The 230,686-nt window shown below is 46.8% G+C and carries 196 protein-coding genes, 7 pseudogenes and 1 other annotated feature (2 of these 204 running past the window's edge); of the genes and pseudogenes, 96 read left to right on the forward strand and 107 right to left on the reverse strand.

The window, feature by feature from the left end:
* The 4 genes from DWX00_RS00305 to DWX00_RS00325 form a co-directional block, all read left to right on the forward strand.
* Window positions 1–108: the 3' end of a Gx transporter family protein gene (locus tag DWX00_RS00305; protein ID WP_055266099.1), read on the forward strand. It extends 417 nt beyond the left edge of the window; 108 of the gene's 525 nt are visible here — the last part of the coding sequence; its start codon lies beyond the left edge, outside the window; it ends in the stop codon at window positions 106–108.
* A 282-nt stretch (window positions 109–390) separates the two neighbouring features.
* Window positions 391–5,214 carry a penicillin-binding Tp47 domain C-containing protein gene (locus DWX00_RS00310; protein ID WP_158578715.1) on the forward strand — a complete coding sequence of 1,608 codons (4,824 nt, stop codon included), beginning with the start codon at window positions 391–393 and terminating at the stop codon, window positions 5,212–5,214.
* 220 nt (window positions 5,215–5,434) lie between these two features.
* Window positions 5,435–5,971 (forward strand): DUF3877 family protein, encoded by a 537-nt coding sequence (locus DWX00_RS00320; protein WP_158576323.1) that lies wholly within the window; start codon window positions 5,435–5,437, stop codon window positions 5,969–5,971.
* A gap of 20 nt (window positions 5,972–5,991) precedes the next feature.
* Window positions 5,992–6,528: a nitroreductase family protein gene (locus DWX00_RS00325; RefSeq protein ID WP_117508939.1), complete on the forward strand. Its 537-nt coding sequence runs from the start codon at window positions 5,992–5,994 to the stop codon at window positions 6,526–6,528.
* Here the strand turns inward: DWX00_RS00325 and DWX00_RS00330 are convergent.
* Complete coding sequence (locus DWX00_RS00330; RefSeq protein ID WP_158578717.1) at window positions 6,514–7,383, reverse strand: helix-turn-helix domain-containing protein; 870 nt, start codon at window positions 7,381–7,383, stop codon at window positions 6,514–6,516. The genes DWX00_RS00325 and DWX00_RS00330 overlap by 15 nt on opposite strands.
* 226 nt (window positions 7,384–7,609) lie before the next feature.
* On the opposite strand from DWX00_RS00330, the gene DWX00_RS00335 reads away from it, so the two are divergent.
* From DWX00_RS00335 to DWX00_RS00365, 8 genes and pseudogenes are all read left to right on the forward strand, one after another.
* Window positions 7,610–10,717, forward strand: coding sequence for a glycoside hydrolase family 2 TIM barrel-domain containing protein (locus DWX00_RS00335; protein WP_158578719.1), 3,108 nt, complete (start codon window positions 7,610–7,612; stop codon window positions 10,715–10,717).
* A 57-nt stretch (window positions 10,718–10,774) separates the two neighbouring features.
* On the forward strand, window positions 10,775–11,188 hold the full coding sequence (locus tag DWX00_RS00340; protein ID WP_147342480.1) for an SGNH/GDSL hydrolase family protein: 414 nt from the start codon (window positions 10,775–10,777) through the stop codon (window positions 11,186–11,188).
* 174 nt (window positions 11,189–11,362) lie between these two features.
* Window positions 11,363–12,409: an electron transporter RnfD gene (locus tag DWX00_RS00345; RefSeq protein ID WP_118594433.1), complete on the forward strand. Its 1,047-nt coding sequence runs from the start codon at window positions 11,363–11,365 to the stop codon at window positions 12,407–12,409.
* A 27-nt stretch (window positions 12,410–12,436) separates the two neighbouring features.
* On the forward strand, window positions 12,437–13,030 hold the full coding sequence (locus DWX00_RS00350) for a glycoside hydrolase family 1 protein (protein ID WP_330416875.1): 594 nt from the start codon (window positions 12,437–12,439) through the stop codon (window positions 13,028–13,030).
* Window positions 13,031–13,189: 159 nt separating this feature from the next.
* Entirely contained in the window at window positions 13,190–14,065 is an 876-nt protein-coding gene (locus tag DWX00_RS00355) for a phosphoribosylaminoimidazolesuccinocarboxamide synthase (protein WP_055217859.1), read from the forward strand.
* A 153-nt stretch (window positions 14,066–14,218) separates the two neighbouring features.
* Window positions 14,219–14,713, forward strand: coding sequence for an HD domain-containing protein (locus DWX00_RS00360; protein WP_117508936.1), 495 nt, complete (start codon window positions 14,219–14,221; stop codon window positions 14,711–14,713).
* A gap of 46 nt (window positions 14,714–14,759) precedes the next feature.
* Window positions 14,760–14,924, forward strand: coding sequence for a hypothetical protein (locus DWX00_RS19515; protein ID WP_022462877.1), 165 nt, complete (start codon window positions 14,760–14,762; stop codon window positions 14,922–14,924).
* Window positions 14,925–15,068, forward strand: a pseudogene (locus DWX00_RS00365) (aldo/keto reductase); the annotation flags it as partial.
* A gap of 168 nt (window positions 15,069–15,236) precedes the next feature.
* Here the strand turns inward: DWX00_RS00365 and DWX00_RS00370 are convergent.
* Window positions 15,237–16,934 carry a carbon starvation CstA family protein gene (locus tag DWX00_RS00370; protein WP_022462875.1) on the reverse strand — a complete coding sequence of 566 codons (1,698 nt, stop codon included), beginning with the start codon at window positions 16,932–16,934 and terminating at the stop codon, window positions 15,237–15,239.
* A gap of 599 nt (window positions 16,935–17,533) precedes the next feature.
* On the opposite strand from DWX00_RS00370, the gene DWX00_RS00375 reads away from it, so the two are divergent.
* From DWX00_RS00375 to DWX00_RS00395, 4 genes are all read left to right on the forward strand, one after another.
* Window positions 17,534–19,267, forward strand: a complete 1,734-nt coding sequence (locus DWX00_RS00375; protein WP_118594434.1) for a glycoside hydrolase family 5 protein — start codon at window positions 17,534–17,536, stop codon at window positions 19,265–19,267.
* A 194-nt stretch (window positions 19,268–19,461) separates the two neighbouring features.
* Window positions 19,462–19,680, forward strand: coding sequence for a cation transporter (locus DWX00_RS00380; protein ID WP_055266075.1), 219 nt, complete (start codon window positions 19,462–19,464; stop codon window positions 19,678–19,680).
* Window positions 19,681–19,866: 186 nt separating this feature from the next.
* Entirely contained in the window at window positions 19,867–21,735 is a 1,869-nt protein-coding gene (locus DWX00_RS00390) for a heavy metal translocating P-type ATPase (protein WP_118594435.1), read from the forward strand.
* A gap of 17 nt (window positions 21,736–21,752) precedes the next feature.
* Window positions 21,753–22,127, forward strand: coding sequence for an ArsR/SmtB family transcription factor (locus tag DWX00_RS00395; RefSeq protein ID WP_022462871.1), 375 nt, complete (start codon window positions 21,753–21,755; stop codon window positions 22,125–22,127).
* A gap of 212 nt (window positions 22,128–22,339) precedes the next feature.
* On the opposite strand, the gene DWX00_RS00400 is transcribed toward DWX00_RS00395, so the two are convergent.
* Window positions 22,340–22,714 (reverse strand): LysM peptidoglycan-binding domain-containing protein, encoded by a 375-nt coding sequence (locus tag DWX00_RS00400; RefSeq protein WP_022462870.1) that lies wholly within the window; start codon window positions 22,712–22,714, stop codon window positions 22,340–22,342.
* A gap of 253 nt (window positions 22,715–22,967) precedes the next feature.
* Between DWX00_RS00400 and lexA the strand changes: the two genes are divergently transcribed.
* Together lexA and DWX00_RS00410 are read left to right on the forward strand one after the other, a co-directional pair.
* Window positions 22,968–23,636, forward strand: a complete 669-nt coding sequence (gene lexA / locus DWX00_RS00405; RefSeq protein WP_055217843.1) for a transcriptional repressor LexA — start codon at window positions 22,968–22,970, stop codon at window positions 23,634–23,636.
* 206 nt (window positions 23,637–23,842) lie between these two features.
* Entirely contained in the window at window positions 23,843–24,919 is a 1,077-nt protein-coding gene (locus DWX00_RS00410; RefSeq protein ID WP_022462868.1) for a tyrosine-type recombinase/integrase, read from the forward strand.
* A 97-nt stretch (window positions 24,920–25,016) separates the two neighbouring features.
* Here the strand turns inward: DWX00_RS00410 and rsmH are convergent, their stop codons facing one another.
* The 33 genes from rsmH to DWX00_RS00575 form a co-directional block, all read right to left on the reverse strand.
* The gene (gene rsmH / locus DWX00_RS00415) at window positions 25,017–26,066 is read right to left on the reverse strand and encodes a 16S rRNA (cytosine(1402)-N(4))-methyltransferase RsmH (RefSeq protein WP_118594436.1); all 1,050 of its coding nucleotides are present in this window, start codon (window positions 26,064–26,066) and stop codon (window positions 25,017–25,019) included.
* Window positions 26,067–26,095: 29 nt separating this feature from the next.
* Window positions 26,096–27,043, reverse strand: a complete 948-nt coding sequence (locus tag DWX00_RS00420) for an RluA family pseudouridine synthase (RefSeq protein ID WP_055217841.1) — start codon at window positions 27,041–27,043, stop codon at window positions 26,096–26,098.
* 166 nt (window positions 27,044–27,209) lie between these two features.
* A complete protein-coding gene (dtd, locus tag DWX00_RS00425; protein WP_022462865.1) occupies window positions 27,210–27,650 on the reverse strand; it encodes a D-aminoacyl-tRNA deacylase in 441 nt (146 codons plus the stop codon).
* Between the two features lie 75 nt (window positions 27,651–27,725).
* A complete protein-coding gene (locus tag DWX00_RS00430; RefSeq protein WP_117508930.1) occupies window positions 27,726–28,364 on the reverse strand; it encodes a cytidylate kinase-like family protein in 639 nt (212 codons plus the stop codon).
* Between the two features lie 173 nt (window positions 28,365–28,537).
* A complete protein-coding gene (locus DWX00_RS00435) occupies window positions 28,538–29,467 on the reverse strand; it encodes an RluA family pseudouridine synthase (protein ID WP_117801150.1) in 930 nt (309 codons plus the stop codon).
* On the reverse strand, window positions 29,460–29,996 hold the full coding sequence (gene lspA / locus DWX00_RS00440; RefSeq protein WP_118594437.1) for a signal peptidase II: 537 nt from the start codon (window positions 29,994–29,996) through the stop codon (window positions 29,460–29,462). Before lspA ends, DWX00_RS00435 begins: the two co-directional genes overlap by 8 nt.
* Window positions 29,986–31,098: a 3-dehydroquinate synthase gene (gene aroB, locus DWX00_RS00445; protein ID WP_118594438.1), complete on the reverse strand. Its 1,113-nt coding sequence runs from the start codon at window positions 31,096–31,098 to the stop codon at window positions 29,986–29,988. Before aroB ends, lspA begins: the two co-directional genes overlap by 11 nt.
* Before the next feature lie 133 nt (window positions 31,099–31,231).
* Complete coding sequence (locus DWX00_RS00450) at window positions 31,232–31,843, reverse strand: cell division protein SepF (protein ID WP_117508927.1); 612 nt, start codon at window positions 31,841–31,843, stop codon at window positions 31,232–31,234.
* Between the two features lie 89 nt (window positions 31,844–31,932).
* Entirely contained in the window at window positions 31,933–32,628 is a 696-nt protein-coding gene (locus DWX00_RS00455; protein ID WP_022462859.1) for a YggS family pyridoxal phosphate-dependent enzyme, read from the reverse strand.
* Window positions 32,629–32,648: 20 nt separating this feature from the next.
* Window positions 32,649–33,932: an HlyD family efflux transporter periplasmic adaptor subunit gene (locus DWX00_RS00460; protein WP_147398221.1), complete on the reverse strand. Its 1,284-nt coding sequence runs from the start codon at window positions 33,930–33,932 to the stop codon at window positions 32,649–32,651.
* 205 nt (window positions 33,933–34,137) lie between these two features.
* The gene (locus DWX00_RS00465) at window positions 34,138–34,557 is read right to left on the reverse strand and encodes a hypothetical protein (RefSeq protein WP_022462857.1); all 420 of its coding nucleotides are present in this window, start codon (window positions 34,555–34,557) and stop codon (window positions 34,138–34,140) included.
* A gap of 221 nt (window positions 34,558–34,778) precedes the next feature.
* On the reverse strand, window positions 34,779–35,864 hold the full coding sequence (locus DWX00_RS00470; protein ID WP_242998322.1) for a D-alanyl-D-alanine carboxypeptidase family protein: 1,086 nt from the start codon (window positions 35,862–35,864) through the stop codon (window positions 34,779–34,781).
* Window positions 35,839–36,243: a methylglyoxal synthase gene (gene mgsA, locus DWX00_RS00475; protein WP_022462855.1), complete on the reverse strand. Its 405-nt coding sequence runs from the start codon at window positions 36,241–36,243 to the stop codon at window positions 35,839–35,841. The genes DWX00_RS00470 and mgsA overlap by 26 nt, the downstream gene beginning before the upstream one ends.
* The gene (locus DWX00_RS00480) at window positions 36,218–37,414 is read right to left on the reverse strand and encodes an FtsW/RodA/SpoVE family cell cycle protein (protein ID WP_022462854.1); all 1,197 of its coding nucleotides are present in this window, start codon (window positions 37,412–37,414) and stop codon (window positions 36,218–36,220) included. Before DWX00_RS00480 ends, mgsA begins: the two co-directional genes overlap by 26 nt.
* Window positions 37,398–37,658: a cell division topological specificity factor MinE gene (locus DWX00_RS00485; protein ID WP_118594440.1), complete on the reverse strand. Its 261-nt coding sequence runs from the start codon at window positions 37,656–37,658 to the stop codon at window positions 37,398–37,400. Before DWX00_RS00485 ends, DWX00_RS00480 begins: the two co-directional genes overlap by 17 nt.
* Before the next feature lie 12 nt (window positions 37,659–37,670).
* Window positions 37,671–38,450, reverse strand: a complete 780-nt coding sequence (gene minD / locus DWX00_RS00490) for a septum site-determining protein MinD (protein ID WP_022462852.1) — start codon at window positions 38,448–38,450, stop codon at window positions 37,671–37,673.
* A gap of 129 nt (window positions 38,451–38,579) precedes the next feature.
* Window positions 38,580–41,564 (reverse strand): penicillin-binding transpeptidase domain-containing protein, encoded by a 2,985-nt coding sequence (locus DWX00_RS00495; protein WP_118594441.1) that lies wholly within the window; start codon window positions 41,562–41,564, stop codon window positions 38,580–38,582.
* The gene (gene mreD / locus DWX00_RS00500) at window positions 41,549–42,076 is read right to left on the reverse strand and encodes a rod shape-determining protein MreD (protein ID WP_022462850.1); all 528 of its coding nucleotides are present in this window, start codon (window positions 42,074–42,076) and stop codon (window positions 41,549–41,551) included. The genes DWX00_RS00495 and mreD overlap by 16 nt, the downstream gene beginning before the upstream one ends.
* Window positions 42,077–42,928, reverse strand: coding sequence for a rod shape-determining protein MreC (mreC, locus tag DWX00_RS00505; protein ID WP_055228139.1), 852 nt, complete (start codon window positions 42,926–42,928; stop codon window positions 42,077–42,079).
* 21 nt (window positions 42,929–42,949) lie between these two features.
* Window positions 42,950–43,963, reverse strand: a complete 1,014-nt coding sequence (locus DWX00_RS00510; protein ID WP_118594442.1) for a rod shape-determining protein — start codon at window positions 43,961–43,963, stop codon at window positions 42,950–42,952.
* Window positions 43,964–44,019: 56 nt separating this feature from the next.
* Complete coding sequence (radC, locus tag DWX00_RS00515) at window positions 44,020–44,709, reverse strand: RadC family protein (RefSeq protein WP_022462847.1); 690 nt, start codon at window positions 44,707–44,709, stop codon at window positions 44,020–44,022.
* Window positions 44,710–44,803: 94 nt separating this feature from the next.
* Window positions 44,804–46,417, reverse strand: a complete 1,614-nt coding sequence (locus tag DWX00_RS00520) for an NAD(P)/FAD-dependent oxidoreductase (RefSeq protein WP_117508924.1) — start codon at window positions 46,415–46,417, stop codon at window positions 44,804–44,806.
* Complete coding sequence (locus DWX00_RS00525; protein ID WP_199669492.1) at window positions 46,414–47,601, reverse strand: NAD(P)/FAD-dependent oxidoreductase; 1,188 nt, start codon at window positions 47,599–47,601, stop codon at window positions 46,414–46,416. Before DWX00_RS00525 ends, DWX00_RS00520 begins: the two co-directional genes overlap by 4 nt.
* The gene (locus tag DWX00_RS00530) at window positions 47,601–48,887 is read right to left on the reverse strand and encodes a methionine gamma-lyase family protein (RefSeq protein WP_055228136.1); all 1,287 of its coding nucleotides are present in this window, start codon (window positions 48,885–48,887) and stop codon (window positions 47,601–47,603) included. Before DWX00_RS00530 ends, DWX00_RS00525 begins: the two co-directional genes overlap by 1 nt.
* Entirely contained in the window at window positions 48,881–49,858 is a 978-nt protein-coding gene (gene miaA / locus DWX00_RS00535; protein WP_117801240.1) for a tRNA (adenosine(37)-N6)-dimethylallyltransferase MiaA, read from the reverse strand. The genes DWX00_RS00530 and miaA overlap by 7 nt, the downstream gene beginning before the upstream one ends.
* Window positions 49,859–49,867: 9 nt before the next feature.
* Window positions 49,868–51,898, reverse strand: a complete 2,031-nt coding sequence (mutL, locus tag DWX00_RS00540) for a DNA mismatch repair endonuclease MutL (protein WP_118594443.1) — start codon at window positions 51,896–51,898, stop codon at window positions 49,868–49,870.
* 55 nt (window positions 51,899–51,953) lie between these two features.
* Complete coding sequence (gene mutS, locus DWX00_RS00545; protein ID WP_118594573.1) at window positions 51,954–54,590, reverse strand: DNA mismatch repair protein MutS; 2,637 nt, start codon at window positions 54,588–54,590, stop codon at window positions 51,954–51,956.
* A 280-nt stretch (window positions 54,591–54,870) separates the two neighbouring features.
* Window positions 54,871–55,638, reverse strand: coding sequence for a hypothetical protein (locus tag DWX00_RS00550; RefSeq protein WP_022461039.1), 768 nt, complete (start codon window positions 55,636–55,638; stop codon window positions 54,871–54,873).
* Window positions 55,639–55,656: 18 nt separating this feature from the next.
* A complete protein-coding gene (locus DWX00_RS00555; protein ID WP_055228134.1) occupies window positions 55,657–56,322 on the reverse strand; it encodes a hypothetical protein in 666 nt (221 codons plus the stop codon).
* Between the two features lie 22 nt (window positions 56,323–56,344).
* Window positions 56,345–57,442: a hypothetical protein gene (locus tag DWX00_RS00560; RefSeq protein WP_117508921.1), complete on the reverse strand. Its 1,098-nt coding sequence runs from the start codon at window positions 57,440–57,442 to the stop codon at window positions 56,345–56,347.
* A gap of 188 nt (window positions 57,443–57,630) precedes the next feature.
* Entirely contained in the window at window positions 57,631–59,265 is a 1,635-nt protein-coding gene (locus DWX00_RS00565) for an ABC transporter ATP-binding protein (RefSeq protein WP_117812797.1), read from the reverse strand.
* Window positions 59,265–60,995, reverse strand: coding sequence for an ABC transporter ATP-binding protein (locus DWX00_RS00570; RefSeq protein WP_117812798.1), 1,731 nt, complete (start codon window positions 60,993–60,995; stop codon window positions 59,265–59,267). Before DWX00_RS00570 ends, DWX00_RS00565 begins: the two co-directional genes overlap by 1 nt.
* A complete protein-coding gene (locus DWX00_RS00575; RefSeq protein ID WP_022461532.1) occupies window positions 60,985–61,497 on the reverse strand; it encodes a MarR family winged helix-turn-helix transcriptional regulator in 513 nt (170 codons plus the stop codon). Before DWX00_RS00575 ends, DWX00_RS00570 begins: the two co-directional genes overlap by 11 nt.
* Before the next feature lie 190 nt (window positions 61,498–61,687).
* Between DWX00_RS00575 and DWX00_RS00580 the strand changes: the two genes are divergently transcribed.
* Entirely contained in the window at window positions 61,688–63,088 is a 1,401-nt protein-coding gene (locus tag DWX00_RS00580) for a sodium-dependent transporter (RefSeq protein WP_118594444.1), read from the forward strand.
* 204 nt (window positions 63,089–63,292) lie between these two features.
* Here the strand turns inward: DWX00_RS00580 and DWX00_RS00585 are convergent, their stop codons facing one another.
* The gene (locus DWX00_RS00585; protein ID WP_118594445.1) at window positions 63,293–65,047 is read right to left on the reverse strand and encodes a glycoside hydrolase family 13 protein; all 1,755 of its coding nucleotides are present in this window, start codon (window positions 65,045–65,047) and stop codon (window positions 63,293–63,295) included.
* A 413-nt stretch (window positions 65,048–65,460) separates the two neighbouring features.
* Between DWX00_RS00585 and DWX00_RS00590 the strand changes: the two genes are divergently transcribed.
* Entirely contained in the window at window positions 65,461–66,462 is a 1,002-nt protein-coding gene (locus DWX00_RS00590; protein WP_117804963.1) for a LacI family DNA-binding transcriptional regulator, read from the forward strand.
* Here DWX00_RS00590 and DWX00_RS00595 read toward each other — a convergent pair.
* Both DWX00_RS00595 and pdxR read right to left on the reverse strand, forming a co-directional pair.
* On the reverse strand, window positions 66,457–67,224 hold the full coding sequence (locus DWX00_RS00595) for a GNAT family N-acetyltransferase (RefSeq protein WP_118594446.1): 768 nt from the start codon (window positions 67,222–67,224) through the stop codon (window positions 66,457–66,459). The genes DWX00_RS00590 and DWX00_RS00595 overlap by 6 nt on opposite strands.
* Window positions 67,225–67,314: 90 nt before the next feature.
* Window positions 67,315–68,769, reverse strand: a complete 1,455-nt coding sequence (gene pdxR, locus DWX00_RS00600) for a MocR-like pyridoxine biosynthesis transcription factor PdxR (RefSeq protein ID WP_118594447.1) — start codon at window positions 68,767–68,769, stop codon at window positions 67,315–67,317.
* A 144-nt stretch (window positions 68,770–68,913) separates the two neighbouring features.
* Between pdxR and pdxS the strand changes: the two genes are divergently transcribed.
* The gene (gene pdxS, locus DWX00_RS00605) at window positions 68,914–69,795 is read left to right on the forward strand and encodes a pyridoxal 5'-phosphate synthase lyase subunit PdxS (protein ID WP_118594448.1); all 882 of its coding nucleotides are present in this window, start codon (window positions 68,914–68,916) and stop codon (window positions 69,793–69,795) included.
* Complete coding sequence (pdxT, locus tag DWX00_RS00610; RefSeq protein WP_118594449.1) at window positions 69,795–70,376, forward strand: pyridoxal 5'-phosphate synthase glutaminase subunit PdxT; 582 nt, start codon at window positions 69,795–69,797, stop codon at window positions 70,374–70,376. Before pdxS ends, pdxT begins: the two co-directional genes overlap by 1 nt.
* A gap of 113 nt (window positions 70,377–70,489) precedes the next feature.
* Here the strand turns inward: pdxT and DWX00_RS00615 are convergent, their stop codons facing one another.
* From DWX00_RS00615 to DWX00_RS00650, 8 genes are all read right to left on the reverse strand, one after another.
* Window positions 70,490–72,178 carry a heparinase II/III domain-containing protein gene (locus DWX00_RS00615; protein WP_117804958.1) on the reverse strand — a complete coding sequence of 563 codons (1,689 nt, stop codon included), beginning with the start codon at window positions 72,176–72,178 and terminating at the stop codon, window positions 70,490–70,492.
* A gap of 121 nt (window positions 72,179–72,299) precedes the next feature.
* Window positions 72,300–74,087, reverse strand: coding sequence for a family 43 glycosylhydrolase (locus DWX00_RS19960; protein ID WP_118594450.1), 1,788 nt, complete (start codon window positions 74,085–74,087; stop codon window positions 72,300–72,302).
* A 12-nt stretch (window positions 74,088–74,099) separates the two neighbouring features.
* Complete coding sequence (locus DWX00_RS00625; protein WP_158565001.1) at window positions 74,100–75,020, reverse strand: AraC family transcriptional regulator; 921 nt, start codon at window positions 75,018–75,020, stop codon at window positions 74,100–74,102.
* 4 nt (window positions 75,021–75,024) lie between these two features.
* On the reverse strand, window positions 75,025–76,770 hold the full coding sequence (locus tag DWX00_RS00630) for a glycoside hydrolase family 35 protein (RefSeq protein ID WP_117508907.1): 1,746 nt from the start codon (window positions 76,768–76,770) through the stop codon (window positions 75,025–75,027).
* Between the two features lie 224 nt (window positions 76,771–76,994).
* Window positions 76,995–78,626, reverse strand: coding sequence for an extracellular solute-binding protein (locus tag DWX00_RS00635; protein WP_117508906.1), 1,632 nt, complete (start codon window positions 78,624–78,626; stop codon window positions 76,995–76,997).
* Between the two features lie 89 nt (window positions 78,627–78,715).
* Window positions 78,716–79,618 carry a carbohydrate ABC transporter permease gene (locus DWX00_RS00640; RefSeq protein ID WP_117508905.1) on the reverse strand — a complete coding sequence of 301 codons (903 nt, stop codon included), beginning with the start codon at window positions 79,616–79,618 and terminating at the stop codon, window positions 78,716–78,718.
* Window positions 79,619–79,630: 12 nt separating this feature from the next.
* Entirely contained in the window at window positions 79,631–80,602 is a 972-nt protein-coding gene (locus DWX00_RS00645) for an ABC transporter permease (RefSeq protein WP_117508904.1), read from the reverse strand.
* Window positions 80,603–81,186: 584 nt separating this feature from the next.
* On the reverse strand, window positions 81,187–82,212 hold the full coding sequence (locus DWX00_RS00650; protein WP_117508903.1) for a LacI family DNA-binding transcriptional regulator: 1,026 nt from the start codon (window positions 82,210–82,212) through the stop codon (window positions 81,187–81,189).
* Between the two features lie 223 nt (window positions 82,213–82,435).
* On the opposite strand from DWX00_RS00650, the gene DWX00_RS00655 reads away from it, so the two are divergent.
* Both DWX00_RS00655 and DWX00_RS00660 read left to right on the forward strand, forming a co-directional pair.
* Window positions 82,436–84,841 carry a glycoside hydrolase family 2 TIM barrel-domain containing protein gene (locus DWX00_RS00655; RefSeq protein WP_117804956.1) on the forward strand — a complete coding sequence of 802 codons (2,406 nt, stop codon included), beginning with the start codon at window positions 82,436–82,438 and terminating at the stop codon, window positions 84,839–84,841.
* A gap of 20 nt (window positions 84,842–84,861) precedes the next feature.
* Window positions 84,862–86,259 (forward strand): MATE family efflux transporter, encoded by a 1,398-nt coding sequence (locus tag DWX00_RS00660; protein ID WP_117508901.1) that lies wholly within the window; start codon window positions 84,862–84,864, stop codon window positions 86,257–86,259.
* Between the two features lie 87 nt (window positions 86,260–86,346).
* Here DWX00_RS00660 and DWX00_RS00665 read toward each other — a convergent pair whose 3' ends face one another.
* Window positions 86,347–87,471 (reverse strand): DUF362 domain-containing protein, encoded by a 1,125-nt coding sequence (locus DWX00_RS00665; protein ID WP_117804955.1) that lies wholly within the window; start codon window positions 87,469–87,471, stop codon window positions 86,347–86,349.
* Window positions 87,472–87,785: 314 nt separating this feature from the next.
* On the opposite strand from DWX00_RS00665, the gene DWX00_RS00670 reads away from it, so the two are divergent.
* Window positions 87,786–88,466, forward strand: coding sequence for an HAD family hydrolase (locus DWX00_RS00670; RefSeq protein ID WP_118594451.1), 681 nt, complete (start codon window positions 87,786–87,788; stop codon window positions 88,464–88,466).
* Between the two features lie 103 nt (window positions 88,467–88,569).
* Here the strand turns inward: DWX00_RS00670 and DWX00_RS00675 are convergent, their stop codons facing one another.
* The 4 genes and pseudogenes from DWX00_RS00675 to DWX00_RS20490 form a co-directional block, all read right to left on the reverse strand.
* A complete protein-coding gene (locus DWX00_RS00675; protein WP_118594452.1) occupies window positions 88,570–90,456 on the reverse strand; it encodes a phage tail tip lysozyme in 1,887 nt (628 codons plus the stop codon).
* A 279-nt stretch (window positions 90,457–90,735) separates the two neighbouring features.
* Entirely contained in the window at window positions 90,736–91,974 is a 1,239-nt protein-coding gene (locus DWX00_RS00680; RefSeq protein WP_118594453.1) for an MYG1 family protein, read from the reverse strand.
* 229 nt (window positions 91,975–92,203) lie between these two features.
* Window positions 92,204–92,416, reverse strand: coding sequence for a ferrous iron transport protein A (locus tag DWX00_RS00685; RefSeq protein ID WP_022461118.1), 213 nt, complete (start codon window positions 92,414–92,416; stop codon window positions 92,204–92,206).
* 79 nt (window positions 92,417–92,495) lie between these two features.
* Window positions 92,496–92,615: pseudogene (locus tag DWX00_RS20490) on the reverse strand (DUF6783 domain-containing protein); the annotation flags it as partial.
* On the opposite strand from DWX00_RS20490, the pseudogene DWX00_RS20495 reads away from it, so the two are divergent.
* A pseudogene (locus DWX00_RS20495) lies at window positions 92,583–92,711 on the forward strand (DUF6783 domain-containing protein). The pseudogenes DWX00_RS20490 and DWX00_RS20495 sit on opposite strands and share 33 nt — an antisense overlap.
* On the opposite strand, the gene DWX00_RS00695 reads toward DWX00_RS20495, so the two are convergent.
* The 4 genes from DWX00_RS00695 to DWX00_RS00710 all read right to left on the reverse strand — a co-directional run bounded on the left by DWX00_RS00695 (window position 92,695) and on the right by DWX00_RS00710 (window position 96,193).
* Window positions 92,695–93,441, reverse strand: coding sequence for a sulfite exporter TauE/SafE family protein (locus DWX00_RS00695; RefSeq protein WP_118594455.1), 747 nt, complete (start codon window positions 93,439–93,441; stop codon window positions 92,695–92,697). The pseudogene DWX00_RS20495 and the gene DWX00_RS00695 sit on opposite strands and share 17 nt — an antisense overlap.
* A 15-nt stretch (window positions 93,442–93,456) precedes the next feature.
* Window positions 93,457–94,782: an amidohydrolase family protein gene (locus DWX00_RS00700; RefSeq protein ID WP_118594456.1), complete on the reverse strand. Its 1,326-nt coding sequence runs from the start codon at window positions 94,780–94,782 to the stop codon at window positions 93,457–93,459.
* A gap of 94 nt (window positions 94,783–94,876) precedes the next feature.
* Window positions 94,877–95,323, reverse strand: a complete 447-nt coding sequence (locus DWX00_RS00705; RefSeq protein WP_118594457.1) for a hypothetical protein — start codon at window positions 95,321–95,323, stop codon at window positions 94,877–94,879.
* A 3-nt stretch (window positions 95,324–95,326) separates the two neighbouring features.
* Window positions 95,327–96,193, reverse strand: coding sequence for a DUF3100 domain-containing protein (locus tag DWX00_RS00710; protein WP_118594458.1), 867 nt, complete (start codon window positions 96,191–96,193; stop codon window positions 95,327–95,329).
* A 294-nt stretch (window positions 96,194–96,487) separates the two neighbouring features.
* Between DWX00_RS00710 and DWX00_RS00715 the strand changes: the two genes are divergently transcribed.
* Entirely contained in the window at window positions 96,488–97,186 is a 699-nt protein-coding gene (locus tag DWX00_RS00715) for a Crp/Fnr family transcriptional regulator (protein ID WP_118594459.1), read from the forward strand.
* Between the two features lie 163 nt (window positions 97,187–97,349).
* Here the strand turns inward: DWX00_RS00715 and DWX00_RS00720 are convergent, their stop codons facing one another.
* The 7 genes from DWX00_RS00720 to dndB form a co-directional block, all read right to left on the reverse strand.
* Window positions 97,350–98,438, reverse strand: a complete 1,089-nt coding sequence (locus DWX00_RS00720) for a U32 family peptidase (RefSeq protein WP_118594460.1) — start codon at window positions 98,436–98,438, stop codon at window positions 97,350–97,352.
* Window positions 98,439–98,520: 82 nt separating this feature from the next.
* Window positions 98,521–99,213, reverse strand: a complete 693-nt coding sequence (locus DWX00_RS19450; RefSeq protein WP_147398222.1) for a hypothetical protein — start codon at window positions 99,211–99,213, stop codon at window positions 98,521–98,523.
* 15 nt (window positions 99,214–99,228) lie between these two features.
* On the reverse strand, window positions 99,229–100,380 hold the full coding sequence (locus tag DWX00_RS00725; protein ID WP_118594461.1) for a cysteine desulfurase family protein: 1,152 nt from the start codon (window positions 100,378–100,380) through the stop codon (window positions 99,229–99,231).
* Window positions 100,381–100,382: 2 nt separating this feature from the next.
* Window positions 100,383–100,766, reverse strand: a complete 384-nt coding sequence (gene dndE / locus DWX00_RS00730; protein ID WP_118594462.1) for a DNA sulfur modification protein DndE — start codon at window positions 100,764–100,766, stop codon at window positions 100,383–100,385.
* Window positions 100,763–102,715 carry a DNA sulfur modification protein DndD gene (gene dndD / locus DWX00_RS00735; protein WP_118594463.1) on the reverse strand — a complete coding sequence of 651 codons (1,953 nt, stop codon included), beginning with the start codon at window positions 102,713–102,715 and terminating at the stop codon, window positions 100,763–100,765. The genes dndE and dndD overlap by 4 nt, the downstream gene beginning before the upstream one ends.
* Window positions 102,716–102,718: 3 nt before the next feature.
* Window positions 102,719–104,218, reverse strand: a complete 1,500-nt coding sequence (gene dndC / locus DWX00_RS00740) for a DNA phosphorothioation system sulfurtransferase DndC (protein WP_118594464.1) — start codon at window positions 104,216–104,218, stop codon at window positions 102,719–102,721.
* A 10-nt stretch (window positions 104,219–104,228) separates the two neighbouring features.
* Complete coding sequence (dndB, locus tag DWX00_RS00745; protein WP_118594465.1) at window positions 104,229–105,299, reverse strand: DNA sulfur modification protein DndB; 1,071 nt, start codon at window positions 105,297–105,299, stop codon at window positions 104,229–104,231.
* Window positions 105,300–105,474: 175 nt separating this feature from the next.
* Here dndB and tnpA point away from each other — a divergent pair, with 175 nt between their 5' ends.
* The 3 genes from tnpA (at window position 105,475) to tnpC (ending at window position 107,917) form a co-directional block, all read left to right on the forward strand.
* Window positions 105,475–105,870 carry an IS66 family insertion sequence element accessory protein TnpA gene (gene tnpA / locus DWX00_RS00750; protein WP_118594466.1) on the forward strand — a complete coding sequence of 132 codons (396 nt, stop codon included), beginning with the start codon at window positions 105,475–105,477 and terminating at the stop codon, window positions 105,868–105,870.
* A complete protein-coding gene (tnpB, locus tag DWX00_RS00755) occupies window positions 105,864–106,208 on the forward strand; it encodes an IS66 family insertion sequence element accessory protein TnpB (protein ID WP_118594467.1) in 345 nt (114 codons plus the stop codon). The genes tnpA and tnpB overlap by 7 nt, the downstream gene beginning before the upstream one ends.
* Before the next feature lie 92 nt (window positions 106,209–106,300).
* Window positions 106,301–107,917 (forward strand): IS66 family transposase, encoded by a 1,617-nt coding sequence (gene tnpC, locus DWX00_RS00760; RefSeq protein WP_118594468.1) that lies wholly within the window; start codon window positions 106,301–106,303, stop codon window positions 107,915–107,917.
* A 300-nt stretch (window positions 107,918–108,217) separates the two neighbouring features.
* On the opposite strand, the gene DWX00_RS00765 is transcribed toward tnpC, so the two are convergent.
* The 9 genes from DWX00_RS00765 to DWX00_RS00805 all read right to left on the reverse strand — a co-directional run bounded on the left by DWX00_RS00765 (window position 108,218) and on the right by DWX00_RS00805 (window position 126,034).
* Window positions 108,218–108,967: a transposase gene (locus tag DWX00_RS00765; protein ID WP_243037915.1), complete on the reverse strand. Its 750-nt coding sequence runs from the start codon at window positions 108,965–108,967 to the stop codon at window positions 108,218–108,220.
* Between the two features lie 660 nt (window positions 108,968–109,627).
* Complete coding sequence (locus DWX00_RS00770) at window positions 109,628–110,287, reverse strand: hypothetical protein (protein WP_118594469.1); 660 nt, start codon at window positions 110,285–110,287, stop codon at window positions 109,628–109,630.
* The gene (locus DWX00_RS00775; protein ID WP_118594470.1) at window positions 110,284–113,385 is read right to left on the reverse strand and encodes an AAA family ATPase; all 3,102 of its coding nucleotides are present in this window, start codon (window positions 113,383–113,385) and stop codon (window positions 110,284–110,286) included. The genes DWX00_RS00770 and DWX00_RS00775 overlap by 4 nt, the downstream gene beginning before the upstream one ends.
* 14 nt (window positions 113,386–113,399) lie before the next feature.
* A complete protein-coding gene (locus tag DWX00_RS00780) occupies window positions 113,400–114,173 on the reverse strand; it encodes a hypothetical protein (protein WP_118594471.1) in 774 nt (257 codons plus the stop codon).
* A 12-nt stretch (window positions 114,174–114,185) separates the two neighbouring features.
* Window positions 114,186–116,657: a DEAD/DEAH box helicase gene (locus DWX00_RS00785; protein WP_118594472.1), complete on the reverse strand. Its 2,472-nt coding sequence runs from the start codon at window positions 116,655–116,657 to the stop codon at window positions 114,186–114,188.
* Window positions 116,650–120,003: an SNF2-related protein gene (locus tag DWX00_RS00790; RefSeq protein WP_118594473.1), complete on the reverse strand. Its 3,354-nt coding sequence runs from the start codon at window positions 120,001–120,003 to the stop codon at window positions 116,650–116,652. Before DWX00_RS00790 ends, DWX00_RS00785 begins: the two co-directional genes overlap by 8 nt.
* A 19-nt stretch (window positions 120,004–120,022) precedes the next feature.
* Window positions 120,023–122,686: a hypothetical protein gene (locus DWX00_RS00795; RefSeq protein ID WP_118594474.1), complete on the reverse strand. Its 2,664-nt coding sequence runs from the start codon at window positions 122,684–122,686 to the stop codon at window positions 120,023–120,025.
* A gap of 1 nt (window position 122,687) precedes the next feature.
* Complete coding sequence (locus tag DWX00_RS00800) at window positions 122,688–125,798, reverse strand: UvrD-helicase domain-containing protein (RefSeq protein ID WP_118594475.1); 3,111 nt, start codon at window positions 125,796–125,798, stop codon at window positions 122,688–122,690.
* Between the two features lie 38 nt (window positions 125,799–125,836).
* Complete coding sequence (locus DWX00_RS00805) at window positions 125,837–126,034, reverse strand: helix-turn-helix domain-containing protein (RefSeq protein WP_118594476.1); 198 nt, start codon at window positions 126,032–126,034, stop codon at window positions 125,837–125,839.
* A 464-nt stretch (window positions 126,035–126,498) separates the two neighbouring features.
* On the opposite strand from DWX00_RS00805, the gene DWX00_RS00810 reads away from it, so the two are divergent.
* From DWX00_RS00810 to DWX00_RS00855, 10 genes and pseudogenes are all read left to right on the forward strand, one after another.
* Window positions 126,499–127,944, forward strand: a complete 1,446-nt coding sequence (locus tag DWX00_RS00810) for a ParB/RepB/Spo0J family partition protein (protein WP_117461868.1) — start codon at window positions 126,499–126,501, stop codon at window positions 127,942–127,944.
* 282 nt (window positions 127,945–128,226) lie between these two features.
* Complete coding sequence (locus DWX00_RS00815) at window positions 128,227–128,568, forward strand: DUF7768 domain-containing protein (protein ID WP_003020223.1); 342 nt, start codon at window positions 128,227–128,229, stop codon at window positions 128,566–128,568.
* The gene (locus DWX00_RS00820; protein WP_118594477.1) at window positions 128,568–129,281 is read left to right on the forward strand and encodes an antirestriction protein ArdA; all 714 of its coding nucleotides are present in this window, start codon (window positions 128,568–128,570) and stop codon (window positions 129,279–129,281) included. Before DWX00_RS00815 ends, DWX00_RS00820 begins: the two co-directional genes overlap by 1 nt.
* A gap of 100 nt (window positions 129,282–129,381) precedes the next feature.
* Entirely contained in the window at window positions 129,382–129,804 is a 423-nt protein-coding gene (locus DWX00_RS00825) for a PcfB family protein (protein ID WP_370751624.1), read from the forward strand.
* Window positions 129,791–130,438 (forward strand): annotated as a pseudogene (locus DWX00_RS00830) (type IV secretory system conjugative DNA transfer family protein); the annotation flags it as partial. The gene DWX00_RS00825 and the pseudogene DWX00_RS00830, both read left to right, overlap by 14 nt.
* A 591-nt stretch (window positions 130,439–131,029) precedes the next feature.
* Complete coding sequence (gene ltrA / locus DWX00_RS00835) at window positions 131,030–132,694, forward strand: group II intron reverse transcriptase/maturase (RefSeq protein WP_118594478.1); 1,665 nt, start codon at window positions 131,030–131,032, stop codon at window positions 132,692–132,694.
* Window positions 132,695–132,807: 113 nt separating this feature from the next.
* A pseudogene (locus tag DWX00_RS00840) lies at window positions 132,808–134,007 on the forward strand (VirD4-like conjugal transfer protein, CD1115 family); the annotation flags it as partial.
* A 95-nt stretch (window positions 134,008–134,102) separates the two neighbouring features.
* Window positions 134,103–134,243, forward strand: a complete 141-nt coding sequence (locus tag DWX00_RS00845) for a Maff2 family mobile element protein (RefSeq protein WP_014080223.1) — start codon at window positions 134,103–134,105, stop codon at window positions 134,241–134,243.
* A 163-nt stretch (window positions 134,244–134,406) separates the two neighbouring features.
* The gene (locus DWX00_RS00850) at window positions 134,407–134,712 is read left to right on the forward strand and encodes a hypothetical protein (protein WP_002569240.1); all 306 of its coding nucleotides are present in this window, start codon (window positions 134,407–134,409) and stop codon (window positions 134,710–134,712) included.
* A 114-nt stretch (window positions 134,713–134,826) separates the two neighbouring features.
* Window positions 134,827–135,315 carry a hypothetical protein gene (locus DWX00_RS00855; protein WP_002569239.1) on the forward strand — a complete coding sequence of 163 codons (489 nt, stop codon included), beginning with the start codon at window positions 134,827–134,829 and terminating at the stop codon, window positions 135,313–135,315.
* A gap of 152 nt (window positions 135,316–135,467) precedes the next feature.
* Here the strand turns inward: DWX00_RS00855 and DWX00_RS20270 are convergent, their stop codons facing one another.
* On the reverse strand, window positions 135,468–135,593 hold the full coding sequence (locus tag DWX00_RS20270) for a hypothetical protein (protein ID WP_007037420.1): 126 nt from the start codon (window positions 135,591–135,593) through the stop codon (window positions 135,468–135,470).
* Window positions 135,594–135,942: 349 nt separating this feature from the next.
* Here DWX00_RS20270 and DWX00_RS00865 point away from each other — a divergent pair, with 349 nt between their 5' ends.
* The 10 genes from DWX00_RS00865 (at window position 135,943) to DWX00_RS00910 (ending at window position 143,664) form a co-directional block, all read left to right on the forward strand.
* Entirely contained in the window at window positions 135,943–136,338 is a 396-nt protein-coding gene (locus DWX00_RS00865) for a plasmid mobilization protein (RefSeq protein WP_002594236.1), read from the forward strand.
* Window positions 136,310–137,935 (forward strand): relaxase/mobilization nuclease domain-containing protein, encoded by a 1,626-nt coding sequence (locus DWX00_RS00870; protein ID WP_002594235.1) that lies wholly within the window; start codon window positions 136,310–136,312, stop codon window positions 137,933–137,935. The genes DWX00_RS00865 and DWX00_RS00870 overlap by 29 nt, the downstream gene beginning before the upstream one ends.
* Window positions 137,925–138,311: a cysteine-rich VLP domain-containing protein gene (locus DWX00_RS00875; protein WP_002594234.1), complete on the forward strand. Its 387-nt coding sequence runs from the start codon at window positions 137,925–137,927 to the stop codon at window positions 138,309–138,311. The genes DWX00_RS00870 and DWX00_RS00875 overlap by 11 nt, the downstream gene beginning before the upstream one ends.
* A 130-nt stretch (window positions 138,312–138,441) precedes the next feature.
* Window positions 138,442–139,182, forward strand: coding sequence for a replication initiator protein A (locus DWX00_RS00880; protein WP_002594233.1), 741 nt, complete (start codon window positions 138,442–138,444; stop codon window positions 139,180–139,182).
* On the forward strand, window positions 139,179–140,033 hold the full coding sequence (locus DWX00_RS00885; RefSeq protein WP_002594232.1) for an ATP-binding protein: 855 nt from the start codon (window positions 139,179–139,181) through the stop codon (window positions 140,031–140,033). Before DWX00_RS00880 ends, DWX00_RS00885 begins: the two co-directional genes overlap by 4 nt.
* The gene (locus tag DWX00_RS00890) at window positions 140,030–140,224 is read left to right on the forward strand and encodes a transposon-encoded TnpW family protein (RefSeq protein ID WP_002594231.1); all 195 of its coding nucleotides are present in this window, start codon (window positions 140,030–140,032) and stop codon (window positions 140,222–140,224) included. The genes DWX00_RS00885 and DWX00_RS00890 overlap by 4 nt, the downstream gene beginning before the upstream one ends.
* Before the next feature lie 127 nt (window positions 140,225–140,351).
* Window positions 140,352–141,977 carry a recombinase family protein gene (locus DWX00_RS00895; RefSeq protein WP_002594230.1) on the forward strand — a complete coding sequence of 542 codons (1,626 nt, stop codon included), beginning with the start codon at window positions 140,352–140,354 and terminating at the stop codon, window positions 141,975–141,977.
* 260 nt (window positions 141,978–142,237) lie between these two features.
* Window positions 142,238–142,447 carry a helix-turn-helix domain-containing protein gene (locus DWX00_RS00900; RefSeq protein WP_015514784.1) on the forward strand — a complete coding sequence of 70 codons (210 nt, stop codon included), beginning with the start codon at window positions 142,238–142,240 and terminating at the stop codon, window positions 142,445–142,447.
* A gap of 220 nt (window positions 142,448–142,667) precedes the next feature.
* Window positions 142,668–143,195, forward strand: coding sequence for a hypothetical protein (locus DWX00_RS00905; protein WP_007884079.1), 528 nt, complete (start codon window positions 142,668–142,670; stop codon window positions 143,193–143,195).
* A 43-nt stretch (window positions 143,196–143,238) separates the two neighbouring features.
* Window positions 143,239–143,664 (forward strand): hypothetical protein, encoded by a 426-nt coding sequence (locus tag DWX00_RS00910; RefSeq protein ID WP_022261510.1) that lies wholly within the window; start codon window positions 143,239–143,241, stop codon window positions 143,662–143,664.
* Window positions 143,665–143,708: 44 nt separating this feature from the next.
* Here the strand turns inward: DWX00_RS00910 and DWX00_RS00915 are convergent, their stop codons facing one another.
* Window positions 143,709–144,530 (reverse strand): helix-turn-helix domain-containing protein, encoded by an 822-nt coding sequence (locus DWX00_RS00915; protein WP_006859270.1) that lies wholly within the window; start codon window positions 144,528–144,530, stop codon window positions 143,709–143,711.
* Window positions 144,531–144,781: 251 nt separating this feature from the next.
* Between DWX00_RS00915 and DWX00_RS19520 the strand changes: the two genes are divergently transcribed.
* From DWX00_RS19520 to DWX00_RS01045, 27 genes and pseudogenes are all read left to right on the forward strand, one after another.
* Window positions 144,782–144,973, forward strand: coding sequence for a hypothetical protein (locus DWX00_RS19520; protein WP_154314213.1), 192 nt, complete (start codon window positions 144,782–144,784; stop codon window positions 144,971–144,973).
* Window positions 144,974–145,065: 92 nt separating this feature from the next.
* A pseudogene (locus tag DWX00_RS00925) lies at window positions 145,066–145,250 on the forward strand (hypothetical protein).
* Complete coding sequence (locus tag DWX00_RS00930; RefSeq protein WP_006859272.1) at window positions 145,251–145,583, forward strand: hypothetical protein; 333 nt, start codon at window positions 145,251–145,253, stop codon at window positions 145,581–145,583.
* Window positions 145,580–145,882, forward strand: a complete 303-nt coding sequence (locus DWX00_RS00935; RefSeq protein ID WP_006859273.1) for a DUF3847 domain-containing protein — start codon at window positions 145,580–145,582, stop codon at window positions 145,880–145,882. The genes DWX00_RS00930 and DWX00_RS00935 overlap by 4 nt, the downstream gene beginning before the upstream one ends.
* 287 nt (window positions 145,883–146,169) lie before the next feature.
* Window positions 146,170–146,529 carry an SdpI family protein gene (locus tag DWX00_RS00940; RefSeq protein ID WP_006859274.1) on the forward strand — a complete coding sequence of 120 codons (360 nt, stop codon included), beginning with the start codon at window positions 146,170–146,172 and terminating at the stop codon, window positions 146,527–146,529.
* Window positions 146,530–146,681: 152 nt separating this feature from the next.
* Window positions 146,682–148,271: a MobQ family relaxase gene (gene mobQ, locus DWX00_RS00945; RefSeq protein ID WP_006859284.1), complete on the forward strand. Its 1,590-nt coding sequence runs from the start codon at window positions 146,682–146,684 to the stop codon at window positions 148,269–148,271.
* Between the two features lie 64 nt (window positions 148,272–148,335).
* Window positions 148,336–148,977, forward strand: coding sequence for a CHC2 zinc finger domain-containing protein (locus tag DWX00_RS00950; protein ID WP_014081132.1), 642 nt, complete (start codon window positions 148,336–148,338; stop codon window positions 148,975–148,977).
* 13 nt (window positions 148,978–148,990) lie between these two features.
* Window positions 148,991–150,283, forward strand: coding sequence for a virulence-associated E family protein (locus DWX00_RS00955; RefSeq protein ID WP_007884071.1), 1,293 nt, complete (start codon window positions 148,991–148,993; stop codon window positions 150,281–150,283).
* A gap of 242 nt (window positions 150,284–150,525) precedes the next feature.
* Window positions 150,526–150,723 carry a hypothetical protein gene (locus tag DWX00_RS00965; protein WP_006858666.1) on the forward strand — a complete coding sequence of 66 codons (198 nt, stop codon included), beginning with the start codon at window positions 150,526–150,528 and terminating at the stop codon, window positions 150,721–150,723.
* 6 nt (window positions 150,724–150,729) lie between these two features.
* Window positions 150,730–152,394 carry a recombinase family protein gene (locus DWX00_RS00970; protein ID WP_007884068.1) on the forward strand — a complete coding sequence of 555 codons (1,665 nt, stop codon included), beginning with the start codon at window positions 150,730–150,732 and terminating at the stop codon, window positions 152,392–152,394.
* An 89-nt stretch (window positions 152,395–152,483) separates the two neighbouring features.
* Window positions 152,484–152,564, forward strand: a pseudogene (locus tag DWX00_RS00975) (Maff2 family mobile element protein); the annotation flags it as partial.
* Window positions 152,565–152,575: 11 nt separating this feature from the next.
* The gene (locus tag DWX00_RS00980) at window positions 152,576–153,442 is read left to right on the forward strand and encodes a VirB6/TrbL-like conjugal transfer protein, CD1112 family (protein ID WP_118594479.1); all 867 of its coding nucleotides are present in this window, start codon (window positions 152,576–152,578) and stop codon (window positions 153,440–153,442) included.
* Window positions 153,443–153,457: 15 nt separating this feature from the next.
* Complete coding sequence (locus DWX00_RS00985) at window positions 153,458–154,189, forward strand: septation protein SpoVG family protein (RefSeq protein WP_118594480.1); 732 nt, start codon at window positions 153,458–153,460, stop codon at window positions 154,187–154,189.
* The gene (locus DWX00_RS00990; protein ID WP_044024669.1) at window positions 154,179–154,958 is read left to right on the forward strand and encodes a DNA-methyltransferase; all 780 of its coding nucleotides are present in this window, start codon (window positions 154,179–154,181) and stop codon (window positions 154,956–154,958) included. Before DWX00_RS00985 ends, DWX00_RS00990 begins: the two co-directional genes overlap by 11 nt.
* Before the next feature lie 2 nt (window positions 154,959–154,960).
* Window positions 154,961–155,530, forward strand: a complete 570-nt coding sequence (locus DWX00_RS00995) for an MT-A70 family methyltransferase (protein ID WP_330416877.1) — start codon at window positions 154,961–154,963, stop codon at window positions 155,528–155,530.
* Between the two features lie 3 nt (window positions 155,531–155,533).
* Window positions 155,534–155,923 (forward strand): PrgI family protein, encoded by a 390-nt coding sequence (locus tag DWX00_RS01000; RefSeq protein ID WP_118594482.1) that lies wholly within the window; start codon window positions 155,534–155,536, stop codon window positions 155,921–155,923.
* Complete coding sequence (locus tag DWX00_RS01005; RefSeq protein WP_199669493.1) at window positions 155,880–158,240, forward strand: VirB4-like conjugal transfer ATPase, CD1110 family; 2,361 nt, start codon at window positions 155,880–155,882, stop codon at window positions 158,238–158,240. The genes DWX00_RS01000 and DWX00_RS01005 overlap by 44 nt, the downstream gene beginning before the upstream one ends.
* The gene (locus DWX00_RS01010; protein WP_118594483.1) at window positions 158,221–159,939 is read left to right on the forward strand and encodes a C40 family peptidase; all 1,719 of its coding nucleotides are present in this window, start codon (window positions 158,221–158,223) and stop codon (window positions 159,937–159,939) included. Before DWX00_RS01005 ends, DWX00_RS01010 begins: the two co-directional genes overlap by 20 nt.
* A gap of 14 nt (window positions 159,940–159,953) precedes the next feature.
* A complete protein-coding gene (locus tag DWX00_RS01015) occupies window positions 159,954–160,205 on the forward strand; it encodes a DUF4315 family protein (protein WP_015563850.1) in 252 nt (83 codons plus the stop codon).
* Between the two features lie 2 nt (window positions 160,206–160,207).
* Window positions 160,208–160,957, forward strand: coding sequence for a DUF4366 domain-containing protein (locus DWX00_RS01020; RefSeq protein ID WP_117461325.1), 750 nt, complete (start codon window positions 160,208–160,210; stop codon window positions 160,955–160,957).
* Entirely contained in the window at window positions 160,954–161,130 is a 177-nt protein-coding gene (locus DWX00_RS19790) for a hypothetical protein (RefSeq protein ID WP_014080211.1), read from the forward strand. The genes DWX00_RS01020 and DWX00_RS19790 overlap by 4 nt, the downstream gene beginning before the upstream one ends.
* 4 nt (window positions 161,131–161,134) lie before the next feature.
* Complete coding sequence (locus DWX00_RS01025; protein ID WP_117461326.1) at window positions 161,135–161,488, forward strand: cysteine-rich VLP domain-containing protein; 354 nt, start codon at window positions 161,135–161,137, stop codon at window positions 161,486–161,488.
* Between the two features lie 179 nt (window positions 161,489–161,667).
* The gene (locus tag DWX00_RS01030; RefSeq protein WP_117461327.1) at window positions 161,668–162,627 is read left to right on the forward strand and encodes a hypothetical protein; all 960 of its coding nucleotides are present in this window, start codon (window positions 161,668–161,670) and stop codon (window positions 162,625–162,627) included.
* Window positions 162,628–162,640: 13 nt separating this feature from the next.
* Window positions 162,641–163,225 (forward strand): hypothetical protein, encoded by a 585-nt coding sequence (locus tag DWX00_RS01035; protein WP_117461328.1) that lies wholly within the window; start codon window positions 162,641–162,643, stop codon window positions 163,223–163,225.
* Window positions 163,226–163,237: 12 nt separating this feature from the next.
* The gene (locus tag DWX00_RS19795; RefSeq protein ID WP_014080207.1) at window positions 163,238–163,402 is read left to right on the forward strand and encodes a hypothetical protein; all 165 of its coding nucleotides are present in this window, start codon (window positions 163,238–163,240) and stop codon (window positions 163,400–163,402) included.
* A complete protein-coding gene (locus tag DWX00_RS01040; protein ID WP_003020363.1) occupies window positions 163,399–163,746 on the forward strand; it encodes a plasmid mobilization protein in 348 nt (115 codons plus the stop codon). Before DWX00_RS19795 ends, DWX00_RS01040 begins: the two co-directional genes overlap by 4 nt.
* A 158-nt stretch (window positions 163,747–163,904) precedes the next feature.
* Window positions 163,905–165,251, forward strand: a complete 1,347-nt coding sequence (locus DWX00_RS01045; RefSeq protein WP_173815476.1) for a relaxase/mobilization nuclease domain-containing protein — start codon at window positions 163,905–163,907, stop codon at window positions 165,249–165,251.
* A gap of 201 nt (window positions 165,252–165,452) precedes the next feature.
* On the opposite strand, the gene DWX00_RS01050 is transcribed toward DWX00_RS01045, so the two are convergent.
* On the reverse strand, window positions 165,453–165,812 hold the full coding sequence (locus tag DWX00_RS01050) for a helix-turn-helix domain-containing protein (RefSeq protein WP_054754179.1): 360 nt from the start codon (window positions 165,810–165,812) through the stop codon (window positions 165,453–165,455).
* A gap of 246 nt (window positions 165,813–166,058) precedes the next feature.
* Here DWX00_RS01050 and DWX00_RS01055 point away from each other — a divergent pair, with 246 nt between their 5' ends.
* The 7 genes from DWX00_RS01055 (at window position 166,059) to DWX00_RS01090 (ending at window position 174,631) form a co-directional block, all read left to right on the forward strand.
* Window positions 166,059–166,742, forward strand: a complete 684-nt coding sequence (locus DWX00_RS01055; protein WP_117461330.1) for a response regulator transcription factor — start codon at window positions 166,059–166,061, stop codon at window positions 166,740–166,742.
* Entirely contained in the window at window positions 166,739–167,770 is a 1,032-nt protein-coding gene (locus DWX00_RS01060) for a sensor histidine kinase (RefSeq protein ID WP_117461331.1), read from the forward strand. Before DWX00_RS01055 ends, DWX00_RS01060 begins: the two co-directional genes overlap by 4 nt.
* A 141-nt stretch (window positions 167,771–167,911) precedes the next feature.
* The gene (locus DWX00_RS01065) at window positions 167,912–168,577 is read left to right on the forward strand and encodes an ABC transporter ATP-binding protein (RefSeq protein WP_005335790.1); all 666 of its coding nucleotides are present in this window, start codon (window positions 167,912–167,914) and stop codon (window positions 168,575–168,577) included.
* A gap of 15 nt (window positions 168,578–168,592) precedes the next feature.
* Window positions 168,593–171,103: an ABC transporter permease gene (locus tag DWX00_RS01070; RefSeq protein WP_117461332.1), complete on the forward strand. Its 2,511-nt coding sequence runs from the start codon at window positions 168,593–168,595 to the stop codon at window positions 171,101–171,103.
* 580 nt (window positions 171,104–171,683) lie between these two features.
* Window positions 171,684–172,094, forward strand: coding sequence for a sigma-70 family RNA polymerase sigma factor (locus DWX00_RS01080; protein ID WP_014080198.1), 411 nt, complete (start codon window positions 171,684–171,686; stop codon window positions 172,092–172,094).
* 469 nt (window positions 172,095–172,563) lie between these two features.
* Window positions 172,564–172,830, forward strand: a complete 267-nt coding sequence (locus tag DWX00_RS01085) for a DUF6870 family protein (RefSeq protein ID WP_007884026.1) — start codon at window positions 172,564–172,566, stop codon at window positions 172,828–172,830.
* A gap of 118 nt (window positions 172,831–172,948) precedes the next feature.
* A complete protein-coding gene (locus DWX00_RS01090) occupies window positions 172,949–174,631 on the forward strand; it encodes a recombinase family protein (protein WP_046438251.1) in 1,683 nt (560 codons plus the stop codon).
* Window positions 174,632–174,665: 34 nt separating this feature from the next.
* On the opposite strand, the gene DWX00_RS01095 is transcribed toward DWX00_RS01090, so the two are convergent.
* From DWX00_RS01095 to DWX00_RS01110, 4 genes are all read right to left on the reverse strand, one after another.
* Complete coding sequence (locus tag DWX00_RS01095) at window positions 174,666–175,631, reverse strand: Rpn family recombination-promoting nuclease/putative transposase (RefSeq protein ID WP_158578721.1); 966 nt, start codon at window positions 175,629–175,631, stop codon at window positions 174,666–174,668.
* A gap of 128 nt (window positions 175,632–175,759) precedes the next feature.
* Window positions 175,760–177,163 (reverse strand): hypothetical protein, encoded by a 1,404-nt coding sequence (locus DWX00_RS01100; protein ID WP_147398224.1) that lies wholly within the window; start codon window positions 177,161–177,163, stop codon window positions 175,760–175,762.
* 195 nt (window positions 177,164–177,358) lie between these two features.
* The gene (locus tag DWX00_RS01105; protein ID WP_118594486.1) at window positions 177,359–180,745 is read right to left on the reverse strand and encodes a TRAP transporter large permease subunit; all 3,387 of its coding nucleotides are present in this window, start codon (window positions 180,743–180,745) and stop codon (window positions 177,359–177,361) included.
* On the reverse strand, window positions 180,742–181,242 hold the full coding sequence (locus tag DWX00_RS01110) for a TRAP transporter small permease (protein ID WP_118594487.1): 501 nt from the start codon (window positions 181,240–181,242) through the stop codon (window positions 180,742–180,744). Before DWX00_RS01110 ends, DWX00_RS01105 begins: the two co-directional genes overlap by 4 nt.
* A 114-nt stretch (window positions 181,243–181,356) precedes the next feature.
* Window positions 181,357–181,629 (reverse strand) — a binding site (T-box leader).
* A gap of 228 nt (window positions 181,630–181,857) precedes the next feature.
* Between DWX00_RS01110 and DWX00_RS01115 the strand changes: the two genes are divergently transcribed.
* Window positions 181,858–182,958, forward strand: a complete 1,101-nt coding sequence (locus DWX00_RS01115) for an SLC13 family permease (RefSeq protein ID WP_118594488.1) — start codon at window positions 181,858–181,860, stop codon at window positions 182,956–182,958.
* A 105-nt stretch (window positions 182,959–183,063) separates the two neighbouring features.
* The gene (gene miaB, locus DWX00_RS01120; RefSeq protein ID WP_118594489.1) at window positions 183,064–184,548 is read left to right on the forward strand and encodes a tRNA (N6-isopentenyl adenosine(37)-C2)-methylthiotransferase MiaB; all 1,485 of its coding nucleotides are present in this window, start codon (window positions 183,064–183,066) and stop codon (window positions 184,546–184,548) included.
* 91 nt (window positions 184,549–184,639) lie between these two features.
* Here miaB and DWX00_RS01125 read toward each other — a convergent pair whose 3' ends face one another.
* Window positions 184,640–185,989 (reverse strand): MATE family efflux transporter, encoded by a 1,350-nt coding sequence (locus tag DWX00_RS01125; RefSeq protein ID WP_117805371.1) that lies wholly within the window; start codon window positions 185,987–185,989, stop codon window positions 184,640–184,642.
* 133 nt (window positions 185,990–186,122) lie between these two features.
* On the opposite strand from DWX00_RS01125, the gene DWX00_RS01130 reads away from it, so the two are divergent.
* Window positions 186,123–187,004: an AraC family transcriptional regulator gene (locus DWX00_RS01130; protein ID WP_158565949.1), complete on the forward strand. Its 882-nt coding sequence runs from the start codon at window positions 186,123–186,125 to the stop codon at window positions 187,002–187,004.
* A gap of 54 nt (window positions 187,005–187,058) precedes the next feature.
* Here the strand turns inward: DWX00_RS01130 and DWX00_RS01135 are convergent, their stop codons facing one another.
* On the reverse strand, window positions 187,059–189,788 hold the full coding sequence (locus DWX00_RS01135) for a beta-mannosidase (RefSeq protein ID WP_118594490.1): 2,730 nt from the start codon (window positions 189,786–189,788) through the stop codon (window positions 187,059–187,061).
* Between the two features lie 289 nt (window positions 189,789–190,077).
* Here DWX00_RS01135 and DWX00_RS01140 point away from each other — a divergent pair, with 289 nt between their 5' ends.
* Window positions 190,078–191,865: an aminopeptidase P family protein gene (locus DWX00_RS01140; protein WP_117805378.1), complete on the forward strand. Its 1,788-nt coding sequence runs from the start codon at window positions 190,078–190,080 to the stop codon at window positions 191,863–191,865.
* A gap of 50 nt (window positions 191,866–191,915) precedes the next feature.
* Here DWX00_RS01140 and DWX00_RS01145 read toward each other — a convergent pair whose 3' ends face one another.
* From DWX00_RS01145 to DWX00_RS01220, 17 genes are all read right to left on the reverse strand, one after another.
* Entirely contained in the window at window positions 191,916–192,659 is a 744-nt protein-coding gene (locus DWX00_RS01145; protein ID WP_118594491.1) for an amino acid ABC transporter ATP-binding protein, read from the reverse strand.
* Complete coding sequence (locus DWX00_RS01150) at window positions 192,649–193,338, reverse strand: amino acid ABC transporter permease (protein ID WP_117762276.1); 690 nt, start codon at window positions 193,336–193,338, stop codon at window positions 192,649–192,651. Before DWX00_RS01150 ends, DWX00_RS01145 begins: the two co-directional genes overlap by 11 nt.
* A 176-nt stretch (window positions 193,339–193,514) precedes the next feature.
* A complete protein-coding gene (locus tag DWX00_RS01155) occupies window positions 193,515–194,315 on the reverse strand; it encodes a transporter substrate-binding domain-containing protein (protein ID WP_330411495.1) in 801 nt (266 codons plus the stop codon).
* Between the two features lie 434 nt (window positions 194,316–194,749).
* A complete protein-coding gene (locus tag DWX00_RS01165; protein WP_243037557.1) occupies window positions 194,750–195,547 on the reverse strand; it encodes a GGDEF domain-containing protein in 798 nt (265 codons plus the stop codon).
* A 106-nt stretch (window positions 195,548–195,653) separates the two neighbouring features.
* A complete protein-coding gene (locus DWX00_RS19525) occupies window positions 195,654–195,803 on the reverse strand; it encodes a hypothetical protein (protein WP_158578723.1) in 150 nt (49 codons plus the stop codon).
* 114 nt (window positions 195,804–195,917) lie between these two features.
* Complete coding sequence (locus DWX00_RS01170; protein WP_055228257.1) at window positions 195,918–196,130, reverse strand: DUF378 domain-containing protein; 213 nt, start codon at window positions 196,128–196,130, stop codon at window positions 195,918–195,920.
* 163 nt (window positions 196,131–196,293) lie between these two features.
* The gene (gene gatB, locus DWX00_RS01175; protein ID WP_055228256.1) at window positions 196,294–197,730 is read right to left on the reverse strand and encodes an Asp-tRNA(Asn)/Glu-tRNA(Gln) amidotransferase subunit GatB; all 1,437 of its coding nucleotides are present in this window, start codon (window positions 197,728–197,730) and stop codon (window positions 196,294–196,296) included.
* 15 nt (window positions 197,731–197,745) lie between these two features.
* Complete coding sequence (gatA, locus tag DWX00_RS01180; protein WP_117805348.1) at window positions 197,746–199,206, reverse strand: Asp-tRNA(Asn)/Glu-tRNA(Gln) amidotransferase subunit GatA; 1,461 nt, start codon at window positions 199,204–199,206, stop codon at window positions 197,746–197,748.
* A 15-nt stretch (window positions 199,207–199,221) separates the two neighbouring features.
* Window positions 199,222–199,515: an Asp-tRNA(Asn)/Glu-tRNA(Gln) amidotransferase subunit GatC gene (gene gatC / locus DWX00_RS01185; protein WP_055228254.1), complete on the reverse strand. Its 294-nt coding sequence runs from the start codon at window positions 199,513–199,515 to the stop codon at window positions 199,222–199,224.
* 39 nt (window positions 199,516–199,554) lie between these two features.
* Complete coding sequence (gene aspS, locus DWX00_RS01190) at window positions 199,555–200,883, reverse strand: aspartate--tRNA(Asn) ligase (RefSeq protein ID WP_118594493.1); 1,329 nt, start codon at window positions 200,881–200,883, stop codon at window positions 199,555–199,557.
* A gap of 194 nt (window positions 200,884–201,077) precedes the next feature.
* Entirely contained in the window at window positions 201,078–201,227 is a 150-nt protein-coding gene (locus tag DWX00_RS19530; RefSeq protein WP_158555021.1) for a hypothetical protein, read from the reverse strand.
* A 166-nt stretch (window positions 201,228–201,393) separates the two neighbouring features.
* Window positions 201,394–202,608 (reverse strand): LL-diaminopimelate aminotransferase, encoded by a 1,215-nt coding sequence (locus DWX00_RS01195; protein WP_022462353.1) that lies wholly within the window; start codon window positions 202,606–202,608, stop codon window positions 201,394–201,396.
* Window positions 202,609–202,635: 27 nt separating this feature from the next.
* Window positions 202,636–203,184, reverse strand: coding sequence for an ANTAR domain-containing response regulator (locus tag DWX00_RS01200; RefSeq protein WP_022462354.1), 549 nt, complete (start codon window positions 203,182–203,184; stop codon window positions 202,636–202,638).
* Window positions 203,185–203,207: 23 nt separating this feature from the next.
* The gene (glnA, locus tag DWX00_RS01205; RefSeq protein WP_117510183.1) at window positions 203,208–204,539 is read right to left on the reverse strand and encodes a type I glutamate--ammonia ligase; all 1,332 of its coding nucleotides are present in this window, start codon (window positions 204,537–204,539) and stop codon (window positions 203,208–203,210) included.
* A 139-nt stretch (window positions 204,540–204,678) separates the two neighbouring features.
* Window positions 204,679–206,163 (reverse strand): glutamate synthase subunit beta, encoded by a 1,485-nt coding sequence (locus DWX00_RS01210; RefSeq protein ID WP_022462356.1) that lies wholly within the window; start codon window positions 206,161–206,163, stop codon window positions 204,679–204,681.
* 14 nt (window positions 206,164–206,177) lie between these two features.
* Window positions 206,178–210,716: a glutamate synthase large subunit gene (gene gltB / locus DWX00_RS01215; protein WP_118594494.1), complete on the reverse strand. Its 4,539-nt coding sequence runs from the start codon at window positions 210,714–210,716 to the stop codon at window positions 206,178–206,180.
* Window positions 210,717–210,945: 229 nt separating this feature from the next.
* On the reverse strand, window positions 210,946–212,556 hold the full coding sequence (locus tag DWX00_RS01220) for a CTP synthase (RefSeq protein ID WP_022462358.1): 1,611 nt from the start codon (window positions 212,554–212,556) through the stop codon (window positions 210,946–210,948).
* 464 nt (window positions 212,557–213,020) lie between these two features.
* On the opposite strand from DWX00_RS01220, the gene purF reads away from it, so the two are divergent.
* The 4 genes from purF (at window position 213,021) to DWX00_RS01240 (ending at window position 217,044) form a co-directional block, all read left to right on the forward strand.
* On the forward strand, window positions 213,021–214,457 hold the full coding sequence (purF, locus tag DWX00_RS01225; protein WP_118594495.1) for an amidophosphoribosyltransferase: 1,437 nt from the start codon (window positions 213,021–213,023) through the stop codon (window positions 214,455–214,457).
* 120 nt (window positions 214,458–214,577) lie between these two features.
* Window positions 214,578–216,278 carry a S8 family peptidase gene (locus DWX00_RS01230; protein ID WP_158565941.1) on the forward strand — a complete coding sequence of 567 codons (1,701 nt, stop codon included), beginning with the start codon at window positions 214,578–214,580 and terminating at the stop codon, window positions 216,276–216,278.
* Between the two features lie 146 nt (window positions 216,279–216,424).
* Window positions 216,425–216,667, forward strand: a complete 243-nt coding sequence (locus tag DWX00_RS01235) for a helix-turn-helix transcriptional regulator (RefSeq protein WP_022462361.1) — start codon at window positions 216,425–216,427, stop codon at window positions 216,665–216,667.
* Window positions 216,668–216,759: 92 nt separating this feature from the next.
* The gene (locus tag DWX00_RS01240) at window positions 216,760–217,044 is read left to right on the forward strand and encodes a hypothetical protein (protein ID WP_055228247.1); all 285 of its coding nucleotides are present in this window, start codon (window positions 216,760–216,762) and stop codon (window positions 217,042–217,044) included.
* Window positions 217,045–217,133: 89 nt separating this feature from the next.
* On the opposite strand, the gene DWX00_RS19800 is transcribed toward DWX00_RS01240, so the two are convergent.
* A complete protein-coding gene (locus DWX00_RS19800; protein WP_172680771.1) occupies window positions 217,134–217,283 on the reverse strand; it encodes a hypothetical protein in 150 nt (49 codons plus the stop codon).
* 137 nt (window positions 217,284–217,420) lie between these two features.
* Between DWX00_RS19800 and DWX00_RS01250 the strand changes: the two genes are divergently transcribed.
* Complete coding sequence (locus DWX00_RS01250; RefSeq protein ID WP_055217741.1) at window positions 217,421–217,783, forward strand: hypothetical protein; 363 nt, start codon at window positions 217,421–217,423, stop codon at window positions 217,781–217,783.
* Entirely contained in the window at window positions 217,780–218,079 is a 300-nt protein-coding gene (locus DWX00_RS01255) for a hypothetical protein (protein WP_118594497.1), read from the forward strand. Before DWX00_RS01250 ends, DWX00_RS01255 begins: the two co-directional genes overlap by 4 nt.
* Window positions 218,080–218,155: 76 nt before the next feature.
* Here DWX00_RS01255 and pgsA read toward each other — a convergent pair whose 3' ends face one another.
* Genes pgsA through DWX00_RS01280 form a run of 5 tightly spaced genes read right to left on the reverse strand, consistent with a single transcriptional unit; the run spans window position 218,156 to window position 221,195 of the window.
* Entirely contained in the window at window positions 218,156–218,692 is a 537-nt protein-coding gene (gene pgsA / locus DWX00_RS01260) for a CDP-diacylglycerol--glycerol-3-phosphate 3-phosphatidyltransferase (RefSeq protein ID WP_055228244.1), read from the reverse strand.
* Complete coding sequence (gene rimO / locus DWX00_RS01265) at window positions 218,689–220,014, reverse strand: 30S ribosomal protein S12 methylthiotransferase RimO (protein ID WP_055217739.1); 1,326 nt, start codon at window positions 220,012–220,014, stop codon at window positions 218,689–218,691. Before rimO ends, pgsA begins: the two co-directional genes overlap by 4 nt.
* A 1-nt stretch (window position 220,015) precedes the next feature.
* Window positions 220,016–220,294: a DNA-directed RNA polymerase subunit omega gene (rpoZ, locus tag DWX00_RS01270; RefSeq protein WP_022461424.1), complete on the reverse strand. Its 279-nt coding sequence runs from the start codon at window positions 220,292–220,294 to the stop codon at window positions 220,016–220,018.
* A gap of 15 nt (window positions 220,295–220,309) precedes the next feature.
* Complete coding sequence (gene gmk / locus DWX00_RS01275) at window positions 220,310–220,924, reverse strand: guanylate kinase (protein WP_022461423.1); 615 nt, start codon at window positions 220,922–220,924, stop codon at window positions 220,310–220,312.
* Window positions 220,917–221,195 (reverse strand): DUF370 domain-containing protein, encoded by a 279-nt coding sequence (locus tag DWX00_RS01280; protein ID WP_055218332.1) that lies wholly within the window; start codon window positions 221,193–221,195, stop codon window positions 220,917–220,919. The genes gmk and DWX00_RS01280 overlap by 8 nt, the downstream gene beginning before the upstream one ends.
* 151 nt (window positions 221,196–221,346) lie before the next feature.
* Between DWX00_RS01280 and DWX00_RS01285 the strand changes: the two genes are divergently transcribed.
* Window positions 221,347–223,089 (forward strand): Rqc2 family fibronectin-binding protein, encoded by a 1,743-nt coding sequence (locus DWX00_RS01285; protein WP_117761560.1) that lies wholly within the window; start codon window positions 221,347–221,349, stop codon window positions 223,087–223,089.
* Between the two features lie 215 nt (window positions 223,090–223,304).
* Window positions 223,305–225,773 carry a cation-translocating P-type ATPase gene (locus tag DWX00_RS01290; RefSeq protein ID WP_118594498.1) on the forward strand — a complete coding sequence of 823 codons (2,469 nt, stop codon included), beginning with the start codon at window positions 223,305–223,307 and terminating at the stop codon, window positions 225,771–225,773.
* A gap of 90 nt (window positions 225,774–225,863) precedes the next feature.
* Here the strand turns inward: DWX00_RS01290 and DWX00_RS01295 are convergent, their stop codons facing one another.
* From DWX00_RS01295 to DWX00_RS01305, 3 genes are all read right to left on the reverse strand, one after another.
* Entirely contained in the window at window positions 225,864–226,427 is a 564-nt protein-coding gene (locus tag DWX00_RS01295) for a TIGR01440 family protein (RefSeq protein ID WP_117761562.1), read from the reverse strand.
* A 94-nt stretch (window positions 226,428–226,521) separates the two neighbouring features.
* The gene (gene leuS / locus DWX00_RS01300) at window positions 226,522–228,927 is read right to left on the reverse strand and encodes a leucine--tRNA ligase (RefSeq protein ID WP_022461418.1); all 2,406 of its coding nucleotides are present in this window, start codon (window positions 228,925–228,927) and stop codon (window positions 226,522–226,524) included.
* Window positions 228,928–229,160: 233 nt separating this feature from the next.
* Window positions 229,161–230,686 carry the 3' portion of an elongation factor G gene (locus tag DWX00_RS01305; protein ID WP_022461417.1) on the reverse strand. The gene runs 565 nt beyond the window's last position, so 1,526 of the gene's 2,091 nt are visible here — the last part of the coding sequence; its start codon lies beyond the right edge, outside the window; it ends in the stop codon at window positions 229,161–229,163.

Consider the following 230,686-nt stretch of genomic DNA (forward strand, 5'->3'; position numbering starts at 1 on the left):
CCGGCGCTTCTCGTGGCCGGAGTCATCACCGGAATGCTGATCGGAATCCTTTCGGACCGCATTCTTTCTGCGGTAAAACGCGATGGACGAAAGAGTTCTTCGCGGTGAAAACTCCATATCTACGGAATTTTTTCTGTGTGGGAACGAAAATCATCCCACAAACTTCACAGTATCGGATCATTAAATAGTAAAAATACTCAATAAGCAGAATCTGTGCCTCTTTTGAGAAAAAATAATCAGTTAAGAGTTAGACAAAACGATCAAAAATTAGTAGAATAATCTACGGTTAGTTAAAACAATTATTGATTAGTGAAAACTAATATAATAATGAAGGACAGTTTTGCCCCTGTTTTTCCTGCAAAACTGTGGAAAAGGAAAAAGGAGGAAGTTATGATCAAAAGAAAAGAACTTCAGAAAAAATCATTAGCAGCCGTAATGGCAGCTTCCATGACCATGAGCCTGCTCCCGGGAACCGCACTGGCGGATGCTACAAGTGGCGTGCTGGCAGATGGCACTTATGAGTCTACGGCTCATGTTACCAGAACTGCAGAAGACGATGAGGATGAGAATGCATGGGATGAATATGACGTTAATGTCAAAATCACAGTTGCAGACGGTAAGTTTTCTGATATTGCAGTAACACCTGGTTCTGGATACAATACAGAAAATGCTACATATTTTAAAAAAGCAGCTACAAACAGCAAAGGATTCAAAACGAAACTTCTTGGAAAAGATGCAACGATTGAAAACATTGAAGGATGGGATATTGTATCGGGTGCAACCAGAACTTCGAATGCAGTAAAAACCGCGGCTCTTGCAGCAACCCAAAAAGCAACCCCGACTCCAGAAGCAGTAGACACCACAGCACTTGAAAAAGCAATCGCAGATGCCGAAGCATTAAAGGAAGCTGACTACACCGCAGACTCCTGGAAAGCTGTCCAGACTGCTCTTACCGCAGCAAAATCTGCTCTTTCTGCAAAAGAATCCCAGAGCGCTGTTGATACCGCGAAAGATGCGCTGAATACTGCAGTAAAAGGCCTTGTTAAAGCACCGACTCCGACGGCGACCCCGACAGCAACGCCAACCGCAACCCCAACGGCGACCCCGACCGAGACTCCAACTGAGCAGGTGGCTTACGTTCTGATGAACATTCCGTATGATGAATTTTATGCTGCAGATGTAAACAACTCTGTTCCAGTGGATGTATTTTCTTCCGCAACGAAGAGCAAAACAAGAACAGCCACTCTTGCCGGTGGTTCTTATCATACCAATGCAGATGGAAGTGCAATCAATGGAATTACCTTCCCGGTTAAAGTAACAGGAGTGGATCTTTCCAAATTTAAGAAAGTAACAGATTCTGACTCTGTAAGTATTACAGTAACAAACCGTGGTCAGACATCTACACAGACATACACTGGAAAAGACGCCTTATTTGAAAACTCAGACTATGCATATTATGTATTAAGCGAAGCACCTTCTTACTACAAAGAAGCAACGGTAAATGCAGATGGCTCTCTTTCTTTTGGAAAAACAGTTGGAACTGCAATTGAACTGACCAATGTATCTCCGGAATTTATGACTGAATCAAGATATGGAGATTATCAGCTGGATCTCGACGGACTGGAGAACACGATTGATGTTGGAACCGATCAGATCTATGGTGTTATTGTCAGCACAAAAGAAGGCAATGACTATGGTATGCGTCATGTGGAAAATATCTGGCGCGGAACAGAGCTGGCATGGTCAACTGGATTTACAACACAGGTGCATGGATGCCCGACTTCTTCTGCACATTACAAGAGCATGATGGGACAGCATATCAATAAGGTTACTTATTATACCAGCAAAGGAATCTACACGATTCCGGTGAATGATATTTTTGTTCCAACAAAATTTGAGGCAAGTGTATCCGTAGAAGACGCTTCTCTTTCCACTGGAAAGACAACGATGACCGTAACCGGACTTCCGGCTGATTATGATGCAGAATATTCCGTAGATGGTCTGGATGGATTTGCAGTAGACGGAAATACCATTTCTTATTCCGCAAATGCGAAAAAAGGAATGTATACTCTGACGATTCATGATAAAAAAGGTGTTTATGCAGATCTGACACAGAGCTTTACTCTGTATACAGATGCAATGCCGGCTGCTTACAACGAAAAAGGAAGTGCTCCGGCGCTTGTAAAAGCAGAGAATGCATCAGAAGATGACTTTGCTGATTATATCAAGAACATCACTTCGGTAAAAGTAAATGGAAAAGAATATGCAGCAACTGGAAAACGGAAAATAATTCTGATCAAAGAAGACGGTACGCTTGATCTGACAGCTGCCGCTTTTGCAGAAGGAAATAAATTTGAAATCGAAGTAACTGCAACAGGTTACAAGACGCTTTCCTTTACTTATGAGAAGAAAGAAACAACATATAAATATGTATATGCAGGTCTTACCTGGGCTGAGTATTGGGCAGCAGAAGGAGTTCAGGCGGCAGGAAGCGACGCTGGTTCGGATGAAACTGACAGTCGCAAAGAAAGTGATAAAGGCGCTTTTGATGTTGTAACCCGTGCGACCACAAACCATGGACTGCACAGAGGAAGCTTCCAGTGCGCAGCGACTATCTACATGAAAGATGGCACAACCTATGATGTGGCATATTATACCGCAGCAACCACGGCAGTTCTGACCAACGGCGAGACCGTAACTTACGACAAAAGCCAGATTGATCATTATGAAGTAAAAGGCCTGAAATATGTGCCTGTAAAAGTTTCGGAAGATGATTACGAAAATTTCTGCAAAAAGTATGTTGTGGTAGAAAACGGCGGAACACTTTCCGGTGGATTTTCTGAAAATAAACTGCAGAGCTATACAGGCCTGGTTGCAGATGTAACAGAAAACACAAACGGTCTGAAGATAGCAGTGAAAAATGTAGATGGAAGCTTCTCCTTCTCGGCAGGAACAACAGGAAGTGAATCCGGAATCAAAGATCAGGCGCTGAAGACAGCTCCGGATGCTGAGACCGTAGGACTGACCGTGAAAGAAGCCAATGGTTCTTATGGAGAATTCCTTCGCGTAGATTTAACGGGAGATTACGGCGATCTGGCTGCTAATCTGCAGACCGTAACCTGGACTTATTACGGTGATGATTCCACTTATACGAATGCAAAAGCAACGTATGGAACAAAATTCGCAGCAGATAACTGGATGCATAAAGTAATGGGAATCCAGCTTGGCCTTACCGATTCCCTGCGCTGCACTTTACCGGAGGGAACGGATGGAACCGGTTATTGGAAGATTACGATTCATGCACTTGGCTATGCAGATGCTTCCTACACTTTTGAAGCAACCAAAGCGAACATTGTAGGAGCTGATCCGGTAGAGAGCACAGCAGCACTGGAAGAGGCAATTGCAAAGGCAGATGCACTGAATAAAGATCTTTACACGGAAACTTCCTGGAATAATATGCAGACAGAACTGGCAGAAGCAAAAGAAGCATTGGAGAAAAAACAGAGCCAGGGAACCGTAGACGAAGCAACAGAGCATCTGAATGCAGCAATCGAAGCACTTCAGTCCCAGTATGTATTAATGAACATTCCGTATGCTGAGTTCTATCAGGCAGAGGTTCATAACGATATTCCAGTAGATGCATTTACTTCCGCAACCAAGAACAAAACAAGAACAGCCTCACTTTCCGGCGGATCTTACCATGTGAATGCAGACGGAAGCGATATTACAGGTATCACCTTCCCAGTAAAAGTAACAGAGGATATGGATCTGAGCAAATACACGAAAGTGACAGATGAGGATTCTGTAGAAATCACCGTTACCAACCGTGGACAAACATCCACCACAACGTATACCGGAAAAGATGCACTGTATGAGAATGCAAGCTATGCATATTACACTTTACATGAGGTTCCGTCTTATTACAAAGAAGCATCTGTAGATGCAGACGGCAATGTAACCTTTGGTGCTGTTCAGGGAACCGAGGCAGCAAAGCTGGAAAATGTAACGGCAGAGCTCTCCACTAACAGCAAATACGGTGATTATCAGCTGGATCTGGATGGTCTTACTGATACCATCAAAGCAGGCGAAGATACCGTATATGGTGTTGTTGTCAGCACAAAAGAGGGCAACGATTACGGAATGCGTCATCTGGAGAATATCTGGAGAGTGTCTGAGCTGGCATGGAGCACTGGATTTACGACAAGCGTTCATAACTGCCCGACCTCCTCGGAACATTACAAGAGCATGATGGGACAGACCATCAACAAAATTACCTATTACACCAGCAAGGGAATTTACGAAGTCGACGCAGATGTATATGTACCGGTTAAGTTTGCATATGAATTTTCTGTAGAAAATGCGTCTGTCACATCTGGAAATGCTTCTGTTAAACTGGAAGGCCTGCCGGATGATTACGATGCTGTCTATACAGTAGAAGGTCTGACGGGAACCGTGTCCGGTGATACTCTGTACTTCAAGAATGCAGAGAAAGGTTCTTATACATTGACTGTCAGCGATAAGAATGGTAAATATGCAGATCTTTCCGCAGACTTTATCCTTTACACGGAAGAGATGCCGGCAGCATTTAACGAAGATACGACAACACCGGGTCTGTTTAAGAACGGGGATGCAACAGATGAAGAGTTTGCAGATTATCTGAAGAACATTACCTCTGTTACTGTAAATGGAAAAGCATATGCAGCAAGCGGAAGAGGAGCTGTTGTACTGTTCAATGAGGATGGTTCCTTAAAGACAGATGCAGCACCGTTCGCAGAGGGCGATTCCTTTGAAATTACAGTTTCTTCACTGGGATATCAGGATCTTAGCTTCACCTGGAAGAAATCAGCAGAAGAGCCGACTCCTACTCCTACAGAGACCCCAACCGTAACCCCGACCGAGACTCCGACGGTTACCCCAACTGAGACTCCGACGGTTACACCTACAACAGCACCAACCACAACCCCGACGACTGCTCCTACCACAATACCTACGACGCAGCCGACGAAGACCCCGACAAGCACCCCGAAAGCAACATCTACTCCGCTTGCAAGTAATAAAGTATCCAATACTTCTACTTCCAAGAAGAGCGATAATGCAAAGACCGGTGATGCTACCAACATCTGGGGATGGGTAAGCATGGCAGTTGCATCTCTTGGTGCCGGCGGACTTGGATTCAAACTCCGCGGCAGAAAGAAAAACGAAGACGAAGAGTAATTCAGAACGAAATAACTGAGAAATTCTTCTGACATAAGAAATCACAGAAACCTCTGTTCCAGCTTTTCTGGCGGAGGTTTCTGCCGTTTCGAGGAGTAAAAAAGTGATTCTTTTCTTTTTGTAAAAAACAAAAAATTAAGTGTTCACACAATGCCCAATTCGTGCGATAATAATACTGTGTTTTTTGCACATGCAGCATAATGGAGGTGACTTAGAAAACATGACAGCAAAACTGTTGGAAAAACATATTACCGATACAATTCGGGAATGGCAGGTGAAGATCGGCTATGAGGGCGGTACGATGAAGCTCTACTACCCGGCGGAGTCCCTGCGCCGTTCCCTCTCTTTAGACGAAACAGAAGACCTGGCTAAAGCGCTTTCCGCGTTCTGTAAGAACGTACAGCCGCGCCTTGGAATGCTCGCTATTTCGGCAGTCAAAGACCGCTACTGTGTGGAAATCCCGGAGGAGGGATGCTCTTATATTGAGCGGGAAATCCCTGTTCCGGAGCTCCTGCAGAACCTTCTGCAGGTGATCACAACGCCTGGAAACACAATGGAACAGGTTCGAAACTGCTTTTCTTCCTATGCAGAGAAAATGCATACTACCGTGGAAGAAAACGCATCCGAGGAGCATGAGATGGGCCATGTATTTTCTTTTTCAGACCCGTCTGTAGATGAATACTGTTACTGTGTCGAAGAAAATGAATTCGGCCTGACGTATCACCGTTTTTCACGGGAAGATTACGAGGCTTTATAAATAAAAGGAGGATATACACCATGGAATTTACAAAACTGCTGGAAGAAAGAAGAAGCATCCGCGCGTTTGATCCGGAGAAACACGTAACCGCAGAGCAGATCCAGGAGATCGTACAGGCAGCGATTCAGGCACCATCCTGGAAAAACTCACAGACAACACGGTACTATGCCCTTGTAACACCGGAGAAAGTCGAAGAATTTTCCGCAAAATGCCTTCCAGAATTCAATCAGAAGAGTTCAAAGGGAGCCGCACTTGTCGTAACAGCATTCGTAAAAGACCGCTCCGGCTTCACGCAGGACGGAACACCGGACAATGAAGTCGGAAACGGCTGGGGCTATTACGATCTTGGCCTGCATGACGAAAACCTGATCCTGCGCGCAAGAGAACTCGGCCTTGATACTCTGATTATGGGAATCCGTGATGAGAAAGCTATCCGTGAAGCCCTCTCCATTCCGGAGAATGAGCTCCTTGGTGCTGTCATTGCTGTCGGCTACCGTGCCATCAACCCGGACAAGCCGAAACGTAAAACCGTGGACGATATCTTAAAACTGTTCTAAATCCGGCGCATCCGTGTGAAGACGTGCGCGGTACTTTCCAGGTGGGAATCCAAAGAACCGGGAAAACTGCTTGCTGAACGCATAGACATCGCCATATCCGACAAGACCGGCAATTTCCTTCATCGGTACGCCGCCCTCGAGAAGAATACAGGCCTGCTCCATTTTCTTCCTAGTGCGGTACCGTGCAGGAGAGACGCCGGTCTGTTTTTTAAATACTTTTCGAAACGTCTCATAACCGATCTGGAGTGACCGGGCAAGCTCTTCGAGAGAAATTTCTTCATCAAGATTCTGCGAGAGCATATCGCAGGCGGCCTCGATCGGATCCCGCTGCAGATTCACCCGGTGCGCATGGTAGCCGTACATTCGCAGAATCTCTTTTTCCATCTCCGGAATCCGCAAAGGCAGCAGACTGTCCGGTGTGGCCTTTAACGACTGCAGAAGCTTCTGATACCGCTCGAGATCGCCGGGAAGCAGCTCTGCCTTTAGCACCGGCTCCCGGTTCAGAACCGAAAGCGAGCAGAAAGAATCAAAAAACGGTTTCCCAATCGAGATAAAAAATTCCAGCCATTTCCCATCGGGGTCTACGCGTGTGGAATGCGGCACACCCGGCAGACGCTGGACCATACTTCCCGCCTGCAGCGGATAGGAGGTGCCGTCCTCGGCAATATATTCCCCGCTCCCGCGCAGCAGCACGAAACAGCTGTAATACTCGTTCGAAAAATGATACTGCGAGCGGTCCGCCGTCTCTTTCCGCATAAAACCGCACGCCAGAATCCCGTTCTTCATTTCATTTCCAATACAGCGATAGATAACATCGCTCTTTTCTATTTTTGCAAGCAGATATTCCGGTATCATACGACTTCTCCTTTGCTTTCCCATTTTGGATAAAAGAAACACCAGATCAACTATTTCTCATCCACGTGCAGTGTTTTATACTGAATCATAAGATAACTGCATGAATCTTCTGAAAATCCACAGATGTATTATATCACAGGAAAGCAAAAAAGGAACACCAATCTGGATAAAAAGAAGAGAGACAGTCGGAAAATGCGAAAGCAAAGGCAAGGAGGGTTTCAAGAACATGAGACAGACAAGAGACTGGGAAAATCAGTATATAACGCAGAAAAATCGTTATCCGATGCATACGCCATACGGTGCGTATGAGACGGTAGAGCAGGCGCTCGCCGGAAATCGGAACGCGTCCCGCTTTGTAATGGATCTGAACGGAGACTGGAAATTCAAAATGTATCCGTCACCGGAAGCGGTGGAAGCATTTTATGAAGAGAATTTCGATCACGCAGCATGGGATGCGATTCCGGTGCCGTCCAACTGGGAACTGCAGGGATATGGAAAGCCGGTTTACACCAATATGCTGTATCCGTTCAAACGGGAGGCAAACGGCGAAGCATTTGAGATCGAGATTACCGAAGGCACCTACGAGCTGAATGCGCCGTACGTACCGGAGAAAAATCTGACTGGCTGCTATTTCAGAACCTTTGAGGTTCCAACAGACTATATTGGCAGACAGCTTCTCATCGATTTCGGCGGTGTGGAGTCCTGCTTCTATCTCTGGGTCAACGGAAAACAGGTGGGGTATTCCCAGGACAGCAAAGTGAACGCGGAATTTGACATCACCGAATATGTGCAGGAGGGAACGAACACCCTCGCCGTACAGGTGATGCGCTACTGTGACGGTACTTACCTGGAAGATCAGGATTACTGGCATCTGTCCGGTATCTACCGCGATGTCCGCCTCGTATCGAAACCGGTGCAGCACATCCTGGACTATAAGGCAGAGACACTGTTCACACACCCGGATTACACGAAAGCTACTCTCTCTGTCACGATCTGGCCGGACAACTCCAAACCGTTGTACGGCGAGTATCATGCCAAAGTGACGCTGTATGATGCAGAACAGAACAAAGTAACCGAGATGGCTTCGAGACCGTTTGCTGAGTGCGGCTTCTATCTGATGCCGAAATTTATCGCAACCGTTACTGCTCCGGTAGAGAACCCGGCACTCTGGACTGCAGAGACTCCGACACTTTACACCCTCGTTGTCGAGCTGCAGAACAAAGAGAATGAGACGGTTGATATCGAGAGCTGCAAGGTCGGCTTCCGCCAGGTGGAGATCAACGGCCGCGGCGTTCTGACCCTGAACGGCAAGCGCCTTGTGATCCGCGGCGTAGACCGCCACGATTTTTGCGCCGAGACGGGACGTACCGTTTCTGAGGAGCAGATGCGAAAAGAAATTGCTGTAATGAAACGTCTCAATTTCAACGCCGTCCGCACCAGCCATTATCCGAACGCGGTGAAATGGTATGATCTGTGTGACGAGCTTGGCATTTACCTTGTCGATGAGACAAATCTTGAGACGCACGGTTACGGCGGACAGCTCAGTGCATCCGCTGAGTGGACAGCCGCTTATCTGGAGCGTGCAACCCGTATGGTACTGCGTGATAAAAACCATCCTTCCATCGTCTTGTGGTCCCTTGGAAATGAATCCGGTGCCGGGGCGAATCATGCCGCGATGCACGGCTGGATCCGCGAATACGACAAGACAAGATACGTTCAGTATGAGTCCGGCAACCCAAAGAGTAATATTTCCGACGTTATCTGCCCAATGTATCCGACGATGAGCTGGCTTGAGGATGTGATGGCAGACGATTCCGATCTCCGCCCGTTCATTATGTGTGAATACGCTTATGCAAAGAGTAACAGCAACGGAAATTTCAAGGAGTTTTGGGACTATGTCAATAAATACCCGCGTTTCCAGGGCGGCTTTATCTGGGATTTCGCGGACAAGGCGATTGCGATCCACGAGGAGGACGGAAATATCAAATACGGCTACGGCGGAGCGTTCGGAGAGGATGTGACCGATCCGGTTCCGGATATGTGTCTGAATGGTGTTGTCTTTGCCGATCTTTCCTATAAACCGGGCGCCTATGAGGTGAGAAACGGCCAGTCCCCGGTTACGATTGAGCAGGTGAAAAATCCATATACCGGCGAAACTATATGGGTGCTGGCAAACCGCTACCATACCCTCGATCTTTCTCATCTGCAGGTGCGCTATGAAATTGTGCAGAACGGCGAAACGCTTGCAAAAGGCAGCTATCCGGCATTTTACACGGCAGCCGGAACAACAGAGACGCTTCCGCTTCCGGAGCTTCCGGCGAAACTGCATGGCGAGGCGTATGTAAATTATTACGTTGAGCTTGCCCAAGATACCTTCTATGCACCGGCGGGAACAGAACTATACCGCCGTCAGATTCCGGTTACTACAGGTGTTTATCTGGCAGACGAGAAAACGATTGTGGAGAAACCACTGACCGTAGCGGAGGATGAAAATCATGTTCGCATCACCGGCGAAGAGACCGAAATTATCTTTGATAAAAAGACAGGTGAATTTACCAGATATCAGGCAAAGAGCGTTTCTTTTATGACCGGCGGAAAAGATGAATTTTATCGTGCCCCAACCGGTATTGATGAGGGAACCCATGAAAGTGATTACGATGATATCTGGCGCGCGGAAGGTCTGGATCGTCTGAAAAAGAAAGTACAGTCAGTATCGGCTGTCAGTGCCGGAAATCAGGTGCTTCTTGAAGTGCAGGCTTCCTATACCGCGGAGCCGGACAACGCAGTACTCTTTACCGCTCATACTCTGTATCGCATCGGCAGTGAGGGAATGGAGCTGAAAAACGAAGTAACAAACAACAGCGGCCTTGAGACCATCGCAAGAGTCGGACAGTCGTTCTGCCTTCCTGCAGCGTTTGATACGCTCAGCTGGTATGGAAAAGGACCCTGGGAGACGTATGCAGACCGAAAGGACGCAGCTTTTACCGGATTTTACACATCTTCTGTAGCAGAACAGCACGTTCCGTTTGTAGTACCTTGCGAATGCGGTGGCCATGAGGATACGCGATTTGCCGTTCTTTCAGATGGAACACATACTGTTCAGATTGTAGGCAGTGATGATTTCCATTTCAGTGCGCTTCCATATTCTATGGCAGAATATCGAAAAGCCGCATATGAGGAAGAACTTCCGGAGCATACGACAGGAACCTGGCTGATCCTGGATGCAGCACACGCAGGCCTTGGCGGAGATACCGGCTGGACGAAAAATATTCACCCGGAATATCGTGTATGCAAGGGAAGATACAGCTATACGTTCCGTTTCCATTTCGCATAAAAGAAAAAATCGGCCAACTGCCTATTGGATTCTTACGGAACAAATTACAGATTTCTCGTGAATGCTGCAAAGGTTGAAGCAAGAGATACGATTTATCAGCGAATGAAGGCTGGTGAATATATAAGGGAAGAACTTACACCAGATGGACTTCATCCAAATGATAAAGGACACAAACTTGTTGCAGAAGAAATTGAAAAATTCCTTGAAAGCGTGAAAGCAGAATTAGAAGTTGAGGAAAAAGAACCTGTTTTTCCGAAGGCAATGACGGAGAATGCATACGAGAATGCAAAACGCCTGACAATCCGTGAAATTTCACCAAAACTTTGCGGATTTCATGCAGATATGGAAGAGAAAACAGGACATCTTGATCATTTTAAAAATGGATGGATCGGGAAAAAAGCCGGGGATTCTATTCATTTTGAGGTGACTGCTTCCTGCAGTGCAGTGGAGAAAAGAAAATTCATACGGTAGATATAACAATTCTTCCGGAAGAGGTAACGGATACAACTCCATTTTATCTGATGTCATTAATTATTGCATAAGATTTTTGAAGGAGAGGTTTCTGGAGATTGAGACAGCAGCACTTGGAAATGAAGCTGGAATGATCGGTGCAGCAAGTTTACTGTAAAATATGGAGGAGATAAGATGAGAATTAATCCTGATAATAAAAAAATACGTTATAGCGGAAGGATTGACTGGGCGAATCCAAAAGAACCAATCTGGGTTTATCCATGTACATCTGTGGAATTTAAATTTACAGGAAAATATTTGAAAATTTTCCTGAGAAACAAAAATGAATACTGGCAGAATTATCTTGGATGTATTTTAGATGGAGTGCAGTCGTGTTATTATCTGGATAACGAGAAAGAGAATGAAATAGAGATTCGTGTTCCTGAGAATGAAAACGGAGAACATCATGTTCTTTTCTTTAAACGTCAGGATTCCTGCCATGAGATGCACATCCTTGGATTTGAAATTGAAGACGGAGCAAAATTATTGGAACTTCCGGATGCACAGACAAGAAAAATTGAAGTTTACGGAGATTCTGTATCAGCAGGAGAAGTGACAGAAGCAGTGGATTATACAGGAAAGACGGACCCTGAACATCAGGGAGGTTATTCTAACAGCTGGTATTCCTATGCATGGATGACAGCACGTATGCTGAATGCACAGATCCATGATATCGCACAGGGCGGAATTGCATTGCTGGATGGACAAGGCTGGTTCCATGAGCCGGATCAGATTGGAATGGAAAGTGCCTGGAATAAAATCCGCTTCAATAAAACATTTGGTGAACTGACAGAATGGGATTTTAATCAGTATACACCGCAGGTTGTTGTCGTGGCAATTGGCCAGAATGATAATCATCCGTTTGATTACATGTCAGAAGACTATATGTGTGAGAAAGCAATTCTTTGGAGAGAACACTATACAGAATTTTTAAAAAAACTGCGTCAGGTATATCCGAAGGCATCGGTCATCTGCTGTACGACATTGCTTGAGCATGACAGTTCTTGGGACAAAGCAATTGACGATGTAGTGGTTTCTATGGGAGACCGTAAGATTTCCCATTGTATCTTTAAAAGAAACGGAGCAGCGACTCCAGGACATCTCAGAATTCCAGAAACCTATGAGATGGCGAGAGAACTTGCTGATTATATAGAGAATCTGGGAATCGAGGAATGGAAATAATTAGAATAGTAGAGTAATAAGAGGAAGATATCCTGGTGGTCTGATCCGGTTTTATTAGGACATTATCCGGATGAGGGATTGGTGCGTTATGAAAAATATCTTCCGAAAATCACAGAAGAAGATATGCGTCTGATCTCAGAACCGATCGATATCTATGGACAGAATATTTATAATGGAAGATGCGTCCGTATGGGGGAAGACGGAAAGCCACAGGAGGTTTGCCGATATGAAGGATTTCCTAAAACTGCGATCCAATGGCCGGTAACACCGGAATGTCTGCAGTGGGGACCGAAGTTTTTATATGAAAGATATCATAAGCCAATTTACATCACAGAGAACGGATTATCCTGCCATGATGTGATCTCATTAGATGGAAAAGTGCATGATCCAAACAGAATTGATTTTCTTGCAAGATATTTGCGAGAACTGAGAAAAGCAGCAGAGGAAGCGGATATCAGAGGATATTTCCAGTGGTCTTTGATGGATAATTTTGAATGGGCCAAAGGTTACTCAGATCGATTTGGACTCGTATATGTGGACTACAGAAATCAGGAGAGAATTATGAAAGATTCCGCATTCTGGTATAAACACGTGATAGAAACAAACGGAGCAGAATTATAAATGGAAATAAAAGATCCCTTTTGGGGTTTATTTAGTAGCGTTAATAATAAATACTTGACAATTTATAAGGAGTGGTGTAGGGTAAAGGTGTCAAAGGAATTTCACCGGATCGGGTGTAATTCCGTTCACTATCCTATACGAAAAGAAGAGGTATTCATGATGAAAGAATTAAAGCCAATCAAAGAGGGTAAGGTACGCGAGATTTATGATAACGGCGACAGCCTGATCATGGTAGCAACCGACCGTATTAGCTGTTTTGACGTCATTCTGAACAATGTGGTAACAAAAAAAGGTACCGTTCTGACCCAGATGTCCAAATTCTGGTTCGATCTGACAGAAGACATCCTTCCGAATCATATGATCTCTGTAGACGTAAAAGACATGCCGGAATTTTTCCAGCAGGAGAAATTTGACGGAAACAGCATGATGTGCCGTAAGCTGGAAATGCTTCCTATCGAGTGCATTGTCCGCGGCTACATTACCGGAAGCGGCTGGGCAAGCTATCAGAAAACAGGAAAAGTATGTGGCATCGAGCTTCCGGAAGGATTAAAAGAATCTGACAAGCTTCCTGAGCCAATCTACACTCCGTCCACAAAGGCTGAAATCGGAGATCATGACGAAAATATCTCTTATGAGCAGAGCATCGCCCATCTGGAAAAATACTTCCCGGGAAAAGGAGCCGAGTATGCAGAGAAGCTTCGCGACTACACCATCGCTCTGTATAAAAAATGTGCTGATTATGCTTTAAGCAAAGGCATTATCATTGCAGACACAAAATTTGAGTTTGGTCTTGATGAAAACGGAAATATCGTAATCGGCGACGAGATGCTGACTCCGGACAGCTCCCGCTTCTGGCCTGCAGACGGTTATGAACCAGGCCATGGTCAGCCATCTTTTGACAAACAGTTCGCGCGCGACTGGCTCAAAGCCAACGATGGAAACCACGACTGGACTCTGCCGCAGGAAATCGTAGACAAGACGATCGAGAAATATCTTCAGGCATATGAGATGCTGACAGGAAAACCGCTGGCATAAAGAACATCATAGTGTTAAAAAGCTACAGGAGGCAGGTTCTGCCTCCTGTTTTTGCATATTTTGTGATAAGATCAGATGATAATCTGATACTCAAATGCGTGAAACATGTGATATAATGGGAAGAAAGACAGGATGCGAAGGAGGAAACACGATATGAAAATTGCTGCTGCAATTGAAAAAATGACAGATTTTTATAAGGGAAATATTCATGATATTTATCATTTTCTGAAGGTATGGGCCTTTGCAAAGAACATCGGCGAGGCGGAAGGACTGGATCCAAAAACACAGGAAACGCTGGAGATGGCAGCTGTTGTCCATGATATTGCCTGCCCGCTGTGTCGGGAAAAATACGGAAATACCAGCGGAAAGCATCAGGAAGAGGAAAGTGCGCCGCTCGTTGCAGAATTTTTCAAAGATGTACCGGCAGGAGAACTGGATGTCGAACGCATCACATGGCTGGTTACGCATCATCATACCTATACAAATGTAGAGGGAATGGATTACCAGATCCTGCTGGAAGCCGATTTTCTGGTCAATGCCGGCGAGAGCGAATATTCAAAACAGGCGATTGAAAATTTCTGCAGAAAAGTATTTCGGACGGAAGCGGGAACGCATCTGTTGAAGAGTATGTTTCCGGAGAAGGAATAAGGTCATGAAGTGTGACATCCTCCCCCACCTCTACAGGTGGTGGAGGATGTCACTTTTACAGCAGGACAGCCGGGGTCATTTAACCTTTATGGCGGTCAACCGGGAGATCCCGAAGTATCTGGATGCTACCTTATGGAACAGGGGATTTGTGGATACAAACGGCAAATACTATGAGCTTTGGAATGCGCAGGCACAGTATTATACGGAGTAAAATTTTGGCAATCTGTCGGCAGAAGCCATTCACAGAGAGATTGACGGTACACTGAAACGGCTGGGAACAGATTATCTGGATCTGTATATCATTCACCGTTTTGACTACGAAACTCCGATTGAGGAAACAATGGAAGCCCTGAATGTATGACCGCACTGGCATGGCAATGGGCGAAGGGAGTCAGCTCCCCGATTATCGGTGCGACCAAGGCGGCAATTGTTTCGTAAAAAATTATGGCATGTAAAACGCCGTCAGACTTGTTGTAGTCTGACGGCGTTTTGCGTTAGGAAGCTCTTTGAAGAAACATCTATATTATTTCGTTTCCTGTCCCGCTTTCTTCCGGAACAGTTCTTTTCCACAGCTGATGACAATGATGACACCAAGAACCATCAGCAGAATGGCGATGATGAGCTGCAGTCCCTCAACGAGGAAGACAGCGGTTCCTGCTCCATACGCTTTTACAAGTGCGATGACACGCTCTACCAGTGCGGTAAAGGTGACGCAGAGCATGATGATAAGCGGCGGGAACAGGGTTCTGTTTTCACGGCCGGTGACTTTCAGGAAGACACAGAGCGTGATCAGAACGAGTGCACTCAGCATCTGGTTTGCACTTCCGAACAGCGGCCAGATATTGGCATATCCGATCTGAGTCAGGATGTAGCCGCAGAGCAGAGTAACAATGGTAGAGAAATATTTATTGCAGAGCAGCTTTCTCCATCCGGCAGCATGTTCCATATCATCGACAGTGAACAGTTCCTGGAAGGACATACGGCCGATTCGTGCAACGGAGTCAAGACTGGTAAGTGCCAGCGCCGATACACACATAGTCATGAAGCACTGTGCTCCGTATACCGGGATGCCGAACATTTCCAGAAATCCGGCAACACCGGAAGAAAAGATCGCAAATGGCGTTCCGACAGCAGCCGTACCGTCTGCAGAAGCAGCAGCACCGGCAACGCAGAGGGCGAGGACGGCAAGCAGGCTCTCCAGAACCATAGCTCCGTATCCGACTTTCTGCATATCTTTTTCATTCGCAATGGTTTTCGAAGAGGTTCCAGACGATACCAGGCTGTGGAATCCGGAAACAGCACCACAGGCAACGGTGACAAACAGGATCGGGAACAGATCTCCGGATGCCGCATTGTGGAAACCGGTGTACATTGGAAGATTCATTTTCGGGTGTGCAACAACAAGTCCGACAACAGCGCCAAGGATCATGCCGGCAAACATAAAGGTTGTCATAAAGTCACGCGGCTGCATCAGAAGCCACATCGGAAGGACAGCGGCAAGAAAGATGTAGGCAAATACCAGATAAGTCCAGGTTGCTTTGCTTGTTACAAGCGGTACATTCATGCCGATTGCAAAGGCTGCAACAGTGCAGGCAAGGCCGAGTACCATTTCTTTCCAGCCTTTCCACTGCAGTTTTTTCTGGAGCAGTCCGAAGACAACAGCAAAAGCGATAAATAGCAGGGAGATGCTTCCGGCAGCGCCGTTTACAGTTGCCTGGGCAGAAAGCTTTGTGACGCCGTCAACCGTTTCGTAAGCATTAAATGTTCCGGCAACCATATCTGCAAAGGCGGCGATAACGATCAGTGTAAAGAGCCAGCAGAAGAGAAGAAACAGTTTTTTTCCTGTTTTGCCGATGTATTTCTCAATGAGAAGTCCCATGGATTTTCCTTCGTTTTTGACACTCGCATACAGCGCACCGAAATCGGTAACAGCACCAAAGAAGATACCGCCGATCAGGATCCATAAAAGGACGGGAACCCATCCAAAGACAGCGGCCTGAATGGCACCGGTGACAGGGCCTGCACCTGCGATTGAAGAAAACTGATGGGCGAATACGGTCCATCCATCGGTAGGGACGTAATCCTGACCGTCATTTTTTGCAACGGCAGGTGTTTTTGCTTTAGGATCGATGCCCCATTTCTTTGCCAGCCAGCTTCCGTAGAAGGTATAACCTGCTATCAGACATACGGCGGCGATCAGTACAATAACCAACGTGTTCATAATAAAATTCCTCCTCGTTCAAAAATGATATTTCCAGTTTACATGGATTCCAAATGGAAAAAGAAAAGGGAAAAGGCAATTGTGTTGGTATGCTTGGAAACAAAAAAAGCTTCGTCTCCCTGACTTATGCAAGAAGACGAAGCTTTCAAAAACGCTCCGCGTTACCACTTCTAATTATCGGCTGTTTCTTTTGGTCGATCACTCAGACAAGATCCCCGATGATACACTTTCCGGTGAATCTCTTCTCTGCTAACGGTGAGAGGCCGGTCCGGACTACTTTCCATTTCTGGTTTCGTCTGTACAGCTCACAGGGGATTGTTCTTTGGGATACCTGCCATCTCGCACCAGCCGATGGTTCTCTGCAAAGGCTCACCCGAAAAATGTTGTCCTGCTCATTGCTTTTTTCTGATCCCTTTTTTCTTTTGAACACTTTGCATTATAGTCTCATTTTTCGGTTTGTCAAGCAATTTTAAAAAAAATATCATGTTTTTTCCCTGAAAATAGTAAAAATCTATTTCTTGACACAGAAAACCAAAATTTTTATAATAGAAGAAAAAGCGCAGAACCAGAAGGCTTCTGCGGAAAGGTGGTATTTTTGTATGGGGTATTATGACAAAGAACGTGTAAGGGGATTTTTGCACAATCAGGACGGTATTATTGTGAATGATTTCGGAGAAGAGGTGATTCTCCGCGGCTGGGGCATGGGAAACTGGGATAATCCGGAAGGATTTATGCTCGGCACCCAGAGCGGCTTTGGACTGTTCGAGCCTGGAAAATATGCGCCGATGGGACGCATGGACCGTGGAAGAAGTATGGACCAGATTCTACGGGAGACCTGCGGAACGAAATATGCGGAGGAGTTCTGGAAACGCTGGAGACGGCTGTATCTGACGGAGGAGGATATTGCACTTCTCTCCAGACGCGGTTACAATTCCGTGCGTCTGCCGATCCGCGCAGGAAGCTTTCTGTATGAGGAGCCGGGGATTACGTATAATGAAGATTCCTTTGCCATGCTGAATGATGTTCTCGACTGGTGTGAGACGTATCAGGTTTATGCTGTCGTAGATTTCCATGCGGCAACGGCAGGCCAGTCCGGAATTCCGTGTGATGACGGCGTGGACAATGGACAGCATCTGTATGACGATGAAGAATCGATGGAGCGGATGTTTCTTCTGATGGAAGAGTTTATGAGAAGATACAAAGACCGCTGGATCATCGGCGCATATGACTGTATCAACGAGCCGATCTCCATGACGCCGCGCCGCGAGGAGCTGACACCGAAGCTGGTCTATTTTTACGAGAAAATGATCCGCCGCTGCAGAAAGATCGACCAGAAACACTTATTTTTGCTGAATGGTACACAGTTTTCCTCTCTTACATATTTCTTTGATCATGAGTTTGACCCGGAATACCACAACTGGGGCATCAGTCTTCATGCGTATGAGATGGTTGTTCCGGAGGTAGCTTCTCTTGCCAGCGTTCTCCGTACCTGCCGGGAACAGAAGATCTGCCTGTGGATGGGCGAGACAGGAGGAAGAAATGAGCACGCATGGCAGACAACGATGTATGAGATTCTTGCCGAGTACCACGCCGGTTATAATCTGTGGTGCTGGAAAACGGTAGAGGGAGCAGGATGTGCTTCGATTCTGAACTTTAATGTTCCGGATGAATGGCATCTGATTACCGATTATGCAATTAATGGAGCTGCAAAACCGTCCTACGAGCATGCGCAGGCCATCTGGGACAGCTACCTGGAATGCCTGGCGGTCGATAAATGCAAAGAAAATACGCAATATCATCCTTATCTGCTTCGAGAGGGCGATTTTGAGATCCCGGCGATCGGCTACAACGCGCTGCCGATGGATTCACTCCGTGGTCTTAGTGATCTTCCGAATGCTGCAGGATATCGTCTGTATGACCGGTTTGAATTGATTTATGAAAAAGGATATCATCCTGAACCGGCCGGGTTTGCCGCACCGGGTCCGATCAAACATCCGAGAGATCATGTACAGCTTCAGCTGGGAGCAGGAGAGTATGCTTCCTATACAATCCGTGAAAAAGAAACCTATACCGTTTCTGTAACTTACTGTGCAGACAAAAAGGTGAAGGTACAGGCAGCTATTCAGGGAGAGACTCTTTTTGAAGGGGTAATGCCTCCTGCCGGTGAGAAAGTAACTTCGGATGTTCATCCATATTTTGCATATGAAACAGCACCGAACACACTCGAACGGTTCACACTCGGTACCGTTACAGGAGAAGGCATTCTGAAAATAGAGGTTCTGGACGGATGTGCACGGTTCGGACAGATTGTGATTCGGAAAAGTGAAAAATAGCAGAACATAACGTTTCTTTATGAGAAATAAATAACAGATCTATCTGCCCGCAGGAATCAAAAAAATCCGACGGGCAGATTTTTTGATTTTTTTCAGTTTTCCATTGACAATTGCATCACTGGTGCTATAATAAAAACAAACATATGAATAAATGTTCATATGAACAGCGAAAATGAAAAAGGAGATCAAAAGCGATGAAGAAAACGTATAAGATCGATGTTGACTGCGCAAACTGTGCAAACAAAATGGAAGAGGCTGCAAAAAACACAGCAGGTGTAAAGGATGCTACCGTAAACTTTATGATGCTCAAAATGATCGTGGAGTTCGAAGACGGACAGGATCCAAAGAGCGTTATGCAGGATGTTCTGAAAAACTGCAAAAAAGTTGAGGATGACTGCGAGATCTTCCTCTAAAATAAAAAACTTTCATCGGCGGATGGAAGAAAAAGCTGGAGCAGAATAGATTCTAAAACCTGTCTGCGGTTCAGCTCGAGAAAAATCCAGTATTTTCTCTCTGGAGCAGCGGATTTGGATCTGTAAATCTCTGGGATGAAATGCTGGATTTTTTCATCCGGCGGTAAGAACAAAGGAGGCATATGTATGAATAAGAAACAGAAAAAGGTTCTCATCCGCGTCATCGTTGCATCGGTTCTTCTGATTCTCTGCACGGTACTGCCGACAACCGGCTATGTGCGATTTGCAACCTTTATGGTTCCTTATCTGGTCATCGGATACGATATCCTGAAAAAGGCCTGGAAGGGAATCCTGAACAAACAGGTATTTGATGAAAACTTTCTGATGGCTGTTGCAACGGTCGGTGCCATTCTGCTTGGCGAGTATCCGGAGGGCGTAGCCGTTATGCTGTTTTACCAGATCGGCGAACTGTTCCAGAGCTATGCTGTCGGAAAGAGCCGCCGGAACATCAGCGAACTGATGGATATCCGCCCGGATTATGCAAATATCGAGGTAGACGGAAAACTCGAGCAGGTTGATCCGGATGAAGTTGAGGTTGGCACAATCATCGTTGTACAGCCTGGTGAAAAGATTCCGATCGATGGTGTGATCGAAGAAGGAAACACCACACTGAATACCAGTGCCTTGACCGGAGAGAGTGTTCCGCGTGACGCCCGGGAGGGAGACGAAGTCATCAGCGGATGTATCAATATGTCCGGTCTGATTAAAGTAAAAACAACGAAAGAGTTTGGAGAGTCCACCGTATCCAAAATTCTGGACCTTGTGGAAAACTCCAGCTCCAAGAAATCAAGATCCGAGAACTTTATTTCCAAATTTGCGAAATACTATACACCGGCCGTCTGCTACGGTGCGCTGGCGCTGGCAATTCTGCCGCCGCTGGTACGGATGCTGTTTTTAAGTGCCGCTCCTGAGTGGAACGTATGGATTTACCGTGCGCTGACCTTCCTGGTTATCAGCTGCCCTTGTGCACTGGTCATCAGTATTCCGCTCAGCTTCTTCGCCGGTATCGGCGGCGCAAGCCATGAAGGTGTCCTGGTGAAAGGTTCCAACTATCTGGAAACACTTTCCCAGACCAAATACGTTGTATTCGATAAAACCGGTACCATGACACAGGGTGTCTTTGAAGTAGCCGGTATTCACCACAATACGATCAGTCAGGAAGATGTTCTGGAATACGCAGCACTTGCTGAGTGTGCTTCGAGCCATCCGATCAGCAAGAGTCTGCAGAGAGCATATGGAAAACTGATCGACCGAAGCCGTGTCACGGACATCGAAGAGATCAGCGGAAACGGTGTAACAGCAAAGGTAGACGGTAAAAATGTCGCTGCCGGAAATGCAAAACTGATGGAGCGCCTTGGCGTTGATTATATCGACTGCCACAGCGTCGGCACCATCGTCCATGTTGCTGTAGACGGCAAGTATGCCGGACATATCCTGATCTGTGATATGATCAAACCGCATGCGAAAGAGGCGATTCAGGCGCTGCGGAAATCCGGTATTAAAAAGACGATTATGCTGACCGGAGACTCCAGGCGGATAGCCGATCAGGTAGCTGCAGATCTTGGAATTGATGAAGTTTACAGCGAACTGCTTCCTGGTGACAAAGTAAGTAAAGTGGAAGAGCTGCTTGCTGCAAAGACAGAAAAAGAAAAACTTGCCTTCGTAGGTGACGGCATCAACGATGCACCGGTACTGTCCCGTGCCGATATCGGTATTGCGATGGGAGCACTTGGTTCCGACGCAGCAATTGAAGCAGCTGATATCGTTCTGATGGACGACGATCCGCTCAAGATTTCCAAAGCAATTCACATTTCCAGAAAATGTATTCACATTGTTTATGAGAATATTTATTTTGCAATTGGTATCAAAGTATTGTTCCTGCTTCTGGGAGCCATCGGTATCGCTAACATGTGGATGGCAATTTTCGCAGATGTCGGAGTTATGATTCTGGCGGTTCTGAATGCAATTCGTGCTCTGTTTGTGAAAAATCTATAGAAAGACGAGGACACAAAATGGCAAAAATCAATCCGGATGAAGCTGATCTGTGCTGTGACTCCTGTGAGGTTCATGAAAATCTGGTAAAGATTGTCAATGAGACCATGCCGGATGAAACAGAGCTTTACGATCTGGCAGAGCTTTTCAAGGTATTTGGTGATTCCACGCGGATCCAGATTCTGTTTGTCCTGTTTGAGGCAGAGGTATGCGTCTGCGACCTGGCAGAAGCACTGCACATGACACAGTCCGCAATTTCCCACCAGCTTCGCATTCTGAAGCAGAATAAGCTGGTAAAGAGCAGACGAGAAGGAAAATCGGTGTTCTACTCTCTTGCAGATGGTCATGTACGGACAATCATCGCACAGGGACAGGAGCATATTGAAGAGGATTAAAAAAAGCATAAGATAGCAGAAACGTCCCGCAGATGAGAAATTTCATTTGCGGGACGTTTCTGCTTTTCACATTCATTCTTTATTTGATAAACCATGCTTCCCGAACATGCTGTTTTAGAAGGTTCCGTGCATTTTAGAAGGTTCCGTGCATTTTGGAAGCTGTTTTTTTACTTTGTTTACATAACCGAATTATGTAAAGCATTTCTTGAATTTCATGATTTATACTCCTCGGAGTAATACGGAATGCAGAGATACATACCGTCCGTGATCTGGTTGGAACTCAGGTGATTGATCTCACGGACCTCAGCAATGTAACTGGAAATATCGGAGTATTCTTCTGTACGGTATTCTTTGGCGATGTCCCACAGTGTATCGCCGGAAGAAACGCGGATACTGGTGTAGTATTTGTAGGTTGGAGCTTTCGGCTCACTGTCTGCCTGCGTATTCTGCGGCGTGAAGTGGAAGATTAAAAGAAATGTGACGGCAACCAGAGACAGGAGAGCGGCGGCGGCGCGGATCTGCAGTTTTCTTCTCTGGATTTTTCGTCTTTCTCTCAGTGATTTTCTTTTCTTTGCATTGGTACTCATGTAAAATTCCCCCTTGATTTGTGATAGAAGAGTAGTTGTGCTACGTGAACATTTGTTCTTTCGAATATATGTTTATTATAATAAAAGAACGTATGTTTGTCAATACGAAATGCGAACAAATTTTCGAAACTTTTGTTTGCGTTCCGGTGGGATTTATGGTAAAATTTATTTGGTATATTTTAAGCAAATATCGTATAGAAAGAGGGGACTACCCTAATTCATATAAAAAACGAAACGACAGGAGGAACATACGATGGCTGGAGACAAAAATAAACTGACAGAGAAACAGAGACAGATTCTCGAATATTTAAAACAGGAAATTTTGCAGAGAGGATTCCCGCCGTCTGTGCGTGAGATCTGCGAAGCGGTTTCCCTTCGTTCTACATCCTCGGTACATGCACATCTGGAAACACTGGAGCGGAAAGGCTATATCAAACGAGATGCAACAAAACCGAGAGCCATTGAAATCTGCGATGAAGGATTCCATACCGGCCGCCTTGGTGCAATCCAGGGAATTGCATCGGAAGACACCGCATCCCAGAGTGAGGTTGCACAGATTCCGCTGATCGGCAAAGTAGCTGCCGGAGAACCGATTCTTGCGGTAGAGAATATTGAAGGATATTTCCCAATGCCGGTAGACCGTCTGCCAAACGCAGAAACGTTCCTTTTAAAGGTACAGGGCGAAAGCATGGTAAATGCAGGTATTTTAGACGGCGACCTTGTTCTTGTGGAACAACAGGCAACTGCGGAAAATGGAGAAAAAATTGTCGCTCTGGTCAATGATTCCGCTACAGTAAAAACATTCTACAAGGAAGACGGTTATTTCCGCCTGCAGCCGGAAAACGATGAGATGGATCCGATCCTTGTGAATGATCTGCAGATCGTAGGAAAGGTAATCGGAGTATTAAGATTTTTATCCTGAAAAATAAAAGAAGAAAATAAAAAATGTTGTGAAAAAACGAACAAGAAATCGGCCTGTAAAATTCGGCGGTTTCAGAGGAAAAACCGGTGATTTCTGAAAGTAACTCTTCAACTATTCGAAAAACCTGCGTTTCCCGAATAGTTATATAGAAGAAATACTTCTTTCATTTTCCCGGTTTTTCTGTTTAGAAAGGCTCATTTGCAGTTATGAAATCAAAAATTACGTATCACGAACAAACCGATATGGAAAATACACTGAAGCTCCGCGAGGTTCTGAAGACGCTTCCCTCTTTTACTTCCGAATTTTTCCGCGGCATCAGCACAACGACATCGACCAGCACACGAATCAAATATGCATATGACCTTCGGATCTTTTTTCAGTATCTGCAGAAAGAAAATCCGGAACTTGCCAAAATTCCCATGGATCAGATGTCCGTTGATGTGCTTGACCAGGTCACTGCACTTGATCTTGAGGAATACACAGAATATTTAAAGGCTTATATCGGTTCCCAGGAATCTTATACCACCAACGGGGAAAAAGGCCTGAAACGAAAATTGTCGGCACTTCGGACGTTCTATTCCTATTATTTCAAAAAGGAACTGATTGAGACAAATCCTACGCTGCTTATCGATATGCCGAAGCTCCATGAAAAAGAAATTATCCGTCTGGAGCCAAATGAGGTTGCGGAGCTTCTTGATTTTATTGAATCCTGCGGCGACGGGCTGAGCAATCATCAGCGGGCCTACTATGAAAAAACAAAGGAACGTGATTTTGCAATCATTACTCTTCTGCTTGGCACGGGAATCCGTGTGTCGGAATGTGTCGGGTTAGATATTGAGGATGTCGATTTTAAAAACAATGGCATCAAAGTGCTTCGAAAAGGTGGAAATGAAATGTTTGTCTACTTTGGAGATGAAGTTGCCGAGGCACTGAAAAAGTATATCGAAGTCCGCGCAGGTATTACGCCTGTGGCAGGACACGAACACGCACTCTTCTATTCGGCGCAGAGAAAACGGATCAACGTCAAGACAGTGGAAAATCTGGTGAAGAAATATGCGTCCCAGGTGACGACAACGAAGAAAATTACGCCTCATAAACTGCGTAGTACGTACGGTACGACGCTGTATCAGGAAACAGGCGATATTTATCTTGTTGCGGATGTCCTCGGCCATAAGGATGTCAATACGACGAAGAAACATTATGCTGCCATGGACGATGCAAGGCGCCGTCAGGCTGCCACAGCGGTACGGCTGCGGGAGTCCATGCCGGAGCATGAGGAATAAAAACATATCAGAAACCAAAAGAGGAATCAACAGGGATTATATCCCATTCGTTGATTCCTCTTTTTTATGGAGACGACTTCTCTCCTGCTTTTTTTAGTTACTCCGCCTTAATTGCCCAGCGCATTTTCGTTGAACTTGCACGGCTGTTGCGGATGCATTCTTCTTTGGAAGGACGAATGACTTCTTTTGAATATTCGGAATAAATACCGATCTGATACAGTCCCTTCATGGACTTTTTCACAAGCCGGTCTTCGCCGGAATGGAACGTCAGAATTGCCGCTCTGCCGCCCGGAGCAAGAGCATCCGGGAGTTTTTCCATGAATGCTTCCAGAACCTCATATTCGTTGTTTACATCGATCCGCAGTGCCTGGAATGTGCGGGCGCAGGATTTTTTGATGGCTTCTTTTTTCTCGTCTTTCGGAAGAAAATCCAGTGCTTCAGCGATCAGATCACGCATTGCAAACGTAGTGTCAATTTTCTTTCCTTTCCGAAGTGCCCGCGTAACAGCCTGGGAAATTTCTTTTGCATACGGTTCATCGGCGTTTTCAATGAGCATGCCTTCCAGTTCATCGCGTGCAACCGTGCGCAGACGCTCGGCCGCGGAAATTCCTGCCTCCGGATTCAGGCGAAGATCCAGCGGTCCATCATATTTGTAGGAAAAGCCGCGCTCCGGATTATCAATCTGCATGGAGGAAACACCAAGATCCGCCAGAATGAAGTCAAAGGGGCCGTATTCGGCAGCAATCTGATCAATATTGGCAAAATTCTGATGAAGAATCGTTAAAATCTCAGGGCCGTACCCCTGCGTGGCCAGTCGTTCTTTTGTTTTTGCCATCTCGATCGGATCGATATCCAGCGCACAGAGATGCCCTTTTCCCTGCAGGCATGCAAGCATACGGGAGCTGTGGCCGCCGTATCCGAGTGTTGCATCAAGTCCGTTCTGTCCCGGCTCGATCTTGAGAAAATCGAGGATTTCATCTACGAGAATCGGGATATGCATGCCGGCCGGTGTGCTTCCCTTTTGGATCACATGCTCAATGGTCCCCTGATATTTCTCCGGATTCAGTTCTTTGTATTTCTCATTGTAATTCCGCGGATGTGTGCCTTTGTAGCGGACGCGGCGTTTGTGTTCTTTCTGTTCTTCCATAAAATGTTCTCCTTATACTTCAAATATATTTAATCGAACATGTGCGTTCGAATATTTTCCAGATCAATTGGTTCTCCTGTCATCGGCTGCAGAAAGTGCAGTTTCCAGGCATGGAGCGCGGCACGGGTACCGCCGTCGCGGACTCCGTAGAGCGGATCTCCGAAAAGTGGATGTCCAATAGATGCCATGTGAAGGCGGATCTGATGCGTGCGGCCGGTTTCCAGACGGCAGCACACGACGGCCCAGAAAGGATCCTGAAGGACAGCCTCGTAGTGTGTAGTAGCCCACAGGCCGTTCCCTTCTTTACAGATACGCATTTTAGTGATACGTTTCCCAGACGGATCGAAAGAATCAGGGTCATCTCCTGGAATTTGCTCCATGGAAAGACGAATGGTTTCTTTTTGCGTTTCTTCGGAAAAAGGATGGTGTACCAGAGCCAGGTATTCTTTTTTCAGCGCGCCGCTCTCCCGCTGCCGGGACAGTCTAGCAGCAGCCAGCTGATTCTTTGCAAATAGTACCAGACCCGATGTATCTTTGTCAAGACGGCCGATGCAGCGGAGTTCAGAAGGCGCTGTCGGTGTTTTTAACAGGGATGCGGCAGCATGTGTCAGGGAATCGGAATAATGGCCGTGGGAAGCGTGGCAGACCATACCGGATGGCTTGTCTGCGACACAGAGATCACTGTCCTCATAGAGAATCCGTACGCCGGCAGAATCACCTGATACCGGCAGAACCTGATCTTCGGAAAGGTGGGGACACTTCTGCTCATATCGAAAAGTGATCGTATCTCCAGTCTGGACGACTGCATTTGTGCGGCAGGAAACACCGTTTTTCTGAATTCCATCCGGAATATATTTGGCATGGCGGATTTCACGTGGTGTCAGATGCAGAAAACGTTTTAGAATTGTTTCCACCGACAGTCCCCCCTGTTCCGGAAGGACAAAGTGACACAGCTGCTGATAGTCAAATTGCGGCATAAAAGATTTTCTCCTCTTCACAAGTTCACATAATCATTTTATGTAAACTATATAAATACAAACAATTCAGTACGATGATGGTACACTATTTCTAGACAAAAACAGGTTTCACAGATCTCGCAAACCACGTTCTGTTTTACCGATTCGGCAAACAAAAAAATTTTATTTACAGATCCTCTAAGATCACCGTAAACGGCCCATCATTCACCAGTGATACTTCCATCTCAGCCCCGAACACTCCCGTTTCGACAACAGGAACCTGTTCCCGTGCTTTCGCGACCATATATTCATACAGTTCTTCTGCTCTGTGCGGCTCGCCTGCTTCCGTGAAGCTTGGACGGTTTCCTTTTTTACAGTTGGCATACAGGGTAAACTGTGAAACCATCAGAAGCTGTCCATCCACATCTGCCAGGGACTTGTTCGTCTTTCCATTTTCATCTTCAAAAATACGCAGTCCCAGCAGTTTTTTCATATACTTGTCTGCTGTTGCTTCATCGTCCCCCTGGCCGACACCGATCAGAACCAGAAAACCTTTCTGAATCGATCCGACAACCTTCTCTTCCACCGAAACACTTGCTCTTTTTACACGCTGTATAACAATTCTCATCTTTAAAATCCTTTCATAAAATGACCCTCCTCTTATTTTTAAGAGGAGGGTCATTTCTCCTATGTTCTGTTTTGATCAGGTGCTGAAAATCTTGCGGATTCCCGCTTCTTTAACTTCAATTGCCTGTTTGATCATATCTACGGTTCCATCGATACCGAATACACTGCTGTTCAGGCACAGGTCGTAGCTGTCTACCTCGCCCCAGCGTTTGCTGGTGTAGTAATTGTAGTAGCTTGCACGCTGTTTGTCGATCTTTGTGATCTTGTCTTTTGCTTTTGCATCGGAAAGATCATACAGCTTTGCGATACGGCGGATGCGATCCTGCATATCTGCTTTAATAAAGATGCTCAGCACGTTCGGATTTTCCTCCAGTGCATAATCTGCACAGCGGCCTACGATGACACACGGACCGTCCTGCGAAATCTTCTTGATGGCATCAAACTGTGCCAGAAATACCTTCTGGTTCAGCGGCATATCCATCATGGTAGATCCATAGCCGAAGGAGTAACTGTCCATAACCAGAGAGTATAAAAAGCTGTTGGTTGGTTTTTCATCGTGGTTTTCGAACAATTCCTGGCATAATCCGCTGTCCTTTGCTGCTCTCTCCAGCAGCTCTTTGTCATAGTACTTGATTCCCAGGTCATCCGCTAAAATCTTACCAATGGAATGTCCGGCGCTTCCGTACTGACGTCCAATCGTTATGATAGTTTTCATATAATCCGCTCCTTTCCATTCCGTCACAATAATCTGCTTTCACAGATGTAGTAACTCGCGTTTTTTCGTTACATCCAGTATACTACAGAATTCACAGAAAGTACAGAACATTTTGATAAAACTTATACAAATTAACTATATACTTTTTGAAATATCATTCTTTTTAAGCAGTTTCAGACATTTTTTCGAAACTGCAGCAACAGATTGGAAAAATATTCCGGAATCGGCGCCTCAAACTCCATATAGGCACCGGTCCGTGGATGGATAAATCCAAGTACCATCGCATGCAGCGTCTGTCCCTGCAGGTTTTTCACCGGGCATTTCTTCGGGCCATAAACCGCATCGCCAAGCAGCGGATGCCCGATACTTGCCATATGGACACGGATCTGATGCGTCCGGCCGGTTTCCAGCTGGCATTCAATATACGTATAATTTCCAAAGCGTTCCAGCACACGGTAATGTGTGACCGCCGGTTTTCCGTTCCGTTCATTAATCGCCATCTTTTTCCGGTCTGTCGGATGGCGGCCGATTGCACCGCGCACGGTTCCCTCGTCCTCTTTCAGATTCCCATGGACAATTGCCCGGTACTTTCGGGTAATGGAATGTACAGAGAGCTGTTCTGCGAGGCTCTGGTGGGCGAAATCGCTCTTACAGATAACCAGGGCACCCGTTGTGTCCATATCGATTCTGTGGACGATTCCGGGGCGCAGAACGCCGTTGATGCCGGAGAGATTTCCGCGGCAGTGATACAGAACCGCATTGACCAGTGTTCCGCTGCTGTGGCCTGCCGCCGGATGTACGACCATCCCCTTGGGCTTATTGACGACCAGAAGATCATCATCCTCGTACAGAATATCAAGCGGAATGTTTTCTGGCTCCACGTTCAGTTCTTCCGGTTCCGGCAGAAGCACCAGAACGGCATCACCGGCGGCAACCTTACTGCTTGCTTTCTGCGTTTTTCCGTTGATCGAAACCTTTCCGTCTTTTAAAAGCTTCTGCAGAAAAGAACGGGAACAGTCCGAAAAAGATGCGGCCAGGCACTGATCAATCCGTTTTCCGTCAAAATCCGGTGTAACTTCCAAAATCCGTTCTTCTTCAGCCATCGGACTCCTCCTTTTTGGCGTTTTTATGCAGAAATGCGAAGTCTTCGTCCTTGTAGTACAACAGATACAGCAGTAAAAAGACAGCGACCGATACGGTGACATAAATATCAGCTACGTTAAAAACCGGAAAGTTGATCAGCGAAACGTAGATGAAATCAACGACATAGTGATTCAGAAAACGATCGTAAAAATTTCCGACCGCACCAGCCGTCAGAACAGTCAGCACGGCAAAAAGCGGTAAAAAGCGGCGTGTCTTTGGAAGCTTGTAAAAGACGATCACTATGACGATCAGAAACAATACCGTCATCATAGCAAACAGCCAGTACTGATCCTGCAGAAGTCCGAATGCCATACCGCGGTTTTCCAGATAAAACAGCTCCAAAACCCCTGGAATGAGCTCGATCGACGGCTGGTCCTTCAGATACTGCACTGCCAGTGATTTTGTATACTGATCTGCTGCAAGCAGAAGGACAATCGCTGCCGCGCAAACCAGATAAACGGCCAGCGGAGAAAGTTTTTTACTCTTCATCGATCAGATCTCCATTAATAGAATTGATAGCTTCCAGCATTTCTTCATCTGTAACCGTGCGGTCCACCACAGCATGGCCGACAGACTCCAGAAGGATGAATTTGATCGTACCCTGTTCCATTTTCTTGTCCGATTTTGTTGCAGCCAGAATATCTTCCGATTTCAGGCCGTCCACGGTGATTGGCAGATAGAAACCGACGTTCATATCACGAATCTCGTAAAACTCTTCATCGGAGAGATAACTTCTCTTGTAGGAAATATAGGCAGCAGCAACGGTTCCAAGTGCAACGCACTGGCCATGGAGCAGTTCGAAGTTCTTGAGCTTTTCAATGGCATGACCGATCGTATGGCCAAGATTTAAAACGGCACGCTCTCCCTGTTCTGTTGGGTCATTTTCTACAACCTGGCGTTTGATATCGCAGCATTTCTGAATCATTTTCGTTAATACCGGCTCAATCCGCTCTTCGATCTCAGACATGTGATTGATGGTCCAGACGTAGAATTTTTCATCGCGGATCAGACCTGTTTTCAGGACTTCTCCCATACCGCAGGCAAACTGATCGCCGTTCAGGGATTTTAAGGTTGCCATATTCATATAGACAAGACGTGGATGATGGAATGCACCGACCATATTTTTGTACTGGTCGAAATCGACGCCCGTTTTTCCTCCAACGCTGGAATCTACCTGTGCAAGCAGTGTCGTCGGAAGCTGGATGAAATCAATGCCGCGCAGATACGTTGCCGCCGCATAGCCGGTCAGATCCCCAACGACACCGCCGCCGAGTGCGAATAAAATGTCTTTTCTCTCAAAGTGGTTTTCAATCAGATGCGTGTACAGATCTTTGACGGTATCCAGATTTTTGCTTGCTTCACCAGCCGGGAAAACAAATGCGGTTACGGTCTCAAACAGCGGGGACAGTACATTTTTTACCTCTTCCAGATACAGTTCTGAAACCGTGCTGTCTGTGACAATGCAGGCCTTTTTTGCAGGGAGTTTTAAGTTCTCCACACAGCCGGCGAGGCGTTCGTAGCTGCCGTCCCAGACAATTTCATAAGAAAATTCAGTAGATGTGCCTTCTCTTTTAACGGTAAGTGTTTTCATAAATTATGCCTCCTGTATGTTCTTTCATGAAAAAAGCATCAGAATCCTGCATCTGATGCTTTTCCTTTGTTACTAAGTAAATCAATAATTGATCCAGTGGATCCATTTTAATTTACTGCAAAGATAAATTTCTTTAATAATCGGTACGGATATTTGGAAGATCAAAAGCTCCGCTTAAGATATCCTGGATGTCGCCGGAAATTTCTACACTGGACGGTGTCAGGATGAAAATATAGCTGGAAACTTTCTGCAGACTTCCGCTCATGCAGTAGCATGCACCACAGCAGAAATCAATGATTCTCTGGGCAATATCCACATCAATGCCTTCTAAGTTAAGGACAACGGTACATCCGGCCAGAAGCGTATCCGCGATTTCACGGGTATCCTCCATGGAAGCCGGTTTGATGACGCATACTTCCATATTTAATGCACCTGCTTTCTTTCTCATTGGAGTAACTTTCGAGGAAACCGGGGCAGCTGGCTTTGGAGCTCGTGCAGCAGCAGCCTGGCTTGAAGCGGTGGTCTTTGGCGCCGGCTGTTTACGCGGTGCAGTGTGAACCGGTTTCGCCTGCAGCTCTTCCTCTTCGTCCTCATCCTCGTTCTCCAGTTTACGGAAGAAACGTTTCTTTGGTTTTTCTTCTATATCATCGTCTTCTTCATCGAAGAAGCTATCCGAATCAGCATCCTCTTCCTCGTAATCGTCGTTCAGCCGGATGGCATCCAGAAATTTGTCTAAAACACTCATTCTTATACTCTCCTATTTTTAGTCCTGTGGCATTTGGCCAGACAGCCGTGCAGAATGCGCGGGGTCACTCTTCTTGGAAAGGCTTCCTGTTATCTTTTACTGTAATCCCGTTCGCCAAAGACTCCGGTTCCAACCCGTACTAAAGTGGCGCCTTCTTCTACTGCTACTTCGTAATCGCCGGTCATGCCCATGCTCAAAATGGCCATACGTACATTATTAATGTTTTTGGCGGCAATGTCAACACTTAATTCCTTTAATTTGCGAAAAACCGGACGATTTTCTTCTGGATCTTCCACATACGGTGCAATGGTCATAAGTCCCTCCACATGAATTGCCGGAAGTTTTGCGATTTCTTCAATCAATGGAAGGGTTTCCTCTACGGAGACACCAAACTTGCTTTCCTCGCCGGCAACGTTTACCTCGATCAGGATCGGGATTTCGCAGTTGTGCTTTACCGCTTCCTCACTGATCGTTTTTGCCAGACGAAGAGAATCGACAGAATGAATCAGGGCAACTTTTCCTGCAATGTATTTTACTTTATTCCGCTGCAGATGACCGATCATGTGCCAGTGGATATCCTTTGGCAGCACTTCCTCTTTTTCTGTCAGCTCCTGCACTTTGTTTTCACCGAAATTGCGTTCGCCAAGATCATAGATTTCGGAAAGCATTTCGACCGGTTTTGTTTTGCTGACCGCAATCAGGGTAACTTCCTCCCGGTTCCGTCCGGCTCTTTTGCAGGCTTCTGTAATTTTCTTCTGGACTTCTTCATAGTTCTCTTTCAGCATATCTTTCTAACCTCCAGTATTTAATGCACAATATCTTCTTCACTGACGGTGGATGCATTTTCCACAATATAATCATACTGCGAAATGCCGTATTGCGTTTGTTTTTTTATGATAGAATACTCCGCATTCTGATCGATGATCTGAATTTTGCGGAATACAGCATATCCTTTGTTGATGCAGTAAACACCCTGCAGCGGAACCGTTTCTCCAATCTGATACGTTGTGGCGGAATCCTGTGCACGAAGTATATCTCCATCATTAAAAGCGGCCATGTCGACGTAATATTCGACCGGATTATCATTTTCATCATTGACCTGCTCATAGATCGTGGCGTTTACAAATTCTGTCACCGGCTGTCCGTTATCATCCAGCATGACATTTCCTTTTTTATCGGTCTTTTCCCGCAGGAAACCGGAAGAATTGCTGTCTCCGCCCTGTACGAGCATCTGCGCCGGGATTTTATAGAAATCTTTTTCCGTGATGGCAGTATTTGGAATTTTCAGTCCGCTTCCAGTGTTTGTGACCAGCTCTATTGAAAGAAAACGGTCTTCCGCATAACGGATCATCCCGCTTGTAAACGAAATGACAGCATAGTTCTGATCGTTAATGGACTTTAGATTCAGTGTTCCCGTCTGTGTTTTTCCGTCTTTCAGAAATTTAACTTTTATCGTACTGAAATTGGAAAGTGTAACGACCTGCTTATTCGTCACCGGAACGGCAATTTCCCACTGCTCATCTGTCACCAGACGGTATACTGCATTTCCAGGCTCCGTCTGCGCGCCGGAATCAAAGGAAACCACAGAGGCTTTCGTAGAGAAAAGCTCCGGCGTAAGGCTGTCCTCCGTATAGCTTTCATATCCATCACTGCCGTAGACGACAACACCGTCCTGATCTGCATAAAATATCGTCTGTGATGAGGAATCTCCGTTTTCAGCGGCAGCGGCAAGCAGCTTTGCGGAAAGTTCTGTTTTCAGCTGATAAATGCCGGAAAAGGAACTGGAATCATAATCAGAAGAAAAACGTGCGAGTGAGGAACGAAGCGACGTTCTCGTTGCCGCATCTGCCGAAATACCAGAGGTATCGGCATTTTCTGTTGCGGAAATCCCATAAACAGCGCTTCCGCGGCTGATTTTCGATGCATTTGGGGTATAGAACTGAACATATCCGCTGCCGGAGGAAAGCTGCACGCTCTCTGTCCGCATGGCGAATGCGGTATAGGTATCATTCCGGGATAAAGTTCCCTGCACAACCTGAAAAGATTTGATATGATCGGCGGTCAGGTAAAAGAAAAGTGAAACTGCCATATAGAAAAAAAGGGCTCCAAAGATGATATTTCCAATATTCAACGCCGGAAAAGGGAAACGGATTCTCGAATGCCGGCGGCTGTTCTTTTTCTGCTTAGACAAAATGTATGCTCCTTTTATTGTTTAATCCATGCGCTAAAAGGACGGTGCCGTAAGCGCCGTCCTTTGGTTTTGTCGCTATGCAATTATTATAATACAGTTTTGGTTACAGTGCAACGATAATCTTATCCTGCATGCCTTCCGGAAGCTCTTCTTTATCCATGGAGACACTTAATACGAAGGTAATGTTATACTGCTTGCCAATGCCTTCCAGCTGTTCAACACAATCTGTGATGTCCTCTCCTTCCAGTTTTGCTACTTTCAGGAAGCTGTCGAGATAAACGCTTGCGAGATCGTGGTCCTGAGAAACGATACCGCAGATAAATCCGATAAATTCATCACTGTTTTTCAGAGGATAGTCGGTTGCGGAAATCAGACGTACTTTGTTGTTTAATTCAAACATGTGCTTTGTGCTCTTGTCAATATACACGATATTTCCGTTTGCGGTTTTTACCTCTGCATTTACTTTGTCTAACAGCTGTTTTGTTTTGCCTTTTCCCTTCTTGCCTACAATTAATTGAACCATAGCAGTTTCCTCCTTAGATTAGAATAAGATATTTTCACCAAAAACCTTTAAGTTCATGGTTTAATTATAGTACAATTCACCAACGTTTTCAATGGTAAAATGAAAAAATTCTGAAAAATCTTCTAATTCGCAGGGAAAGGAGCTCTGTTTTTCTAAACGGATACGACAATCTCCCGGATAGGCAGAAAAAACGCCGTCCGGGGGATTGCAAAAAGATTACGTCAGGAGTTGATATTGGAAAGAAGAGTGTTCATGTCCTCGTACAGTTCCACTTTTGTTGATGCATGAAGAATGACAGAGATAAACGGTTCTCCGTATGCATTCTGGGATACCAGTGCCAGGCAGGAACCGGCCTCATCGGTCGTTCCGGTTTTTCCGCCGAGCACCGTCACATTTTCCGGTGCGTTTTTCTCTCCGGTCAGATATTTGTCCGTGGAGCTTAAATAGATCGTTCCCGCCGTACCGTCCGCATGCGTCATGTTCAGCGTGTAGGAAGACATTGACATCGTATTCTGGAATTCCGTATGCTGATAGGCAGCATACAGCATCAGATAAACATCATATGCAGTAGTGTAATGATTCTCATTGTGAAGACCGTGCGGGTTTGCAAAATGCGTACCGGTCATGGCAAGGGAAGCTGCCTTATCGTTCATCATCTGAACGAAATTCTCTACACTTCCGCCTACCTGGCGGGCAATCGCCATAGCAGCATCGTTGGCAGAATAAATCAACAATGCATGGAAAAGCTGATCCATCGTTACCGTATCGCCCACGGCCAGTCCACTCATCTGGGATCCATCTTCCAGCGCAAGATCCTCTTCTGTGATCGTTACCTGCGTATCCGGCTGGTTATATTCCATGGCAAGGAGAGCCGTCATGATCTTCGTGATGCTGGCTGGGTAGACCTGATCATACATATTCTGCGCGAACAATACTTTTTTGTGATCCAGATCAAACAGTCCGGCCTTTACCTGTGAAGAAAACGAGATATCATTCAGCGGTACGCTCGTCTCACCGACACAGAGATCGGCAGAGAGCGTTTCAGCCTGAAACCGTTTTTCTGCCGAAAGCGGATCGGAGGCGAGCACCATACTTCGCGCAAACGGCTCTGTAATGTCCATCTGGCGGTCCTGACGGTACAGTTTCACACCGATCAGAACCGCAATAACAGCAACACAGACACCCGCGCCGATGATCAGGCGGTTTAAAATATGTTCGGTTTTTTCCGGAGCAGTCCCGTTTTTCTCCGTTACAGGCAGTTTCTGTTCTTTTTCTGTAGTATTAGTCGTTTCTCCGGTAGATTTCACGCCAGTCCATTTCTCCTCTGTCTAATGATTTGATCAGCATTTCTGCCGTTGCAAGATTGGTGGCAAGCGGAATGCTGTGTACGTCGCAGAGACGGATAATCCGATGGACATCCGGCTCATGCTGTTTCGGCTGTTCCGGATCCCGCAGGAAAATCACAAGATCCAGATCATTCTGTTCAATCTGAGAACCCATCTGCTGAACGCCTCCAACGTGTCCAGCCAGATATTTGCGGACGTTAAGTCCGGTTGCCTCTTCTACCAGACGGCCGGAAGTTCCGGTTGCGTAAAGAGTATGCTTGGCAAGTACCGAGCGGTAGGCGATACACAAGTTCTGAAGCAGCGTTTTTTTTGCATCATGCGCGATCAATCCGATGTTCATTGATGGTTTTCCTCCTTAGTAATTCATAGTTTCTGGTTACAAAATCCCGGTTCTGCAGTCCGACATTCAGGACAAGCCCCATTCCGATGTAAAGTGTTACAAGGGAGGTCAGTCCATAGCTGACGAACGGAAGCGGTGTACCGGTGTTCGGCAGGATTCCGGTTGCAACACTGATATTCAGAAAGCTCTGAAAGGCAATGAGTCCTGCCATACCGCAGCAGATCAACGTTCCTGACAGATCTTTTGCTTTCCGGGAAGTCCGGATGCATTCGACGAGAATCAGGAACAGGAGCAGGATGATTCCGCAGCATCCAAAGAAACCAAGTTCCTCTCCTGCCACTGCAAAAATAAAGTCATTATGGTTCTGGGAAACGAAATTTCCCTTATTTGCGGAAGAAACTTTATTGTTGTTGAGTCCTTTTCCGGTCAGCTTTCCGGAACCGATGGCTGTAATGGAATTCTGCTGCTGGAGACGGCCGTCGGCGTTGTCGGCATCATCGCTTAACCAGTCCTGAATTCGCCCAAGCTGATAACCAATCGTCTTGTCAAGAGCCGCCGGAAGCTGGAAATTCACCTGCGTAATGACAAGCAGAAGCGCAAGTACCAGTGCTGAACCGGAAACCAGAACAACGGCGATAACTTTGTAGCTTAAGCCCGCCACATACATCATAAAGCAGAACAGAACCATGACCGTAATCGTATTTTTCAAATCCGGCTGACGGTAAATCATAACGAGCGGCGGAATCAGAAGCCCGATCGCGGTAAAAATGGTTTTCGCCGTATTCAGATCTTCTTCATGCTTCATCAGAAACATCGCAAAAAACATGATCAGAAAGATTTTTGACAGCTCGGTCGGCTGAAACTGAAAGCTTCCGATCTGAATCCAACGGGTCGCACCAAACGTGTTTTTTGCGGTAGAACCGCCGAGATAAAGAACGCCAAGCATCATTAGATTTCCGATGTAAAGAACCCAGTAAAAATTCAGAAGCCAGCTATAGTCAAGCAAAGAGACAATAATCATGATGACTACGCCCAATACGACTCCGATGGCCTGTTTTTTCTGGTCTGCACTGTCTGCACTTCCGATCAGAAGCACACCAATAATGCTGATGGCAATCAGAAGAATGACCAGCCGGAAATTATAATTTTTCAGCTTATATCGTCTTAACATGATACTCCTCGTTTCTTTTCAATGGTATTTTCGCTGTCAGTATGACAGGGGTTGTGTGTGTAATGGTGACGGAAATTTCATCCGCCTCAACGGTAAGGTATTTTCCTGCAGCAGCAGAAAGATCATTTTTCAGCATCTGAAGCGATGCCGGAGAACAGTTCAGACGTTCTGCCATTAAAAGATTGGACAGACGTTCTTTTGCAACGAGGCCGGAGTGCGGCTTTCTGCCTGAAAATAAACCCATACCAGTTCCCTCCTATCGCCCGAATACGCGGCGGAAAAATCCCTTTTTGCTGTCAAGATCCAAGTAGGGAACACTCTCCCCGAGGATCCTGTGGCTGATATTCGTAAAGGCTTCTCCTGCCTTGGAACCGCTTCCAGCGATCGCTTCGCCCTGGTTGGTGGCGATTACTACCTGCTCATCATCGGGCAGAATGCCGAGCAGCGGAACAGCAAGAATTTCCTGTACATCATCCACCGACATCATTTCACCGCGTTTTACCATATCCGGCCGGATACGATTGATGACAAGAGAGATATCCCTCAGATCCTGCGCCTCCAGAAGGCCGATGATGCGGTCCGCGTCCCGGATGGCCGAAACCTCCGGCGTAGTCACAACAATTGCCTTATTGGCGCCGGCAACTGCATTTGCAAATCCCTGCTCAATGCCTGCCGGACAGTCAAGAAGAACAAAATCAAAGCTCTGTTTTAATTCATCGCAGAGTTTTTTCATCTGCTCGGGCGTTACGCTTGTCTTGTCCCTCGTCTGGGCAGACGGGAGAAGGTAGAGCTGCTCGTACCGTTTGTCGCGGATTAGCGCCTGCTTCATCCGGCAGTTGCCCTCCACAACATCCACAAGATTGTAGACAATCCGGTTTTCAAGGCCGAGCACGACATCCAGGTTTCGAAGACCGATGTCGGTATCTACCATCACAACTTTCTTTCCAAGCTGTGCCAGCCCGATTCCGATATTTGCTGCGGTTGTCGTCTTTCCGACGCCGCCTTTTCCTGATGTAATTACAATGACTTCACTCATCTGGAACCTCCTTGTTGAAAACTGTTCTGCATTTTCATGCCGCAGGATGCGTCCAAACCTTTGTTTAAAAACGCATCCTTTCTCTTTTGCAGCTTTCTTCCCAGGCTTCGTTTCTGCCGGAAAAATTCCTTAGTCTGCTCTCACGCTTGCAACACCGTTGGAGTTTGCCTGACCGGACAGAATATCGTCTGAGAGGCCATAGTAATAATCTAAGATATCCTTAGCTACCAACTCTGCGTTCATAGAAGAATATCCAAACGGAATGCGGACGGCAAGAGCAATATCGTCTCTGCTCTCATAGTGAGAGAAGCCGATAAACAGTCCATGGTTTGCACGTGTACGGTCTTCCTGCGCGGTACCGGTTTTTCCGGAAAGCTCTACCGGCCAGGATTCCGGGAAAATGGTCGCATTGGATACGCTGATTACTTTTCGCATGCCTTCGTGTACCAGATCCCAGATGTTGGAATCAACATCCATTTCTGAATTTACCGTCGGGCCGAAATCTGCGCCCATATCGATGTCATTGCCATCCGAATCCGTTGCTTTCTGCAGAAGGGAAAGATTATAAACCGTACCGGAATTTGCAATCGTTGTGACATAGCGTGCAAGCTGTGTCGTCGTATAGTTGTTGGTACCCTGACCAATCGAGGAAGGGATCGGGAGGGAATCGGTTACATTCGGATCGGTTTCCGAAATTTCGATTCCAGTCTTTTCATCCAGCTTAAACATATCGGCATATTTCTGGATCATTTCCAGAGAGCGCTTCTGTTTAAAGGTGCCGTTCTCATCGAGTCCCAGACGATATCCAAGCGTACAGAAGAACACGTTGCAGGAGTTCTGGATGGCACCGACAATGTTCAGATCTCCGTGGCCGCTCAACTGATGGCAGTGGACATAGTCAGATTCGTTGACAAGTCCTTCCCCGAACAGACCGTTGCAGTTGATGGTACTGGTCGGAGTAATTATGCCTTCGCTTAATCCGGCAACCGCCATCAGCGGTTTAAAGGTGGAACCAGGAGCCGTCTTCTGCTGGGTTGCTTTGTTGTACAGCGGGCTGGATTCATCGGTATTCAATTTTGCCCAGTATGCAGTATCCATCTGGTTTGCCAGGCGGTTGTTGTCGTAGCCAGGATAGGAAACACAGGCTAAAATAGCACCGGTATTCGGGTCCGTAATGACAGCAGAACCGGAACACGGATCGAGTGCAAGCTGTGCCGGGGTGATTTCCAGTTTGGCGATTTTATCGGACAGAAGCTGGAACGGTGTCATATTTCCTGCAACATAAGCGGCATAATCGTCATCCTCTTTCGTCAGAAGGTTCTGATCATACATCAGATTGCAGATATCATAGCCATCGAGCATATCCTGCAGCAGCATATAGTGATACATCTTTTTTGCAAATGTTGTATTGTTTGCCAGACGGTCCAGAATAACCTCCGTCAGCTTCTGATAAACCTCCTGAGAATCCAGGTAGGCATCATCCTGCGTCAGTGCTGAGACATCAATCCAGTTCTGGCTTGCCGCATACGTCAGATAATCACGAAGAGAAATCGTTCCGTCATTCCATGCCTGATAGGTGGCGTCTTTCTCATCAATTGCTGTTGAAGAAAGAATACCCATCGTACTGGAAAGCAGCTTATCCACGATGAAGGTCTCATATTCCTGCATTTCATCGCTGAGGTCGTTGTAAACGGTTGCTGTTTCAACGGTCAGTTCCTGCGTAATCTCGGCAAGCACCTGCTGGAGCTTCTGCTGGAACAGTGCATAGATCCGCTGCTCACGCTCCGTGGCATCCGCCGCCGAGAAATGGGAAATATCAATCGTGCTGTTTTCGATCAGTGCATTGTATACATCGTAAATTGGAATCGGAACGGCATCCGTATTGGCAAGTGTTGAGGTATCAACGGATTTTACATCACTCAGATACTGTTTCAGAATGCCGGCAATTCTCTGTTCCAGAATTTTATATACCGCAATCTGCAGGTCATAATCAATCGAAAGATAGACGTTATTTCCCTGTTTTGGCTCAATCAGGGATCCTTCTACCGTTTCCAGCTCTTTTCCGACGTTATTAACGATAATCTCTTCTGATCCGTCGGTTCCCTGAAGGATTGTCTCCATATACTGTTCCAGACCAGATTTTCCGACGATGGATTCCGTGGAATACGTTTCTTCTTTTCCCTGGCTCTTCAGCTCTTCATTCAGTTCTGTCAGCTCGTCTGAGGACGCCTGGCCCGTATAACCGATCAGAGAGGAAAAATACTTTCCGTCATAATATACACGCTCGGAATCTTCCGAAATGCTGACACCCTGCAGAACATCTTCATTCTCTGCAATCGATGCAGTTGTATTGCTGCTGACGCCGGAAGCAACTGTCACGCGGACATACTTCTGATAATTCGTCTGTTTCATCTTATAGCGGATCACCAGAATTTCCAGACGCTCCTGATTGGAAAGAGAAAGGACCGCATTTCCGGATTCGTCTGTCTGGTATGGAAGACCATACTCTTCAAAATCTTTGGCAGAATATGCGTATTTTTCATCGTCAGAATAGGCATCCAGGCCAAAGCCGTCCGGTCCGGCAAGAAATGTCATCAGCGTTTCGGCACTGGAACTCTTCTGTTCTGCCGTCATATCGTCGATTTTCTTCTGTCCATAAATGTCTGCACGGAAACGGTCGCGGGTTGTTCCCTCTTCACCTGTAAAAACAAACGCACCGTTCTCATCCACTTCAATCGGGAAGGTGCTGGTGTCAATCGAGTCTCCGTTTGCACGAATCAGCTTACAGAGACGATAGAGTTCTGCGTTCAGAGAGAGAATACGTTCTTTTGTCGTGTTGTACGTTCCGTTATCCTCGATGGTTACGGAGTAGGAAACCTTATTTCCAGCGATCAGTTTTCCGTTCCGGTCATAAATATTTCCTCTTGTACTATCAAGGGTTCTGGTTTTTGTGATTTGCAGTTCAAAATTATCCGCATACTCTTCTCCATGCACCACCTGCAGGATAAAAAGTCTTCCGATCAGGACGGCAAACATAGCAAGGAAAACCACACCAAGCAATAGGGTGCGGTTTTCACCGAGTCTGTGGAAAAGTTTTCTTATCTTCTTAGCCATGGCGACTGTTGTCCTTCCATTTCATTTTCGGTCAGTTTACGGTTGATGATAAATAAAAGCCGGTAAAGCAGAATGGAGAGCACTACCGTGTATACCATTTCCGGCAGAATAATATGCGCCAGATAATCGAAAAAGTGCAGGCGCACGCGCAGCAGGAACTGCAGCACATACATCAGCAGACTGTAGACAAGATCGCTGGCAGCGACCAGTACAATGTGTACCTTAATATCATCGTCATAGAAGACTTTGCAGAAAAAGCCATTCAGATAACCGATATACATGTAGAGCAGTGCGTAAAATCCAAACAGGCTGCCGTAGAACAGATCAATCATCAGACCGCTGAAAAATCCGACCATCAGTCCCTCTTTTTTTCCGCGCATCAACCCAAAGGCGGACGTCAGAATCAGAAGAAGGTTCGGCGTTACGGACGCGATCTGAAAATACTGAAATACAGTTGTCTGTAACAGGAAAGCTGCCAGAATCAGAAAGGCAAGCGTGATTTTTCTGCGCATTTACTCTCCTCCCTGCTGTTTTAATTCTTTGATCACGAGAACTTCCTGAATATGTTGAAAATCCACAACAGGAATGATGTATCCCTTTTTCGTCAGGTGATTGGAGTCCTCGGTGATTTCACTGACATAGCCGATCAGAATACCGCGGAGGTATTTATCACTGATGTTCGATGTCACAATCTTTTCGCCCTCAGCTACCGTGTCGGTTGTATTCAGCTGGGAAAAGGCAAGCTTTCCGTCGCTGATCAGGCGCAGATCACCCGATACAATACACGTATCCGAGGTAGATGCTGTCATGGCGCTCACGGAACTGGAGTCATCAATGATAGAGCGGACAGTAGCGGAATTGGAACTTACCTCCTCAACAAGTCCAACAAGGCCGCCGTCTGCAATAACGTTCATATCTTTCTGAATCCCGTCATTTGATCCTTTGTTGATGACAAAGGTATCATACCAGTTGCCCGGATCCTTTGAGATGACCTGTGCTGCTACTTTTTCATATTCCGAGTAGGACTGGTCCAGCTGATACAGCTCCTGAAGACGCTGCAGCTCCTGCTGCTCCTGTACAAGCTGATTGTTTTCCTCAGTCAGATCCGTGACCTTCTGTTCAAGCTCCTCTTTCTCGGCAGACAGTTTTTTGACGTTCTGGAAACCGGTCAGACAGTCTGTCAAATACGCACCGATCTGGTTAATTCCGTTCTGAAACGGGATGATCACAAAGCCTGCGGCTTCCCGGATCGGCGTGACCGGCATTTTGTCTGCTGCACTGCCTAAAATGCCGGAGAGACACAGGAACGTCATGATGAAAAGTAAATGTTTGCTTTTTAGCTGAAATTTTTTCTTCTTATTCATAGCGGGTCCTTTTTGATAGATTTACTTCTTTTTATTTACCGTGTAAGCCCAGCGATGCAGCGCATCGTGCGTGATCAGTTCCTTGAGCCCACAGATGGTACAGAGGTCATAATACTGGGAAAGCTGCACCGGACAGCCGAGCTGTCTCGAAAGATAGCGGTCAATGTTCGGAATCCTTGTGCTTCCGCCGGTGATGTAAATACCCTCTTTCTGGATATGATCGTGGATCTGCGGCGGTGTACGCTCCAGCGCATGCTTGATTTCCTCGCCGATCTCATTAACACCGGAAAGGAGTGCTTCGTTTACGAGGGAAGAAGTAATGATCCCTTCCATTGGAAGACCGGATGCACCATCTACGCCGCGCACCTTCCGCGCCTCTTTTTTGTCTGTTCCAAGATCCGCCAGCGCAATCTTGACACGTTTGGCTGTTTTGGAGCCAATCTGGAAATTGTTTTTGCGGCGGTTCAGATTGCATATCGATTCGTTGAACTGTTTTCCGCCTACCGGGATGATTCTGGAAAAAATAACCCTCGCGTTGGCGATAACAGAAATCTCTGTGCTCTGCGCTCCGATGTTGACAATCATGGAACCCTTCGTGCGGTTGATCGGAATGCCAAGTGCCAGCGCATCCGCGATTGGTTTATCCACAAGATACATGCGGCAGTTTTTTAAGGCTCCCTTATGTGCAATCGTATAATAAGAACGCCGTTCAATCTCTGTCATATCGCAGGGAACTGAAAAATACAGCTCCGGGCGGTATCCCATGTGGCGCATACAGCGATGGAGAAGCGTGTGCAAAACGGCTTCTACCATCAATACATTCGCAATGCGTCCGTTGCTCATGGGGGTAATTACCTCGATATTGGAAGGCGTTCTCTCGTGCATTTCATATGCGTAATTTCCAACGGCAATCACCTGTTCGCGGTTGCGTATGGCAATCATATTTTTTTCTTTTGTGATTGTGTCTTTCTTCAGGTCATAGATTTTGACGGTACTGGTGCCAAGGTCTATGCCGTATACATTTCGAATCTGCATCGTGCTCCTTTAACTTGTTCCCTTCCTTTGGGCATTTCTGCCTCGGATTTTCGGGATCAGATTCCCTGTTCCAGCATACTGGTATAACAGTGATCCCCGATAATAATGTGATCCAGCAGGGTAATGCCGAGCATTTCGCCCGCCCGCCGGATCTGCCGTGTCACGGTAATATCGTCACCGCTTGGTTCCGGGATTCCGCTTGGATGGTTGTGAACCAGCAGAATATGAACCGCACGGAACTGCAGTGCCGCAAGAAAAAGCTCCCGCGGCGAAATCATCGTCGCATTGACCGTTCCTCTTGTGATTTCCTTTTCTCCGAGAAGCTGATTTTTTGTGTCCAGCATCATGCAGAGAAGAACCTCCTGATCCTCGTGGCGGAGACGTTCCATGTAATAATCCGCAATGGAAGCCGGATCATGAAAGCAGAGACCTTTTCTTGCTCCGGCCGCGGCCATTCGTTTGGAAAGCTCACCGATGCACTGGAGCTGGATCGCTTTTACTTCCCCGACTCCGCGGATCTGCAGAAGTTCCTGTCTTGTACAGTGATAGAGTCCTAACAGGCCCTCCTCTTTTCCGGGAAGGGAAAGAATTTCTCTTGCGAGCTCCAGGGATGTTTTTCCCCTTGCCCCACATCGTAAAATGACAGCCAGAAGCTCCGCGTCGGAAAGGCTTTCCGGGCCGTTTTCCAGGCATTTTTCATATGGCTGTTCCATCGTCGGCAGGTTTCGTAATCCATTTTTTCTCATGTATTCCTCCCACCACTCTTCCGGGAATTTTCATGGAATACATTGGTTTGAATCACCCATCATTCTAGCACAACTTTCCGCAGATGTATAGGAATTATGAAAAATTCATATATTTTTTTGCAATTTCCTCTGCCGTTTTTAATCCGTCCATGGCTGCGGAAGTGATGCCTCCCGCATAGCCTGCGCCCTCTCCGCACGGGTAAAGACCGGTAAGCGACGGACTTTCGAGCGTTTCATTTCTTACAATGCGGACCGGTGACGAGGTACGCGCTTCCACGCCGGAAAGAACGGCGTCCGGACGGGAAAAGCCGTGGATTTTCCGCTCAGATGCACGAATGCCTTCCACAAGGGAGTCTCCGATAAACGTCGGAAGAACTTCCCGCAGATTGGCGAAAGTCCATTCTCCGCAGATGGAAGGGGTTACCTCTCCAAGTGCTGTAGAAACTCTGTTTTCACAGAAATCACCAAAAAGCTGCACCGGAACTTTGCCTTTTCCGGCTTCCCACGCAGCGTGTTCAAGCGCTCTCTGGAATGCCACACCATCGAGTACGTCCGGCGTTCCCTCTACATGGTACGGGCGGTAGTCTTCCGGTGTTACGGTGACAATCATAGCGCTGTTCGCATTTTTACCTTCCCGGTCAGAATAACTCATACCGTTGACGCAGGTGCGTTCCGCTTCCGAGGATGCGTTGACAACATAGCCGCCGGGACACATGCAGAATGAGTACACACCTCTTCCGTTTTCACACTGATTGGTGAGCTTATACGGTGCTGCCCCAAGGAAATCCGGTGCCTCCGGTCCGTACTGATCCTCCGTGATCATCTTCTGCGGATGCTCAATGCGGACGCCGACAGCGAAGGATTTTGCTTCCATGGAGATCTTATTTTCGCAGAGTTTAAAGAAGGTATCGCGTGCAGAGTGGCCGATCGCAAGGACTGCAGTCTCCGCGGCAATCTTCTCGGTTTCATTGACGGTTACAGAAGTGAGTCTGCCGTTTTCAATCCCAAAGTCCGTCACTTTTGCTCCGAAACGGACTTCTCCGCCCCATGCCTCGATCTTTTTCCGCATTGTTGTCACAATTCCGATGAGCTGATCGGTGCCAAGGTGCGGTTTCTGATCGTACAGAATTTCTTCCGGTGCCCCGCATTCCGTGAAGATCCGGAGTACCTCACGGTTTCTGCCGGATGGATCCTTCACCGAAGTGTTTAATTTTCCATCCGAAAACGTACCGGCGCCGCCCTCTCCGAACTGTACGTTCGATTCCGGGTTCAGAACGCCGGTTTTCCAGAACGCATCGACACTTTTCTTTCTCTGTTCTGCAGATTCGCCGCGCTCCAGAACGAGCGGACGGTAGCCATGCTTTGCGAGAACATAGGCACAAAAAAGTCCTGCCGGACCGCTTCCGATAATAACCGGCCGGTGAACAAGAGTCTGTTCTCCAGATTTTGGGAACACATGTGGCTTTTTCTCCGCTTTTACGATCTGGTTATTTTTCGCCTTCCGCAGTACGGCATTCTCATCTTTTACTTTTACATCAAGCTGATAAACGTATTTTAATTCGGATTTCTTTCTGGCATCAATTGAGCGGCGTAAGAGCTCAATTTCCTGCAGATCGTGTTTTCCGATTTTCAGTGTTTTTCTTATTTTCTGTTCCAGTTCCTCCTGTGTGTGGGTGACTGGAAGCTTTAATTGCTGTATCCGAATCATGCATGTTCTCCTGCTGCAGCTCTTCCGGCTGCACTTCCGCTGGACCAGGCCCACTGGAGATTGTAGCCGCCGCAGACGCCGTCGACGTCCAGGGCTTCTCCCGCAAAGAAAATACCAGGGTGCTGTACCGATTCCAGAGAATCCGTAAGCTGGTCGAGCGTGATGCCGCCCGCACACACCTGGGCTTTTCCAAAGTCGGTCTGGCCGGTGATCTGTAAACGATATGATTTGATGGCGCCTGCCATTTCTTCCGGAGTCTTTTTCTTTCCGATCAGAACCGGAATGAGTTTTTCTGGAAGAAGACCGATCAGAAGCTCTTTTGGCGCTTTATACGGGCAGATTTCCTGCCGTCTGACAAGTTCTGCAGTAAGCTCCGATTCCGTCAGTTCCGGAAAGAAGTCTACGAGAAGTTCAACGCGTTTTTTCTGCATGCAGGCGCGCACAGCGAACCGGGAAATCTGGAATACCGGGATGCCGGAGACACCGTAGTCGGTAAGCTGCAGCTCTCCCTGTTCCGTCAGAATCTCCTGATTTTCAACCAGAAGCGTAATCTTCGCGCGCACCCGAACACCCGCCCAGGAGGAAAACTGGTTTCCTTTGCAGCGGAGCGGGCAGAGGGCCGGGAAAAACGGAATCGAAGCGAGCTGAAGCTGATCGGCAAATCGAAGTGTATCTCCGTCGGAACCGGCGATCTGGGAAGCACAGCTTCCGCAGCAGATGATGACGCTGTCAGCCGGGTACTGCCATCCTTCGGTGCGCACCAGATAACCATTTTCGGCTTTTTCCACTGCAACAGCCGTTTCCCGTGTCTTGATTTTTACCTTTCGGAATCTGGCTTCCAAAATCAGCAGCTCAAGAACGGACTGTGCCTGCTCGCTGGCCGGATAAAGCCAGCCTTCACGGTTCCGGATGCGGATGCCGAGCTGTTCAAAAAACTGTTCGGTGTCCTGTTCGGTAAACTGTTCGAGAACCCGTGATGCACGCTCCTGATTTCCCGTGCGGTAGCACGATGCATCCTGATAACGATTGGTAAAATTACACCGTCCGTTTCCGGTCGCAAGAAGCTTTCTGCCCGGTTTATCGTTCTTTTCCAGAACGGTGACCGCGGCACCGAGACGTGAGGCCCAAATTGCCGCCATCAGTCCGCTCGCGCCGCCGCCGATAATTACCACATTTTTTGCCATTATAATGTCACCATACCGGCATCGACGAGTTTCTGAAGACTCATCAGAATACCGAATTTTGCGTGCTGCCACGTAAGCCCACCCTGAAAATAGACAGCGTACGGCGGTTTGATCGGGCCATCGGCAGAAAGTTCAATGGAAGAGCCCTGCACGAAAGCGCCAGCTGCCATGATAACTGGGCTGTCGTAACCTGGCATATCCCAAGGTTCCGGGGAAACGAAGCTGTCGACCGGGGCAGCTGCCTGGATACCCTGGCAGAATGCGATGACGCCTTCCGGTTTTCCAAAGGTTACCGCCTGAATGATGTCGTGACGGCTCTCGGTTCCGTTTGGAACAACGGCAAATCCCAGTTTCTCATAAACATTTGCAGCAAAGACAGCACCTTTTAATGCCGCTGCGGTAACGGTCGGTGCCAGGAAGAATCCCTGGTAGAAGGAACCGTTCACACCGAGTGTTGCGCCAACCTCTTTTCCAAGTCCCGGGGAGAGCAGACGGTATGCTGCATTTTCCACGTACTTTTTCTTTCCAACAATGTAACCGCCGGCCGGAGCCAGTCCGCCGCCCGGGTTTTTGATCAGGGATCCGACCATCAGATCTGCACCGACATTGGTCGGTTCGATCGTCTCCACGAACTCGCCGTAGCAGTTATCGACCATACAGATGACATCTGGTTTGATATTTTTAATAAATGCAATCAGTTCACCGATGCGGGTAACAGAAAGCGTCGGTCTGGTCTGATATCCTTTCGACCTCTGAATCGTCACCATCTTTGTCTTTTTGTTGATGGCATTTTTGATTCCTTCGTAATCGAAAGAGCCGTCCTCTTTTAAATCTACCTGGCGGTAAGTTACGCCATATTCCGCAAGAGATCCGACGGACGGGCGGATGCCGATCACTTCCTCAAGGGTGTCGTACGGTTTTCCAACAGGAGAAAGCAGTTCGTCGCCCGGGCGGAGATTTCCGGAAAGCGCCGTTGCAAGCGCATGGGTTCCGCAGGCGATCTGCGGGCGTACCAGTGCATCCTCAGTGCCGAAGCACGTTGCATAGACCTGCTCCAGCGTATCACGTCCCAGGTCATTGTATCCGTATCCTGTGGTTCCATATAAGCATGCCTCGCTGACCTTGCTTGCCTGCATGGCGTGGATGACCTTTAACTGGTTGTATTCTGCGATTTCATCAATTTTTGCAAAACGCTCTTTTAATTCTTCCTCAATTTTCGTTCCAAATGCGAAAACCTCTTTGGAAATGCCAAGTGTGCTGTACATAGCAGCTTTTTCTGTCAACATGATTGTTCTCCTTCTTCCTTTGCATCGGCCGAAACGATTTCGTTCCAGCGATCCAGCATATATGATAATATTTTTTCTTCGTCGTAGTCAAAATCCGGCTTGTTCAGCCAGATCACATCCTTTTCCCGTCGGAACCAGGTCAGCTGCCGTTTGGCAAAATGACGGGTGTCCCGCTTGATGATATAGACGGCCTCCTCCAGCGTGCATTCGCCCGCAAGATACGGGAACAGTTCTTTGTAGCCCAGTCCCTGCATGGAGACAAGATCTCTTGTGTATCCCATTTTTTTCAAACGGAAAACTTCATCAACCAGTCCGTCGCGGATCATCTGATCGACGCGCTTGTCAATGCGGTCATACAGAATCGAACGTTCGTCGTTCAGCACAAAATAAGCAGAACAGTACGGAGATTCCTTCTGCTTCTGCTCCTCGTTGTGCTCCGAAATCTTCTGTCCTGTCTCGTGATAATATTCCAGCGCCCGGATTACACGTTTTACATTATTCGGGTGAATCGTCTCCGCGGAAGCAGGATCAACCTCGGAAAGTTCCCGGTACAGTTCTGCCGCGCCTTCCTCCGTTGCTGCTTTTTCTTCCAGCTGTTTCCGGATCGGCAGTTCACCGTGCGATTCCGTAAAATCAACTTCTTTTAAAAGCGCCTGGATATAAAAGCCGGTGCCGCCCGTCACGATCGGAATCTGTCCGGCGGCGTATATTTTTTCCATCGCTTCATGCGCCAGTTCCACAAACTTCACGACGTGAAACTCTTCGGAAGGATCGAGCACATCGATCAGATAATGCGGAACGCCGCACATCTCCTCCGGGCGGATTTTGGCAGATCCGATATCCATATGGCGGTAGACCTGCATGGAATCCGCGGAGATAATGGCCCCATTCACCGCTTTGGCAAGCGAAATCGACAGCTTCGTCTTACCGACAGCGGTCGGACCGGTCAGGATAATCAAAGGTTTTTTCAAAAAAATCACCTACACAATTCTCTTAAATTTCTTTTCCAGTTCCCGTTTCGAGAGGGAAATGATCGTCGGCCGGCCGTGCGGGCAGTGATACGGATCTTCGAGCGTCAAAAGCTCGGCAATGAGCTGCTCCGCCTCTGCATAGGAAAGATGATTGTTGCCCTTTACGGCGGCCTTGCACGACATCGTCGCCAGACGGTCTTTTAAAATCTCCAGCGGCTTTTCGCGGACCTCCTCAAGATTGTCGAGAATCTCGATAAACAGCTCCTCCGTCGCAATACCGTACAGATTGTGCGGCACGGCGTTGATTGCATAGTCTTTTCCGCCGAACGGGGAAATTTCGTAGCCGAAGGACTGGAAAACGTCCATGTAACGGGTCACAAGATCTGCTTCCTGCGGCGTTAAGGAGACGATCAGCGGAGGACTCACCATCTGGGAGGTGACGTTCTTTTCCCGGTAATTTTTCATCATCCGCTCGAACAGTACCTTTTCGTGCGCGGCATGCTGATCGATGATGTAGAGATTCTCGCCGTACTGAATCAGCCAGTACGTATCGAAAACCTGGCCGATGATGCGGTGCGATTTCTCTGCCTCCGGGGTAAGAAACTGCTCATCAAAGAGCTGCATCTGGCCTTCTGGCTCAGGCGAAGCAGATGCAGATGAGGATTCTTCCGGCATGGAAGATACCGTTGGAGCTGCATCTGGCTCCTGCTGATGCTGTATTGCGTCCGCGTTTGAGAGGTCTTCCGTCTTTGGCACGTTTCCTGCACCCGGCTCAAACAGTTCTTCCTCTTCCCGCGTCATTCCCGTCATCTGCTGAACCGGCACATACGTTTTCGCTGCGCGGTATCCATTTCGTTCCACCTCCGGGAAAATTGGCATTCTTCTGCTCTGGCTGGAAACCGGCTCCACCGGAAGGGACTGCCGTGCAAAGCCTTCTTTTACCTGCCGTTTCTGCTCGAACGGTTCCGGAACAACAATCTGTTCTTTCCGTGCCGCTTTTTCCTCTGCTTTCCGTTCCCTGTCGGAAGAAAGCGAAACCTTCACAATCTGCTCCCTGTGATTCAGCGCACCTGAGATCATATCGCGCATCTGGCGGTAAATCTCCTCCTGATGAGAAAAACGAAGTTCCATCTTCGTCGGATGCACATTGACATCCACCGCCTCTCCATCCATCTGGACATAGAACAGCGTAAACGGATATTTATGCTGCATCATCGATGTCTGATATCCGTCCTCAATCGCACGGGCGAGCAGCTTGCTCCGCACATACCGTCCATTCACGTAATAATTTTCAAAATTCCGGTTTCCCCTCGAGATCACCGGTTTTCCAATAAAACCATCAATCGTCATCAGCGGGCTTTCCGAGTGAATCTCGATCAGCTCCCGCGCGATGTCGCGGCCGTAAATATTATAGACCAGTTCTTTTAAATTCCGGTTGCCGCTTGTATGAATCTTCACCTGCGAATTGACCATGTATTTAAACGAAATGCCCGGATGGGACAGAGCGAGCTGCTCCACCACAGAAGTCACCGCATTTGCCTCCGTGACCGGCGTTTTTAAGAATTTCTGACGAGCCGGCGTGTTGTAAAAAAGATTCCGGACCAGAAAGGTTGTTCCGGTCGGGGCACCGACCTCCTCATTGGCCTTCTCCGCGCCGCCCTCAATCACATACCGCGTTCCCGTCAGCGCATCCGGCGTTTTCGTAATCATCTCGACCTGCGCAACCGCCGAGATACTCGAGAGCGCCTCGCCGCGGAAGCCAAGAGATGCAATCTGCACGAGTTCTTCCACGGAACGGATCTTGCTCGTCGCGTGGCGCAGAAAAGCGAGCGGCACCTGTTCGGCCGGAATGCCGCTTCCATTGTCCGTGATCCGCACCAGCGAAATACCGCCGTCGCGGATTTCCACGGTGATCGCCGTCGCACCGGCGTCCATTGCATTTTCCACCAGCTCCTTTACCACGGAAGCCGGCCGTTCCACGACCTCACCGGCCGCAATTTTATCGATCGTATTCTGATCCAGTACTGCTATGGTAGCCATGTTGTTCCTTTCTGTTTCGGATTGATTCTAACTTATGTTCTGATCCAGTATTCCCCTATTTCCAGCGGTTTTTCACCTTTCCCTGGAAACGGTACAGGGTATTTAAAGCATCCATCGGTGTCATATTCGAGATATCAAGCTCCGAGAGCTCTTTGATGATATCATCGTCCTGCACCGTATCGAACAGCGACATCTGTGCCATATCGACCTCGTCGTAGTGAACCGGCTTTGCCTTCGGTTTTTTCTGCATGGTCAGATCCTTGACCGCAGCAGTGATATCGGCATCGCTCAGCTGCTCCACCAGCTCCTGCGCCCGGGAGAGCACTGACTCCGGCACTCCCGCAAGACGCGCTACCTGGATACCGTAGCTCTTATCTGCGCCGCCCTGTACAATTTTACGCAGGAATACGATATCGTCGCCCTTTTCCTTAACGGCAATACAGTAGTTGTGCACGCCCGGAAGCTTTCCTTCAAGCTCAGTCAGCTCATGGTAATGCGTAGCGAACAGTGTCTTTGCGCCGAGCAGCTTCGGATTCGCCACATGCTCAATCACCGCCCAGGCGATCGAAAGACCGTCGAACGTACTCGTTCCTCTTCCGATCTCATCGAGAATCAGCAGACTGTTCGAGGTTGCATTCCGAAGAATATTCGCCACCTCCGTCATCTCAACCATAAACGTACTCTGGCCGCTTGCCAGGTCATCGGATGCGCCGACACGGGTAAAGATCCGGTCCACAATACCGATGTTTGCCTTCGAAGCCGGAACAAACGAACCGATCTGTGCCATCAGCACAATGAGGGCCGTCTGGCGCATATACGTCGATTTACCGGCCATGTTCGGTCCGGTGATGACGGAAACGCGGTGGTCACCGTTGTCAAGCATGGTATCGTTTGCGATAAACATATCGTTTGGAATCATCTTCTCGACCACTGGGTGACGGCCGTCCTTGATATCAATCTTTCCGCGGCTGTTCAGCTTCGGACGCACATAGTGGTTGTGCTCGGCAACGTAGGAAAGCGATGCATACACATCGAGCCGTGCCAGAGCCTGCGCCGTGCGCTGAATCCGCTCCGCCTCACCGGCAACCGTATCGCGCACCGTACAGAAAAGATCATATTCCAGCGCGTACAGCTTGTCCTCTGCGCCAAGAATCGTATCTTCCAACTCCTTCAGACGCGGTGTGATGTAGCGCTCGGCGTTCGTCAGCGTCTGTTTTCTGGTATAGTAATCCGGTACAAGGTCTTTAAACGAGTTCGTAACTTCCAGATAATAGCCAAATACCTTGTTGTACTTGACCTTCATGTTTTTGATACCGGTTTTCTCCCGCTCACTCGCCTCAAGTTCACTCAGCCACTGCTTTCCTTCTGTCTTTGCATGGCGGTAATTATCGACCATCTCGTTGTAGCCGTCTTTGATCATACCGCCGTCGCGCATCAGATACGGCGGATCATCGACGATAGCTGCATCGACAAGCTGATAGAGATCCTCGAGCGGGTCCAGATCCTCCTGAACCTGCGCCAGTGCGCCGCCCTCAAACGAATTTAAAAGCTGTTTGATGTAAGGCAGCATCTGCAGCGATGATTTAAAGGCGATCAGGTCACGCGGGTTAGCAGACTGGTAACTGATTCTTCCGACGAGACGCTCCAGGTCATAGACCGGGCGGAGATATTCGCGGATTTCCTCGCGGATCATTGCCTGGCTGGTCAGGGCTTCCACTGCATCGAGCCGTGCGTTGATTTCCTCCTCGTCGATCAATGGCTGCTCTACGTAGCTTCGCAGAAGACGCGCGCCCATCGCCGTGCGGGTTTTGTCGAGAACCCAGAGGAGGGAGCCGCGTTTCTGCTTCTCCCGCAGCGTTTCCACAAGTTCCAGATTCCGGCGGCTGGAGCTGTCGATCAGCATATATTTGTCCGTCACATACGGTGTAATCGAGTTCATGTGAGACAGATCCGATTTCTGTGTCTCGTGCAGATACTGGAACAGCGCACCGGCTGCAATTGTTCCGCAGTTGTAATCGGCGATGCCAAGGCCTTCCATCGTAGCAGCATGGAACTGTTCCTGCAGCGTACGGCGGCAGATATCATCGTCGAAATACCAGTCTTCCAATGCATTCACGCAGATATGAAGGCGGGTCCGGAGATCCTCCACATCAATCCCGCAGAGCAGGAACGACTGATTGCAGATGATTTCCGCCGGCATAAACTTCGTGATCTCATCCACCAGGCGGCGCGGCTTGTCCATTTCCGTGACGAGGCACTGGCCGGTCGAGATATCTGCTGTAGAGATACCGAAGCATCCCTCCATGCAGACGATCGACATGATGTAGTTGTTCTTCGTCTCATCAAGTCCCTGCGGGATCAGCGTCGTACCCGGTGTGACAACGCGGATGACTTCGCGCTTTACCATGCCCTTTGCCTGTTTCGGGTCCTCCATCTGCTCGCAGATCGCAACCTTATGGCCGTTCTCTACAAGACGGTTGATATACCCTTCTGCAGCGTGATACGGGATACCGCACATCGGAGCGCGCTCCTCCATGCCGCAGTCCTTTCCGGTCAGCGTAAGCTCAAGTTCTTTGGATACCAGGGTGGCATCCTCGAAGAACATTTCGTAGAAATCACCTAAGCGGTAAAACAAAATGGTATTAGCCGGGTCAGTCAAGCCCGTCTTCGTCTGGCAATAATGTACCATCATAGGCGAAAGCTTCTCACACTGATCCAGCGCATCCTGTGCTGTCACAGGCCGCGTGGACATCAGTGCCGGCGCTTTTACCGCTGTGTTTTTTGTTTCTGTATCGTTCATTTGTATTTCATACCTTTTCTCAAAAATAAATATAAGAAGTATAACAAACGTTATACCTGCACAATTTTAGCATGAAACCAGAAATTGTGCAAGATTCACAAGCGTATAAAATGCCCCCTTCCTGTCAGTGGTTTTTTCTCAAAACCAGCCGTCCAGGAAGCGAGCATTCCCTTTAATTTTTCTTTTTTTGTCTCCATTTTGAGAAAGACGAACCAATCAACAGGATCAGCACAAAAACAACGGCAACCGTTTCATAAATCTGCACGCCGGTGTTGACAGGATTGTCGTCAATTGAGCGGTAATCGCGCTCCAGACGCCACAGCATCGCCATCCGGTCCATGAAATCAATCTGCCGCGTGCCGTCCGTCTCGGTCTTAAAGACGGCACAGTAAAGATTCGTGTACCACTGGTCAAGAAGGCTGACCCCTGATCGCCCGATCTTTCCGCTGCCGATCTCCTCGTCATTTTCATCATACAGAATCCTGCCGCTTCTCGAACTCTGGTAATCGAGCGGCGTTTCATCTACATCAAGGAAAATCAGTCTTGTATCTTTTCCATAGGAGGTATCCACATACTGCTCCTGCGCATAGCCAAGACACGTACCGGATGCGTCGTAATAGCCGTACGTCGTGCCGGAGCCTTCTCTGTCATTGATGGGCTCATCCTCCACATAGTCAATCGAAAACCACTCCTCCTCGTTGATATAGACCGTATTCTTCTGAAGATAGCCCGCCACTTTTCCGTCTGCCACAATCTTCGTCTTTCGTTTACTTCCATACAGGTCAAAGTAGATTTCTATGGTTTCTGCCGATGTAAGCGCCTCTTTTGCCTCATCCGCAGTTGCAAACTCAGATTCCGGCACTTTTTCTTTTCCGCAGCCGCCAAGCACCAGAGCGGCGGCAAGAAAAAGACCAGCGGCTGTATATATTCTCTTTTTCAACTGCCTTTTTCCTCCGCCTTACTTGTTATCTTTGTAATACTCATTTGCCTCATCGTACATCATATCGAGCAAGGCGTATTTATCCTGGAAATCCATCACCTGCGTACCGTTATCCTCCAGGTTCACATAGAGATTGCACTGTGAACCGGACCAGTCCATCTCTTTTTTCGCAGAACCGATCACCGTTCCGCCCTCTGTATAAATGGTATGTCCATCCTCTGATGCGTAATATGGTTTTTCGTTCAGATCTGCATCGAGAAAAATAATGTAATACGCTTCCGGCATCTGATCCGGTGTCGTCACGCGCTCCTGTGCATAGCCAAGCAGGTTGTTGTCCGGATCATAGAATGCATAGGTAGTAGCGGATTTTGTCATCTTATTGATTTCTTCGTCCGTCACAATTTTCATATGGAACCATTCTTCGCCGGAAATAGAGATCGTCCAGGTCTGATCAAAGAGACCGCTGTTTTTCATATACGCGGCAGCCTTTTCATCCGCATAAATGTTTCCCGAAGCGTCAACGTTATCCAGATCACAGCGCATGCGGACGGACGAAGCCGATGCAAGGGCTTCTTTTGCCACATCCGCGTTTTCATACCCTAACTTTTCTTCTGCCGCCGAGCAGCCGCACAGAAGCAGAAGTCCTGCTGTAAAACCCAAAAACAATTTTGTCGTTTTTCTCATAGATTCCCCTCTCTTTCTTTTGTCAGGACCGATTGGAAAGACCGCCGTCCTTGTCGCGTGCCAGTTCTCTTGCCGCCATCACAGCGAGTGCGGTCAGCTGCGGCAGATATTTTGCATCGTAGACAATCAGAAACGCATTGTCGAACATGATGTTTCCGACGGTAAGATCCATATTGTCGACGATGGCGCCGATCATAGTTCCGTTCAGTTTTACCGAGTAATTGTGGCCGATGGAGCCGGCGTATTCCCGGAGTTCCAGTTTTCCCTCCGGCAGTTCCATCGAGAACTGATCCCGTACGAGTGCAAACTGCTTTTTCAACACACCATACGGCTCGCCGTACAGATAAAAACGGTAGGTCGGCAGCGCGTGGAGCAGTTCCTTCGTCATGCGGAAGATTTCGGTGTGCATCGCATCGTAGATATAAAATGTTTTCAGCGGCACGGTGCTGTCGATCTCGTAAACCAGGTTTCCGTCTGTATCCTCCAGATCGAAATGCTGGCCCGTCAGGCGGTAATCCTCCGTGAAAGTGTAAATCTGGGACGCCGAAATCTTCTGAAACGGCTGTACCGTTCCGGTTTTGACGAAATGCTCCAGATTCGCTTTTAATTCGCTCTGGAACATCATCAGATCGGAATGGTAGCTTAGATGGTCTGCGAGGTTCTCTGCAACATCTTCATGAATCGGATACACGGGTGTGGTGAGTTTCTTTTTGATAAAGCCTTCGATGAAGGAATATCCCAAATAACCGACATGACCGTCTTTGGTCAGCCAGAAGTAGAGATATTCTCCCTTGGCGTCCGGTCCGAAAACGAGTGCTTTCTGCCGCATCGTGTAGAATTTTGCAAGCCATGCAGAACCGAACGGTGTATCGACGTTCTTGTAAGCCTCATAAAATTCTTCGATTTTCCGCGGCTTCTCCATGGAGATCATGGCAATCATATCCGTCATGGAATTGTAGTTCTCCGGGGTTGCCATGGACCAGATGGCAATGCCGAAAATCAGGACAACCGTGGCGATGGTGAGTGTGATCGTCTCTCCGTAGCCGACCGCCATCAGATAGATGCCCAGCAGCGTGACAGCGCCGCCTGCGATGCGGAATTTCCATTTTCTCTTTTTCAACTGAATACCGCCTCCTCTCTTTTCGTTACTTTTATTGTACTTGCTCCCCTTTTTTGTGTCAATTGAAACTCGCTCCTCCGCTCTATTTTGTTCTGCCTGGCGGGACAAAGAAAGCGTGTCGGCGCATCTTTTTTTGTCAGAATGCATCCGGCACGCTTTGTTTCAAAAATTTAATGAACGAAAAGAAATTATGAAATTGGAATCACGCGTCCCGTTTCTGCCATAGTTCGGTGGGAAATGGAAATTACGGTACGGTTTTTGGAAACCCTTTGCAATGCATTTAATACCATTTTTTCCGTCTCTGCATCAAGGTTTGCGGTAATCTCATCGAGGAGCAGAATTTCAGGCTCCGCTGCGGCTGCACGGGCAATCGAGAGGAGCTGCCACTGACCCTGTGAGAAGAGATCCTGTGTACAGATCGTATCATATTGGTCCGGAAGCGCCTCGATGGTCTTTGCAAGTCCGGTCAGCTCTGCTGCTTTTTTTACATCTGTATCCGAAATCTTTGCATCATACAAAGTAATCTGGTCTTTTACCGATCCCGGCACCATGTGGAACGACTGCTCCACATAGCCGAAAACCTTTCGTTTTTTTGCATCCGGCAGATCGACAGATGGAACACCCCAAATCAGAACCATTCCTTTCTGTGGTTCATATAAACCGAGCAGCAGTTTGAAAATAGTACTCTTTCCGGCACCCGTTCGTCCCAAAAGTGTTACCTGCTCGCCTTTTTTGATCTGCAGACTTACATCGTTTAAGATGACCTGGCTTTCGTCATATCCAAACGTCACATTTTTTAGCTCAGCCGCTATGCCGTAATCTGTATTTTCAGTCAGCGCAGCCGGCTCTTTCTTCTCTTCCAGGCTGTAAAATTCATTGATTCTTTCCATACCGGCAAACGCAGACTGAATTGTCTGGATTTCCATACCAAGACTTTCGACCGGAGCAAAGATCTGGGAAATATAGTTTATAACAGCAACGGCGGTTCCGGCGGACATGCCGAACAGCTTTAAAACGGTCGGATTGCCGGAGGCCGAAAGCAGCATGACAACAGCAACAACAATGGCATTTAAAATCAGGATGACCGGAGAATAGACGGCATCGTAAAAATTGGTCTTCTCCATTGCGCTGTAGCTGTCATCAATATAGTGCGCATACTGCTGCTCCATATACGTCTCTTTCTGCAGACAGTGAATGGTACGGATGTTGTGCAGCGTCTCTGGAACGTGACCCGAAGCACGGCTGACTGCACGGCGGTTGGCAATCTGGGAGGCCAGCATGTTTTTCTGAACATAACGGGTAAAGAGGAACAGAACAGGGAGTAAAATAATCAGAACAATCGTAAGTCCACGATTAGTCACCCAGATGACGGCAAGAATGCTTAAGATTTTGCACGCATCGGCAAACATACTGATGATCCCGGAGGTAAACAGGTTTTCCACTGTGTCGATGTCACCGACAAATCTTGATACGAGAGCGCCCGGCTCCTGGCGGTTCAGCTCGTTGGCGGAAAGGCGTCCGAACTTTTCCATCAGACTGCTTCGGAGTGCATGTGTAATTTTCTGGCCGAATACCGTCAGAAGACTCTCTCGTGCCGACTCCAGAAGACCCGTCAGGGCAAGAAGTCCGAAATACAGCAGAATTCCTTCCATCCAGAGGGTATGCTTCTTTGTCAAAAGGTCAATCAGCTGTGCCAGCACAAGAGGCGGGAGCAGTGCGAAAATAACCGCACCGCAGACGACTCCCAAAAGTGCGGCTGATAAAACGCCGTGTTTTCGAACGGTTTCTTTGATTACCCGCAATACAGATTCTTTCTTTCGCATCAAAAGCTGCCTCCCTTCGTCTGGTTGCTGCAGAGCTCTGCGTAGGACGGAACCGTTGCAAGGAGTTCCTCATGTGTGCCGACCTTCGTATGGCACTCATCCATCCAGATGACCTGATCCATCTGGTCGAACAGATAGAGGCGATGGGAAATGAGGATTATAATAGAGTCTTTTGCCAGCTCCTTTAAATTTAAAAAAATTTGTGCCTCCGTCTCTTTGTCGAGTGCCGAAAACGGATCGTCGAGAACCAGAACCGGCCGTTTGTGGTACAGGGTTCGCGCAAGGGCAAGGCGCTGCGCCTGACCACCGGAGAGGCGGATACCGCCCGTTCCGACCAGAGTATGGATTCCGTTTTCCATTGCTTTCACTTCATCTTCCAGGCAGACGACTCGGATCATCTCCTCTGCGCCCTCTTTTCCCCCGAGACGGATATTCTCTTCCACGCTTCCATGGAACAGCTCCGGGTCATGGCCAAGATAACCGACCATGCGGTTCCGGTCTGCTTTTTCCATTTTTCCAAGTTCTTTTCCGCCGAAGGTGATGCTTCCCTCATACGGCGACTCGCAGAGAAAAGTCTTTCCAAGCGTTGACTTTCCGCATGCGACAGGTCCCGTTACACCGATGATCTGGCCAGGAGCCGCCTGAAACGACAGGTCATGGATGATCTCTTTTCCGTTTGGATAGGCAAAATGCAGGTGATCGACGTTAAGCTCTGCAGGTGCTGCGGCCGGAAACTCCGGTTCGGCTTTCGAATTTTGCAACAGAGGTTTGATTCGTTTCCAGGAAACCTGCGCTTTATGTACCGCATTAAAAAGCTTTGCTGCGCTCGATGATTTGGTGGCAAGCTTCGTGTAGCAGGACAAAAATGTGGTAAATACAGCAATGGTCCACGGTGTCCAACCCTCATGCAGGACGTTTCTGCCTCCAAAATACAGGATAAACAGAATGCTCGTCATCGAGATCATACGGTAAATCGGCGGCATAGCTGTGTTCCAGATATTGGCGCGCACAGCGGCAGATTCGTAAGCCGAAAGATTCTCCTCATAAGCGGCCTTTCTGTCCTCCTCACAGCCAAAGACACGATACGTGATGGCATTTGTCGCACGGTCCAGGGTTGCAGCACTTAATGCACCCGACTGTACCTTATAGGCAGCGCCCGTTTTCTGTACCATGACCTTCATCTTTTCGGCAATCACGTAGGAAATGGGTGGAAAAATCATGCAGAGAAGAGCCAGGCGCCAGTCGTACCAGAGCAGCATACACGCATAGGCGAGAAGAGCAACACCGGTATCAAAGATTTCCGTTGTAAATTTCCGCATTCCTTCTACGCAATCGTCTACATCGAGAATGGCCTTCGTCAGTACATTTCCGGTACCTTCCGCTTCCAGCTCCAAACGGCTTTTGCGAACCAGCGTTCCGTAAAGAATCTGCTTCATATGCCGGTTGACGTTGTTGGCAAATCTTCTGACATAGAACCGTTTGAAATAGCGGGAAACCTGCACAATGCCAATACTCACGACATAGGCCGTGACCAGCATCAGCATCTGGTGGAAGGTTCCTGTGCCGCCGAGGAGATCAACCAGCTTTCCTGTCATTTTTCCCTCAAACCAGGGGCCTGCAAGAAGTCCCAGATTATAGATGAGACCGGAAACCGTAACAAAAAAGAGAATTTTCCATTCTTCCTGAAAGTAAGAGAGCATCCGGTTCGGGCGAAAGGTTTCATCCTTCATCGCTGCTGCCTCCTTCTGCTGTTGCTTTTATTGTTTTATCTGCTTTTTCACTTAAAATTTTTGAAAGTTCCGCAAAATGATTCTGCCGTTCTCTCTTCGATTTCCAGTACAGCTTGTCCAGTGTTTCGCAGAAGCTTTCTGCCTCCTTTTCCGGAAGCTCCAAAAGCAGCCATTCATAAAAAACCGTTTCAATTTCTGCTTTGGAATTTTTCAAAGTTTCTGCTTTTTCCGTAGCATACAGAAGCTGGCTTCTGCCGTCCCACGGATTCGGTTTCCGGATCAGATATCCCTTTGCCTCAAGGCTTGCAGCGCGTCTTGCAGCGGCTCCTTTATCAATCTTTAACTGTTCGCGCACTTCCGTCTGCGTGATGCCCGGATGATGGCGCACCAGATGGATAAAGTCAAATTCTGCTGTGCCGATGCCCTCTTCTTTCATTGCCTGAACCGTAAATTTCCCGGCTTCCCGCGCTATTTTTGTTATTTTCCGTTCTGTTGGATCCATTTTTCTGTTCCTCCTGTCCATTCTCAATCTGTTTCAAATAGATGCATATACAACTAATTAGATGATAGTACAACTAATCGAAATTGTCAATCTATAGATCTTCTGGTTGACGAAGTATCGTCCGAACTTTATAATAGAAGTATTCGGCTGTTAAAAACAGTCAGTCTATCAATAAGGAGATGTATCTTATATGGAAAAGAAACATACGCGCGGCAGCTTTACCGGATCGATCGGCTTCGTGCTTGCTGCCGCAGGAAGCGCGGTTGGACTGGGAAATATCTGGCGTTTCCCTTATCTTGCCGCAAAAGACGGAGGCGGAACCTTTATTTTAGTTTATATCGTACTGGCTCTGACCTTTGGATTTACCCTGCTGACAACTGATATTGCCATCGGAAGAAAAACCGGACAAAGTCCGCTTGTCGCTTACGGTAAAATTCACCCGGGCTGGAACGGTCTTGGCCTTCTCGCCAGTATCGTGCCGGTTGTCATCCTGCCTTACTACTGCTCCATTGGCGGCTGGGTATTAAAATACCTGTCTGTGTTTCTCACCGGACATGGCACTGCTGCTGCCGAGGATGGTTACTTTACCGGCTATATTACCGGTACATGGCAGCCGATTGTGTGGTTGGGAATCTATCTTTTTCTTACCGCATTCGTTGTATATCGTGGTGTCAATAAGGGAATTGAAAACTACAGCAAAATTCTGATGCCGATCCTTCTGATTTTAATCATCGGAATTTCTGTTTTTTCTCTGACCCTGACCCATACCGACGCAGACGGTGTCGTCCGTACGGGACTGCAGGGTATGAAAATTTATCTTGTTCCAAATTTTAAAGGAATGACGCCGCAGAAATTTTTCACCGTCTTTGTCGATGCACTCGGACAGCTTTTCTTTTCGATCAGCGTTGCGATGGGTATCATGGTTGCCTACGGTTCCTACGTAAAAAAAGAAACAAACCTGATGAAATCGATCAACCAGATCGAAATTTTCGACACCATTGTTGCGCTGCTCGCCGGTTTGATGATCGTTCCTGCCGTATTTACCTTTATGGGGACAGAGGGTATGTCTGCCGGCCCTGGTCTGATGTTTGTCTCCCTGCCGAAGGTCTTTCAGTCCATGGGAGCAGCAGGCGGCGTAATCGGAACCATTTTCTTTCTTATGGTCTCCTTTGCAGCCATTACATCTTCCGTATCGGTCATGGAATCCATTGTTTCCTGTATGATCGACAAATTTCACATCAGCAGAAAGAAAAGCACGGTTATTGTAACCGTTTATGCATGTCTCGTCGGTATCATCGTATGCCTCGGCTACAATGCGCTTTATTTTGAACTGAAGCTTCCAAATGGCGCAACGGCTCAGATCCTGGATGTCATGGATTTCATCAGCAATAACCTTCTGATGCCGCTTGTCGCACTTCTCTCCTGTATTCTGATCGGATGGGTTGTAAAGCCGCAGGTCATCATCGATGAGGTGACTCTGGGAGGATATAAGTTCGGTCGAAAGAGGCTGTATATCGTCATGGTGAAGTTTATTGCACCCGTGCTCCTTGCCGCACTGCTGCTGCAGTCGTTCGGTATTTTAAACGTCTGATCACTGCGATACCAGATTGCTATGTGCTTTGCACTCACGCAATCTTCAAAAACATTCGTAATCCGCTCATTTTCCTTCGAAAAATGGCTCCTTACTTATGTTTTTGGCGAGGCAAGAGATCAAAAAAGCATGTTTTCCGGTGGCTTTTCCAGAAAACATGCTTTTTTTGTGCCTGTCTGCACATATTTCTAACAGGTGAAACCCTTACATCCTGCGAATTAACGTTCCATTTACACCAAGTATCTCTCCATCAAATTCCCGGGCAAAAAGTACTTCCCCGTCTCCTTTTACTTTTATCTCCTCATCCGATGCGTTGAGCAGAACTTCGATTTTATTTCCCTCTTCGTCTAGTTTAATATACTCTACACACCGATCATTTTCATAACCATTCGGAAAATGGAAATGCAGGCTTCTGCACACTTTTTCATTTCTTCGAAGCATGATCAGTTTCCGCATCGTTGCAATTTTTTTCTGATTCTCTTCGCTTTCAATTTCACTCCAAGGCATACATCTTCTGCAGTCCGGATCATGAGCGCCTTCCATTGCAATCTCCGTTCCATAATAAATACAGGGGCTTCCCGGAAGCGTAAAAAGGATTGCAAGCTGCTGGTAGAACTTGTCCAGATCGTGAAAACGGTTCATCAGCCTCTCGGTATCGTGGGAATCCAGGAGATTAAAAAGTACATCGTTATTCTGCTGCATATACATGGTATAGCAACGGTTTACCATATATTCAAATTCTTCTTTTTTCATTGTTTTATCAAGAAAGAAATCATGGATTCCACTCAGCAGCGGGTAGTTCATGACAGAATCATATTCATCTCCCTGCAGCCACTGGCTTGCATCATGCCAGATTTCCCCCAGAAGATAAATATCCGGCTTTATCGTTTTTAAATGCTCCCTTATCCGCTTTAAGAACCTGTGCGACACTTCGTTTCCTACATCGAAACGAATTCCGTCGATATCAAACTCCCGTACCCAGTCCTCACAGATTTTACAGAAATACTGTATCACCTCTTCGTTGTTTGTGTTCAGCTTTGGCATCCCGTCTGTAAATGCAAAGGAATAGAACCGTCGGTCTCTGGTGTCTCCCCTTTTTTGAACCTGTTCCCAGTCCTCTACCATAAACCAGTCCGCATAACGAGACTCTTTTCCATGCTCCAGGATATCTATCCACGGCTCAAATTTTCTTCCACTATGATTAAACACTGCATCTACCATAATGCGGATTCCTTTTTCATGTGCTTCTTTGCAAAGCGCTTTCATTGTATCCGCATCGCCAAAAAACGGATCTATTTTTGTATAATCGGTCGTGTCATATTTGTGGTTGGACTCTGCTTTCATGATCGGATTCAGATAAATACCGGTAATCCCAAGTTCCTGCAGATACGATAATCTCTGACGGATCCCTTCCAGGTTTCCTCCGAATTTTTCTTCGTTTGTTACGGTTCCGTGATTTCTCCAGGGTGTGATATCATCTCCGTTTTTTTCCGGTGTCCCGTTGCGGAACCGATCCGGGAAAATCTGATACCAGATCGTTTCGTTTACCCATGCCGGTGTGCGATTGATATCTGCCGGGTTCATCCAGGGTACAATAAAGCACTGCTGCATACGGCCATCCATCCGGAGCTGTTCTTCTGTCAGGAAACCATCCTCAAAATAATACCAGACTTCCTTTTCCGTCCGCAGCTCGAAATAATATTTGCATCTTTTGTATTCCGGAAGAAGCGTTGTTGTCCACCAGATCTGATAAGGCAGACGTTTTTTATATATCATTTCCTCTCTTTTTCCGATCCACTTTTCTTTTCCGCCCAAAATTCCGGCTTCATAAGGATCTCCGTAATGGATAAAAACCTGTTTTACATCATATCCTGTCTTGATATTGACAATCAGTCTGTCCTCATCCAGGGCATAACTCATCTGTTCTGAAGTTTTATGGTATACACCGCTAAATTCCATCTCATTTTCCTCCCGTATAGCTCTAAAGCTGTTTTTTGCATCCTTGTAAGAAACACGATCACTTTTTGTTTCGCATTGTTTCGTAACTTTACTATAAGCCTTTTTTATTTCTTCGTCAATCAATTTCCATTTTTCCCTGCGCTTTCGTAAAATTCAGATAATTTTCAGGATGATTTTTGTGCAGGATGCTTTCTTTTTTCGAAACTTAGCGAAACATTTCTTTTTCACGGTATGGATTGCTTTTTATCTTATGTTTTTATATAATGATACGGGGGCAAAAGGTTTTTTGACCCCTTTGATACCAGATTGCTACGTGCTTTGCACTCCCGCAATCTTCATATAATAGCGTTAAAAGAACTCCATCATGATAGCTGGGAGTTTACATTTTTTGTTTTGTGAAAGGATTGCCGATTATGACTACCATTCAGGATATTGCTGATAAAATGGGAGTTTCCAAGAGCACGGTATCCAAAGCGCTCAATGACGCGCCTGATATCAGCGATGCTTTACGGAAACAGGTTTTGGAAACTGCCGTAGCTCTGGGTTATACGAAGCTGCGGCGTTATAAGAAACCAACGAAAAAAGTCTGTATTATAATAGAAAAAGAAAATATGCGGTATCAGGAACCGCATCATTTTGCCTATGATATCCTGGTGGGTTTTCGTCAGATGGCAGAACCAGCAGGCTTTGATGTTGAAATTGTGCCTGTTGATATTAAGACCCAAAGAAACCAGCATTATGATGTTTTTATGCTGGAGCATGATTATATAGGAGCTTTTGTGGTCGGCTTTTCCCTGAGCGATCCCTGGATTCAAGACTTTAAAATCAGCCGCACACCGGCTGTTCTTTTCGACAACTATATAGTAGGGAATCCTTCCACCGCTTATGTAGGTATTGATAATGAGGAGGGAATGGAGCTTGCCGTCTCTTATCTTGCCGGACTTGGACACCGGAAGATCGCCTATCTGAGCAGCTCCCTCGGTGCCCGGGTTCTCCAGGCACGCCATGCTGCCTTTCTCCGTTCCATGCACCAGCATGGACTGAAGACTTCTCCTGCTGCGATCGGCTGTTCTTATTATCTGTCAGAATGTATGGAAAAGCATCTTCCCCGTTTTCTGGAAAACGGAATCACTGCTATTATTTGCAACCAGGATACCCTTGCTAGTGCAACGCTCACGCAATGTCAGCAGCTGGGATTCCAGATTCCTGATGATATCAGCATTATCGGATTTGATGATCTGCCGATTGCTGCTTGTACGTCACCGCCCCTTACAACCATCAGACAAGATCGGCTGGAGCTCGGAAAAAGTGGATTTTTTGCATTGTCAAGTCTTCTCAATCACATCCCAATCAGTACGTATTTGTTGCATGCACAGCTGATTCAGCGGGAATCGACAGGAAAGGTTCCTTCATAAATTCATCTCATCAACAATATTTGCCGGTTTTGCAGTCATTTCTACCCATGCTGGTATAAAACCGCTTTTAACAGCGTTTCTTACAGATCTGACATTAGACCAGGCGGTACAGTAAAAAGGTACTTTTTCCCTGTTTATGATCTCTTTTGTAAGTCTGCTTGTCAGTGCAGAGGCAATCCCCTGTCGTCTGTATTCCGGCAAGACATCCACACCGATCTGCCACATATCGTCGCAATCGGCAGAACAGGCGGCAAGTCCCACCAGCGTACTTCCATCATATGCGCCGACGCCAAGTACATCCAGATTCTTCCGATCTTCGCAAAGCGCATTGCTCCATTCCGGTCGATACAAATCCGCAAAATCTTCCTGTGTCAATACTCGTGTCTCATAGGCGCAGGAAAGAGTCGGTATCCGGCTGATGTCCGGCAGATAGTATTCTGCCATGAAACATATTTTGTGCCCTTTTTCAGTTAAACGTTCATTCAGCCAATGCATGTTTGGTGTCTCAAAACAGTGGTAAAATTCGAATTTGTCTACATACGCAGATACCAGATCCATAGTCTCCGGTATGGAAGCCGCCATGATATTACTTCCATAGGAAACCAGATTGCAGGTAATAGGCTCTTTCAAATATTTGCGGGCCTTCTTTCCTAAATTTATGGGAACAACAACATTTTTGTCCGCCTTGAGATCTTCCACACGGCACCCCATATCTTCCGCAGACTGCCTCATGGCAATCTCCATCATTTCACGATTCGTCATATGCTTTTCTCCTTTATGAGTTTGTAATAGAAACTGCTGGGCATCAGAGAAGCTCATTCCCTGCAGTTATTTCTGTGGATCAATTTATGATTATTCCTGGCTCTTTTTCATCTCTGCCTCAAATGTGTTTTCCGTCGTATGCGCCCGCAGAATATGAAGCAGCACTCCCGCCGCCCGCTCCATTGCAGCCGGATCGATAGAGGAATAGTTCATGACATACGTATTTTCCTGCTTTATTGCCTCCGCCGCATCCGCGTAATAGCCGGAGAGCGGCTTTAATTTCACACCACGGGATTTCGCCTGCGTGACAATCGACTCTTCTTTCAAATCCGTGCGAAGATGCATCAGAAAATGAACGCCGGCTTCTTCTTCCTCGATGGTCACATAATCACCGAGCGGCTTCTTTTCAAGCGCCCGTAAAATCAGATCTCGTTTGTTCTGATAATAGTTCCGCAGCCGGTTGATATGTTTTTCGAAACTGCCGTTCTCAATAAACTCTGCCAGTGTGTACTGCTCAAAGTTGGAAACGGTGCAGGAATAAAACGACAGCTCGCGGTAAAATTTCTCTGCCAGTGTCTGCGGCAGCACCATATAGCTGATCCGTACCGTGGAGGCAAGTGTTTTCGTAAACGTATTCATATAGATGACCTTGTCCGATACATCGATGCTCTGCAGCGTTGGAAACGGCTTTCCGCCGAGACGCAGCTCACTGTCGTAATCGTCCTCAATGATATAGTGATGATCCGATTTTGCCGCCCAGCCGAGCAGTTCATAACGGCGGCTGACCGGCATGACTGTCCCGGTTGGAAAGTGATGGGACGGGGATGTATGAATAATATCAACCGATCTTTTTTCCAGCTCCTGCACCGAAACACCGTTCTGATCGAGCGGCACTGGCTCGTACCGTACCTTCATGCTCTCATAAATCCGCGCAATTTTGTGATACCCGGGATCCTCTACTCCATAAACAAGATCGTTTCCGAGAAGCTGAATCAGAAGGTTATGCAGATACTCCGTTCCTGCGCCGACAATAATCTGCTCCGGCAGCACCTGCATTCCACGAAACTCTCGCAGATATTTTGCAATCGCACTGCGCAGCTTTAAAATCCCGGCGCACGGGGAATTGATCATGAGCTGGATCCGGTTGTCATTCAGGACAGCACGCACCGTCCGCGTCCAGATTGTAAACGGAAAAATCTCGCTGTCCGTCTGGTTACTGGAAAAATCCGCAAAATAGGAAGTCTCCCCGTTTGCTACCTGCAGGATCTCTTTTGGCACCGCATCCCGCATGGAATCCTCAATTTCCAGATCAGCCGCATAGAATCCGCGCTTTGGCATGGAATACAGATAGCCTTCCGCAACAAGCTGCGCATAGGCATTCTCGACGGTAATGACGCTGATACCCAGATTTTTCGCGAACGTCCGTTTCGACGGCAGCTTCTCTCCAGGGCGGATATTTCCCAGCAATATGTCATTTTTGATACATTTATATAAATATTCATACAGGGAATCTGACCCTATATTGGAAAAATTATACGTCAGCATCCGACCGCTCTCCTCTCATCTGACCTTACTGAATATATTTGTTTTGGCAATTTTTTTATAGTCACTTTACCAGTATACTGTGAGGCAGAGCAAAAGTAAAGCCAAAACAGAAACTAAAATTTTTCAGACACGGAGGAACTTATTATGACAGCAGCAAATGAGAGATACAAACTGAACAAAGAACTGGCACAGATGTTAAAGGGTGGCGTGATCATGGACGTTACCACTCCGGAGCAGGCGCATATTGCCGAGGAAGCTGGTGCCTGTGCCGTTATGGCACTGGAGCGGATTCCTGCAGACATCCGTGCAGCCGGCGGCGTTTCCCGTATGAGTGATCCGAAGATGATCAGCGGCATTCAGGAAGCCGTTTCCATTCCGGTTATGGCAAAATGCCGCATCGGCCACTTTGTAGAGGCACAGGTTCTTGAAGCCATCGAAATCGACTACATCGACGAGAGTGAGGTTCTCTCCCCGGCGGATGATGTCTACCATATTAACAAACGAAATTTCAAAGTACCGTTTGTCTGCGGTGCAAAAGATCTCGGCGAGGCACTCCGCCGGATCAACGAGGGAGCGTCTATGATCCGTACCAAAGGTGAGCCGGGAACCGGCGATATCGTACAGGCGGTCCGCCATATGAGAAAAATGAACAGCGAAATTCAGAAACTGACCTCAATGCGTGAGGATGAGCTGTTTGAGGCAGCCAAGGTCCTGCAGGTTCCGTACGATCTTGTTCAGTATGTTCATGATAACGGCCGTCTCCCGGTTGTCAACTTTGCAGCCGGCGGTGTGGCAACTCCTGCCGATGCAGCGCTGATGATGCAGCTTGGAGCAGAGGGTGTTTTTGTTGGTTCCGGTATCTTCAAATCCGGCAACCCGGCAAAACGTGCGGCTTCCATCGTAAAAGCCGTTACCAACTACACCGATGCGAAACTGATCGCAGAACTCTCCGCTGATCTCGGCGAGGCTATGGTCGGCATCAACGAGCAGGAAATCGCCTTACTGATGGCAGAAAGAGGAAAATAATGAAAATTGGAGTGCTTGCACTGCAGGGTGCGTTTGCAGAACATGAAAAAGTATTAGAGCAGCTTGGCGCCGAATGCATCGAACTGCGTCAGGCCCGCGATCTTGCCGAGCCTTACGATGCACTTGTACTACCGGGCGGCGAGAGTACCGTTCAGGGAAAGCTTTTAAAAGAGCTTGGCATGTTCGATATCATGAAAAGCCAGATTGAAAACGGCATGCCGGTCCTCGCAACCTGCGCCGGTGCGATTCTTCTGGCCGAAACGATCGACGGACAGATCAAGGGACAGCCGGAACAGTATTTCGGCACGATTCCGATGTGCATCAGGCGGAATGCCTACGGCCGCCAGTTAGGCAGCTTCCACACAGAAGCACCGGTTGCGGGCATCGGAACAGTGCCGATGACGTTTATCCGTGCGCCGTATATTGCATCTGTGGGGAACGGCGTGGAAGTGCTCGCGGTTGTGGAAGAGCGGATTGTCGGTGTAAAATATAAAAACCAGATGGCCTTCTCCTTCCATCCAGAACTCGACCCGGATATGAGGATTCATAAGACATTTCTTTCGATGATCAGCAACGTATAAAGCAAAAGACTGTGCAAATCATAAATTCATTTGCACAGTCTTTTGCTCTGTTTTCGTACCGCAATGCAGCCTCACTGAATATCTTCCTTCTAACAACGTCAGGAGCTTTTGTATTATTCCGGGCAAAGTACAAATCGGCTTCGCCAGATATTTTCTTTTCCGTCAGCTTCCCATTGAATCAGAAACACAGTTTCCATTTTTCCTTGATGATCTCTATGAATGCATGGAATAATTTGAATCTTTTCCGGAGAAACACCATCTATTTTCAGAGTTCCCCTGTCACCGATTCGAATCCGGTCTTTTTCCCGACTTACGTTCTGCCGTGTGACAAGATTTTCCGTGAAGCCATTATCCAAAGGAGCGGTCTTCAGGCAATCTTTGATCTGAAGTTCACCGGTTTCCCTGCAAAAAACAGCAGTCCGTATCAGTTTTTTCCTGCTTTCTTTCTCATATGCCCCAGCAAAGGAAATCGAAATTTCTCCTGTCTCGGAGTAATTCACTGCATCGGCACGATATGTTTCCCCTTTGCACTGTTCCTTTCCATCCAAAATCGGAACGCTATGGCCACGTGAACTACAGCAGAGTACGGAATATCGTTCGGGGCCAAAATATGCTTTCGTGTATTCTCCGGCTCCAAGATCACTGATAATTTCTTCTTCCCCGATAAAATACAGAAAGCTGCCGACATCGTTATGATTGTGCGGCTCCCCGTTGTTTCCACCTTTGATTGCGAATGCGGTCTGATGCTTTCCAGTTGCAATTGCCCATTCGGCATCCGCCAGATAAGTAAACGTGCCGGAACATACCCGTTCCTCTGCAGCATTCTCGGAACCGTCCGACCTGCTTTTTAACACATTCAGATATTGCTTCGTCCAGATCCAGTCCCTATATGCGGCATTCCAGCGATAACACGGATCTTCCCCAAAATGCATTGCCCGTACCAGCGGCGGGATTTTAACATTTGGATCCAGCATTGCAAAATGGCAGGTAAGTCCCATCCGGTAACGGCTTTTGCTGTCTCCGTCAGAAAAGCTTAACGTATTTCCGCCCGGGAAATAGCATTTCTGCTGAAATTCCATGATTTTCCGCTGCTTTTTTCCATCCAGCAAGTCAGTTTTCCCGCCCGTTTTTTCTTTCAGAAGTTCCGCGAACATGGAAAAATAACTCATTCCATATTCCCAATAGCCAAGACCTTCCATGCAGGCGCCGTCCTCGCCGAAGCTCGCAAGAAAGCAGGAAAGATCCCGGGTCACGCGCGTCAAGATCTGTTCACAGTTTTGATTGATACTCTCGATGCTTTCCGCATTCGGAAAAAGAACAGGAAAAAGCTCAGATGCATAGCAGGCGGCTGCTCCTACGGATCCACAGCAAACAGCATTCCAGTTACTTTTACTCGTTTCCCACCAGAATGCACCGTTTTCCTGTATAAGAAACGGCTGCAACACTCTCCTGCTGCTTTCCTTCCAGATCCGACACAGTAACTCCGGCCGCAGATCGTTTCGAAGTAGAAACGCAATTTCCAGAAGTGACTGTGCAGTCTCGCACGCAAAAAGATCCAATGTAATCTTCCACTTTTCATCCTTTTTCCGGTTCACATGTGCCGGCAGCGCCCAGCAAGTTTCCGCACAAATCTGCTCCAGAACCCATTCCAGGCCGGAAAGATCCATAGAAATGTCCCTCTCTTTTGCAAACAATGCATTGAACGCAAAAGCAACGAGGTATTTCCGGCGTCCAAAGTAAGCTTCTTCATACCGCAGCCGGTTCCCCGTCTTTTCAAACAGAGAAAAAAGCTCCTCTGTCAAAACAGGGAAATCCAAAAGAGAAAGCGTTTCGGCTTCTCTTGAAAGCTCTGTTTCATATTAGAAAAGATACTGCTGCAATTCTTGTTCTGTTCTTCCGTTCATATATTTTTTCTCCGTAAACCTAGACAATCACTTCCATCATTTTTCCGGCTTCGTCAAACTCCAGCGGGGCCACGCAGGTTTCCCGGTGGAATCCCTTTCCCTCCGGATACTGCGCAAGCGGTGTGCCAAAACGATGGTAAGCAATCCAGTATGCATCTTTTCCAGGCACCTTACAGATGCTGTGATGACCCGTTCCAAGAACACCTTTTTGCACATCTTTCTGAAGAATCGTCTTTTCAAACCGAACCGGTCCGTACAGGGAATCGGACGTTCCATAGTTTACATGATAATTTTCACTTCCTGTATCATCACAGGACCAGGTAAAATGGTAAATTTCATCCCGCTTCAGAACCGTAACCGCCTCACGGAAATCGTACAGTCCTTCCAGATTTTTCATCGTCTCCGGAACAATATGCATCATATCCGGTGTCAGTTTTGCAATGGCCGCATAACCATTTCCAAACAGGAGATATGTTTCGCCGTTTTCCTGATAGATCGACGGATCAATCGTCTGACTCATCTGGATCTGATACGTTTCCATCATTTCCATGGTGATCATGGGTTCTGCTGCAGGCACAAACGTTCCCTCCGGATAATCAGATACTGCTGCTCCAATGCAGGATTTGCCATCAACACGCTTTCCACAGAAATAGTAGTAATACTTTCCATCTTTTTCTGCAATGCACGGCGCCCAGGCACTTCCTACCGCCCACGGAACATCTCCATCTGCCATGTCGAAAATATCAGCAGCCTTCTGAAATTTTCTCAGATCCTTCGATGCAAAAACAGAAAATTTCGTACCGGACCAGTCGGTAAAGCCATCCGTTGTCGGATACAGGTAATACGTTCCGTCAAAACAGGCAAGATCCGGATCTGCAAAGAGCCCTTCTACGACCGGCTTTTTGTGATCAAAAAATCGTTCCAGCAAGGCAAGCTCCTCGTCAGTAACTGCAAGAACGCCACCGTGGCGTTTTTTTGTTTTTCCAAGAGCATATTCCTTTTCCTTTAAAATACGGAATTTTCCCGAAGAAAGATCATCCGTTAAAAGAGGAAGATATCCTTTTCCCTCCGCAAACTGATCCGCAATCAGACACCATGTCTTCTGATCCGGTAGCAGATAACATTCCGGTCCTTCTACGCCAAACAGCGAAGAAAGTGTTTCTGATGGGATCTCCTGAAAATTGCCCGTCAGGGAGTCACAGGACTCCAACAGCAGACATTTATTCGTCTCATCCTTGGAAATCCGATAGTATACACCTTCTGATTCTACCATCGTTGTATCAATCACATGTTCTTTCCGCTCCATGTAAATAAATGGCTCGGAAAAACTTTGAAAATCAGATGTCCAGGATGCATAGATCCGCTGTTTGGCTTCCGTATCACCGGAAAGTTTTACCATAGATGCCCAGAAAACCAGAAACTGCTCTCTTTTTGAGTCATAGATTCCTTCCGGTGCCCAGACGCATCCGGCTCCCGGAACACCTATGGTACTGGCACGCTCCGCACTCCAGTGAACCAGATCCTTCGATTCCCAGACAATCAGATCACGGCTTCCGCGATATTGTGCCGTATCCCAGCCTTCTCCTGCTTCGATCCGTAAATCGGTTGCTATCAGATAAAATTTCTTCTGCTTTGGATCACGCAGCAGAAACGGATCGCGAACACCTTGCATTCCAAGATGAGAATATAAGACTGGCTGTCCGTCATTCAGATCCTCCCAGTGAAGTCCATCCCTGCTGATGGAAAAATAAATCTGTTCTCCATCCTTTTGTTCTCCGGTAAAATGTACAAATAAATAGCCTGCCATATTTTGTTCTCCTTATCTGCTTTTCATATAGTTCATAGGTGTCATTCCAGTCATTTTTTTAAAGACTTTACTGAAATAACTTTCATCGGAAAATCCGACTTTTTCGCTGACCTGCGAAATTTTAAGCGAAGTTGTACCAAGAAGCTCCTTGGCATGGGAAATTCTGACTTCCGTCAGGTACTGAAAAATCGTTTTTCCTGTTGTCTGACGAAAAATCCGATTTAGATAATCAAAGTTTCCACCAAGCTGCTCTTCAATCAATACTCCGGAAATTGGCTCGCGATAGCAGTTATTCAGATAATCCAAAAGATCATATATTTTCCGGTAGCTTCCGACCACTCCGGTTTTTTCCTGGGCAAGCGATGTTACAAACTGTCTGGAAACCAAAATCATCATCTCCAAAATCTGACAGGCACACAAATTGTAATAACCTTCCATACGATTTTTCTGACAGGTAATTCCATCATTGATTTTCTGCAGAATTTCAGAATAAGAAGAAGTGTCGGAAAGATGCATATATTTGGGCAACGCAAGAAGCGAAAGACTGACGCGTTCCTGTCCGGAAAGGGTACAGGAATCACTTTGCATGGACTGCGTTCTCTTTCTTAAAATTATCTCAGTTGTCTGCTCATTTGTCATCTTGTTTTTTTTTATGGATTTCTGATGGAAATGAATATAATGGTATTCACAATGTGTTGCTCTTTCCCCCACATGTATTTTATCCGGATCCAGAATTAAAAAATCCCCCGGTGTTAAATGATACCGTACACCATCCTCCAAAAGAAACATCTCACCCTGACGCACCAGATAAATAATGTATTCCAACGGCATTCTTCTTTTATGAATATACGGCGGTTCAATCACCGCCGTATCTGCCAGGCTAATTTCCGGTAGTTGACTGCTGTCATACTGATAATAAATGTTTTCCTTCATTCTTTTAGCCAAGATCCGGTTCATCGCAGAGTGTAATGATTCCCGGCACTTTTCCTTCTGTTTCAAAAATCAGAATCGTATTCGTTCCTTTTTTTAAAAGCGGACCCGGAATATATAATCGTTTCTGTGGCCCAATTTCCCAGAATCTTCCAATATTAAATCCATTTACAAGAATGCAACCTTTTCCCCATCCGGTAAAATCAAGGAAGGTATCTCCCGTCTCATCTGCTTCGAAGCTAAATTCATAAAATCCCGGTGTACCAGGAACGGATGGAATTGTAAAATCAAGATGTTCCAGATGTTCCATCGGAAGCGTATATTCTTTCCAATAATAGTGATTATGACCATTAACCTGTACGCTTCCATCAATCCCTTTTCTCTGTCTTTCGAGATTCGGACCGAAATTTACTCTTCCCATATTTTCCATCAAAATAGAAAGTTTCTGTCCTTCCGGTTTATTCTCCTCCCATTTTATTTCATCAAGAAGTTCTCTGTCATACAGTGTAACAGTTGGGATTTCATCCACAAAAATGTTAGCTCTGTCGTTAGCTCCCCACAGCCGCAGTGTTTCCAATGGCCCTTCATCTTTCAACTGGCTTTCGTATAAAATATATCCGTATCCCTGATCCAGTTTTTCCATTGACACCGGGTATACACTCTCCATCGCTTTACTAATCCGGTCTTTGTTTCCGAATAAAGATGTGCTTCTTTTGACACGAAGTTTTCCATATGATTTTCTGCGAATTTCTGTACTAAGTTTTACTTCCGGAATTTCGGTATATTTCCGGATTACATTCTGGAATGCCGTATACTTCGCCGTAATCTGACCGTCTTCCGTCAGCAGTGCATCATAATCATAAGAAGTAACATCCGGTGTCAGCTCATCATAGTAATTGGATCCATTCGTAAAACCAAAATTGGTTCCACCTTCAAACATGTAGATATTCACATGGCCCTCGGAAAGAATTTCGTCCAGATCTTTTGCATGTTCTTCTAAATCACCGGTCTGATGCGTTTCTACACCCCAGTTATCAAACCATCCAACCCAGAATTCCATACACATCAGCGGTTTATCGCCGATTTTCTTTTTCATGACGGCAAACTGCTCTTTTCCTTTGGAACCAAAATTTCCGGTCTGTAAAACACCTTCCACTTTTCCGCAGTCAAAAGCATCTCCCCAAGGACCATCCGATGTAACCATCGGCACTTCACAGCCGCAGTCAATCATCAGCTGTTTCATGTAATCCAGATACGATTTGTCATCTCCGAAATATCCATATTCATTTTCCACCTGCATCAGAATAACAGAACCGCCCCGTGTAATCTGAAGCGGTGCGATCACTTCAAATAATTTTTCATAATATTCTTTCACATGTTGTAGAAATGGCGGATAGAAACAGCGAAGGCGCATGCCGTCTTCCTTCAGCAGCCAGTATGGCAATCCGCCAAACTCCCATTCTGCACAAATATAGGGAGATGGCCGGAGAATCACCATCAAACCAAGCTCCTGGGCCAGTTTTACAAATCTGGTAATATCCAGAATTCCGGAAAAATCAAACTTTCCTTTCTCTTTTTCGTGAAGATTCCATGGAATATACGTTTCCACCGTATTGCAGCCCAGAGCTTTTAATTTTTCCAGTCGGTCGCGCCAGTATTCCGGCACAGTACGAAAATAATGCATACCTCCGGAAATGATTTTTACTTTCTTTCCGTCCAGATAAAAATCTTCTTTTACTTCAAACGTCTTCATAGTTCCTCCTGTTTCTGAAATTTCCATCTTTTTTATGTTAAAAATAATATGTCTGCCAAATTTCCCGTGACCGGAACGGAAACATTTGACTCGCAAAAGGGAGACACCAGAGGCATCATGTCTTTTCCGGTATCTCCCTTATCTTGCTTATCATGAAATCACAGAATTATCTGCCAGGTTTTGTCGCTAACCTTTCTTGTTCTACGGTCAAGTGAACACCTTTTTTATTCACCTCTTGTGAAATCCGGTGTTCCATTTTCCTCTACAAAAGCATCTAAATCTTTCTGAATTGCTGCCTTTACATCGTCATAACCGGCCGCTTTCAGTTCTTCTCTCATCTGATCGACAGTTGCCTTCGGATCATCTACCTGACCATATGCCAGCTGCGGGATATATTTTGCGAGAACATTAGCCAGTGCTGCCTGCTTTGCCTCAATTGCAGTTGTATCAACAATCAGGTTTTCAAATGGATAATCATAACCGATTTTATCCAGCGAACTGATCAGATCATCGGTTCCATCCCACCAGCTTTCATCCTGCAGTTCCAGATCATCATTACGTCCCATCCAGAAATTGGAATCCAGGGCATCTGTACTGGAATCAAATCCATCTGGTCTGCCCAGCTTGCCATCTTCTGTTACAATATAATCCTCACCTTCAATACCATAGTTTAACAGACGATAGCACTCTTCATCATTTCTTAACAGATCATATACCATCAGGGCGCGTTCCGGATGTGTGGAGTTTGCACTGATAGCACATGCACCATGCTCTTTCAGCGGATGCTGTACGTTCTGATTTTCTTCGCCCCAGTAATAGAACTGCGGATCGGAACCCGGCTGTTTCTTCTCCATATTCGGAACAATCGTAGAATAATAGGTCTGGGCATGATGCTGATCCGCACCGGTTGTTCCGGCATAAAACTCTTCTCTGGTGTCTCCGTCAAAGTTCAGGACATCTTTTCTCCATACACCCATGTCATTCCATTCTTTCATCAGCTCTGCCGCATCATAAAGGCTGTCATCCTCTACATACGGAGACATAACGGTTGTCGGATCGTCCTGCATAACACCCCAGAAGTCTGTGTAAATACCAACACTGGCGCAATTGAATGCCGTATATTCCTTTTTCGAAGTAATATAGCCGCCAAGAATACCTCCCGTCTGGTTTTTGCCAGCGATATCCCACGGAATAACATCTTCCTTATTATCTTTAATATACTGGAAATACGTCGTCAGATCTTCAAATTTTGTAATTTTTCCATTTTCCAGACCTGCTTCTTTTGCCCAGTCTCCACGATAGAACATACCATGGTTCGTATACTGTGTATAGTGATCTTCCGGTATGAAATAAATTTCATCGTTATATTTGCAGATATCCCAGTCTCCGTCTGCGGATACCTGTTCCCAGGTCTTTGGCGCATATGTTTTCAGCATATCCTCGGAAAGTGGAAGAAATGCGCCCTTCTTTGTATTTTCCCATCCGTACAGCCAGTCCGTTGCCGTACAAATCAAATCCAGACTGCTGTCTCCACTCAACAGCTTCAGATTATACTGTGTCTGCCAGTCTGTCCATTCTATGTACGTAAACTCGAGTTCTGCATTTACTTTTTCCGTCAAAATCGGATTCAGTTTGTCCAGCATGGCTTCCAGTCTGCCATTGGTCGGTTTGTTTCCCAGCACCAGCATGTTAATTACTTCATGCTTGGAAGTATCAATACTTCCATCTTCCTTTACGCTTGTGTTGCCGGATCCGCTGCTTTCGGACCCACTGCTTCCGCATCCTGCCATACTTGCAATCATCAGGGAAGCCATTACCAGTGCTACTGCCTTTTTACCTGTTACGCGTTTTCTCATAGCGTCCTCCTTCTTTTCCTGCTTTTTCGGAATTTTATGTGAATCCCCATCAAAACACAGGGGAATCTCACATCATACTTTTTCCATGGTCAGCCTTTGACCGCGCCTACTGTAATACCAGAGATAAAGTATTTCTGTACAAACGGATACAGAAAGATGATCGGTCCGGTTGCAACAACTGCTGTTGCCATTTTCAATGTGTTAGATGGAAGGTCTGCCACACTGACATTTGCACCTGCTACAGAGTTTTTCAGTGCATTTGCTGTATTGATGATCTGATATAAGTAGTACTGTAATGGTTTATAGGTTACAGAACTGTTCAGATACAGAGAAGAAAGATACCATTCATTCCAGTATCCCAGTGCCAGAAAAAGTCCTACCGTTGCAAGTGCCGGCTTTAACATCGGGAAAATCAGTGATACGAAAATTTTAAAGTCTCCCGCTCCGTCAATTTTTCCGGATTCTGTAATTTCATATGGTACCGATTTTGCAAAATTCTTCATCAGAATGATCAGCCACGGAGACATTAACAGCTGTAAAAATACTGCCATATAACTTCCGTTTAATTTCAGGTACCTGGAAACCCAGATATAGGTTGGTGCCATACCGGCGGAAAACAGTGTTGTAAAGTAAATAAAAAATGACAATGCATTTCGAAACGGAAAGTCCTTTCTTTGTAATGCATAACCGGTCATCGCAATGATAAACAGACCAACAACTGTTCCGCATACCGTCAGTGCAATGGTAACTCCGTATGAGCCAAGAATCATTTTAGGTGAACGAAATACCAGTTCATATGCACTCAGAGTAAACCCTTTGGGTAAAAGCCCAAATCCCTCTTTCGCTACAATACTCTCGGTACTGAAAGATGCAGAAATAACCAGGATAAATGGAAGTAAGCAGATGAGCGCCCAAATACTCACAAATACGTAGGAGATAATTCGTAAAGCTCGCGTCCCTGGATCCAGTTTGATTTTATTACGATTTTTCATTTTCTTCTCCTCCTAAAACAGTGCATAGTCCGGATCAAGTCGTTTTACCACCCAGTTGCTGAACATAACCAGAACAAATCCAAAAATAGACTGATACAAACCTACGGCAGAAGATGTTGCAAAGTTATTCTGTGTCGTCATTGTACGGTATACAAAGGTTTCAATGATATCAGTTGTCGGGAACAACTGTGAATTCGCACCACCTGTCAGGTTCCAGAACAAACCAAAGTTTCCTTTCATGATTCCGCCAAGCGCAAACAGAAGCAGAATGATAAAGGTTCCTTTCAGGGAAGGAAGAATGATGTAACGAATTCTCTGCCAGCTGGTAGCGCCATCTACCTCTGCTGCTTCTACCATACTGGAATCAATACCGCAGATTGCCGCGAAATAAACAACAGAACCATAACCTGTTTGCTGCCACATGTTACAGAAAATAATGATGAAGGGCCATAAACCAGCTTTGCTGTAAATCTGTATTGGGTCAGCACCCGTTTCACGAAGAAGTGCATTTAATGCACCCGTGTCATAATTCAGAATATTAAATGCGATCGCCCCAATCAGTACAGCAGAAATAAAATACGGAAGGAACATGATTGTCTGTGATACCTTTTTAAAAAATTTACTTCTGATTTCATTCAGCATAAGAGCAATTACGATCTGAAAAACATTTCCAAGAAGAATAAAAACCAGATTGTATAAAATTGTATTTTTCGTTAAAGTCCACAATTCACCGGAAGAAATCAAAAATTCAAAGTTTGATAATCCTACAAAAGGGCTTCCAAAAATACCATCCCGAAAATTGTAACTCGTGAATGCAATCCATACGCCCGGCAATGGGCAATAGTTAAACACGATAAAAAAGATGACTGCTGGCAAACACATCAGAAGAAGTGTTTTGTTGTTGCGAAAAGTCTTCCATGCTCGATTCTTTTTACTGGGGACAGCCGGAAGAGCTGCTGTCGTTTGGTTCCTTTTTCCTTTCACGTTGCGTTCCTCCTATTTTGCAGTTTGTGAAAATTTGTCTGCACATAATTTGCAGCCTTTATATGAAACCGTTTTCACGTTTTTCCAAAAATAAAAGTGATCATGATGAATGTATCTTTGTTTTTACTGCTTTTCCTGTATATTATAACGATAATTCCATCTAAAAAGCACTTAACTTATACATCTTTCCAAATCACATATCTTTTTAATTGGCACTTTCGTGAAACCCTTTTCATATTTCGTACTATACTCCTTCCGCTTTGATTTGTCAACTTGTTTTTTGTATAATTTGCTTTCTTTTTTTTAAAGCCATCTGAATTAGTTGACAATTTGACAAATCACCCCTTTATTCCTCTATGTATATCCACTTTTTTTCTTTCTGAAAACGCGCTATTTACCGCCATTTTGATCTGTCGGTATCTCTCTTACAAAAGCCAAAATCTGTTCCAGGATCAATATCACCATGTCTGCAAACATTCCAAAATTAGTGCAAAAAAATTCTTCTCTCTGATGGTCTTTTAAAATCAAAGAGAAGAATTATCTGGCTATATGAAATTACATGCTTCTGAATCGATAATGTGATATTATTGCAATATCGTGGATTCGCGTACGATTAAACGCGACACACATTGCTGAATTTTCGGAATCTCTTCTCCTGAAAGAAGTTTTACCGCAGACGCAGCCAGCATTTTTCCAAAAGAAGCATAATCATAGCAAACGCTGGTAAGCTTCGGGTTAACAATATCTGACAGAAAGGTTCCGTCAAAGCTGACAAGCGATATATCCTGCGGAACAGACAAATGATGTTCCTCAATACACCGAAGAATTCCGATTGCGCTGAAATCATTGATTGCAATTACGGCAGTCGGCATCGTACGATTTTCCTGAAAGAGCTTTTCCATACACTGGTACCCCCCTTCGATGTTGTAATCCGAATCCGTTACATAGCGTTCTCTGTATGTGATTCCATTTTTACGAAGCAGCATACGATACCGCATTCGTTTATCATATGTTGACCGGATGTGATTTTTCCCGCCGATCAGTGCAATATGCCGATGGCCAAGCGAAAAAAGATGCTCCATGGCAAGGTCTACACTCGCCATTTCATCAATGCATACCTGATAACAAAGAGATCCTTCTATTTTTCCAGTTGTAATAATCGGTGTAGTGTCTGTGATTCGATCAAGCAAATCCACATATTCCAAATCTGTAACGAGCTGGTCTGATTTTCCTCCCATTAAAATAATTGCATCCACACGCAGGTCAAACATCTTCTGCAAATACTGTTCTTCCATTTCATAACTGCTCTGAGATGAAAATATCATGGGAACATATCCACTTGCACCAATTTCCTTTACGCATTCGTCCACAAGCTGTGCATAAAAGGGATTCATCATATCCGCTGCAAGAATGCCAATGATTTTTGTTCTTGCATTTGTCAGCCCCTGTGCTAGCGCATTGGGGCGATAATCATATTTTTGTATGATTTCCTCCACTTTTTTTCTTTTTTCCTCGCTTACCCGGGCATTTTTCGTCATGACCCGAGACACCGTCGCCGGCGAAACGCCTGCTTCTTTTGCAATAGTATAAATGTTTTTTTCTTTTTTCATAAATCGCCCTCTTGAAACTCTTACTCTATTCCAATTTTTTGAAACCCTTTTCATTTCAAATTCAAGGATAGACTTTTTGCACGTAAAAGTCAATCCTAAAGTCGCTATTTTACAAAAAATCCCTCTCTTTTCCATGGATTTTTCAGATGAACTCTTTATAATAAAAACCATAGGAACGTATAAAAATTGAAATATCATGATAAAAACAGGAGGTTATAAATCTATGAATACCCAAACAATTTATCTCCATCATTCCTGGAAATTTCACTATGGCGAAGAGCCGGATGCCTGGAAAAAAGACTATGATGATACTGGCTGGACAGCTGTCGAGCTTCCACATGACTGGTCTGTTGCAATGCCATTTTCCAGATCCTATTCCAGCGGCACCGGATATGCAGCCGGCGGCATCGGATGGTATCGTGGAACCTTTTCCCTGCCTGAGAAGTATCGTGGAAAACGCATCGTGCTGCTGTTTGACGGTGTCTACAAAGAAAGCCAGGTCTGGTTCAACAGTTATTATCACGGCTTTCATCCCAATGGATACACACCTTTTTTCTATGACATAACATCCCAGGCTGTTTTTGGTACAGATGGTATCAATGAAATCAGCGTCCGTGTAGACCGGACAGAGATTTCAGATTCCCGATGGTTTACCGGTTCCGGAATCACAAGAAAGGTAACGCTCCTTGTTACAGATCTTCTTCACGTTACACCATATGGCACCTGCTTTTCCATAAACAGGGCAGATAAAATCTCAGCGGATCTTTCTATCACAACAGAGATCTGTAATATGGAAGATCAGGAAACCTCTTTTTCACTGGTCCAGTATCTGCGTGATCAAAATGGAAACACGGTGTTTTTCGCCGAGCAGAGAGCCACTCTTCTTCCTGGAGAAACCGCAAAACTAAAGACTGAAGGAACGGTAGCACAGCCAACACTGTGGTCTCCGAAACATCCATCTTTATATACACTCGAAACATGGCTCCACAAAGCCAAGGATGACTCCGCCTTTCTTGCAGACAAGTTCCGTGTAGGTATCCGCACCTTCCGTTTTGATGCCGATTATGGATTCTTTCTGAATGAAATCCCCATGAAAATTAAGGGGGTCTGCGTTCACCACGATGCCGGTGCACTCGGTGCCGCCGTTACAAAAGAAATCTGGATACGCCGCCTTGAAAAGCTCAAAGAAATGGGCTGCAATGCCATCCGTATGAGCCATAATCCGCATATGCCGGAACTGTACGATCTATGTGATGAAATGGGCTTTCTTGTTATGGATGAAGCATTTGATGAGTGGGAAGGGCCAAAAAACAAATGGTCTACCGGTCATAATGTTTATCCTCCAAAGCATCAGGGATATTACAAGTACTTTCCTCAGTACCAGAAAGAAGATCTGTCTGCTATGGTATTGCGCGACCGAAATCATCCAAGTGTAATTCTCTGGAGCATTGGAAATGAAATTGATTATCCAAATGATCCTTACTGCCATCCTCTGTTTCAGACCATGACCGGAAACAATGATGCAAACAAGCCTGCCGCAGAGCGCGTATACAATCCGGATCGGCCGAATGCAGAGCGATTAAAAGCACTGGCTTCCATGCTTGCTTACGAAGTACGCGCAGTGGATCCTACGCGCCCGGTTACACTGGCTGCCGCTTTTCCGGAGCTCTCTGCAAAGATCGGTTTTCTGGATGCCCTCGATGTTGCCGGATACAATTATAAAGAACATTTATACGAGGAAAGCCACTGTGATTTTCCTTCGCTCCCATTTTTAGGCAGCGAAAACGGACATGATCTTGCTGCCTGGCATGCGGTAACCGAAAACGAATATATCAGCGGACAGTTTCTCTGGACAGGCATTGATTATATGGGAGAGGCACACGGATGGCCGCTTCGAGCTTCTGAAGCCGGGCTTCTTACGATGGCTGGCTTTGAAAAATCCGGGTTTTACCGGCGGATGAGCTTCTGGTCATCCAAACCGATGTGCCATCTTTCCACACAGCGGGCAGACTCCATGAGAGAAAGCTGGCAGCCATTATTCGAAAGCTGGAATTACTGTGATGGAGAAGATATCGAAGTCCGCTGCTACACAAACCTTTCCGAAGCGGAATTATTCTTAAACGGAATCAGTCTCGGCAAAAAGGAGGCTTCCTATACTGAAGATTCGATTCGCTGGATCGTTCCCTTTCAGCCGGGCACGCTGATGGTTCTTGCTTCTGGAAAGCTTGCGGCACAAAAGGGCGGGGCTTCCTGTACTTTTGAAGCAAAGGATGAGCTGAAAACGACTTCTATGCCTTGTGCCCTGCAGATCCGACCCTGGAAGCCGTCCAAAGAAAATTCCGCTGTTTTACCGGAAAATCCGCTTCTGCAGTTCGAAGTTTATGCCGCCGACAGAGATGGTGCTTTCTGCTTCGGAGATTCCTCCATGGTTCAGGTAACGACAGACGGAGGCGTCCTTCTTGGAATTGAAAACGGAAATGCTGCAGACTGCACCGAGTATGCTTCTTCCTGCCGCCGGTTGTACCATGGACGACTGATTTTCTATGTCCGCCGCTCTTTTGCAGATCACCCGGTTACCGTGCAGGTTTCTTCAGAACTGCTAAAATCCAATTCTGTTACTATTTTCTGAAAGGAGTAACGACAGACTTTATGTGGAAATCCTTTTACAATCCAGATCTGGGCAAAGTAGAAACGCCACAGGGAACGATGACTCTCCCAAAGATTTTTCTTCCCCTGTTTCTGGAAATGTTTTTGATGAATCTGATGAGCACCGTCAATACTTTTACTTTGTCCTTTTATTCCGATGAAGCAGTTGCTGCCGTTGGTTCCGCCGGACAGTTTATGGGCATGATTCTGAATTTCTATTCCGTAATCAGTACCGGTGCGTCCATCGTAATCAGCCAGAATCTTGGTGCCAAAAAGGAAAAAAATGCATCCGATGCTGCTTTCTGTGCGCTGTTTGCAGGTGCCGGGTTAAGCGTTCTCCTTGGTGCTACACTTTCGTTCTTTTCCATGCCCCTGATGCGGCAGATGAATTTATCCGGCCAGGTATTAACATATGCCTCTTCTTACCTGAGAATCTGCATTCGTGTTTCCTTTTTTGCCGCGTTCGTGTCCATCTGCAGTGCCATATTTAAAAGCTATGGAAAGCCCAAAATATCGGTATTTGTTACCCTTGGAATGAATGCGCTGAATGCCCTTTTAAATTATCTGATCGTCTTTCAGCCGGTCGAACTGCCGCTTCACGGCGTAGAAGGGATTGCCTGTGCCTATGCCTTCAGTGAGGGCTGTGCCGCTTTTACCATGCTTCTGCTGCTCCTGGTTCTTCCGCTTGGCCTTGACTTCCGTCATAAGTCCATACGCAGCAGTTTCCGGATTTTACCAAAAGTGCTTCAAATCGGAATTCCAGGCGGTATCAGTACGCTTTCCTATTCTGTATCCCAGGTAGTGACAACCTCCATTATTGCACTTGTCGGTGTGCAGGCTGTTTCCGCCAAAATTTATGTTTCCACACTTGTTTTTTACGTGTATGTCCTAGGCCTCTCCCTTGGTCTTTCGACCTCGTTGCTGATCAGCTGGCTTACCGGCGCCGGAAAATACGAACAGGCTTATCAGCTGAATTTGCAGAATTTAAAAATCACAATTTTGCTGAATGCCTGCCTATCCACGCTCCTTGCCTGCTTTGGTTCCGTGCTGCTGCGGATCTTTACAGACGATCCTGCGATCCTTTCGATCGGACATACCATTTTGTTTTTTGATATTTTCGTGGAAATTTTTCGAGGCTTTAATCACATTGAGGAAAATTCCTTGCGCGGAGCAGGCGATGTGGTTTTCCCTATGGGTGTTTCCATTCTCTCCTGCTGGCTGATGAGTGTATTCTTCTCCTATCTGCTTGGTGTAAAAATGGGATTCGGATTATTCGGATGCTGGATCGCTTTTGGCATGGATGAGGCGTTCCGTGGTGTAAATTATCTGATCCGGTGGCGATCACGCAAATGGATGAAAAAAACCGTTGTTATTTCTGAAGAAAATACAATCTGGCCTTAAAAGGCTCCAGCTTCTCGTTGATTTTTCATTCGAGAAGCTGGAGCTTTCCGCTGTTGTTCATCTGCCCTAAAGCATTTTTTTGTATTATTATTTGATACGTTTCAGTTCATACTGTCTCGTACCAAGACCAATTTTCTCTGCCTGGTCAAGGGTTGCCTGCCATTCAATATTCGGATTGGAATCCTTGAAATGATCGTGGTGGCAATGCCATCCCGGCTCTGCAAGATGCTCGCCAAGCTGACTGTTTTCGATCGGAGTTGCCTTCAGGCAGGCATCGGCACACGCCTGGTCAATGGCAACCGGGTCGAAGCTTGCAAACATTCCGATATCCGGCAGGATCGGAGCATCGTTCTCCCCATGGCAGTCACAGTTCGGGCTGATATCCTGTACCAGAGAGATATGGAAACACGGACGTCCATGACAGACAGCCTGTGCATACTCAGCCATTTTCCGGTCGAGAAGCTCGTTTGCACTGCTGTTTGGATTATAAACCGCATCAAAACTGCAGGCACCGATGCAGCGGCCGCATCCTTTGCATTTGTCATAGTCAATGACTGCTTTTTTATCCACATAGGAAATTGCATCGCTTCCGCATTCTTTTGCACAGCGGTGGCAGCCACGACAGACATCCGTATTGATCGCCGGTTTTCCACTGGCATGCTGCTGCATCTTTCCGGCGCGGCTTCCGCATCCCATACCGATATTTTTCAGTGCACCGCCAAAGCCCGTTGCTTCATGGCCTTTGAAATGGCTCAGACTGATAAAAATATCTGCGTCCATGATCGCATGGCCAATCAATGCTGTTTTGCAGTATTCTCCGTTGACAACCGGAACCTCAATTTCATCGGTTCCTCGCAGTCCATCTCCGATGATAATCTGGCATCCTGTGGTAATGGTATTGAATCCGTTCAGATTTGCGCAGTCAAGGTGCTCCAGGGCATTTTTTCTGCTGCCCGGATATAACGTATTGCAGTCTGTCAGGAACGGAAGACCTCCCTGCTCTTTACAGAGATCTGCAACCACTTTCGCATAATTCGGACGAAGAAACGCCATGTTTCCCAGTTCGCCAAAATGCATTTTGATTGCAACAAATTTACCTTCCATATCAATGTCTTTGACGCCAGCAGCGATACAGAGTTTTTTCAGCTTGTCAAGCTGACTCGTTCCCACAGGACATCGAAAGTCGGTAAAATAAACCGTTGACTTTTCCATTCTGTTATTCCTCCTAATTTGTCCTTTTTTATCAGAATAGCACTTTAAGCTTACTTGAAGTCAAGTGTGATTGTAATATGCATGGATCCAGTCATGCCCGAATGTTACAGTTTACTGCTACCCAGCAATCTGTAATATTTGCAGTCCTCATAGAAAGTTTTGCTTCGTAAAAGGAAGATTTGTAGTATTCTGTAAAGTTCATGCACTTGTCTTTTTTCAGGATTTTTCGTATACTGAAGGTAGTTTTAAAAAAATCAGAGTACAGAGTAAACGAAAACCGTCTGTTTTCTTTTACTCCCTGGGAGGTCGCATTTATGATAAAGGCAGTATTATTCGATATGGATGGTATCCTGTTTGACACCGAGATTGTAATGAAAGAGGGCTGGCAAAAAGCTGCCCGGGAGCTGAATTTTACGCTCACGGAGGAACATCTCTCACAGATGCGCGGCAGCGCGCTTCCACGGAGCAGAAAGCTGTTTGAGGAGTGGTTTCACGGAAAGGTGACATACGATGAGGGACGCGCGATCCGCTCGGCGTATCTGAATGATTATATTCAGCGAAATGGTGTACCGGAAAAGCCGGGACTTCACGAGTTTCTTTCCTGGCTGAAGGAACATTCGATTAAAGTTGCGGTTGCCACTTCCACAACACGGCGCGTTGCGGAAGGATACTGGAAACAGTCTGGCATTGACCAGTATATCGATGCTTCAGTCTGCGGGGATGAGGTAATCAACAGCAAGCCGGATCCGGAAATTTTCTTAAAAGCAGCGTCTCTTCTGAAAGTTCCGATTGCTGCATGCATGGTAGCCGAAGACAGCATCAATGGTCTGAAGGCCGCGCGTGCAGCTGGCGCCATCTCCTGCATGATCCCGGATCTGACACCGTATACAAAAGAGCTTTTTCCATTTTGTGATTATGTGAGTCCTTCTCTTTTGACCTGTAAAGAAATTCTGCTGCAGACTCCGGAAGCGGACAAACTGAAAAGCTGGAAGTAAAAAATCATACATAAATTCAATTATTTTACTGTAAGAAAGTCCTCCACACAGAATCTTTCTGCTGCGGAGGACTTTCTTTAACACGTTTTCATCATCTGTTCGTTTATTCTACATCTACCGGCGAATCATACGATTCCATAACATTGTAGATCTGTTCTGCTGCTGTTGTACGCAGTTTCTGCTGTGTGCTCTGGTTTGCGCATTTTTCGTATTCACGCATGAAGGCAGTTGCTGCGGTGTCAACATCTTCGGCATTTTTCAGTCTGTCCAGCAGATTCGGATTGTAGTCGGAAAGGTAGGCCATCAGACTGTCGAGCTGGCCGGACAGGCTTCCAAGGCTCTTTCCAAGATCAATGGTATATCGGCACAGATACTCTTTGATCGTTGGATCTGTAAAACCACAGAGACCATATCCATATCTTCCGCCACTGTAAAGGCCAAAACGGGAACTTCGGATCACTTCGTCACGGGAAATGATTCCGGCGTCAACAAGGTTCGTGTACTGCTCTCCGCTCAGGCTTGTGCGGCTGGTAGAGCCATACTCAAGCAGTGTCGGATTGAGGTCTGTGGATGCCTCGTTTGCAATATTTCCCATAATACCGGCGGCTCCTTCTTTTGTAAATCCGTGCATCAGGAAGTAATTCCAGATCTTTTCTGCGTTCGTTCCGCCGATTTCATCGTCGGCTGCAAAACGACGGATCGTCAGAATCGTGTCACAGTCCACCGGGCGGTCGCAGGTGATACCGGCGTTTTCATTCAGCGCTTCTACGATTTTTCCTTCTCCGTCATACAGCGCCACATGGCCATTATAGCAAATAACATCGCCTGCGCGTGCCTCATCCAGGCTTGCAACCTCCGTTCCAAGGCTGCGCCATCCGCCGGAGGTCGTATATTCACCGTCGTACGCACCGCAACGGGTCAGAATCTGCCATACAAAATGAGAGCAGTCAATACCGTCCGTCAGGGAGTTTCCACCCCAGACGTATGGTCTGCCAACGAACTGTTTTGCAAATGTGATAATACCGTTTCCGGTTGAGGTTTTTACTTCATAAACCGTTTCTTTTTTATAGGGAAAGGCTTCATTTTCAGACGGATCGATCACCTGATCCGCCAGTTTCATCTGATCCTCTCCGGTGCCGGTTACATATTCCAGCGCCTCTTTTCCCTGCTGCAGATAATCCGTACGGACAAAACCGCGGACGTCGCCCGATTCAATATAAACCCACTCCTGATCCGCATCGGCGATCACAAAGCAGAGTGCCTTTGCCGGAAGTGTTCCCACGATCCGTGCGCTGGTGGAACCGCTTTCGCGGACGTTTAATCTGGTATCGACCTTTGCGTAGGCGTACGCTTTGTCGACCTGTGCGAAACCTGCGCGGAGATCTTTTTTCATGGAGCTGATATATTTTCCGTAATCAATCGTCTGAATCCAGTCATCCGCCTGTGTCTCATCATTTTTCGGTGTTTCTGTCGGTGCTGGTGCAGGCGTCTCGGTTGGCACCGGTGTTTCTGTTGGTTCCGGGGTTTCGGACGGGGCTGGAGTCGGCGTTTCACTTGGGGATGGCGTTACCGACGGTTCTGGAGTTTCGCCTGGAGTTGGTTCCGGGGTTTCACTTGGAGATGGCTCCGGCATCTCGCCTGGATTCGGGTCTTCCGGTGTCTCCGTTGGAGTCGGATCCTCTGTCGGTTCTGGCGTTTCCGGTACTTTTGGCTCCTCTGTGGAAGCGGCATTTTCATCCTGAGATGGTACGGACGGTTCTTCTGCTGGTGTCTCGGTTTCCTGTGTTTCTACAGCCGGAACAACGGCTTCTTCTGTGTTTCCGTTTTCCGTTTCACTTTGCGTGGCCGGTGCATCCGCCTGATCTTTCTGCGTTTCCTGCACCGTTTTCGCTGTCTCCTCTGCATGCGCCGGTGCAGCCGAACCGAGAAGCATTCCGGCTGCCACGCCGAACGCTGTTACCGTTGTGCCAAATTTTTTCTTTGAAATCATATATGTTTTGCTCTCCTCTCTGCTGTTTGTCGATTTCTGCCTGCCATTTTCTGCTTTTGAGGCCGTTCGAATGAAATCACGAAAATGTATCGTTCCTGTAAAGTCTGGCCTCTTTTTTTGAAGATAAACCAAAAATGATATCATTCATTTTCATTGTGCAAAAATTTCACGTATTTTCTATATTGTATCACAGACAACAGCAGATGCAAAGAAACAAATCACATATTGAGGAATTTTTCTGTTTAACGCGTGAAATTGAGAGAGATTCTCTGTAAATTCTCAGGAACCGGACGGAATGCGGATCAGAAGCCGTTTTCCATTCTGCTCTGATACCGTCAGAACCGGAATATGTTTCTTGCGGAGCTGGTGCATGACCGGATAGGCCGCAAAGAGATCACCGCTGACACAGACAGCCTCCGGCTTTTCTTTTAACAAGTCCGACAGGTATTCCCGCAGGCGTATCTTCCATTCTGCTTTTTCAAGTGATGACACGGCATAACTGCCACAGATGTTCAGTTCCGGGGCCTCCGGCAGCGGTTTATGAAGAATAACTGCATGCTCCATGCCCGGCATCTGCCGCAAAAGCGCGTCATCCGCATCAATCGCATCGGTACCGATGTGGATCAGAACCGGTGCTTTTGGCATTCCCGCAAGGCTGATGCGACAGGCAGCGACGGCATCGTCAAGCGTTTCTGCGGTGAGAAGAAATCCTCCTTTGTGGCAGAAAGACACATCGGAAAGCCCCGTCGCTTCCTGCAGTGCTTCTTTTTCCAGGCCAAGCCATGTTTCCGGAAAATCATACTTGTAATTGAATGAATTTTCTTTTCGAACCGGCTGCACGCAGTAACCGCCGCGATTCGATGGGAATATCAGAAATGCAATTTCAGTCGCGGAAAGCTGTTTCTGACATGGAAAAAATTCCGACAGAATCAGAATCTTTTCATCCATTGTTCCTGCCTTTTTCTCCGCTGCGATCCGCTTCCTGTGTTCGGCAAGAAGAGCTGCAAACTGCTGCTCCGCCCGCTCATCCGCACGAAAACGCTCCCATTTATGTTCCAAAATCCGTCCGGCCACTGCCACCGCTTCCAGGAAAGCAGCATCGCTTCCGCTGTTATCATCCCATACCGGATTGAACATGCCGATCATACTGGCGAGTTCATTCTTTTCTCCTGTATTATCATTGAGATCGAGCGGCTGTACAAACTTCTCGTCAAACCGCGCGGCCATCTCCGGACTTAAAATTTCTGTGCCAAGTGCCTCCCATAAAAGGCCAAACGCCGCGTACGGAACCTGGTTTTCCCGGATCCGGCTGTCTTTCTGGTGATGGTCGTATTCTCCTCTCCCAATATCAAAAACAATCCCGTCAAAATCCTCCGGCACACGATTTCCGCGCTGGATGGTAAGCTGCGGATTAAAATGCAGAAGCAGTGCCGCAGAGAACACATCATCCGCATGAAATTTTCCGCCGTGCGTAAAAGCAGCGGCATTTTCTTTTTGTATCTGTTCTAATAATGTCATAAAATTCCAACTTCCTTTTTCTTAAGATCTGCTCTATTTTACTCTATCTGGCGGCTGTTTCGCAACGGTTCTATGTAAAGAAAAGTTTGAAAACTTCCTGGCGCATATTTATTAAAAATCATTTCCGCAGTCTGCACACTTATCTACGAAAATTCTTTTGTGGGTATTTGGAAAATCAAAATGAGCGGCTCCTCTTCCAAGGTTCCGCTCATTTTGATTTTTCTTCCTTTCATACCTGAATCCGGTCTGCAGCTGCATCACACATTGCAATCCGTTTTCCATCCATGCCAAGGATCAATCCACCGTTTATTCTCTGGATGACCTGTACGGTGCTGCCTTCTTTGATTTTACGGCTTCGGAGGAAATCCAGAACATCAGGGATTCCAAACATCCATTTGATGGTACAGATATCACCGGTTTTTTTCTTTGAAAGTGCCTGCATGGTATCCCTCCTTTTTACTTTTTCTATATTGTATTCCCTGAGGAAATATTTAGTCAATAAGAACAATTGGGATACGCTTCTAACTAAAGTTTGTGTGCAAAGCGCTAGAGTGTGTTTGAAAAAGGCTTTTCGTAGTCTGCATGTTCCAATTTGTGGGAGATTTTGTCTGAATGAAGGAGGCGTAGCGGGCTACGGCGACTGAATGAGGGCAAAATATACCGCAAATTGGGGCGTGCAGGCTGCGGAAATGGTTTTTCAAACACACTCTAGTTTTTCAATCAGAGAAAGAGTTTGATGCACGCGATCGCAATCGAAGCCACAGCCACGATCCGTTTCAGCAGCGTCTGGTTGATTTTCGTTGCATTTTTGCTTCCGGCAAAGACACCGATGCCATGTGCGACCAGAAGTACCGGTAAAAGCAAAAAGACTTCTTTGTTTCCGGCGGCCGCGATCAGATAGCCTGCCGCAGACGGTACGGCGATGAAAATCGAATCAAACAAGGAAATACCGACCGCGGTGTGCGCCGGAATACCGAGCAGTGTCAGAATCGGCATTACAAGCACCGGCCCGCCTGCACCGGAGGCGGCACAGACAGCACCGGTTACAGCACCAAGTACCAGGAAAAACGGAACGCTCTGGACTGCTTTTTTCTCTGTATTTCCCGGCTTGTCTTTCCGAAGCAGGATGGAAATTCCGGAGAGCAGAACAACGAGATATAGAATTATTTTCATCGTGTCCGCCGGAATCAGAAGGTTGATCTTGACACCGGCAAGCGCGCCGACAAAACTTCCGGCCGAAAGCACACCTGCCGTTTTCAGGTCAAGGTTCCCGCTCTTATAATAATTTACCGATCCCAGAATGCCGGAAATCAGAAATGCCGCAAAGCTGAGTGCCAGGGACGCGTAGGACGGCATATCCAGAAATCCGGCGTAGAACATCGGAAGCAGAAATCCTGCGATTCCCGTCAGGCCGATACAACCGCCGACCACGAAATTCAGAAGGATCATCAGAATCAGATTTAACATAACTATAGATTCTCCTTATGGTGTAATTTTTTCAGCTTGTTCAAAATACCGCTCTGCCTTAGCAAGAATCCGTGCTTCATCAAGAGTCTGCACGGCACGGTCTTTCATCAAAGTCTTCCCATGTACTACATTGTCGCAGACATCCGCTGCTGTCACGCACTCGAGCAGTGTATTGACAAGATTTCCGGTCGGATACAGATGCGGCTGGCGAAGCGAAATCGTGATAAAGTCCGCCTCTTTTCCAACAGCGATACTTCCGCCGTTTTCATGCAGATAGTCATATCCGCCCTGTGTCGCCATGCGGAGGATTTTCGCTGCCGGCATGACTGCCGCCTCGCTGATACCGACACCGCGTCCGACGTTCATCACGGAACGGAAAATTTTCATCTCATTCCAGAGACTGAGTCCTCCATGCGCCGCGCCATCCGTTCCAAGGCCGACGGTGATGCCGCGCTGCAAAAGAGCCGGCGTATCCGGTACTCCTTTTCCACAGTTGCTGAACGGGCAGTGGCATGTTTTTACCTCATACTTCTTCAGCAGATCCTTCTCATTTTCCGAGAGCAGAATGCAGTGCGCCGCCAGAAAACGCTCATCCAGCACACCAAGCTTTTCCAGGTACTCGATTGGCCGCACTCCAAAACGCTGCAGAAAGAAATTGATCTCGTTCGGATATTCGTTCATATGCGCCTGCAGCAGGGCGCCACGCTCTTTCGCATGACCGGCTGCCTTTAAAATCAGCTCTTCTGTACAGCTGATCAAAGACCGAAGAGAATAGGCGACTTTTAAGTTCCCTTTTCCATGGTACGCGTCATACAGCGCATCTGTCTGCGCCACATTCTGATCGGCGGTATGGCGGATAACATCCGGCAGTGACGCATCATCCATGGTAGATGCAGATAACAGGCCACGCAGCCCGGACTGCAGATAGACATCTGCTGCGCTCTCCATAAAGTAGCTTCCTGCGTCCACAAACGACGTCGTTCCGGATTTGATCATCTCCAATGCCGCAAGTTCGGCACTAAGTTCCATCTTTTCCGGCGTCAGGGTACTCTCAAACGGCAGCATAATGCGCGTCCAGATCATCGGAAGCGCGTCGAGAATCTGTCCCTTTAAAAGCTGCTGCCCCGTGTGCATGTGGCTGTCGCAAAGACCGGGCATCAGAAGCTTTCTGCTTCCGTCAAGAAGCTCAGTTTCCTTATTTCCGGAGAGCGTTATTTCTTCTCCTTCCTGATACGGACGGATGGCAGAAATGATCCCGTTCTCTGTTTCGACGATCTGCCCTCTGGCGATTGTCATATCGTGCAGAAGCACAGAGGTATTCGTTACGATCAGTTTTCCCATAACTGGTTTCCTTTCTTTTTCTATAACAGCAGGAGCCTGCCTCATCCCATTTTCTGTCTGGGAAGAGCCGGGCTCTGTTTCTCTTGCGTAGTGTTTAAATCGTTCCTGTCAGCATCATGACAACCTGTGCAATCACAGCGGAACCGATAAAGGTTCCTGTCATAACAAAGACGCCGATCAGAATCATTTTCCATCCCTGTTTTGCGAAGGTTTTTACCTGGTCGCCGATGGAAATTCCGGCATACGCACCTACCATGGTAAGCGGAGCTGTAAAGTTAATTTTGCCGACTGCGTCGATCACAAACTGTCTTGCCGGTGAAATTGGAGATGCAGCAAGCAGGCCGAGAATGGAAACGTATGCTACAATCGGAAGCTTCAGCGGAATCAGTTTGCTTACCACAACACCGACACAAGAAATCGCCAGCAGAATCAGAATCCCCGGAAGAGAATCCAGAAAGTTTACCTGAAATCCAACCAGATTGGCAAGTCCGATTCCAAGACCGGACAGTAAAAATAAGAATCCCCATTCAATATATCTCATCGCTTATGCTTCCCCTTTCTTTTTTGCGGCACGTTTTTCTGCTCTTCTGTCTGCAAATTTTCCAAGCGTCGGTTCCAGTTTTCGATACAGGAAGTTGCAGAGCGGAATACCGACAAAAATAGCCATGTAAATTCCGTCGATACCGGAAATCGTTTCACTGGCGCTGGCAAGTGCAGAGATCTGGTTCGCCATCGTCGGATAAATCTCGGTCAGTGAAGCGGTGGCGCTCGCCATCATGATGCCGGCTCCAACGCCGGAGGCCATACCGAGAGCATACGGATGGAAAATATTCAACATTGCGATTACGGAAACCATAAATCCAAAATAGATGGTGCCGACCATACCGCCGACCACGTAAATGGAAAGGCTGCCACGCGCTTCCGGGGAATCCGGTCCGAACATATCGGTGATAAGAGCAAGGTTTGTTTCACGGTTGATCGAATGAGTGGCTCCGATCGCTTCCCGCTTTAAGCCGAGCAGAAGTGCCAGCGGCATTGCAAGAAGAATAGTTCCAAGGTTTCCGAACTCCTGTAACAGAAGTGCAGGACCAGCAGAAATGACCGTTTCAATGCTGGCTCCCGCATTGATGCCAAGCTTTGCAATAAACGGACAGATTGCCACAATAACGAGTTTTGATGCTGCTTTTACTTCCTTCGATTTTACGATTTTAGTCACCTGCGGACCGGACAGCACACCAAGAATCAATGCATAAAAAATCGGGAACAAAATAAAGTTTCCCGGTCCCAGCGGGATCTTGACCTGTCCGATGGAATCTGCGATCAGAATGAACACAAATGCCAGAACATAGATCTTCCACTCAGCCTGAATACGGCTTTTCAGTGATGAATACGCATACTTTTCCTTTTTCATAACATTCTCCTCCACCATTGCTCTTTTTATGGTTCATTTTTGTTCTGTCTTGCAGAACAAGATGTATTCTAGCGGATTCGCGGTATGAAAAAAAGGACATATGGGATGTTTTCGGGGAAATTTTTCTTCTTTTTTAGGATTTCTTTTCTTTTTTTGAAAAAGTCATAGTCAGACATTGCGTCCATGAAAAAAAATGTGATATACTCACCGCAGTAGATGTCTGACCGCAAAATGAGCTATGCCAGACGCAAAACTGGTTTTGTGATTGCACCAAGGAAAGAGAGTCGAGAAAATATGACACTAGAAGAACTGATCAAAGAAGTTCCGGCACTTGCCCCCTATTTCGAGCATATGCCGGAAGAACTGCATAACCGTTACACGATCCGTGTCTACCCGCCGGGAACGATTATTCACCAGAAAGATTATAAACTGGAAAAGTTTGGCATCATCGCCAAAGGAGAGCACCGCGTCATCAATGAATTTCAGAATGGCAATGTTTTCATGATCGAAAAGAACGAACCGATCGATTTTGTCGGAGAAGTGACGATCCTGGCCGGAATGGAAAAGACTTCGGTTACAATCGAAACACTGACCGAGACAACCGTTGTCTATTTTCCCCGGAAAGACTTCGAGGACTGGATTGTCAAAGATATTCAGCTTCTGCGGCTGGTCGCCCACAAAATTGCATACAAGCTGTACCGCTCCTCCTATAACCGCGGCGCACGACTCTTCTATCCGCCAAACTTCCTGCTGCTCGACTACATTCTAAAACAGGCGGCGCACCTTGGCATCGAGCGAAAAAAAGAAATCATAATTCAGAAAACGCGGCAGGAGCTCTACGAAGAATGCGGTATTACCGTAAAAACGCTGGGACGAACGATCAGCAAACTAAAAGAGGATGGCGTGATTTCCCTGAAAAAAGGGAAAATCGCCATGACGCTGGAGCAGTATCATCTGGCGCAGAATACGATTCATCACTATGTTAATTATTAAAGCGTGCTGGAAAAATATTTCTCATTACGTTCTCCACTATTTCTTTAGATTAAGAAAGACCCTGCATACGCAGAGCCTTTCTTACATTTTCTTTCGAGGACTAACCCTTGATACAAAAATATGTCAATCCCAAATGCATTACTTCAGAAAGAGTTGACATATTTTATCTGGCATAGCACATGTGACTGCATCCATTTGGAAAAAGCTCTGCTTTCATCGCTCGGATATATTCTTCTTCCGTAGAAGAATCCTCCAGAATCTCCAGCGTGCGGCGCAGATTTCGGATATCACGCTCCATAAAATCGGTATAATTTCCCCGGCCTACCAGCTTCAGATGAGTGATTCCGGCATCGGAAAGCTGTTTTAATGTACACAGGCCGCAGCCGGTTGCGCCGCAGAGATAGCCATCATCTGATATTGGATCCGTCGTTTCCGATGCAGCATCATTTTCTAATGCCAAATCCCTTTCTAATTCAGGATCATTTTTCAATACAGAATCCTCTTTCGGAACTGAAACTCTCTTGTCCGGCGCTATATCCTTTTCCAAAAAGTTTTCTGAAAAACATCTGTTGGCACATGACACCGGTTTTCTCCAGTAAGGAACCCGGCAAAGATATCCCATTTCATCGCAGTGCAGGGAATTGCAGAAAGCACCACTGAACTGGCACAGTTCATTCAAAGCAAATGCCTCGAACTCCGTTGGATAAGTCCATTCTTTTCGAGCGGCTTCTTTCTGCGCAGTTATATGCCGAATCACTGCACGCATTTCCGAGATCGTATTTTTGCGCTGGAAAATGATCCTCTTCGGGTATTCTTTCGCAAAAACCTCTGTCATCGCAGAATTCACCGTTCCCAAATCCCCACTCAGATGCACCTCACAGTCGATCTTTTCTTTTCGCAGGTACACAAGCAGCGCGGGATCCGCAAGAATATAACTGTCAAACCCTATGCTGCGGCACTGTTGGATGATCTGCGTAATTTCTTCATACTGCTCCGGCCGGTAATACAGTGAATTAAACGTCAAATGCACCGGCTTCTGATATTTCTGCACCATATTAGCCAGAATTTCCAGTTCACTGAACGATCCGATTTGTACATTATAGTTTAAGACCTCTCTCCGATTCAGCGGCAGAACCGTTCCGTATTTTTCTGACCAGGAAAATGGAACGTAACCGCAGAACAGCTCGTCTGCACCGGCGCGGACGTAACGGGGATAGTCATCAATGGAGCCGAGGCCTGATGTGATTTTCATAAGTTAAATCCTTTCGCTTGCGCCTCATTCAAATTCAATCTCTTCCTCCGCCTTAGCATACAAATCCAGCTGATTTTCAATATCAAGTCTCTGAACCAGCCAACCTCTTGCAAGACACATCTTCACAAAATCGTCTATACGATTTACTCCATTCATCTCTCTGAATAACTGAGAAATTTTGCAGCAAAAACTTTCTCCAATAAGGATTCATACGAATTTTCTTTTGTAATCCAACACCATCCAAAATGGTATAGAAAAGATTCTCATCTCCAGATAACTTTGCCATGTATGCAATGAGTCTACTGTGTTTATCGTTCTTAATATACGACAGTTCCTCTTCCATTCCTTCAACATCAAAAAATGGATATAAAAGTTTATATGGGACATAGTCTGTCAATCTAGTTTTATCTCTTTTTAATTCCTTTTCACATTCACTTATAGCTTGCTTTAATTCTTCTTTTGACGGATTCTGAGATAAATCTGACACAGTATTGTTTAATGTGTTAATGGCATGTTCCAGAAAATTTGCTGCATTTCCATTAACTGTCGGACCAAGTCGAAGATGATAATGCGTCACTGTATGCCAAGCTTCACAGATCATCTCATCTATTACATTCTCAAATGAAAGATCTTCTTCTGATGTCTTCGTTAGGTTTAATATTGCTTCAAACCAGTAAAATTTATAGCTTTGTGCTTTATTATTAAACATACGGGCAAACTTGTCTGTATCCAAATTATTCTCATATACTAAGTCTAGATGCAATTTATGATCCATATTGCCCCTTCTTTCCTAACTCTTTATTTGCTTTGCAATTTCCAATAGTGCCTTGAAATTATGAAGCGCATCTTCCTTATCAGTATTAGGCCCCCAGCTAATTCTTATAGAGCTTTCGATTTGTTCTGTTGCAATCCCCATTGCAACCAACACATAGCTCGGGGAATAGCTTTTTGATGTGCACGCTGACCCATTTGATACTCCACAAAACTGTTTTGTCGATATCATAAGAGCCTCCGATGACACTCCATCAATACATATATTCAATGTACTTGGGACACAATAGTTCTGTTCTCCATTAAAGTGATATTGTATGCCAGATTCATCAAGCACCGTTAACAGTTCATTTTTAAGATCTTGGGAATGTTTAATATTCCTTTGATATTCAGATTCAGCTATTTCACATGCCTTTCCACATCCCGCAACCAATGCAACAGGTAGTGTTCCCGGACGGATGCCTCGTTCCTGCTGCCCACCATATAAAATTGCTTTCACCGGAGGAAATTTGTATGATTTTTTTCGTAGTACCAGAACACCAACACCCTGCGGTCCCATCAATTTATGTGCGCTAAAAGAAAGCATGTCATATTTTATGCTTCTGATCTCTTCTACCAATTTTCCACAACTTTGCGTTGCGTCTATATGAAAAAGGATCCCTCTTTCTTGCAGTTTTTCGCCGATTTCTTTCACTGGCTGAATAATACCAGTTTCATTATTTACATGCATTACGCTTACAAGAAGAGTATTGTCTTTAACCTTTTCCAAAATCTTTTCTTCGCTCACTCGTCCTGTTAAATCAGGAGAAACAATGTCTACGTCAAATCCTTCCGACTCAAGATGCTTTACTGTCTCCAACACCGCCTTGTGCTCAATAGCAGTAGTAATAATATGCTTTCTGTTACTTTTTTCCGCATACTCTTTAAGTCCTTGAATTGCGATATTATTGCTTTCTGTCGCACCGCTAGTAAAAAAAATTTCATCCGGTTTAACCTGCAGCAGACTTGCAACTTGCTTCCTTGCATTTTCAACAATACTACGTGCATTCTCACCAAAATTATGTGTCCGACTATCAGCGTTACCCACACTATTTTTATACACTTCGACCATCAGATCCAAAACTCTTTCATCAATCGGAGCCGAGGCATTATAATCTAAGTACACACTCATATCTATTTCTCCTTTATTGCAAGTTTTGCCAAATCTTCCGCTTTTTTAATGAATCCTGTTCCACACAGATGCGCAATTCCTCTTTCTAAATTCAGATGAAAATATTTTGCCACAGTATCGTCATCGGTAGGAAGATTCATCTTAATGCACCAAGCTTTCACTAAAGCCTCATATATTTCATAATATTCTCCGCCAAATGTGAACCAAGACATTTCCAAATTACTATCAGCCACAATAGGAATATCTGTAGGCAATGTCTTCTCACTTAATGAATAGCAAAGAGCCCACCTACAAAGAATATTCCAATTTTTTATTCCCGTTTTCCCTTTTAATCGGGACAATTGATCTTTTGCCTGTTGTGACAGGCGTACTTGTTTCAGTATCATAATTTTGCTCCAATCAAATAACCTCTCTCGATAGAGGTGCTCTTTGAATTTTCATCATAGTTAAGTGTAAACTCATCCCCTATATTTTCTTTCATCAACTGATAATACCCTGCATCTATTTCTGAATCTGTTGATAAAATAATAGTCTGTTCTCCAGCATTTGGAAAATATGTTGTAATCAACGCTGTTCGATGTAATGAATCCAATCTTGACAATGGCGTATCAATTATTACCGGCAACTTTTTCTTTGAGCATAGTGCTAATGCCCAGAGAATCGAAATAACCATAAGTTGTTGCTCGCCTGCTGATAATGAGTCTTTCGGAACCTCCGCACCATTTTCAGATAAATACCTAAGATCTAAAGATTCCGGATCCATTACTATCGTTTGAATTAAATTTTTCTTATTGGCTAGTTTCAAATAGCAATCAGTAATTGTTGCAGCCAATATATTTGTTTTCCTCTTTTGCAACTCAATCCGGTATTTTTCAATAACATTCAATGCAATATTGGAATACTTTATAATTCTATCCGAACTATCTTTAAGTTCTGCAGTTGATAAATACGCTTCAACATACTTGCCAAATTCTGAGGTTGCAGTCATCACTCGTGAATTTGCTGCACCACGTCTTTGTTCCAGTTCAGCAATCTTTACCTGATCATCGATAATCGCCTGCTCTGCTGCTTTTATTTTCTTATGAATATTCTTCAGTTCTTTATCATTAATATCCAGCATTAAATAACTATCAAACTCACTGATTTGCTTCACTAATTTTTTCTTTTTCTTTATAATTATCTTCGTTTCATCCGCAGTATTCTTCAATACTCCTTCAACTAAATTATTAGTTTGAAATAGAGCTTGTTCCGATAAACCATACACTGTTTCGATCTGATTATCTTCTGTATGTTTTTTTACATATTCTATGAAATCTATTCCTGCTTTTTTATCTCCTAAATACTCTACAGCAAAATCCTCAAAAATATTATCCAACTGGAGCACCGCCTCTTGCATAATCGAGTCTGTATGCTCATCCGTCGCTTGCAACTTAATTTCAACCACTAAATCTTCAACCAGCAACATTGGCAATGCATCTGCCATCAATTCATGTAGTCTATCTTCTACGTTTGATAGTTCGGCCATTAAATCAGCTCTCTTTTTTAATGTTTCCTGTCTCTTTTCAACTGCATCTCCACCCTTCGCTGTATACAACTGATGTAATGCCTCTAACGAATCGTTATCCTTGATAAGCTTTTGATTCATTTTTTCTATTTCGGCATCAATAGTAGTTAGAGCTTCTATTGCCGATTCCTTTTCCTCACGCAATACCTGAATTTCCTCTACGGATTTTTTCTCACTTCCGATTTTGTCTACTTTTTTTAAGTTACGCAGAATATCATTACTCAACACGTCAAGAACTGATATACCAAGCATGGAGCGAATGGAATTTTTCAATTGTATATTCGTATTATCAACCGCTAACTCAGCTATTTTTTCTCCGTCAAAAAAGAAGAAACTAGATAAGGCACTTGGCAAAATATTCTCAACAAACATCGGCCAATTGTTGGTCAAGAATTCATTATACGTCCCATCCTTATATACAAGTATCTGCTCTTTAGTTCGTTTACTAACGGCATCCCACTCTCTTCTTACGATATAATTTTCTTTTATCTCGTTATTAATTTCAAATTCAAGTTCTACACTACAGGTTTGATCGTCTGATCCTCTATTAACAAAAGATCTTAAATATTGTATGTATGATCTCTGTTTACTTTCCGAATATGCAAAAGAATTAGAACCATATAATGCCAGTAGAACAGCCTCCAAAAAAGTTGTTTTACCCCTTCCATTCATACCGCCTATTAAAACCACCGGTTTGTTTCCTTCAAAAATAAATTCATTATCTCCGGCGTATACACCAAAATTATGTAATTGAAGCTTTTTTATTATCATAAGTTATTCTTCCTCGTCATCTTCAAATTCAGATTCAAGCGGTTGGTAATCCAAAAACTTCTCATTATATTTACCACCATGTTCTTTTCTACGACTCATCATGTCTGAATAAAATTGAGTTGCATCATCCTCATCTTTATAGAAAGTCTTGCTTATTGTATTATTAATGTCGTCAAGGATTCCTTTTCTCTGGTTTACTCCTGATGCTTTGTTCTCCAAATCTATTAACGTATACATCATTTCAAAAGCTAATTTTTCATCTGGATACATCTCTTGACAAACTCTTTGCAATATTTCCCATTCTTCATATTCAAAATTTTCATTATGAATCCACTTTGGATCTTCAAATTGCTTTCCCATTACACGCTCATATATTCTCGGTAATGCATCATCAAATTCATGTTTGTCGTTTACCCATATTCTGCGAATAGCCATTAGTTCTGGCATTCTAATAAGCTCAAGTTCACGAAATTCTTCAGGGCCATTTTCATTTATATCTTTCTGAATACTTAATAATCGTTCAAGCCATTGTTCTCTGAACTCTTTCTTATATGGTCCATGAAAAAGCTTTCCATAATTTCCCTGCAAGTTACCTTTCATTCGCCGAAAACTTCTTCTCTCTCGATCGCCATCTTCATTTCCAAATTCATTTCTAAACTCGAGAAGCGGAGTCATCCACTCTTTCTCTTGATCATTTGCTATCATTGCTTCCATAGATTTGTCTTTTTCGACCATTGTACACACCCAACATCCAAATCTACTTTTGCCACACGATGGAGCAGATTTGTCTACCTGCAAAGGACATTCATTATCAGCTGTAGCTCCTCGATACATGGTCATAAGATCCATATTAGAATAACCCCATGGATTTTTATACTGCATCAGGAATGCCCAAACATCATCATCTGTCCAATCTTCCATTGGAGAGAATACCAATTCGTTTGCAAGCGTTGGATTTGGACTCAACAATTCTCTAACTCTCTTTTTTTCAAGATTGGTCATGGTTCTATTTCGTCTTGAGCTTTCTTGCTTTCTTGTTCCAAGAACCAGAATCACTTCACCATGCTCAGCTATTTTATTCTTAATGAAGTCATTTACTGGCTGAATCTTCAATCGATCTGTACACCAACGATATTTCATTCTTGGATACGGATATCCTCTTCCTATCAAATTCACCCAAAAAGTATTATTGTAATCGGGGATCAATCGTTCTGGAACAAAAGGAAGCTTCTTTTTATCAGCTTCTATCCTCATATGTTCTAATGATTTCTCTACCCACTTTGATACCACCGGTGATTCCACCAATGTGTCTGTATTCATAATATGAATCGGCTTATTTCTTTCCTCTACTGGGAGTTTTTCCATTGCCATCCATACAAGCTGAACAGCTGCAGTACTATCCTTACCGCCGGAATAACCTATCATCCACGGGATATCATCTGCTAAATATAGATTCTGTATTGTGACGATCAATCCGTCTATTCGTTCTTTCGCAATTGCCATATTATTGTCCCTACTCTTCGATTATTTTTTTCAATGCCTCTTCTGCATTTAATTCTTCTTGTGATAATGGTATTCCTATCTGCTGTTTAATAACATTTGCAATTAGTAATGCTGCTTTTTTATTAGTAATAATACGTCCATTTTTACCAACCGCACGCATATACCATTGTCTTGCATTTCGGCTCCAATTTATTTTTTCGATATTAGCCATTGTTTTTTCCATTTCATTCTGATGTAAATATAAATAACTTCCAACCCTGCCAAACGCCTGAATTACAATGCTTTGCGTTGCAATAAAATTCTCTCTAAGATCGACTTTCGTAATTTCTCTGTTTTGTAATTCCTGCCACAATTTCATATGTTTTGCTACCAGTGTCCAGAAGTTCAAAAGGAAGTGCTCGCTTTCACTCACATCATTTCTACCCACAATACTCTTATTGGCTGTGTAAAAAGTATTTAATGTAAAAAGACTCGACGAATATTTTCCTAAAATATCCTTTTCTTTATCTGTATAGGTATTCAAAAATTCAATATTCCAAATAACATTTCTCGTAACAACAGCCATTTCATCCCTAGAGTCATACAATTCTGAAATAGAATTTGATGTCTTTACTGCATTTTTATTAAGATCAGTAAATATCTGCTGACTCCGTTTCAAACCCTGATCAGAATAAAAAACAATTGAAATGGTTTCTTCTTCAAGTGAAGAATCCTCTTCTAGCGCAGCTAAAATAGCTGATTTTCTGTGCTGTCCGTCATTTATTAAAAAATGGGCATCCATAGAAACTTCTAAAACACCTGCATCTGCATTTTGACTGCTAGGCTCATAAGAGAACATACCATCAATGGATGCTGCCAATGCCGAGAATACATAGGAATCCCTATTATCCAATATATATTTGCTGATAATTGGAATTCTGGCTTCATTTAACTTTCTTTGTGCTCGATACTCCGGCAACACAAATTCTTCTTCATCTACCGGAAACAATTTAGACAACATTTTTAATGGAACCATTGCTATATAATATTCCGTCCCGGCTTGAAGTCCTCTAACTACAGGAAATCTATATACAAAATCCATAACTCCTCCATAAAGCGAAAATAAGGATATACTTAGTAAGCGCTTTTTAATTCGATGACTTGCTCTAGCTTGAAATAACCTTCATAATTATAGCTAGGAAATGCAAGCATTTTACTCTCTAATCAATGCTGGAAATGCGAGCGTTTCACTTCACCTCTTATGAAGGAGCAACAGAATGAGAAAACCACGGATATCAGCGAAAGAACAATACCAATTGATCATGCAGTGCCGCCAGAGCGGTCTTTCTGATCACCAGTGGTGCTTGGAACACGATATCCACCCAGGAACTTTTTATAACTGGGTGCGGCGTCTGCGCCAGAATCCTGATCTTATTATTCCGGAGAAAACGGAACCTCAGAACAGATCAGTACCCAGGCAGGAAGTTGTAAAAGTAGAACTGACATCAGCGGAGCCGCCTTCGCTTTGTCAGGAAACATATCCAAGTCCCATTTGCGGAACTTCAGATGCTATGGAACTTTCTTTTCATGGCATTACTCTGCGGATTCCAAATGGGACGGATCCCCAGCTGCTTGTTCATCTGCTGTCTGCATGGAAGGAGCTTCCATGTTAGGTGATATCACAGCCGCCGATGAACTCTACATTATAACCGGTTACACCGATATGCGGAAATCAATCGACGGATTGTGTGCTATCGTTGAAAAGCAGCTCCATATGGATCCCCGCAGAAAAGCCTTGTATCTCTTTTGTGGGAAGAGATGTGACCGCGTAAAGGCTTTACTTTGGGAATCCGATGGGTTTGTACTTCTTTATAAACGCATCGAGGTACAGGGGCGGTTCCGCTGGCCCCGTAACAGTACGGAAGTAAGACAGCTCACCTGGCAGCAATTCAACTGGCTGATGTCTGGGCTGGAGATTGAACAGCCAAAAGCGTTCCGACCGCCGGACTGATCTGAAAACCGGCTGGAACAACCGGATTTTCTGCTTCTTTTCTCACCGGTTTTATGTTAAAATAAGACCAGAAGACAAAGGAGGCAGGGATGATGGCAGGCAGCGCGGCAGAGATCAAACTCCTGGAATACAAGGATACCATAACCCAACTGAATACACTGCTCACAGCACAGACAGAACTCAACCGTTCCCTGCAGAAAACTGTGAAAGATCTGCGTCAGGATAACAAAAACCTGATGGAACAGATCGATTACCTGACGAAAAAGCTTTTCGGCACTTCCAGTGAAAAAAGCAAAGACATCGAAGGTCAGCTGTGTCTGTTTGATGAAGCGGAACAGGCGGCTGATCCACAGGAGACAGAAGAAAGCACCGCTGTCACAGTCCCAGAACATCAGCGAAAAGCAAGGCGCACCCACGAAGAGCTGTTCAAAGGAATTCCTTCCCGCGATGAAGTTCTGGAACTCCCGGAGGCAGAACAGCTGTGCCCGGTATGCGGAAGCAGGCTGGAAGCCATCGGGAAAGAATTCGTACGTCATGAATTCCGTTTTACTCCGGCAAAAGGCGAGGTAGTAAATATTTATCGGACTACCTATAAGTGTCCGGAATGTACGGAAAAAGAGGAACTGGCAGACAGCCCTGCTTTTGTAAAAGCCGAGGTCCCTGAAGCTCTGATCCCGAACAGTTATGTATCACCATCTGCAGCTGCATGGGTCATGTACCAGAAGTTTGCCAATGCAATGCCCCTGTACCGCCAGGAACAGGACTGGAAGCAGCTTGGTGTCGGTTTCAAGCGGGCAGCTTTAGCAAACTGGATCATCTACTGCGCACAGAATTACTTCCGTCCAATGTATGACTACTTTCATCGTACACTGCTTGCCAGAAAGTATCTGATGGCAGATGAAACACGGATCCAGGTATTGAAAGAACCCGGCAGAAATCCGGAAACAGAATCGTTCATGTGGCTGTTCCGCTCAGGGGAAGATGGGCTTGCGCCGATCATTCTTTTCCATTACACAGAGACTCGCGCAAAGTACAACGCAGCCGCATTCCTGGATGGCTTCCAAGGCGGATACCTGGAAACAGATGGATACCAAGGATACAATGATCTGCCCGGTGTAAAGCGGTGTTCCTGTTGGGCGCACATGAGAAGATACTTTGTGGATGCTGTTCCCAAGGGAAAAGAGTTTGATTACAGCAATGCTACCGTCCAGGGCATCCAGTTCTGCACGAAGCTGTTTGATTATGAACGGATCGCTGCCGAACGAAAAATGGATCCGGACCATCGAAAGGCATACCGTCTGCAGAAAGAAAAACCAGTACTCGATGCATTCTGGGAATGGCTGGAACAACAACGTCCCCACCGTGGAACCCGCTTCGAGAAAGCGGTGAACTATGCCCAAAATCGAAAAGAGTCGCTGATGATGTATCTGGAAGATGGCCATTGCAGTTTTTCCAATAACTTAAGTGAGAATGCGATCCGTCCATTTACCGTTGGTCGAAAGAACTGGTTATTCAGTTCCAGTTCAAAAGGTGCTGAAGCGAGCGCTCTTACCTACACAATGGTAGAGATGGCAAAAGCTAATGGTTTGAATGTTTACCGCTACCTGGAATATCTGCTGGAACATCGGCCCAATGCCAAAATGACGGATGAACAGTTATCCGAATTGGCACCGTGGAGTGACAGTGTGAAAGCGAGTTGCCAGAAATAATAAATGTAGTAAAATGCTTGCGTCTAGTAATGGCGCAAGTATTTGTTTTATCTGACGCTAGAATATAAAGCTCTTACTATACTTAAGTACCTACTTAAGTATATCCCATATGTATCATTCTGTCAACAAGTGCCGTTTTTACTCAGAGATTTCGCTTTTAGCAACGCATATTTATAAGTAGCCCCTTTTCTGTATTCACTTTTCCTTTTTTCCTCACAGACAGAACCATTATGCACAAAATTCCCCCTTTTCTGTTTGGAACCGTTTTACCTATTTCTTTTTCCTTTTATACAGCATATTCTATCCACCTTTTTCATACAAAATATCCTTTACTTTTTCTATCAGCAGTTCATCACAGAACTTTCGGCTTACACTCTTTCGGCTGATTCCGCTTCCTTCAAACGTTTGGACCCGTCGATACACATACAGTTCTCTCATGTTGAAACCTATGATCATCAGGTTAAATATAACTTCTGTCGCTGTGTGACAATAACAGTGCTTCGCGTGATAATACGTTTTTAACTGATGAAATCCATTCTCTTCAATATCCCATCTGCGCTTCATCATCTCCCACAAGATTCGGTAGTCCGCATGTTCCAGCGTAGTCACAAGCCACATCCAGCATTCGCTTTCCTTTCCTTTTTCTTCCCATTTTTCGCGATATCGGACCACACGGAGTTTATGCGGGCTGCCAGCTATCTCAAATCCGGAAAGATCCCAGACTTCAACCCTCTTTTTTCCTATGTTAAAACTCTTTTTTCTCCCCTCATCCCTCTGGAACATACTTTCCGCATCCTGAAACAAAAGCCTTCTTTCATCTTTAAGCCGGATCACGGTTTCCATACCGCATTCCTTCAAAGCATTGATAAACGGCGCATTCAAGTACAGCGCATCTGCCACAATTACATCCGCAAAATGACCATGCCTTTTCTTTAAACGCCGAATAAGTCTCTTTGCACCTGTCAGTTCCCCTTCATCTTTTCCAGATCCATCCACCGGTTTCAGCATTTCCTGTCCAAAGATTACATGGGGTGGTTTTCCTACTGTCATACATACCACACTCCGATGAAAGTATTCTGTTTTACCAGCCCCATTCTTCCTGCTCAGGCATTCTGGACAGGATTTTTTTGTACTGCTGAACAATTCCACACCATCTATGCCTGCTACTACATAGCCGCCTATGGTTCCTTCCCGAAATACACGGTTACGTTTTATAATATCAACCGTTTGAGCATGAATTTCCTCGATTTCTTTTGGATCTATTCGTGAAAGAAGATCTCTGACCGCATCGACTTTTGGGATTTTTCCACGGATACAGTTTTTCAGCCGTCTACCCATACTTTCGGGCGCTGAAAAGACAGTATGAAAGCTTTCGTACTGCAGTATCAGAAAAATCAATACAGGCATAACAAGGTTAAACAACGGAATAGATTTTCTCTTTCTTTCATCCGATAACCCCTTGATTTTTTGCGGAATTTTGTATACACTTTTCATATAAGTTAGCAGTTTCTTCAATGCTAATTTTTCATTAAGGACACCTTCTTTCGTTTTTATGTTGTGGTAACATAATTATACAATAAAAGGTGTCCTTTTTGGTTGTTTATCCAGAAAAAACAGTAATTTTTCTTTCAATAAGGGAATTCCCCATTCTGCTGGATGCGCTCTCGGCAAAACGGGAATATTATTTTCTAAAAGCGAAATCTCTGGTTTTTACTTTGCTTTCACAAATGATATTCTTATTTTTCTTTCTAACTGTTCATCCCGAATCCAAGCTAATACTTTGTCATTTAAGTCTTGTAATGTTGCCCTACCAGAATTTGTATTCTGTAGAAATGCTATTATTTCGTCATCTAATCCCAACTCCATTATTAGATAATCAGCCTCATTTAGACCATTATGCATTGTTTTATATCTTTCTACATCCAAGTCCCAATTCTCTGCAGGTTGAATTTTTTGCAAACATCTTCCAACATTATCCGGATCTATCCCTCTGATAGCCTCCAAAGTACTGACTGTAGCACTTGTCAAATCCGCATATTGCTTCGACCATTCTTTTTTCATACTACTTTGAAGGGTCTTAAATGTATTATCTGCATTTATAATACCGTCCGGTGAAGCCAAACCAGAGGCAACAATTTGTTCTAAAACATTCATTAGCTCAGATATTGACATCAAAATTTCATGATTCTTTGGCACGCTAAGATCAGTATATAAATACACCATTACATCTACAAAATGATTTGCCTGGGTAAGTAATAAACGATACTTAGTGTCCGCATTATCCTGCATGGCTTTATTATTTTTTATTGCAGTTTTTTTCTGAAGATCCTGCATAGCTTTTGTCGTTGTAACTAAATCATCAAAGATCATACCTTCACCATCCCTTCAATCTTTTGTCTACTTTGATTAATACTTACCAGTTCTGCAGAATATCTATTATTATCAGCAGAATCTTCACCATCCGGTCCTAATGCGGCTTTTTTATTTGCAATGATTGTTTTCGCTTTCGCTATCTCGGTTTCAAGGGCATCTATAACATTGATTAACCGATTTATAGTTGTAACAGGATCCCCAGAAAATGCCATTATAATGGTTAACGGATCATCTTCATCTAGCACCGCAGCAATATCCGAAATAGCTTTTTCAAGAATTGACACCTTCTTAATTCCATCTAGCGAAATCTCTTTCACATTAACCTGCGCTTTATTGGCTTCCTCATAAAATTTTTTTACTCTAGAAATAAATTCTGTTAATTCATCTTCTCCTATCTCATTGTCTCCAAATGCATCATATATTCTCTGAAGCTTAGCTTTTCCATTTTCCAATTCAGATTTAGCAACACTTTCAATACGTTCCTCTATATCATTTAAGAAGGTATATGCATCTCTACGTTGTTTAATCCTATCGTCGTTTTGTTTTTCTTCAGGCTCAATGATAAGCCGGCTTTTCTTAACCTTTCCAAAAACTTTTGAAAGAGCAATTGCATCCAGAACGACATTCGTACTTGCGCCACCCTGCCCTATGTTAAAATATCTTCTCACTGTCTGTTGATTATTTACATCTGCACTCTTTTGAGACATTACACTAACTAAAGATTTCCATTCACTGCAATGTGAATTTGATGTTGCTTTATTGGGCTTGCTTGCAAGTAAGGTCTGCAAATTAAAATTTTTTAAACTTTTTTCTCTAAATTCACCTGCAAGGATAGTCCGATATATTTCCGCTGCCACAGCCGCCTCAATATATTTTGTTTCAATTCCGCTTTTGTACTCTGATACCTTTGTTACCAACGTTTTCTTAATAGATTCTGTCCATGTCGTAATCAAATATGCATCAAAATCTGCGTCCGGATAATTCCAACTTTTATTTCCATATTCTTTCCAACGAATAAAAGCAAGAATAATATTTATACTATTCCAATTGGCAGGCAAAACATAGAGCCCTTCCTTTTTAGTTTGACCTTCAAGCGCTACCAAAAGCACTGCAGAATCTTTAACTTTTCTTGCATTATCCATCGTTATTCCTTCTACCTGCCAGTTAATTGCAGTAAACAGATAGTCTGGAATCTCATCATATATTGCCGAATGCACCGTTCCCGCTGCTCCTACCGTAGCAGAAATATCAATTTTCTTTTCATTCGTCCATTTTGTAAGTAGCGTATTAGCATCATTGACCTTTTTAATCTTTGCTGCAGAAACGACAATTTCACTTGCATCAATACTAACTTCAGATGTAACTTTGGGTGTTATAGCATTGTTTGAGGCTTTCTTTTGAGGTGAAGTTTTTGGTGCTTCAACCTTATCCATCTGCAAAACTGGAAAACTAAAATCATCATACATATCTTTGCTAATTGCTGAAATATATATTTTTCCGTTTTCTTCGTATTGATCCGGGCTTCCATTTCCCCATACGCTCATAAACTTAAGTAATCTATCCGCTGCATCCTGGTCGTCTAATTGCGAATGAATTCTAAAACTTAGCGTAGTATTCACATTTACAATCTTAACATCTATGCTCGGAAAATTTTCTTTATTAAAAATAGCATCACGAACAACCGGTTCAATAATATCACGGATAATATATCTTGGTGTCTGATGTCCTTTTTCTAACACATTATTATAAAAATACAGAATACTGTTCTTAGTAAACGGATAAATATTTATCTTTTTCCCATGTCCAACATTGATATATTCCCAATTTTTTCCTTCAACAACATCATGAATAGGATAATCCTCTGGATTAGCATGACCATTTACCCAATCAGATATAATATCTTCATTAAGGGACATTGTATTCACGTATCTAGCAACAAATTCATACAGTCCATCTTCATCAAGAACATCACTCGGAATATAAACATATTTTGTAATTCTATCCTTATGATTATCCTTAAAATTATGTTGTAAATAGTTATTTGTAGTACCTACAACAGATGAAATTCTACAAAGACTCTCTCCATCTCTTTTACCTGTATGTTCTTCAATTAATGCATCAAGCAATGCAGTATCTACTCCAGTAAAAGAAGTTACATCCTCAATAAAAAGAGTTAACTTCTTATCTAATCTGAAGAGTTCCTTTCGAATATCTAAAAATATTTGTTTAAAATCTCCCGGCTCAATGCCCGCACATCTTTGAATGACATCATTTCTAAACTGGTTCAAATAATCTGCAATCCTCTTCGCTGTAGTTGCTCCTTTTTCATCAGATAAAAGTTCTAACGCCAATCTTTCCGCTTTTCGATCACCACCAGCACGCTGAATGCTCTCATATAAATCTTGGGAAACTAAAAAGTCTTCTTTTTCAAATTGCGCAATTGTATCTCTATCAACCGTTGAATGCTCTGCTATCTTAGAATACATTCTTTCGATTGGACCATTTTTTCTTAATAGAAAATCATGCACAATTTCGTTATTAAGAAAAGCCACTACCTTTCTTTTCATCACATTCCCCAATAGAATATCATGGTCATCCAAATCATGGTCGACTTCAATGATAAAATTGTGATAGATCAAGTCTTTTAACTTATTTTCTTCAACGGAAATCGATGCTTTCACCAAGCGCTCGTATATTTCCTTATTACTGATTCCTTGCACTTCCGGTTTTTCCAGTAATTGCCGGATTGTTCCCTTTAAAGTATTATCACTACGCCTAATAAACAGTACTACTTCATCTTTAGGTTTACTCTGTTCATAACGTGCTGCAAACCATCTGATCAAATGAGATTTTCCTGTACCACTTTGTCCGTATATAGCTATAAATTGATGTCTATCTTCCGGATTAAGGATATACTTTTTAAAAATATCCTCTTCCGAAAAAGACTTTCCACCTGTTGGAGCGATATCAAATTTTTCTAAAACTTTTAATTTTTTTATCGCTACGTGGGTTGCCAGGAAATCTCCTTCAGATGTAGTAATAGAGTCCGGTCTAGCTACATATGATATTCTCTCTTTTGCTATTTTAGAATTCATAAATCAACCTCTCTTTACATAATGGTAATATGTGTAATCGTCGAATCATTCGAATAAGCTTTCAAAGGATACAATGTCCACATGTCTTCTTGATCATGAATGTGTTCCATCTTTATTTTCCCCGCATCCTGTAATGTTCTTAGACCATTTGATACTCCATAGTTGAATTTTTTAGCTGCAATGTCTGACATAACAATATTTGCCATAGGCGTAATTGCATCTACAAATTCACTTACCGAATACATTCTTTTCTTTTCTAGATTCGTGGAACTGATCACATCTTCCAAAAAAACATTGGCGTTTGGAATTACGAACATTTCTTGTAAATATCCAAAGCCTAAAAATGACGCCCAAAATCTCCATGCTCTCATAGCTACCGCATCTACCGGCACACCAGTCATTTCGCTAAACATCGGACCTAAATTTGCAATGTTCTTATCCTCCTTGAAAATGTCATTTCCCTTATCGAAATACGCATTTGTAACCAAATAGAATTGTCCTGTATCATACAACTCCAAATGAGAGTTTATATACATCCTCATTGATTCTATATTTTTTACGATCTTTGGATCAACTGCCAGAGAAATAAGATCATCCGATATTGTAACGAGACCTAATTCTTCAGCTGCATTTTTATAATCATTAAAATATACCGACCCGTTCCCTAAAAATTCTGGTTCCATTTTGTTTTTCAATTCACTTGAATATATGGATCCTTTTTCAACGATTTTGCACAACGCAAATACTCTTTCCGGAATTGCAGTTGTAACCATTTTTTCTTTAAACATTATCGTTCCTTTCTATGTGTAGACTATGTTAGGTTGCAAGCTTGGTCCATCCACAAGTTCAACAAGTGTCTTTCCCGCTTGAACAATATACACATCTTTCTCAACTATATGAACAATCTTAGTTGAAGCTCTTCCACATAAGTTATTCTTAACAATCACATATTGTTCCCCTATTTCATTTTCTTCTTTAGGATAGATTACTGCAATCAACCCAGAAATGAAATAGAATCCTCTCATCTTAATTAACTGATACGCTTCATCCAAACTGAAAATCATCATGTTTCTGTTCGGCTTTATTTTCAGCAATATATTCTCTCCGTTAAAGTGATCCGGAACAATAATCAATGATACGCCTTTCTCTACCAACTTGCTTATCAGATTTTTCTGATCGCTTTCATCGGCAACGACAATCAATTCATTAGCTGTTCCAAATAGAGCCATCTGTTCATCTGATAAAGTTTTTAATGGTTCAGATACTCGATTTTTAAGTGGAAATTTAGGCATATCACCTACAATTACTTCACTATGTGCATTACATCCCGCACAGTATTCAAATACTTTGGAATAAGTATCCGTAAACAATTCAGATATACATTCCTTGCAATTTTCCCGTACAGCATTTGATATTGCATTATAAGATCTACTGTAATAGTTCCACTCTTGTTCACGTATCTTTTTAATATATTCAACAAGTTCATCATCCACTATTCGAAGTCGATCATCTTCAATTTTAATCAAAATCATATAACGGCCATGATCAATCTTGACTTCAAGAATCTGAATCATATTATATCTACGCAAAAAGAGAAGTACGTACACATTCCAGTTCATATCAGCATCACTTGTCGGAGAATCATCAAATTCATCCACCTCTGCATAATTGGGTTTTATGGATGTATCTATAAAAACCCTATTGTCCGATAATCGAACAGACTTTCGATTATTATATAAACTATCCCATCGACCGATTATCTTTTCAGATGTCAATACTTTTTTGATAATACGATCCCTACCGATTGTTGTATCTTCTGGTTGTAAGCACATTACACTTAAGCACGGCAAGCAGTCTCGCCCCCCTCGCCCTAATTCCTGATAATAAGTGTTTGCATTTTGTGGAATATATGTATGAATAACCGTCCTAACGTCACTCTTATCCACACCTACCCCAAATGCTGAAGTGGCAATAATAATCTCATATTCGTTATCTACCCATTCATCTATCAATTTTTTTCTCTGTGATTTCCCGGTCAATCCAGTAAATGTTCTCACATTATTGATTCCAACATTCGCCAGAGACTTCTTAATATTATCTGCATCCAAAGGTCTAGCCACATAAATAATCATAGGATGTGGTAATTTTCTTACCATCTCAATTAAACATTTTTGTTTTTCACTGTTATTTCGCAATCGAACAACACTGTATCTCGGTTCGTGTCTAAGTGCATCACATCTGATTTCAATCCATCTTCCGGATACTTCAAAAAAGTTTTTTAGTATTTCTACACATTTATCCTCGAAAGTAGCTGATAAGAGTATTGTTCGCAGAGATGGATTTGTCATTAATAGCATATTTCGCCAGGCCTCTAGACACTGATAGTCCACTCTGAATGCTGCCCCCCAATCAACAACAATGTGGGCTTCATCTATCACAATATTTTTTAAGTACCTGTCTTTGTTTGCCTCCCTAATCACCTTTGCAAATGCTGGATTTTCCAGAAGAGCTTCTGGTGAAATGAAAAGCATTCTAGCATTCTTTTTTTTAATTGCAGATAATATAGGTTCTGCATCAACTCCACTTGAGTACGAAAAGATTTCTCCATCCTTATTATCTCTTTTTATTATTTCTTTTGTTACTCGTTCTTGATCAATCGCTAAAGATACAGTAGGTACAATAACTATTGTTAATCCTTCTTTTTGAAAGGCAATAGTCTGTGTAATAAGACTCTTACCTCCACCAGTAGGTAAAGATACCAGTGTTGTAAATCCTTCTGGTGTATTTAACGCACCATATACTGCTAATTTCTGACCTAAAGACTTAAATTTTGAATACCCTGTCAGATTTAAAATCATTGGATCGGTAGTCAAATTATCATTATCATTGCCTGATTTCTTATTCTGAATTTCTCTTAAAAAAGCCTCTTTGACGAACTTCTCATTAACATCAAAAGATAGTTGGTATGATGCGAAATATTTACGTTCTACATCATCGAATGATATTCCAAATTTGTTGTTTTTTAGGAATTCATTCTGATTTATTCTTACTGATACATCAAAAGTAATAAGAAAATCTCTTAAGGCTAATATGTAATCATTCTTGAAAATATTATTTTTCTTATATAACGAATACGCCTTAGTCAACCTTTTTGCGGTATTCAAGTAAAACCGTTCATTGGCCGTTTCTTTCTCTCCGTACTCTATTTGAATATAAAAAATTTCGTCATTTATAAACTGCTCCGTTTCACTTATGATTAACTCTTTATTCATTACGCTCCCCAATCATCATTATAAAAGAAACAGATTCCAAATGGATTTTTGGATGCTTTATTGCATCTAATACTATTTTTTGCGTCTGTTTTAATTGCTCAATGCCTTCGTCATTTAATCCATAAAATTCGCTATTTGCGACACGTGCAGACAACGTTCTTTCCATTTCTTCTCTAGCACCTCGGATATTTGATCTTTTCTTTAATATCTCTAATGCTTTTTCGTGAGAATATTTACGAGCACTTAGAACATAATCTTCCCAATTTTCTCCACCAAATTTTTCTTTAAACCAATCTATATTACGGCCTTTGATTGTATCTTTTAAAAATCTAGCCTCATGACTTCTCTTTCCCAAATGTACTAGATTCGACTTGGCGTTAAATCCACGATTAATAATTTCTGTATATTCTCTAATAATAGTCTCATCATCTAGTTCGTCCACATTACTAATTGAAACAGGAATTATAACCTGTTCTGAGAATAAATAATTACGATAAGGACTCATTGCATATATCGAAACTCCATTATCAAGCAAATACGAAGTGTCCGGTGCAATCGACCAGGTAAATATCAAACCAATCCAGTTAATCCTACAAAACGTTGCGAACGCACTTGAGCACCCTTTGCATGAATTAATTGCATTATCAACAATACAGTCAAACACCTCATCGCCAGGTGCAAAAAAATGCAAATAATCATTTTCAATCGCAAGTTTTCTTGAGAATGTTCCGCGTATTGCTCTGTCTTGTGTTTTTCTTGCCATGCTTTTATCATAAGCATTCTGAACATTCATCAGAAATTGATTCTGTGCAGTATTCAGGTACTCATCCCAACGTGGTGGTATCAATTGTGAATTAATGGCAGCTTTAGCAGAAAACGAAGTTGCAGAATACGTAATCTCCCCATTCTTTTTTTCACTTCCTCGAAATCCAGCCAAGCTTGCCCAATTAGACATGGTCGAAGCAAACAATACATTCTCATTTTGTGAATAATATTCTATTAACTTTCTTAATTCTGCATACATAGGGCGATATATAAATCCCGCAGCATCAAAGTTTTGCTCTTTTCTTATCGCATCCCGCATTGTAGTTGCAAGTTCTACTATTTTAGGTATTCTATCGAATAATCCATATTTGAAATCATCATTAATTGCGGATATTATTTCATCATTTATTTCTTTCATGATAATTTCCATTCCACTCAATGAATGATTAAATATCTTCAAACCATCCTTGAAAAAACTAAATAACGCTTCTTCAAAAGTATCCTTGGTATGAACAACAACAGAGTATACAACCGGTCTCGACATATCTCTTTCCAGTCGATCTAATCGTCCTATACGTTGTTCAATCGCGCTTGCATCCCACGGAAGATCAATATGAACAATGTAATCTGCACATTGAAAATTACGTCCCTCGCCACCTGTACTGTCACATAACATTATTCTACATTCATCTTGAGTTTGAAAGCGATATGCATTCAACTCGATTTCTTCTGTCGACATACTAGCCCCAAAGAAACTTACTTCTTCCTCTGGAAAAACTTTTGTCAGCGCTTTCCGATATACATCAAATGTTTCTGCATAATTTGTAAACAACACAATTTTTTGATCATAAAAATCATCATACAATGCATTTATTACTATAACCAATCTTGAAGCATAGCTATCTGCATATTTATCCGGATCATCCAAAATATCATTGATGTGGTCAACATTGAACTGTTCTGATTCTAGCCATTTTCTAATATTATCTAAAATACTCCCGTCCATCTTGCTTGATTTAGCCTGCTTGTAAAAAGCCCAAGGTGAACTAAAAAATCTGGATAAAAGTGGTTTTATATCTAGTTCTACATCTAGTATGCCACTCTCCAATCCTTTAATAATCCAATGAGCAAAAACATTATATGACAATTGTTCATACGGGTTCCCTTCGTTATCTGTCAAATATGTTAATTCAATCAAATCTCTGCTAGCCATCAGTTGAACATCTTCATCTGTTGACTCTAAGATTTTCCTTCTATTTCGGATGATATTACTTTCAATCTGATAATTGCTACATATATATGAAATAATAACTTTTATTGTATAAACACCTAAATCATCATTTTCATACTTAATTTGTTGCAATAACTCATTCAATTTATCATCATCTAATTCATCACATATCTCTTCTAAATCCTCATGTATTTCCTCAAACAATTCTTCACATTCTTCAGAATCATGTGCACTTTCAGCAAGGCTGTTTATTTCTTCTTCAAAATCTCCAAGATCATCTAAAATCAAAGCAGTTTTTTGAATTATTTTACTCTGTTTAGCAATAAGTTTTCCAAATTTTTCCACACTAAAGGAATTGTATTTTTGCGGTAAAAGGAGCCTTAATAAATCCAAATATTCTTCTTTTTTCTGCTGAACCGGTGTAGCACTTAATAAAAGTATATTTTTTGCTAGTGTACTTATTTTATGAAGCTTTTCATATTCACTCTGTGAAAACAAATATTTATGCACTTCATCAACAATTACAAAATCCCAATCAGTAAACAAATCCTTTTCACTAAGTTCCTGTAATGTTTTTACTGTTACAGAATTATTATTTTTCCCCATTCCATTAGGTATATTGAATTTCAATAACAGTTCTGAAATCCATTGTTCTTTTAATACTTGAGGAACCACAATCAATGCCTTCTTATTACTCTGATTCATAGTATATATCTTGTATACTGATATAGCCTCAATTGTTTTTCCCATGCCTACTTCGTCAGCTAGCATATATCGACATGGTGACTCCTGCAGGCATCTCATAATCGTATTAACCTGATGTGGCATTAAATATATTTTTGATCCAGCCAATTCTTTAAAACCATAAATAGAATTTTCAAGAATATCCATACTTTTTGCCACAACAGCCCTTCCAAGATACCATGCTGGATTTTGGAACTCATAATTTTTCAACTGGACGCAAGGATCTACCTGACCGTTATTAAAAGCAGCTATAACGTCAGCCTCTGGCACCTTAACAACACTCGTGTCATCAAAGTTTTGAATATAGTACTTATAATAATCATCTTTGCATTTTTGACATGATAATACTTTATAGCTGGATCCCTTATACACAACTATCGATCCGATAAAAAAACTGCATCTATCTACACTTCCTAATGGCAATTCTATAACACCCTTCGGTAAATCTTCAAAAAATAGAAGATGCCCAAATGGATCATGAACTTTGACCGATACAGTCCGTTTAAACTCATCAATATTAATTATTTGTCCGCATACAAAAATTCGTGGTTCATACATGCTCTCTTGATCCGCTGGACATCTAACATACATCTTTGTTTTTAACATAATCGGCCTCCCCCTATCGTTATTCTATGCATGCATAATAATCAACACATATTTCTCTATTTGTGCAGTATTTACACCAGAGATTGGTACTGCCACCAAATCCAAGTTTCTTTAATTTTTCTTCTGACAACTCTTCTTCTATTTTCTGCTGATTTACATCTGGAAACATATCTTTTAATACGTCTTGATTAAATTTCTTTGGATCTTTCAATTGCTTACATATAAACAATTCACGTATCATCATAAATTTCAGATCATCTTCTGATAAAACAAGAAAAGCTTTTCCATTGTTCAATCGATTTTTCACATTATTAATGATATCAATTCTATTTATATTAACCGCAAATGGGAAATACTTTTTTAGCTCATCATACAACTCATTCAGTTTATCCAAAAGAAGAATTTCACTATGTGGAAGTCCTTGCAGGCTCTCTTTTGTTTCATTTTCTATCCAAACTTCCAGATACTTTGCAAGTAAAAAATTATCTTTATATATTGTATTCCCTTCTACAAGGCTTTCTAATAAAAATCTTTTTTTACATATCTTAAATCTATAATAATCACAATTCTGATATTTTCCAGAAATACCATTTTTAATCTGTATGCCTGAAAGTGGCTCCATCTTATGATTTATTCTTCTATCTATATTCCGCTCTTTTTTTACCCCGAGAATTTTCAACAAATAATATGGTTCTCTTTCCTGATCTCCATCCCTCTTTACGAAACTCAGTTTGTAATTTCCCCTGTTAAATTCTAGTCCATAAATCAGAGCATATCTTTTAAAATTCTTATACTCTTTTCTAGCTTTAACGTATACCTGATATTTCCAGTCAACTGGATTTTGTGCTACTTCAAAGAAATCTCCATTTAACGGCCAAGTGAATTCTCTCTGCTTAACAGAATTAATATCTTCATCCGTTAGACAAGCAAAATGCAATATGCTGTTATCCCTTTCCTTATAAGTTCTTAGCACATCACCATCAATCTGCTCAAAATTACGAACAATCCAATTGGCACTTTTCCCTGGTTTGCTTTCCTGAACCAAGTACAATGACATAGTAGATTTAAGACATTCAAAAGATGCGGAAGCATCAATATTTTCCACCTCATCCAATCTAGATAACACCCTGCTGATTATATCAGTAAACTCTTCTGACAATTCTCGTTCTTCAAGGATTTCCTCTTGCAGATATTGTTTTAGTTTTTTATAAAATCTTCTAAAATTACTTGGTCTTTTTTCAAAGTCTTCATAAAAGAAAGAAGCTAATTCTTCAAGTTCATTAAGTGCCTCTTCTAACTCTTTTAACTCAATCGAAGAAACTGAATAATAAGAAATGTGTCCAAGATACTCTTGCCTCTTCTCATCTGAGACATATTTTTTATTTTTCCTCACTTTCTTTATTCTGGACAGCATATCATCAATTGACGCACATCCATCAAACAGCGCCTCTAATTTGCCAAATGTTGACACCAGTCTTCCTGTTGTTGCCTCCGCTAAAATTCCAGCCCCTAAACATTCTCTGATATCATTAATATCTGAAATAATAATGCCATTTGTTTCTGAATCCCACATATTGGCAATTGCGATAAAGAAATGTCCTAATGGATAATTTAAGAATTGCCGTTCTCCGAACTGTTCCGGAAAATATACTTTCAAAATATCATTGACAGAACTATCTGCTGCGTAAATTTGTTCTTTCATTGCATTCATTGGATGTTCTGGATCTTTCTTTTCTGCATCCTCAAATACTTTAGCTACGTAACTTGCGAATTCCGTCGTATTATCAAACTCTATTATTTCGTAGGGCTTTCTGACAGAAATATCTTCCTTGTGTCCACCTATAAGTTTACCTATGTTATGAGCCAATAAATTTCCATCATAACTTACCGCCGAAACATCTACTGGATAATATTCAATGCCATCAAAATTTTGTATCTCGCAGTCAAATGCAGAATAAATATCAATCCATGTCTGATATATATTTTTATACTGTTCCTGATAATTAATTAATAAAATTACTTTTTTATATTTCGCTATCTCCTCAATAGCTCTCAACAACAGTGGCGAAAACTGATGTACTCCATGAATAACAATGTGATCCAGTGTTTCCACTTCTATCTCATTTTTCGTAGAAGAATTATCTTTTGCTGTGGTCATAGCTTTGATAATTGCTTTATTTATTTGCTCTTCTGTAAAATCCTGCTCTAAACAAAAATCTTTCACCTTCTCAGATGCTCTAATTTTCTTATAAACAGATACTATAAATCTTTGTTCTGGTGTTAAATATTTGTCTACAATATTTTGCGGCTCCATCTTCAATTCAAACATTGTACGTATACTTGTAAAAACCTCATCCCTATTAAATAAAAATGATTTTTTTACATTATCCAATTCTATTCTTGATATTCCTGTAATATCCGAAGAATTAACAATAATATTATCGATATCTGCATGCTGCTTAACAGCACACGCCGTTCCGTTCCATTTCTCATACAAAACATCTGTAAGGTTTTTAACGGTAGTAACACGTCCTATTTGAAAAGCCGCTCCATAAACCACTTTCAGACCATTTACCAGTGTTTGCGCAGCACAGAAATATGGACATGAAGATATTTCCTTCCATAATTCTTTATTTTCTTTCAATTTATATGGATCGCGATATGTGTATATAATGACTGACATATTATCCCTCCAATAGTGATCCCCAACTAATTTGCGGAGTACTATCTATATTATTAATCCAAATGCAATTCCGTATCGACCTTGTCAATGCAACATATAGAATCCGGGCTTCTTCAGCAATTTGCTCATCGACTTCCTTACCCTCACTGTAATTTGAATTTCTTTCTCGAATACCATTTTCAAACAATACAGTGTACGACAAACTATTATCGTTATAGTTTGTCTCTAATTTAACCTTTTTTATATCGCTTATATCCTCGAAAGTATATGGTAAAATCACCGTTCCGTATTCTAACCCCTTAGATTTATGAACTGTACTGCAAATCACATGCACACCTTCATCGTCAACTTCTACTGATCTTGAAAGTTGTCTCTGACCGGTCAAAATATTTATCCCAAGATATTCAATAATCTGATTCAATGTCAATGTATCTACATGTGTAAATTTGATCATTTTCTCCATCAAATACTCATGATTAGCAATGTATAATCTCTTCTTCTCCGGAATCTGAGTATAGTTATCCCAAGGTCTCAAAGATTCAATTATATTCTTTAATGCATACAGAACCGGTTGCGTATATACCTCATTCAAAACACTTTCCCAACTCATATTCATCCGTTTTACAAAGAAAGCATTTAATATATTTTTTAATTCTTTTAGTTTTTCTTTCTCAGACATACAATGAAATTTTTGATAATCAAGTTTCAAATCCGTATAATTGGATTCAATAAAATTCACCAAATAGACCGGGCTAGTATTATGGCTAATAGCTAAAACTAATTTATACAAATCCAATGTTGATGGCAGTTGAAACAAATCGCCGCCAGTGCTTATTTCCACATTAATATTCTTTTTTGCCGCTGCCTTTACAACATTTTCAACTTGCCAATTACTTCTAACCAAAATAGCAATTGTTCGTTCTTCTTTACTAAGCGACTTATTTTTCATCAGTTCTTTTAGCTTTGTAACTTCTGAAAGAATAGTTTCATTCAGCAATTCTAGAATCTTCTCATTCTCTTTGCCATGACAAGGCAGTTCAACCAACAATTCATCATCCTTTGCATCTGAAATAACATCACTCACTAACCGATCTGCTTTTCCAGAATATGGCAATATATTCTTACTCCCCATTTTCGCAAATATTTCATCAAACAGGCTGAGTAGTCTTTGATCTGTACGATAGTTACGATTTAATCTATGGTGGCTCCACTCCTTTTTCTTGCCATTCTGAAGTTTTTGAAAAGCATTCAATTTAGCACCTCGAAATCTATAAATGCTTTGCTTTAAGTCACCGACAACGAACAACTTGCATTCCGCATTGATGCCTTTTTGCAACTTCTGAAATATTTCAATCTGTACGTCATCAGTATCCTGAAATTCATCAATGAATAAATATTTAAGATGTAAATTTTTTAATTTTTCACATCCCCCTGACAATATTTTTTCCAATTCAATAACGCTTTCCTTTAAGTCAATATTGTTACCATCTCTCAATGTTTCCAAATACAACTCTTCTGCTGGAAATACAACTCTTGTAAGCAATTCATTAAAATACGGAATATTATTATCAACAGTGACGCCCATTTCGGATGTTTTTATTTGTTCCAAATTAATACTCTTATCAAAAAGCCTATCCGCAATACTCATAAGTTTCTTTTTTAAATCATAGATTGGAATAGGTAGTTCATTTACAAAATTTGCATTCTCACATTCTTTTTCTTCCAGGAATTCACCCAAAAACAAATCATAGGTTTTTCCTCTCTTATGTTCATTTTCTGTAATTCTAAAATTGGTTCCCAGTCCCGTATACAAGGATTCTCCTCTCAAAATTCCTATAGCAAACTTATGGATTGTTGAAATATTTGAACGATCAATATCCTCTACAAATTTGAGATATTTTTCTCTTCCCGTTAATACAAAATAGTTCACAAACATTTGCTTTAATCTTTTTTTCATATTAATTGCTGCATCATTTGTAAACGTCACCATTGCTATCTCATCTGCTATATTGGAAACAGCGTCCACTTCTTTATTACAGAGATATGCAATTCTGGAGACCATCGAAAATGTCTTTCCTGTTCCAGCCCCGGCCTCAACTAAAATGTCATGCAAAGTAGATGCGTGCTCTACTTCGTATTGCTGCAGATTGAATGCAGAACACTCTGAAAGCGTTCTTAACACATCGTATGCTTGAGGTGTTACTTTTCCTTCTTTAACAACAATTTTTTCAGAACATTTTGCCCCCAACGAATCAATGTGGTACAGTTCAAAATTAAATATTCTAAAACAATCATCATCTTTCTCTTCTGAAATTCCCTTGTAATATCCCAAATATAAATTATTTTTTTTATAATCCACGTTACGTTTTCTTAAACCGTCATTTAAGCATCTAATAATATTTTTGTAGCAAGCACCATCCTCAACAAAAATAATGCTTTTTACACCCATAAAATAAATATCAATCATCTCTTCAACTTCTGTTATATTAGGCATATCCGGTATAATATACAATTTCGAATAGGGTAACACCTTGCCGTCTTCAACATTCTCTTTAATATCGGGTTCTAGGCTTCTTCTAATGCGAAACATTAAATCATAAGAAAAATCAGAATGTGGAATAACGCTATTGACTTGAAAAACATTGATTATTTTGTTATTTAACCGTTCGCGATCCTCTAAGTCTTCTTTAAAAATAGTATATTGTTCCTCCGAAATAATATCTAAACGACTACTTTCATACTCGGCTTTACTGATAAATGGGTAACATACCATGTCTAAAACCAATGGGCTTACATTATATTTCTCGCTTATTTTATTGAGTATGGCAAATCTATAAACTCTCGCTTGCTTTTTGGGCGATGTCTGTGGCCTCTCATAACCTTCTACATCAATATTATCAACACCGTTTACTATAATCTTTTCAGCAAGCCACTCCTTAACCTCAATTACAACAATACCAAGGTTTTCTGCCATAACACAAAAATCATACTCTCTACCATTGATTTCTCTCTGGTTATACACAACCATATCACTGGGCAAGTATTCATTTAATTTATCCCAAACTTTCCCTTCCCCTTTGAAGGATGGTTTTTCATCAATCATTTTTGCCATAATAAAATCCCTCGTTTTATCTATTTATCTGAATCGTCCTAAATAATTTCTATTACATCATCCATTTTACAATCAAGTGCCTTACATATTTTTGCCATAACTTCAACCGTTACATTTTCATTATTGGCCAACTTAGTCATAGTGCTATTTCCAATTCCGGCAAGTTCCCTCAGATCTTTCTTTTTCATGTCACGATCAATTAGTAATTTAAATAATTTTTTATAAGATACGCTCATTGTTCCTCCTGAAGCTCATCAAATGAACACTTCCAAAATAAATTAGTCAAAATTACATATATTAGCTACAGTATATCACAGCATCGTCTATAATGGGTAAAAATGTTGTGGATTGGGATTTTAATTTAAAAAATATCACCGAAACATAACTTTCTTCAAAAATGTGACATTTGAAATCAATATTTTAGGTGGCAAGCATAAAAAAATAGAGGACACTTTTCTCAAGCACCCTCTACATTCTTCAATACTATGATTACTTCCTATTAGGAACACTGTAAATACAAGGCTTTTCGGAGCCTACAAATCAGAAAAAATAATATTTGATCTATCACATTACGCAAAAAGCCGTCCGGCATGAAAAACGGGCGGCTTTTTTGCGTGGATAGACGGAAAGGAGGCACAAAAATAACTACAAAATTTTAGCGTTCAAATTTGTGCAACTTTAACGAAAAGGAGGATCGTAAATGGCCGATGAAAAACTGAACACAGGCCCTGCGGAGAATACTTCCCCGGAGGCCGCCGGGCCTATCACCACACCCGAACAGGCCGCAGCGTCTGAGCCCCGGCAGGAACAGACCGGGCCTGCCATACCTGAGTCCGGCGATGTGGTTGTGTCCTTTGACAAAATCAATGAGCTTATGGCGGAAAAGAGGCAGAATGCCCGCGCCGAAGTCGAAAAGGCGGAAACCCCCGAAACGCCAGAGGCGGCAGCCCCCGGAGAAACACCGCAGCCCGCCAATACGGAGGAACCGAAAAAGCCGCGCCGTGGCCGTCCGCCGAAAGCGGAAAAGGCTGCGACTGAAAATCAGAAAGCGGAGAAATCGGCTGGGGCCCGCAAGGGCCGCCCACCCAAGGCGGATAAGGCGGCCCCTGACAAGCCCAAGCCGTCCAAACGAGACAAAGTGTCCCGAAGTGATGGAAAGGCTCCGGATGCCAAGGAGCCCATTAAGCCCGCACAAGATACGGCACCGAAGGAGACTGTTGCGGAACAGACAGCTCCCGAGCCGACTACACCGCCCCGCCCGGTTGAGGAAGGCAAGCTGGTTTATCTGAAACTTTCCGAGGTTCATCCGTTTCACACATTCCGTCCGCACCCCTTTAAGGTACGGGACGATGCGAAGATGCAGGAAATCGTTGCTTCTATCCGCGTAAATGGTGTAATGGTTCCCGGTCTTGCCCGCCCGGAGAAAGATGGAAACGGCTATGAAATTGTAGCGGGTCATCGCCGTACCCACGGCAGTGAACTGGCCGGGTTGGATGAAATGCCCTTTATCGTCCGTGAAATGACCGACCACGAAGCGGTTCAGGCCATGAAGGACAGCAACAAGCAGAGGGATCAGACGCTCCCCAGCGAACTGGCCGCCCTGCTGGAGCTGGAAGTGGAGGACATCAAGCACCAGGGCGGGCGGCTGAAAGGCGTTGCGGAAGGCGATGTCGGGAAACGCTCGGTTGAGATTGTGGGCGAGGCGCATGAAATGAACTATAAAAAGGTCATGCGCTACTTGCGGCTCAACTCCCTTGTGCCGGAGCTTCTGGACAAGGTAGACGATAAAAAGATGGGCTTCATGCCTGCCGTGGAGCTGTCCTACATCAAACCGAAAAATCAGAGGCTTATCGCTGTTTCCATTGACGGGGAGCAGGCATCGCCCTCACTGGCCCAGGCTAAACGGCTCCGGGAGCTGGATAAGGAAGGCAAACTCAATGGCGATGTCATTGACGGTATCTTATCAGAACAGAAAAAGGAGGATCGAGGCGTGATTATTTCTACTGCGGAACTGGAAAAGTATTTTGGCAAGGAGGTCACTCCCGCCAAAATGAAAGAACAGATTATGTCCCTGCTGGATGACTGGAAAGAAAAACAGCCGCCGGAGCTGGCAAAAGCCCCGAAAAAGCAGGAACTTGACAAGTAACAACTTCGAGACACTTTGTCCCGAGGGCCCCGCCCTCGCGCAGAGGCTCTGGTGGTATATATACCCGTCGCCGCCTGTTTTTTAGTACAGCCGGGAGTGGGCCGTCAAGGGTGCAGCGCACCGCCGTTTTCGGCGGCTCGCCCTTGACGGTCTGCCCCGGCTGTGCTATTTCCCCGGCAAGCGGCGGGGGTATATCCTCCAGAGCCGCCCCCTTTCCCAAGACTGGGAAAGGGCGTGGGGTTTGGGTTGAACTTTCTTATTAAAATATCGGAGGTATGAACGATGAAACGACCCCTTGCTTATATCACCGCTGCATGGCTCGGCGGCGATAGCGAAAACGCAGAACTGGCGGCGCAGTATTGCCGCACCGTGTATGAGGCAGGCTTTTCTCCTATTTGCCCGCCCCTGTACTTGCCCTTGTTTCTCAATGATGCTGTTCCCGAGGAGCATAAAAGCGGCATCGACATGAGCCGTGACCTGCTCCGCCGTTCTCATGTGCTGGTTGTTTGCGGGCACAGTATGACCGAAGCCATGAAAAATGATATTGCCGTGGCCCAGCGGCTGGGAATTACGGCAACAACCCTTGAGGGCATCCTGACCGTCAAGGGACAGGGCCGCCGCTAATGGCAACCCTGTTTGAAGCCTACGTTACCAACGTCGGAAAGTACAGCGAGGGCCAGCTTGTGGGTGAAACACTGAAATTTCCCACAACCGCCCAGGAGGTGGAGGCTCTCTTGAAACGGATCGGCGTGGATGGCGTCCGCTATCAGGAAATTTTTATTACCTCTTTCGATGGGGATGTGCTGGGGCTCTATGACCATTTGAGCGAGTATGAAAATCTGGACGAGCTTAATCATCTGGCCTGCCTGCTTTCCGGGCTTACCTCATCGGAGCTGGAAACACTGGAGGCCGTCCTCGACATCGGCGATCACTGTTCTTCGGTGCGGGACATCATCAATCTGACACAAAATCTGGACTGTTACGGCTTTTACCCCGGCGTATCCGATGAGGAAACGCTGGGGCGTATTTATGTGGACGATCTGGAAATGTTGGATGTGCCGGATCAGGTAAAACCGTATTTCGATTATGAGGCGTATGGCCGGGATGCCTGCATCCACGAAAACGGCCATTTTGCCCCGGGCGGCTATGTTGTCAAAGAAAGCGATCATTTCGTGGAAGTGTATCACGGCTTGCAGGATATTCCCAAGGAGCATAAGGTATTCTCTTTCCCGAAGCTCTCTATCCGGGAGCAAATGGCCGCTTATCAGGAAATCATAGACGGTTCTTCTTTGGAGGGCTACCGTCAAATGCAGAAAAAAGACCGTGGGGATCGATGATGGCACTTCGAGACAAATTGTCCCAAGGAAGGAGGCGGTGTAACTGATTGATGAAGATATTTCCCGGCGCACGATAGCCATATCCGTAAAAACAACCAAGCTGACGGCGCGGGGACTGGCGTATGTGCTGGGCATGGTGGGCCGGAAGATCCGCAAGGCATACCGTGGGCGGCAAGTACCGCATGGAAAACAAAGTGTGCGAAAGCTCATGGCCCACGGTACAGCCACCAACAGCATTGAGCTATCCGGGGATGCCAAGTCCTTTGACCGCGTGGCCCGGAAATGGAATGTAGACTATGCGTTCTATAAAACCGGGCCGGACAAATACCTGCTGTTTTTCAAGGCTGGACAGGCAGACGCAATGACCGCCTGCTTTTCTGAGTATTCCCGGAAGGTGTTAAGCAAAGCAAAATCGAACCGTGTTCCCCTCCGGGAACAACTGCAACAGGCGGCAGATCAGCTTTCCAAAGAAAAGCCGAAGCAGAAAGAACGTGCAAAGGAGGTGGCCCATGAGGACAGATAAGATCAGAAAATATCTCATTCCGAACATTCCCTATCTGTTCATCCTGTGGGCGTTCCTCAAGCTGGGAACGGCCTACCGGCTGGCAGCGGGTAACGATTTTGCACATAAGCTCATCGGACTGGGCCAGACGATTGGCCCGGCCTTTGCTGACTTTGCACCCGGTCTTGCCCCGCTGGATTGGCTTGTCGGTATTGTAGGCGCAGTTGGTTTCCGGCTGCTGATCTATTTCAAAAGCAAGAACGCTAAGAAGTTTCGGCGGGATGCAGAATACGGCAGCGCTCGATGGGGAACGGAAAAAGACATCAAACCGTTTGTCGATCCGAAGTTTGAAAACAACGTGATTTTGACCGGGACGGAGTTTCTCACGATGAACACCCGCCCTAAAATCCCCGCAAATGCCCGAAACCTGAATTGCTGCATTATCGGCTCATCCGGCTCCGGCAAAACCCGCTTCTGGCTCACGCCCCAGCTTTTACAGGCTCATTCCTCTTATGTGGTGGTCGATCCCAAAGGCGGTGTGCTGGGACAGGTCGGAGCTTTCCTGCAAAAACGCGGGTACAAAATCAAGGTATTCAACAGCATAGATTTTTCAAAATCCATGCACTATAACCCGCTGGCGTATGCGCGACACGAGGTCGCGTAATTAAACTGTTCGGCGCTGACCGAACCTGTTATTCCATTAGCAGTAGCCTATCGTCACCGAAGCGGCTGGCAACGGCCGTGAGGCAGCATGACGAGAAAAGGTAGCCCTCCCGAAAGGGTTAAGCCGAAACCTCGAGGCAGAGGCGAAAAGCTGGAAGCAACGTCCGGCTGGGGAGCTTGGCTTGTGTAGTATGGTGAATGTAAGTAAATCGCTGTTAAACGTCGTTAGCGGGAACCAGGCTAAAGTTGCTGATAGGCCTGAACCAAAAGGTGTGCAGTCGGATGTTCTCCTGTAAGCTGGGAACACATGGACAAACATGACTGCCGGCGGATAGGCGGCACCTAACCTACACGGTTGATTACGTGAAACGTGTTAAGCCCGCGCTCTCTCCGTATATTCGGAAAGCTGACCGCAAGGAAAGCCGATAGAAACGCGGGTAAGGAACGCTGGAAAAAGCGAACGCCGACCTTGTAATGAGGACGGATAGGGATTGAAACAGCATCCCACGCGAAAGCGGGCTGACTTCCAGCAGGTCTATCTTTACGAGAGAATTTACAGAACTTTTGAGAGGAGGAATTGCAAATGAACAGGAAACTGTGTGCGCCTGCTGACAGGGCACGAAGCTGGGAATCCATTGATTGGAAGAAAGCGGAGGCCTATGTTAAAAAGCTGCAAATGCGTATCGTAAAGGCTCAAAAAGACGGTCATTACAGCAAAGTGAAAACTCTGCAATGGCTGTTGACGCACTCTTTCTATGCCAAGGCATTGGCAGTGAAACGTGTGACAAGTAATAAAGGCAAAAATACCGCTGGTGTAGACCATGAATTATGGAAAACGCCAAAAGGCAAATTCGAGGCGATTGACAAACTCAAACGCCAGGGCTATAAGCCCCAACCTCTCAGACGGGTGTATATCCCGAAGAAAAACGGAAAATTACGCCCGCTGAGTATTCCAACGATGACAGACCGCGCCATGCAGACATTATATAAGTTTGCACTGGAACCATTGGCAGAAACTCTGGCAGACCCGAACTCCTACGGCTTTAGAATTGGAAGAAGCACACACGATGCCATCGGGCAATGCTTTAACGATTTGTGCAGAGCCGGTTCGCCTCAATGGATTTTGGAGGGAGATATTAAAGGGTGCTTTGACCATATCAGTCATAGCTGGTTAATGAAAAATATCCCAATGGACAAGGAAATGCTCGAAAAATGGCTGAAATGTGGCTTTGTGGAAACCAGAAAAATCTTTCCGACAGAGGAAGGGACCCCACAGGGCGGCACAATATCGCCAGTTTTGATGAACATGACCTTGGACGGTCTGGAGCGGATTCTAAAAGAAAGATTCCCGATGAGACGGACGGTGGCAGGTAAAACCATCTACGACCAGATTAATTTCGTGCGATATGCCGACGACTTTATCGTCACCGGGAAAAGCCCGGAAACTTTGCGTAACGAGGTTATGCCGCTTATCAAGGACTTTCTGGCGGAACGCGGCCTGCAACTTTCAGAGGAAAAAACGGTGATTACACATATCAGCGACGGCTTTGATTTTCTTGGGCAGAACATTCGGAAATACAACGGAAAATTGCTTATAAAGCCGTCAAAGAATGCAGTAAAAGCTTTCCTCAAAAAAGTGCGGACTATTGTTAAGGAGAACAAAACCGCCACGCAGGACTTACTCATTCGCAAACTAAATCCTGTGATTCGCGGTTGGGTCAACTACCACCGCTATGTAGTTTCTGCGGATATTTTTGGATTAGTTGACCACAGGATTTTCGAGTGCCTATGGAAGTGGGCTTGCCGCAGACACAAACGAAAAGGTAGGAAATGGATTGCCAACAAATATTGGCACCATATTGATAACCGGACGTGGACGTTTGCAGCAGAGCCTGCTTTCCGCGGTAAAGATTTCGATGAAAAATACCTCAAGCTGGAATACGCGGCAAATACTAAAATCATCCGATTCAAGAAAATCACCGCCGAAGCCAACCCATTCGATAAAAAATGGACGGGATATTATGAGGAACGTGACGGGGAAAGAATGCTGAACAGCACCAAAGGACGAGAAAAACTCGTTAAAATTTGGAACAACCAAAAACGGTGCTGCCCTGTATGCGGAGAAAGAATTACATCTGAAACAGGATTTAAGACGCATTTTATCACCGAAAACAACAGGAAGTGGCCTGCTATTATGGTACATCCCTGGTGTCATCGAAATCTGCATGAGCCGGACTACTTGATTTGAGCCGGGTTTCGTTTTACACGAGGCCTTACGATAGGCTTGAGCCGTATGACGGGAAACTGTCACGTACGGTTCTTAGGGGAGGGGCTGGCAGCAATGCCAGTCTCTTACCCGACATCCGCAACGAGGCCGATATTCTGAAATTCGTGGATGCCCTGATTTCCAACACCAAGGGCGAAGGCAAGGAAGGCGATCCATTCTGGACGAAATCGGAAACGCTTTTATACTGCGCCCTGATTGCCTACATCATTTTCGAGGGGCCTGCCGAGGATCGGAACATGAATACCCTTGTGGATATGATTTCCGGCATGGAGGTCAAGGAGGATGACGAGGACTTTATGAACGCGGTGGACTATATGTTTGCCGGGCTTGAAAAGCGCAAGCCGGATTGCTTTGCGGTCAAACAGTATAAAAAGTACAAATTGGCCAGCGGCAAGACGGCAAAAAGCATTTTAATTTCCTGCGGTGCGCGGCTGGCTCCCTTTGACATCCCGCAGCTTCGTGAAGTCATGGCCTATGACGAATTGGAGCTTGACCGCATCGGAGATCGGAAAACGGCGGTATTCTTCATCATTTCCGATACCACGCAGACCTACAACTTTTTAGTGGCACTTGCATTTTCGCAGATGTTCAACCTCCTGTGTGAACGGGCGGACAATGTTCACGGTGGCCGCCTGCCGCACCATGTACGGGTGCTGTGGGACGAGGCAGCCAACACGGGACAGGTGCCCCAGCTCGAAAAGCTGGTCGCGGTTATCCGCTCCCGCGAGGTGAGTCTTTGCCTGCTGTATCAGCAGTTGGCACAGTGCAAGGCCATTTACGATAAGCATGCCGAGACAATCCTCGGCAACATGGACAGCGTGGTGTTCCTTGGTGGCCGCGAAGCCAGCACCATCAAGGAAATATCCGAGAACTGGCTGGGAAAAGCCACAATCAGTATGCAGACCGACAGCCGCTCCCGTGGTCAGTCGGAAAGCTACAGTCAAAATACCCAGCGGCTGGGCCGGGAACTGATGACCCCAGCCGAACTTGCAACCATGCCGGGAGATAAATGTATTTTGCAGCTTCGGGGCCTGCCCCCGTTCTTCTCTCCCAAGTATGATCTGAAACGGCATCCGAACTACCGCTATACGGCGGAGGCCGATAAACAGAAAAACGCTTTTGACCTCGACAGGCTCATTAACCGCCGCAGGCGGCCCGGTCTGAACGAGGCGTGTACGATGTATGAGGTGACTGTGCCGGACGATGCACTCACGGAAGAGGACGAGGACATCCTCAACTATGATGACATCGACGATCCAGACGCCTTTGCATAAATGCTTCGAGACAAAGTGTCCCGAAGTTTGTAACCTGCCGCCTGCATGGGCGGCTTTTTTGTTACCGGGAAAATCCCGGAGAAATGGAGGCTTATATGGCATTTTTCTCATCTGCAATCGACACTTTACAGACCCTCGTTATTGCTCTCGGTGCTGGCCTTGGCGTGTGGGGCGTGGTTAATCTGCTGGAGGGCTACGGCTCGGATAACCCGGGCTCCAATGCTCATGTGCGGTAAAGTAATAAAAAGATTTAGGTAGCCGCCTTAACTATTCCTAAATAAGATAATATGCACAGTATTTTCTCGTAAATAGAAAATAAATTATTGCATTTTACCAATTATTATGTTAAAATGACAATGTAACAAAGAGCTATGTATTTTTAAGGAAAGGGAGGAACTTATGAATTTAAGAAAATCTATTTTAGCACTTTCAGTAGTAGCTGGAATTGTAGCTGCTCCAATGACTGTATTTGCCGCTCATACTCATAGTTGGGGTTCTCCCCAGTACTATGGATATGAAGATGAAATGCCTGGTATATATGATGACTGGGATAAATGTGCGACACGTCATGTATATAATTACAAACAATGTTTAATTTGTGGAGAAGTAAGCATTTATGAAGTTGAGACGATTGAAATGTCTCACAAATGGGTGAATGGTGCATGTGTATATTGCAACAAAGGTTACGCGAAAGAGATAAATTAACATAGTATCATTACCGGCAAGTTTATGATCAAAAAATAGAAAGCATTGAGAATATTTCAAAATTTCTTGAAAGTACTCTCAGTGCTTTCTTTGATAATATGAAAGGAGAAATAAATGCAAAAAAAACAACTTTCTGTATTAGTACTAATTATTTTATGCTTTTTATTAGGATGTAACAGAGAAACACCAAAAGATGAATCTCAACAAAATTATGAAGATGAATCTAATATTTCTAAAACAAATGGAGAAGAACTTGTAAATATAAACAGTGAATTGTTAGGTTCGACTCCTTTTGATATCCAAATCGATAAAACAGCATTGCAGACTAGAAAAGAAACAGAAACAGAAGTTACAATAAAGACAAATTTAACAGACTGGGGTTATACTGTTTCTTCTGAAAAAGGGAAAATATCTGATATAAATAAAAATTCATTCATATATATAGCACCTAAAGATGAGAGGGATGATACTATAAAAATACAATTATCGGACTATGAAAATGGCATATCATATGAATATACAATTCCACTTATTTTTGCGGGAAACAATGAACATTCTTTAGATAAATTCAAGGAAAATCTTTCAAGATTACCTAATAGTTAGTAAAGAGTCGATAGACTAAAGTACCACCATCCTCTTTTATTTCAACTGAATATCCATCCCGCCGCACCGCAGCGGCACATGAAGCAGTAAATCCGAAAAAGATTTGCTGCTTTTTTTGCGTCCATTTTTGGCAAATTTCCAAAAGTTCCGTATTAGACAGTGAAACCAAAAAAGGCTGCCATTTTTTTCAGACAGCGGGCAAAACGCAGCTTCCGAAACGCCTTATTGTCGGGAAAGACCGAGCCGCCGGAAAAGTTCTTGCCGGAAAGTCCGTCCATTCTGCTCTTTTGTGGTTTGTAGGGAGTAAGGGAAAAACGCCAGCCCGCAGCCTTTTATAAAAAAAGCTGGTTATAGATTTTCTGAAAAAGTGGCAGTAGCAAGTGAACGGCAGGCCGGCAGTTTCTTAGAGCAAGATTCTACCGAGGTGCCAAAATTCGCTTATCGCTCATTTTGCCCCTGCGGGAATCTTGTTGGGGAGTGCCTTCCCCAAACCCTGCTTATGCGGCTTGCGCCGCTGAAAAACCCCTCAAAATATTTTTCGGATTTTTCAAAAACAGTTCCGCTTCACACCCTGTTTTTCTCCTATTAGTGAGAGGACACCACGCACAGAAAGGAGGTCAACCACCTATGAAACGATACAACACGCCGCACCGCAGCCGGGTAGTCAAAACACGCATGACCGAGGAAGAATACGCCGAGTTTGCCCAGCGGCTTTCTGCTTACCACATGAGCCAAGCCGAGTTTATCCGGCAAGCCATAACCGGGGCAGCCATACGCCCCATCATAACCGTTTCCCCCATCAATGACGAGCTGCTTGCCGCTGTCGGGAAGCTGACCGCCGAATACGGGAGGATCGGCGGCAACTTAAACCAGATAGCCCGGACGCTGAACGAGTGGCACAGTCCCTATCCGCAGCTTGCCGGGGAGGTACGGGCGGCGGTTTCCGACCTTGCTGCCCTAAAGTTTGAAGTCTTGCAGAAAGTGGGTGACGCTGTTGGCAACATTCAAACATATCAGCTCTAAAAACGCCGACTATGGCGCAGCGGAAGCCTATCTCACATTTGAGCATGACGAGTTTACCATGAAAGCCACCCTTGATGAAAACGGGCGGCTGATACCGAGGGAGGATTACCGCATTTCTTCCCTCAACTGCGGGGGCGAGGATTTCGCTGTTGCCTGTATGCGAGCCAATCTCCGCTATGAGAAAAACCAAAAACGGGAAGATGTGAAAAGCCACCACTATATCATCAGCTTTGACCCACGGGACGGGACAGACAACGGCTTGACCGTAGACCGGGCGCAGGAGCTGGGCGAGCAGTTCTGCAAGGAGCATTTCCCCGGACACCAAGCCCTAATCTGCACCCACCCGGACGGGCATAACCACAGCGGGAATATCCATGTGCATATCGTCATCAACTCCCTGCGGATTTACGAAGTCCCGCTTCTGCCCTACATGGACAGACCAGCCGACACGCTGGAGGGCTGCAAGCACCGCTGCACCAACGCCGCTATGGAATATTTCAAGAGCGAAGTCATGGAAATGTGCCACCGGGAGGGGCTTTACCAAATCGACCTCTTGAACGGCAGCAAGGAACGGATAACCGAACGGGAATACTGGGCGGCAAAGAAAGGGCAGCTTGCCCTTGACAAAGAGAACGCCGCCAGAGAAGCCGCCGGACAGCCGACCAAGCCCACCAAGTTTGAAACGGACAAGGCGAAGCTGCGCCGGACGATACGGCAGGCACTTTCCCAAGCTGGCAGCTTTGACGAGTTTTCTTCCCTTTTGCTGCGGGAGGGTGTGACCGTCAAGGAGAGCCGGGGGCGGCTTTCCTACCTCACGCCGGACAGGACAAAGCCTATCACAGCCCGAAAGCTGGGGGACGATTTTGACAAGGCTGCTGTCCTTGCCCTGCTCACGCAGAACGCCCACAGAGCTGCCGAACAGACCAAAGCCATACCCGAATACCCTGCCGCAGTTAAAAAGCCGTTACAAGGGGAAAAAGCTGCAAAAACCACCCCGGCAGACAACACCTTGCAGCGCATGGTTGACCGGGAAGCCAAGCGAGCCGAGGGCAAGGGCGTGGGCTATGACCGCTGGGCGGCAAAGCACAACCTAAAGCAAATGGCAGCTACCGTTACCGCCTATCAGCAGTACGGCTTTTCCTCCCCGGAGGAACTGGACGAAGCCTGTTCTGCCGCCTATGCCGCCATGCAGGAAAGCCTTGCGTGGTTGAAGCAGGTGGAAAAGACGCTGAACGGGAAAAAGGAGCTGCAACGGCAGGTGCTTGCCTATTCCAAGACCCGCCCTGTCCGGGACGGGCTGAAACAGCAGAAAAACGCCAAAGCAAAAGCAGCCTACCGTCAGAAGCATGAAAGTGACTTTATCATAGCAGACGCAGCCGCCCGCTATTTCAGGGAGAACGGCATTTCCAAGCTGCCGAGCTATAAATCCCTGCAAGCAGAGATTGAAAGCCTTATCAAAGAGAAAAACAGCGGCTACAACGATTACCGGGCAAAACGGGAGGAGTACCGCCGCTTGCAGACTGTCAAGGGCAATATCGACCAGATTTTACGCCGGAGCGAGCCGCAGCGCAGAAAGGAGCAGAGCCATGAACGGTAATATCCCCCGCATGGACTACCGCCAGTACCGGGCAGCCCGCCGCCTTGTGCATGAGTGCTGCAACTATGACAGCGGGAACTGCCTGCTGTTGGAGGACGGCGAGCCTTGCGTGTGTGTACAGAGTATCAGCTATTCGCTGCTCTGCCGCTGGTTTACCGCCGCTGTCCTGCCCCTTGATGAAGCACTGGAAGCCGCCCTCTTGCGCCGGGGAAGCCGGAAACGCTGCGCTGTCTGCGGGGCGTTCTTCTTCCCAAAATCCAACCGGGGGAAATACTGCCCGGACTGCGCCGGACGCATGAAGCGGATAAACGCCGCCAAACGGAAGCGGAAACAAAGGGAGAAATGTCACGCTTTAGGGCATTTCAAACCCGCATAAATCAAGGCTTTTTTGGAGGGTGTCAAAGGGTGCGTGATACATTTATCCTTTTCCCTTAAAAACGCCCCCTAAAAGCGTAACAGAACCCACAGACAGACACCACAAGGAGGTGAACCCTATCGCTGATTATATGACCGCAGGAACGGAGCTGCCCGCTTACCTGCCTTACCCCCGTTTCCTGCTGGAAACAGACCTATCCCACACCGCAAGAGAGTTATATGCGCTGCTGTTAGACCGTTCCACCCTTTCGCAGAAGAACGGCTGGCAGGACAGCGAGGGACGGACATACATTGTCTACCCCATAGCAGAGATAGCGGAAATGCTGGATAAAGGCTGCACCACCATAAAGGGCGCACTGAACGAACTGGACGCTGCCGGGCTGCTGGAACGCAGACGGACGGGCTTTTCTGCCGCCAACCGTCTGTATGTGAAAGTGCCGCCTATCCCAGTGGTACAGTTTTCCGACCAACTGACGGACGGAAAACCGCCCCTCATAAGGGCGGGAAACCGACCAACTGACAGCCGGAAAACTGACCTTATGACGGTCGGAAAACCGTCCCCTAACCAAACTAATATAAACAACCTAATAGAGAGCCAAACAAAAGGAGCGAGTGAGGGGCAGCCCCCCGCCGCTTATGGCAGATATAAAAATGTATTTCTTTCTGACACAGAACTTTTGGAGCTGGAACAGGACTTCCCCGGCAAGTGGGAGTATTACCTTGACCGCCTTTCCTGCCACATCGCTTCCACCGGGAAGCAGTACCAGAGCCATGCAGCCACCATTTACAAGTGGGCGCAGGAGGACGCTGCCAAAGAGAAGCCAAAGAAAGGCATACCGGACTATTCATTCAAGGAGGGAGAAAGCCTATGACCGATACAATCCACAACACCATACTGCCTATGACCGACACCACAGCCGAGCCGGAGGATTACACCGGGGAGGACGGGCTTTTATACTGCGGCAAATGCCGGAAACCCAAAGAAGCCTATTTCCCGGAGGGCAAGACCTTTTTCGGGCGTGACCGCCACCCGTCAGAGTGCGACTGCCAGCGGGCAGCCCGTAAGGAACGGGAAGCCGCCGAGAAGCGGCGCAGCCACCTTGAAACGGTGGAACGGCTGAAACGGCAGGGCTTTACAGACAAGACCATGCAGGACTGGACATTTGCCAACGATAACGGCAGCTGCCCGCAGATGAAGAACGCCGCCGGATATGTGGCACGCTGGGAACAGATAAAGGACGGGAACTACGGGCTGCTCTTGTGGGGCAGGGTAGGCACTGGGAAAAGCTATTTTGCCGGGTGTATTGCAAACGCCCTCATGGAGCAGGAAGTCCCGGTGTGCATGACAAACTTTGCAGCAATATTAAACGACCTTGCCGCCAGCTTTGCGGGCAGGAACGAATATATTTCCCGCCTTTGCAGCTTCCCCCTGCTCATCATTGACGATTTTGGAATGGAGCGTGGCACAGAATACGGTCTGGAACAGGTCTACAATGTGATTGACAGCCGCTACCGGAGCAGGAAGCCGCTGATTGTGACGACCAACCTCACGCTGGAGGAATTGCAGCACCCGGAGGACACCGCCCACGCCCGGATTTATGACCGCCTGCTTGAAATGTGTTCCCCTCTCTGCTTTACCGGGGAGAATTTGAGGAAAGCCGCCGCACAGGGAAAAATGGAACAGCTGAAACGGCTGCTTGCCGGAAAGGAGATTTGCCTATGACCGACACCCAGAGAAACAAACGCCCTGCCCGCCGCCCGGACTGCGTGACCGAAACGAGGATAGGCAACACAATCCTTGTGGTGTCTGGCTTTTTCAAGGAGGGGGCGACCGACACCGCCGCTGACAAGATGATGAAAGTGCTGGAAGCAGAAGCCGCCGCCGGATATTTGACCTGTGATAAGCCTGATTGAAAAACCGTCATTTTTACCGACCGTAAAGAAGCAGATTTGACGCTTTTGCCGCTATACAGACAGCCGCCCCATGTGGTACAATCAAGGTACGGAATAGTGGGGCTGGCTGTCGGAAACGGAGGAATTTATGTTAAGACAGACCACCCAGCAACTCATTACCGCCCTTTACCCAAGACTGTCCCATGAGGACGAGCTGCAAGGCGAGAGCAATTCCATTTCCAACCAAAAGAGGATTTTGGAAACCTATGCCAAACAGAATGGATTTTCTAATCTGCGCTGGTACACCGACGACGGTTATTCCGGTGCGAACTTTCAAAGACCCGGATTTCAAGCCATGCTTGCAGACATTGAAGCAGGGAAAGTCGGGACAGTTATCGTCAAGGATATGTCGAGGTTAGGGCGAAACTACTTACAGGTGGGAATGTACACAGAAATGATTTTCCCACAGAAAGGTGTCCGCTTCATCGCTATCAATGACGGAGTGGACAGCGCACAGGGGGAAAATGATTTTGCCCCGCTGCGGAACATTTTTAACGAATGGCTGGTGAGAGATACGAGCAAGAAAATCAAGGCAGTAAAACGCTCTAAGGGCATGAGCGGAAAGCCCATCACAAGCAAGCCCGTCTATGGCTACCTCATGGACGAGGACGAAAACTTTATCATTGACGAGGAAGCCGCCCCGGTGGTACGGCAGATTTACAGCCTTTGCCTTGCCGGGAACGGTCCGACCAAGATAGCCCGTATGCTGACCGAGCAGCAAATCCCCACGCCGGGGACGCTGGAATACCGCAGGACGGGCAGCACCCGCCGCTACCACCCCGGCTATGAGTGCAAGTGGGCGACCAATACCGTGGTTCATCTGCTGGAAAACCGGGAATATACGGGCTGTCTGGTAAACTTTAAGACCGAGAAGCCGTCCTACAAGCTGAAACACAGCATAGAAAATCCCCCGGAAAAGCAGGCGGTTTTTGAGAACCACCATGAGCCTATCATTGACCGGGAAACGTGGGAACGGGTGCAGGAGTTACGCAAGCAGCGCAAACGCCCCAACCGTTATGACGAAGTGGGCTTGTTCTCCGGCATACTCTTTTGTGCCGACTGCGGCAGCGTCATGTACCAGCAGCGATACCAGACGGACAAGCGCAAGCAGGACTGTTATATCTGCGGAAGCTACAAGAAACGCACCGCCGACTGCACAGCGCACTTTATCCGCACTGACCTCTTGACCGCTGGCGTACTCTCCAATCTGCGGAAAGTTACCAGCTATGCGGCAAAGCATGAAGCCCGGTTTATGAAGCTTTTAATCGAGCAGAATGAGGACGGGGACAGACGCAGGAACGCCGCCAAGAAAAAGGAGCTGGAAGCCGCCGAGAAACGCATAGCCGAGTTATCTGCTATCTTCAAGCGGCTGTATGAGGACAGCGTAACCGGGCGCATATCGGACGAGCGTTTCACAGAGCTGTCGGCAGACTATGAAGCCGAGCAGAAAGAACTGAAAGAACGTGCCGCCAGACTGCGGGAAGAACTTTCCAAAGCGCAGGAAGCCACCGCAAACGCTGAAAAGTTTATGAATGTGGTACGCAGGCACACTACCATTGAAGAACTTACCCCTACTCTGCTGCGGGAGTTTGTGGAGAAAATCGTTGTCCATGAAAGCGTTGCCCTTGACGGGAAACGCCGGGGCAAGTTACGCAGACAGGAAATCGAAATCTATTATTCTTTTGTCGGCAAGGTAGAACTGCCCGACACCTAACCGCCCGACCTATCCGACATACCTCATGTGCCGGATAGGAACGGCAAAATTTTTTACACTTCTATTACTTCTTTATCACACATAAGCAAAGTCCCAGGGCATGAAGCAGCTCATGGCTAATTAGATGTAATAAAAGCGGAGAAAGGAAAAGCACAATCCAGACGGAACCGGCGGTGTAGTCAAGAAATATTGTGGAAACGCAAGATTTCTGCTATAATGGGTATAAAACACTTGACGATGGAAAGAAAGGCGGGAAGCCTATGCACATTAGTTATCAGCCACTATGGAACACACTGAAAGAGCGTGGCATGAGGAAAGAGGATTTGCGGCTTGCCGCCGGTCTTACCACAAATATGATTGCCAACATGGGCAAGGGAAAGAATATCAGCATGGAAACGCTGGTTCGCATTTGTGAAGCCTTGAATTGTGGTATTATGAATGTGATTAAATTAGAACAGGACAATATCTAAAGCGATATAATTTTATATTTGATTCGATTTGCACAAAAAATTAAATTTTAATTGTGTATATTTTCTATTGTACCAATGTAAATAAGTGCTATCATAAAATAAAACAAGTACATTTGAAACATTTTATGATTTGAGAGTGTGCTTGCAGGTTAGTAGCATATTGCCAATAACTGAATACAAAAAATGTAGGTTCTGGTCATTTTAGAAAGGAGCATTGTTTATGAAAAAATTTAGTAAAAGATTGTTTACCTCGTTGGTAGCGTTTTGTATGCTTTTTTCTGTGAGTGCGGTTCCTGCTTTTGCAGCGGAAACAACAACGGAAATAACGGATACTCAACAGCCGGTAGTCATTGGAGAATATGACGGATACTTAACCGATGTTATGATTTCCGATGGTGTCACCAAAAGAGCAGTCGCTAATGTTCGTATTAACTCTTATGCAACTTATGATGAGGATGATGGGATTCAAGTTCATGTGAAGTTGTATGTACCGTGGTATGAATCTCCAAAACCGGAGTTCACTGGTATGACTGGTACAGTTAATGTGCTTATGAACAAAAAATCCACCAATACGGCATTTGCAGAATTAGCCGACGGTGAAGAAACAATCGAAACTGATGTGGATACTGGAAGAACAGGTAATAGCGGAGATAAGGGAACGGTTTCTGTTTCTGGTGTTGCTACCGCTAATAATGCCTTGGCAGGCGGTGGAGCTTTCGCTATTTCTTACCCTGTGACACTTCCCTAATTAAATGCAAAACAGTTGTGAATTAAGGTTGGTAATAGGTAAAATGAAACGGTTATTGGCAATATGCGTATGTTTTTTTATGTGTGTAGGCTTATGTTCGTGTGATTCTTCCCAAACTCGGTCGGTATCATCATATAACTGGTCTTTAGAATTTATTACTGATTTAGATGGTAATATGTTATTCTCAGGTTCAGTGCATGATGACATACCAGTATTGGATTTGACATTGAGTTTTGAAGAAAAAAGTTTTATCTTAACAGATAACACTCATAAACAAGAATGGACAGGTACATATTCGCTTGAAAAGATTGACAATTCTTCTTCGAAACTCGGATTAACTTTTGAAAATTTAGAGGAGCCTGTTACAGGCGTATATGGAACAAGAGTTTATTCTGATGATTCAGAAAGCGCAACAATTACATTACAAACTGATGAAAATATCCTGTCTTTTGTTGGAGAAGATTCATAAATAAAAACAGCCGCTGTAGGAACAAAATCCTACAACGGCTGTTTTTATTTCCACGGCCTGCGCCGGAAGTTCATACCAGACTGTTTTATCAGCGGGGATTTCTTGAACAGCTTTTTCAAAAGGCTTCGTTCCTCTTGTGAGAGCCGCTTGTATTTGAGCCGGAACGCCTTGCAGAATATCTCCGTGAATTGCTGAACCCTGTCCCCCGGAGATTGCATGGCCTTTTGTACTTCCCGTATAAGTTCATCGGCAGGCGTGGTATCCGGCGCACTTTCGCTGTCATTTTCGTGCGCCTTGCGTATATCATGGAGAATGACGTCCCATGTTTTGTGCGTCACATGGCAGAAAAAATCTTCTTCCTCTATCTGACAGGCTTCCAACACTTTGATTGCCCGGTCTGCCGCAGCTTCGGGGTGTTCTTCCAGTACCATAGCCCGTAAAGCAGCCAGTGAGCTGTTTGTGTCATGGAAGTGCATGGTTGCTATCCCGTCCACATAGATTTCTGCGTCTGCCAGCAATTCCTTAAATTTTTCATGGGAGATAATCTCACACAGCAGCCGGTTATTGAAGCGTTCACTTTTCAGCAGTTCCACGACTTCATCACTCAAATGTAATTCTTCTATCGGGGTGTTTTCATATCTCCGATTATTGGTAAGGCCGAGCAGATAGTCAACCGACACCTGATAGAAGTCTGCCAGCTTCAACAGGCTGCCGTGGTTAATTTCCTTGTATTCGTCGTTGTCGTTTTCATAACTGCCGAGGGCTGATTTTGAAATGCCGGTTTCCTGTGCCAGTTCTTCCAGATTCAAGCCCCGTTCCACCCGTAAATCTTTCAGGCGTTCCTGTACGGAAATGCGGGTTTTCATAAACACATCGCTCCTTCCTGCGGCTGGCTGCCGCTGTTATTCCTTATTATACCATATACCGTTCCGAAATCGTGGAATTTTTCGATTTTGGGGCGGTTTTCCTATTTTATGGACATACGGGAAAGGGTTCAAAAATGAGCTATGATTAAGTCAGTTCATCGATGGATTATTTCCAATCGAATGACCGGCCTGATGGGATATGCTCCCCGGCGATGTAGCGCAACGACCTGCGGCAAGGAAATGGAGGAACCTTGACCGCAGCGAGCGTACCAACGGGAACGAAACGCCGCTGTGAGATTCAGGGGCAGGAACGACAGCAGGACAACCCGGCAGAACTGATACCAAAACGCTACCCAAACACGACAAATCGGCGGGGTGTAGTCTGCCCCGTCCGTAATACTATGGGGCATTTCAAAGCGGCTCTATGGCCGTATTTTCCTTGAAAATCGCCCCGAAACATGACACCAAAAACCTTTATCCGCCTGTTCCCGTTGTTACGGCTGAAATGGGCGGATTTTCTATGATAGGAGGCACTATGCCGAGAATGAGCAAGAAACGGAAGTTGGAGCTTTCCTTCTTCCTCAATGACCGGGGGCGTGTGGCCTACAACGACCTGTGCCGGAAGTGCCAGCATAAGTGCAAGCAGAGTTTCCGGCTGTCGTGATAGACTGCCCCCATTACCTGTCAAAACGAGCCAAGCGAAAGGAGAAAATCAGTTAAATGGAATTTGAATTTATGAGCGCAGACACGGTTCTGCCGCCTTGTATGCCGCTACCCGCCGCAATGCTTCGGCTGCCGATCAGCAGCACAGCAAAAGTCATGTATGCCCGTCTGCTGAACACCACCCTTACGGCAGGGATAGAGGATAGCAACGGCATTTTGTTTGTCCGTTTTCCTATCATGGAATTAGCGGCAGCCCTCTCCCGCAGCCCCGTCACTGTGAAGCGTTCCCTGAAAGAATTGGAGGACATCGGGCTTATCCTGCGGGTGCGCCGGGGTGTGGGAGAACCAAACCGCATTTACACGCTGCTTCCCAAAGGAGGGCTGCCATGATAAATGAGAAGCTGGAAAAGCTGAATCAGGAGATTGCCAAAGGCGAAGCCAGACTGCGGCGGGCGCAGCATGAAGAAAAAATACTGGAACACCAGGTGAAGCAGCTTACCCGGAAGGAACGGACGCACCGGCTCTGTACCAGAGGAGCTATGCTGGAAAGTTTCCTTTTAAGGCCGGAAGTGCTGACAGACGAGGATGTGATGGACATTCTGAAACAGGCATTTTCTCAAAGTGGCATGAAGGAAATAGTTGCAGAAAGCGTGAAAGGGCGGGTAGCCGGGGAATCCCTTACGGAGTAAGGGCGCAACTATACACCGGTCAAGCCGGTGCGTTGCGCCCTGCCGGGGGCTTCCTGCGGAAAGCGGATGATTTTCAGCACCGTTGCGGCTGCTTCCAATCATCACAGGGGACGCTACACTTCCCCTGCGCTGGCTGCGCCAGCTACCCCTTTGTGGACTTGCCGCCCGGGAACACCTTGCGCTGCAAGCTGTTCCCGTCCAGCAAGTTTACAATTTATCTATTCCAAAACAGGACTGCCCGTAGTATAATAAAGCTAATGACGAACACTATCTAAGGAGATGGTTTTATGTATGGATTGATTGCTTTGAATTTCATCATACCCTTTGTTATGGTTTTTGTAGGATATATCTTAAAGAAGCACCCGGTAAAAGATATGACATCCGGTAACGGATACAATACGCCTACATCTCGGAAGTCACAAGAGCATTGGGATTATGCACAAAGCATAGCACCTAATATTTTTATTGGTATTGGCAAAACATTAGGTTTGGTAGAAATCGTTTTGTGTATATCCTTACTTCTTCTTAATATTTCTACACAGACTACCGTATTTGCAGGAGTAGTTGTTGGAATTATTTTTCTGATTTTTGGATTTTATAAAACAGAAACTGGAATTACAAGTAAATTTGCGAACAAAAACTTTTAAGCTATTAGACAGCTTTCCATCATCGAGCCAACCTGACCCGAACCTTCAAAACTGAATACTAATCGCCTACCAGCGACACCACTAAGCAGGAAATCAGAAACGGTTTCCTGCTTTTCTTTTGCCCAAAATCAACCACAGGAAGGAGGAACGCTATGCCCTGTCCACACCATGATATAAAAATAATCCAGCGCAGCAACCACCAGTCAGCCGTTGCGTCTGCCGCCTACCAGAGTGGGGAACGGCTGTTTTCCGAGTACGACCAGAAGCAGAAATACTATTCCCATAAAAGCGAGATTGTCCATACAGAAATCATGCTGCCGCCCCACGCCCCACCAGCGTATGCAGACCGCAATACTTTGTGGAACGCCGCCGAAGCTATCGAGAAGCAATGGAACTCCCAGCTTGCCCGGAGAATCGTGCTTGCCATACCGAGGGAAATCCCCCCGGAACAGCACGCCGACCTTATCCGGGACTACTGCCGGGAGTTTTTTGTTTCTAAAGGCATGATTGCCGATTTTGCCATCCACGACAAAGGGAATGGGAATCCCCACGCCCACATCCTGCTGACCATGCGGGCAATGGACGAAAACGGGAAATGGCTTCCCAAGAGCCGGAAGGTTTATGACCTTGACGAGAACGGCGAGCGTATCCGGCTCCCGTCCGGGAGCTGGAAAAGCCACAAGGAGGATACCGTGGACTGGAACGACCAGAAGTACGGAGAGATCTGGCGGCAGGGCTGGGCGGCTACCGCTAACCGCTATCTGGAAGCCAACGGACGCCCGGAGCGCCTTGACCTTCGTTCCTATGAACGGCAGGGGCTTGATAAAATCCCCACCGTCCATATGGGGCCAGCAGTCAGCCAGATGGAGAAACGAGGGATACAGACCAACATCGGCAACTTGAACCGGGACATCAAAGCCGCCAATTCCCTTATGCAATCTATCCGGCAGATGGTACGCCACCTGAAAGGCTGGATTGCAGACCTGAAGGAGAAAAAAGCCGCCCTGCTGGAAGCCTTGCAGGAATCGAAGGAACCCACCCTGCCGGAGCTGCTGGGGAAATATCTGGATTTGCGCCGGGAGGAACGTACAGGCTGGACAAGCAAAGGCCAGCTTACAGGCAGCGTTGCCGATTTCAACAAGGTTATGGAAGCTATCCGCTATCTGCGGGAAAAGGAGCTGTCCACTGTGCAGAGTTTGGACGCTTATCTGGATACCGTCAGCGGGCAGGCCGTTTCCATCCGGGCAGAGATGAAGCCGAAAGAACAGCGTATGAAAGAAATCAACACCCTGCTTTCCCATATCGCCAACTTTGAAGCCCATAAGCCGGTTCATGTGGAGTATGCTGCCATCCGGTTTAAGAAGCCACGGGAACAGTTTGCCGCCGCCCATCGGGACGAGCTGGACGCCTATAATGCCGCTATCCGTTATTTCAAGGTGCATTTGAAGGAGAAGAAGTACAGCATTAAAAAGCTGAATGAGGAACAGACACAGCTTGCCGGAGAAGTTGCCGGATATAAGGAACGGTTGTCCGCATTACAGGAGGATGTGAAGATTCTCCGGGATGTGCGTCACTGGCTCAATCAGGTTCTTCCGTCTGAACAGTACCGCCAGACCGCCGAGCCGGGAAAGAAACCGTCCATCCAGCAGGCAGTCAAAGGCCGGACGCAGCGTATCCGGGAAGAACAGGCCGAGAAACGGAAGCAGCCCCGCACAGAGAAAAAACAGGATATGGAACTTTAATAGGCGCTTGCTATTTTCTTTTTCGAGAATGACAGGCGCTTTTCTTATTTTCAGGAGGATTTATTTGAATGTATTTAAAGCTGTCAAGCAGTCTGTTACCACCCGGCAGGCTGCGGAGCATTTTGGAATCCGGGTGGGACGAAACGGGATGTGTGTCTGCCCCTTCCATGCTGATAAAAACCCCAGCATGAAGGTTGACCGGCGCTTTCACTGTTTCGGCTGTCAGGCAGACGGGGATGTGATTGACTTTGTTTCCCGTCTGGAAGCTGTCAGTCCGAAGGAAGCCGCCCTCATGCTGGCGCAGGAGTTCTCCATCCCCTATGAGGACAGGGAACCACCCGGCAGGAGAAAACCCAAACCCCGGCAGGAAACCCCGGAACAGCGGTTTTGCCGCATGGAGCGTTACTGCTTCCGGGTGCTGTCCGATTATTACCATCTTCTGCGCCGCTGGAAACGGGACTATGCCCCTAAGATGCCGGAAGAAGCATGGCACCCGCTTTTTGTGGAAGCCTTGCAGAAGCAATCCCATGTGGAATATCTGCTGGATGTGCTGCTCTCCCCGGATATGGAGGAACGGGCAGTCCTTATCGTTGACTATGGAAAGGAAGTGAGCAATCTTGAAAGACGAATGGCAGAGCTTGCCGCCCAAGATACGGCAGGCCGCAGAACAGACCATACAAGAAGCAGCCCCGCCCCGGAGCATTGAGGAAGTAAAGGCCATGCTGGAAAGCACCGAGAAAGGCAGCGTCCGCAACAGTATCCGCAACTGCCTGACCGTCTTTCAGAATGACCCGCTGCTTTCCGGGGCAATCGCAAAAAATCTGCTGACCGAGCGAGTGGACATTGTAAAGCCCATCGGCTACCACCGCATCGGCACCGCCATCACGGACACGGATATGAACTATCTGCTCCTGTATCTGGAAGAAACCTATGGGCTTACCAGTGAGAAAAAGATTACCGCCGCCATCGGGATTGTTGCCAATGAAAACGGCTACCACCCCGTCCGGGACTACCTGAACGGCCTTTCATGGGATGGGCAGGAGCGTATCCGCTATTGCCTGCGCCACTTTCTGGGAGCCGACACCGACCAGTACACCTATGAAGCCCTGCGGCTGTTCCTGCTGGGAGCCATCCACCGGGCATTTTGCCCCGGCTGTAAATTTGAAGTCATGCTCTGTCTGGTGGGCGGTCAGGGAGCCGGGAAATCCACCTTTTTCCGGCTGCTGGCAGTAAAAGACGAGTGGTTTTCCGATGATTTGCGGAAGCTGGATGATGATAACGTGTACCGCAAGCTGCAAGGCCACTGGATTATCGAGATGTCGGAGATGATTGCCACCGCCAATGCCAAGAGCATTGAGGAAATCAAGTCATTTTTAAGCCGACAGAAGGAGGTCTATAAAATCCCATACGAAACCCACCCGGAGGACAGGCTGCGGCAATGTGTGTTCGGCGGCACTTCCAATGCCCTTGACTTCCTGCCCCTTGACCGTTCCGGCAACCGGCGCTTCCTGCCGGTCATGGTGTACCCGGAACAGGCCGAGGTTCACATTTTGGAGGACGAAGCCGCTTCCAGAGCCTATCTTGCACAGGTCTGGGCAGAAGCCATGACGGTTTACCGCAGCGGGGATTTTAAGCTGTCTTTCAGCCCGGAAATGGTGCGCTATCTCAAAGAACACCAGCGGGATTTCATGCCGGAGGACACCAAGGCCGGGATGATACAGGCATACCTTGACCGCTATACCGGCGGCATGGTGTGTTCCAAGCAGCTTTTCAAGGAAGCCCTGAACCACCCCTTTGACGAGCCGAAGCAATGGGAAATCCGGGAAGTCAACGACATCATGAACCATTGCGTGACGGGCTGGAATTACTTTTCCAACCCCCGTGTGTTCCCGGAATACGGCAGGCAAAAGGGCTGGGAGCGTGAAACGAAAGCAACGGACATCAGCAACGGAGCTGAAAAAATCCCGGAAGGATTTGAGGAAGTCACGGAACAGATGGAGCTTCCCTTCTGAAAAATGCAGCCGGTTGCCGACCCTGTTGCACTCCCGTTGCCGAGCCGGTTGCCGGGAAACCCCCCGTAACTGCGGGCTTTTCCCCTTATCAGCAACCAAAACAACAGAAAAATAAAAGAAAATAAAAATAAGAGCCAAACTGCCAGACAGAGATAGTTTTCAGGTTTTTTGAAGCCCGTTGCCGGACTTCGTTGCCGACCTTCTCCTTGTCTGGCTTATTCTATTATGGAGGATAACTGCCTATGGCAAAAACGAAAACAGAGATTCATGTTACCACAGTTTTTGACGGCGAACTGGACGCCACAGACGTCTTTGTGAGCCTGATTGCCCAAAAATATGGGCAGAATACCAGCAAAGAAAATCTTGCGAAAACACAAGATTTAGAGTATAATAAGGATGAGGTTCAGAAGAACCGTGTTCCGTCTGGATTGTGCGGGTAAACGGTTATGATGAACGGATATGAATATACAGACATGGACGCAATACTGGCAGGCAGCTTCCGGGCAGCCATCTATTGCAGGCTTTCCAAAGACGATGACCTTGACGGGGAGAGCGCCAGTATTGCCAACCAGCGGGATATGCTGGAAAAATACTGCGAAAAGCAGGGATGGGAGGTTGTGGCAGTCTATCAGGACGATGGCTACACGGGGCTGAACATGGAGCGCCCCGACCTGAAACGGATGCTCAAAGCCATCGAGCGCAGGCAGATAAACCTTGTCATAACGAAAGATTTATCGAGGTTGGGCAGAAATTATTTGCAGACCGGCACACTCATTGAGGACTTCTTTCCCCGCCACGGCGTCCGCTATATCGCCATGAATGACGGTATCGACACCATGCGGGAGAATAACGACATTGCGCCGTTCAAGAACATCCTCAACGAGATGTACAGCAAGGATATTTCCAAGAAGGTACATTCCTCTTACCTTCTGAAAGCCCAGCAAGGCCAGTTTACCGGCTGTATCGCCCCTTTCGGGTATCAGAAAGACCCGGAGGACAAAAACCATCTGCTGGTGGACGAGGAAACCGCCCCCATTGTCCGGCAAATCTTCCGCTGGGCGCTGGAAGGACACGGCCCGAACTTTATCCGGCGCAGGCTGGAAGAACAGAAGGTGCCTTGCCCTACATGGTGGAACCGGGAACGGGGCTTCCGCAATGTCCGCACTAAATGGGAAAAGAAAGACCCGGTAAACGGGCGGTATATGTGGGATTTTTCGGTAATCAAGGACATCCTGATGAATCCCGTCTATACCGGGGCTATCGCTTCCCAGAAGAAGGACTACCGCTTCAAAATCGGCACCATCGGGGAAAAAAAGCCGCAGGACTGGATTGTGGTGGAGGAACGGCATGAGCCGATTGTTGACCGCAAGAGCTTTGACATCGTGCAGGACAAGCTGAAATCCCGGCAGCGTTCCCGCCAGACCGGGGAAATCAGCCTGTTTGCGGGGCTTCTCAAATGTGGCGAGTGTGGGAAATCACTGACTATCCGCTACACCAACGACAAGCACCCGAAGCAGATTTATTCCTGTAAGACCTATAATGCCTATGGGAAACAGCACTGTACCCAGCACCGTGTGGAGTACGAAACCCTTTACCGCCTTGTGCTGAACAAAATCCGGGAATGTGCGAAGGCCGCCCTGATGGACGGGGAAGCTGTTGCCGGACGGCTTACCAACACCTGTGAAGCCGAGCAGAAAGGCCAGCGGGAAGCGTTGGAGCGTTCCCTGACGAAGCACGAGGAACGGATTGAGGTACTGGAAAAAATGGTGCTGCGGCTCTATGAGGACATGGTTGCCGGACGTATCAGCGAAGCAAACTTCAATCTCATGCTGGATAAGACGCAGAAGGAACAGGCTGAACTAAAGGAACGGGTTGAACAGGGGCGCAGGAAGCTGGCTGATGAAATCCGCCTTGCCGTGGACGCCAAGCAATGGGTGGACGCCATTCAGGAATACGCCGACATCACGGAGCTGGACGCTGCCACCCTCAACCGTCTGATTAAAGAAATCGTTGTCCATGAACACATCGACAGCGATAAGACACGACACATTTCTATTGAAATTCATTTTAATCTCAAACCCATCCCGGAGGTGGAACAGGTCACGGCCTGACCTGTTCCCGCCGGGGCGGTTCTAAAAAAATTCCATAAATTTCTTGACACGCCGCCGCCCGCCATCGAGCAGAGTTTTACACCTATTTTGGTATGAAACAGCTCATGGCGGGCGGCGGCATCATCGTCATTGGCACCACACTGATCCCTCTGCTGTCTGGCCTGTTTTAAGGTAGGCGCTTATGGATTTTCTCACCGACTGGCTCACAAACTGGCTCAAAGAGCTTCTGATTGGCGGGATCATGGGGAACCTCGACGGTCTTTTTGATACTGTCAATACCCAAGTCGGAGAGATTGCGGCACAGGTAGGGACTACCCCGGCGGCGTGGCACGCCGGGGTTTTCTCCCTGATCCGACAGCTTTCCGAAACGGTGATCCTGCCGATTGCCGGAATGGTGCTGACCTTTGTTGCCACTTATGAGCTCATACAGATGCTTTTGGAAAAGAACAATATGCACGAGGTTGACGTTGCGAACCTCTATAAATGGATGTTCAAAACAGCCTGTGCAATCTTAATCCTGTCAAATACATTCAATATCGTCATGGCTGTGTTCGATGTGTCGCAGAGCGTTATCGCGCAGGCAGGCGGGCTCATTCAAGGCTCTACCGATGTTTCGGCGGATATGCTTGCTGAACTGGAAACCTCACTGGAGGCGATGGATTTGGGGCCGCTTTTGGGGCTGTGGCTGCAGTCTGCGCTCATTGGCTTCACGATGAAGGCGATGGGAATTATCATTTTCGTTTTGGTGTATGGCAGGATGCTGGAAATCTATCTGCTGACCAGTCTGGCCCCCATCCCCGTTGCTACGCTTTCCAACCGGGAGCTTGGCAGCACCGGGCAAAACTACATCAAGTCCCTGTTTGCCGTGGGCTTTCAAGGGCTGCTGATCCTTGTATGTGTTGCAATTTACGCAGTGCTCATTCAAGGCATCGCAACAGGCGGCGATCCCATTGGGGCGATTTGGGGAACTGTGGGCTACACGGTTTTGCTTTGCTTCATGCTCTTTAAGACCGGGAGCATTGCCCAGCGTATCTTTGGCGCTCATTAACAGGAGGTGGTGCTTATGCCGAGAAGATACGGGGCAGACGGAACGCGCTTATGGAATGGAAAAACGCCGGAGGAGTTTACTGAGGCAGACGCTTACCGCTTTATGGCGGAAACAGAGGCCGTCCTGCAAAGAAAAGAGTTGATGGACGACCCCGCCCAGCCTGCTCCGGCAAGCGGAAAGGAGGAATTTTATCTGAGTAAGAAAGACGATGTATTGCTGACCCCGGAGCAGATTGCTGCGGAGGAACGGCGCTGGCTGTTTGATGCTCCCATCGCGGAGCTTGCAGAAGTCAAGGGCATTAGCATTGATGAGGCAGTAAAAATGCGGACAGATGCTGTCTTGCAGGAGGCGGTTGTTCCGATCACGGTATCTGTCCGCCCGATTGAGCCGCAGGGAAAACTGATCGGCTTCGCCAGCGTCAATTTTGGCGGTGTGGTCATCGACGATTTTAAGGTTGTGGCCGGGAAAAACGGGATTTTCCTCGGCGCTCCCTCTAAACCCGATCCTGCCAGCCGGACGGGATACCGGGCTACGGTTCGGATTCCTGACCGCGCCACACAGGAACGGATTAACGCGGCTGGTGTGGAGGCGTATCATGCGGCGGTGGAACAGCTTGTTGCACGGGCCCAGGCGGTACGGCCTACCCCGATCAAGGAGCAGATGGCCGAGGCTGCAAAGCAAGCGGGAAAAGAAAACGCTGCCCGGCCTGCGCCTGCCAAGACAAAGGAGGCCCGTAATGACCGATAGCCGCACTTTGGGACAAAGTGTCCCGAAGGAGGGCTTGTTTCTCATGGATGGCATTGAGGGCCTGCGCTCCCTGCCCAAACATAGCGTGGATATGCTGCTGACCGATCCGCCCTACGGCACAACCCGGAATTATTGGGATGTGCCCCTGCCGCTCCCGGAACTGTGGGAGGCGGTGAAATGGGCGGTCAAGCCGAATGGTGCAGTGCTGTTCTTCGCACAGTGCCCCTTTGACAAGGTGCTGGGCGCATCCAACCTCGCCATGCTCCGCTATGAGTGGATTTGGTACAAGGAGCGCGGAACAGGTTTTCTCAATGCAAACCGGGCTCCACTGAAAAAGTCCGAGAATATTTTGGTGTTTTACCAGAAGTCCCCGGTCTACAATCCGCAGTTTACTTATGGCAAGCCTTATACCCGCGTACATTCCCGAAGCGGTACAAGCTCCAACTATGGAAAATTTGAACGGCAGGGCTCGGAGTCCAACGATGGCCGCCGCTATCCCGGAAATGTGCTTTTTGTGCCTACGGTGTCCGGCGGCATCCACCCCACGCAGAAGCCCGTGGAGCTCTGCGAGTATTTGATCCGCACCTATACCCGCCCCGGCGAACTGGTCGCGGACATTTGCGTTGGCTCCGGCACAACCGCGATTGCAGCCATCAACACAGAACGCCGCTTTGTATGCTTTGAAACGGCCCCGTCCTTTTATGCCGCCGCCAGTGAGCGCATCCGTGCGGCGCAGGCAGTAAAAAGCTCCGGCGAGAAAGGAGTGTAATTATCCAGCAGTATTCTATCATTTACGCCGATCCCCCTTGGCGCTACTCGGCTAAGAAAGTACAGGGCGCGGCGGAAAATCACTATCCCACTATGAGCATTGAGGATTTATGTGCGTTGCCTGTGGCTGATCTTGCAGCCCCGGACAGCGCACTCTTTTTATGGGCTACTTTCCCGCAGCTCCCGGAGGCGCTCCGGCTGATCGAGGCTTGGGGCTTCACCTACAAAAGCGTTGCTTTCGTCTGGCTGAAAAAGAACAAGAAGGCGGATAGCTGGTTTTACGGCCTTGGCTTCTGGACAAGGGGCAATGCAGAAATCTGCCTGCTGGCAACCAAGGGACATCCAAAGCGGCAGGCTGCCAACATTCATCAATTCATCATTTCCCCGATTGAAGCCCATAGCAAAAAGCCGGACGAGGCCCGCGACAAGATTCTTTCCCTGATGGGAGATCTGCCCCGCGTGGAGCTCTTTGCCCGGCAGACCCCGCCCGGCTGGGCTGTATGGGGGAATGAAGTAACACCAACCATCCCGGACTTTGGGACACATTGTCCCGAAGTGCAGAAAGGAGTGTGATCTATGCCCTATGTAAACGTACCAAACGATTTATCCAAAATCAAAACAAAGATGGCTTTCAACCTCACCAAACGCCAGCTTGTCTGCTTCGGCAGCGCGGGCGCGGTGGGGATTCCGGCCTATCTGCTGACCCGTGGCACCCTCGGTAATACCGGGGCGATGTTTCTCATGCTGGGAATTATGCTCCCGGCGTTCCTGCTGGCGATGTATGAAAAGGACGGCTTGCCCTTTGAAAAGGTTGTGCGAAACATCATCCGGGCCAAGTTTCTAAGGCCGGGGATCAGGGCCTACCGAACCGAAAACATTTATGCGCCCTTTGCCGGGCTGGGCGCTGGAAAGGAGGATGTGATTGAAAAACACAAAGAAGAAAAACGGAGCCGCCGCCAAGGGTAAAGGCCGGGCGATTCTGTCTGCTCAGCAGACAATCCCGTATCTGTCCATGCACCCGGACGGTGTGTGCAAGCTCCCGGGCGGGCTCTATACAAAAACCGTGGAATATGAGGACATCAATTACTCCGTGGCATCCACCGAGGATCAGACCGCCATATTCAGCGGATGGAGCTCATTCCTCAACTACTTTGACAGTTCGCTGCCGTTCCAGCTTTCCTTTATCAACCGCCGTTCTCATTCCCGCAGCCGCTATCAGGTCAATATCCCGAAAGCGGATGACAACTATAACAGCGTCCGGGATGAGTTTACCGGGATGCTGAAAAATCAGATTGCCAAAAGCAATAACGGCATTGAACGCTCAAAATACATCACCTTTGGCATACCCGCCGAGGGGATTGCGGAGGCACGGCCCCGTCTGGAGCGTGTGGAGGCCGATGTCATGGGAAACTTTAAGCGACTGGGCGTTCCCTCGGAGCCGATGGACGGACGGGCCCGCCTTGCGCTGCTTCATAGCCAGATGCACCCGGGGAGCCGTGAGGCGTTCCGCTTTTCGTGGAAAGACATCCCACAGGCCGGGCTCGGCACAAAAGACTTTATTGCCCCGGACAGTCTCGACTTCCGCCAGTCCCGCACATTCCGCATCGGCCAGTATTGGGGCGCGGTGTCCTACTTACAGATTATGGCATCGGAGCTTTCGGATAAGTTGTTGGCGGAAATCTTGGAGCTGGATGCGGAAATGACCGTGACCATGCACATTCAGACCGTGGATCAGCTCAAGGCAATTAAGACCATCAAGGGGAAAATCTCGGACATCGGAAAAATGAAAGTGGAGGAACAGAGAAAGGCTGTGCGCTCCGGCTATGACCCGGATATTCTTCCCCCTGACCTGATTACATTCAGCAAGGACGCAGCGGAGCTTCTGGCTGATTTGCAATCCCGCAATGAGCGAATGTTTCTGCTGACCTTTACGGTGGTAAACCTTGCTCCTAACCGCCAGCGGCTGGAAAACGATGTGTTTACCGTGGGCGGTATCGCGCAGAAATACAACTGCGCTCTGCGCCGTCTGGACTGGCAACAGGAACAGGGCTTTGTTTCCTCGTTGGCCCTTGGTTACAACGAGGTAGAAATCCAGCGCGGTATGACCACCAGCTCCACAGCCATCTTTATTCCTTTTATGACAAGGGAGCTCCGCATGGCTGGGCAGGCCCTCTACTATGGCATGAACGCACTTTCTCACAATGTTATCATGGCTGACCGCAAAAAGCTGAAATCGGCAAACGGGATGTATTTGGGTTCTACGGGCTCCGGCAAGAGCTTTGCCGCAAAGCGCGAGCTTTTGAATGTGTTTCTCACCATCCCGCAGGATCGGATCATTGTGGTTGACCCGATGGGCGAATATGCGCCGCTGGTGCGAAGGCTGGGCGGTCAGGTGATCGAGATTGCCCCGGACAGCCCGCACCATCTCAATCCGATGGATGTGGAGCTCAATATGGCCGCCGGAGAAAGCCCGCTTTCCATGAAGGCGGATTTTCTTTTATCCCTGTGCGAGCTGGTGGTCGGCGGCAAGGAAGGCTTGCAGCCCATTGAAAAGACGGTCATTGACCGCTGTGTGCGTTTGGTGTACCGGGAACAGGCGCTCGGACTGGAAACTGCAAAAACACCGCTGTTGCAGGATTTGTACGAAGAGCTCTTACGCCAGCCGGAGCCCGAAGCCCGGCGCGTGGCAACTGCCTTAGAGCTTTATTGCACAGGCTCCCTCAATCTCTTTAACCATCCTACCAACGTCAAGACGGACAGCCGTGTGGTGTGCATCGTTCTGAAAAACATGGGCGAAAACCTTAGAAAGATTGCAATGCACATCACAAATGAGTTTGTTTCGCAGGCGGTGGATCAGAACTTCCACGAGGGTGCGGCGACTTGGTGCTACTTTGACGAGTTTCATATCCTGCTCCGCGATCCGCTGACAGCCAGCTACTTTGTGGCAGTCTGGAAAATGCTGCGTAAAAAAGGATGTGTGCCGTCTGCTTTGACGCAGAACGTCAAAGACCTTTTGGCCAGCCGGGAAATCGAGAACATTCTGGACAACACGGATTTTATGATTCTGCTTTCGCAGGCGCAGAGTGACCGCACCATTCTGGCAAAACAGCTCGGCATTTCCGAGCACCAGCTTTCCTATATCACACACAGCAATTCCGGCGAGGGCCTGTTGTTCTATGGAAATGTGACCATCCCGTTTGTGGATCGGTTCCCTCGCGGAGAAATCTATGACCTGCTGACTACCCGCCCGGAGGATATGAAGAATGAAACGAAAAACGAATAAGGCCAAGGAGGAGGCTTGGTCGCAGACCGCCCACGCCCCTAACGGGGAGCAGCCCGGGCCGGAGGCTTCCGACACTTCGGGACAAAGTGTCCCAAAGTCCAAGTTCCGCAAAAAGAGCCAGCAGGAACAGGCTGCGGCGGCAAAGCTCCGTATGGAGTCCCAAGGCGAAAAGCTGGAACAGGCCCGGGAGAAGCTGGCAAAGCAAAAGCCGCCGAAAAAGCCTGGCCCGGTAAAACGCATAGGCCGTGTTGCCAGTGGTTCCGTTCACAGCTTCGTGCATGGCAAGATTTTTGAAGTGGAACAGGAAAATGTCGGCACAGAAGGCGCACACCGTTCTGAGCTTGTGGGAGAAACCGCGCTGCGGCACGGCTCCCGCTTTGTGCGCCGTAAAGTCCGGGAACATCCGGCAAAAGTGGTACGCAAGGCCGAGGCCCGCTATACCAAATACACGGCGGACCACCATTTTCACACCGCCGCACAGGAGCACCCGGAGCTGACGAAAAATGCCCTTACCCGCTACTGGCAAAAGCAACGGCTTCGCAGGCAATACCGCAAGCAGGCAAAGGAGGCTGCAAAGCAGGGCGCGGCTGCGGCTGGGAAAACTGCCACAGCCGCAGAACACCTGACCGCCCGGGCAGTGGAATTTGTCAAAAGTCATCCCGCAGGTGCCGTGGTTGCGGTGCTCTGTGTGTTACTCCTGTTTGCTATGCAGTCCTGTTCCTCTACCATGCTTATGCTGGGGAACGCCGGGGCCGGTGCATTAGGGGCCAGCACCTATCCTTGCGAGGATCGGGATATGCTGGCCGCCGAAGCTGCCTACTGTGCGCTGGAAGATGATTTGCAGCATTATCTGGACACCTATGAAAGCACCCATGACTATGACGAATACCACTTCGATCTGGACGAAATCGAACATGACCCCTATGTGCTGCTTTCTCTTTTGTGTGCGCTCCATGAGGGGCAATGGACAATAGACGAAGTACAGGGAACGCTGCAAATGCTGTTTGACCGCCAGTATATTCTCACGGAGGATGTAGTGGTGGAAACCCGGTATCGCACGGAAACCGACACATGGACGGACGAGGATGGCAACTCCCATACGGACACCTATCAGGTGCCTTACGATTATTACATCTGTACGGTCACGCTGGAAAATTTTGATTTGTCCCATGTGCCTGTATACGTTATGGGTGAGGATCAGCTTTCCCGGTATGCCATCTATATGGCAACGCTGGGAAACCGCCCTGATCTGTTCCCGGATTCTCCCTATGTGAACAAGTACATTACCGGGAAACCCGGTGATTACGAAGTGCCCGGAGAATATCTGGACGATGAAACCTTTGCCGCGATGCTTGCCGAAGCGCAGAAATATATCGGCTATCCCTATGTGTGGGGTGGCAGTTCTCCTGCCACTTCCTTTGATTGCTCGGGCTACGTTTCGTGGGTCATCAATCACTCCGGCTGGAATGTGGGCAGGCTGGGAGCCCAGGGACTCTATAACATCTGTACGCCGACCAGCTCTCCCAAACCCGGTGATCTGGTGTTCTTCAAAGGCACCTATGACACGCCGGGCGTGAGCCATTGCGGGATTTATGTCGGTGACGGAAAAATGCTGCATTGCGGAGATCCCATCGGCTACGCAAATTTGAATACAAGCTACTGGCAATCTCATTTTTACGCCTACGGGCGTTTACCGTGACAGGAGGTTTTGAAATGGCAACTACCAAAAGCATGAAAATTCAGGCCGAGATTGATAAGGTCAAGGCCAAAATCAGTGAACAGCAGGCCCGGCTCAAGGAGCTGGAGCAGAAAAAGCTGGAGGCAGAAAACAGCGAGATCGTGGACATTGTGCGCGGTATGAGCATCTCCCTTACGGAGCTCCCGCTGCTGTTTGAAAAGCTGAAGGACGGAGGTACTTTGGGACAAAGTGTCCCGAAGTCCGAAGAAGAAAAGGAGGAAAACTGAATATGAAACATTTTCGTATGTTGGCGGCGGGGCTTTGCTCCGCCGTTCTTTTATGCGGCTTTGCGATCCCAGCCTACGCCTATTCGGACGGCGGGAATGAGGAACCGCCTGTTGTGGAAGAAACTCCGGCCCCGGAGCCAGCGCCTACCATTACCCCGGGCGAGGGCTTTTCGGAGGATGGAAACCTTGTGACCCGCGATCTGCTCTACGATGCCGCAACCAACAAACAGTTCATCACGGTGGAAACCAGCGGCGGCAACACCTTTTACATTGTCATTGACTATGACAAGCCTGTGGACGAGGACGGCGAACAGTATCACACCTACTTTTTGAACATGGTGGATGAAGCCGATCTGCTGGCGGCACTGGAGGCCGCTGGCGGAGAACTTCCGGCCTGCTCCTGCACAGAAAAATGTGCGCCCGGAGCCATCCATACGGATTGCGAGGTCTGCGCGGTCAACATGACCGAGTGTGCTGGCACAGCTCCCGAATCCGCTCCGGTGACGGAACCTGCGGAGGAGCCGGAACCCGAGCCCCAGCAGAAAAGTAATACCGGGACGCTTCTGCTGATTTTGGCAGTGGCTGTTCTGGGCGGCGGTGCAGGCTGGTACTTCAAAATCTACCGCCCGAAGCATGAAAAAGCTGCTGTACCCGAAGAGGATTACAGTGAGGAACTGGCTGATTATGACGATCCCGAGGACGATGGGCCGCCTTGGGACGAGGACGATACCGAAAGCGAGGATAATGAATGAGATTTACAAATAACCCCTATGAGGGATTTATGAAAGAAAAAAGCTACTTTAAGGGTGTGCCGCCAAGCCTGCCGCCGAAGGGCTCCCGTTGTGACGGCTGCCCTTACTGGCGCGGGATCGGCTGCGTGTTCTGCTACCGGGAGCAGCTCAAACCACCGGGCAACGGGAGGTGATACTGTGGGCCGAGAACTGACCCGGACAGAAAAAGCGGCAATCCGCAGGCTGGTGTCAAAATGGTGTGCCAACTATGACCGGGACTGCGGCTGCCTGCCGCTGGATTGCGAGTGCTATATGTTTGGGAAATGCTGGACAGGGGCTTATTGCCGCTACTTCCGCGAGGCAGTTCTGCCCCTTGATCCGGCGCTGGAGGCTGCGTTGCTGACAGAGGGGCCAAGGCCGGATTTCAAGGCTTGCCCGGTATGCGGCAGAGCCGTGGCTCCTGATGGACGGCAAACCTATTGTTCGGCGGCCTGTGCAAAGGCGGCACACCGCAGACAGCAGCGGGAATATATGCGGAAAAAACGGAGCTGATGTGTTGACAATTAGACCATCACAAATCCGCTTGTAGCAAGGCTTTTTAAGGCCCTTTTCTGCGGAAGGCGTATGTTTCTACGTCCGCCCCTGTTTCCGTGAGATGCTGTCAACATTTTAGCTGCCGGGGCTTTGGGACAATTTGTCCCAAAGTTCCGGCTTTTGTGGAAGGAGGTACTATGCCGAAATATTATCCGATCAATGAAGAAGCCGCAAAGCGGGCAAAAGATATGAACAGCTTTTCTGACTATCAGCCGGGCTCCGCTACGGCGGGCTACCGGGCAATGGTCGATGAAGCGTATGCAGCGGCGGAACGCCAGAAAGCCCGTGTCGATCCAATGTACCATGATAAGATTGACGCGCTGGTGGATCGCTATGCCCGGAAACTTGCGGAAAATCTGAATGAACGCAATGTGATTGATGCCCGGGTGCCCTCTATTCTGATCTCCGGGGGCGGCAATTTCCCTGTGACAAAAAAGCACAAGCAGAACGCCGCCCGGGATCGCAACTATGGAGAGTATGCGGAGATTTCAAAGCTGCTTGATAAAATCCGCTCTGTTGGAATGGGTGGGATCAGCGCGGATGACGATCTGGCCGTGGAAAAGCTGACAAAAAAGCTGGAGGGGCTGGAGTCCCTGCAGGCCACCATGAAGGCAGTCAATGCGTATTTTCGGAAACACAAAACGCTGGACGGCTGCCCGGAGCTTACGCCGGAGCAGGCCGAAAAGCTCAAAGCAGATATGGCGCAGTCATGGCACTTGGACAAAAGCAAGCCATACCCCGCCTATCTGCTTTCCAACAACAACGCCAACATCCGCCGTGTGCGCCAGCGCATTGAGGAACTGAGCAGCCGCTCCGAGTTTGCTGGCTGGACATTCCCCGGAGGCGAGGCAAAAATCAACGAGGCTGAAAATCGTTTGCAGCTTATTTTTGAGGAAAAGCCCGATGCCAATCAGCGGCAGGAACTGAATAGCAACGGCTTTAAGTGGGCTCCCAGCCAAGGGGCATGGCAGCGGCAGCTTAACCAGAACGCCATCCGTGCTGCGGCCCGGATAGACTTTCTGCGGCCCGAGGACAGTACAAGCCCCTATCAGCTCCAGCCGTTTGTGAAAAGAGAAAACAAAGAAATGTCTCGATGATGGGAGGTGTACTATGGACAAAAATCAAGGCTACGCCATTTTGAAGGCGGTCATGCTGGAAAATGGACGAGGATTTGTATTGGGCGAACATCCCACCGCGCCATCCCGCTATGTCACATGGGCCTGCTATGATGACAAGGACGGCCAGCGGCAGTATGAATGGGGTCACTATGGAAATGACCGCACCGCGATGGAACAGGATTTCACAGACCGGGTGCAGGACTATCAGCGTATTTATAACGTCGGGATCAGGCAGACCGAGGCTCCCGGCCTTTACAAGTATTATTCGACCCAGCGGCCTGTGGACATCGGGACATTCCCGAAGCCGCCTTATAACAAGCCGGATGAAATCTTCAATTACGATCAGCGCATCCCGGTGGAAAATGGCTCGTTCTTGGCTTGGGGCTATCTTACCTATACCCGCCCGCTAACGGAAAAACAGGCATCCGACTATGAGCTGCGTCCTGCGCCTGATAATCCCGACAGGCCCCGTCCGATTGCCGAGCAGATGAAAAATGCGGCAAAGTTGGCGGAGGCAGATCGCGGCCCGGAGGCACTGGTTCCCCAGCGCAGGCAGCCTGACCGTGGCGATAGATAAGGAGGAGCGTGTATGGAAAAGAAACGTGAACAGGAATTGTCTGTACTGGAGGTGCTGCGCCTGCACCGTGAATTTCATTTGCCGCACCCTGTTCCGGCAGACGAACAGGAAAAGCCGCTGGATAAGGTAAAGGAGCCGCCCCGCGCCTGCCGCAGCCGGGAGCGTGAGGAGCGATGACAAAAAAGCGCCGCCGTCCGATCCATCTTCATGTGATGGTGTCGGAGGCGGAGCAGGCCCTGATTCAAGAACGTATGGCGGAGGCTGGCATCCGTAATATGGGAGCCTATATGCGGAAAATGGCCCTGAGTGGGTATGTGCTTCATGTTGACCTTTCGCCTGTTCGTGAGCTGGTTTCGCTCCAGCGGCGCTGCTCCAACAATCTGAACCAAGTGGCAATTCAGGCCAACACCTACGGCGCAATTTATCCCGAAGAACTCGCAGCCTTACAGCGGGACTATGCTGCTTTGTGGGGGCCGCTGTCTGATCTTTTGAAACAGCTCTCCGCGCTGGTAGAGCTCTGACCCGTCCGGGGAGTGGTTGATACCGCTCCCCGGCTTTTTCTACTTCGGGACAAAGTGTCCCAAAGTAAAAATACTGTTTGCCGGAAGGAGGAATTTTTACGGCGACCACCTACATCCGCCCTTATAAAACAGCGGCGGGAAAAAGTGCAATTCAAACGATGGAGGATCGTTTCACCTATGGCCTAAACCCGGAAAAGCTGGGAGCCGTATCTTCCTATCTCTGCGATCCGAACACGGCTCCCGCCGAGTTTCTTCTGGTAAAAAGTCAATACCTTGCAGAGACAGGCCGGGCCGTGTCTCGCGGGGCCCTGTTCTTTCAGATCCGGCAGGCGTTCCTGCCCGGGGAGGTTACGGCGGAAGAAGCAAACCGTATCGGCTATGAAACGGCGATGCGCTGGACAAAGGGAAAGTATCAGTTCTTCGTCTGTACGCATACCGACAAGGCCCATATCCACAATCACATTTATTTCAATGCGACGGCCTTTGACCGCTCCCGGAAATTTCATAATTTCATTGGTTCGTCCTTTGCCCTGCGGCGGCTCTCTGACCGCGTGTGCATCGAACATGAATTGTCTGTTATCCAAAATCCGTGCCAGCACAGCAAGGGTCGTTTTCTCCACTATGGACAGTGGATCGGAGAAAAGCCACCCTCTGCCAAGCAGCGGGTGCGGCTGGCTGTTCTCGCCGCTTTGGAGAAAAAGCCCACGGACTTTGCCGACTTTCTCCGTCTCATGGAGGAGTCCGGCTTTGCGGTGAAACATGGGCGGGGCGGTGTCATCTCATTCCTTGCACCCGGGCAGGAAAAACCGACCCGGCTCCGGGCTTCTACACTTGGAGTTGGATTTGACCCGGAGGACATCAAGGCGGTAATTGCCGGGGAACGTCCACTCCCCAAACTGCCCGAGGAGCCCACGGTTCCGCCACGGCGAGTTAATCTCATCATCGACATTCAAGAGCGTATGGCCCAAGGCAAGGGCCCGGCCTATGAACGATGGGCCAAGGTCTACAACCTAAAACAAATGGCCGCCGCGCTCCAGTATTTGCAGGAGCATCATCTGACAGACTATGCGGCACTGACGGCCAGCACCGAGGCTGCGGTGGATCACTTTCACAAGCTGTCTGACGAGCTCCGCACAACGGAGGAGGCTCTTTCCAAAACCTCGGAGCTGATGGCTGCCACGGTGGACTATGCCAAGACTCGCCCGGTGTTTGATGGATACAAAGCTGCGCGGTACAGCAAAAAGTATCTGGCCCAGCACGAAGCGGAGCTTGCCACTTACCGGGCGGCAAAGGATACTATGAACACCATACTGAACGGCGCAAAGCTCCCTAAGATTGAAGCACTAAAAAAATCCCGCCGTGAGCTGGCGGGACAAAAGAAAGCGCTTTATGCAGAATACCGGGAGGCCCAGCGGCAAATGCGGGAGGCCGTGGCAATAAAAGCGAACATTGATCATCTGCTCGGCATAACAGACGAGCGTGAAAATAAGGCCCAGGAACGATAGTGACGGGCCGCAGACTACGGTGCAGCGCACCGGGACTTTGGGACAATTTGTCCCGAAGTACAGCGGGTTTGGGGAGCTCCCCAACAAGCATTTTTGCGGGCCCTGCGCCCTGCAAAAATTTCGGAGTGTGGCCACACCCGAATTGCTTGCCAAAACGCGCAACCCGCAACATGGCGCAAAAAACGGAGGTTACGCTTTCTTTTACGTTTCCTCCGTTTCTTTCGATGCTTTCATCGCTTGGATTGTAGCTTCAACGATTTTCAATTCTCTTTCGTCCAAGGCGTTCAACATGGCATCAATCCGCTTCCTGCACTCGCTCCCGCTATTCTGGGACGGGTAAAAGTATTGATCCACCGATATATCAAACATTGTAACCATCTGATAAAAGGTGTTGAAGCTTGGATGCTGACCATCATTTTCATTATACATAATGGTACGCGGAGCGCGGTCAACAATATAGGCCAGTTGCTCCTGTGTCATGCCGCTGGCTTCTCTTGCACGCTTGATGGCGAGCCCTATATCGTGAAAATCAAAGCGTCTTTCATCTCGTTCTATCTTCATAACATCACCTGATATGATTTTACATTTCATGTGATATTATTTGAACGACTGTGTATTTCATACTACTGACTATTTAATTTCACATACGCAAAATTGATGATCGCGGAAATGTGAGGTACAATATACCTATAACTTTGGGACAATTTGTCCCGAAGATCAGAGGTTGGTATCTAAAATAAAATCAGAAATATTGTGAGGTTTCTGTGACATTTGGGTGCTATACTGAAAATGAAGGAGTGTGATACCATGCGAATTTTAGTAGTCGAGGATGATCGGCTTTTGAATAATACTTTATGCTATAACTTGAATACTGCGGGCTATACGGTTGATTCTGCACTGACAAAATCAGTGGCCAGTAGTTTCTTGACAAAGCAGGACTATGACCTGATTGTGCTGGATGTAAATTTGCCGGACGGAAACGGTTTTGACTTCTGCCGGGAAATAAAAGAGCGTCGCCCTGATACCGTTATTATTTTTCTGACCGCAAATGATATGGAAAGCGATATGCTCAAAGGGTATGAACTGGGCGCAGAGGATTATGTGACAAAACCTTTCCCTATGAGCGTCTTTCAAAAGAAATTAGCGGTAGTGCTGGGTAGGCTGACAAAACAATATGGTGGTGATACTTATGAGGATGGCACACTGACCATCAATTTTTCAGAAATGAGTGCTACTCTATCAGGAAAGCCACTTACATTCACCCCACTGGAATATCGACTTTTGAAAATCCTGATGAAAAATCCGCAGATTGTTTTGACCCGGCAAGTCTTGTTGGAAAAGCTGTGGGACGCAGACGGAAATTTTGTGGATGAACACGCTCTGACTGCGGCGATCAGCCGGGTACGAAACAAAATCGAAACACCTGACCGTCAGTATATCAAAACGGTATATGGTATGGGCTATATGTGGATCGGAGGAGTGCTGAAATGAATGTGCGAAAACTTTCCGTCAACAAAGCCTGTATCTTTTTTGCTGTTCTCCTGCTGGTGGCAATGGGGACGGTTTCAGCAGCTTTGTATGGGCTGACCCAAAATATAACCGCTGTCTGGTATGTATTATTGTTCGGCATTTTTGTGCTGGTTTGCGCTGTTTGTTTTATGGTGCTGGTTCGCCGCAAACTGGCAATGTTCTCCGATGCTTTTTGCAGTTTAATGGATGATATGTTATCCGGGAATATGCAGCCGAAACAGACTGTGGAAGAAGAAAGTCTTTTCTATAAAATTGAATATCGGCTGAACCGTTTATATGAAGTCATGCAGGAAAACAAGAACGGCATTGCACAAGAACGGGCTGACCTGCAAGAACTGATTTCCGACATCTCCCATCAGGTCAAGACCCCGATTGCGAACTTGAAAATGATTAACAGCACTCTGCTTGAAAATGAAGTCCCTGTGCAAAAACAAAAAGAGTTTCTAACGGCACAGGCCAGCCAGCTTGATAAACTGGATTTTCTCATGCAGGCTATGATTAAAACCTCTCGTTTGGAAACAGGTGTTATTTCTCTGGAAAAGAAAAGCCAGCCGCTTTATGACACGCTTGCCGCCGCATTGGGAGGTATTCTTCTGAACGCCGAGAAAAAACAGATCAATGTTCAAGTGGACTGCCCGGAGAACTTGGTCGTTTCCCATGACAGAAAATGGACAAGCGAAGCACTGTTCAATATTTTGGACAATGCAGTGAAATATACGCCGGAGGGCGGTCAAATCCGTGTTTCGGTTGAAAGTTGGGAAATGTATGTGAAAATCGACATTGCAGATACAGGCATTGGCATTTCAGAACAGCATCAGGGAGCAATTTTCAAGCGTTTCTATCGAGAGGACATCGTACATGATGTAGATGGAATTGGTATTGGTCTATATCTGGCTCGTGAGATCGTAACCTTGCAAGGCGGTTATATCCGGGTAACATCCGAGGTTGGGAGGGGTTCAACTTTTTCCGTCTTTCTGCCTCGACAATAAAATAAGTACGCTAAAAAACAAAATGTCACAGGCCTATGACATTTGAGCTTTAATTAAACAGAGGTATTTTGTTTCCCGTGACATTTCTGTGAGGTTTACCTTTTATGATAGAGCCATCAAAAAGAAAGGGTGGTGTTCTATATGAACATATTACAAACGACAGATTTGAAGAAATATTACGGCACCGAACCGAACATTACAAAAGCATTGGATGGCGTGACCCTATCCATTGAGGAAGGTGAATTTGTTGCCATTGTTGGTACTTCCGGCAGCGGTAAGTCTACTTTGCTGAACATGATGGGCGGGTTAGATACGCCAACTTCCGGCAGTATTAAAGTAAAAGGGAAAGAATTATCGAAACTCAAGGATGAACAGCTTACCATCTTCCGCAGACGTAACATCGGGTTTATCTTTCAGAATTACAATCTTGTTCCTGTGCTGAATGTCTATGAAAATATTGTCCTGCCGGTGGAGCTGGATGGTGATACCGTGGACAAGCGGTTTATGGATGAAGTCGTGAAAATGTTGGCTCTCGATGGGAAGCTGAACAGTATGCCTAACAATCTGTCCGGCGGCCAGCAGCAGCGTGTAGCGATTGCCCGCGCCCTTGTTTCCAAACCAGCTATTATACTTGCAGATGAACCGACAGGCAATTTGGATAGCCGGACAAGTAGTGATGTTCTTGGTTTGCTGAAAGTTACAAGTCAGAAGTTCCATCAAACGCTTGTAATGATTACCCATAACAATGAAATTGCCCAGCTTGCCGACCGAATTATCCGTATTGAGGACGGAAAAATCGCACAGTGACAGGGGGTGACATTGATGGATGATATTTTATTTGGGAACAATAATCAGGCAACAATCAATCGTCTTGCCAAAAGAAGCTACCGCGCTAATAAGCAGAGAAATGTTTTCGTTACCATCGCATTATTCTTGACCGCCTTTATGATTACATCTGTATTTAGTTTGGGGTGCAGTTATTTTGAAACCTATCAAATGCAGCAAATTCGTGCGATGGGCACGACTGCGGATGTGGCAATTACAAGCCTCTCAGAAGAACAATATGAAGAATTGAGCCGATCCAGCTTGGTATCCGTAGTTGGTGTCAGTCAGAGATTGGGCAGCATTGATACATCTGGAATGGACGATGCCCTGCTGAGTATTACCTGGATAGACGAAACAGAATGGCAAGAACACCGTGTACCAACAATTTCGGATATACACGGAGATTATCCGCAAGCAAAAAATGAAATTATGCTCCCTACATGGGCTTTGCGTGCAATGGGGATTGATGATCCACAGATAGGGATGAATATTTCCCTTTCCTATCAACTCGGAACAGATTATCAATATATCTCCGATGAATTTGTTTTGTCGGGCTATTACACAGATTATTCGGCTTCACGTGCAGGCAACCGTGGTGCCGCTTATGTTTCGGAGCTTTTTGCAACACAAACAGGGCTTCCCTTTGATAGTGTGTCTACCGCAATGATTTCTTTTTCTGATGACAGTAATGCCCTGCGATCCTGTGAAAAACTAAAACGGAAGATTTCGTTTACAGAAAGTCAGTCCTTTGAAATTGTACCTATTGCTCAGAGCAATTCCACCACCATTGTTCTTCCACTGGCTGCTATTATCGTCTTTATCATTATCAGCGGCTATTTGCTGATTTATAACATTCTGTATATCTCAATTTCAAGAGATACACAATTCTATGGACAGCTTAAAACGATAGGCACGACAAAAAGACAAATCAAGCGGATCGTGCGTTCTCAAATATTCAGAACGGCGGTGATCGGTATTCCCAGCGGCCTGATTGTCGGTGGTATTGTTTCGCTTGGACTTGTTCCGTTTGCCATGAATATGATGTACTCAAGCGATACAGACCTTGGGGAGATAGTGTCCTTTTCCCCCATTATTTTTGCGGGTGCCGCAATCTTCACATTTTTTACTGCAATCATCGGCAGCATGAAACCAGCGAAAATAGCTGCAAGTATTTCTCCTGTTGCGGCTTCACGCTATACGGAGGCAAATACAAGGAGTTACCGAGATCATAAGAGCCATAGAACAAAATTATCTCGGATGGCACGAGATAATATTTTTAGAAACCCTAAAAGCGCTTTCCTTACTTTTGCGTCCTTATTTTTAGGCTTAATATTGTTTTTGGTTTCTGCTGGTCTACTATCAAGCCTAAGTCCCGACAATTTTGTAAATCAATGGGGAGAAAGTGATTTCGCATTGACTTACAGCATTTCCGAAGAAGGAAACCTGCTCTCTGATGAAATGTTGCAGCAAATTGAAACAATGCAGGGAATTGAAAATCTGCGCGTCACTTATTCTGCTTCACCGTGGCCCACTATGGATGTCATTTACGACGAAAATGTATTCGGGAAATATATTGATTCCTTGGATGGCATATCAGGTCTTGATTTTTCAAATGCGGAAACACGAAAAAACTATACAGATAATTTTTGGAGCGGCGTTTACGGAATAGATTCCAGATATATCGAAGAACTTAATAAAACGCTTGATAAGCCTATTGACTTAACCGCCTTTGAAAAGGGAGAGTTGGTGGTTTTGTCCGCTATGACGGATGATGAGGGAAACCTATTGATTCAGCCAGGGCAAGCAATCACCGTTGTCGGTGAGTCCGGGGAACAGGTCTTTACAGTGGCAACTGGCTTTCTGGACGCTGATTTTCAGAATGGTCGAGGAAATGAGAGAGGTACTGCCCCTGATTTGTATATCAGTGAGCAGGCAATAGAGAAGTTGTCTGGAGAAACCAAAATCTTTCGGATTGCTTTTGATACGATTGATAGCAGTTATGACAAAGGGATTATGGAGCAGCTTCAATCCATTACTGCTTCGTCACCGGGCATTACGATTCTGTCACGATATGAAAAGCAGCAAGAAATGGCCGGATATTTGCTGACCTCAAGGATTATAGCCGCAGGGTTGTCCGCTGTATTTTTGCTGATAGGAATTATGAATTTCATTAACACAATGGTTGTTAGTGTAAATACTCGGAAACATGAATTTGCAACACTTGAAAGTATAGGAATGACGAAAAAGCAAATTAGAAATGTATTGCTTTGGGAAGGCGGGTATTATTGGAGTATTTCTTTCCTACTGCTTGCCACACTGGGAACAGCGATATATATTCCAATATACTCAGCCTTTAGAAGAATGGTTCCTTATGCAGCTTTTCACTATCCTGTAATTTCTCTGTTGGTTGTCGCAGCTATTGTTTTGCTGGTCTGCTTGGCAACCCCCGTCATAACTTTCATGCAAAATGTTAAGCAAAGCGTTGTAGAGAGACTGCGGCAGAATTAAATATTTGCGATGAAAACCGGGAGATTATTCTCCCGGTTTTTCAAATCTCACAGGTTCGTGAGATTTCAGCCCATTATTCTGTCGAAACAGCGTGTGTCAGTGACATTTCTGTGAGGATTGCTTGTTAAGATAAGCGCAAAAGGAACAAGCTGCCGCACGACGGCAAAAGAAAAAAAGCCGTCGTACAGCAGCCTATCAACACGCCCATTTGAAACGGCGGCTTTGATTTTCAGAGCCGCCGTTTCTTTGCGTCTACACAAACCAATGACGACTTGTAGGGACACGGTAGCCGATGGGAGGTTATTTTGCCGTGTTCATTTTATTATTTCATTGTTCGCGTGATCTGCACCAGCTAAAAAAAGCGTAGCCCCTCCGTCGGAGCAGTCCGGTTTTGAACATGAAATTAAACAGTACATAACCGATAATACTTTTTCGTGCGCTTGTGCGGCCTTGTGTCGCACAGGCGCATTTTGCTTTCCAGACTTCGAGACAAAGTGTCCCGAGGTGCGGTGCCGTTCTCCGCCGTTACTCCATTTCGTTTCCGACCAACCCCGAACAAACTGAAATGGAGGATTTTACGATGACTACTATCAATTTGAAAGATTTTTATTATTGGTACACGCAGGATCAGCTTATCGAAGTTTCTGACGAGGTGGCCGAGGTATTCAAGGCCGATGCCCGCTATGAAATGGCCTACCAGCGGCGGCTCTCCCGGCACAAGGCGCAGTATTCTCTGGACTGCGATGACGGGATTGAATATTCCGCTTGCCTGCATGAGCCGACCCCGCAGGAGCTCCTTGAACGGATGGAAACCTTTCTTCGTCTGTGGAACGCTCTCAATTCTCTGCCGGAGATCCAGGGCCGCAGAATTGACGCACATATCATTCTTGGCAAGTCGATTAAGGAAATTGCCGAGGCCGAGGGCGTACATGAGGAGTCTATTCGCCAGTCGATCAAGCGTGGCCTTGAACGCATGAAAAAAACTTTTTGATTTTTTCTTCTTAACCCACTTGGAATTGATGAAAAAATGTCTCGGTTTATGAGAGGAGGTTTTCTTCCTAACGCGAGGGAATAACGGCAACCCTGAGTAAGTACGTGGAGCCAGACGGTGGGTGCGCGGTGACATTTCCCAAAAGAGATTGAGCGAACAACACCAACACTGTAAATGGGCCCGGCCATCCCAAGGCCATGATCCGGCGCTGAACAGGTTGGCTGCCTGTTCCTCCGGGCTTGTCGCTTTACTTGCGTTGAGAGCGCCGCACAGAAAATAACGATTGTCTTTGGACAGGCCAAGTAAATATGTGCGGCGCTCTCTAATATTCAAAAACTATAATAAACCTCGAGACAAAGTGTCCCAAGGTGGAGTAAGGCAACAGGCCAGCATCCCGGTGGTGCTGGCCTGTTGCGTTTCCCCACCAAACAGCGGGAGGCGTTCTATCAATCTGCGAAGGAGGTTTACCGTGAAATTAACTACACAGGAACTTGAACAAATGAGAAGCGTTGACATTGGCGCGGTGGCTGCCGAGTCCCTGCCTGATGTGAGCGGTATGACCTTTGACAATGCGCTTTCCCGAAAGGAGCGCATCTCTCGATTTTTGCAGACTGTCAAAAATCCATACTGCTTTTGCATCGGTGGTGTTGGCGTGAAAATTGAATTTGCTGAAAGCGGGCCATCTCTCCAAGACAAGCTGACGGATTTCCTGCTGCGGCAAAGAAGCGGGCTGTAACTTCGGTTACAGCTCGTTTTGCTTCTTCGAGACAAAGTGTCCCGAAGTGGAGGCATCCTTGTTGTCCTCCCCGGACAGAGTTATAATATAAGTGTAATGTGATAGGGAAGGAGGAACAATGGCACGAGCAAAAAACAGAGGGTATCAGCAGAGTTTCTCTCCCTCTTACACAATCCGCCGCTGGCGGCTGGGCATCTATATCCGGCTTTCAAAGGAAGATTTGAAAAAAGGAAAAGACGATAGCAACAGCGTAAAGAACCAGCGTGACCTACTGAACGATTTTTACCGACGCAACATTGACGAGTTTGAAAGTATCACGGAATATGTAGATGACGGACATACTGGAACGGACGCTAACCGTGAAGATTTTCAACGGCTCTTGGCGGATGTCATGAGTGGTAAAATCAACTGCGTTATAGTAAAAGACCTGTCCCGCTTCGCACGAAATTATAGCGATGCCGGAAGTTTGATCGACAACCTGTTTGTTCAAATGGGTGTTCGCTTTATCAGCCTTGCTGAGAATGTGGACAGCTACAAGAACCCCGACAGCGTTTCAAATATCATCGTTCCCATTACAAACGTGATGAACGATAATTACTGCTATCAGACTTCCAAAAAGATCCGGCAGGTATTTGATTACAAACGGCGCAACGGCCAGTATATCGGAGCATTTGCTCCTTACGGCTATGTAAAGCACCCAAAGGACAAGCACAGGCTGATTGTTGATCCCGATGCTGCTGAAAATGTCAAACTCATTTTCACAATGCTTATTCAAGGGTCATCAAAACGTGCTATCGCGTTGTACCTGAACGAACACGGCGTACCGAGCCCCTCGGCTTACAAGGTACAAAAGGGCTTGCCTGTTTCGACAAGAGGGTATGACGATCCTATGTGGGGAGCCCGCATGATCCACTCCATTCTTACCAATCCGACCTACACCGGGGACTTAGCCCAAGGCCGGAGCCGGGTGAAAAGCTACAAGGTACACCAGATTGAAGCTGTTCCCCGCGAGGAATGGGTGGAAGTGGCTGGAACACATGAGGCCATTATCGACTATGAAACTTTCGATAAGGTACAGGCTCTCTTACAGCGTGATACCCGTACTTCCCCGAAAGGCCGTGAGGTACATTTATTCAGCGGCTTTCTGAAATGTGCCGATTGCGGGCGGGCCATTACCCGATGCGTTAGCAAGAACAACAATGTATATTATTCTTGCTCAACCTACAAGAACCGTTCCCGGACAGCCTGCACCATGCACTCAATCAAGCATGAACGGCTGGAGGCTGCTGTTCTGTTCGCCGTACAGCATCAGGTACATTTAGCTGTTTCCTACTCAGAAATCGTAACGCAGATCAATTCCGCTCCAATCAAAAAAAGCCAGTCTTACCGACTGGACGATCTGATAGCTGCAAAAGAGCGGGAACTGATAAAGATAACACGCTACAAGCAATCTCTTTATCAGGACTGGAAAGACGGTGAAATCACCCAGCAGGAATACCGGGATATGAAGGCTGACTATGAACGGCAGACTTCTGATATTTCCGCGGTGCTTACCCGGCTGAACGCTGAACGCGCAGAACTGGCAAACGGTGTGGACAATGAGCATCCTGCACTGGTAGCCTTTATGAAGTATCAGAACATTGAAGCCCTCAACCGTGAAATCTTGGTTGAACTTGTGGACTATATCAAGGTCTATGAAAACGGCAATATCAGCGTGAAATTCAAATTTGCTGACGAGCTCCGCAAGATTGCCGAGTACATTGAAATCAACACTACGGAAGATACCGCAGTAGCGGGCTAACCCCCGCTACAAACCCCTTTGACAGTGTGTTTTCCTAATAGGCGCTAATCATATCATAATACTTCTGACTCTTTACTCCCCTCAAACCATGCTGCCAACGCTTTTTCTCAATACCCTGTTCAATACCTTGTTCTCTGCTTTCTTTCAGCATATCTTCTACCGCTTTGCACACATCAATCACCTCCGTCTCTTCTGGAATTTCTATGGGTGTATTTGTAATGGTCTTGATCACCACTGCTGCCTTCCGGTCGAGCATCATGCGCGGATTATCCTTTAAAATTTCTAATAGCTTTTTCTTATCCTTTGAATACCTGATATACTCCATAACTTCCCGCAGACTGGAAGAAAATTTCTCCAAATCTTCTTCGGTTAACCTTGCCGGGTCTATTAGATGAATCCGATAATCCTGCACGAAACGCAGCAGATTCTCGTCTTGAATGTTCATCATCTCATGCAGAGACAACGGCGCATCCCATGGATCTGTTCCGAAATGAATTACCAGTGTAATTACTGGTTTCAGGACATCGTCCTTATAGAATCCAGACAAATATTCTGCTTTTGTGTAATCATCTCCATGGTCTTTTTCCTGTTGTTTTGCACTTTTTCTGTTTTTTCGATGTCTTGCCGCAGTGTCTGTAACCTGTCTGCCATACTGTAAGGCATCGTATATCATATTTCGAACTGGCATCGCATAATGAATGTCTGTCTGGTTTTCAATTCCAAGAAGCAGATAATACGTTTCCACTTCCTGCATAATCACAGCTGTTTTCAATATATCCCGATATTTCTGGACCGGATCTTCTGTCATTTCGGTTGTCTCTTTTGCCTCTTTTCTCTCTTCTGTTGCGCCAAACGGTATGGCAATCTCTGTTGAATCAACTTCTGTCAGTTTTTCCGGATCAACAACTTTTTTCCCGTCATAGATCAAATAATTGAACGCATCTGCAAAAATGTTACTCTTTCGCATGTATGCTTTGGTAACAATGTCCGCTTTTCCCATGTGCATACGCCTCCTCAAAAATATTTCAGAGAAGTCTGCACCCCTTCCTGTTGTTTTTCATCTTATCACGAATTGGCAGCTCTATCAAGTTGGAAATACGAACTATGAACATGCTTCTTAAGATGTCACTATAACAAATTCACTACAATCCGATCTATCCCTCGCAGCCCATACATCTTCCCCATCGCTTCTGGCTCCTGCAAAACCGACAAATCAATCCCAAACAGCGAATTATATCTTCCTGCCATCCGCAGATGCTCCGGATATAAAAATGTCTGTTTTTCGCAAAACTCCGGGCATTTCCTCACCGGCGTCTGCGCGCCGCGGCTTCCTTTGATACACGCTGCATACATTGGACAATACTGCGAAGTATTTGTCTGATAAAAGGGAAGATGAAGACTGTTTTTCCCTTCTGGAAACTTCCTTGTACTGGTATCGCCGCAGCTCTCCCATTCATACCGTTCCATCCGAAATTCTTCTTTCAAATACTCCCGGTAAAATGCCGCGTGGACGCTGTTTTGTTCAAACAGTGTACGGTCCCCCAGCTTATAAGCCATCCGCGGATCTTTTTTCCGTTTGTTGAGCAGCACGCCAAGGCAGAGGGAAAACACCGGAAGCTGAGCTGCCAGATGGGCCGTTCCCCAGTCATTTACGACAATCTCGATGATTTTGTTCTTTTGTTCACACCATTCGACGAGACGCTGCAGCCGCTGCTGTGTTTCCAGCAGATTTCCTTCCAGTAAGAAAGGAAAGACCAGTGTAACCGCAAACGACTCCCGGCAGGCTTTATCCATCAGTGCGAACAGTTCCTCTTCCGTTGGTGCCAAATGCGGGCAGAAAGCATTTCCTATATAGAGCCGGTCTGGGTGAAAAATCGGCGGATCTGGAATCTGGTTTTTCCGAAAATAAGCATCAAAAAACACCGCACTTTCCATCGAAAGATACGCCGTATACCATTCCGGCCGGTCCAGTTCGAGCGCCAGCTCGACCGGCTGCCCAGGCTGCCCGGATTCCGCAAAGCCATTTTGCAATGCCGTAAATGTTTCCTTCCCGACCCCGGAAAACCATACCTTCTTCTGCTCTTCCAGGCTTTCCAGATGAAACGCGTCCTGCTCCGCAGGATATCCTGTCATCTCTTCTGCAAGCGCGGCATCATCGTCCTCCATTTTCCAGCGAATATACTGGCTGTATTGCAGGGCAAGGCGCTGTACCGCATTTTGATAATCTTCCTGTTCCGTGGCGAAGGTATAAACAACATCAAAATCTTCCTCTTTTTCCTGCAGAAAAGTCGCATCACGAAGAAGAATCCGCTGGTAGGATGCTGTTTTCTGATCGTAAAATGCCAGTTCCCACGGCGCATTTTTCTGCTCAACTGTAGTCGGTGTCGCAAGCCGGGTCTGAAAGCCATATTCTGAAATTGCCGTGATCCGCACTTCCTTATCTCCCCAGTATCCCGCCAGGATTCCGAACGGCAGCATGGAAATCCATGGCCATTGACTGATTTCTTTTTCCCGTTCTTTTTTCTGTTTCATTGATTCAAATCTCCCGTTTTCTGATACCATCCAGTATACCTGTTTTCCTGGAAAACTCAAATAAAAAAATCCACCCACGCCCGGAAGCAGTCTCACCAGAGACCTCCAAGTCATGGATGAATTTTTATTTTCTACCAAATATGTAGTTTGTTACATTATTTTTTCAGGCAAGCTCAGCAAATCTTATAAAGATATTTACGAAACTGCCTCTTTTGTAAACGTCTCAATCAACTCTTTGGCATCATCATATCCCTGGCCTTCCAGTTCTTTCTGATACCACTCGTCCACGCCGTCTACGGCCTGTTTGAACGAATCGATGTCCATATCCTCATAATTGGTAATGGCTACACCATTCTCATTCTGCCAGCGGTTCATGATTTCATCATCACCGGCGCGGTTAATCTCACGCTCGTACTGTGTTGCCAGACGACCGCACTCATCGATCACTTCCTGCTGCTCCGGTGTCATACTGTCATAAATGTCTCCGTTAATACAGAAGAACAGACAATCATAAATTGCATTCCACATCGAGCAGTACGGCTGTACTTCCTGTACGCTGGCTGCATCGATAGCAGGAAGTGGATTTTCCTGGCCTTCTACGGTTTTCTGCTGCAGGGCCGTGTAGGTCTCGGACCAGTTCATGTTGGTGGCATCGGCGCCCCAGCGTTTGTAGCACTCCATCAGCAGGTTGCTTCCTGCGACACGGATTTTCAGGTTCTTCATATCATCGACGGTTTTTACTTCCTGCTTGCTGTTGGTCAGCTGACGGAAACCGTTCTCGGCGATTCCCATGCAGTGCAGGCCGTACTCATCAAGGATCTCTTTCAATTTTTCGCCTGCCTCGCCGTCCAGTTTTGCATCCGCATCTTCTACGGAATCAAACAGGAACGGAAGGGATACGACGTTAAATCTCGGATCAAATGCAGAGTAAATCAGGTTGCTGTGCATTGAAATCTGTACCGGATCTCCATCGATCAGTGCCTGGATACCTTCGGACTGGTTTCCGTTGGTCAGCTGGTCTGCGGCATATACGTTGACTTTGATCTTGCCGCCGGTTGCTTTTTCGATCAGCTCACCGAACTTCCGGCCGCCTTCTGCCCAGGTACTGGTTTCTGTCGTGGAGCAGGTGAAGTTCCAGGTCTGCTCCGGCCAGTCGAGATCGCTTCTGTCTTCTACATCGTAGGTGCTTGCAGAAGATGTATCTTTCTTTGTAAAGGCTTCAATCAGATCTTTGGCATCGTCATAGCCCTGGCTTTCCAGTTCGTTCTGATACCAGGCATCTACACCGTCTACCGCCTGTTTAAAGGAATCGATGTCCATATCTTCGTATTTTGTGATCTTGACACCGTTCTCGTTCTGCCAGCGGTTCATGATCTCATCGTCACCGGCACGGTTGATCGCACGTTCGTAATCGACGGCTTTCTGTCCGGCCTCATCGACAACTTTCTGCTGCTCCGGGGTCAGATTGTTATAGATGTCTCCGTTAATGCAGAAGAACAGGCAGTCATAAATTGCATTCCACATGGAGCAGTACGGCTGTACTTCCTGTACGCTGGCTGCATCGATAGCCGGAAGCGGATTCTCCTGGCCTTCTACGGTTTTCTGCTGCAGGGCGGTGTAGGTCTCAGACCAGTTCATGTTGGTCGCATCGGCACCCCAGCGTTTGTAGCACTCCATCAGCAGGTTACTTCCTGCTACACGGATTTTCAGGTTCTTCATATCATCGACGGTTTTTACTTCCTGCTTGCTGTTGGTCAGCTGACGGAAACCGTTCTCGGCGATTCCCATGCAGTGCAGGCCGTACTCATCGAGGATTGCTTTTAATTTTTCGCCTGCCTCGCCGTCCAGTTTGGCATCCGCATCTTCTACGGAATCAAACAGGAACGGAAGAGATACGACGTTAAATCTCGGGTCAAATGCAGAGTAAATCAGGTTGCTGTGCATCGAAATCTGTACCGGATCTCCGTTCATCAGTGCCTGGATTCCCTCGGACTGGTTTCCGTTGGTCAGCTGGTCTGCAGCGTATACATTGACTTTGATCTTGCCGCCGGTTGCTTTTTCCATGAGCTCGCCGAACTTGCGTCCGCCTTCTGCCCAGGTACTGTTCTCGGTGGTGGAGCAGGTAAAGTTCCAGGTCTGCTCTTCCCATCCAAGGTCACTGTAATCAGCGATATCATTGTAATCCTCATTGCCGGAGGAATTTCCTGCTGTGCTGCCATCCGCACCATCGCCACTGGAAGTATCGGAATTCGTTGCTGCAGCTACCGTTCCGGTATAAGCTCCGTCTTTTGCCAGTGCTTTTGGAAGGAACGTGGAAATCTGCGGAACATACGTAATCAGAAGCAGAACTGCTACCGATGCTGCGATCATTGGCATAACGGCTTTGGAAATCTGCTGAATGGTAACTTCCATTCCTTTTTTCAGTTTTACGGAAATGGCGACAAACAGGTTGACACCGACCGGCGGAGTTACCTGTCCGATGGCCAGGTTGACCGTTGCCACGATACCGAATGCTATCAGGTCATAGCCAAGGGCTTTGCAGACCGGAAGCATAATCGGGATGAAAATATACATGGCAGAGTTTGCATCGATAAAGCATCCTGCAATCAGGAAAATGATATTGACAATCAGAAGGAATACAAACTGGTTATGAGCAACGCTTCCAAGAAGATCCGACGCTGCCTGCGCAATACCAAACTTTGTGCAGACAAAGGAGAACAGAGAAGCACTTGCGACGATCAGCATAATTCCACCGGTTGTTTTGGCAGAATCTACCATCAGATCCCACAGGTCTTTCAGTTTGATCTCTTTATAAATAAAGATTCCGACAAACAGACCGTATACAACGGAAACGGCAGCTGCCTCGGTCGGGGTGAAAATACTTCCATAGATACCGCCAAGGATGATGACCGGCATTAAGAATCCCCAGAAAGCATCTTTAAAAGCATCCCATCTTTCTTTGGCTGTTGCTTTTTTCTGGGTCGGCTGAATGTTGTGTTTCTTTGCCTCCAGAAGAACAACGATGACAAGGGCCACACCCATCAGAATACCAGGAACGATACCTGCTGTGAACATATCGGCGATGGATACGCCTGTGATGGATGCATAAACAACGAATGCAATACTCGGCGGTATGACGATCGCAATCGAACTTGACGTCGCCATCAGGGCCGTGGAAAACGGAGCAGAAAATCCGCCTCGCTCAATCATGGCAGGGATCAGAACCATACCAAGTGCTGCTACGGTTGCCGGACCGGAACCGGAAATCGCGCCAAAGAAGCAGGCTACGATAACGCATACGATCGCGATACCGCCCTTTTTATGGCCGACGCAGGTGTCGACGAAACGAATCAGTCGTTTGGAAATGCCCGCTTTTGCCATAATGTTTCCGGACAGTACAAAGAACGGAATGGCAAGGAGCAAAAATTTACTGATACCGGAATACATATTGGTTGCTACGATGGTCAGGGATGTACCGGAGTACAGGATCGCGCAGATCGAAGACAGACCAAGGCAGATGCCAATCGGGATACCAAGGATCAGAAAAACAAAGAATGAAAGAAAAAGAATTGCACTGATCATTTTTTCTGTCCCTCCTCTTTTGCTTTTACGAATGTATCCATCAGATATTCGATCATGTGCAGCGTCATGCAGGCTGCGCCGATCGGTACGAAAGACCAGAAAACCCATTCCGGCCAGTTTAAAACGAACGTTCTCTTTCCGTTGGCAAGCTGGGTCAGTACCTTGTCCATGCCGTATTTAAACAGAACTACGGTAAAGGCAACACTAAATGCTGTGTTGACAACCAGCAGGATTCTTCTCGCCTTCGCAGAAAGACGGTCCGGCAGCAAAGAAAGATTGACCAGTTCTCCGTCACGGGCAGCAAGCGCTGCTGCGAGAAGTGTAATCAGGACAAATACCGCAACGACAAGCTCTTCGGTAAATGACCAGGACTGATGCAGTACCTTACGGGAAAGAACGTTTCCCACCGTAAGCACAACAATCAGGATCGTGGACAGCACGAGAACCAGTTTCTCAACAAACGCCAGTCCATTCATGATTTTTTTGTACACTTTCATATGTTTCCTCCCTTTTCCCGCTGTCAGGTACAATGTTCCAGCAGGATCTATTCTTTGCCAGGCTGTATTACCGGGGTGAATTTGCAGCTGACAAACAAAAAAATCCGCCCCTCAACGAGGGACGGAATTGTTCTTTTCCCGCAACCACCCTTGTCTCTTCTTTGAAACAAGCACGAATACAACGCACAAGCATACGCGGTTTCTGTAACGGGAAACTCCCGTGAAAACCTACTGGAATTCCGGCACATAGTACGATACACGGCCGATTCGTTGGGCTTTCCTTCTCCAAGATGATTTTCAATCCAGATTCGTTGCTGTCTCGCACCTTTCCGGCAGCTCTCTGAAAACGATTTGTCTGCATTTACTTTTTCTTTTCTCAGAATTTGCTTTTACACGACTGGAGCAATTTTAACGCGATTTTTGTTGATTGTCAAGAATTGACTGGAAAAATTTGTCGTTTTTTTGAAAAACCGCATTTTTTTCGGTTTTGGACCTTTTTCTTGCATCTTTTCCATATCTTTTATATAATAATCTGCGGTATCCGAAATATGCAGCCTGATTTTTCATCTCGATCTTCCAACATCAGTCCTGCTTATTCATGAAAGGATGATTTTTATGATAAAAAAACTGATTTCCTTTTTTCAAAAAGATGCAGTGCTTACCGTCTCTTTTTTTCTTGCAGTGCTTTCCTGCTTTTTCTGTCCTCCCGGTCCACAGTATCTTGGCTATCTGGATTTTCATACTCTGATCCTGCTGTTCTGTCTGATGCTGATTGTCGCGGGTCTGCGGGAATGTGGCGTATTTGACTGGCTTGGCACCAGTCTTCTCCGGCATGTAAACTCAGAACGGATGGTTGCTCTGCTTCTGATTTCCCTGTGCTTTTTCTGCAGCATGCTGATTACCAATGATGTCGCTCTGATTACCTTTGTTCCGTTTGGCATTCTGCTTCTGCGAATGTGCCATATGGAGCAGAAAAAAATACTTCTTGTCACCTTTATGACCATGGCTGCAAACCTTGGCAGTATGTTTACTCCTATCGGCAATCCGCAGAACCTTTATCTGTATTCGCTTTCCGGACTTTCCCTTTTGCATTTTCTGCTTATGATGCTGCCTTATACTCTGGGTGCTGCAGTTCTTTTTCTGATCTGCATTTTTCTGTTTTTCTCCGGAAAGAAAATTTCCGTTTCCCTGGAGAAAAAAGCGATTACTCATCCGCGGCAAATCGCAGTTTTTGCAGCTCTTTTTTTCTGCTGTATTCTTACGGTTGCCAAACTTCTCCCGCATAGTATTCTGCTTCTGATCACGATTGCCGGGATCTGCCTGGTGAACCGCAGCCTTTACCGCAGAGCAGACTACTCTCTTTTGTTCACTTTTGTGTTTTTCTTTCTTTTTATTGGAAACATGAAACAAATGGCAGCGCTTCGTATTTATCTGGAACAGATGATTACCGGACACGAACGGCTTCTTTCCGTCCTCACAAGCCAGATCATCAGCAATGTTCCTGCCGCCATGCTGCTTTCCGGATATACAAAAGAAATCCCGGAACTGATTGTAGGAACCAACCTCGGCGGCCTCGGGACTTTAATTGCATCTATGGCAAGCCTGATCTCCTATCGCCAGATTACGGCCGCAGACGCTTCCTGCCGCAAAAAATATATCCTGGTTTTTACTGTTTTCAATCTTGTTTTTCTTGCTATTTTGTATCAGATACGCTAAAATAAAAAGAAGATCCGGCTGTACGGGTCTTTTTTCACGGCATTTTATACCGTCTCATGATTACTGTACTTAGCATTTTATATTGAAAAAGAAAGGGTTTCATTTATGAAGATAGATCTCAGAAACGTTCCGGATGCCGAGGTTTCCGGTATTGATCTTGCAAATATTGACATTACTGTTCCGGCGCCGGAGACAGAACCGCAGCGTCAGTATTACTTTATGGCACTTTTAAAACAGCAGCTCGTACCGGAGCGTGCAAAACAAAACGGAAAAGAGTATCTGACTGCCTGCATCACAACCTTCGGCTGCCAGATGAACGCCCGAGATTCCGAAAAGCTGGAGGGAATTCTGGAAACCGTCGGCTACCACATTGTGGAGACCGAAGATGCCGATTTTGTTGTTTACAACACCTGTACCGTCCGTGAAAACGCAAATCTGCGTGTCTACGGTCGCCTTGGACAGCTTGGCAAGTACAAAAAGAAAAATCCGGGCATGATTATTTCCCTCTGCGGATGCATGATGCAGGAGCCGCTTGTTGTCGAAAAACTCAAAAAAAGCTACCATTTCGTCAACCTGATTTTCGGAACGCATAATATCTACCGCTTTGCCGAGTATCTTGTCCGCTGCATGACAGAGGACCGCATGGTGATCGATATCTGGAAAGATACCGACAAAATCGTGGAAAATCTCCCGGTTGACCGCAAATATCCGTTCAAGTCGGGTGTTAATATTATGTTCGGCTGCAATAACTTCTGCAGCTACTGTATCGTACCGTATGTGCGCGGCCGCGAACGCAGCCGGAAGCCGGAGGAAATCATCGCAGAGATCAAACGCCTCGTTGCAGACGGCGTTGTTGAAATCATGCTGCTTGGTCAGAATGTCAATTCCTACGGAAAGAATCTCGAGGAGCCGATGACGTTTGCACAGCTTCTGCGCAAGGCAAATCAGATTGAAGGGCTGAAACGCATCCGTTTCATGACCTCACATCCGAAGGATCTCTCGGAAGAACTGATCGATGCAATGCGCGACTGCGAGAAGGTCTGCCTCCATCTTCATCTTCCGCTCCAGTCCGGAAGCAGCCGTATCTTAAAACTGATGAACCGCCGTTATACCAAAGAGCAGTATCTTGACCTGGTAGACCGAATCCGCGCAAAAGTGCCGGATATTTCTCTGACAACAGATATTATCGTTGGTTTCCCTGGTGAGACCGAAGAAGATTTTCTGGAAACACTGGATGTGGTCCGCCGCGTTCGTTACGACAGCGCGTTTACCTTCCAGTATTCCAGAAGAACCGGAACACCGGCAGCTGCCATGGAAGACCAGATCCCGGCGGATGTTGTAAAAGACCGTTTTGACCGTCTTCTTGCCGAGGTCCAGGAAATTTCCCGCGAGGTAACCGCAAGACATCTTCATACCGTACAGGAAGTTCTGGTGGAAAGTATCAATGAGCAGGACGCTTCTCTTGTCACCGGCCGTATGAGCAACAATACGCTGGTTCATTTCCCGGGAGATGCTTCGATGATCGGAACGCTGCAGAACGTTTCCCTGGACGAATGCCGCGGCTTCTACTATATGGGAACGCTTGTTTAACCAAAAGACCCTGCCCGCACAGTTTTTCAGTCTTTGAAAAGACTATGTTACAAAGCTGTGCAGGCAGGGTTTTTACATATAACTTCTCCTTTTATCCTCTCACATCTGGAGTTTTCCCGGAGAGCCGCCTCTGATAAAAAAAGTAGGTAATCATAAGCATAACTCCAGCTCCGACCCATGCGGAAATTTCTGCGAATGCCACTCCGCGGAACGCAAGGCGCGGTTCTAAAAGCAGCACAACCATGACGCGCATGGCAACCTCCACAATCCCGGACACCATCGGCAGAACTGTTTTTCCCATTCCCTGGCAGGCGTTTCGGAAGACAAACAGCCCGCCAAGGGCGAACAGGGCAACTCCGGTAACCGGCAGAAAGATACAGGTATAGGAAATGACTGTCGCATCATTCAGCATCAGGGATGCCAGAAACTTCGGGCAGAAAATTTCCAGTGCTGCAAAAGGAAGATTGACAAGGACAGAAAGCACGACACCTGCCCTGACTCCCTGTTTGATCCGGTCGTATTTTCCGGCTCCATAATTTTGTCCTGTAAAAGTCAGAAGTGCAAGTCCAAGTGTTATACCCGGCTGCTCGAACAGACCGCACACCTTCATACATGCAGCATAAGCCGCGACATAAGCCGTTCCCATCTGATTGACAAAAACCTGAAGGACCATACCGCCCACCGCAGTTACAGAATTCATCACAGCTACCGGCAGGCCTTTTCCAACGAGTGCGCCAAGAAGTACACCATCTGCCCTCCAGTCTGTTTTCCGCGGAAGCAGTTCTGCGGCGCGCCGGATATATACCAGACAGTAAAGGGCAGAAACCACCTGCGCCAGAACCGTTGCAAGCGCCGCTCCAAACACGCCCATGCCAAACGGAAATACAAATAGAAGATCCAGCACAATATTGACCACCGACGAAACGATCATAGAAGCCAGCGGCACTTTACTGTTTCCGACGGACCGGAGCAGCGTCATGGCAAAGTTATTAAAAATGGTAACGGTACTGCCCGCCAGAATGGTTCCAAAATAAACCAGAGTGTCTGTCATCATATCCTCCGGTGTCTGGAGAAAGACAAACAGACGGCGCATCCAAAACAGACTGCCCACCGTAATTACAATTCCAATGGCAAGGCAGATATAAACCGACATCGCAATTTCTTTCCGCAGTTTTTCGATATCATTCGCTCCAAAGGAGTGGGAAATACAGATCCCAAGTCCTCCGGTAAGCCCCATGGCAAAGCCGAGAATCAAAAAATGTACCGAACTGGTATTTCCAACCGCTGCCAGGGCCACATCTCCGATCCCCTTTCCAACGACCATGGAATCCACAAAGCTGTAAAGCTGCTGAAAAAGATTTCCGATCAGAATCGGCAGGAAAAACTGAAAAATCAGCTTCATGCTGTTGCCCTGCGTCATATCATTTGTTGTTTTTTGCATGATGATAATCTTGTAACCTTTCCTTTCTTCATTCCTTCTTGCAAATCATATAAAATCACTATATACTAAAAGAAGTTTGTTTCCATCCACAGTCAGTATGGAACATCCACTACGAACGAAAAGTGAGACATCTATGAATAACTTATATGAATATATCGACCCCATCGCCTCTCCTTATGAGGCTTTTCTTTTTGACAGCACGCGGGACTCCCTTCCGATTCCTGCTCACTGGCACTATTATGTAGAACTTCTCTACGTTCTGAAAGGAGAAATTGAGGTTTCCCTTGATAATGTGACATCCATCGGAACGGAAGGATCCGTGATCCTTTTTCCGCCCAAATGCGTTCATTCCATCGCGCTTGCAAAAGGGTCTGTTCCGGTGCAGTATGATGTGATTAAATTTGACCCCAATCTTCTGCCCACCTGCAAGACGGATGAGCTGGATCTGCGTTCGATTCTGCACGGCCTCCACACGTTCCGCTGCCCCTGTATTTTTTCTCCGGAGCAGGTACGGAAAATGGACCTTTTTCCTCTTTTTTCGGATATTCTTAAGGAATACCGGGATAAAGAGCTTGGCTATTCCATGATTCTTACAGCGGATCTTCGGAAAATCATCAGCCGTTTTGTACGGAATTGGCAGAAAAGCGGGACTTCTTTTCCGTCTCCCGGCGTGCATCCTTCCTACGAAATCAGTTTTGACCTGATTTCCGAATACATTGATTCCCATTATTTTGAAGAACTGACCGTAGAGAAACTTGCCGCCATGTGCAACATGTCGCACTCCACATTTTCCATGAATTTTTACCGCCGCTACAATATGACCTGCAAAGAATATATTACGGCAACCAGAATCAATGCGGCAGAAAACATGCTGCTTTTTTCCAGTCACGATGTTTCTTTTATTGCCAGAGAAGTCGGCTATCCGGACTGCAGCTATTTCATCCGGTGTTATAAAAAAATAAAAGGAATCACACCGAAACAGGCCAGAAAAATGCAGGCAGAAAAAAATAAATAACGTTATTTTGCAGAAAAGGGCACGCATTCATTTTGCGTGCCCTTTTTCCATGCCTTATCGTTCTGCTGTCTCGTATACGCTTCGTACGCGGTATGCGCCCGATACGCCGGTTCCCTTGGCGGTAAAGTCTGCGGTCGGCAGAATACGGAAGGTCTTTGTTCCTGCTTCCATATCAACGAAGTTATCGTCCAGGCGAAGCACACCGTTTTCGGTCTCTACGCTGACAGATTTTGCGAAGTTCTCTGCCGTTACAGTTACGGTATCGCCGTCTACCGATACAGAAAGTTTCGGATCTGCGAAATGGTAATGCTTCGGTGCACAGAACAGCGTCGATCCGGAAGATACGACGTTTCCATCGACAACCAGCTCATACGTCAGATGAACTTCCAGCGGATCCTGACCGTTGAAATCAAGATGCGGCATCCACTGTCCGCCGTAGGCCGGTGCGTTGACCTCGAAGGTTCCCTCTTTGACTACGGAAGAATCCGGACGGCGCAGAGACCATTTTACGGTTCCAACAATCGGCTCACCCGTCTCATTCGCAACGTGAAGGTCTGCACTGACATCGATTGGATGCGGCAGGGTGTTGACAAACGGTTTCTGATCGATCTCTCCATGCTCCTCACAGGAAAGCAGAATCGGTGCGAACATCTTCTTCTCTGCGTACTGCAGGGCTTTCCAGTTTCCGTAGTAATCGACGCTTGCCCAGGATGCTACCGGCCAGATATCGTTCAGCTGCCATACAACAGCACCCATGCAGGTACCACGGAAGCGGCGGAAATGCTCTACGCCGTAACGGATGGCATCTGCCTGAAGAAGCTGTGAGCAGTAAAGAAGCTCATCGAAATTCTTCGGATACAGATAGGTCTGTGAGATATAGTTCAGGATCTTTCCGTTGGCAGCCGTATTTCTCTGGTGCATTTCCATGACGCGTGAGAAGATGTTGCGGTCGCCGTCTTCCGTAAACCGTTTTACAGTCTGCAGGGACGGGAAGGACTGGAATCCGAACTCGGACAGGAAACGGTAATGGTGGGAACGATAAGCGGTAAACGGCTCGCTTCCGTGCCATACGCCCCAGTAATGGGTATCGCCGACATTTTCCGCATTGCTGTTTTCGTAATTTCCACCTGAAGACGGGGATGACGGCCAGTAGAATTTCTCCGGATCCTCTTCTTTGACGATTTTCGGAATGATGTACTCATACAGATGGATATAATCGTAATACTGTTTCTTGGATTTCGGCCATGCCAGCATTTCATACTGTGTCTCCATCTCATTGTTTCCGCACCACAGAGCAATGCTTGCATGAGAACGAAGTCTGCGTACATTCTGACGGATTTCTGTGGAGATATTCTCCTCAAAATGATCTGACAGCTCATAGGAAGCGCAGGCAAACATGAAGTCATGCCAGATCAGAAGTCCTCTCTCATCGCAGACATCATAGAAGAAGTCATCGAGGAAGTATCCGCCGCCCCATATACGCAGGGAATTGAAGTTTGCTTCCTGTGCAGATTTTAACAGCAGATCGGTACGTTCTCTCGTCTGGCGGGTTAAAATATTATCCTCCGGAATGTAATCCGCGCCCATCGCGAAAATCTGCAGTCCGTTGATTTCATATGCAAAGTTGCGGCCTTTTACCGTCTTTGCTGCTTTATCGGTGATAATTACTTTCTTCTCACCGTTTGTCATAACCATGTTGTCGCCGTCGTCGTAATCTGGTGCCTGTCCGGTCATGTGCTCATCATAAACTTCATCTTCCATCGGATCGGTATTGACCGTGATGGTGCGAAGACCCATTTTTTTCTCCCAGGTATCCAGGGTATCCTCTGCAACAAGCGCTACCTTTACCTGATACAGTGCCTGTGCGCCGTAACCGTTCGGCCACCACAGCTCCGGATTTTCTACGGTAAGAGAAGCCTGTACATGGTTGCTGCGAAGCTCACACGTAAGACCAGTCAGATTCTTTGCCGGTGCTGAATGGGTCAGCGGATCGATGCTGCCGCTTTCTGCGGTCAGAACGGTTTTTCCATCCGGAGAAGTAACCGTCATGACAATTTTTACATTTCCGTTGGTAACTCCCGGCATCCACTCGATCTCAGCATCTGCCGTCAGGCGAACAGAATCAACAACGTTTCCGTGAACCGTTTTTCCGGTTACGTGATGCTCCTGGCCTACAAATACCTGCGCCAGACGGGCTGTTTTTACTGCGAGAACGGAAGCTTCACGGAACAGTCCTGCATCTGGAAGACGCGGGCCCCAGTCCCAGCCGTACATGCACGCTGCTTTACGGATATGCGGGAATCCCGGCATTGCATCGGAGGATCCGCCAACCGGGCATTTTGTATCTTCTTCCGCAATGAATTTGGTCGGGGAATGCAGAATCACTTTTACCTGATATACGGTATCGGCTGCATCACCTGCAACAAGATCGGTAATATCGTACTCCCAGACACGGTTCATGTTGTCTGCGGAGCCGATTTTCTCTCCGTTCAAATAAACATCCGCGATCGTATCAATTCCGTCGAAATGTAAAAACAGGCGGTCCGCTTTTCTGTCTTCCTCTCCGATCACGATTTCTGTCTCGTATGCGAAATCGTTCTCCATCAGTTTCAGTGCGTCGAGTTCATTGTCACGATAAAACGGATCCGGGATCAGACCTTTTTCCAGAAGTGTGCCGTAAACGGTAGACGGAACCTTTGTCTCAATTGGAGTCTCCGGAATATCGTAAACATTTTTTCCAAGGACCGTTAAGGTCCAGTTGTCTTTCAGACATATTGTATGCATTACAGTATGTCCCCCTTTCTTACATAGTTTCTGCTTCTTCGCGTAGTTTCACCACGCTTTTTCCTTCTTCCTATCTTACTTCTTTTGTACAGAAAATGGTACAAAAAAGCTCTTGAAAAATAGGAAAAATCTCCAAATGCACAAAAATTTTCGCAAAAACAGGAAAACAGTGAGACAAATTCTCAATCATCACTTTGACAGATTTGGAAAATGTGATAGAATAAAAACGTTGGCATCCCATTTAAAAATGTCGACATTATTTTTCGAAAAGAAAGATGAGGAAAAAACTATGATACCAGAAAGATTAGCTGCTCTCCGCGAAAAAATGAGAGCATACGGCGTGGACGCTTATCTGGTTCCGACCGCCGATTATCATGAATCCGAATATGTAGGAACTTACTTTAAAGCAAGAACGTATATTACCGGTTTTACCGGTTCTGCCGGAACTGCTGTGATTACGCAGGACGAAGCGTGCCTCTGGACCGATGGCCGCTACTTCGTACAGGCAGCCAAAGAACTTGCCGGAACCGGCGTTACCTTAATGAAAATGGGCCAGGAAGGCGTTCCGACGGTAGAGGAATACCTGGCGGCAAATACAAAAGAGGGCATGACCATTGGTTTTGACGGCCGCGTTGTCAATGAAATGCTCGGCGAAGCACTGGAGAAAACACTTCCGGAGCGTTTTCTTTCCTATCGAAGCGACCTGATCGGTGAGATCTGGTCGGACCGCCCGGCACTTTCCGCAGAACCCGTGTGGATCCTTGATGCAAAATATACCGGTGAATCCGCTGCGGAGCGTCTTGCAAAAGTACGCGAAAAGATGAAAGAGAACGGTGCCGAAGTGCATATTCTGACTGCACTGGATGATATCGCCTGGATGCTGAATATCCGTGGAAACGATATTCCATGCAACCCGGTTGTTCTCTCCTATCTCGTACTGACAGAAACCGAGAGTCATCTGTTCATTCAGGAAGAAACCTTAAATGAGAAAGTAAAACAGTATCTTGCTGATCTTGGCATTTCCCTTCATCCATACGATGCTGTTTATGATTTTGTTTCCGGCATCACAGGAAAAACCATTCTTCTGGAAAAAGCCAAAGTCAACTACACGATCTGCCAGAGTGTCATGGGCAGCAATACGATTGTCAATGTCATGAACCCGGCTTCTTCTTTAAAAGCAGTCAAAACACCGGTTGAGATGGAAAACATCCGAAAAGCCCACATCAAAGACGGCGTTGCCGTTACCCGTTTCGTATACTGGTTAAAGAAGAATATCGGTAAGATCCCAATGGATGAGGTTTCCGTTGCTGAAAAACTGGAATCCTTCCGGAAGGAGCAGGAAGGCTTTATTGAGCCAAGTTTCGGAACGATTTCCGCTTACGGCCCGAATGCTGCTATGTGCCATTATCAGGCAACGAAAGACAATTTCTCTGTTCTGCAGCCAAAAGGCATGTACCTAGTGGACTCCGGCGGACAGTATTATGAGGGAACGACCGATATTACCAGAACAATCGTAGTTGGACCGCTGACCGAGGAAGAAAAAGAACATTTCACCATCACTGCGATGGGAACCCTTCGTCTTGGAAATGCAAAATTCCTCCACGGCTGCATCGGTATCAACCTTGATTACCTTGCAAGACAGGCATTCTGGGAGAGAGGTCTTGACTTCAATCACGGAACCGGCCACGGTGTCGGTTATCTTTTAAATGTACATGAGCGTCCAAACGGTTTCCGCTGGAAAATGGTTCCGGAGCGGATGGAAAACGCCGTTCTTGAGGAGGGCATGCTTACTTCCGATGAACCGGGTATCTATATCGAAGGAAGCCACGGCATCCGTACTGAGAACCTGATGCTCTGCCGCAAAGCAGAAAAGAACATGTACGGCCAGTTCATGTGCTTTGAGTTCGTTACCATGGTTCCGATCGATCTTGACGGTATTGACACACAGTATATGACCGAAAAAGATGTGGAACTGCTGAACAACTACCACAAAGAAGTATATGAAAAGATTTCTCCTTATCTAGAAGGAGACGAAAAAGAGTGGCTGAAAGAAGCCACCCGCCCGATTTCCAAATAAGATGCAAAAACGCTGTTCTGTGTTTTGATGATACAGAACAGCGTTTTTTATTATAATACTTTCGATAAAAACTCTTTGAGCCGGGGATGCTGCGGATTTGCGAAGAACTCCTGCGGCGTATTCTCCTCCTGAATATTTCCCTCGTTGATAAAGATCACGCGGGTTGCCACTTCTCTTGCAAAACCCATTTCATGTGTTACGACAACCATCGTCATGCCTGATTCAGCAAGTTCCTTCATAATTTCAAGAACCTCCCCTACCATTTCCGGGTCGAGTGCGGAGGTCGGCTCGTCAAACAGCATGACATCCGGGTTCATCGCAAGGGCGCGTGCAATGGCGATTCGCTGTTTCTGACCGCCGGAAAGGCTTCCCGGGTAAGCATCTGCTTTATCCGGCAGTCCAACGCGGTTTAAGAGCTCCAACGCTTTTTTCGCTGCTTCTTCCGGTGTCATCAGCTTTAATGTCACCGGGGCGAGCATGATATTTTCCTTGACGGTTTTATGCGGAAACAGGTTGAACTGCTGAAATACCATTCCAATTCTCTGTCGTACATGGTCGATATCGGTTTCCGGCGCCGTGATGTCAACGCCCTCGAAATAAATTTTTCCGCCGGTTGGAATTTCCAGACGGTTTAAGGAACGCAGAAAGGTCGATTTTCCGGAACCGGAAGGACCGATGACAGCGACAACCTCTCCCTGATGGATCTCTGTACTGATCCCGTCCAGAACCTTATTATCCTCGAAGCTCTTCTGCAGATTTTCAACTTTGATTAATACTTTTTCATTAGTGGTCACTCTTACGCAGTCTCCTTTCCAGTTTTCCCATGAAATAGGTCAGAATCATAACAAGAATCAGATAAAAAATCGCTGCGGAAAGAAGCGGAACCAGTGCATCGTACGTACGGCTCTGTACCAGGGTCGCTGCCTTTGTAATATCAATGGTTCCGATATAGCCGATGATGGCAGTCTCTTTTAACAGCACGATCATCTCATTAATCAGCGCCGGAAGAACATTTTTAAACGCCTGCGGAATGATGATGAGACGCATGGTCTGTGCAGAATTTAAGCCAAGGCTTCGTCCTGCTTCCGTCTGTCCTTTGTCCACAGACATAATTCCGGAACGGAAAATCTCAGCAACGTATGCACCGGAATTGATACCAAATGCGATTCCGCCGATCACGATATTGTTCAGGTTTACGGTTGCAAAAATAACCGAATAGAAAAACAGGATCTGAATCATGGACGGCGTTCCGCGGATGATCGTCAGATAGACGCGCGCAACGATGTTCAGAAGTTTTAATTTACCGGTCTGCTCGTGTGTCGAGCGGATCAGTGCGATAAGAAGTCCGAGCACAACACCGATGCACAGCGCAAGCACCGTGACAAGCAGTGTCGTCTTCAGACCGGTCAGCCACCATTCTGTAGCACCATTGTCTACAAAGTAGCGGTTGAACTGATGATGTAAATTTTCCATATGACACATCTCTCCTTTGTGTTTTTAACTGCGGGATCTGCAACCGGCAGTTTCCTTACAGCGCAATCGAAAAACGAACGGCCGCGCCTTTTGTCTGGCGGACAGCCGCTCGTTTCTATCCCCTGATTCCAGATTGCCCCGTACTTCGTACTCTCGCAGTCCTTATCACTATGTTATTACTTTCTGACGATGACAACCTGTGTTGCATCTGCATAAGTATCCGTGAAATCAACGCTTTCTTCCCGTTCTGGAGTAACGGTCATTCCGGCTGCGCCGAAGTCTGCTTTTCCACTGTTGACAGATGCAAGGATGGTTTCAAATGACATATCCTCGATTTTCAGCTCATAACCAAGCTTGTCGCAGATTGCCTTGGAAATGTCGGCATCGATACCAACGATATCATTTCCCTCTTTGTACTCCCACGGCTCGAACTCAGCGTTGGTTGCCATGGTAAGCGTTCCGTTGGAACGGTCCACGTCTGCCGGGGACTCATACGGATGCTGGCCGACTTCATCACCAATGTAGTTGCTCATGATCTCATCAAGAGTTCCGTCCTCTTTCAGCTCTGCCAATGCAGTGTTGAACTCGTCTCTTAACTCATTTCCTTTTTTGAAGCACATCGCGTACTCTTCGGTATCAAAAATGCCTTCTACAATTTTCAGATCATCGTTTGCTGCAACGAATTTTTCTGCCGGCAGGGAATCGATGACAACACAGTCAATCTTTCCGTTTTTCAGTGCCTGAATAGCATCGGCGCCTTTGTTGTAACGCTGCATCTGGGAATCTGCATTAACGGCATCGCTCGCCTGAGAATCACCTGTTGTTCCGGTCTGTACACCAATCTTCAGATCTGCCAGATCCTCTACGGATGTTACTTCTACTTTCTTTGCGGTAGATGCAGAACTTCCGCAGCCTGCCATCGAAACAGCAAACAAAACGGACATTGCAAGTGCTGTTGCTTTTTTTGCAAAATTCATTTTCATAATAATCTCCTTCTCTCCTCATGTAATGTATATTTATTCACTTTCCCTTATTATAACAGCATCTTTCTGAAATGCAAGGAAAAACGGAAAAAAAGCAACAGAAATACAAAAGACAGCCCGGGGGTTCTTCCATGGCTGTCTTTCCGTTTTTGTATTCAGTCCGTATTTTTTCCGTCTGCTGCTGTGCAGCGCAGGATCCGCTGAATGCTCTTTTCCGATAAAGCATATTCCTCTGAGAGTTCGGAAACTCTGCTTCCGTTTTGATGTTTCTCGCAAATTTCCCGGCACCGGATGCTCCTTTGCCCATTCCTAGGCTTCCACACTGCTCCCGAAGAGCTTTAAGGCTTCCATCCCTTCCAGTCCCTCTGTATTTGTTCGTCGTCTACACAAATGATGTTCATCTGGTATCTCTCCTGCCTTGTCCTGTTCTAATTGCTTTTCATCCATTCTTCATAAATGGAGGCACTGTATCCCTGTTTCTTTTTACTCTGATACATTGCCCGGTCCGCCTTTCTGTACAGCTGGTCAAAAGAAACTTCTTCCGATGCCTCGCAGAAACAGGCACCCAGGCTGATTTCTATCTGCTTCCCCTTCATTTCCGCAATCGTAATCTGGCTGATGTTATAAAAAAGTCTTTCGAAAAATCTCTCTGCCGCCGCTTTCTCCCGCATTTCCGGCATAAAGACTGCAAACTCGTCACCCCCGAGGCGCAGAACTACGTCCTTGTCCCGGCAGGATTTCTGCATCGTCTCTGCAACGGCGATAATAACCTTATCCCCTGTCGAGTGTCCATACGTATCGTTGATTGTTTTGAATTTGTCACAATCAATCAGGCAAAGCAGACCTCCTGTTTTTTCCTGCAGCAGATGGGAAATCTGTCTTTCCCCGCTTCCACGGTTATACAATCCCGTCATAAGATCCGTCTGTGCCAGATAAATCAAGCGGTTCTCACGTTTTTTCTCTTCTTCGATACACTCAATACAAAACAGCACATGCAGAAGCCTTCCATTTTCATCGTAATCAACAGGAATGAATCTGCTCCGGCACCAGCCTGTTTTTTTATCGATAAATTCGTGTATGATACTGTTTTTTCCGGCGAGCCGCTCTTCCAGCGTATTGAGATCGATAAATGCAGCAGTTTCTTCCAGTTGTGATTCCATGCACATTTTCTCTGCCATGCACTTCGCATGCCCGCCAAAATCGTCTATGATCTCATATTCCCCCATTTGGGCTGCACTCTGCGATGTTGTCTTTACAATATGATATTTCTGCGTCTGCACATTAATATAAAAATTGCTGCAAGGGCAATCCATTCAGCAAGATCTATCACATTCAAACCAGATAGTTACTCACATACACAATACCTCTTTCCAGACTCCCCGGACCTCCGCGGAATGCCCACGCTGCGGCATCACTCGCCAGAAGAACGGCACAGGAAAGCTGCATCAGAAGCATCCGGTATTTTTTCTTTTTCTGATCCATATCCCTGCTCAAAACCATACAGAGGGCCGCAATATTTGTTTTGTCCTTCCTAAAACAGCAAAAGAAAACCCTCTCATACCGCCTTTCTCTGCGTATATGAGAGGGTTCCTGTTCTTACGCCTGTCCCAGTACGTGGTCGGAAATTCTTCCGTAGACGGAGATCAGGTAGAGGCCGCAGATGCCGACAACCGCGTAGATGATGCGGCTCAGCCACGTCATGTTTCCGAAGATCAGGGCGACGAGGTCGAGACGGAAGAATCCGATCAAGCCCCAGTTGACGGCTCCGATGATTGCAACGGTGAGTGCGGTGTAATCCAGTCCTTTCATGTAAAGAAACCTCCTTTTTCCGGATTTTGTATCGTCTTTTTATCTCTTCCGGTTTCTTTATAAAGAATTTCCCAAAAGGAGGCAGATTATGCATTTTCTTTGATTTTTCGGGCAGAAAAATGGAGACCATTTCCAGGCCTCCATTCGTGCAATTTTGTTTTCTTTATTCAGACAGCAGCTTCTGCAGCAGCTCTCCTGCTGCTGCCGGGTTGGCTTTACCTTTCATTTCTTTCATGACCTGGCCGACCAGAAATCCGAGGACTTTTGTCTTTCCGGATTTGTACTGCTCTACCGGGCCAGGGTTGTTTTCCAGAACTTTTCTCGTGGTTTCTTCCAGAAGGCCGGTGTCGTTTACGGTTTTCAATCCGTGCTCCTCGACGTATGCTTCCGGATCGACATCCTCTGCAAAGATCTGCTCAAATACCTCTTTTGCCACCTGGTTATTGACCGATCCGGCTTCTGCCAGTTCGATCAGGGATGCCAGATGCTTTGGTGAAAACTGCAGATCCTCCGGCTCCTGGCCGTTCTCCTTTAAGAGACGTAAGGTCTCGCCCATCAGCCAGTTTGCCACTTTTTTCGGTTTGCCGCAGAGCGCCGTCGTCTCCTCAAAGAGATCGGACAGCTTCTTGGAACCGGTCAGAATGCCCGCATCGTACTGCGGCAGTCCGTACTGCTCCACGTAGCGTGCCTGTTTTTCCGGCTGGAATTCCGGCATGGATTTCACAATGCGGTCGATCCACTCGTCGGAAATGTGCACCGGCGGCAGATCCGGGTCCGGGAAGTAGCGGTAATCCTTCGCATCCTCTTTCGAACGCATCGCGTAGGAATACTCTTTGTTGTCGTCCCAGCGGCGGGTCTCCTGGACAACGGCTTTTCCTTCCTCGATCAGCTCGATCTGTCTTGCACGCTCTCCCTCGATCGCTCTTCCGATTGCCTTAAAGGAGTTCAGGTTCTTCATTTCGGTACGTGTTCCGAATTTCTCACTTCCAACCTCACGGACCGAAAGGTTGACATCGGCACGCATCGAGCCCTCCTGCAGTTTGCAGTCGGATGCGCCGAGATACTGAATCATCATACGCAGTTTTTCCAGATAAGCGATAACCTCTTCCGCAGAGCGCATATCCGGCTCGGATACAATCTCGATCAGCGGAACGCCGCTTCGGTTGTAGTCGACGAGTGAGCAATCCTCCCACTCATCGTGGATCAGCTTTCCGGCATCCTCCTCCATGTGGATCTCATGAATGCCGATTTTCTTCTTTCCCGCTGCGGTGTCAATCTCGACATATCCATCGTGGCAGATCGGCAGATACAGCTGGGAAATCTGATAGTTCTGCGGGTTGTCCGGGTAGAAATAGTTCTTCCGGTCGAATTTGCAGAGCTGGTTGATTTTGCAGTTTGCAGCCAGTCCGACGCGCAGGGCGTAATCGACAACCTTCTTATTTAATACCGGAAGGGATCCCGGCATACCGGTGCAGACCGGGCAGGTGTGGGTGTTCGGCGCACCGCCGAATGCGGTAGAGCAGCCGCAAAAAATTTTTGTTCTCGTCGCAAGCTCCACATGTACTTCAAGTCCGATGACGGTTTCATACTGTTTTGACATTGTTTTGCTTCCTCCTTACCATTTTTCTGGCTGCCCGAATGCACCGCGTGCCTGCTCATAGGTGTATGCTGCACGGAACAGTTTTTTCTCTGAGAAACAGTCTCCGATAAGCTGCATGCCGATCGGAAGCCCCTTGTCATCCATGCCGCACGGAACGGTGATGCCCGGAAGGCCGGCGAGGTTGACCGATACGGTGTAAATGTCGCCCAGATACATCTGTAAAGGATCCGAAAGCGAATCGCCAAGACGCGGTGCGGTCGATGGTGCTGCCGGGCTTAAAATCATATCGTATTTTTCAAATGCGCGGTCAAACTCTTTTTTAATCAGGGCTTTCGTGCGCAGTGCTTTCAGATAATACGCATCGTAGTAACCGGAGCTTAAGACGAAGCTTCCCAGCATAATCCGTCGTTTCACCTCCGGACCGAAGCCCTCAGAACGGCTCTTCTTATACATATCGTGGAGTCCTTCGTACTCTTTGGCACGGAAGCCGTATTTCACGCCGTCGAAGCGTTCCAGGTTGGAGCTTGCCTCAGCGGATGCAATAACGTAGTAAGCCGGAATGGCATAATCAATGAGGTCGAGATCGAAATACTCTACTTCTGCTCCGCGTGCCTTCAGGACATCGGCAGCTTTTAAAATGGATTCCTTCACCTGCGGATCCAGGCCTTCGCCGAAGCAGCTGTTCGGAATACCGATTTTCAGATCGGAGACATCTTCTTTTAAAGCGCTCATGAAATCGTAATCGTCGCGTTTCATCGATGTCGCATCTTTTGCATCATACGAAGCGACCGTCTGCAGCAGTGCTGCACAGTCTGTCACATCCTTTGCGACCGGTCCGATCTGGTCAAGGGAGGAACCATAAGCGATCAGTCCGTAACGGGAAACGGTGCCGTACGTCGGTTTCATGCCGGTTACGCCGCAGAAGGAACTCGGCTGACGGATCGATCCGCCGGTATCGGAGCCAAGTGCCATCGGTACTTCTCCTGCTGCAACGGCTGCGCAGGAACCGCCGGAGGAACCGCCTGGAACGTGTTCGGTGTTCCATGGATTTTTCGTCACGCCGTACGCGGAAGTCTCTGTCGTACTTCCCATCGCAAACTCATCCATGTTTGTCTTTCCGATGATAACGGCTCCCGCCTCTTCGAGCCGTGTGATAACCTCTGCATCGTACGTCGGAACAAAGTTCTGCAGGATCTTTGATGCACACGTCGTCGCAAGACCTTTCGTACAGATGTTGTCCTTGACCGCAATCGGAACGCCGGCCAGCGGACCGGTGAGCTCTCCTGCGTCAATTTTCTTCTGCACTTCTGCCGCGCGTGCTCTTGCACCCTTTTCATCCACAAGAAGGAATGCGTGAATTGATTCTTCCGATGCTTTGACTGCCGCAAGAGACGCTTCTACAGCGTCCGCTACAGTGATCTTTCCTTCTTTGATTGCGGCAGAAAGCTGTACTGCTGTCATATCTTTGATTTCCATATCAATCTCCTCCTGCTATTCTACCGTTTTCGGAACCTTGTACTGGCCCTCTTTGACTTCCGGTGCATTGGTAAGCATTGCATCGCGGTCGTCGCCATTGGTTACTTCATCCTCGCGGAATACATTTCCCATCTCGAAAATGTGGGTCATCGGCTCGACCTTGCTGGTGTCGAGCTCGTTTAATTTATCTACATAATCCAGCATCTTCTGCATATCCTGCCGTGCGGATTCTTTTTCCTCATCCTTTAATTCCAGCTTTGCCAGGATGCCGACATATTCCATCGTTTCATCTGAAATCACATTTGCCATTTCACTCATTCTCCTTTTTCATTTTCCAGCAGGATCCGCTTACGGCTCCAGTCTTGTAAGATCACGCGGGAACAGCGTTGTCTCGCGGACGTTGTCCTCACCGATCAGCTTCATGGTTAGACGCTCCAGACCGATGCCAAGACCTCCGTGCGGCGGCATACCGTGTTTGAAAGCACTTAAATACTGCTCCATGCCCTCTTCTGTCATGCCGCGGGCTGCGATCTTTTCAGAGAGCATCTTGTAATCGTGGATACGCTGGCCTCCGGTTGTAATCTCCAGACCGTGGAACAGCAGGTCGAAGCTCTTTGTGTATCTCTTATCCTCCGGGTCGTCCATCGCATAGAACGGTCTCTTTTTCGACGGATATTCGGTGACGAATACGAAGTCTGCATCGTACTCCTCTTTGAAATACTGGCCGATCAGAAGCTCCTCCTCTGGCTCAAGGTCGAACGGGTTGCGGATCTTTCGGTTGTATTTCTCGGCTACCAGCTCTTTCGCTTTCGTGAACGGTACAGTTGGGATTTCTTCTGTCTTTGGAAGCATAACTTTCAGGATCTCCAGCTCTTTTGCGTAATCCTCTTTAAGAAGCTCCACCATGTACTGTAAAAATCCGGTTTCCATTGCCATGATGTCGGTGTAATCCTCGATGTAGCCCATCTCAAAGTCAAGGCTGGTATACTCGTTCAGATGACGTTTCGTGTTGTGTTTCTCTGCACGGAAAACCGGTCCGACTTCAAAGACACGGTCAAACACGCCGACAAGCATCTGTTTGTAGAACTGCGGGCTCTGTGCCAGGACAGCCGGGCGGTGGAAATATTCCAACTTGAAGATGTTTGCGCCGCCTTCAGCGCCTTTCGCGCCGATCTTCGGTGTATGGATTTCGGTGAATCCCTGGGAATGAAGGAAATCACGGAACGCCCGTACCACGCCTTCCTGGATGCGGAATTTTGCACGCTCTCTGACGTTTCGAAGAGCGATCGGCCGCATGTTCAGCATTGCTTCAAGGGAGGTGTTCATTTTCCATTTGTTGACTGCGAGCGGCATTGGCTCGGTCGGCTCGGAAAGAACGGTGATGGTCTGCAGCCTGACTTCGACGCCGCCCGGTGCGCGGTCCTCTTTTTTGACCGTTCCGGTTACGGCAACTGCCGATTCCTCTTTCAGATCTTTCAGCGGGAAGTCAACACTTCCTTCTTCGTACACACACTGAACGAGTCCCTCGCTCTTTCTTAAGATGACAAAGGCAACCTCGCCCATGTCACGGATGATGTGTACGGCTCCTTCGAGTTTTACTTCTGTGCCTTCCGGTATCTCCAGCAGAGTTTTTACGGAGATGTCTTCTTTTTTCTTTACGCCTGTCATAAATTCCATGTCTTGTTCTCCTCTCTTTCTCGCCTGTCCCGGATTGCTTTTTCAAATAAAAAAGTCCCGGAACAGTTTTTTAACTACTGTTCCGGGACGGGATATTTTATGTTCCCGCGGTACCACCCGCATTGCGTTTTTCTCTCCGGTTTTCCGAGGGAAAACGCCCACTCATTTATACTTAACGCGTATCACGGATCTGCCTACTTGATTTCCTGTTCGGATCTCATGTTCAGCAGACCGGCTCCGGAATGTTCCCCATTGTATGTTTCCTCCATGCTGATGCTCTCAGTCGGTGACATCGGCTTCCTGTCAGATTCCGCATACGGAGTTTCCTTCACTGCCTTTTTCATACTGTGCATTATAGCACAGCAGTTTTGCATTTGTAAACACCTAATTTTTACGGATTTCATATAAATTCTAATGCATTTTTCATGAATTTTATCTATACAAAATTATTTTTTCGCGTGTTTATAAAATTGCGCAGAAATTCCGTTTTATTGGTATTTCGCACACAATTTACAGTTTTTTGATTCTCTCCACTGCCTCCACTGTATTCTCATACGTACCGAATGCAGTCAGACGGAAGTAGCCTTCTCCGCTCGGGCCGAAGCCTGATCCTGGTGTTCCGACTACGTTTGCGTCTGCAAGCAGGTGATCAAAGAACTCCCAGGAAGTCATATTTCCCGGTGTTTTCAGCCAGATATACGGAGCGTTGACGCCGCCGGATACGGTGTAGCCTGCGCCTTTTAATCCGTCGTAGATGACTTTTGCGTTCTTCATGTAGTAAGCAACCTGCTCTTTTAACTGTGCTTTTCCTTCCGGAGAGTAAACAGCCTCGCCGGCTCTCTGGATGATGTACGGAGCTCCGTTGTATTTCGTTCCGTGACGGCGTGCCCACAGGCTGTGCAGAGTCACATCGCCGGATTTGATGTCTTTCGGGATAACGGTGAATCCAAGACGCATACCGGTAAAGCCTGCGTTCTTGGAGAAGCTGCGCATTTCGATGGCACATGTTCTTGCACCCTCGCACTCATAGATGGAATGCGGAATGTCTTTTTCTGAGATATATGCCTCGTATGCAGCATCATACAGGATGATGGCTCCTACTTTATTTGCATAATCAACCCATTTCTGCAGCTCGGCTTTGGAAACCATAGCGCCGGTCGGGTTGTTCGGGAAGCACAGATAAATCAGATCCGGGGTTTCTTTCGGGAGCTCCGGGGTGAAGTTGTTTTCTGCGGTACACGGCATGTAAATCACATTCGTGAAACGCTCGGTTGCTGCGTCGTAGTCACCGGCACGGCCTGCCATTACGTTGGAGTCTACATAAACCGGATAAACCGGGTCGCATACAGCGATCTTGTTGTCCAGGCTGAAGATCTCCTGAATGTTGCTACAGTCGCATTTTGCGCCGTCCGATACAAAAATTTCATCAGATGAGATATCGCATCCTCTGTCCTGATAATCATTTTTTGCGATGGTATCGCGAAGGAAAGCATATCCAAGATCTGGTGCATATCCGTGGAAGGTCTCTGCGTGTCCCATCTCATCCACTGCTCCGTGCAGCTTTTCAATGATCGCCGGTGCGATCGGCTGGGTTACGTCGCCGATTCCAAGACGGATGATTTTCGCGTCCGGATTTGCCTCGGTGTAAGCTGCAACTTTTTTTGCAATGGTGGAAAACAGATAGCTTCCCGGCAATTTCAGATAATTGTCATTGATTTTGAACATTATTATGTCGCTCCTTTTCACTTTTTCTTACTCTGTCAAAAGCGTCAGCACCATCTGTGCCGTTTCAACCAGATTGGTGCCGCTGTCCATGCTGCATTTCTGCATGTAGCGATGGGCCTCCGACTCGGTCATGTGATTTCGTTCGATCAGAAGGCTTTTTGCACGATCGATGATGTGCTGTTCCTCGGCGCTGCGCACCTTGGGCTTTGCCCGCTCTTTCTTTCTGCGCCGTGCCGCACTCTGCAGCATCATCTCCAGTGTATTAACCAGCTCGTACACGGAAAGCGGCATCGTAACCGCCATGATTCCGGTTCCCTCCACCGCACTTAATGCGCGGCTCGATGCAATCAGAAGCATCTGGAAGCCGGACGGCATACACTCATTCAGATCCGTAAAAAACATATCCGGGAGCTTGTAGCCGCAGATGACGATACCGCCGTTTAAGTTGTTCATCTCTCCGAGCGCCGCTGCCGCTGTCGAACAGACAGCATCGATTTCATATCCTCTTTTTGCCAGAATATCCCGGATGCGCTTTCCATCTTCTATTTTGGGAAGTACTATCACTATGCTGCTCATGCATTTTCAGGCCCCTTCGTCGTCTAAATACGGTACAGATATTTCTCGGTCTCCCAGTCGGATACCTGACGGAGATACTCATGCCACTCTTCTTCTTTGGCATTGATATATCCATTCACAAATTCCTGGCCGAGTACCTGACACAGAAAATCGTCTTTCTTTAACTCTGCGACCGCTTCTCCAAGGCTTCCCGGGAGAAGGGTGATCTGCATCGCGTTTCGTTCTTCTTCTGTCAGATCGGAAATATTGCGGTCCACCGGGGACGGCGGAACGATTTTCTGTTTGATACCGTCAAGTCCTGCTGCCATGCAGACAGCAAGTGCCAGGTACGGATTGGCTGCCGAATCCGGGCATCGAAGCTCAATGGCCATGATACCGTCTCCCGTCAGCGGAATGCGGATCAGCGGGCTTCTGTTCTTTGCAGACCATGCCACGTAGATCGGTGCACCGTATCCCGGTGTCAGACGTTTGTAGGAGTTTACAAGCGGATTGGTAATCGCTGCGATTCCGCTGATGTGTTTCATCAGTCCGCCCATAAAGTAATATGCCTCTTTGCTGAGCCCGTATTCATCGGATTTGTCGGCAAACACATCTTTTCCCTCCTGAAACAGGGAGAAGGAAAGATGAAGACCCGATCCGTGAACTCCGGTTTTTGGTTTTGGCATAAAGGTTGCGTGAAGACCATGACGTTTTGCAATCGTACGGATAGCAAATTTGGCAGTCATCAGCTGATCTGCCGTCCGAAGTGCTGCAGCCGGACAGAAATCCAGTTCGTGCTGGCCTGCCGCTACCTCGTGGAAGGAAGACTCAACGTCGATTCCCATTTCTTCGAGAGTCAGCACCATATCGCGCCGCGCGTTTTCTCCCAGGTCCAGCGGTCCAAGATCCAGATAACCGCCTTTGTCGTGCGTTACACTCGTTGCTCCGCCGTCCTCATCGGTGTGGAACAGGAAAAATTCACACTCCGGTGAGATTTCAAACTCATAACCCATCGCTTTCGCTTCGGAAATTACCTTCTGAAGGATGGTTCGGGAACTCTTTGCATAAAGATTCCCCTCTCTATCATACACATCACAGATCAATCTTGCAACCTTTCCTTGCTGCGGACGCCACGGAAGTATTGCAAAGGTGTCGAGATCCGGGTGCAGAAACATGTCTGCTTCCTCGATGGTGACAAATCCTTCGAACGAAGAGCCATCGAAAACGCACTGATTATTCAGGGCTTTTTCCAGCTGTCCGGCGGTGATGGCCATATTTTTCATCATTCCAAACATATCGGTAAACTGCAGGCGGATAAATTCAACATCTTCTTCCTCCGCCATCTGAAGGATCGCTTCCTTCGTATACTTTGCCATATCGATTCTCTCCTTTATCAAAGACGATTCTAAACGAAAAGGGTGTTTTCACGCGGCAGGGCAGAAAGACACCTTGCGTAAAAACACCCTTGTTTTGGGCATATTATAGCAGTTTTTCGCGTGTTTTGTCAAGAAAAACTTAGAGATTCGTGTATCCCATCAGGGATTCATCGACTGCCTTTGCTGCCTCGCGTCCCTCGCGGATCGCCCATACGACCAGGGACTGGCCGCGGTGCATATCGCCTGCGGTGAAGACATTTTCTTTTGTTGTCTGGTATTTTCCGTCATCTGTCTTCACGTTGGTGCGCTGGTTGACTTCCACTTTAAATGCATCGGTCACATATTTCTGGGATCCTAAAAAGCCTGCTGCAATAAGAACGAGATCTGCCGGGAGAATCTCTTCGGTTCCCTCAACCGGAACCATCATCATGCGGCCGGATTTCTCATCTTTTTTCGGTGTCAGTTTTACGGTCTTGATCTGGCAGACTTCACCTTTTTTGTTTTTGATAAATTCCGTTACGGTTGTCTGGTAAATCCGCGGATCATGGCCGAATACGGCGATTGCCTCTTCCTGGCCGTAATCCGTCTTGCAGATCTTCGGCCACTCCGGCCACGGATTGTTCTCGGCACGCTGATCCGGTGCTTTCGGCATCATCTCAAGCTGTGTCACAGATTTGGCACCGAGACGGATGGAAGTTCCGACACAGTCATTACCGGTGTCGCCGCCTCCGATGACAACAACGTGTTTGCCCTTGGCATCGATGTAGGCATGATCCTCAAAATTGGAATCCAGAAGACTCTTCGTTACGGAAGTCAGGAAATCGACAGCAAAGTAGATGCCCTTTGCATCTCTTCCCTCTGCCTTGATATCTCTTGGATTTGCCGCACCGCAGCAGAGCAGGACACGGTCAAATTCTTTTAAGAGTTTGTCAGCTTTTACATCTTTTCCGATATCAGCATTCGTCACAAACTCGATGCCCTCGGCCTTCATCAGATCCACACGGCGGTCGATGACGCTCTTATCGAGTTTCATGTTCGGAATACCGTAGCGTAAAAGTCCGCCCACGCGGTCGCGGCGTTCAAAGACCGTAACAGAATGGCCGCGGCGGTTGAGCTGCATCGCTGCTGCAAGGCCGGAAGGACCGCTTCCTACAACGGCAACGCGTTTTCCGGTGCGCACTTTCGGCGGCTGCGGCGTAATCAGGCCGGTTGCCCATGCGTTTTCGATGATCGCGCGTTCATTTTCCTTCGTGCAGACCGGGTCTCCGTTTACGTTGCATGTACAGGCTGCTTCGCAGAGTGCCGGGCAGACACGGGAGGTAAATTCCGGAAAACAGTTTGTCTTGGTGAGGCGGCGGTATGCCTGCTCATAGTTTCCAAGATACACAAGGTCATTCCACTCCGGAACGAGGTTCTGCAGCGGACAGCCGGAGGCCATTCCCGCAATCATGGTTCCCGCCTGGCAGAACGGTACACCGCATGCCATACAGCGGGCAGCCTGCATCTGCTGTTCCTTTTTCGGGAGCTGCAGATGAAATTCCTTAAAGTTTTTGATACGCTCAAGCGGGGCAACGGTGTTTCCCGTCTTGCGCTGATATTCCATAAATCCAGTTGGCTTACCCATAATTCTTCTTCCTCCTACTTACGCATGCTTTCGTAAAATGCTTCAATCTGTGCCTGTTCGCTGCTAAGGCCCTTGTCTTCCATCTGGGCACTCAGCATCATCATGCGCTTATAGTCATTCGGAATGATCTTCTTGAATTTCGGCAGATATTCGTCAAAGTGTGTGAGAATTTCTTTACCTTTTTCAGAGCCGGTGTGTGCGACGTGTTTTTCAATCATGTTTTTCAGCTCTGCAATATCGTATTTGCTTTCTACCAGTTCAATCGAAATCATTTCCTTGTTCAAATTGCGGTACAGGTTGCTCTTTTCATCCAGGACATAAGCGATACCGCCGCTCATGCCGGCTGCAAAGTTCTTTCCGGTTGCGCCGAGGACAACGACACGGCCGCCGGTCATATACTCGCATCCATGCTCACCGACACCCTCGACAACGGCGTAAGCACCGGAGTTTCTGACACAGAAACGCTCTCCTGCGATACCGTTGATGTACGCCTCACCGCTCGTTGCGCCGTAGAGGGCAACGTTTCCGACGATGATGTTTTCTTCCGGTTTATACTTTCTTGCTTTCGGCGGGTAGACAACCAGTTTTCCGCCGGAGAGGCCTTTTCCGAAGTAATCGTTCGAATCGCCCTCAAGTTCCAGGGTCAGTCCTTTTGGAATAAATGCTCCGAAGCTCTGTCCGCCGGCACCCTTGCACTGTACGGTGTACGTATCCGGCTCCAGAGAGGTGCCGAATTTTCTGGTGATCTCGGCACCAAGAATCGTTCCCACGGTACGATCGGTGTTGGTGATCTCGACTTTGACGGTCTTCTTCTCTTTCTTATCCATTGCCGGACCGAATTTCTTTAAGAGTACCTTCTCATCCAGGGTTGCGCCAAGTTTGAAGTCGTAAACATCTTTCGGATCGAACGTTACCTTCTCGCCTGCTTTTGCAAACGGATTGTTCAGGATCTGGCTTAAGTCTACGCGGTCTGCGTGCTCGTTCGTCACTTTATCATTTCTCTTTAAGAGGTCGGAACGGCCGACCATCTCGTCAACGGTGCGGAAGCCAAGTTTTGCCATGTATTCCCGCATCTCTTCTGCGATGAAGTGCATGAAGTTGATGACGTACTCCGGTTTGCCGCGGAAACGTTTGCGCAGCTCCGGGTTCTGGGTTGCAATACCCATCGGGCAGGTATCGAGGTTGCAGACACGCATCATAACGCATCCCATCGTTACAAGCGGTGCGGTCGCAAAACCGAATTCCTCGGCGCCAAGGAGTGCTGCAATCACAACGTCACGGCCGCTCATCAGCTTACCATCAGTCTCGATCATGACACGGTTGCGGAGGCCGTTTTTGATCAGCGTCTGATGGGTCTCGGCAAGGCCTAACTCCCATGGAAGTCCTGCATTGTGGATGGAACTTCTCGGTGCTGCTCCCGTTCCTCCATCATATCCGGAAATCAGGATAACCTGTGCTCCGGCTTTTGCAACACCTGCTGCGACAGTACCAACACCTGCTTCGGATACCAGTTTAACGGAGATTCTTGCATTCACATTCGAGTTTTTCAGGTCATAAATCAGCTGTGCAAGGTCCTCGATGGAGTAGATGTCGTGGTGCGGCGGCGGGGAAATCAGGGATACACCCGGTGTGGAGTGACGTGTTTTTGCAATCCACGGGTAAACCTTTCCGGCCGGTAAGTGGCCGCCCTCGCCCGGTTTTGCACCCTGGGCCATCTTGATCTGGATCTCTTTTGCACTGACAAGGTATTTGCTGGTAACGCCGAATCTTCCCGATGCTACCTGTTTGATCGCGGAGCATCTCTCCGGGGATTCGAGACGGTCATCACTCTCACCGCCCTCACCAGTGTTGGATTTTCCATGCAGACGGTTCATGGCAATTGCCAGTGTCTCATGTGCCTCCTGGGAAATAGAACCGTAGGACATCGCACCTGTTTTGAATCGTTTTACGATAGAATCTACGCTCTCAACTTCTTCGAGCGGAACGCCCTGCTCCGGATAATCGAAGTCCATCAGGCTCCGCAGATAGCCGCTCTCCTCGCTGTCGACCATTGCTGTGTACTCTTTGAACATCTTGTAGTCGCCGCGTCTTGTGGACTCCTGCAGTGTATGAATGGTGCGCGGATTGTAGCGGTGCTCCTCGCCCTGGCTTCTCGATTTATGACGGCCGATACTGTCCAGTGTCAGATCGGTAGACAGCTCCAGCGGATCGAATGCCTGGGAATGACGCTCATCGACATCTTTTGCAATGTCTTCCAAGGTAATACCGCCGACACGGCTGACCGTACCGGTGAAGTATTTGTCGATGACATCTGCTGAGATACCGATGGCCTCGAAGATCTGGGAACCCTGATACGACTGGATCGTGGAGATACCCATCTTCGCTGCGATTTTTACGATACCAGAGATGACTGCGTGGTTGTAATCTTCAACGGCTGCGTAGTAATCTTTCTTGATCATACCCTCTTCGATCAGCTCATGGATCGTGTCGAGTGCCAGATACGGGTTGATTGCGCAGGCACCGTAGCCGAGCAGTGTTGCGAAATGGTGCACCTCGCGCGGCTCGCCGGACTCCAGAATAATCGCAAGAGAAGTTCTCTTTTTCGTTTTTACCAGATGCTGATGAACCGCAGATACAGCCAGGAGGGATGGAATCGCCACATGGTTCTCATCGACACCGCGGTCAGAGAGAATCAGGATGTTGGCTCCTGCCCGGTGTGCACGGTCAACCTCGACGAAAAGGCGGTCCATCGCACGGTCAAGCGGTGCGCTCTTGTAGTAGGTGATCGGAACGGTCACTGCCTTGAAGCCTTCGACTTTCATGTTCTTGATCTTCAGCATATCGGTATTGGTCAGGATCGGATTGTTGATCTTTAATACCTGGCAGTTCTTCGGCTCCTCCTCAAGCAGGTTTCCGTCACGTCCGACGTAAACGCTTGTGGAAGTTACGATCTCCTCACGGATGCAGTCGATCGGCGGGTTCGTTACCTGTGCGAAGAGCTGTTTGAAATAGTTGAACAGCGGCTGATGCTCATGGGAGAGAACGGCAAGCGGGGTATCGATACCCATCGAAGCGGTTGCCTCGACACCGTTTAATGCCATCTTTCCGATGGAGGAACGGTACTCCTCGTAGGTGTAGCCGAACGCTTTCTGCAGGCGCATCCGCTCTTCTTTCGTGTACTCTTCGACCGGCAGATTCGGGATTTTGATATCCTTTAACTGTACCAGATAACTGTCGAGCCATTCGCCGTACGGCTGTTTCTTTGCGTAATATTCTTTGACTTCCTCATCGTTTAAGACTTTTCCCTGTACGGTGTTGACGAGAAGCATCTTGCCCGGATGGAGACGCTCTTTTAAGACGATTTTTTCTTCCGGAACTTCCAGAACACCGACCTCAGAGGAGAGGATCAGAAATCCATCGTTAGTGATGTAGTAACGGGAAGGACGAAGACCGTTGCGGTCAAGCACTGCTCCCATCACATCTCCGTCGGAGAACAGGATCGATGCCGGTCCGTCCCACGGCTCCATCATCGTTGCATAATACTGATAGAAATCACGTTTCTCCTGGGAAATCGTATCGTTGTTTGCCCATGGCTCCGGGATCGTGATCATGACAGCCAGCGGAAGATCCATACCGCTCATGGTCAGGAACTCGAGTGTATTGTCGAGCATCGCGGAGTCAGAACCCTGTGTGTTGACAACCGGCAGCACTTTATGAAGTTCATCCTGCAGCATCGGGGAAGACATCGTCTCCTCACGGGCCAGCATCTTGTCAGCATTTCCGCGGATGGTGTTGATCTCACCGTTGTGTACGATGAAACGGTTCGGATGTGCTCTTTCCCAGCTCGGGTTGGTGTTTGTACTGAACCGTGAATGCACCATGGCGATGGCAGATTCATAATCTGTATCCTGCAGATCACGGAAGAAAGTGCGGAGCTGTCCTACGAGGAACATACCTTTGTATACGATGGTACGGCTGGAAAGGGATGGCACATAGGTGTTGTCGTTGCTCTGTTCGAAAACACGGCGTACGACGTACAGACGACGGTCGAAAGCGATTCCCTTTTCCACATCCTCCGGTTTTTTGATGAATGCCTGCATGATGTAAGGCATACACTCTCTTGCCTTATGGCCGAGAACTTCCGGAACGGTCGGCACGGTTCTCCATCCAAGGAGTTCCAGTCCCTCTTTTTCCACGATGATCTCAAACATCTTTTTTGCCTGGTTCCGTTTCAGCTCATTTTGTGGGAAGAAGAATACGCCGACGCCGTATTCCCGTTCTCCGCCTAATGAAAAACCGAGGGTCAAACAGGCTTTGGAAAAGAATTTGTGCGATATCTGCAACAAGATTCCTACTCCGTCTCCTGTTTTACCCTCGGCGTCTTTGCCGGCTCTATGTTCAAGATTTTCTACGATTTTTAATGCGTTTTCTACGGTCGCATGGGATTTTTCACCTTTGATGTTCACGACTGCTCCGATACCGCAGTTGTCGTGTTCAAAGGAAGAACGGTACAGCCCTTCTTCTCCCATGACACGCTCTTTACTCTGTGTCATACGGCTTCCCTTCCTTTACCTTTTCTTATTTTCGGTTCTCTTTTGTTTTCCAGAAAAGAATGGAGGGGAACATTTCATTCCCCGCCGTTCTTTTTGGATTGCCCTTACTATACTCTATTTTTTTCATCCTGTAAAGAGCAAATTTAATTTTTATATAATTTTTTACAATTTTTCTTTACTTTCTTAGGTTATTGCTGCATTTTACATAATTTTCTACACTTTCGATCCATTATTTCGCTGCATGGTACTCGGCTGCTGCTGCAATCAGGCCGCGGAACAGCGGATGCGGACGGTTCGGACGGGATTTGAACTCCGGATGTGCCTGCGTTGCGATGTAGAACGGATGATCTGAAAGTTCTACCATCTCAACGATTCTTCCGTCCGGAGAAACACCGGAGAGAACCATGCCGTTTTCGGTCAGTGCTTTCCGGAAATCGTTGTTTACTTCATAGCGGTGGCGGTGACGCTCGGAAATCTCTTTCTCACCGTACAGCTCCTGTGCCTTCGATCCGTCTGCCAGGACGCATGGATATGCGCCGAGACGTAACGTACCGCCGATATCCTCGATTCCATCCTGATCCGGCATCAGTGCGATCACCGGGTGCATGGTGTTCGGGTTCATCTCGATGCTGTGTGCGTCGTGGTAACCGAGAACGTTTCTTGCATATTCAACAATCGTCAGCTGCATGCCGAGGCAGAGGCCGAGGAACGGAATCTTGTTCTCTCTTGCATATCGAATCGCTGTGATCATGCCTTCGATACCGCGGTTTCCGAATCCGCCCGGTACCAGAACACCGTCCACATCGCTCAGATACTCTGCCACGTTCTCCTCGGTTACCAGCTCGGAATCCACCCATTTCAGGTGTACGTTTGCATGGCTTGCAATTCCGCCGTGTTTTAATGCCTCAACAACGCTCAGGTATGCATCATGCAGCTGGATATACTTTCCGACGAGCGCAATCGTCACCTCTTTGTTCGGATGGCGGAGTGCTTCTACCATATGGGTCCAGTCGGACAGATCCGGTTCCGGGCATGGAAGGTGAAGGCTCTCGCAGACAACCTGCGCCAGGTTCTCTTTCTCCATGGCAAGCGGAGCTTCATACAGATACTCCACGTCCAGGTTCTGCAGAACATGGCTTGACGGAACGTTGCAGAACAGAGCAATTTTATCTTTGATCTCAGTGGTCAGCGGATGCTCGGACCGACATACGATGACATCCGGCTGAATACCGATTCCCTGCAGCTCTTTTACGCTCGCCTGCGTCGGTTTTGTTTTCATTTCACCGGAAGCTTTCAGATATGGAATCAGGGTAACGTGGATCAGAATGGCGTTCTCGTGTCCGACGTCATGCTGGAACTGGCGGATTGCCTCCAAAAACGGCTGGCTCTCGATATCGCCGACGGTTCCGCCGACCTCAATGATGGCAATACGCTCCTCGTCTACTTCTTTTCCGCGGTAGAAACGGCTCTTGATTTCGTTTGTAATGTGCGGAATGACCTGTACGGTGCCTCCGCCGAAATCACCGTGGCGTTCTTTCTGCAGAACAGACCAGTATACTTTTCCGGTCGTCACGTTGGAATTTTTATCCAGGCTCTCGTCGATGAAACGCTCGTAGTGGCCGAGATCGAGGTCTGTCTCTGTGCCGTCATCGGTAACGAAAACCTCGCCGTGCTGAATCGGGTTCATCGTACCCGGGTCAACGTTGATGTACGGGTCAAATTTCTGCATCGTCACTTTGTATCCTCGGGCTTTTAAAAGCCGTCCAAGGGACGCCGCCGTGATTCCCTTTCCAAGGCCAGAGACTACTCCGCCTGTCACAAAGACATATTTTACTGCCATATTGATTTCCTCCTGTTTTTCTCTTCTGATATTTTCTTTTCCGTCACAAGTTTCTCTAAAAGGAAATGTCGCCTGCCGGCGACATCTCTATGATGAAAGCCAGTTACTCCGCGCCTGCGTCGCTCCCGTAACTGCTGACAACATTCGTAATCCGGGCTATCGCCCTACTTACTCATGTCGTCTTGCCCGGCCAATATCTATGAATTCGCTCATGCAAGCATGGCTCATCCATAGCTGCTGTCCGGGGCTTTCATTCAAAATCAAAAACGATTATAACACATCTCGAATTTCCTGCAACTTTTTTTTACTATTTTTTATTATTTTCGACATTTTCCACGAAATCCTAAATTTCTGCACCATATTTTATACATATCACGATTTTCTTGACATCATCCGCAAAAATGAGTATGATAATCAATGTTTTTAAAACATGCAGGTCTACAACTGAAAAAAGGAGAATACCTATGCAGCCATCGTCAAACAATTGTTATGATACCGGTCTCCGGGAGGAATGTGGTGTTTTCGGCATTTACGATCTGGATGGTGCCGACGTCAGTCCTTCGATCTACTATGGCCTTTCCGCCCTGCAGCACAGAGGACAAGAGTCCTGCGGAATTGCCGTCTCTGACACCAGCGGTCCAAAGGGCCATGTGAAATCCTACAAAGGCCTTGGCCTTGTCAACGAAGTTTTCAAAGAATCCAAATTAGAAGAGCTGTCCGGCAATATCGGCATCGGCCATGTCCGGTACTCTACCACCGGTTCCACTACCGTAGAGAATGCACAGCCGCTCGTTCTGAATTATCTGAAAGGCTCCCTCGCCCTTGCGCACAACGGAAATCTGGTCAACGCTATGGAACTGCGCGAGCAGATGGAAAACACCGGCGCAATTTTTCACACTTCGATTGACTCTGAAATCATCGCCTACGGCATTGCGCGGGAACGCGTTCATTCCAAAACGGTAGAAGAAGCGATTCTGCGCACGGTAAAAGAAATCCGCGGCGCCTATGCCCTTGTCATCATGAGCCCGAGAAAACTCATCGGCGTGCGCGACCCATATGGCTTAAAACCGCTCTGCATCGGAAAGCGGGACAACGCCTGGGTTCTCGCCTCGGAAAGCTGCGCCCTCACTTCGATCGGCGCTGAATTCGTCCGCGATGTCGCTCCGGGAGAAATTGTAACGTTTGACAAAACCGGAAATCTGAAATCCGAATTTATGCCGGTTGACGTAAAAAAAGCGCATTGTATTTTTGAATATATTTATTTTGCCCGCCTCGACAGCAAAATAGACAACATCAGTGTCTATGAAGCCAGAATCCGCGGCGGCGCAACGCTTGCAAAGACCTATCCGGTTGACGCAGATCTTGTCTGCGGCGTTCCGGACTCCGGGCTTGCCTCCGCAAAAGGCTATTCCGAAGAATCCGGCATTCCGTTCGGTCTTGCCTTCCACAAAAACAGCTATGTCGGCCGTACCTTTATCAAACCGACACAAAAGGAACGGGAATCCAGCGTAAAAATCAAGCTGAGTGTTCTGGAATCCGTCGTAAAAGGAAAACGAATTGTCCTCGTTGACGATTCCATTGTCCGCGGAACAACGATTTCGAATCTGATTACGATGCTGCGAAAAGCCGGTGCGACCGAGGTTCATGTCCGTATCAGTTCCCCGCCGTTCCTGTATCCATGCTATTTTGGAACCGATGTGCCTTCCAACAAGCAGTTGATCGCAAGCTCCCATTCCACCGAGGAAATCCGCCAGCAGATCGGAGCGGACTCCCTGGGCTACATGCCGATCGAAGAGCTCCAGAACATGGTCGGTGACCTGCCGATCTGTCGTGCATGCTTCGACAGTCATTATCCGATGGAAGTACCAAAGCAGGATATCAGCGCTCTTCTGGAAAACTGATTTCGTTTTCTTTCCCCTTACCGTGCAGATCTTGCACCCGGTAGGGGGATTTCTTTTTTGAGCATGCATACTTTTCTGTATGGTTTGCATACAATACCTTCAAAAACAAAGGATCTCTTTATGGATCTTACGGACATCATCTATTCCAACGATTACATCAACATTCTGATTCAGAATTACGTGGCACAGTCCGAGCGGTACCAGATGCTCTTTCCGGAATCCAGTGCCCTTCTTACACTGAATTCGCAGTATTCCGTTCTCTTTCTCGAGCGCAGCCTGCTCCCGGAAAATCTCTTTGGTGAAATTCTTTTTACCGGACTCCCGAAACTTTTCACGCCGCTTTCCACCCTCTCTTTAGAAGTCTCCGGCATTGTACAGACGCAGAATCTCTACGGCGGCGGGTATACCGGCAAAAATGTAATCCTGGGTTTTCTGGACACCGGCATCGATTACCGCCACCCCGCCTTTCTGCGCAGCAACGGCCAGAGCCGGATTCTTTCCATCTGGGATCAGACCGACCGCACAGGCACACCGCCGCCGCAGTTTCCCTATGGCAGTCTCTACGAAAAGTCAGACCTTGACGATGCGCTTCGAAGCCGGGATCCTCTTTCTGTCGTTCCGGTCACGGATCCAGACGGACACGGAACATACGTCGCCGGAGTCGCTGGCGGTACTCCGAATGCGTCCGCCGGCTTTCTCGGTGCTGCACCGGAAGCCGATTTCGCTGTTGTTAAGTTAAAACCGGCGAAACAGAATCTGAAAGACTTTTATCTTGTCTCCACCAATGCTCCCGTCTTTGAAGAAGATGATCTTCTCTCTGCGATGCGTTTTCTAAACGAAGTCGCAGCCAGGGAGGGAAAACCACTGGTCATCTGTCTGGCACTTGGAACAAATCAGGGAAGTCATTCCGGAACCCTTCCCATCGCTCTGACGCTGGCGCGCTACGGAAATACGCCGGGCATTATTCCGGTCTGCGCCACCGGCAACGAGGGAAACGCCGCTCACCATTATTATGGCTCCGTATCCGAAAATGACTCCCCGAAAAATGTGGAGTTTCTCGTTTCCGAAGGCAGCCGCGGTTTTGTCCTGGAGTTCTGGGGACAGGTTCCGCAGCTTTTTTCCGTCGGATTCCGCTCTCCCGGCGGAGAAACGATTCCGCGGATTCCCGTCTCTTTGACTCAGGAACAGAGGATCACCTTTGTTCTGGAACGCACCGTCATCTACGTCAACTACGAAGTCGTTCAGACGACGACCGGCAGCCAGCTCATCCTGATCCGCATGCTGGATCCGACGCCCGGCATCTGGACACTTCAGGTTTACCGCGCCTTTCCTTCCCCTCCCGATTTCCACGTCTGGCTTCCGATTACCGGATTTTCCACTTCCGATGTGATCTTTCTGGAACCCGACCCGTACACGACACTGACGACACCCTCCGCCACCGTTCCCGTTCTGTCTCCCTCCACCTATCAGGCATCCAATAACAGTTTTTCACCGGAATCCGGACGCGGCTTTACCCGGCTTGGTGAAATCAAACCCGATTTTGCTTCCCCCGGGATTTCCGTCACCGGACCGGGACCGGCAGGCTCCTACGAAAACCGGAGCGGCGCAAGCGCGTCCGCTGCCATTACATCCGGTGCTGCCGCTCTCTTCCTACAATGGGGCATTCAACGCACCCCATCCCGCTATTTTACGGCGCAGGAGCTGAAAAACTATCTGATCCGCGGCGCTGGCCGAACTGATACCATTACTTATCCAAGCCGCGAGTGGGGATACGGAAGATTGCAGTTATATCAGAGCTTTCTAAGCCTTATGACAAACTGATTTTCCCGCTCACAGGTTTGCTTCTATGGTATATCCGTTTGTTGATGCAAACTTTTAATGTGCAAGTGCCTTGTTTTTGATTGTTTTCCGTTGTATCATTACGTATTATCATTATATTTATAAAACTAAAAGGGGGATTCCTGACTATGAATTACGAACGCTTGAACGATCTTCGCCTTCTTGGACTTACGATTGCCTACTACCGAAGAGCAAAAGGAATGACGCAGGCCGAACTTGCCGAGGCGGTACATATCAGTCGTACCCATATGAGCAACATCGAAGCGCCAAATACAAAAACCTCTATTTCGTTGAATCTTCTGTTCGATATCGCTGAGGCACTTGACATTCCGGTGAAAGAGCTTTTTGATTTTCAGGGACGCAGTCTGTAGGGTCTTTGAATTTTTCTCTTTAAGAGTAACCCCGCCCGGCAGTTTTTCATATCATGAATTGTAAGCAAAATGATTCCTTTGGAGGAACAAACATGAGTGATTTAGCTGCTACAAACTGTGGATGCGGATGTGACAACGGCTGTGGCTGCGATAATGGATGCGGTGTTTCCAACAACAACCTGTTCGGAAACAATGGCTGCAGTATTATCTGGATTCTGCTTCTCCTCTCCTGCTGCGGCGGATGTGGATGCGGCAACAACAACAATGGCTGCAATTCCGACTGCTGGCTCGTTCTGATTCTTCTGTTCTGCTGCGGCGGATGGAACAACAACGGCTGTGGATGCGGCAACAGCAATAACTGTGGATGCGGCTGCTGACCTTTTTTCAGTCCTCCCAGATGTTCGGGCAGAAAAAGCCCCGGGTGCGGATCAACCGCCCCGGGGCTTTTTTTCACCAGAATTCTCTTTCAGCGAAACCGTTTCGGTTTCCGTGCTTCTCTTTCCCGCTTTTCCATCTCTTCTCTTTTTTCTTTTTTTCTCATACATTCCAGATCTATTTCATAAAAGGCATTCCCTTCGAGTACCTGTTTTCTTTTTGCTGTTTCTTTTCCATCCATTTTCCGGCAGTCTCCTTTTTCTTTCTTCCTCTTATCATATGTTTTTTCCCGCCTTCTGTCATTTTTTCCGGCCTGGAACATAAGATAAAGAGAAATAAAAAGACAAATGCAGGAATGCTGCCAGGAAGGATCTTAATTTGAATCAGGAACAGGAACAAAATGTGGAACAGATGACACCGCTGGACCAGATGATCGCACAGGATCAGCTTCAGATGCTGAAGGCTGCCATTCCCTACGCCTCCTTCGGCCTGCAGCCCTCCCTTGCGATTTTGAGCAAATGGCTCGAGCTCCAGCGGACCATTCAGCTTTTTTCCCGTCCGGCCGACCTTTCCATGATGTCTGTTGATGCCCCGCACGTCTCTCCGCTTGAGATGCTGCAGGATATTTCCCGTTTTGCCGCCGGTCCGCAGCGGGATCTTCTCTCCCAGATGTTTCAGACCATGCAGATGGTCCAGATGCTTCAGAATATAAATCCCGGAAATGAGGAGGATCTGCTATGAGTTCGGATGATAGGCAAAACGACTGGTCGCATGACCCCTCTCTTTCCGGAATTGACTTTGCCCGGCTTCAGGCACTGCAGCAGATGGCCTCTCAGAGCCGTGGAAAATCCCAGGCGGAAATGATGCCGTTTCTTCTCTCCCTGATGCAGGGAAATCAGGGCGGCGCACAGTTTTCCGCCTCCGAGGCGGACCTGATCATCTCTGCCATCAAAGCCGGAAAATCCAAACAGGAAGCGGCAAAAATTGACCAGATGGTACGCCTCTTCCGCTCCGCTGCTTCCGGGAAAAAACGCTGAAAAACTACAAACAAAAAAACGCTGCCGGTCTGGAATCCCAAACCGGTCAGCGTTTTTATTCTGTGCTTTTTCCTGCCTAGTTCTGCATAGAAAGCACGTTTTTATTTTTTACCAGGTAATCAATCAGAGAAACAACGGTCAGAATCAGTGCAACCCAGATCAGCACGGTATTCAGCACGGAAAGTGCCGGAATGTCGGCGATCAGAAGAATGATCATAATCATCTGGCTGATTGTTTTCGATTTTCCCCACCAGCTTGCTGCGATGACAATTCCATTGTCCGAAGCAACCAGGCGGAAACCGCTGATGATAAATTCTCTTGCGATGATAATAATAACCATCCACGCCGGAAGCTTGTCCAGCTCTACAAAGCAAATCAGTGCAGAGCATACCAGCAGCTTATCTGCCAGCGGATCCATAAACTTTCCGAAATCGGTAATCAGATTGTCACGTCTTGCAATGTAGCCGTCCAGAGTATCCGTGATGCTGGCAGCGGCAAAGATTACCAGTGCAATCCATTTGGACGCGCTTCCGCCCACGCCAGACAGCAGGAAGAACACGAAAAACGGAATCATAATTACCCGCAGAATCGTTAATTTGTTTGGTAAATTCATTGGCTTATCTCTCCTATCAGATCATATTCCAGAGCACCGGTAATTTTCACTCTTACGAAGTCGCCGGATACGAGTGTTTCCGGTGTATTGACAAATACATAGCCGTCTACACCCGGTGCGTCCGCCTGGCTTCTGCCCACATAGGCATCCTCATCCGCCACTTTGCCCTCGATCATAACAAGAAGCTCCTGGCCGATCCTGCGCTCGCCGAGTTCTGCAGAGATATCCTGCTGCAGCTCCATCAGTTCTGCCTGACGGTCCAGTTTTACCTCCTCGTCGATCTGATGCTCCATCGCAGCAGCCGGTGTTCCCTCCTCCGGAGAGTAGGTGAATACGCCGAGACGGTCGAACTCCATGTCGTTGATAAACTCGAGGAGTTCTTTGTGCTGCTCTTTTGTCTCTCCCGGGAATCCTGTGATCAGCGTGGTGCGCAGTGTGATATCCGGCATCTCGCTTCTCAGGAAATCAATTTTGTCGATCAGCTCCTGTTTGGATGTTCTGCGACCCATGCGGCGCAGGATCTCATCGTTGGCATGCTGAATCGGCAGATCCAGGTAGTGACAGACTTTCGGCTCTTCCTTCATCGTCTGAACGAGTTCCGGATAGATGTCCTCCGGATAGCAGTACAGAATCCGAATCCAGTAGAGCTCCTGAATTTTGCAGAGCTCTTTTAACAGAAGGTGGAGAGACGGCTTTCCGTACAGATCGATACCATAAATGGTTGTCTCCTGCGCAACGAGAACGAGCTCTTTGACACCCTGTTCTGCCATCGTCTTCGCTTCTGCTATCAGTTCCTCCATCGGAACGGAGCGGTACGGTCCGCGCAGCTTCGGAATGATGCAGTAGGTACAGTGCTTGTCACAGCCCTCTGCAATTTTCAGATATTCGTAATGGCCGCCTGTCGTTACAACGCGCTGTGCGTCAATTTTCGGCAGTCCTTTCAGATCGGCATACTCCTGGAAGCGGTCGCCGCCGAGGACATCCTGAATGGCATCCAGGATTTTGTCATAGCTGTTCGTTCCAAGTACGGCGTCAACCTCCGGAATCTCCTCAATGATTTCATCGCGGTAGCGCTCTGCCATACAGCCCGTTACCAGAAGAACCTTACAGCTTCCCGCTGTACGGTACTTCGCCATTTCAAGAATATTTTGAATGCTTTCTTCTTTGGCGTCGTGGATAAAGCAGCATGTGTTTATCACGATAACCTCTGCATCTTCCTCGGAATCGGTGATCTCGAAGCCATGCTCTACCAGAAGACCCAGCATATGCTCGGAATCTACCAGGTTTTTATCGCATCCAAGGGAAATAAACAGAATTTTCATATTATTCAATTACTGGCTCCTCTTTTGTTTCCTCTTCCGCTTCAACTTCAGATTCCGGAAGGATTGTAACCTCTCCTTTGTACATCTCCTCTACGGCGATGGAAAGCGGTTTCATGCCTTTTTTCACTTTTACAAGCGGTTCAGCTCCGCCGATGATCTGTCTTGCACGTTTGCTTGTTGCAAGTACCAGAGAGTAACGGCTGCTGACAACCGGTGCCTCGTCCAGATCCTGGCCCTCGTTAATAGTTGCAATCAGTTCCTGATAAGATGGATGAATCATAATAAATGCTCCTTTCTATTTTTCCAGACTTTTTTTCATCTGTTCGATAAAGTCTTTCTGGTTGCTGCTCATGAAATGCTGGCTCTGAATGGTCTCATGCATCTGTTTTACGCAGGTTTCGAGGTCGTCGTTGATCAGGACATAATCGTACTGGTCCATGCCCTGTGCTTCCTCTTTTGCACGCTCCATTCTGCCTTTGATGACTTCTTCTGTTTCCGTTCCGCGTCCCCGGAGGCGTCGTTCCAGCTCCTCGGCGGTCGGCGGTGTGATGAACACAAGAAGGGTGTCCGGACGTTTTTCCTTGACCTGAAGTGCTCCCTGGATTTCAATCTCAAGCAGAACATCTTTTCCGGCATCCAGCTGCTCCTCTACGTATGCCTTCGGCGTTCCGTAGGAATGTTTTACGTAACGCGCATACTCGAGGAAGGCATCCTCTTCTACCATGCGGTCAAACTCTTCTTCTGTACGGAAAAAGTACGATACGCCGTCTTCCTCGCCCGGACGCGGGTCTCTTGTGGTGACGGAGATGGACAGCGCATAGTTGTCGTACTCCTCCATCAGGCGTTTCATCAGTGTTCCTTTTCCTGCTCCGGAAAAACCGGATACTACAGTAAGTATTCCTCTACTCATTTTCAGATTCCCCTCGCTCTTTTTCTGTTTCCCAGCCGCCGTTGAATCTGCGGCTGATCGTTTCCGGCTGCAAAGCCGAAAGGATGATAAATTCTTCTCCGGTGATGAGCACTGCTTTCGTGCGTCTTCCCTGCGTCGCATCGATGATGCGGTTGCTTTCCTTTGCACGCTGCACCATACGCTTGACGGGTGCCGCCTCGGGACTCACCACTGCTATTATTTTATCCGAATTTACGACATTGCCGAATCCGATGTTGATCAGTTTTGCCACAATCCGTCCTTTCCTGTACCTTCTGAAGTCTTTTTCAGAAAATACATCTACCCATACAGATTTATTATAATTCATTCAGAAAGCCTAGTCAAATCTTTTTTTCTGTATTATAATGAAAATACCAGAATTTCAAACAAAGGAGATATTTTCTATGGCTTTTGATGGAATTACCATTGCAAATATTGCACAGGAACTGAATCAGACCATCGTCGGCGGAAAGATCAACAAGATCGCACAGCCGGAAAACGACGAGCTGATGATTACAATAAAAAACAACCGTACCGTTTACCGTCTTCTCCTCTCGGCAAGTGCTTCGCTTCCGCTGATCTACCTGACGGACAACAATAAGCCCGGCCCGATGACCGCACCGAATTTCTGTATGCTGCTCCGCAAACACATCGGCAGCGCCCGCATTCTCTCCGTTACCCAGCCGGGACTCGAGCGTATTCTTATTTTTGAGCTCGAGCATTTGAACGAACTCGGCGATATCTGCCGCAAGAAGCTGATTGTGGAGATCATGGGAAAACACAGCAACCTGATCTTCTGTCAGGAGGACAATACGATCCTTGACAGTATCAAACATATTTCCGCCAACATGAGTTCTGTCCGTGAGGTTCTTCCGGGCCGCACCTGGTTCATTCCGCACACGCAGGATAAGAAAGATCCGCTCACGATCACAGAAGAAGAATTTTTCGATTTCGTCTGCACGAAACCGATGGCTGCCGCAAAGGCAATCTACACTTCCCTTACCGGCTTCAGCCCGCTGATGGCGGAGGAAGTCTGCTGCCGCGCCGGCATCGACGGCGGATTTGCGGTCAATGCACTCGAAGAAAATGCGAAGCTTCATCTGTTCCGCACCTTCTCTTATCTGATTGAGGATATCAAAAACGGCGCATTTACGCCGAACATCGTATACCAGGGCGATGAGCCGAAAGAATTTTCCGCACTGAAACTGACGCAGTATCAGGATTTGCGGGAGGAAACATACGATTCGATCTCCGGTGTACTGGAAACATACTATGCCATGAAAAACCGCATCACCCGCATCCGTCAGAAATCTTCCGATCTGCGCCGTGTCGTCAATACCGCACTCGAACGGAATGTCAAAAAATACGACCTGCAGCAGAAACAGTTAAAAGACACCGACAAGCGGGAAAAATACCGGATTTACGGTGAGCTTTTAAATACGTACGGCTACAGCTGCCAGCCGGGCGATACTTCGCTGAACGCCGTCAATTACTATAACGGCGAGGAAATCACGATTCCACTCGACGGAACGCTCTCTGCCGGCGAAAATGCAAAAAAATACTTCGACCGCTACGGAAAGCTGAAGCGGACCCGTGAGGCACTCGAGGAACTTCTTGTCGAGACGAAAGAGGAAATCGACCATCTCGAATCCATCAGCACGGCGCTTGATATTGCGCTCGATGAGGCGGATCTGGTGCAGTTAAAAGAAGAGCTGATCGAGTACGGCTACATCCGCCGCAAGGGACCGACAGGGAAAAAGCAGAAAATCACCTCCCATCCGTTCCACTACCGCTCTTCCGAGGGCTTTGACATTTATGTCGGCAAGAACAACTTCCAGAACGAGGAACTTTCGTTTAAATTCGCCTCCGGCAACGACTGGTGGTTCCACGCGAAAGGCCAGCCGGGCAGCCATGTCATCGTAAAGACGAACGGTAAAGAGCTGCCGGATTCCGTCTACGAAGAGGCCGCTGCTCTCGCCGCCTATTACTCGAAAGGCAGACAGGCACCGAAGGTGGAAATCGACTACACCTTAAAGAAAAACCTGCGCAAACCAAACGGAAGCAAACCGGGCTTCGTTGTTTATTACACCAATTACTCCATGATGGCGGAGCCGAACATCCGCAATCTTCAGGAAGTACAGGACTAAATTCAGAATACAAAAGACTTTTCGCACATTCCTATCTGTTCCTCTTTGCGAAAAGTCTTTTTTTCGTAAAATTTAATACTTCCTTCATTTCTTTTTCGATGCTCTATGGTATACTTCTTAGTATGGAAAAAGATTCCAGACGTGATCTTTTTCAAACAAACCACAGTGAGGCTGTCTCTTCTTTATCAGGACGGCCGGAGAGGAATATAACTGTTATGAACAAAACAATTCCCGAAATCATTCACCGCCGTGTTCCAACGACGCGTTATGAGGCAGACCCTTCCGAAGGCCTTTCCGCCGAGCAGGTTGCCGAGTACCGCGAGAACGGCTGGACCAACCGTGCGGTGGAACCTCCGTCCAAGACAACGGCCGAGATCGTAAAGAGCAATGTCTGTACGTATTTCAACCTGATTTTTCTGATTATTGCCATCTTTCTGATCCTTGCCGGTTCGTTCCGGGATCTTACGTTTCTGCCGGTCATCATCGCGAACACGCTGATCGGTATTGTACAGGAGATCAAGGCGAAAAAGACGCTGGAAAAGCTGTCTGTTTTAAACGCGCCGAAGGCTACTGCGATCCGTGACGGGGCTGAGGTAACACTCGCCGCGGAAGATCTCGTACTCGATGATATTGTTGTATTTACCGCAGGAAAACAGATCTGCGCTGATGCCGTCGTGCTTGAAGGTGAGGTACAGGTCAACGAATCGCTGCTTACCGGTGAATCCGATGAGATTACCAAGCGCCCGGGCGACGAGCTGATGTCCGGAAGTTTTATCGTCTCCGGAAGCTGCAAGAGCCGTCTGACCCAGGTCGGTGAAGATTCCTACATTTCCCGTCTGACCCTCGAGGCAAAGGCCATGAAAGAGGGCGAACAGTCCGAGATGATCCGCTCCCTCAACAAGCTGGTAAAGGTTGTCGGCATTCTGATCATTCCGATCGGTCTTCTGCTCTTCGGCCAGCAGTTTTTCGTCTCCCACGAAACGTTCCGTGAGAGCATTACCTCGATGGTGGCCGCCGTGCTCGGCATGATCCCAGAAGGTCTTTACCTGCTTGCAAGCGTTGCCCTTGCCGTCAGCGTTATGCGGCTGGCTTCGCAGAAGGTTCTCGTGCATGATATGAAATGTATCGAGACGCTGGCTCGCGTCAACGTGCTCTGTGTCGATAAGACGGGAACCATCACCGAGACAAATATGAAAGTACATGATCTGATTCTGGTCGGCTCCAGTTCAGTCCCTGATACAGAATCCGGCAAAAATGCTCCCGCACTGCAGAAAGAAGAGCTTTCCCTTGCGGTCGGTGATTTCGCATCTGCCATGTCAAACGACAACATTACTATGGCGGCACTGAAAGAATATTTTAAAGACAGCAACGGCAAAACTGCCGTTTCGATGACTTCGTTCTCCTCGGAATTCAAGTATTCCAGTGTGACATTTTCGGATGTCTCCTACGTGCTCGGTGCCCCGGAGTTCGTTCTCCGCGATGATTTTGCACGCTATCAGAGTGAAATTGAAGCGTATACCTCAAAGGGATTCCGTCTCCTCGTCTTCGGCACATCCGAAACTGTACCGAATGGAAAAGCACTCTCCGGCCGTGTCACGCCGCTTGGCTACGTGCTTCTCTCCAATCCGATCCGAAAAGAAGCACCGGAAACGTTCCGCTACTTCGAAGATCAGGGTGTCCATGTCAAGGTCATCTCCGGTGATACTCCGGTAACGGTATCTGAGGTTGCCCGCCAGGCAGGGATTGCACACGCAGAGGATTATATTGATGCTTCCACTCTAAAGACACCGGAAGAGCTCGAAGAAGCAATCCTGAAATACACCGTGTTCGGCCGTGTCACACCAGACCAAAAACGCCAGTTTGTCCAGGCTTTAAAGAAAAACGGCAAGACCGTTGCGATGACCGGCGATGGTGTCAACGATGTGCTCGCATTAAAGGATGCCGACTGCTCCGTTGCGATGGCATCCGGAAGTGACGCTGCCGCACAGGCTGCACAGCTCGTTCTGCTGGACAACGACTTTTCGAAGATGCCTTCTGTCGTACTGGAAGGCCGCCGCGTTGTCAACAACCTGCAGCGCTCGGGAACGCTGTTCCTGGTAAAGAACATTTTCTCGTTCCTGCTGTCCATCTTCTCACTGATCTCGATGGTGACGTATCCGCTGGAGCCGTCCCAGATCTCGCTGATCAGTATGTTTACGATCGGTATTCCAGGCTTCCTGCTCTCGCTGATGCCGAACAAAAACCGGATCGCGGGCCACTTTATCACGAACATTCTGACACGGGCCCTGCCTGCGGCGCTGACCGACTTTTTGATGGTCGCAACACTCGTCGTCTTCGGCCAGGAATTTGCGGTCGGCTCGGAAGATATTTCGACCGCTTCCACCGTACTGCTCGCCATTGTCGGTTTTATGATTCTCTACCGGATCAGCAAGCCGCTCAACTGGATGCGCTGGACGATCCTGATCGGCTCGATTATTGCCTTCATTTTCTGCAGTACCTATCTGAACCAACTGTTCGCCATTTCTGATATGTCCAGAAAATGTATCATGCTGCTGGTCGTATTCTCTGTCGCAACAGAGCCGGTTCTGCGATATTTGAGCATCCTCGTGGATTCCATTTCCTCTTTTTACCGGAAGCAGAAAATTTTCTTCCTGCGAAAACGGGAAGCGAGAAAAGCGAAATAAAACGTAAAACCAACCATCAAAAATGCCGTACAGCGTTGGAAATTTTTCCTCCGCCTGTACGGCATTTTTTGATTTACAAATCACAGTTTCTTACTTTCTCATCTCCGGATCTTCCGCGTAATGCGTCCGCTCGCCGCCGATGTATTTCGGTCTTGTCCGCGCGCAGACAACGTGCGCATCTCCGATCGTTTTCTGCGATACCCGGACCGGAACGGCTACTGCCTTCAGCTGCATGCCGATCAGCACATCACCGATATCAATACCTGCATGCGCCTGCACACGCTCTACGGTGACAGCGTCCTCCAATCCATAGTATGCCGCCATCGCAAACGATCCGCCGCCATGCAGCCACGGTACCGCGCAGACCGGCTCGTAACCGTATTTTTCTGCCGCCGCACGCTCCAGAACAACCGCGCGGTTCAGATGCTCACAGCACTGCGCCGCCAGATACAGCCCATGCTCCTTCGTACACGCATACAGCGCCTCAAACACCGCCTGCCCGATCTCCTGGCTGGAATCCGTTCCAAGCTTACTGTTGTGAATTTCACTCGAAGAACATCCCACTACCAGAGTCTGTCCCGGTTTCATCTGCGCCGTCGTAATCAGCTCCTCTGCGACGGCACGCGCTTCCTGTCTGATTGTTTTAAGATCCATTTTGTATCCCTCCTTGCTAAACAGCAATATTTATGCAAAAGGAGACTGACTCTTTTTCCAAGAATCAGCCTCCTTTCTTCAGCTTACATAATTATTATTTCTGAACGATATTCACAATTCTTCCCGGTACGTAAATTTCTTTTACGATGTTTCCGGTCAGTTTGTCTGCAACTGCCTCTTTTGCAGCGGCGATTGCGGTCTCTTTATCTGCATCTTTGGCGATTTTGATCGTTCCGCGCATTTTACCGTTGATCTGAACAGCGATCTCGGCTACTGCCTCTACCGTCTTCTCCTCGTCAAACTCCGGCCATGCGGTCTGATACAGACGGCCTTCGTATCCAAGGTCTGCCCACAGTTCCTCGGTCATATGCGGTGCAACCGGATTCAGCAGGATCAGAAGGGTTTCGAACTCTTTTCTCGTTACTTTTCCGGCTTTGTAGAACTCGTTGACCAGGGTCATCATGGCTGCGATCGCTGTGTTGTATTTCAGGGACTCATAGTCGCTGGATACTTTCTTGATGGTCTGGTGCATTTTGGACTCCAGCTCTTTGGAGTAGGAATCTCCGTCTACCAGGCTGTCCTGCAGTTTCCATACACGCTCGAGGAAACGACGGCATCCTTTTACGCCTTCCTGAGACCAGGATGCACTTAAGTCGAAGGCACCGATGAACATCTCGTACGTACGCAGGGTATCTGCACCGAACTCAGCTACGATATCATCCGGGTTGACAACGTTTCCACGGGATTTACTCATCTTCTCGCCGTTCTCGCCGAGGATCATTCCGTGGGAAGTACGTTTCTGATACGGTTCCGGGCAGGTAACTACGCCCTGATCGTACAGGAATTTATGCCAGAAACGGGAATACAGAAGGTGAAGGGTGGTGTGCTCCATTCCTCCGTTGTACCAGTCAACCGGCAGCCAGTATTTCATAGCTTCTTTGCTTGCCAGAGCCTCTTTGTTCTTCGGATCGGTATAGCGGATGTAATACCAGGAAGAACCAGCCCACTGCGGCATGGTATCGGTCTCACGTTTTGCAGGTCCTCCGCAGCACGGGCAGGTGGTGTTGACCCAGTCTGTCATGGCAGCCAGCGGAGACTCGCCGTTATCGGTCGGCATGTAGCTCTCTACATCCGGCAGCTCCAGCGGAAGGGATTCTTCCGGAACCGGAACGTAACCGCATTTGTCGCAGTGTACGATCGGAATCGGCTCACCCCAGTAACGCTGACGGGAGAATACCCAGTCACGCAGCTTATAGTTTGTTTTTGCTTTTCCAACGTGGTTCTCTTCGAGCCACTCAAGAATTTTCTTTTTTGCTTCCGCAACGGAAAGTCCGTTCAGGAAACCGGAGTTGACAAGAGTTCCCTCTGCAACGTCGGTGTAAACTTCGTTCTGTACGTCGCCGCCTGCAACAACCTCGATGATCGGCATGTTGAATTTCTTTGCGAACTCCCAGTCACGCTCATCGTGTGCCGGTACTGCCATGATGGCGCCGGTGCCGTAGCTCATCAGTACATAATCGGAAATCCAGATCGGGATCTCTTTTCCATTAACCGGGTTGACTGCGGAAAGTCCGTCGATCATGACACCGGTCTTGTCTTTTGCAAGCTCGGAACGCTCGAAATCGGATTTTCTGGCTGCCATCTCACGGTATGCGCAGACCTCATCCCAGTTCTTGATCTCATCTTTGTACTGGTCGATGTACGGATGCTCCGGGGAGAGTACCATGTACGTAACACCGAACAGGGTATCCGGGCGTGTGGTATAGATAGTCAGCTTCTCCGGTTTATCTTTCAGGGAGAAATCAACCTCTGCTCCGTGGGAACGTCCGATCCAGTTTTTCTGGGAAGTTTTGACACGCTCAATATAGTCAACGCCGTCCAGACCGTCGATCAGCTTGTCTGCATACTCGGTGATCTTCAGCATCCACTCGCTCTTTACTTTGCGGACAACCGGGCTTCCGCAGCGCTCGCACACGCCGTTTACAACTTCCTCGTTTGCAAGACCTACCTTACAGGAAGTACACCAGTTGATCGGCATTTCTTTTTTATATGCCAGTCCGGCTTTGAAAAGTTTCAGGAAAATCCACTGGGTCCAGTGATAGTATTCCGGATCCGTCGTGTTGATCTCTCTGTCCCAGTCGAAGGAATATCCAAGAGACTGAAGCTGGTCTTTGAAGTGATGTACGTTGTTTTTGGTAACGATCTTCGGATGAATGTGGTTTTTGATCGCATAGTTCTCCGTTGGAAGACCAAATGCATCCCAGCCCATCGGATACAGAACGTTGTAACCCTGCATTCTGCGCTTTCTGGCTACGATGTCCAGTGCAGTGTACGGACGCGGATGGCCTACGTGAAGTCCCTGTCCTGACGGATACGGAAACTCAACGAGTGCGTAGTATTTCGGTTTTGTATAATCATCTGTGGCGGCAAAGGCTTTTTCATCCTGCCAGATCTTCTGCCACTTTTTTTCAATGTCCTGTGGCTCATATCTTTTACTCATAGGTAACCTCCTGCATGTTCAAGTTCAAAGTTCTTTTTTCTCACACCGCCGCATAGGACAGCATGCGCATTTGAACATATAGCTGTATTCTATCACTCTTTCCCTGTTTTTACAATTTATTTTTTCCTATATCCTCCGTTTTTCTTCAAAAACCGCAGAAAAATCCGGTTTCCGGGCGAATTCTGCTCCCGAAACCGGATTTTCTCTGTTTTATCACACTATTTTATAAAGCTTTATTCTTCTGCTTTTTCAACCTTCGAAGCTCTTGCCTCAATCTCTTTTGCCTGGATATCGGACGGAGCCTGCTCATATCTCGCAAACTCATAGGAGAAATCACCGCTTCCGCCTGTCATGGAGCGGAGTGTTGTGCCGTATCCGTAGATCTCAAGTTCCGGAACATCAGCCTCGATAATCGTATGGCCCTTGTGATCCGGGTTCATGCCGAGCACACGGCCACGGCGTTTGTTGAGATCGCCCATGATATCGCCGGTGTATTTATCGTCTACCGTGATCTTCATCGAAACGATCGGCTCAAGGAGAACCGGGGATGCTTCCATAAAGCCTTTCTTGAACGCCTGGATCGCTGCGGTCTTGAATGCCATCTCGGAGGAGTCTACCGGATGATAAGAACCATCATACAGAACGGCTTTGACGCCGACTACCGGATAAGCAGCCAGAGGGCCTTTCTGTACGGCTTCCTGGATACCTTTTTCAACAGCCGGGAAGTAGTTCTTCGGAACGGCGCCGCCGACAACTTCCTGCTCGAAAACGTATGGTTTCTCGAGATCTCCGGAAGCGGAGAAGCGCATTTTTACATGACCGTACTGGCCGTGGCCGCCGGACTGTTTTTTGTATTTTGCTTCTACATCCGAATTTTTGCGGATCGTCTCGCGGAAGGCTACCTTCGGACGGGACAGCTCTACTTCTACTTTGTAGCGCTCCAGCAGCTTGCTGACGATAATATCGATGTGCTGGTCGCCCATGCCGTACAGCAATGTCTGATGGTTTGCAGAATCATTGACTGCCTTCATAGTCAGGTCTTCCTGCATCATCTTGGCAAAGGCCTGGGAGATCTTATCTACATCGGCTTTGTTCTTCGGTTTATATCGTTTTGCGGTGTACGGAGTCGAAACATCCGGTTTTCCGTAGCGGACCTGATTGTTCTTTGTCGCAAGGGAATCGCCGGTTCTTGCATCGCCGAGTTTTGCGATGGCACCGATATCTCCTGCATGAAGCTCCGGTACTTCGATCGGCTTGGAGCCTTCGAGCACGTACAGCTTGCTCAGTTTTTCTTCGGATTCCTGATCTACATTATAGAGCACATCATCGCTTTTAATAACGCCGGAGCAAACCTTAATCATTGAATATTTTCCAAGGAACGGATCCACGATCGTCTTGAAAATGGTCGCGCTCTTCGGTTTCGCAAAGTCGTAATTTGCCTCGAAAATTTCGTTCGTATTGAGATTGATGCCGGCACACGGACGGGTGGACGGATCCGGGAAGTATCCGCAGATATCATCCAGAAGGTTCGATACGCCCTGCAGGTTCACCGGAGATCCCATGCATACCGGAACGATGGTGCCGTCTCCTACGTTCATGGCAAGCGCTGCGGAAATCTCTGCTACCGAGAACTCTTCTCCGCCAAAGTAGCGGTCCATAAACTCTTCACTTGTTTCTGCCACGGATTCCATCAGGGTTTCACGGTACTTCTCCAGATATTCTACGGAGTAATCCGGAATCGGGCATTCTTCTTTTTTAT

It is taken from the genome of Blautia sp. AF17-9LB (assembly GCF_003479185.1).
Lineage (GTDB): Bacteria > Bacillota > Clostridia > Lachnospirales > Lachnospiraceae > Fusicatenibacter > Fusicatenibacter saccharivorans.

Bases quoted from the DNA above. Each gene is read 5' to 3' on its own strand.
- DWX00_RS00310 (WP_158578715.1), top strand. From the start codon at position 391: ATGATCAAAAGAAAAGAACTTCAGAAAAAATCATTAGCAGCCGTAATG.
- DWX00_RS00320 (WP_158576323.1), top strand. From the start codon at position 5,435: ATGACAGCAAAACTGTTGGAAAAACATATTACCGATACAATTCGGGAA.
- DWX00_RS00325 (WP_117508939.1), top strand. From the start codon at position 5,992: ATGGAATTTACAAAACTGCTGGAAGAAAGAAGAAGCATCCGCGCGTTT.
- DWX00_RS00330 (WP_158578717.1), bottom strand. From the start codon at position 7,383: ATGATACCGGAATATCTGCTTGCAAAAATAGAAAAGAGCGATGTTATC.
- DWX00_RS00335 (WP_158578719.1), top strand. From the start codon at position 7,610: ATGAGACAGACAAGAGACTGGGAAAATCAGTATATAACGCAGAAAAAT.
- DWX00_RS00345 (WP_118594433.1), top strand. From the start codon at position 11,363: ATGAGAATTAATCCTGATAATAAAAAAATACGTTATAGCGGAAGGATT.
- DWX00_RS00355 (WP_055217859.1), top strand. From the start codon at position 13,190: ATGAAAGAATTAAAGCCAATCAAAGAGGGTAAGGTACGCGAGATTTAT.
- DWX00_RS00360 (WP_117508936.1), top strand. From the start codon at position 14,219: ATGAAAATTGCTGCTGCAATTGAAAAAATGACAGATTTTTATAAGGGA.
- DWX00_RS19515 (WP_022462877.1), top strand. From the start codon at position 14,760: ATGTCACTTTTACAGCAGGACAGCCGGGGTCATTTAACCTTTATGGCG.
- DWX00_RS00370 (WP_022462875.1), bottom strand. From the start codon at position 16,934: ATGAACACGTTGGTTATTGTACTGATCGCCGCCGTATGTCTGATAGCA.
- DWX00_RS00375 (WP_118594434.1), top strand. From the start codon at position 17,534: ATGGGGTATTATGACAAAGAACGTGTAAGGGGATTTTTGCACAATCAG.
- DWX00_RS00380 (WP_055266075.1), top strand. From the start codon at position 19,462: ATGAAGAAAACGTATAAGATCGATGTTGACTGCGCAAACTGTGCAAAC.
- DWX00_RS00390 (WP_118594435.1), top strand. From the start codon at position 19,867: ATGAATAAGAAACAGAAAAAGGTTCTCATCCGCGTCATCGTTGCATCG.
- DWX00_RS00395 (WP_022462871.1), top strand. From the start codon at position 21,753: ATGGCAAAAATCAATCCGGATGAAGCTGATCTGTGCTGTGACTCCTGT.
- DWX00_RS00400 (WP_022462870.1), bottom strand. From the start codon at position 22,714: ATGAGTACCAATGCAAAGAAAAGAAAATCACTGAGAGAAAGACGAAAA.
- lexA (WP_055217843.1), top strand. From the start codon at position 22,968: ATGGCTGGAGACAAAAATAAACTGACAGAGAAACAGAGACAGATTCTC.
- DWX00_RS00410 (WP_022462868.1), top strand. From the start codon at position 23,843: ATGAAATCAAAAATTACGTATCACGAACAAACCGATATGGAAAATACA.
- rsmH (WP_118594436.1), bottom strand. From the start codon at position 26,066: ATGGAAGAACAGAAAGAACACAAACGCCGCGTCCGCTACAAAGGCACA.
- DWX00_RS00420 (WP_055217841.1), bottom strand. From the start codon at position 27,043: ATGCCGCAATTTGACTATCAGCAGCTGTGTCACTTTGTCCTTCCGGAA.
- dtd (WP_022462865.1), bottom strand. From the start codon at position 27,650: ATGAGAATTGTTATACAGCGTGTAAAAAGAGCAAGTGTTTCGGTGGAA.
- DWX00_RS00430 (WP_117508930.1), bottom strand. From the start codon at position 28,364: ATGAAAACTATCATAACGATTGGACGTCAGTACGGAAGCGCCGGACAT.
- DWX00_RS00435 (WP_117801150.1), bottom strand. From the start codon at position 29,467: ATGGCTGAAGAAGAACGGATTTTGGAAGTTACACCGGATTTTGACGGA.
- lspA (WP_118594437.1), bottom strand. From the start codon at position 29,996: ATGAAGAGTAAAAAACTTTCTCCGCTGGCCGTTTATCTGGTTTGCGCG.
- aroB (WP_118594438.1), bottom strand. From the start codon at position 31,098: ATGAAAACACTTACCGTTAAAAGAGAAGGCACATCTACTGAATTTTCT.
- DWX00_RS00450 (WP_117508927.1), bottom strand. From the start codon at position 31,843: ATGAGTGTTTTAGACAAATTTCTGGATGCCATCCGGCTGAACGACGAT.
- DWX00_RS00455 (WP_022462859.1), bottom strand. From the start codon at position 32,628: ATGCTGAAAGAGAACTATGAAGAAGTCCAGAAGAAAATTACAGAAGCC.
- DWX00_RS00460 (WP_147398221.1), bottom strand. From the start codon at position 33,932: ATGGCAGTTTCACTTTTCTTTTACCTGACCGCCGATCATATCAAATCT.
- DWX00_RS00465 (WP_022462857.1), bottom strand. From the start codon at position 34,557: ATGGTTCAATTAATTGTAGGCAAGAAGGGAAAAGGCAAAACAAAACAG.
- mgsA (WP_022462855.1), bottom strand. From the start codon at position 36,243: ATGAACATCGGATTGATCGCGCATGATGCAAAAAAAACGCTGCTTCAG.
- DWX00_RS00480 (WP_022462854.1), bottom strand. From the start codon at position 37,414: ATGTTAAGACGATATAAGCTGAAAAATTATAATTTCCGGCTGGTCATT.
- DWX00_RS00485 (WP_118594440.1), bottom strand. From the start codon at position 37,658: ATGGGTTTATTTTCAGGCAGAAAGCCGCACTCCGGCCTCGTTGCAAAA.
- minD (WP_022462852.1), bottom strand. From the start codon at position 38,450: ATGAGTGAAGTCATTGTAATTACATCAGGAAAAGGCGGCGTCGGAAAG.
- DWX00_RS00495 (WP_118594441.1), bottom strand. From the start codon at position 41,564: ATGGCTAAGAAGATAAGAAAACTTTTCCACAGACTCGGTGAAAACCGC.
- mreD (WP_022462850.1), bottom strand. From the start codon at position 42,076: ATGCGCAGAAAAATCACGCTTGCCTTTCTGATTCTGGCAGCTTTCCTG.
- mreC (WP_055228139.1), bottom strand. From the start codon at position 42,928: ATGAATAAGAAGAAAAAATTTCAGCTAAAAAGCAAACATTTACTTTTC.
- DWX00_RS00510 (WP_118594442.1), bottom strand. From the start codon at position 43,963: ATGCAGATTCGAAATGTATACGGCATAGACCTTGGCACCAGTACCGTC.
- radC (WP_022462847.1), bottom strand. From the start codon at position 44,709: ATGAGAAAAAATGGATTACGAAACCTGCCGACGATGGAACAGCCATAT.
- DWX00_RS00520 (WP_117508924.1), bottom strand. From the start codon at position 46,417: ATGATTCGGATACAGCAATTAAAGCTTCCAGTCACCCACACACAGGAG.
- DWX00_RS00525 (WP_199669492.1), bottom strand. From the start codon at position 47,601: ATGGCAAAAAATGTGGTAATTATCGGCGGCGGCGCGAGCGGACTGATG.
- DWX00_RS00530 (WP_055228136.1), bottom strand. From the start codon at position 48,887: ATGTTGACAGAAAAAGCTGCTATGTACAGCACACTTGGCATTTCCAAA.
- mutL (WP_118594443.1), bottom strand. From the start codon at position 51,898: ATGGCTACCATAGCAGTACTGGATCAGAATACGATCGATAAAATTGCG.
- mutS (WP_118594573.1), bottom strand. From the start codon at position 54,590: ATGATGGTACATTATTGCCAGACGAAGACGGGCTTGACTGACCCGGCT.
- DWX00_RS00555 (WP_055228134.1), bottom strand. From the start codon at position 56,322: ATGAGAAAAACGACAAAATTGTTTTTGGGTTTTACAGCAGGACTTCTG.
- DWX00_RS00565 (WP_117812797.1), bottom strand. From the start codon at position 59,265: ATGCGAAAGAAAGAATCTGTATTGCGGGTAATCAAAGAAACCGTTCGA.
- DWX00_RS00570 (WP_117812798.1), bottom strand. From the start codon at position 60,995: ATGAAGGATGAAACCTTTCGCCCGAACCGGATGCTCTCTTACTTTCAG.
- DWX00_RS00575 (WP_022461532.1), bottom strand. From the start codon at position 61,497: ATGGATCCAACAGAACGGAAAATAACAAAAATAGCGCGGGAAGCCGGG.
- DWX00_RS00580 (WP_118594444.1), top strand. From the start codon at position 61,688: ATGGAAAAGAAACATACGCGCGGCAGCTTTACCGGATCGATCGGCTTC.
- DWX00_RS00585 (WP_118594445.1), bottom strand. From the start codon at position 65,047: ATGGAATTTAGCGGTGTATACCATAAAACTTCAGAACAGATGAGTTAT.
- DWX00_RS00590 (WP_117804963.1), top strand. From the start codon at position 65,461: ATGACTACCATTCAGGATATTGCTGATAAAATGGGAGTTTCCAAGAGC.
- DWX00_RS00595 (WP_118594446.1), bottom strand. From the start codon at position 67,224: ATGACGAATCGTGAAATGATGGAGATTGCCATGAGGCAGTCTGCGGAA.
- pdxR (WP_118594447.1), bottom strand. From the start codon at position 68,769: ATGCTGACGTATAATTTTTCCAATATAGGGTCAGATTCCCTGTATGAA.
- pdxS (WP_118594448.1), top strand. From the start codon at position 68,914: ATGACAGCAGCAAATGAGAGATACAAACTGAACAAAGAACTGGCACAG.
- pdxT (WP_118594449.1), top strand. From the start codon at position 69,795: ATGAAAATTGGAGTGCTTGCACTGCAGGGTGCGTTTGCAGAACATGAA.
- DWX00_RS19960 (WP_118594450.1), bottom strand. From the start codon at position 74,087: ATGGCAGGCTATTTATTTGTACATTTTACCGGAGAACAAAAGGATGGA.
- DWX00_RS00625 (WP_158565001.1), bottom strand. From the start codon at position 75,020: ATGAAGGAAAACATTTATTATCAGTATGACAGCAGTCAACTACCGGAA.
- DWX00_RS00630 (WP_117508907.1), bottom strand. From the start codon at position 76,770: ATGAAGACGTTTGAAGTAAAAGAAGATTTTTATCTGGACGGAAAGAAA.
- DWX00_RS00635 (WP_117508906.1), bottom strand. From the start codon at position 78,626: ATGAGAAAACGCGTAACAGGTAAAAAGGCAGTAGCACTGGTAATGGCT.
- DWX00_RS00640 (WP_117508905.1), bottom strand. From the start codon at position 79,618: ATGAAAAATCGTAATAAAATCAAACTGGATCCAGGGACGCGAGCTTTA.
- DWX00_RS00650 (WP_117508903.1), bottom strand. From the start codon at position 82,212: ATGAAAAAAGAAAAAAACATTTATACTATTGCAAAAGAAGCAGGCGTT.
- DWX00_RS00655 (WP_117804956.1), top strand. From the start codon at position 82,436: ATGAATACCCAAACAATTTATCTCCATCATTCCTGGAAATTTCACTAT.
- DWX00_RS00660 (WP_117508901.1), top strand. From the start codon at position 84,862: ATGTGGAAATCCTTTTACAATCCAGATCTGGGCAAAGTAGAAACGCCA.
- DWX00_RS00665 (WP_117804955.1), bottom strand. From the start codon at position 87,471: ATGGAAAAGTCAACGGTTTATTTTACCGACTTTCGATGTCCTGTGGGA.
- DWX00_RS00670 (WP_118594451.1), top strand. From the start codon at position 87,786: ATGATAAAGGCAGTATTATTCGATATGGATGGTATCCTGTTTGACACC.
- DWX00_RS00675 (WP_118594452.1), bottom strand. From the start codon at position 90,456: ATGATTTCAAAGAAAAAATTTGGCACAACGGTAACAGCGTTCGGCGTG.
- DWX00_RS00680 (WP_118594453.1), bottom strand. From the start codon at position 91,974: ATGACATTATTAGAACAGATACAAAAAGAAAATGCCGCTGCTTTTACG.
- DWX00_RS00685 (WP_022461118.1), bottom strand. From the start codon at position 92,416: ATGCAGGCACTTTCAAAGAAAAAAACCGGTGATATCTGTACCATCAAA.
- DWX00_RS00695 (WP_118594455.1), bottom strand. From the start codon at position 93,441: ATGTTAAATCTGATTCTGATGATCCTTCTGAATTTCGTGGTCGGCGGT.
- DWX00_RS00700 (WP_118594456.1), bottom strand. From the start codon at position 94,782: ATGGGAAAACTGATCGTAACGAATACCTCTGTGCTTCTGCACGATATG.
- DWX00_RS00705 (WP_118594457.1), bottom strand. From the start codon at position 95,323: ATGAGATATATTGAATGGGGATTCTTATTTTTACTGTCCGGTCTTGGA.
- DWX00_RS00710 (WP_118594458.1), bottom strand. From the start codon at position 96,193: ATGAAAAAGGAAAAGTATGCGTATTCATCACTGAAAAGCCGTATTCAG.
- DWX00_RS00715 (WP_118594459.1), top strand. From the start codon at position 96,488: ATGACACTAGAAGAACTGATCAAAGAAGTTCCGGCACTTGCCCCCTAT.
- DWX00_RS00720 (WP_118594460.1), bottom strand. From the start codon at position 98,438: ATGAAAATCACATCAGGCCTCGGCTCCATTGATGACTATCCCCGTTAC.
- DWX00_RS19450 (WP_147398222.1), bottom strand. From the start codon at position 99,213: ATGGATCATAAATTGCATCTAGACTTAGTATATGAGAATAATTTGGAT.
- DWX00_RS00725 (WP_118594461.1), bottom strand. From the start codon at position 100,380: ATGAGTGTGTACTTAGATTATAATGCCTCGGCTCCGATTGATGAAAGA.
- dndE (WP_118594462.1), bottom strand. From the start codon at position 100,766: ATGATACTGAAACAAGTACGCCTGTCACAACAGGCAAAAGATCAATTG.
- dndD (WP_118594463.1), bottom strand. From the start codon at position 102,715: ATGATAATAAAAAAGCTTCAATTACATAATTTTGGTGTATACGCCGGA.
- dndC (WP_118594464.1), bottom strand. From the start codon at position 104,218: ATGGCAATTGCGAAAGAACGAATAGACGGATTGATCGTCACAATACAG.
- dndB (WP_118594465.1), bottom strand. From the start codon at position 105,299: ATGGATTTTGTATATAGATTTCCTGTAGTTAGAGGACTTCAAGCCGGG.
- tnpA (WP_118594466.1), top strand. From the start codon at position 105,475: ATGAGAAAACCACGGATATCAGCGAAAGAACAATACCAATTGATCATG.
- tnpB (WP_118594467.1), top strand. From the start codon at position 105,864: ATGTTAGGTGATATCACAGCCGCCGATGAACTCTACATTATAACCGGT.
- tnpC (WP_118594468.1), top strand. From the start codon at position 106,301: ATGGCAGGCAGCGCGGCAGAGATCAAACTCCTGGAATACAAGGATACC.
- DWX00_RS00765 (WP_243037915.1), bottom strand. From the start codon at position 108,967: ATGACAGTAGGAAAACCACCCCATGTAATCTTTGGACAGGAAATGCTG.
- DWX00_RS00770 (WP_118594469.1), bottom strand. From the start codon at position 110,287: ATGATCTTTGATGATTTAGTTACAACGACAAAAGCTATGCAGGATCTT.
- DWX00_RS00775 (WP_118594470.1), bottom strand. From the start codon at position 113,385: ATGAATTCTAAAATAGCAAAAGAGAGAATATCATATGTAGCTAGACCG.
- DWX00_RS00780 (WP_118594471.1), bottom strand. From the start codon at position 114,173: ATGTTTAAAGAAAAAATGGTTACAACTGCAATTCCGGAAAGAGTATTT.
- DWX00_RS00785 (WP_118594472.1), bottom strand. From the start codon at position 116,657: ATGAATAAAGAGTTAATCATAAGTGAAACGGAGCAGTTTATAAATGAC.
- DWX00_RS00790 (WP_118594473.1), bottom strand. From the start codon at position 120,003: ATGTTAAAAACAAAGATGTATGTTAGATGTCCAGCGGATCAAGAGAGC.
- DWX00_RS00795 (WP_118594474.1), bottom strand. From the start codon at position 122,686: ATGTCAGTCATTATATACACATATCGCGATCCATATAAATTGAAAGAA.
- DWX00_RS00800 (WP_118594475.1), bottom strand. From the start codon at position 125,798: ATGGCAAAAATGATTGATGAAAAACCATCCTTCAAAGGGGAAGGGAAA.
- DWX00_RS00805 (WP_118594476.1), bottom strand. From the start codon at position 126,034: ATGAGCGTATCTTATAAAAAATTATTTAAATTACTAATTGATCGTGAC.
- DWX00_RS00810 (WP_117461868.1), top strand. From the start codon at position 126,499: ATGGCCGATGAAAAACTGAACACAGGCCCTGCGGAGAATACTTCCCCG.
- DWX00_RS00815 (WP_003020223.1), top strand. From the start codon at position 128,227: ATGAAACGACCCCTTGCTTATATCACCGCTGCATGGCTCGGCGGCGAT.
- DWX00_RS00820 (WP_118594477.1), top strand. From the start codon at position 128,568: ATGGCAACCCTGTTTGAAGCCTACGTTACCAACGTCGGAAAGTACAGC.
- ltrA (WP_118594478.1), top strand. From the start codon at position 131,030: ATGAACAGGAAACTGTGTGCGCCTGCTGACAGGGCACGAAGCTGGGAA.
- DWX00_RS00845 (WP_014080223.1), top strand. From the start codon at position 134,103: ATGGCATTTTTCTCATCTGCAATCGACACTTTACAGACCCTCGTTATT.
- DWX00_RS00850 (WP_002569240.1), top strand. From the start codon at position 134,407: ATGAATTTAAGAAAATCTATTTTAGCACTTTCAGTAGTAGCTGGAATT.
- DWX00_RS00855 (WP_002569239.1), top strand. From the start codon at position 134,827: ATGCAAAAAAAACAACTTTCTGTATTAGTACTAATTATTTTATGCTTT.
- DWX00_RS20270 (WP_007037420.1), bottom strand. From the start codon at position 135,593: ATGGACGGACTTTCCGGCAAGAACTTTTCCGGCGGCTCGGTCTTTCCC.
- DWX00_RS00865 (WP_002594236.1), top strand. From the start codon at position 135,943: ATGAAACGATACAACACGCCGCACCGCAGCCGGGTAGTCAAAACACGC.
- DWX00_RS00875 (WP_002594234.1), top strand. From the start codon at position 137,925: ATGAACGGTAATATCCCCCGCATGGACTACCGCCAGTACCGGGCAGCC.
- DWX00_RS00880 (WP_002594233.1), top strand. From the start codon at position 138,442: ATGACCGCAGGAACGGAGCTGCCCGCTTACCTGCCTTACCCCCGTTTC.
- DWX00_RS00885 (WP_002594232.1), top strand. From the start codon at position 139,179: ATGACCGATACAATCCACAACACCATACTGCCTATGACCGACACCACA.
- DWX00_RS00890 (WP_002594231.1), top strand. From the start codon at position 140,030: ATGACCGACACCCAGAGAAACAAACGCCCTGCCCGCCGCCCGGACTGC.
- DWX00_RS00895 (WP_002594230.1), top strand. From the start codon at position 140,352: ATGTTAAGACAGACCACCCAGCAACTCATTACCGCCCTTTACCCAAGA.
- DWX00_RS00900 (WP_015514784.1), top strand. From the start codon at position 142,238: ATGCACATTAGTTATCAGCCACTATGGAACACACTGAAAGAGCGTGGC.
- DWX00_RS00905 (WP_007884079.1), top strand. From the start codon at position 142,668: ATGAAAAAATTTAGTAAAAGATTGTTTACCTCGTTGGTAGCGTTTTGT.
- DWX00_RS00910 (WP_022261510.1), top strand. From the start codon at position 143,239: ATGAAACGGTTATTGGCAATATGCGTATGTTTTTTTATGTGTGTAGGC.
- DWX00_RS00915 (WP_006859270.1), bottom strand. From the start codon at position 144,530: ATGAAAACCCGCATTTCCGTACAGGAACGCCTGAAAGATTTACGGGTG.
- DWX00_RS00930 (WP_006859272.1), top strand. From the start codon at position 145,251: ATGGAATTTGAATTTATGAGCGCAGACACGGTTCTGCCGCCTTGTATG.
- DWX00_RS00935 (WP_006859273.1), top strand. From the start codon at position 145,580: ATGATAAATGAGAAGCTGGAAAAGCTGAATCAGGAGATTGCCAAAGGC.
- DWX00_RS00940 (WP_006859274.1), top strand. From the start codon at position 146,170: ATGTATGGATTGATTGCTTTGAATTTCATCATACCCTTTGTTATGGTT.
- mobQ (WP_006859284.1), top strand. From the start codon at position 146,682: ATGCCCTGTCCACACCATGATATAAAAATAATCCAGCGCAGCAACCAC.
- DWX00_RS00955 (WP_007884071.1), top strand. From the start codon at position 148,991: ATGCTGGAAAGCACCGAGAAAGGCAGCGTCCGCAACAGTATCCGCAAC.
- DWX00_RS00965 (WP_006858666.1), top strand. From the start codon at position 150,526: ATGGCAAAAACGAAAACAGAGATTCATGTTACCACAGTTTTTGACGGC.
- DWX00_RS00970 (WP_007884068.1), top strand. From the start codon at position 150,730: ATGATGAACGGATATGAATATACAGACATGGACGCAATACTGGCAGGC.
- DWX00_RS00980 (WP_118594479.1), top strand. From the start codon at position 152,576: ATGGATTTTCTCACCGACTGGCTCACAAACTGGCTCAAAGAGCTTCTG.
- DWX00_RS00985 (WP_118594480.1), top strand. From the start codon at position 153,458: ATGCCGAGAAGATACGGGGCAGACGGAACGCGCTTATGGAATGGAAAA.
- DWX00_RS00990 (WP_044024669.1), top strand. From the start codon at position 154,179: ATGACCGATAGCCGCACTTTGGGACAAAGTGTCCCGAAGGAGGGCTTG.
- DWX00_RS01000 (WP_118594482.1), top strand. From the start codon at position 155,534: ATGCCCTATGTAAACGTACCAAACGATTTATCCAAAATCAAAACAAAG.
- DWX00_RS01010 (WP_118594483.1), top strand. From the start codon at position 158,221: ATGAAACGAAAAACGAATAAGGCCAAGGAGGAGGCTTGGTCGCAGACC.
- DWX00_RS01015 (WP_015563850.1), top strand. From the start codon at position 159,954: ATGGCAACTACCAAAAGCATGAAAATTCAGGCCGAGATTGATAAGGTC.
- DWX00_RS01020 (WP_117461325.1), top strand. From the start codon at position 160,208: ATGAAACATTTTCGTATGTTGGCGGCGGGGCTTTGCTCCGCCGTTCTT.
- DWX00_RS19790 (WP_014080211.1), top strand. From the start codon at position 160,954: ATGAGATTTACAAATAACCCCTATGAGGGATTTATGAAAGAAAAAAGC.
- DWX00_RS01030 (WP_117461327.1), top strand. From the start codon at position 161,668: ATGCCGAAATATTATCCGATCAATGAAGAAGCCGCAAAGCGGGCAAAA.
- DWX00_RS01035 (WP_117461328.1), top strand. From the start codon at position 162,641: ATGGACAAAAATCAAGGCTACGCCATTTTGAAGGCGGTCATGCTGGAA.
- DWX00_RS19795 (WP_014080207.1), top strand. From the start codon at position 163,238: ATGGAAAAGAAACGTGAACAGGAATTGTCTGTACTGGAGGTGCTGCGC.
- DWX00_RS01040 (WP_003020363.1), top strand. From the start codon at position 163,399: ATGACAAAAAAGCGCCGCCGTCCGATCCATCTTCATGTGATGGTGTCG.
- DWX00_RS01045 (WP_173815476.1), top strand. From the start codon at position 163,905: ATGGAGGATCGTTTCACCTATGGCCTAAACCCGGAAAAGCTGGGAGCC.
- DWX00_RS01050 (WP_054754179.1), bottom strand. From the start codon at position 165,812: ATGAAGATAGAACGAGATGAAAGACGCTTTGATTTTCACGATATAGGG.
- DWX00_RS01055 (WP_117461330.1), top strand. From the start codon at position 166,059: ATGCGAATTTTAGTAGTCGAGGATGATCGGCTTTTGAATAATACTTTA.
- DWX00_RS01060 (WP_117461331.1), top strand. From the start codon at position 166,739: ATGAATGTGCGAAAACTTTCCGTCAACAAAGCCTGTATCTTTTTTGCT.
- DWX00_RS01065 (WP_005335790.1), top strand. From the start codon at position 167,912: ATGAACATATTACAAACGACAGATTTGAAGAAATATTACGGCACCGAA.
- DWX00_RS01070 (WP_117461332.1), top strand. From the start codon at position 168,593: ATGGATGATATTTTATTTGGGAACAATAATCAGGCAACAATCAATCGT.
- DWX00_RS01080 (WP_014080198.1), top strand. From the start codon at position 171,684: ATGACTACTATCAATTTGAAAGATTTTTATTATTGGTACACGCAGGAT.
- DWX00_RS01090 (WP_046438251.1), top strand. From the start codon at position 172,949: ATGGCACGAGCAAAAAACAGAGGGTATCAGCAGAGTTTCTCTCCCTCT.
- DWX00_RS01095 (WP_158578721.1), bottom strand. From the start codon at position 175,631: ATGGGAAAAGCGGACATTGTTACCAAAGCATACATGCGAAAGAGTAAC.
- DWX00_RS01100 (WP_147398224.1), bottom strand. From the start codon at position 177,163: ATGAAACAGAAAAAAGAACGGGAAAAAGAAATCAGTCAATGGCCATGG.
- DWX00_RS01105 (WP_118594486.1), bottom strand. From the start codon at position 180,745: ATGATCAGTGCAATTCTTTTTCTTTCATTCTTTGTTTTTCTGATCCTT.
- DWX00_RS01110 (WP_118594487.1), bottom strand. From the start codon at position 181,242: ATGAAAGTGTACAAAAAAATCATGAATGGACTGGCGTTTGTTGAGAAA.
- DWX00_RS01115 (WP_118594488.1), top strand. From the start codon at position 181,858: ATGATAAAAAAACTGATTTCCTTTTTTCAAAAAGATGCAGTGCTTACC.
- miaB (WP_118594489.1), top strand. From the start codon at position 183,064: ATGAAGATAGATCTCAGAAACGTTCCGGATGCCGAGGTTTCCGGTATT.
- DWX00_RS01125 (WP_117805371.1), bottom strand. From the start codon at position 185,989: ATGCAAAAAACAACAAATGATATGACGCAGGGCAACAGCATGAAGCTG.
- DWX00_RS01130 (WP_158565949.1), top strand. From the start codon at position 186,123: ATGAATAACTTATATGAATATATCGACCCCATCGCCTCTCCTTATGAG.
- DWX00_RS01135 (WP_118594490.1), bottom strand. From the start codon at position 189,788: ATGCATACAATATGTCTGAAAGACAACTGGACCTTAACGGTCCTTGGA.
- DWX00_RS01140 (WP_117805378.1), top strand. From the start codon at position 190,078: ATGATACCAGAAAGATTAGCTGCTCTCCGCGAAAAAATGAGAGCATAC.
- DWX00_RS01150 (WP_117762276.1), bottom strand. From the start codon at position 193,338: ATGGAAAATTTACATCATCAGTTCAACCGCTACTTTGTAGACAATGGT.
- DWX00_RS01155 (WP_330411495.1), bottom strand. From the start codon at position 194,315: ATGAATTTTGCAAAAAAAGCAACAGCACTTGCAATGTCCGTTTTGTTT.
- DWX00_RS01165 (WP_243037557.1), bottom strand. From the start codon at position 195,547: ATGGGGGAATATGAGATCATAGACGATTTTGGCGGGCATGCGAAGTGC.
- DWX00_RS19525 (WP_158578723.1), bottom strand. From the start codon at position 195,803: ATGGATCAGAAAAAGAAAAAATACCGGATGCTTCTGATGCAGCTTTCC.
- DWX00_RS01170 (WP_055228257.1), bottom strand. From the start codon at position 196,130: ATGAAAGGACTGGATTACACCGCACTCACCGTTGCAATCATCGGAGCC.
- gatB (WP_055228256.1), bottom strand. From the start codon at position 197,730: ATGTCAAAACAGTATGAAACCGTCATCGGACTTGAAGTACATGTGGAG.
- gatA (WP_117805348.1), bottom strand. From the start codon at position 199,206: ATGGAAATCAAAGATATGACAGCAGTACAGCTTTCTGCCGCAATCAAA.
- gatC (WP_055228254.1), bottom strand. From the start codon at position 199,515: ATGGCAAATGTGATTTCAGATGAAACGATGGAATATGTCGGCATCCTG.
- aspS (WP_118594493.1), bottom strand. From the start codon at position 200,883: ATGGAATTTATGACAGGCGTAAAGAAAAAAGAAGACATCTCCGTAAAA.
- DWX00_RS19530 (WP_158555021.1), bottom strand. From the start codon at position 201,227: ATGAAAAAGGCAGTGAAGGAAACTCCGTATGCGGAATCTGACAGGAAG.
- DWX00_RS01195 (WP_022462353.1), bottom strand. From the start codon at position 202,608: ATGTTCAAAATCAATGACAATTATCTGAAATTGCCGGGAAGCTATCTG.
- DWX00_RS01200 (WP_022462354.1), bottom strand. From the start codon at position 203,184: ATGAGCAGCATAGTGATAGTACTTCCCAAAATAGAAGATGGAAAGCGC.
- glnA (WP_117510183.1), bottom strand. From the start codon at position 204,539: ATGGCAAAGTATACGAAGGAAGCGATCCTTCAGATGGCGGAGGAAGAA.
- DWX00_RS01210 (WP_022462356.1), bottom strand. From the start codon at position 206,163: ATGGGTAAGCCAACTGGATTTATGGAATATCAGCGCAAGACGGGAAAC.
- gltB (WP_118594494.1), bottom strand. From the start codon at position 210,716: ATGACACAGAGTAAAGAGCGTGTCATGGGAGAAGAAGGGCTGTACCGT.
- DWX00_RS01220 (WP_022462358.1), bottom strand. From the start codon at position 212,556: ATGGCAGTAAAATATGTCTTTGTGACAGGCGGAGTAGTCTCTGGCCTT.
- purF (WP_118594495.1), top strand. From the start codon at position 213,021: ATGCAGCCATCGTCAAACAATTGTTATGATACCGGTCTCCGGGAGGAA.
- DWX00_RS01230 (WP_158565941.1), top strand. From the start codon at position 214,578: ATGGATCTTACGGACATCATCTATTCCAACGATTACATCAACATTCTG.
- DWX00_RS01235 (WP_022462361.1), top strand. From the start codon at position 216,425: ATGAATTACGAACGCTTGAACGATCTTCGCCTTCTTGGACTTACGATT.
- DWX00_RS01240 (WP_055228247.1), top strand. From the start codon at position 216,760: ATGAGTGATTTAGCTGCTACAAACTGTGGATGCGGATGTGACAACGGC.
- DWX00_RS19800 (WP_172680771.1), bottom strand. From the start codon at position 217,283: ATGGATGGAAAAGAAACAGCAAAAAGAAAACAGGTACTCGAAGGGAAT.
- DWX00_RS01255 (WP_118594497.1), top strand. From the start codon at position 217,780: ATGAGTTCGGATGATAGGCAAAACGACTGGTCGCATGACCCCTCTCTT.
- pgsA (WP_055228244.1), bottom strand. From the start codon at position 218,692: ATGAATTTACCAAACAAATTAACGATTCTGCGGGTAATTATGATTCCG.
- rimO (WP_055217739.1), bottom strand. From the start codon at position 220,014: ATGAAAATTCTGTTTATTTCCCTTGGATGCGATAAAAACCTGGTAGAT.
- rpoZ (WP_022461424.1), bottom strand. From the start codon at position 220,294: ATGATTCATCCATCTTATCAGGAACTGATTGCAACTATTAACGAGGGC.
- gmk (WP_022461423.1), bottom strand. From the start codon at position 220,924: ATGAGTAGAGGAATACTTACTGTAGTATCCGGTTTTTCCGGAGCAGGA.
- DWX00_RS01285 (WP_117761560.1), top strand. From the start codon at position 221,347: ATGGCTTTTGATGGAATTACCATTGCAAATATTGCACAGGAACTGAAT.
- DWX00_RS01290 (WP_118594498.1), top strand. From the start codon at position 223,305: ATGAACAAAACAATTCCCGAAATCATTCACCGCCGTGTTCCAACGACG.
- DWX00_RS01295 (WP_117761562.1), bottom strand. From the start codon at position 226,427: ATGGATCTTAAAACAATCAGACAGGAAGCGCGTGCCGTCGCAGAGGAG.
- leuS (WP_022461418.1), bottom strand. From the start codon at position 228,927: ATGAGTAAAAGATATGAGCCACAGGACATTGAAAAAAAGTGGCAGAAG.